Raw genomic sequence first — 222,265 nt, forward strand, 5'->3', positions numbered from 1 at the left:
CTTTATGACACCGGCGCCGGTCATGAGGCCGGGCAAGATTGGAGAAACAATATGGGTTATCGCGTCGTTGTCGCCGGCGCCACGGGGAACGTGGGCCGCGAAATGCTGAACATCCTGGCCGAGCGCCAGTTCCCGGTGGATGAGGTTGCCGTCCTGGCGTCCCGCCGTTCGCTGGGCACCGAAGTCACTTTCGGCGACAAGACCCTCAAGACCCAGGATCTCGACACCTTCGATTTCAGCGGCTGGGACATGGCGCTGTTTGCGATCGGATCGGATGCGACCAGGAAATACGCGCCCAAAGCCGCCGAAGCGGGCTGCATCGTGATCGACAACTCCTCGCTCTACCGCTACGACCCGGCGGTCCCGCTGATCGTGCCCGAGGTGAACCCCGAGGCGGTGCACGGCTATGCCAAGAAGAACATCATCGCCAACCCCAACTGCTCCACCGCGCAGATGGTGGTGGCGCTGAAGCCGCTGCACGACCGCGCCCGCATCAAGCGCGTGGTGGTCTCCACCTACCAATCGGTTTCCGGCTCCGGCAAGGACGCCATCGACGAGCTGTGGGACCAGACCAAGGCGCACTACAACCCGACCGACGACTACGAGCGCAAGGTCTACCCCAAGGACATCGCCTTCAACGTGATCCCGCATATCGACGTCTTCCTGGAGGACGGCTCCACCAAGGAAGAGTGGAAGATGGTGGCGGAAACCAAGAAGATCATCGACACCGCGATCAAGGTCACCGCAACCTGTGTGCGGGTGCCGGTCTTTGTCGGCCACTCCGAGGCGATCAACATCGAGTTCGAGGACTTCCTCGATGAGGACGAGGCCCGCGACATCCTGCGCGAGGCGCCGGGCATCATGGTGATCGACAAGCGCGAGGACGGCGGCTACGTGACGCCGAAGGAATGCGTCGGCGATTTCGCCACCTTCATCAGCCGTATCCGCCAGGATTCGACCATCGAGAACGGGCTGAACCTGTGGTGCGTCAGCGACAACCTGCGCAAGGGCGCGGCGCTCAACGCGGTGCAGATCGCCGAGCTCTTGGGGCGCGAGGTCCTGAAGAAGGGCTAAGGCCAGTCGACTTTAGGATAGGGGGGCGCTTCGGAAGAGGCGGCCCCTTTCCTTTGCACGGCTGCCGTGTGTTTCCGGGCTGGGGTACCTTGAAGAGGAGATCAGCCAGACAGGAGACGACAGCATGTTTGCTTTGCAAGACTTCGAGACAGCAACCCCGGTCCAGCGTGACGACCTGCAGCAATCCGGCTGGGCCACGGCCTGCGCCAGCGGGCGGATGGACAGCGAAATGGAGATCCAGCTGCGGCTGAACCTGCACGGTGATTTCACCGGCGCGCAGGATTGGTTCACCCTTTGCCGCAGCCTGCGCCGCAAAGGCTTCTACCTCAAGCGCCACGGCGGCGGCCAGCTGCGCCTGCACGACGCCCGCAGCCATGTGGAGATTTGTCCCTGCCGCGCGCTCGGCCACCCCACCGCGGAGCTGGAGGCGCGCTTCGGCCCGGCGGCCCCGCAGCAGTGACGGGCGGGCTTGCGGCGCCGGGCGCGCTGCGCCAAACCGGCACGGGTGTCCTCCCGCCCGTCGCCGCCGATCAGAGATCGCCGTCTCCCGTTGGGCGTGGCGCCGCGCTCCGCGCGGCGCGCGGCCCAAAGCCCCCCCCCCCCCCCCCCCCCCCGCGGCCCAAGGCCGCTCCGTCTGCTCTGGCTCGGCCAGGGCTGGCGGCGGGCGCGGGAGCCGCGCGCTGCTCCGGTTTTCCCCAAGCCGCCGTTCCGCCAGTCAGCGCTGGCGCAGCCGCCCCACCACTCCGGCCGGGAAGAAATAGACGCTGAGGATGAACAGCACCCCCAGCCACAACAGCCAGCGGTCCGCGTTCAGCAACTCCGGCAGCAGCGGCAGCCCTTCGGCGAGCCCCGCCGCGCGGCCCATCAGCGCCTGCAGGTAGTTCTGCGCCAGCACGAACAGCGCCGCTCCGATCACCGCGCCATACATCGTGCCCATACCGCCGATCACTACCATCAAGAGGATGTCGATCATGATCTCCAGCGACAGCACCGTGTCCGGTCCCACGTAACGCAGCCAGACCGCATAAAGCGATCCCGCCAGAGCCGCGGCCGCCGCCGACAGGCAGGTCACCGCCACCCGGTAGAAGACCACCCGGTAGCCGATGGCCTCGGCCCTGAAATCATTCTCGCGGATCGCCTGCAGCACCCGTCCGAAGGGGGAGTTCACCACCCGCAAAAGCCCGAGGAACAGGATCAGCGCGCCGAAAAAAACGAGGTAGTAGGCCAGGAGCTTGCCATTGAGTTTCACGCCCAGGAACTCGCCGCCAAAAGCCGCCTTGCCGAACCGGAAAGCGGGCCCCAGCTCGCGCGGCGTGCGGAAGGTGAGCCCGTCTTCGCCGCCGGTCAGATGCGAAAGCTGGCTCACCAGCACCGCAAAGGCAGAGGCGACGGCCAGGGTGATCATGGCAAAGAAAATCGCCCGCACCCGGAGCGAAAACAACCCGATCAGGAGCGCCAGCGCCGCCGCCGCCAGCGCACCGCCCGCGGCCCCCAGCGCCAGCGACCCAAATCCGCGCCCCATATGCACCGACGCCAATCCCACGCCATAAGCCCCGATGCCGAAGAACATCGTATGGGCAAAGCTCACAATTCCGGCATAGCCGAGCATCAGATCGAAACTTGCCGCCAGCACCAGAAAGACGCAGATCCGCGCCGCCGTATCCACCGTGCGCACGCCGGGAAACAGGAAAGGCGCCAGCGCCAGGCAGATCAGTACCGCTGCAAGCAGCAGCGCCAGCGGCAGCGAGCGGGGCGTGTCGCCCGACAGAAGCGTGCGTATCATTTCGCCTTCACCACCGGAATCATGCCCATCGGCCGCCACATCAGGACCGCCGCCATCAAGGCGATGTTAGAGACCAGCGCCGCCTTCGGCTCCAGAAAGGCGACGTAGTTCTGCAACAGCCCCACGAGCAGCGCGCCGATGAAACAGCCTTCGACCGAACCGAGCCCGCCGATGATCACCACGATGAAGATCAGGATCATCGCCTGGTTGCCCATATGCGCGGTTATGACCTCCTGATAGAGCGCCCACATCACCCCGCCCAGCCCCGCCAGCGCCGAGCCCGCCACGAACACCCCGGCAAAGACCAGCCGCAGCCGGTAGCCAAGCGCCTGCACCATCTCCGGGTTCTCCACGCCTGCGCGCACGATCAGCCCCACCCGCGTGCGCCGCAGCACCCAGCGCATCGCGAGGAACACCGCGAGCCCCACGCCAACAGCCACCAGCCGGAATTTCTCGATCGCGGCCCCGGCGAAGGTGAGCGCGCCCTTCAGTGCCTCGGGGCGGGTGAAATAGATCTCCTCCGGTCCCCAGAAGACGATGATCAGCTGCTCCGCCACAATGAGCCCGCCCATGGTCACCAGGATCTGGCTCAGGTGGTTGCCGTAGACCGGCTCGACGATGATCTTCTCGAAGCCCCAGCCCAAGACCCCGGTCGCGGCCATTGCCGCAAGCACAGCGGCCAGCACGGCGGCGAGGTTCAGCATCAGCGAGGGTGCGCCGGTCCAGTGCCCGAGCATCAGGAGCACCGAGACGCCGACGAAGGCTCCGGCCGAGACGAATGCGCCATGGCCGAAGTTGATCACGTCCATCAGCCCGAAGACCAGAGTGAGGCCGGAGGCCATCAGGAAGATCATCATTCCCATCGCCAGCCCCGAGACGGTGAGCGTCAGCCAGCTCGCCGGGTTCTGAATCGCGGCAAAGCCCGCTGCCGCCAGCAAGGGCACCAGCAAGAGCGGCAGGTAGGGCGCGGCCCGGTCCCGGACCGAGGCCCGCGCCATCGCCGGTGCATGTTCAGGCGCGGCGGTCATGCGCTGTCTCCCCCTTTTCCTCTTGCTGAAAATATCCCCGCCGGAGGCATGAAATCTCTTACCCCGACATTTGCGGCGCTCATGAACGCTCCTCCAGGCTGAGCCCCATCAGCCGCGCCTGCAGTGCCTCGTCTCCGGCCAGCTCCGCCATTGCCCCGCTCCAAATCACCCGGCCGTCGTCCATCACCGCGGCGCTGTCCCCCAGCGCCTTGGCAACCGCAAAATTCTGCTCCACCAGCAGGATCGAGGCCCCTTGGCGCTTCAGGTCGCGCAGCGCGCGGGCCATGGTGGCGACAATCGCGGGGGCGAGCCCCTTGGTGGGCTCGTCGATCAGGTAGAGCGTGCGCTCCTCCGCCATGGCGCGGGCGATCGACAGCATCTGTTTCTGCCCGCCCGACAGCGTGCCGGCCTCGGACGTCCAGAAGGTCTTGAGCGGCGGGAAGGCGGCGAAGATCCAGTCGAGCCGCGCCGGGTCGAGCGGGCCGGAGAGGGCGGCCAGCCGCATGTTCTCCTCCACCGTGAGGCCTGCGAAAATGCCCATGTCCTCGGGCACGAAGCCGATGCCTGCCCGGGCGATAGCCGGGGTGGGCAGGCGGGTGATGTCGGTGCCGTCAAACAGGATGCGGCCCGCGCGGGCGCGCCAGTGGCCGATCACGCTGCGCAGCGTGGTGGTCTTGCCGACGCCGTTGCGGCCCAGGAGCATGGTCACCGCGCCGCGCGGCACCGCGAGGTCGACGCCCTGCAGAATGTGGTATTGCGCGATGTCGGTGCAGACTGCTTCGAGCCGCAGCACCGGGCCGCCATTGTGTGTTGCCGGATCAGCCATCCTGCAGCACCCCTTCCAGCCCGCGCCCCATATAGGCCTCCTGCACAACGTCCGAAGCCATCACCTCGGCCGGCGGGCCATCGGCGGCCAGCGCGCCGTTGTGCAGCACGATGATGCGGCGGGCAAGGGAGCGGATCACGTCCATCTTGTGCTCGACCAGCAGGATCGCGCGGTCGGGCCGCTCCGCCAGCCGGGCGATCAGCTCCAGCACCACCGGCGCCTCGTCCACGCTCATGCCGGCGGTGGGCTCGTCGAACATGTAGACGGCAGGGTCCAGCGCGATGAGCAGCGCCACCTCCAGCTTGCGCTGGTTGCCGTGCGACAGCTCCGACACCGTCTGGTTGCGCTGGTCCAGCATCCGCACCCCGACCAGCACCGCCTCGGCCTGTTCCGTGAGATCCCGGTGCCGCGCCGCCATAGACCACAGGTTGAAACCGCGCCCGGCCTTGGCCTGCACAACCAGGCGGACGTTTTCCAGGACGCTGAGGTCAGGGAACAGGCTGGTAAGCTGGAAGGCGCGGCCGATGCCTGCCCGGGTGCGGGCCGAGACGGAAAGGCCGCTGATGTCGCGCCCGTGCAGATGCACCCGGCCCGCCGTCGCCGGGATCTGGCCCGAGATCAAGTTGAAATAGGTGGTCTTGCCCGCCCCGTTGGGGCCGACGATGGCAGTCAGCTCACCGGCGTGGAAGCCGCAGCTGACATTGCCGACGGCGACATGCCCGCCGAAGCGCACGGTGAGGCCGGAGGTTCTGAGGATCGGATCGGTCATGGCTGGCTCCGCGGTTTCCGCGGCCCGTGAGGCAGGCTGCCCGGGCCGCGGCGCAGGCGTGCTACTGGTTGCGCACCGGGACCGGCAGGTCCTCGATCTTCAGCTCGCGCACCAGTTCCGGCACGGCCCATTCGACGCCGTCTTCGTTCTTCAGGCGGAAGTGATACATGCTTTGCAGCGCCTGGTGATCCTCGGCGCGGAACTTCATGGTGCCTTTGGGGGTCTCCCACTCCATGCCCTCCATCGCTTCGATCAGCGCTTCGGTTTCGGTGGAGCCCGCCTTGCGGATCGCCTCGACCGCGGCGATGCCCGCTGCCATGCCGCCTGCGGTGAAGAAATCCGGCGGTGCGCCAAAGCGCTCCTCATGGGTCTTCACCAGCCAGTCGTTCACCGGATTGTCGGGCAGCTCGTAGTAATAATAGGTGCCGCCTTCCATGCCCTCGAAGTCCTTGAAGCCCTTGAGCGCGGCAAGGATGTTGCCGACGCCGGCAAACTCGATGCCGAAGCGGCCGGGGTCGAGCGCGTTGATCTTGGCCCAGGGGTTTCCGCCGCCGGCCCAGATGATAAACAGCTTCTTCTCGCCCTCCAGATCCTTCATCGCGTTAAAGATCCGCTCCGCCGCGGCGGTGAAGTCGGTGGTGTCGGTGGGGGCAAATTCCTCGTGCACGATACCGCTGCCCTGGACCTCCAGCGCCTCGCGGAAGGCGGCGATGCCGTCGCGGCCAAAGGCGTAGTCCTGCGCCAGCGTGGCGATATGCACGTTGTCCCCGGCCAAGGCGATGGCACTGGCCACCGCGTCCTGGCTGGAGTTGCGCGAAGTGCGGAAGATGTAGCGGTTCCAGTTGGCGCCGGTGATCGAATCGGCCACCGCCGGCTCCACGATCAGCAGCTTTTCATATTCCTCGGCCACCGGCAGCATCGCCAGCGCCACGCCAGAGCTGACCGGGCCGATCGCCAGATCGACTTCGTCGTCGCCGTAGGCTTCTTCCAGCAGCGCGCGGCCGTTTTCCGGCTTAAGCTGGGTGTCCTTTTCGATCACCACGATCTTCTCGCCGTTCACCTCCATGGTGCCGTCCGTGGCGTATTCCAGCCCCAGCATCAGCCCGTCATGGGACTGTTTGGCATAGGCTTCGAACGGACCTGTCTTGCCGTAGACATGGGCGATCTTGATGTCCGCCGCCGCGGCCGAGGCCAGCGACAGCGCGGATGCGATACCCGCAAGTATTGCGCGCTTCATATCGGTTCTCCCTGTTGCGCGCCGGGGCCGGGAGGGCGGCGGGTCCGCACACCCCGCAGGCGCTTTGGCATACAGGAATACAAGCTATGGGTGGTGTTTGAAACCGGTCAGTTTCAAAAAACCAACCATAGCGCAGATGCCGCTACCCTTTGGCCCAAGTGGCCGCCAGTGCCCGGGCGTGGCGGGTCAGGATCAGCACGTCGATGCCCACGGCGAGGAACTGCGCGCCCATGTCCGCATAGGCCTGCGTGGCCTCCTCCGTGACGCCGAGGATTCCGGGGGCAACGCCCGCGGCCTTGATCCGGGCAAGCGCATCTTTGATGGCGGCCCGCACCTCGGGGTGGGCGGAGTTGCCCTGGTGGCCCATGTCGGTCGACAGGTCGGCGGGGCCGATGAAGACGCCCGAGATGCCCTCCACCGCGAGGATGTCATCCAGCGCGGCAAGGCCCGCGCGGTTTTCCACCTGCACCAGCAGGCAGATTGCCTGATCCGCCGTCTGGATATAGTTCTCCACGGTGCCAAAGCGGGTGGCCCGGGCCGCGGTGGCGCCGACCCCGCGGATGCCTGCGGGCGGGTAGCGGCAGGCGCGCACCAGATCGCGGGCCTGATCCGCGCTTTCCACCATCGGCACCAGCACCGTCTGGGCGCCGGCGTCCAGCACCTGCTTGATCATCCAGGTCTCCCCAATCGGCACCCGCACCACCGGGTGGCTGGGCGAGGTCTCCAGCGCCATCAGCTGGTCTCGGATCGAGCGGATGCCGTTGGGCGCATGTTCGCCGTCGATCACCAGCCAGTCGAAACCGCAGGTGCCCATGATCTCCGCCGCCGAAGCCTCGGCAAAGCTCAGCCAGCAGCCGATCTGGCGCTCGCCCCGGGTAAGGGCGGCCTTGAAGGTGTTTTCGGGCGCGGGCATGGGCTGGATCTCCTGTCGGTTGCTGCGGGCCAGGGGCTGCGGGCGGGCCGCGCGGCGCGGCGCGGCGCCTTGCATAAGACGCTAGCGCCCGCGCCCGCCGCTTGTCCACTTCCGGGACAAAAGGTGTCAGTGCAGTCCGCGGGCGATTTCAGTGATCACATCGAATGCAATCATTATATCCGCCTCGGTGGTGTCGAACTGGCCGGCCTGAAAGCGGATCGCCAGCTGACCGTCGACGCGGGTTTGGGTCAGATAGATACGCCCGTCGTCGTTGATCGCATTGACCAGCCTGAGGTTCAAATCGTCGGGATCCCCGGCCCCTTCCGGCGCGTAGCGGAAGGTCCAGAGCGACCACATTGGCGGGGTGACAATCTCGAAATCCGGCTCTGCTGCGAGCCGTTCGTGCAGCTGGTGCGACCAGGCAACGTGGTTCCTTAGCCGCGCGCGCAGCCCCTCCAGCCCGTAGGTCCGGATCACGAACCAGATCTTCAGCGCCCGGAAGCGGCGGCCCAGCGGCACCGACCATTCCGAATAGTTGATGATGCCGTCGCGGCCGTGGGTCTTCAGGTATTCCGGGCTGATCGCCAGCGTCTGCACCAGATCATCCGGGTTCTTCAGGAAATGCGCCGAGCAGTCGAACTGCACCCCCAGCCACTTGTGCGGGTTGAAGACGATGCTGTCGGCGCGCTCGACGCCGGGCCAGTAGTGGCGGAACTCCGGGCAGATCATCGCGGAGCCGGCCCAGGCGGCATCCACATGCGTGTAGAGCCCGTATTTTTCGGCCACGTCGAGCACCCGGTCCACCGGATCGGTGGCGCCTGTGCCGGTGCCGCCGACGCAGAGGATCACACCCGCGGGCTGGTGCCCCGCGGCGATGTCGGCCGCGATCGCGGCGTCCAGCGCGTCAGGGTCCATGCCGCGCCAATCGCCCTTCACCGGCACCCGCACCAGGTTCTGCTGGCCGATGCCGGCAACCCAGATCGCGCGGTCGACGGACGTATGGACCTCGGAAGAGCAATAGATGCGCAAGGCTTTTTGCCCGCACAGCCCCTGTTGGTTGCCCTGCCAGTTCAGCGCCTTCTCCCGCATTGTCAGCACTGCTGCAAGGGTGGCGGAGGAAGCCGAGTCCTGTATCACGCCCTGGAAGCCCGCGGGCAGGTCCAACGCCTGGCGCAGCCAGTCCATCATCCGGGTTTCCATCTCGGTCGCGGCCGGAGAGGTCTGCCACAGCATGCATTGCGGCGCGATGGCGGCGGTCAGGAACTCCGCCAGCACCGAGGGCGCGGCGGCGTTGGCGGCGAAATAGGCAAAGAAGCGGGGGTGCTGCCAATGGGTGATGCCGGGCATCACGATGTTTTCGAAGTCGCGGAAGATCGCCTCCATGCCCTCGCCAGCCTCGGGCGGGGTGGCGGGGAGCGCCTCCAGCACCTCGCCCGGCTCGGTCTGCGCCCGCACCGGCCGCTCGCCGACGGTCTCGTGGTAATGCTGCGCCCAGTCCGAGACCTTGCGGCCCCAAGCGGAGAATTCGTTCCAGTTCATGTCGATGCGTCCTTCTTGTCGGTCAGGGCCGGGCGCGGCCTTGGATGTTGTGCTTGCGGCGCGGGCAGAAGCGAGGGGCCGGCCCCTCGCGCTCCCCGGGATATTTTCAGCCAGAAGAAGGGGCAGGCCGGGCTGGCGCAAGAGGCTTGCTGACTGGTTCCGCTTTCCTGACCGCGCCTCCCTTGCGCGTTCTTAACGTGTGTATGAAAACCGCTGCGGCTGCCGTCAAGCATGCCATGCCCCGGGGCCGATTGCCTTTGACGTGTTCCGGGGCGATACTTGGGCATGAGCAAATCGATCCCAAGCACCAGCCGCTCCCTGCCGATCGCGCTCCTGCGGGCGCGCGAGCGGGTGATGGGGCCGATCCGCGCGCTTCTGAGCGACGCAGGGCTGACCGAGCAGCAGTGGCGGGTGTTGCGGGTGGTGCAGGAAAGCGGGCCGATCGACCCGACCCAGATCGCCGACCAGGCCTGCCTGCTGCTGCCCAGCCTGACCCGGATCCTGCATAAGCTGGAAGACAAGCAGCTGATCAGCCGCGAACGCGACACCGAGGACCGCCGCCGCCAGGTTGTGCGGATCTCCCCCGCCGGAGAGCGCATCATCGCCGACAACATCGGTGCGGCGCTGGAGATCGCGGAGGAGACCCGGCGCAAGATGGGTGCGGAACGCTATGATGCGCTTCTGGATCTCTTGAACGAGCTGGACCGGATCGGCTTGGCGGAGTGAGGCGGGCACGCCGCGCGCCGAGTCGCCTCTGGCGCAAATGACGCGAACGCCGCTGCGGCTGCCGCAAAGCGGACCGGGGGCTGGGCAGGGCGCAAGTTTCCTGAAAAATCCCATTATCTAATTACATTACAACGTCTTGGAGGTTGTCGGAGTGGGTATCGCTGCCCGGCGCACTACCGCCGCCGGATTCCCGTGTTGTACCTGTTGCCGCATTTGGCGCAGTTGATGGCTGAAATCGCTCTGTGTTTCCGGGCGGAAACCGCCAAGCTGGCGGGGACAGTTGAGGGGACATCATGCGGTATTCCGGCCTGAAAGTGATCAAGGAGGCCCTGACGGGCCACAAGGGGTGGCGCCCGGCCTGGCGCGACCCGCAGCCCAAGGCGCGCTATGACGTGGTGATTATTGGCGGCGGCGGCCATGGGCTGGCGACAGCCTACTACCTCGCGCGGGAGCATGGCATCACCAATGTGGCGGTGATCGAGAAGGGCTGGATCGGCGGCGGCAACGTGGGCCGCAACACCACCATCATCCGCTCCAACTACCTGCTGGACGGCAACGAACCGTTCTACGAGTTGTCGCTGAAGCTGTGGGAGGGGCTGGAGCAGGATTTCAACTACAACGCCATGGTCAGCCAGCGCGGCATTCTCAACCTGGTGCACAGCGACGCGCAGCGCGACGCGGCGCGGCGGCGGGGCAACGCGATGATCCTGAACGGGTCGGACGCGGAGCTGCTGGACACCGACGGCGTCCGCGCCATGTACCCTTTCCTGAACTTCAGCAACGCCCGCTTTCCGATCAAGGGCGGGCTGCTGCACCGCCGGGGCGGCACCGTTCGGCACGATGCGGTGGCCTGGGGCTATGCCCGCGGCGCAGACATGCGCGGGGTCGACATCATCCAGAACTGCGAAGTCACCGGCTTCAGGATCGAGAACGGCAAGTGCCTCGGCGTGGAGACCACCAGAGGCTTCATCGGCGCGGGCAAGGTCGCAAGCTGCGTGGCCGGTTCCTCCAGCCGGGTGATGGAGAAGGCGGGCATGCGCCTGCCGATTGAAAGCCATGTTCTGCAGGCCTTTGTCTCCGAAGGGCTGAAACCGGTGCTGGACGGGGTCATTACCTTTGGTGCGGGTCACTTCTACGTCAGCCAATCCGACAAGGGCGGGCTGGTCTTCGGCGGCGATCTGGACATGTACAACTCCTACGCGCAGCGCGGCAACCTGCCGGTGGTCGAGGACGTGATGGAAGGCGGCATGGCATTGATCCCGGCGCTGGGCCGGGTGCGGATGCTGCGCAGCTGGGGCGGCATCATGGATATGTCGATGGATGGCTCTCCCTTCATCGACCGGACCCATATCGACGGCCTCTATTTCAACGGCGGCTGGTGCTACGGCGGGTTCAAGGCGACCCCGGCTTCTGGCTGGTGTTATGCGCATCTGCTGGCGACGGACACGCCGCACAAGGTAGCCACGGCCTACCGGCTCGACCGGTTCCGCCGCGGGCACATGATTGACGAAAAGGGCCAGGGCGCCCAGCCCAACCTGCACTGAGGAAAGGAAAAGGCGATGATCATCAACCATCCGATCCTGGGTCCGCGCGACGCGCAGGAGTTCACCTATCTGGGCGACGCCAGCCTGATCGGCCGCCCCGACTGGCAGGCCGAAGATGCGGCGGATAAATTCCACGATTACCTGTACCTGCGCGATAACCCGGCGGGCGCACACCGCGAGTTGTGGTTCCATGAGCAGGGCGACCGCTCCTGGCTGGTGGTAACCCGCAATACCGTCACCCATGACATCCTGAATGTAGAGCTGGCCCGCGACGTGGCCCGGACAGAGGGGCGCAGCAGATGACTGATGCCGTGATGAATGAAGGCGGCCTGGCCTTTCAGGCCGGCCGCGGAACCGGCGCCCGCAAGGGCACCCAGGTCAACCGGCTCGACGGCGGGCTGGTCAATGGCGGCCGGACGCTGAGTTTTTCCTTCGATGGCGCCCGTTATCAGGGGGTGGACGGCGACACGCTGGCCTCGGCCCTGCTCGCCAACGGCGTGCGGCTGATGGGCCGCTCGTTCAAGTACCACCGTCCGCGCGGGGTGCTGACCGCGGGCTCCGAGGAGCCGAACGCGCTGGTCGAGCTGCGCCGCGGCGGGCGGCAGGAGCCGAACACCCGCGCCACGGTGGCCGAGCTGTACGACGGGCTGGAGGCCAATTCGCAGAACCGCTGGCCGTCGCTGAAACACGACTTCATGGCGGTGAACGACCGGTTTTCGAACTTCCTGACCGCCGGATTCTACTACAAGACCTTCATGTGGCCTGCGGCCTTTTGGGAGAAACTCTATGAGCCCATCATCCGCAAGGCGGCGGGGCTTGGCAGCCTCAGCCTTGAGGAGGACCCGGACGCCTACGACAAGGGGTTCCTGCATTGCGACCTTCTGGTGATCGGTGCCGGGCCTTCCGGCTTGATGGCGGCGCTGACGGCGGGGCGGGCGGGCGCGCAGGTGATCCTGGCGGAGGAAGATTTCCTTCTCGGCGGGCGGCTGAACGCCGAGAGCTTCGGCATCGGTGAGCTGACCGGCTCGGGCTGGGTGGAGCAGGTGCAGGCAGAGCTCGCTGCGCTGCCGAACGTGCGGCTGATGCCGCGCACCACTATCATCGGCGCCTTCGACCATGGCATCTATGGCGCGGTGGAGCGGGTGGCCGATCATGTGGCGGCACCCGAAGCGGACAAGCCGCGGCAGATCCTGTGGCGGATCTATTCCAAACGGGCGCTTCTGGCGGCAGGGGCAACCGAACGCCCGATCGCGTTCGAGAACAACGACCGCCCCGGCGTGATGCTGGCTGGCGCCGTGCGGGCCTATGTCAACCGCTGGGCCGCCGCCCCGGCGCAGCGCGTCGCCATCTTCACCAACAATGACGACGGCCACCGCACCGCTGCGGACCTGATCGCCAAGGGGGTGAAGGTCTCGGCTGTGATCGACACCCGCGCGGATGCGCCCAAGGTTGCGGATGCGGAGCTGTTCGCCGGCGCCCAGGTGATCGACACCAAGGGGCGGTTGGGGCTGGAGCGGGTGCGGGTGCGGCTTGCCAATGGGTCGACCCGCGATATTCCCTGCGGTGCGCTGGCGGTGTCCGGCGGCTGGAACCCGAACGTGCATCTGACCTGCCACCAGCGCGGCCGCCCGGCTTGGCGCGAGGATATCGCGGCCTTTGTGCCCGCGGGCGACCTGCCGCCGGGCATGTCCGTGGCGGGGGCGGCCAATGGCGATCTCTCCACCGCCGCCGCGCTGCGCACCGGGGCCGAGGGCGCGGCAGCCGCGCTGGCGGATTTGGGCTTTGCCGTCAAGGCAACCGATCTGCCCGAGGCCGAGGACGCGCGGGTCAACGTGACCCCCTTCTGGCACGTGAAGGAGGGCAAGGGCCGTGCTTGGCTCGACCAGCAGAATGACGTCACCGTCAAGGACGTGAAGCTGGCGCACCAGGAGAATTTCCGCTCGGTCGAGCATCTGAAGCGCTACACCACGCTCGGTATGGCGACCGATCAGGGCAAGACCTCCAACATGGGCGGTCTGGCGATCATGGCGGAGCTGGCGGGCAAGCAGATCCCCGAGGTCGGCACCACCATGTTCCGCCCGCCCTACACGCCGGTCTCCTTCGGGGTGATGGCGGGCCGCTCGGTGGGCGAGGAGTTCCGCCCCATCCGCAAGACCCCCAGCCATAAATGGGCTGAGGAACAGGGCGCTGTTTTTGTCGAGGTTGGCCAGTGGCTGCGCGCCCAATGGTTCCCGAAGGACGGTGAAACCCATTGGCGCCAGTCGGTGGACCGCGAGGTGCTGCAGACGCGCAACTCGGTTGGTGTCTGCGACGTGACCACGCTCGGCAAGATCGACGTGCAGGGCAGGGACGCGGCCGAGTTCCTGAACAAGATCTATGCCAATGGCTTTGCCAAGCTGCCGGTGGGCAAGGTCCGCTATGGGCTGATGCTGCGCGAGGATGGCATCGCCTATGATGACGGCACTGCCGCGCGGTTTGCCGAGGATCACTTCGTCGTCACCACCACCACCGCCAACGCGGTGCTGGTCTATCGCAACATGGAGTTTGCCCGCCAGTGCCTGTTCCCGGACCTGGACGTGCAGCTGATCTCCACCACCGAGGCCTGGGCCCAATTCGCGGTGGCCGGACCGAATGCGCGGAAACTGCTGCAAAAGGTCGTGGACCCCGAGTTCGACATCTCTAACGAGGGCTTCCCCTTCATGGCTTGCGGCGAGATCACCGTGGCGGGCGGCTGCCGGGCGCGGCTGTTCAGGATATCTTTCTCGGGCGAGCTGGCTTATGAAATCGCGGTGCCCACCCGTTATGGCGATGCGCTGATGCGTGAACTGATGGCCGCGGGTGAAGAGTTCGGCGTTGTTCCTTACGGCACCGAGGCACTGGGCGTGATGCGCATTGAGAAGGGCCATGCCGCGGGCAACGAGCTGAACGGGACAACCTCGGCGCTGAACCTCGGCATGGGCCGGATGGTCAGCAAGAAGAAGGACTGCATTGGCAACACCCTCAGCGAACGCGAAGGCATGAACCAGGAGGATGCGCTGAAGCTGGTCGGTTTCAAGCCGGTGAATCCCGCCGACCAGGTCTTGGCCGGGGCGCATCTGATGAATGCCGATGGCGAAGTCAGCGCGGCCGCCGATCAGGGTTATGTCACCTCGGCTGCCTATTCGCCGGTGCTGAAGTCCTCCATCGGGATCGGCTTCCTGAAAAGCGGCGATGCCCGCAAGGGCGAGATCATCCGTGCCGTCAATCCGCTGGAGGGCAAGGAGGTCCAGGTCGAGGTGGTAAGCGCGCATTTTGTGGATCCGGATGGGGAGCGTCTTCGTGGATAATCTTGTTGGACACAGGCTGAAAGCCATCCCCCCGCTTGGCGGGCAGGAGCCGCGGGCGGAGGCCTTCACCGGGCTTTTGATCCGCGAGGTCACGGACCGGGCGCTGGCGTCGCTCGCGCTGCGGCAGGGGGGCGCGGACGCAGGCCGCGCGGCGGCCCAAGAGGTCCTCGGCGCGCCGCTGCCGGAACCGGCCCGATGGACAGAGACGGGCGTCTTTTCCGCCTGGTGGATGGGACCGGACCTGTGGATGGTCTCGGCGCCTTATGCCAGCCACGCGCTGCTGGCCCGCGAGTTGAAACAGGCCGCGGGCGATGCTGCATCGGTGGTGGAGCAGACCGACGGCTGGTGCCGTTTCGACCTGGAAGGCGCGCGCTGCTTTGACGTTCTGGAGAGGCTGTGCAACGTGAATATCCGCGCGGGCAAGCCGGGCGATGCCACCCGCACCGTGATGGAGCATCTGGGCGTGTTCCTGCTCTGCCATGCGCCGGGCGGGCGCTATTCGGTGATCGGACCGCGCTCCTCCGCGGGATCGCTGCACCACGCGCTCGTCACGGCGGCGCGCTCGGTGATCTGATGCCCGCCTGACCAGGCCGCAGCTCCGCGCCGCCTGCCGGCGGCGCGGAGCTGGCGCTCAGCCTCTGGACAAGCGGCGCATCAGCGACAGATCGCAGGCCGTGGCATGGCCCATCGCCCGCTTGATGCCGGGCAGCATGGCCGCGCCGTTCATTGCGAAGGACAGTTCGATCAGCCCGGCCTCGCCGAAGGACCGCAACACGTCGCCGCGGGCCCCCGGATCGTCTTCGCGCCGGGCGGTCACCGCATCCGTTAGCCGGACCACCGCAGCGAGGTCCGGCGGCAACGCAGCACCGTCTGCGCGCAGGATGGCCGCGATCAGAGGCTGATCCAGGCCGGCGGCAGCAGCCAGGTTCACCTCCGCCTCGGCACAGGTGCCGCAATCCGCAGCCAGCGCCCCGCGCAGCCGGGCGGCGTGGTAGGCGGCGGGCGCCACATGGCGGTTGGGGTCCAGGAAACCGAAGATCCGGTTGTAACGCGCCAGCAGCTTGAAATCGGTCCGGGCAATCTGGCGCACATAGTCCAGGGTGACACCCAGCCGCCTTTCGGCCTGCCGGATAAAAAGCGTCGCTATGGCTGTCAGCATTGGGAAATCCTCGCGGAGAAAGAGTCAGATCAATGATCCAAACCTATCCGCGATTGCGCCTGCGCGCTGCGCCTTATTGCGCCATTCAAGCCAGAGTTGCGTCAGACCGAGGGGATCGGGCGGTTGTCCTTGACCCGGAACAGGTTCACCTTGCGGCGCTCCTCCTGCGGGGAAAGACCGAAGCTCTCGCGGTAGTGCTGGGACAGGGTGGAGGAGGTGGCGTAGCCCACCGCATTGGCGATCGCGGTGATCGAGTCGCGCGAATACATCACCAGCTGCCGCGCCGCATTCATCCTGAGGGTGCGGTAATAAAGCGCCGGGCTCTGGCCGGTGGCGGCCTTGAAGCTGCGCTCCAGCTGCCGCGGCGAGACGCCGATCTGCACCGCCGCCTCGCGGATCGGCACCGGGTGTTCGAGGTTTTCGGCAAACAGCTGCACTGCGCGCGCCACCGGCGGCGGCAGGCTGTCGGCAGTGCTGTCGGTCTTGAAGGCGGGGATTTTCTGGCGCACGCCCTCCGAGCGCACCAGCGGATGCTGGAACCAGCAGGCGGCCTCGGTCATCACCGCATCGCCCAAGACACCTTCGATCAGGATCAGCGCCAGATCGAACATCGCTGTCGCGCCGCTCACCGTGTAGCGGCGGCGGTCCCGCACGATCACGTCGTCCACCGTCGCCAGCGCCGGGAACTCCGCGGTGAAGGCGGCCTTGTAGCACCAGTGCACCGAGCAGCTGTGCCCGTCCAGGAGCCCCGAGCGCGCCAGCGGGAACACCCCGCCCGAGACCGCCCCCAGCGTTGCGCCATGCCGCGCCAGGTGGCGCAGCTTGCCGTTGGACGCCTTGGGGTCCTGGAACTTGCCCTGCGGGCCGGAGAGCAGGAACAGCGTGTCGATATCGTCCGCCGCCTCCAGCGCGCAGTCGGGCTGAAAGGCGACATTGGCAGAGGCAGTGACGCTTTCGCCACTTTCCGAGACCACCCGCCAGCGGAAGGTCTCACTGCCCGCAATTTCGTTGGCCGCGCGCAGGGGTTCAATGGCCGATGTCAGGCAGGCCATTGGAAAGCCGGGGAAAATGAGAAAGCCAAGGGTCATGGACTGGTCGCGTTTCATGGGGGTTATCTTAGCGCGCAAATGCGTGCTTGCACAGGATTATGCGGCCCCCGTGCCGCATTTGCGCGGCACGGGGACGGGCTCAGTTCCGCAGGTAGGCCTCCAGCGAATCGTCCAGCGCATCCTTCCAGGGGGTGTGGTGCACGGGCGCCATGGTGCCGGTGATGACCGATTTGTAGGAGTTGTTGCGGAAGGCCATGATGTCCTCGGCCTTGTGGCCTTTCCACTCGTAGAAGGCCTGACAGGCGCCTGCGACATCGAAAGTCGGGTAGTCGGTCTCCTCGATCAGCTCCAGCACATAGTCGCCCTGGTATTTGATCGCGTATTTGACGCCGTCCGAGGCCTCCTCGCGCGTTTCGCGCTCCTTAACGTCGGCGAGCAGCGCCGCCTTGTCCGAGGGGATTCCGATCTTGCCCATGACCGCGTCGCGCACCCACCAGGCCTGGGCGTCGAACATGTTGAAGGTGAACCACTGGTCCTGCATGCCAAGGTAGAACATCTTGGGGTTATGCACGTAGACCACGCCTTTGTAGAGCTCGGCAGCAGCCAGGCGGTTGGCGGTCTTCAGGCGCAGATCGTCGGGCAGGAAGCTGAAGAAATGCTTATAGCCGGTGCAGAGGATGATGGTGTCCACTTCCTTGGTGGAGCCGTCGGCGAAGGTCACCGTGTTGTTCTGCACGCTTTCGACGCCGGGCTTTTCCTCCCAGTTGGCGGGCCACTTAAAGCCCATCGGAGCGCTGCGGTAGGAGCTGGTGATCGACTTGGCGCCGTATTTCCAGCATTGCGAGCCGATGTCCTCGGCCGAATAGGAGGCGCCGACGACGAGGATGTCCTGGCCTGCAAACTCGCGTGCGTCGCGGAAGTCATGGGCGTGCAGGATGCGGCCGTTGAAGGTGTCGAAGCCGGGGTAGAAGGGCACGTTCGGGGTAGAGAAATGCCCCGAGGCGCAGATCACGTGGTCGAAGTCTTCCTTGTAGGTGCTGTCCTTGGCATGGTCGTGCACGGTGACGGTGAAATTGCCCTTGTCCGTGTTGTACTCCACCCAGCGCACCGGGGAATTGAAGCGGATCCACTTGCGCACGTCGGCCTTCTGCACCCGGCCCTCGATATAGTCGAACAGCACCGCGCGCGGCGGGTAGGAGGCGATCTGCTTGCCGAAATGCTCCTCGAAGGAGTAATCGGCGAACTCCAGCCCCTCCTTGGGGCCGTTCGACCACAGGTAGCGGTACATCGAGCAATGCACCGGCTCGCCGTTTTCATCGAGACCGGTGCGCCAGGTGTAGTTCCACAAGCCGCCCCAGTTGTCCTGCTTCTCGAAGCAGACCAGCTCGGGGATCTCTTCGCCCTTGCTGGCGGCCGACTGGAAGGCGCGCAGTTGTGCCAGGCCGGAGGGGCCTGCGCCGATGATGGCGACTCGTTTCTTGGTCATGGATGTCTCCCTATTGGTATGGACCAATGCCTGTATTTGGTTCTTTTGGTCTGGTCCAAATAGGCCAAATCCAACCGCATGAGTCAATAGAATTTCCCTTCAGGAAAAGTATTCACCTGCAATTGCACTGGCGGCCGCCGGATTTATCGCTAGGATTCCGCCATGGGACCTTCGAGCTTTGCACATCAGCTGGCCGCGCGCGCCGCTCTGCCCCGGCTCTCCGTCGGGATGCGGGAACCGGTCAATATCGGTTTTCTGGGGCCGCTCTCCGGGCCGGTGGAAAGCTGGGGGCGGCCCGGGCTCAACGGCTGCCGGATCTGGGAGGACGGGCTGAACCGCGCAGGCGGGCTTCTGATCGGCGGCCGCCGCTACCCGGTGCGCATCCATGCCTTTGACTGCGGCTACGACCCCGAACGCGCCCGGGACGGCGCGGTGGAGCTGGTGCAGAAACACGGCGTCACGCTGATGCTGATGCTGGGCGGCGACACCTTCGCGCCGGTGCGCGATTTCCTGATGCGCAACAAGGTCTTGACCTCGACCCTGCTGCCCACCGACCTGTCGCCTGACACCCCCTATCTGATCGCGCCGAGCGAGGCGCATCCGATCCAGAACGTGACCGGCGTGGCCTGGCTGGCGGAGCACCGGCCGGAGCTGAAAACCGTGGCGCTGTGCAGCCAGACCGACCTCTTGGGCTTGCCCGCCCAGGCGGTCTACCGCGCCGCCTTCAAGGCCGCCGGCCACGAGATTCTGCGGGAGGTGCAATATGATCCCGCCGCCACCGATCCGGCGCCGGTGGTCGATCCGATGCTGGATTCGGGCGCGGATATCCTGTGCTGGGGCTCTTCCTACACGCCGATGGTGCATGCGATGACCGAATATGCCCATGCCAAGGGCTTCACCGGGCAGATCCTCAGCTGCACGATGGACGGCTACGAGCGGCTGGTGCAGCGCACTTCGGAAGAGTTCATGGAGGGGGTCTTGTTCCAGTTCCCGGATTTCGACGATCCGCTGCTGCGCGAAAAGGCCTTCTTCTTCAACCGCCCGCACGTGTTTTTCGAGGAATACAACCGCCGCTTCCCCGGCAGCTGGTCAGCAGTGAGCTGGGAGTATGTGGCAATTCTGGACATCTGGCACAGCGCGGTGGAAAAAGCGGGCTCGGTGCAGCCGCCCTCGGTGCTGGCAGCGATGAAGCAGCTCGGCCACGTCACCCACGCCTTTGGCGCCGCGGAATGGTGGGGCGACGATATTTTCGGCATCTCCAACGCGCTGGTTGGCGACTGGCCGGTGGTCACCATTCAGGAAGGCAAGGCGCGAATTGCGGGCTTCGGCTCGATCCCCGGCTGGCTGGCCCAGCATTCGGCCCTGCTCAAAAGCGAAATGAAGGCGCTGGGGCAGCTCTGGCATCAGCGGCTGGAAAGCGGCGCACGGGGCAGCGAAGTCGGCTCCCGCGCGGTGCAGCTCTGACCGCGGCTTGCGGCCCGCTCAGACGTCCTGCAGCAGCAGCTTCTGCTCGTCGATCAGGTGCAGCTTGATGAATTCCACCGCTGATTCCACATCCCGCGAGGCGATTGCGTTGAACAGCGTGTTGTAACGCTTCTGGTAGTCCTGCATGCGCTGCGGCGTCAGGTGGCGGCGGCGCAGCGCGGTGCGGTAGGACAGGCGGCAGGCTTCGATCGTCAGTTCGTAGCAGGAGGTCAGCAGCGGGTTGCCGGTGCCCTCGGCAATCTTCCGGTAGAGGTCTTCCTCCGCCTCGATGAAGTCGCCGGGATCGGTGCGCACCGCCTCCACCCGGGCGAGGATCTGGTCCAGCTCCTCGATCTGGCGCGGGGTCATGTTGATGACGGCCAGCCGCACCATCTCCGGCTCCAGGATGCCGCGGACCACCAGGTGGTCCAGCGGCGAGGTGTCCCGCGCCAGCGCGGAATAGGGCGCCTCCGGCTTGGGGTCGGAGCGGTATTTCACAAAGCTGCCGGAGCCCGGGCGGCGGTGGATCACGTTCTGCCCCGCCAGCACGTCCAGCGCCTCGCGCACGGTATTGCGGGCCACCCCCAGCTCCGAAGCCAGCGTGCGCTCTGACGGCAGTCGGGTGTCGACCGGGTAGGTGCCAGCCTTGATGCGGGCAAACAGCGTGTCGATCACCACCTGCACCGTGGCCCCCACCGAATGGGAGCTGAGAATCTGGGAGGTTGTGTCATCCGCTGGGGTCATGGGGCCTCTTTCCGGGAGCCGGGGCGGGGAGAATCTCCCCCAGGGCACGGCGTTGCAACAGGGCCTTTGGATACCGGTATCTCAGGGGCCTGTGCAAGCGCAGGGTGCCGGATTCCCGGCTGCCGGGACCGGCATTCGGGGGCGGAAAGGCGCGCGGCGAAGGGGGATTGGTTCTTTTTTGGTCTAACCCTACCTTCCGGCCGAGGCGTGCCAACATCACGCATTTATTAGAAAAAAACGGTAGGGCCGCGCCCTGCCTGCCTTTTGTCTAAGCATATTGATGCAATTCGCGGCTCAATGGGGAAAGAAAATTTCTTGGAGGTGAACCAATTGGCTGCTAGCCTGATCCGCGATGGGGCCAATTTCGCAAATTGGTTCAGAAGGGGCGCAGCAACCGCTCCCGTCCGCCAGTGGCGGCCCGTCTGCTTGAAAGCGCACCGCCGCGGGTCCGGCGGGTCCAACATGGGAGAACGAGATGATTTCCAGAATCGTGAAATCGGGGCTGAGCCGGCGGATGTTCCTGAAATCCACCGCCGCCACCGCGATCAGCGCCGGGCTGCCCGGCGCCAGCCTTGCCGCCGGCGGCACCATCAGGATCGGCTTCCTCGCGCCGCTGACCGGCGCGGTGGCGGCCTGGGGCAAGCCCGGCCTCGACGGCTGCCAGATCTGGGCCGAGCGGGTCAACGCCGCGGGCGGCATCAAGCTGGCGGATGGCAGCTACCCGGTTGAACTGGTCGCCTATGACAACGAATACGACCCGGCCAAGGCGCGCACCGGCGCGACCAAGCTGATCCGCGAGGACGGCGTGAGTTTCATCATGATGCTGGGCGGCGACACCTGGCCCGGGGTGCAGCCGGTGGCGGACAAGACGGGGATGCTGTTTTCCACCCTGCTGCCCTCGGACCTGTCGCCCGAGACCAATACGCTGATTGCACCGGCCGAGGTGCATCCGATCTACAACGTCACCGGCGTCGAATGGCTGGCCGAGAACAAGCCCGAGCTGAAGACCGCGGTGATGTGCGCGCAGGACGATGCGCTGGGGCTGCCGTCGGTTGCGACCTATCTGGCCGCGTTCGAGGCCGCGGGCATCGAAATGCTGGACGAGCCGCTGCTGTTCGACCCGGCCACCACGGATTTCGCGCCGGTCGTGACACGGCTGATCAGCAAGGATCCGGATATCGTCTGTCTCGACACCTGCTACAGCGACTATGTGCACCCGATTGCCGAGCAGCTGTTCCAGCAGGGCTTCAAGGGGCAGATTATCTCCTGCACCGCGGATTTCTACGACCAGATGATCGCCAAGACGTCGGAAGAGTTCATGGAAGGGTTCGTCTTCCAGTTCCCGGATTTCGACGACCCGGCGCTGAACGGCGGCAATATCAACTTCACCGACCCGAACGGGTTTTATGCGGAGTTCAACAAGCGCCATCCGGGCCAGTGGGGCGCGGTGAGCTGGGAATATGCCTCGATCATGGATCTGTGGAAGGCCGCTGCGGAGAAGGCCGGATCGGCAAGCCCGGATGCGGTGGCGGCCGCCATGAAAGACGGCAAGGGCAAGCACGCCTTTGGCGATGCCGACTGGTGGGGCACCGAGCTGTTCGGTATCGACAACGCGCTGGTGGGCGACTGGCCGGTGGTGGCGATCGAGAAGGGCAAGGCCAGGATCAAGGACTTCCGCTCGATCCCGGACTGGTACGCCAAGCACGGCGATCTGCTGGTCAAGCACATGCAGGCCTATGACCAGATGTGGGACCAGCGCGGCTGACAGCCGGCGCGGCCCTGGACGGCGCGGGAGGATGCCCGCGCCGCGGACCACCAGAACAAAAGAGACAAAGCAATGCTGGAGCTTTTGGCGCAGACCGGCCTCAACGCCGTGTATGCTGCGAGCTATATTTCCCTTGTTGCCGTGGGGCTTGTGCTGATTTTCGGGGTCATGGGGGTGATCAACTTCGCCCATGGCGAACTGTTCATGGCGGGCGCCTACGCGGTTGTGGCGCTCTACGCCGATCTGAACGTGCCCTTTTTCGCCGCGGTCGCCGCCGGGCTGCTGTTTGTGGGCTGCCTCGGCCTCTTGATGGAGCGCGCGCTGTTCCGGCCGTTGAAGGACAACCCCCTGGGCGGGCTGGTGGCTTCGATCGGCTTCCTGATGATCCTGCAGGCGCTGGCGGTGATGGTGTTCGGCGTGCGGATGGAGCACGTCCCGCCGGTCACCCAGGAGGTGATCGCCTTCAGCGACAAGGTGCGGCTGCCGGTGGCGCGGCTCTACGTGATCGTGGCCGCGGCGGTTCTGCTCGCGGCACTTTGGTACTTCCTGAAACGCACCAGGTTCGGCTGGGCGCTGCGCGCCTCGGCGCAGGATCCGGAGGCGGCAGCCCTTCAGGGGATTTCGATCACCCAGACAGCGCGCATTGCCATGTTCATCGGCGCGGGGCTGGCGGGGATTGCGGGCGCGCTGACCGCGCCGCTGGTCTCGGTCAACCCGCATATGGGCCATTCGGTGATCGTCACCGCCTTCATCGTCATCATCGTCGGCGGCGTCGGTTCGCTGGAAGGCGCCATCGTCGCCTCCGTCGCCTATGCGCTGGTGCATACCTTCGTCACCACCTTTTATGACGGCGTGCTGGCCGACATCGTGGGGTTGTCCTTGATGCTTGCCGTGCTGATCGTGAAGCCGGCGGGCCTGTTCGGGAGGGCGGACCGTGCCTAAGTTGCTGATCTGGATCGCGGCCCTCGCCGCGCTCATCGCGCTGCCGCATGGGCTCAGCTTCTCGCAGCAGGAAATCCTGGTGTTCCTCACCATCAACGTGCTCTTGGTGGCGAGCTACCGGCTGCTTACGCTCACCGGGGAATGGTCGCTGGGCCATGTGGTGATTATGGGGGTTGGGGCGTACACCTCGGCGCTCTTGACCAAGAAGCTGGGCGTTTTTGTCCCTGTCTCGATGCTGCTCGGCGGCGCGTCTGCGGCGCTGATTGCGGTGCTCCTGTCCTTCCCGCTGTTCCGGATGAAGGGCTTCTATTTCCTCATCGGTTCCTTTGCGGCGGGGGAGATCATCCGCCTGTTGTGGAAACGGTTCCGCGATCCCTTCGGCGGCGCCAAGGGCATCAAGGGGATCGACCCGATGCCGGACTTTTCGCTCGGCTTCTACCAGTTCGATTTCTTCGAGCCGACTTCCTACTACTACTTCGCGGGCGTCATCGTTGCGGTCTGCCTATGGATTTTGTGGCGGATCGAGAAGTCGCCCGTCGGCCTCACTTTCCACGCGGTGCATTGGCAGGACAAGCTGGCGCAGGCTTCGGGTGTGAATGTGCGCGCCTACCGGACGCTGGCCTTTGCCATCGCCTCGGGCTTTGCCGGCATCTCCGGCGCTCTGCTGGCGCATTATGTCGGCACCATCAATCCCAACGCCTTTGACATCGACCTGATGGTCTATGTGCTGACCTGGGCCATCGTCGGCGGCACCGCCACCTTCTACGGGCCGATCCTCGGCTGCGTGGTGCTGACGGTGCTCAACGAGATCGTCCTGCGCGAGCTCGGGCTCGAGCAGATGCGGCCGCTGGTCTATGGCGCCATCATGATCCTGTCGATCCTGTTCCTGCCCAACGGGCTGGAAAGCATCGTGCAGAAACTCACCCCAAGACGCGCTGCAGGCGGCGCGCCGGAACGGAGCCCGGCAGAATGAGCGATTTTCTCGAAGTCAAAGACCTCACCATGCGGTTTGGCGGTCTGACCGCGGTGGACGGGTTGTCCTTCAAGGTGGCGCATGGCGCGATCCACGGTCTGATCGGCCCCAACGGGGCGGGCAAGACCACGACCTTCAACATGATCTCGGGCTTCTACACGCCGACCGCGGGGCAGGTGCTGCTCAGGGGCGAGGATATCTCTGGCCTGCAGATGCATGAGGTGGCCCGGCGCGGGGTGGTGCGGACCTTCCAGCACTCGACGCTGTTTGCCGAACTGACCGTCTTGGAGAATGCGCTGGTCGGCACGCATATGCCGTTCCGCCCCAACATCTTTGCCGCGATCATCGGCTGGGACCGGGAGGACCGCAGCGGCGCCGAGGCACGCGCTCGGGAGGCGCTGGAGTTCTTCGGCCTCGGCCGCGTGAAGCACGAGCGCGCGGGCGATCTCTCCCACGGCCACCAGCGTGCGCTTGGCATGGCGGTGGCTTATGCCAGCCACCCGGATGTGATCCTGCTGGACGAGCCCTTCACCGGCATGAACCCGGAAGAGACCCGGCAGATGATGGACCTGATGCGGCGGCTGAAAGCGGATGGCATCACCATTCTGCTGGTCGAGCACGACATGCAGGCGATCATGGGGCTCTGCGACAGCATCACCTGCATGAGCTTCGGCAAGTTCCTGGCCGAGGGCGGCCCGCAGGAGATCCGCAACCACCCGGCGGTGATCGAAGCCTATTTGGGAGGCGCGCGCCATGTTGCTTGAGATGAAGAACATCGCCGTCAATTACGGCAAGATCAACGCGATCCGGAACATCTCGGTCGCGGTGCCGGAAGGCAGGATCGTCACCATCATCGGCGGCAACGGCGCAGGCAAGACCACAACCCTGCGGGCGATGTCCGGCATGATGCCGGTTGCCGCGGGGGAGATCACCTTCGAGGGCAAACGCATCGACCATCTGCCCGCGCATAAGGTGGTGGCGCATGGCATTGCCCATGTGCCCGAGGGGCGGCGGATTTTCCCGGACATGACCGTGGAGGAAAACCTGCGCACCGGGGCGTTCCTGCGCAAGGACCGCACGGCGGTGGAGGATGACCTCGAGGACGTCTTCACCCGCTTCCCCCGCCTGCGCGAGCGCCGCACCCAGCGGGCGCAGACCATGTCGGGCGGCGAGCAGCAGATGCTGGCGATCGGCCGCGCCCTGATGTCCCGGCCGCGGCTCCTGCTGATGGACGAGCCCTCGATGGGGCTGGCGCCGGTGATCGTGGAGGAGATCGCCCGCATCATCGAGGAGATCAACGCCAACGGCCTCTCGGTGGTGCTGGTGGAACAGAACGCCGAGCTGGCGCTGGAGCTGGCGGATTACGCCTATGTGCTGGAAACCGGAAATGCAGCGATGGAGGGGCCTGCGCATGAATTGCATGGAAACGAACACGTCCGGGCGGCCTATCTGGGGCTTTAGGCGGGATGCAGAGCTGCGCGCGGCCCGCGCGGCGGGCTGGTCGCGCGGGGATCTGATGTGGGAGCGGCAAATGGAGGCCGGGCTGGCCGCCGCCGCCCGCGGCGCGGCGGGGCCGGCGCGCCGGCGCTTCCGGCTGGCGCATCTGCTGGCGCGCGCGGCGTTTGCCCCGGAGGACTTGCGCCGGGCCACTGCCGCAGCCAATCTGGCGATCTTGCACATGGCGGCCGGGCGGGTGCACCGGGCGGAGCGGTTTCAGGCGCAGGCACTTGCGGTCTGGCGCGGCGCCGCGGAGCAGGTGGCGGCGATGACGGTGGCGCCTCGCAGCCGGTCCTCGCTGTTTCATCTGCGGATGGAGGCGCTGCACCGCGACACCTATCACGCCAACCTCCGCACCCGCATCATTCGCATCACCACCGAAGCTGAAGCCACACTGCGCAGCCTCACTTCTGCGCAACCGCCGGCCCACCGCCACGCGGCCCGCTGGCGCGGCGAAAAGCCTGCGGTTCTTGATGGCACCCGCAAGATCCTGGGCGCGAGCCTGCTGATCCTCGACCGCTGAACACAGGCGCGCAAGGGCCGCAGCCGCGGCCCGGGGCTTTGTGCTCCGGGCTTTTGCGCCCGCAGTCCAGCGCCGCAGGGCGGGGCGCTGGAGGCAGGGCAACATGCGGCAAGCCCGGCTGCCGTGGCGGCAGGGGTTGGGAATTTTGCGTAATGGCAGTAAAATAAGTTTCGCGCGGATCGTTGCGCCAGGAGCCGCCTCCGTGTATCAGCCGCAGCGCTCTTGTCACAGGCAGGAAACAAGGAAGTATAGACGTGGCGAAACTGAAAGAAGACCCCGACGCAGTGGCGAACCCGCTTTCACAGGACCCGCACCGGGTGCGCGAGGGCTCCGAGAAGGTGCTCGAAGTGGCGATTGGCCGCGAGGTGCGCTCGTTCCGGCGCCAGCAGGGCATCACCGTGGCCGACCTTGCCAATCTGACCGGCCTGTCGATCGGCATGCTGTCGAAGATCGAGAACGGCAATACCTCGCCTTCGCTCACCACGCTGCAACTGCTGGCCAATGCCCTGAGCGTTCCGATCACTTCCTTCTTCCGCCGCTTCGAAGAATCCCGCGAGGCGGTGCACACCAGGTCGGGCGAAGGCGTCGCCATCGAGCGCGCAGGCACCCGGGCGGGGCACCAGTACCAGCTTCTGGGGCACATCGGGGCCAATGCCTCGGGCGTGATGGTGGAGCCGTACATGATCACCCTGACCGAGGAATCGGATATCTTCCCCACCTTCCAGCACGACGGGATCGAAATGCTCTACATGCTGGAGGGCGAGGTGGATTACCGGCACGGCGACAAGGTGTTCCCGCTGAAGCCGGGCGACACCCTGTTCTTCGACGCCGACGCGCCGCACGGGCCGGAAGGGCTGGTGAAACTGCCCGCGCGCTACCTGTCGATCATCTCCTACCCGCAGTCGAACTGACCGGTATTTCGCCCGGGGGCGGGTTCCCGCCCGGGCCGGGACATTCAAAGAATGCCCCTCTCCGGTTGGGCCGGGCGCCGCGCTGACGCCGGCGCTTTTGCGTTTTGCGGCAGCTGTTCCGGCGGGCGCCCGCAGCGCGCGCAAGCGCGCTGCCCGGCCCAACACGGCGCAGCCTGCAGTCTGCGGCCGGGGCGGGAGGTGCTGCCTATTCTGGGTAGCGCAACAAAAAGCCTGCCGGCGGCAGAGGGGCACCGGCAGGCTTTGGGTCCCGGCCGAAGAATGGAGCCGGGTCTGGAAAACGGGCCTCAGTCGTCGGGCCAGATACCGTCCGAGGTCGGGCTGCCGTCGTCATACTGGGACAGCCATTCCACCATCAACGGGCGGTTGTCGATGAAGCCCTTGTAGGTGGCCAGCTCCTCCGGCAGGTCACGGATCACCCGGTGCAGGCGGCGGGCCCATTTCGGCACTGTCACCAGATCCTCGAAGCGGATCAGGTAGCAGCGGATCGGGAACACAAGCGCGTTGGAGCGCGGCAGCCGGAAGAAGGTCTGCAGCTCCACCCGCAGGTGCTGTTTCTCGCCTATGTTCTCCATCGTCAGGCCTTGTTTCATCACGCCCCACTTGTGATAGTTTTCAGGCGAGGTATCGAGCAGCGGGTTCACGGTCATTGTCCAGTTCAGCCGCCGGGCGGGCTGGCCCTGCTGGATGTTCAGGAGGAACTTCAACGCGCGCACGAAGATGCCCATCTCATGCGCCTTCGGCACCGGGGCGTGCCATTCGAAGAAGTTCATGCCGATGTCAAAGTCCAGCGACCAGTCCGCCTGGGTGGTGACCATGCCGGCATCCATCCACAGATTGTCGTCGCGCTGGTCCAGCACCGCAAAGTCGCCCTGGGTCTGGCGGGTGATATATTCCATCGGCCCGTAGGGCAGGGTGCTTTCATCCAGGAAGGTGAAGGTGTCGTCGATGCCCAGAGGCTTGTTCACCCAGCGCCAGCGGTTGCCGTCCTTGTGCAGCTCGAACAGATCCGGGTATTCGGCCGCCTTGGCCTCCATGATCAGCTCGACCAGATCCCAGCCCGCCAGCGTCATATGCGGCAGCGACTGGCAGCGCAGCGGATCGTCCGCCAGAACCCGGGCGCGGTCCTTCATTTCCGAAACATAATGCTCGTCGACGTCAAAGGTGCGCTCGAAGACCGAGCCGGGCCGGTAGGACTTATGCGGCTCCATGTTCACCGAGTACATGTAGCTGTCTTCGTGGAACGGGAAGGGAAAGCGCTTGATTGCCCAGTCCGAGTTCTTGAAGGTGAAGTCGCCGTAGAAGGTTTCGTCGTTGAATTGAATAGTCATTTTCTTTCCTCAGCGATCCAGAACCAGGGTCTTGCCCTCAAAGCGCGAGACGCAGGGCATGATGTGCTTGCCGCCGGCCTTCTGCGCGTCGGTCAGCCAGTGGTCGTAATGCAGGAAGGTGCCGTCATAGCCGATGACATTGGTTTCGCACTGGCCGCAGGCGCCGCCGCGGCAGAGGTAGGGGGCGTCGATGCCGGCCGCCTCCAGCGCTTCCAGCAGCGACTGATGCTCGCCGACCTGGACCACCTTGTTCGAAACCGCGCATTTCACCTCGAAGGGCTTGCCGGAAGCAGGCGCCAGGAATTCCTCGGAATGCACTGCCTCGCGCGGCCAGCCCATGTCCGATGCAGTGCCGTGCACCCAGTTGATCATGCCCTTGGGGCCGCAGACATAGACATGGGTGCCAAGCGGCTGGGTGGCGAGCAGGGTGTTGAGGTCAATCGCTTCACCCTGATCGTCGTGATAGATGTGCACCTTGCCCGGGTATTTTGCCTCCAGTTCCCCGGCATAGGTGCCGAGCGAGGCGTTGCGCACTGAATAATGCAGCTCGAAATGGCCGCCCATCATGGTGAGCTGATGCATCTGCGCCATGAAAGGCGTGATGCCGATGCCGCCGGCCAGCATCAGGTGCTTCTCCGCGCGCAGGTCCAGCGAGAACAGGTTCACCGGGTTGGAGATCACCATCTCCATACCCTCTTTCACCTTGCTGTGCATGAATCTGGAGCCGCCGCGGCCTTCATCGTCGCGGCGCACCGAGATGGTGTAGGCACCGCGGTCGGCCGGGTTGGACATCAGCGAATAGGCGTTGAGCCGGGTGATGCCGCCGTCCTGCATCTCGACCACGGTATGCGCCCCGCCCGAGAAGGTGGGCAGGTCGCCGCCGCCGGTGCGGACGAATTTGAAACGGGTGACCAGGTCGTTGATCGGTTTGACCTCGGCTACGGTGACATTCAGTTTTGCGGTGCCAGCACTCATTTGAACAGCTCCACTTTCTCGGGGATGTTGCCCGGATCCTCGGCGTCCACCCGCACACCCTGGAAAGCGGCGAGGCGGCGCGAATAGTGGTCGCGCACGAACAGGCTCAGCCCGCAATGGCTGCACTCGAACGGGTCGGTGGTGACGTCCTCGGTGATGCCCTTGCAGTGCACGCATTGCATGCGCCGCGCGGTGGAGCCGCGGTGCTCGGTCTGGATCGCGGTATGCGGGATGCCGGCCGCGGTGGCTTCCGCCATGGCCTGGCCCACCAGGCTTTCGGTGCCCGCGAGGTAGACTTGGGTGCCCATGTGGCAGTTTTGCAGGGCGCGGCGGATGCGGCTTTGCGCGGCTGTGTAGGAGGGGCCGGTATAGAACTGCCCTGCGCCCAGCTCCTGCAGCTGGCTGCTGTAGGTGCCGCCGCTGGATTTGGGAATGTAGATGATATGGGCCCTGGCCCAGAAATCCGGACCGGTGGCGCCTGCCAGCGCGAGAATGGCTTCGGCGCCTTCGGCGTCGGCAATCATCAGGTGGCTGCTGCCGGGGCGTGCTTCCAGCTCGCCGTAGACGGGGCGGCTGAGGATGGAGGGTGGGAATTCGGTCTTGGGCATCGGGTCGCTTTTCCTGCCGTCGGTGAACGAAAACGGGCGCCCCCGGTCAGGGGCGCCCGGGCGCAGGCTCAGCCTTTTGCGGTGCGGCGCTTTTTTTCCTTGTCGTGGAAGGGCATCTCTGCCGCCACGCAGGGGATCTCGCCGCTGGCGTTCTTCACGGTCAGCTTCACGCCCGGCTCGGCGCAGTCGACAGGCATCCGGGCGATGCCGACGTTGTGCTCGTTCAGCGGCGAGTACATGCCGATGGTCACGACGCCGACCTGCTTGCCGTCTTTCAGGAGCGGCGCGCCTTCCTCGGCCGGCTCGGTGCCGTCAAGCTTCACGCCGTAGATCTTGAAGCGCTCCTTGCCTTTCAGCCGGTAGTGCTCCTCCGCGCCGCGGAAACCGGTCTTGCCGGGGGAGACGGTGAAGTCGAGCCCCAGCTCCCAAAGCGTGTCGCCGCATTTCTCGTTCTCGAAGGGGTAGGTCTCGGAGTTGTCGTAGGGGAAGAACAGCAGGTAGCTTTCGGCGCGCAGCAGGTCGAGCGTGGTGAAGCGGGTCGGGATGATGCCCCACGACGCGCCTTTCTCCGCCAGGCTGTCCCAGATGTGCGGCGCGTCCTGGCCGCGGCAGAAGATTTCGTAGCCGCGCTCTCCGGTATAGCCGGTGCGGGAGATGGTCACCGGTTTGTCGAACAGCGTGGTGTGGATGTGGCTGAAATAGGCCACGTCGCGGATGCCCGGCACGCCCTGCTCCTGCAGGAAGTCCACCGCCAGCGGCCCCTGCAGCGAGATGTCGTGCAGGTTGTCGTCAAAGCGGATATCGACGTCGCGGCCCAGCGCCGCCATGGTCAGCTGCTCGTGGCCCTGGCCCGCGCCGTGCACCACCATCCAGCTGTTCGGCCCCATGCGGTAGATCACGCAGTCGTCGATGAACTTGCCCTCGTCGTTCAGCATGCAGGCATACGTGCTGCGGCCGGGCTTGATCTTTTCCACGTTGCGGGTGGTGGCGCGGTCGATCACGTGGCTGGCGTGCGGGCCGACGATGTGGACCTTCTTCAGCCCCGAGACATCCATGAAGCCCGCCTTGGTGCGGATCGCCATGTATTCCTCGGTCTGGTCCTTCTCGTAGGACCAGGCGGTGCCCATGCCGCTCCAGTCTTCGAGCGCCGAGCCCAGGGCCCGGTGGCGGTCGGCAAGGGTCGAGAAGCGCCAGGATGCAGTCATTTGCGAAGTCTCCCTATTGGTGCGGACCAAAACTCTTGCTTTGGTTCCTTTGGTCTGGTCCAGTTAGCCAAGCGAGACCCCTTTCTGTCAACGTTTTTTCCTGTTAGTGAAATGATTTCGCTGAAAGGGCTGGTCTTGCTGGGATTTTTGCAGCGGAGCTGCGCGGGGTCAACGCTAGCCCTCCGCCGCGGAGCGCAGAGAGGAACGCCCGCAGGGGTGAGAATCACTCTGGTCCGAACCAGTTTCGCCGGGCCCAGGGGCGCAGCAGCGGTTCGAATCCGGCAATCGGCCTTGCCCCGCAGGCCGGAGGTCCGCCGCACCGGGCGGCCGCGGCGGCCGCGGTTCCTTGTTGCCGGGCTTGGGCTTAGCGCCCTGCAACCCGGGCGCAGCCGCGCCGGGGCAGGCGTTTCACGCGGGCAAGCATTGCCTGAAAGTGAAGTTATTTTCACATGATTATTGACAGCGCGCCGCCGGTCTCCGCAATATCACTGTAAAATAATATTCCCTAGAGGCAATAAATGCCCGGGACACAGCCAACAGGAGGGCTTTAGACGTGGATGGCAACTTGAATGCTCTGACCACGGTGTTCACCGAGTTCTATTACTGGGTGACCGTCGTGTTCATGTTTCTGATACATGTGGGCTTCTGCATGTACGAGGTCGGCGCCAGCCGGCACCGCAACCATATGCACACGCTGATGAAGAATATCATGATCATTCCCCTGGTCACGGTGACGTTCTTCTTCTTCGGCTGGTGGATCTACTGGTCGTTCCCGAACTTCCCGTTCTTCGGCGGCCTGAATCACGAGGCGGGCAGCGCCAACCTGCCCTGGTCGCAGACCATGGCGACCAACCTGTCGGACCGGATCACCGGGGTGTTCTGGGCCGCCTTCCTGCTGTTTTCCTGGACCGCCGCCTCGATCGTCTCGGGCGCGGTGATCGAGCGTATCCGCTCTTCGGCGCTCTGGCTGCATGCGGTGATGATCGGCTCGGTGTTCTGGATCATCGACGCCGCCTGGGGCTGGCACGCCGAAGGCTGGATGGTGAAGTACCTCGGCTACCATGACGCCTACGCCTCCGGCGTGATCCATGCGATCGCGGGCGGCTATGCGCTGGGCGTGATCATGGTGCTGGGCCCGCGGATCGGCAAGTTTGCCGCCGATGGCACGCCGCGCGATATCCCGCCGCATAACCCCTGGATGCTGACCATCGGCATCTTCCTGATCTACTCCGGCTTCTGGGGCTTCTATGCTGCCTGCAACATTCCCGCGATATCGCCCGAGGCCATTGGCGGGGTGATCACCGGCGACACCTGGACCGCCACCAACATCTACCTGGCTCCGACCTCGCTGTCGGCGATCACCTTCAACTTCCTGATGTCGATGTCGGGCGGGCTGATGGCGGCTTATCTGGTCTCCAAGGGCGATGCCTTCTGGACCTTCTCCGGCGGCCTTGCCGGGATCATCACCGCTTCGGCCGGCAATGACCTCTACCACCCGATCCAGGCAATGCTGGTGGGCGCGGTGGGCGTCGTCATCGTCTACAAGCTGCACTACTGGGTGGAGCGCCGCTTCAAGCTGGACGATGCGGTCGGCGCGGTTGCCGTGCATGGCTATTCCGGCATCGTCGGGCTGATCCTCGCGGGCTTCCTGCTGTGGGGCGCGCCGAGCTCGCCCTATGAGGGCTTCGCCACCGTCAACCCGCTGGGACAGACCCTGGGTGCCGTCATCATGTTCGGCGTGCTGGGCTGGCTGCCGGGCTATGTGATCGCCCGCATCCAGGCCGCGGCCGGCGTGCTGCGCATCCCGGTCGAGGTGGAACTCCAGGGCCTCGATTACGCCGAACACCACGCCTACGAGGACGCCAAATCGGCGATCATCGAGGCCGACAAGGCTGCCCTGTCCGGCAGAGGCGTTCCAGCAGAATAAGGAGATCGAAATGTCTACGATTGGTTACGACAGCTGGGCCGTGGACCTGGCGGAGGTGGGAGCGGTCTATCCCTTCCAGGGTTACGAAGGGCTGATGGTCGCGCTGGGGGTGGTTTTCTGGATCGCTTGGCACCGGATCCAGTTTGCCCGCGAAAGTGCGCACCTGGAGAAGGCCAGGCGCATGGGAGATCAGGAAAAAATCCATGCCTTGCTAGACAAGTACTAGGCAGTTCGGGGCGCGCCAGCTTGGCGCGCCCTTCCCTCTTGGGAAAATAAGTTTCATGACAGTTGATCGACCCGGCGCAAGCTGCTAGCGTTGATTCGAGACGAAACGCAGGAGGCACACGGATGTGCGGGATTGTTGGTCTTTTCCTGAAAGACAAAACTCTTGAGCCGCGGCTGGGCGATATGCTCACCGACATGCTCATCACCATGACCGATCGCGGCCCGGATAGTGCGGGCATCGCGATCTACGGCGCGGAAGCTCCGGGGCGCAGCAAGCTCACGGTGCAGTCGGACGCGCCGGAAGCCTTCGACGGCCTTGCGGCTGCGCTGGCTGAGGCGCTGGGCAGCAGCGTCGAGCTGCGGGTGAACGACACCCACGCGGTGCTCGATCTGCCCGCGGGCCAGGCAGAGGCCGCCCGCAGCGCGCTGGCGGAGCTGCGCCCGGGCCTGCGCATCATGAGCGCGGGCGACAGTATCGAGATCTACAAGGAAGTCGGCCTGCCGGAGAAAGTCGCGGATCGTTTCGGCCTGCGCGGCATGAGCGGCAGCCACGGCATCGGCCACACCCGGATGGCCACCGAATCCGCCGTCACCACCGAGGGCGCGCACCCGTTCTCGACCGGGGAAGACCAGTGCCTGGTGCACAACGGCTCGCTGTCGAACCATAACTCCTGGCGCCGCAAACTGCAGCGTGCGGGCGTGCGCATCGAATCGATGAACGACACCGAGGTCGGCGCCGCCTACCTGACCTGGAAGATGCAGAACGGCGCCACCCTGGGCGAAGCGCTGGAAAGCTCGATCGACGATCTCGACGGGTTCTTCAACTTCGTGGTCGGCACCAAGGACGGGTTCGGCGTCGTGCGCGACCCGATCGCCTGCAAGCCCGCGGTGATGGCGGAGACCGATCAGTATGTGGCCTTCGGCTCGGAATACCGCGCGCTGGTGAACCTGCCGGGCATCGAGGACGCCCGCGTCTGGGAGCCCGAACCCGCAACCGTTTACTTCTGGAACCACTGACATGCAGACATACAATCTCGAAGCGGATGGCCTGCGCGGTCTGAACTCGGCCCTGCAAGCCCAGAGCGAAACCCTGACCGAGGAAAGCTGGGAGGTCATCAACCCCAAAGGCAGCCACGCGGTGGCGGTCGGGCTCAATGCGCCGGTCAAGGTCACCGTGAACGGCTCCACCGGCTACTACTGCGCGGGCATGAACCAGCAGGCGCATGTGCATGTGAAAGGCTCGGTTGGCCCCGGTGTGGCGGAAAACATGATGTCCGGACAGGTCGTCGTCGAAGGCGATGCCAGCCAGTACGCGGGCGCCACCGGCCACGGCGGGCTCCTGGTCATCAAGGGCAACGCCAGCTCGCGCTGCGGCATCTCGATGAAGGGCATCGACATCGTGGTGCATGGCAGCATCGGCCACATGTGCGCCTTCATGGCCCAGGCCGGCAATCTGGTGGTGCTCGGCGATGCCGGCGATGCGCTGGGGGATTCCTGCTACGAGGCCCGCCTGTTCGTGCGCGGTTCGGTCAAGAGCCTGGGCGCCGACTGCATCGAAAAGGAAATGCGCCCCGAGCATATCGACATTCTGAAGGACCTGCTGGCCCGGGCCGGCAGCGATGCCAAGCCGGAAGAGTTCAAGCGCTACGGCTCCGCCCGCACGCTGTACAACTTCGACGTCGACAACGCGCAGGCCTACTAAGGACAGGGACCCAGACAGATGGACAACAAGAACATTCCCCGCACGGCCCCGATTCAGTCGGCGACCTTCTCCAACCCCATCAACGCCGAGATCCGGCGCGCCGCGGCCACCGGGATCTATGACATCCGCGGCGGCGGCGCCAAGCGCCGGGTGCCGCATTTCGATGACCTGCTGTTTCTCGGCGCCTCGGTCTCGCGCTACCCGCTCGAAGGCTACCGGGAGAAATGCGACACCAAGGTGACGCTCGGCACCCGCTTTGCCAAGAAGCCGATCGAGCTGGACATTCCGGTGACCATCGCGGGCATGAGCTTTGGCGCGCTGTCGGGCCCCGCCAAGGAGGCTTTGGGCCGCGGCGCGTCGGCGGCAGGCACCTCCACCACCACCGGCGACGGCGGCATGACCCCGGAAGAGCGCGGCCATTCCACCAAACTGGTCTACCAGTACCTGCCCTCGCGCTATGGCATGAACCCGGATGACCTGCGCAAGGCCGATGCGATCGAGATCGTGGTGGGCCAGGGCGCGAAACCCGGCGGCGGCGGCATGCTGCTGGGCCAGAAGATTTCCGACCGGGTGGCGCAGATGCGCTGCCTGCCCAAGGGGATCGACCAGCGCTCCGCCTGCCGCCACCCGGACTGGACCGGCCCGGACGATCTGGAGATCAAGATCCTGGAGCTGCGCGAGATCACCGATTGGCAGGTGCCGATCTACGTGAAGGTAGGCGCGACCCGGCCCTATTTCGACACCGCGCTGGCGGTGAAGGCGGGTGCCGATGTGGTGGTGATGGACGGCATGCAGGGCGGCACCGCCGCCACCCAGGACGTTTTCATCGAACATGTCGGCCTGCCGACGCTGGCCTGCATCCGCCCCGCGGTGCAGGCGCTGCAGGACCTCGGCGTGCACCGCGAGGTGCAGCTGGTGGTCTCCGGCGGAATCCGCACCGGCGCGGACGTGGCCAAGGCGCTGGCGCTGGGCGCCGACGCGGTGGCGATCGGCACCGCGGCGCTGGTGGCGCTGGGCGACAACGACCCGAAGTGGGAAGATGAATACCAGAAACTGGGCACCACCACCGGCGCCTATGACGACTGGCACGAGGGCCGCGACCCGGCTGGCATCACCACCCAGGATCCGGAGCTGATGAAGCGGCTCGACCCGGTCGATGCCGGCCGCCGCCTGCGCAATTACCTCAAGGTGATGACGCTGGAAGCACAGACAATCGCCCGCGCCTGCGGCCATAATCACCTGCACAACCTCGAGCCCGAGGACCTCTGCGCGCTGACGATGGAGGCCGCCGCGATGGCGCGGGTGCCGCTGGCGGGCACCGAATGGTACCCCGGCAAGGCGGGTTTTTAAGTTAACATACCGGGGCGCGGGCCAGTGAGGGTGCGCGCCTCTGGATCAACAAGACCAACACAACAGGGAAGGGAAGTAGGACCATGACGACGAATCTGGCCGCTTTCGCGAAGGAAAAAGGCGTCAAATACTTCATGATCTCCTTCACCGATCTGTTTGGCGGCCAGCGCGCCAAACTGGTTCCGGCGGAGGCGATCGCGGACATGCAGGAGGATGGCGCGGGCTTTGCCGGCTTTGCCACCTGGCTCGATCTCACCCCCGCGCACCCCGACATGCTGGCGGTGCCGGACCTGTCCTCGGTGATCCAGCTGCCCTGGAAGCCCGAGGTCGCCTGGGTGGCGGCAGACTGCGTGATGGAGGGCGAGGACGTGGCCCAGGCGCCGCGCAACGTGCTGCGCCGCCTGATCAAGGAGGCCGCGGACGAGGGCCTGCATGTCAAAACCGGCGTCGAGGCCGAGTTCTTCCTGCTGAGCCCCGACGGGGAGCAGATCTCCGACCCCTTCGATACCGCCGAAAAGCCTTGCTACGACCAGCAGGCGGTGATGCGCCGCTATGACGTGGTGCGCGAGATCTGCGACTACATGCTGGAACTGGGCTGGGGCCCCTACCAGAACGACCACGAGGACGCGAACGGCCAGTTCGAGATGAACTGGGAATATGACGACGCGCTGGCTACCGCCGACAAGCACAGCTTCTTCAAGTTCATGACCAAGTCGGTGGCCGAGAAACACGGCTACCGCGCCACCTTCATGCCGAAGCCGGTCGAAGGACTCACCGGCAACGGCTGCCACGCGCATATCTCGGTCTGGGACGCGCCGGGCAAGGATGCCCGTGTCAACGTCTTTGCCGCAGACAAGGGCGAAGGCCAGGTCGCCGAACTGGGCCTCTCCGATCAAGGCGGCTGGTTCCTCGGCGGCATCATGAAGCACGCCTCGGCGCTGGCGGCGATCACCAACCCGACGGTGAACTCCTACAAGCGCATCAACGCGCCGCGCACCATGTCCGGCGCCACCTGGGCGCCCAACACGGTGACCTGGACCGGCAACAACCGCACCCATATGGTGCGTGTGCCCGGCCCCGGCCGGTTTGAACTGCGCCTGCCCGATGGCGCAGTGAACCCCTACCTGTTGCAGGCGGTTATTATCGCGGCCGGGCTTTCGGGTGTGCGCAGCAAGGCCGACCCCGGCCCGCGCCATGACATCGACATGTACGCCCATGGCCAAAGCATCACCGACGCGCCCAAGCTGCCGCTCAACATGCTGGACGCGCTGCGTTTCTATGACAAGGACGGCGGGCTGAAGGCGATGATGGGCGAGGAATTCTCCGCCGCCTACCTGAAGATGAAGCAGCAGGAGTGGAACTCTTTCGTCAACCATTTCTCGCGCTGGGAAAAGGACAACACGCTGGATATCTGAACCGCTTCCCACCTGGTCCGGGCCTGTCCCCGGATCGTTTGAAGGCCCGGGCATGTCCCGGGCCCTTTTTTCTGGCGGCAGGTGAAAGACTGCGGACGGCGGCGAGTTGCGGCTCCCGGCGGATGCCTCCGGCGGGAGTATTGGCACAAAGAAGAAGCGGCAGGGGCCGGGCCGCGGGCGGCAGCGTCCGGGGGAAGGGCGGATGCCTCCGGCGGGAGTATTTGGGGAAGGTGACAGAGGGGCGGCGGGGCCGGGCCGCCGCGTGACTCAGAGGCCGAGGCAGGCGATGCCCGCAAAGGTCACAGTGACGGCGAGCCATTGGCCGCGGGTCATGCCTTCGCGCAGGAACAGCCAGGCGAGGATTACCGTGATCAGCCCGAACAGCGAGGAGCTCACCGCGGCAAACTCGGGCCGCGGGAGCCCGCCGGAGACGATCACCAGCCCCAGCGCCAGCGCATCCAGCGCCCCCATCAGGCACAGCAGCGGCAGCACCCGCCGCGGCGGCCGGGGCAGCGCGCCGCGCGGCAGCGCGATCGCCAGCACCGCCAGGATCGCCGCCATGCGGGCAAGCACCAGCACCGGCAGTTCGGCGCCCGCGCGGCTGGCAGCCTGACCGGCGGCAAAGGTGAGCGCAAATCCCGCGGCGGCGGCAAGGCTCCAGAGCAGGGTGCCCATTCTGGCCGCCACGCGGTCTTCCCCTGCCTGCGGGGCCTCTCCGGGGGCCAGCACCGCGACGCTGCCGACGCCGCAGACCACTGCTGCCGCCGCCAGCCAGTGCCAGGCCCCGAGCGGCTGGCCCTGCAGTGTTGCAAGCCCCAGCGACAGCACCGGATAGGCGCCGATCAGCGGCGCTGCCAGCTTCACCGGCCCCAGCGCAAAGGCGCGGTAGAGCGCATAGGTGGCAAGCGCAAAGAAGCTGCCGGAGAGGCCGGCAAGCCCCGCGGCCCCGGCCGTCATCGCGCTCCAATCGCCCCAGAGCACCGCCGCCGCGCCCACCAGAATCGCCCCGGCCGCAAGCACTGTCAGCATCGCCGCCAGGATGCCGGTGCGCTGCGCCACGAAGCGCACGCAGAGGTCGTGAACGCCCCAGGCCAGGGCCGCCGCAAGCCCGAGAAACAGCGATTGCATCGGTGTCATCCTTTCATTTGCGGCATTTCCTCGCAGGCATATGCCGCATCCCGGGCATTCGAGGTTTTTCCGCCGGAAATCAATAAGTTTGTTGCCCAGGATGGGGGATGGCATTATTCTTTTCAATAAATAAATATTCCGGTTGTGCAATTTTGCCACCGGACGCTGCGGGAGGAAATGCGATGTCCGGAAGCGGTTTTGCCGAGGTGGTCAAGGGGCCGCCGAAACCCTCGAGCTTCTACCAGCCCTCGGTGTTTTCCCTGCCCCGGGGCACCGAACGTTACTCCGTCGAGGGCTGCGGCGCGATACTGATCCGGCTGGAGCCAGGCGACCGGCTGACCGTGATCAACGACGAGGGCGGCCAGCCCTGCGAGATCGTAGCGGCGACGGAGCGCGGCGCGGTCGACCCCGCGGTGCTTGGCGTGCAGGCGAACTCGGACGCGGGCGGCCTGAAAGCGCTGCTGACCTCCGGCGACCACTCCCTGCGCGGGTTGCGCATGGGGATGGAAGCGCGCGGCATCGATCTCGCGAAGGCCGGGGCGCTGCGGCTGTTTTCCGCCACCACCCCGGCCAAAAGCGAGGAGAGCTTCACCGCCCAGCAGGCGGGCACGGTGATTATCGCCGCACCGGGCGGCATCATGGATTTCGAGGCGCAGGATACTGCCACGCCGCTCACCGTTATGGTGCAGCGCGCGGTGATCAGGCAGGTGGCGCGCTTCGAGCTGCCGGATCCGCTGGCCGACCCGGTAAGCGAGGTGCGGGTGCACAGCGCCACCGCCGAGGCCTACTTCGTCAAGGCGGGCGACTATATCCAGATCATCGACGTCGACGGCCGCCAATGCACCGATTTCCAGTGTTTCGCCGCGCGCAAGCTGGACAAGGGGATCGAGCGCGCGCTGGACGTGACCACCACGCGCACGCTGATGGGCCATGCCTATCCGATGCCCGGCCTGCACGCGAAATACTACGATCAGGACATGCTGCCGCTGGTCGAGGTGGTGCAGGACACAGTGGGGCGCCATGACGCCTTTGCCCTGGCGTGTTCGGCCAAATACTACGACGACATTGGTTATCCCGGGCACGTGAACTGTTCCGACAACTTCAACGGCGCGCTGGCGCCGCATGGGGTGGCCGGCCGTGCCGGCTGGATGGCGATCAACTTCTTCTTCAATACCGGGCTTGACGACCACGGCGTGATGTATGCCGATGAGCCCTGGACCCGGCCCGGCGACTACGTGCTGCTGCGCGCGCTCACCGATCTGGTCTGCGTCAGTTCCGCCTGCCCGGATGACACCAGCGCCGCCAATGGCTGGAACCCCACCGACATCCACATCCGCACCTACAGCGGCCAAGAAACCTTCAAGCGGGCAATCGCGTTCCGCGCGACCCCAGAAGCGGAGCCCAAGATGACCAAGGAAACCGGTTTCCATGACCGCCTCAGCAAGCTCACCCGCAACTTTGTCGAGTACAACGGCTATTGGCTGGCCAATTGCTACGCCGCTTCCGGGCCGCTGGAGGAATACTGGGCCTGCCGCGAGAAATGCGTGGCTCTCGACCTCTCCCCCCTGCGCAAGTTCGAGATCACCGGCCCGGATGCCGAGGCGCTGTGCCAGTATATCTTCACCCGCAACATCAAGAAACTGGCGGTGGGGCAGGTGGTCTATACCGCGATGTGCTACCCGCATGGCGGCATGATCGACGACGGCACCGTGTTCCGCCTGGGCAAGGACAACTTCCGCTGGATCGGCGGCTCGGACTATGGCGGCGAGTGGATCCGGGAGCAGGCGGAGACGCTGGGGCTGAAGGTGCTGGTGCGGTCTTCGACGGACATGCAGCACAATATCGCCGTGCAAGGCCCCGAAAGCCGCGATCTTCTGAAAAAGGTGATCTGGACCGCGCCGCACAACCCCACGCTGGAGGAGCTGGGCTGGTTCCGCTTCACGCCCGCGCGCATCGGCGATGACCAGGGCGTTCCGGTGGTGGTCTCCCGCACCGGCTATACCGGCGAGCTGGGGTATGAGATCTTCTGCCATCCAAAACACGCGGGCGCAGTGTTCGATGCGGTCTGGCAGGCCGGGCAGGCGCATGGCATCCGCCCGATGGGGCTGGAGGCGCTGGATATGGTGCGGATCGAGGCCGGGCTGATCTTTGCGGGCTATGACTTCTCGGACCAAACCGACCCGTTTGAGGCGGGCATTGGTTTTACCGTGCCGCTGAAATCGAAGCAGGATGATTTCATCGGCCGCGAGGCGCTGATCCGGCGCAAGGCGTCGCCTGCACGCAAGCTGGTGGGGCTGGATATCGATGCGGCCATCGAGGTGAGCCACGGCGACTGCGTGCGCATCGGCCGCGCGCAAGTGGGGGAGGTGACCTCGGCGATGCGCTCCCCGCTTTTGGGCAAGACAATCGCGCTGGCGCGGGTGGATGTCGCGCATGCGGGTATCGGCACCGCGGTGGAAATAGGCAAGCTGGACGGGCACCAGAAGCGGCTGCCTGCCACGATTGTGCCCTTTGCCCATTACGATCCGAAAAAGACCCGGCCGCAGTCCTGAGGCCGTTCCGGGGTCAGGAGGTCACCATGGCTGAGAGGCTGATCGAGCAGATCGGAGGCGAAGCAGTGCTGTACGCGCTGGTGGAGCGGTTCTATGACATTGTCGAAGAGAGTGACACCGGTGCGCGTATCGCCCAGCTGCACAAACGCGGCCATGGCTTGGATCATGCCCGGATCGAACAGTTCAACTTCCTCTCGGGCTTTCTGGGCGGGCGGCGCTATTACGAGGAAAAACACGGCCATATGGACGTGAAGCGCATGCACGCCCATGTGCCGGTCACTGAAGAAGACGCCGAAAACTGGTTGAAATGCATGGACCAGGCGTTGGGTGATCTGTCCCTGGAGGGGCCGCATGTGGAACGGCTGCGCCAGGTGTTCCGCCGGGTGGCGCTGTTGCTGGTGAATGACCTGGGGGAGTGGGGCGAGGCGCGCGCGCCCTCTTGAGCGCAATGCCCGTTGCTGCCCCGGGGGGCCTCCGGCGGGAGTATTTGGGGCAAGATGACAGCAGCCTGTGCCGGCCCGGACGGTCCGCGTGCGGCGGGGGCACGAGCCTCCGGCGGGAGTATTTGCACAAAGAAGAAGCGGCCTGGCCTGTGTCTCAGCTGGGCCGTCTCAGGAAGACCTGCACATCCGCGACATTGGTGCCGGTGCCGCCGGTAATCAGCAGAGCATCGGCCGCTTGCAGGGCGGCGTGGCTGTCGTTGTTGGCAAGCAGCGCCTCCGGGTCCTGCCCTGCGGCACGGATGGCCTCCCAGGTGCAGGGGGTGGCGATGCCGCCTGCGGCCCCGGTCGGGCCATCGCGCCCGTCGGTGCCGCCGGAGAGGAACAGCCACTCGCCGTCCAGCCGCGCAGCACCCAGTTTGGCGACACGCAGGGCCAGTTCCTGGTTGCGTCCGCCCAGCCCGCGGCCTTGGAGCTGCACGGTGGTTTCGCCACCGAAAACCAACGCCACGGGCCGGTCATTCGGCGCGGCTTCGGCCGCGGCCAGGACGGTTTCGGCCGCCGCGGCCACGTCGCCGGTGAGCCGGTGGGTGATCAGCCGCGGCTGCCACTCCGGCACGGCAGCGATCATGGCCTTGAGGCTATGGCGGTTGGAGCCGATCAGCGTGTTGGTGGCCTGGAGCGGGGCGTCCTGAGCCGCTTCCGGGGCGCTGAGATGGTTTTTCACGGCTTCCGGGGCTCTCTCCCAGAGCCCCGCGCGCTGCAGGATATCCTTGGCTTCAGCGCGGGTGCCGATCGGCGCCACGGTGGGGCCGGATGCAATCGCGCGCAGGTCGTCGCCGATCACATCCGACAGGATGTAGGCCTGCACCTGCGCAAGGCCCGCGTGGCGCAGCAGGCCGCCGCCTTTGAGGTCCGAGAGCTGCTGGCGGACCAGGTTCATGTCGTTGATCTCAAGGCCCGAGGCGAGCAGCAGCTGGTTCACCGCCGCCTTGTCCGCAAGCGTGAGCCCCGGCGCGGGCGCCACCATCAAGGCGGAGCCGCCGCCGGAAATCAGCGCGATCAGGCGGTCCTTGGGGCCGAGCGATTGCGCCAGATCTATGGCGGCCTGGCCCGCCGCGGCGCTGGTTTCGGCCGGCACAGGATGGGCCCCGCAGAGCACCGTGGCGCCGGGGATTTCCGTGTGGTTTTCGGGGTTTGTGATTGCCAGCGCCGCCGCGGCGCCGGGCCGCAGGCGCAGTGCTTCGCGCAGCATCGGCACCGCTGCCTTGCCCACGGCAAGCAACACGTCCCGGCCGCCTTCGGGCAGGGGCGGCAGCGGCGCCGCTTCAAGCTGCGCCCGCAGGGCGGGGGCCGGATCGGCGCGCGCCACGGCTGCCTCGAACATGGCGATGGCTGTGTCTCTCAGTGTTTCCATCTGCGCCTCCCTGCCGCATCGGACACCGGCCGCCCCGAATCAGGGCGGCCATCTGTCTTGCTGTGCCGGACCAGCGGGGCTCAGCGCCCGGCGATCTGCTTGGCCTTTTCCACCAGCACTTCTGCCTGACGGATCGAGGCGTAGTCAATCAGCCGCCCGTCGAGCGAGACCGCGCCCCTGCCCGCGGCTTCGGCCTCCGCCATCGCTTGCAGAATGCGGTGCGCCTTGGTCACCTCGGCGTCCGAAGGCGACATCACCTGGTTGGCGAGCGCGATTTGGCTGGGGTGGATCGCCCATTTGCCCTCGCAGCCCAGCACCGCAGCGCGTTTGGCGGCGGCCTTGTAGCCCTCCGGGTCCTGGAAATCGCCGAACGGCCCGTCGATCGGGCGCAAGCCATTGGCGCGGGCGGCCACAACCATGCGGGCGAGCGCATAATGCCACATATCGCCCCAATGCACCGCCCGCGCGCCGTCCGCATCCGGATCGGTCAGCACCGCGTAATCCGGATTCACGCCGCCGATGATGGTGGTGCGCGCCCGGGTCGAGGCGGCGTAGTCGGCGACCCCGAAATGCAGCGATTCATTGCGCTTGGAGGCTGCGGCAATTTCACTCACGTTCTGCATGCCAAGCGCGGTCTCAATGATGTGCTCGAAGCCGATTCGCTTCTTCAAACCCTTCGCATCCTCGATCTGGGTGACCATCATGTCGACGGCGTAGACATCGGCCGCGGTGCCGACCTTGGGAATCATGATCAGGTCCAGCCGTTCGCCCGCCTGTTCAACGACATCGACCACGTCGCGGTACATGTAGTGGGTGTCCAAGCCGTTGATCCGGATGGACATTGTCTTCTTGCCCCAGTCGATTTCGTTCAGGGCCTGGATGATGTTCTTGCGGGCCTGTTCCTTTTCGTCCGGGGCGACCGCGTCCTCGAGGTCGAGGAAGATCACGTCGACGTCGGATTGGGCCGCCTTTTCAAACATTTGCGGCTGCGAGCCGGGCACTGCAAGCTCGCTGCGGTTGAGCCGGGCGGGGGCTTGTTCGATGGGGTGAAACGACATGGGTTCGCTCCTGTGCAAAGTGGGAAAGCGGGAGTGCTCCCTCTAGCGTTTCCGCATCGATAGGTTTCCTGTCAAGAAAAATTGTTGCTTAAAAATACATTCGCGCGGGCGGGCGCGCGTACACGCATACGCGCGCGCGAGGCGCCGGTGCCGGGGCCGGGAAAGCGTCGAGCGGGCGCGGATCACTCCGCGCGCCCGAGGTCCCCCCTGGCGGCGCGCTGGGCGTAGTAGAACGCGATCGCCTGGGCGCGGTTCTTGACCGAGAGCTTTTCGTAGAGGTTGGACAGGTGGAACTTCACCGTGTTGGTGGTGATGCCGAGCTCCTTGCTCAGCTCTTTGTTGGTCAGCCCCTTGGACAGCGCCTCCAGCATCGCGCGTTCGCGGCGCGACAGCTGCTCGATCGGGTCGGTCTGCAGCTCGCGCACGTCGAGGAAGGGGAAGACCATCTTGCCCGCGGCCACCGCCAAGCAGGTTTCCAGCAGGCTCTCCACCGGGCTGGAGCGCGGCGCAAAGCCGGCCGCGCCCGCGCTCATCGCCTTGCGCGGCACGCCGGAGGCCTCGTCGGCATAGACCACCAGCCGCGGTGCGTTGGCCTGGTCGCGCAGCACCTCGATCAGCTTGGCGCCGCCGAGCGCGGGCAGGGACCAGTCGATGATGCCGACCTGCACCGGCACCCGCATCACCGTGCCGAGGAACCCCTCGGCCGTGGCGGAAGTGGCGACGAGAGAGAATCGGGGGTCGCGGTCGAAGATTTCGGACATCGCCGACAGCACCAGCGGGTTGGCATCCGCCAGCATGACGGAAATCGGGGATGTCTTGCCGCTTATCGGTGCCATTTGATGCTCTCCGTTAGAAAACTACCCAAATGGGTAGGGTGCGATTTGGTATACCACGGTATTTCCAAACTTATGGGTAGGAAATTCCCCGCCCTATTGGATGCCCAAAAGCAGGATATAGGAATGTTGCGGGTTCTGTCGAGCTGAGCTTTCCTTACGTTAACCGATGTTGCCTCTGGGTGAATAAAACTTCCTCCGGTCCCAGTCCCGGCGAAGCGAGCGCCAGGGAACATCGCGAACCTGACAGCAGCGAGGTGCACCCCCGATGAGCGATCCCCTGATCTTCCCCGGCCTTGAGATCCCGGAAACCCTGGCCGCAGGCCCCGGGCCGGGCAATACCGATCCGCGTGTGCTGCGGGCCTTTGCCAACACCGGCCTCGCCGACCACATGCAGGCCGACGTGCTGCGCGGCATGATCGAGTGCAAGCAGATGCTGCGCAGCCTCTGGGGCACTGCCAATACATACACCTACGGCGTCGGCGGCACCGGCTTTTCCGGGCTCGACTGCATGCTGAATGCGATCCTGCCGGGTGACAGCGTGGTGGCTTTCCAGAATGGCACCTTCTCGGGTATCGACGCAATGACCATCCGCATGAAGGCCGCCACCCGCGAGGAGCTCGCCGCCGACCCGCTGAACCCGCAGCCCGCCTCCGTCACCGTGATCGACGTGCCGCATGGCGAGTCGGTGTCCGGTGAACTGGTGGAGCAGGTGCTGGCGGAAAAGAAGCCGAAATGGGCCTTCATGGCGCATTGGGAAACCGGCTCGGGCCGGATCAACGACCTCCGGGGTTTCTCCGATGCTTGCGAGAAGCACGGGGTGATGGGGCTGATTGATGCGGTTTCCTCGCTGGGGATCGAGGACTTCTCGATCGATGATTTCCCGGGTGTTGCCGGATGGGCCTCCTGCCCGCAGAAAGGCGTGCTCTGCCTGCCGCTTACCTATGCGCCGGTGTCCTTCACGGACCGCTACATCCAGACCGTGCGCGAGAACGGCTGCCACTCCTATGTCCACAACCCGATCCTGGAGGCCCGCCACTGGGGCGTGATCGACGGAGAGGACGCCGCCGCGGGCACCTACCACCGCACCCATTCCGGTTATGCGGTCGCCGCTTTCCACGAGGCGCTGCGCATTACGCTGCAGCACGGCCGGGCGCAGAAGGCGCGTGACTATGCCTTCCACGAGAAAGCGCTGCGCGAGGCCGTCACCGCGATGGGCTGCGAGGTCACCTCGAACATGACGAGCCTGGTGGTGCTGAACCTGCCGGGCGCCCTGGCGGGCCGCGAAAAGGAGCTGGTGCAGAACTGCCGCGCCAAGGGCTTCGGCATCTGGCCAACCCTGTCGGAGCCGGTGCAGGTCCGCATCGGCATCCTCAACCAGATCACCCCCGCCGCCATCACCGACATCGTGAATCGCTTCGGCAAGGCGATGAACGACATGGGCGCGGAGGTCGACCTCGAGGCCATCAACCGGCTGCTTGACCGCCATTACGACGCTGCCGTGGCAGCGGAATAAGACGAATCCATAGGGAGGAAACCATGGATATTCACGAGTATCAGGCCAAGGAAGTCCTGAGCAATTTCGGCGTCACCGTGCCCCCCGGCGCGCTGGCCTACAGCCCCGAGCAGGCCGCCTACCGCGCCCGCGAGCTGGGCGGCGACCGCTGGATCGTCAAGGCGCAGGTGCATGCGGGCGGCCGCGGCAAGGCGGGTGGTGTCAAGCTGTGCAACTCGGAGGCCGAGATTTACGAGGCGACCGAGAACATGTTCGGCAAGAAACTGGTGACCCATCAGACCGGTCCCGAGGGCAAGGGCATCTACCGGGTCTACGTCGAGGCCGCGGTGCCGATTGCGCGGGAAATCTACCTGGGCTTCGTGCTCGACCGCTCCAGCCAGCGGGTGATGATCGTGGCTTCCTCCGAAGGCGGCATGGAGATCGAAGACATCTCCGCCGAGCGCCCCGAGTCCATCGTCCGCTCCACCGTCGAGCCTGCCGTCGGCCTCCAGGACTTCCAGGCCCGCGAGATCGCGTTCAAGCTCGGCATCGAGCCGGCGCTGACCCAGCAGATGGTGCGCACGCTCAAGGGGTGCTACCAGGCGTTTTCCGAACTCGACGCCACCATGGTGGAGATCAATCCGCTGGTGGTCACCGGCGACAGCCGGGTGATTGCGCTGGACGCGAAGATGACCTTCGACGGCAACGCCCTGTTCCGCCATCCCCAGATCGCCGAGCTGCGCGACAAGAGCCAGGAAGACCCGCGCGAAGCCCGCGCCGCCGACCGCGGTCTCTCTTATGTCGGGCTCGACGGCAACATCGGCTGCATCGTGAATGGCGCAGGCCTGGCGATGGCGACGATGGATACCATCAAGCTGGCCGGCGGCGAGCCTGCCAACTTCCTGGACATCGGCGGCGGAGCAACCCCGGAACGGGTCGCCAAGGCGTTCCGCCTGGTGATGTCCGACAGCAATGTGCAGGCGGTTCTGGTCAACATCTTCGCCGGCATCAACCGCTGCGACTGGGTGGCCGAAGGCGTGGTGCAGGCGCTGCGCGAGGTGCAGGTCGACGTGCCCGTGGTGGTGCGCCTTGCAGGCACCAACGTGGAGGAAGGCCAGAAGATCCTGGCACAAAGCGGCCTGCCGCTGATCCGCGCGACGTCGCTGATGGAAGCCGCCGAGCGCGCCGTTGGCGCCTGGAAAAACGATCTCTCCCAAAACACCCGCGTGAGGGCCATCTAATGAGCATTCTTCTCGACCGCGACAGCAAGGTCATCGTCCAGGGCATCACCGGCAAGATGGCGCGCTTCCACACCAAGGACATGATCAACTACGGCACCAACGTCGTGGGCGGCGTCGTGCCCGGCAAGGGCGGCGAAACCGTCGAGGGCGTGCCGGTCTTCAACACCGTGAAGGAAGCGGTGGAGGCCACCGGCGCCAGTGCCTCGCTGGTCTTCGTGCCGCCGCCGTTTGCTGCCGACTCCATCATGGAAGCGGCGGATGCGGGCATCAAATACTGCGTCTGCATCACCGACGGCATCCCGGCCCAGGACATGATCCGGGTGAAGCGCTACATGTACCGCTACCCCAAGGAAAAGCGGATGATCCTCACTGGCCCGAACTGCGCGGGCACGATCTCCCCCGGCAAGGCGCTTCTGGGCATCATGCCCGGCCACATCTACCTGCAGGGCAATGTCGGCATCATCGGCCGCTCGGGTACTCTGGGATACGAGGCCGCAGCACAGCTGAAGCAGCTGGGGCTGGGCGTCTCCACCTCGGTCGGGATCGGCGGCGATCCGATCAATGGCTCCTCCTTCAAGGACATCCTGGAGTGGTTCGAGAACGACCCCGAAACCGAGGTTATCGCAATGATCGGGGAAATCGGCGGCCCGCAGGAAGCGGAGGCCGCGGAATACATCCGCGATCACGTGACCAAGCCGGTGGTGGCATATGTCGCAGGCCTGACCGCGCCCAAGGGGCGCACCATGGGCCACGCGGGCGCGATCATCTCGGCCTTCGGGGAATCCGCCTCGGAAAAGGTGGAGATCCTCTCCGCCGCCGGGGTCACAGTGGCCGAAAACCCCGCCGTGATCGGCGAGACCATCGCCAGCGTGATGAAGCAGACGGCCGCCTGATCCGCCTTGCGGGCAGGCGCCGCGCTCCGCCCCTACTGGGGCAATAGCGGGGGCGGAGCGCCCTGGACCAATCGAATGCACCTCAAGGAGATAAGAGAATGGCAAAGCCCAAGGTTCTGGTGACCCGCCGCTGGCCCGCCGCCGTTGAGGCCCGTCTGGCCGAGAGTTTCGATGTGGTGCTGAACACCGGCGACGTGCCCTTGAGCGCGGCGGAACTGCGCGATGCGGTGAAAAGCTTCGACGCGGTGCTGCCCACGGTGACAGATAAGCTCTGTGCCAAGGCGCTGGACGTGGCGCGTCCGCAGGCCCGCATTCTTGCGAACTACGGCGTCGGCTATTCCCATATCGACATGCGCTCTGCCGCCGGTCACGGCATGACGGTGACCAACACCCCCGACGTGCTCAGCGAATGCACCGCCGATATCGCGATGACGCTGCTGCTGATGGCGGCGCGGCGCGCGGGCGAAGGCGAGCGCGAGCTGCGTGCGGGTAAGTGGACCGGCTGGCGCCCGACGCATCTCATCGGCACCAAGGTCTCGGGCAAGACGCTCGGCATTGTCGGCTTCGGCCGCATCGGTCAGGAGATGGCGCGCCGCGCGCATCATGGCTTCGGCATGAAGATCGTGGTGCAAAACCGCTCCCGCGTGTCCCCCGATATCCTCGCCCGCTGCAACGCGACCCAGGCGGACGGCCTGGAGGATCTGATGCCGCTGTGCGATTTCGTCTCTCTGCACTGCCCCGGCGGGGCGGAGAACCGGCATCTGATCAACACCCGGATGCTGAACCTGATGAAGCCGGAGGCCTTTCTCATCAACACCGCCCGCGGCGAGGTGGTGGATGAGCTCGCATTGTCCCGCGCGCTCTGGTTCGAGACCATCGCGGGCGCCGGACTCGACGTGTTCGACGGCGAGCCGCGCATCAACCCGGACCTCATGGGCTGCGACAACCTGGTGATGCTGCCGCACCTGGGCAGCGCCACCCGCGAGGCGCGCGAGGCCATGGGTTTCCGCGTGCTCGACAACCTGCAGGACTTCTTCGAGGGACGCGCCCCGCGCGACCGGGTGAACTGATGGCCGAGCCTGCCGAAGCCCCCGCTGTGGACCCCGCCGGCACCGGCTATGCCGCCGCCCTGCGCGCCGAGCTGAAGGCGCTCTGGCTCGATGTGCTGCGCGAGCGCGCACCGCAGGTCGCCGCGCGGCTCAGCGCCGCCGCCCCGGTGCGCCTGCCCGCTGACGCCCCCGCCGCGCCCTATCTTCAGGCCGTCAACATCTGGTTCCAGCTGCTGAAGATCGCCGAAGAAAACGCCGCCATGCGGGACCGCCGCCAGGCCGAGACCCAGGACGGGCCGGAGGTGGTGGAGGGCAGCTTTGCCCGCGCGCTGGACCTTGCGGGCGAGCTCGCCACGCCGGAGCGGCTGCGGCAGGTGGCCGGACAGTTCTCGGCCGGCCCGACGCTCACCGCGCACCCGACCGAGGCCAAGCGCGTCACCGTGCTGGAAATCCACCGCCGCATCTACCGCGGGCTGGTGTCGCTGGAAGCCGGGCGCTGGACCCCGCGCGAGCGCGCCTTGCTGCTCGACGATCTGCGGTCGGAGATCGACCTGTTGTGGATGACCGGCGACCTGCGCCGCGACCGGCCTTCCTTGCGCGACGAGATCCAGTGGGGGCTGCAATTTTTCCGCGACAGCCTCTATGACGCGGTGCCGCAGCTGTTCGACCGCTACATCGCCGCCGCCGCGCCGCGGCTGGGCCAGGATATGGCGGATACGCCCTGCCTCAAGTTCCACTCCTGGATCGGCGGCGACCGCGACGGCAACCCAAATGTCACGGTGGAAGCGACGGCGGAGGCGCTTTCGGCCAATCGCGCCGCAATCCTCAACCGCTATATGGACGCGCTGGCCGCCGCCGCCGCGCGCATCTCGATCTCGGCTGCGGTTTTTGCTCTGCCGGACAGCGCCGCCGCCCGGCTGCGCAGCGTCATCGAAGGCGCGCCCGGCAGCGCGGAGCTGGCCGCACGCAATCCGGGCGAGGTGTTCCGCCAAGCGCTGAGCGCGATGCAGGCCCGGATCAGCGCCACCGCGGCAGAGCTGCCCGGCGCCTACCGCCACGCCGATGACTTCACCGCTGACCTGCGGCGCACCGAAGAGGCGCTGGAGGAAACCGGCGCCGCCCGGCTCGCCGCCCGCTACCTGCGCCCGCTGCGCTGGCAGGCGGAGGTCTTCGGTTTCCGCACCATGACGCTCGACATCCGGCAGAACTCCACCGTGACCACTGCCGTTCTGGCAGAGATCTGGGGCCGCAGCGGCCCAGGGCCGGAGACAGTGCCGGAGAACGTGCCAACCTACGGCAGCGCCGAATGGTCGGCCCGGCTGCGCCGCGATCTCGGCAGCGCCGCGCTGGACTACGCGACTCCGGACGAGCTCAGCCCGCAGGGCGCGGAACTCCTGAAGCTCCTGCGGCTGATGCGCGATGCCGGCGCCGGAGAGGACCCGCAGGCAATCGGCCCCTTCATCCTGTCGATGACCCGCTCCACCGACGATCTGCTCGGCGTCTACCTGCTGGCGCGCCATGCCGGGTTCGGGGCGGAGAAGGCGGCCTTGAAAGTTGTCCCCCTGTTCGAGACCATCGCCGACCTGCGCGCGGCGCCGGCCATTCTCGACGGGCTGCTGGAGGTGCCCTTCGCACGCCGTTCGCTGAAGTCCGGCGATGGCCGGATCGAGGTGATGCTGGGCTATTCCGACAGCAACAAGGACGGCGGCTTCCTCTGCTCCACCTGGGAGCTTGACAAGGCGCAGCGGCGGATCACCCGCACGCTGGCCGCGCACCGGATGAAGCCCGTGTTCTTCCACGGCCGCGGCGGCTCGGTCTCGCGCGGCGGTGCGCCGGCCGAGCGCGCCATCGCGGCCCAGCCCGCGGGCACCATCGCCGGGCGGATGCGGATTACCGAACAGGGTGAGGTGGTGAGCGCGAAATACGCCAACCGCGGCACCGCCCTGCATCAGCTCGAGCTGATGGCGTCATCGGTGCTGCGCCACTCGCTGCAAGAGCACGTGCCGCCCGCAAACCCCGAGCATGACGACGCGTTTGAGGCGCTTTCGGGCATGTCCCAGGCCGCCTACGCCAACCTGCTGAATGCGCCCGGGTTCCTGGACTATTTCCAGCAGGCGAGCCCGGTGGCCGAGCTTGCCATGCTGAAGATCGGCTCGCGCCCCGCGCGCCGCTTCGGCGCCGCCTCGCTGGAGGATCTGCGCGCGATCCCTTGGGTCTTTGCCTGGTCGCAAAACCGGCACATGATCACCGGCTGGTACGGTTTCGGTTCCGCTGTCGCAAGCTTCCGCCGCTTCCGGGGCAGCCGTGGCGAGGCGGTGCTGCAGGAGATGTTCGCGGACGCGCCGCTGTTCCGCCTGGCGGTGGACGAGGTGGAAAAGGCGCTTCTGCATACTGACATGGAGATCGCCGCCGCCTACGCCACGCTGGTGCAGGATGCCGGGGTGAGGGAACGCATCTTCGATGCCATCCGGCGCGAATACAGCCTCGCGTGCGAGGCTGTCGCCTTCCTCACCGGCTCACCAGAACTAGCCGCCCGCTTCCCCCGCCTGCGCGTGCGCTTTGGCCGGGCCGAGCCCATGCTGCGCGAGATTCACGCCTTGCAGGTGCGGCTCTTGCGCGAAGAGCGCGCACGCCCCCCGGGTGCCCTGCCGGTTCCGCTGATGCAGTCGATGACCTGCGTCGCCGCCGGCCTCGGCTGGACCGGATAAGTGTAAGCCCGTCCTGTCCAGGCGCTTGCGTTTCCTTGCACGCGGGCTCTCCCAAGGCAGACGGAAACCCTCCCGCGCCCCGCCGGTGCATCGAAGATGCCCCGGTACGGGCCTTGGGTCCGGCCGCGCGGGCCTGGCGGCCCGCGCGGCACGCGCCGCGCCTGGCGCGGCGCCTGGCCCAACGCTTTGCCTCCCGTCTTAGGCGGGCGGGAAAGGGGCGCGAGCGCGCCGGTTTGCGGCGGACGCCTGAGAGTTGCGCTGGGAGAAGATCAGCGGTGGCGCGGCTGGCGGCGCGGGCCATCAGGTGTGATCGTGTCGAGCGAGAGCGTGTGGTCCATGTTGCGCATCCGGTGCTTCAGCATGTGCCGGGTCATACGGTGGAGCTCCGCCGCAAAGGCCAGGTCTTCGGCCACGTTTTCCATCTCCCCGGCGCCCGCGCGGTCGAACAGAAGGGGCGGCAGATCGGCGGCGAACTCCACCAGCGTGAACCGTGCATCGCGCAGGATCGCCAGCGAGGACTCGCTTACCCCGGTGCCCAGCATGTGCTGCCACAGGCTTGCGGCCTCCACCTCGCCGAAGTCCAGTTCCGAGAAGCTGTGCTGCCGCCAGTCTGCAGGCGCCTCGCCCCGCAGGAGCGGCAGCAGCGAGCGCCCGTCCATCGCGTTGGGGATCTCCTGTCCTGCCCAGTCCAGTATGGTCGGCGCCAGGTCGATCGACTCGGTGAAGGCCTGCACCCGCCGCCCGGCCCGGGCCCCGTTGCCCGGCATCCGGATGATCAGCGGCGTGTGATAGGCCGCGTCGTAGACCGAGAACTTGCCCCAGCTGTGCCGGTCGCCCAGCATCTCGCCATGATCGGCGCTGAGCACCAGGAGCGTGTCCTCCGCCTGGCCGCTCTCCTCAAGAAACGCCAGCACCCGGCCGATATGGGCATCGACCTCGCTGGCCAGGCCGAGGTAGAGCGCCCGCAGAATCTGGATGTTCTCATCCGTGGGCGCCAGATCCGGGAAGCCCTGGACGCAGGAGGCCGGGCTGGCCGCCAGGGTGGCAGGGCCGAAGAACGGGTGCAGCGCGCATTCCGCCTCCCGGCTCTCCAGGCGAATTGGCAGGGGCAGGCGGGCCGGGTCGTACATGCGGTTGTAGGGCGCGGGCGCCACCAGCGGCGGATGCGGGCGGATGTAGGTGAGATGCGCAAACCAGCTTTGGTCGCGGTAGCCGGGCATCAGCGTCAGAAAGCGGTTGGTCAGAAAGGCGGTGTCGCTGTCCTCGGCCCGGTAGAGGGCCGGGTCGTTCAGCCGCGGCGCACCACCGCCGGGAGAGACCGGCTTGTAGATATCCCAGTAGTCGCCGAAGGCGTAGCCCTTGTTCAGCAGATCGGCGCGCCAGGGATAGGACATTTCCAGCCGCATCTCGACCATCTCCTGAAAGCCCGCCATCTGGTATTCGTAGCTGCGCACGGCCGGGTCATTGGGGTGGTGCACCCGCGGGTCCTGTGAAGTGTCCGTATACCCGAACAGCATCGGCAGATACCCCGTCTTGCGCATCTCCGACGCCAGCGTCGGCGCATCATGCCTCAGCGGCGTGCCGTTGCGGACCGAGCGGTGATTCATCGCGTATTGCCCGGTCAGGATCGAGGCGCGCGACGGCCCGCAGGGGTTCACCACCGTGTAGTTGCGCTCGAAGGTGACGCTTTCGTCCATCAGCCTGCGCAGATTGGGCAGCGCCACATGCTCCGCCAGCGCGCCAAACAGGCAATCCGCCCGCATCTGGTCGATCAGGATGAACAGGATGTTCCTGCGTCCGCTGTGCTGGCCACCCATGCTCTGCTCCCTTGCTTGGCGCCGCCAGATAAGCGCGGTTCTGCGGGTTTGCCTAGGCGGAAACTCACGGCGCCGGGAAAATTCGGGCATCCATGTGGGATTTTGTGGGTTTTTCCCTTGCGCTTGCCGCAGCCGGGGCAGATAGTTGCAGGAAACCCTTGCCAAAAAGCTGCGGAAAACGCTTGCCCGAAACCCACACCCTGTCTCACCGCGAACTGGAGCTTGTCGACGCGCTGCGTCGGCTGGGCGGCTCTGCGCGCAGTGCCGAGCTCGCGCGGATGCTGGAGGTGTCCGAGGAAACCGTGCGCCGCACGCTGAAGGCGCTGGACAAGGCTGGCGCGGTGCGCCGGGTGCATGGCGGCGCCTACCTGGACGGGCCGCAGGGCGCGACTGGGTTTGTGCGGCGGATCTCGGAGCACCGGGCGGAGAAGGAGCGGATCGCGGCGGCAGTGGCGGCGCATGTGCGCGACGGCATGGCACTGTTCCTCGATGCCGGTTCCACCACTGCCTTTGCCGCCGAGGCGCTGCGCCAGCGCTCGCATCTGACGGTGGTGACCAACTCCATCGGCGTCGCCCAGACGCTGGCGGCGCATAACGGCAACCGGGTGCATCTTCTGGGCGGTGAGATGCAGGGCGAAGAGCGCGGCACCTTCGGACATGTGGCCGAGCAGCAGGCGCGCCGCTTTGCGCTGGATCTGGCGGTGCTGTCGGCGGACGCGCTCTCGCACCGGCACGGAGTGCTTTATCACAGTGCCGCAGAGGCGCAGCTCGCGGGTGTCGTTGCCGAAGGCGCGGCAGTCAATCTGGTCGCGATGGCGCATCCCAAGTTCGGCGAGACCGCGCCGCACCGCGGCCCGGCGCCGCGGCTCCTGGACCGGATCGTCAGCGGCCGGGCACCCGGCAAGAAACTGGCGGCTGCACTGGCGGCCTGGGGCGTGCGCGCGGAAGTCGCCGAGGGAGACCGCGATGGGTAACCCGAACCGCCCCGGAAACATTGCCGCCGCAGGGCGCACCCGGCCAAGTGCCGCGGCAAACGGAGACTGACATGGCCATTCTCACTTTCCTTATCAGCCTTGCGGGCGCCACCATGCTGCTGCTCTACGCGGTGCGTATGGTGCGCACCGGGATCGAGCGCAGTTATGGCGCCTCCTTCCAGCGGCTGCTGACCGCGCGGCAAAGCCATTTGAGCGCGGGCGCTATGGGGCTGCTCTTGGCTTTGGTGCTGCAAAGCTCGGCCGCGGTGGCGCTTCTGGCGTCGGGCTTTGCCGCCAGCGGCTATCTCGCCTTTCCGGCCGGGCTTGCGATTGTGCTGGGCGGCGATCTGGGCTCGGCGCTGATCATCCAGATCCTGTCGTTCAAGCTGGACTGGCTGGTGCCGGTGCTGCTGGCCGCGGGCGGCTACCTGTTCGTCAAGACCGAGGCCAAGAAGGCCCGCCAGATGGGCCGCATCCTGATGGGGGTGGCCTTCATCCTGATCTCGCTGCGCTTCCTGCGCGAGGCGATGGACCCGATCCGCGACAGCGCCTTCCTGCCTGCCATCGCGGGTTACCTGGCGCGCGACTACATCACCGCCTTTTTGGTGGGCGGCGCGCTGGCTTTCGTGATGCATTCCTCGGTGGCCGCGATCCTGATGTGCGTGACGCTGGTGCAGATCGGCGCGATCCCGTTTGCGGCGGGCCTGTCGCTGGTTCTGGGCGCCAACTTCGGCTCCGCCTTCATCCCGGTCTGGCTCAGCCGCGGCATGAGCCTGAAGGCGCGGCGCATTCCCTTTGCCAACCTCGCCCTGCGCGGCACCTGGGCGGTGATCTGCCTGTTTGCCGCCAATTGGGCGCTGCGCGCGGGCGCGCTTGGCGATCCGCAGGGCGGGCAGATGCTGGTCTATGCGCATCTCGCTTTCAATGCGTCGCTCCTGGTGCTGGCGCTGCCGCTGTGCGCGCCGCTGGACGGGGTGTTCACCCGCCTCTTCCCCGAACCGCAGCGGGCGCAGGGCCCGGTGCCGGGGCGTCCGGTCAGTGTGCTGGAGCAGGGCAGCTACGGCTCGCCCGCGCAGGCGCTCTCCAGCCTCAAGCGCGAACTGCTGCGCATGTCTGACCTTGTCGGCACCATGTACCGCCCGGTTCTGGACCTCTACCGCACCGGCGACGCCGCGCAGATCAAGGCGGTGCAGGCGATGGACGAGGACGTCAACGCCTGCCTCTCCGGCATCCGCAAATACGTCGCTGCCATGCCCTCCGACGCCTTCACCAGGGAGGAGATCAAGACCGCCCGCAGCCTGATGGAATACGCCATCCGGCTGGAGACCGCGGGCGATGTGGTGGCGCGGCGCCTCAGCGTGCTGGCCGCCAGTCTGCACAAGAAGAACCTCAGCTTCTCGAAAGAGGGCTGGGCCGAGATCACCCGCATGCACGAGGCCATCGCCGCCAACATGCAGCTGGCCTCCAACGTGCTGATCTCGGACGATTTGGAAAGCGCGCGGCTCCTGAGCCTGGAGAAGACCGAGCTGAAGCGGATGGAGCGCGACAGCCGCAAGCGCCACCTGAGGCGCCTGCAGGAGGGCGCGCCCGGCAGTTTCGAGACCTCGGACATTCACCTGGAGACGCTGCGCGCGCTGCGCGAGTTCAACAGCCATATTGCCGCAGTGGCCTATCCGGTGCTCTACCGCAACGGCCAGCTGCTGGAGACCCGGCTGATCGAGGACATGCAGCCGGAAGACGCCGAATGAGCGCCGCAGCCGCGCCTGCTCCCGGAGGCCCCGCCCGCGCATGAGCATCGCCGTCACGGCCATCATCCTGGCGGCGGCGGTGCTGCACGCGGTCTGGAACGCCATCGTGAAAACCGCCGCCGACCGCACCACGACGCTGGGCCTGGTGGCCTTCGGCCATGTGCTGCCCGGAGCGGTGATGGCGGCGCTGCTGCCGCTGCCCGCGCTGGAGAGCTTTCCCTATATCGGTCTCTCCACGCTGGTGCATTTTGGCTATTACTTCATGCTGGGGCAGGCCTACCGGCATGGCGATCTGAGCGTGGTCTACCCGATTGCCCGCGGCATCGTGCCCGCCCTGGCGGCCTTCTGGGCGCTGCTCTTTGCGGGCGAATGGCTGCCGGTGCAGGCTTGGGGCGGTATTGCGCTGATTGCGGTTGGCATCCAGATGAGCAGCTGGCGGGCGCTCAGCTCCGGGGTCAGCCGGGCGGCCTTGGGTTTCGCCATCGGCACCGGCGTCTGCATTTCGGTCTACACAGTGGTGGACGGGCTGGGGGTGCGGCTTTCGGGCAATACGCTCGGCTATTGGGCCTGGGGGGCGCTGCTGCATGTGTTCATCGCAGGTTTCGTGGGCCTGCGCCGCCGCGACACGCTGGCCACGCTGCCGCCGCGGGTCTGGCTCCTGGGGCTGGCGGGCGGGCTGGTTTCGATGACGGCCTACGGGCTGGTGCTTTATGCCAAGACGCTGGCGCCCATCGGCGCGGTGTCGGCCTTGCGCGAAACCTCGGTGATCTTTGCCGCCCTCATCGGCTTTGTCTTTCTGAGGGAGGGCTACTGGCTGCGCCGCCTTGGCGCCGCGGTGCTGATGGCCGCAGGGGTTGCGCTGATCGGCACCGCGGTTTGAGCGGCGCGCGCCCCGCAGCCGTTGACGCATGTGCCGCCCGCGCGCAGACTGGCGCAATTACCTTCCCGGCCGCACCCCGGCCGGCCGCACCCCGGCCCGTGTTTCTGGACTTAGCATTTTTTGGAACTGTCACTGGAGGAGATGACACCCGTACGCAGAATACCCGACCAATAAATACTCAAAAAAAATAACGCCCCAACAGCCCAACAGGGAGAATTACCGAAAATGACCGTTAAGACTGCGCTCAGCCGCCGTGCCGTGCTGAAATCCGCAGGCGCCGCCGCTTTGGCCGCGCCGCTCTATTCCAAATCTGCGCTTGCCTCCTCGGGCGAGGTCAACATCCTGATGTGGTCGGACTACCTGCCGCCGGAGTTCATCCAGGGCTTTGAAGGCGAGACCGGCATCAAGGTGAATTACACCGGCATCGGCTCGAACGAGGAAATCATCAACAAGATGAAGGCTACCAAGGGCCAGGGCTTCGATGTCGTCTCGCCCACCAACAACCGCTCGCTGCAATGGGGGCCCTTGGAGCTGCTGAAACCATTCGACTTGAACAAGGTCAACATCGATGCGGTGAACCCGGCGATGGCCAAGATCGGCACCGATGCCTGGAATTTCGAGGGCGCAGGCGTGCATTGGCTGCCGCATATCTGGGGCACCGAAGGCATTGCCTACCGCACCGACAAATGGCTGCCCGCGGGCGATGCGCCCTCCTACGGCGATGTCTGGAGCGAGGAAAACGCCGGCAAGACCATGGGCCGCGCGCATTCGATGATGCTGGGTGCCGGCCTGTTCATGGAAGCTTCGGGCGAGATGGCGCCCGGCTCGGTCTGGGCCGCCTACGAGGACGAGGAGACCATGCGCAAGGTCTGGGGCCAGATCACCGACTGGTGCATCGAGCGCAAGAACCGCATCAAGCTGATCTGGAACGATGCCGATACCCAGAAGAACGGTCTCCTGAACGAGGGCGTGGTAGTCGGCCAGACCTGGGATGGCCCGCCGCTGGCGCTGAAATCCGCAGGCGAACCGGTGCATTACCAAGCGCCGGTCGAAGGCGCGATGGCCTGGGTCGACGGCCTGTCGATGCCGGTCGGCGCGCAGAACGAAGAGCAGGTCTATGCCTTCATCGACTACGCCTACCGCAAGGAACCGGCGGGCAAGGCAATCGACAGCCACGGCTACAACTCTCCGGTGCTGCAAGCGGATATGCATTCCGGCGATGTCTACAAGCAGAACTTTGCCGAGGCCTATCCCGGCGACAGCCTGGCCAACCTCAACCCCTGGCCGGCCGAGGCGCCCTGGTACGCCGATGTGCGCACCGAGTTCGTGAACAAGTTCAAGAGCGCCTGAGCCTGTTCCGCAGAGCCGGCCCCGGCAGCGACCGGGGCCGGACGCGCGCGCCCGCCGCGCGCAGACTTCACTTGAAAGATAGACGGGCAGAGGCCTTGTCCGCCGGTGGCGCGCCACCGGACGGGACCAGTGCAGCCCGGGGAGAAGCCACATGAGTGCAGGGGTCGGCGTAGATCTCGAAAACCTCTGGATCCGGTTCGGCGATTTCACCGCCGTGCGGGATGCCAATGTGAACATTAACGGAGGGGATTTCTTCTCCTTCCTAGGGCCTTCGGGCTGCGGCAAGACCACCATCCTGCGCGCGGTCTCGGGCTTTCTGGAACCAAGCGATGGCCGGGTGATGATCGGCGGCAACGACATGAAGGGCATCGGCCCCAACAAGCGCCCGACGGCGCTGATCTTCCAGAACCTGGCGCTGTTTCCGCTGATGAAGGTCTGGGAGAACATCACGTTTTCGATGGAGATCAAGGGCGCCTCTGCCAAGGAGCGCCGCAAACGCGCCGATGAGCTTCTGGACATGATCGCGCTGCCGGAGCAGGGGGACAAGCTGCCCTCGGAACTTTCCGGCGGCCAGCGCCAGCGCGTCGCCATCGCCCGCGCGCTCTGCGCTGAACCGGATGTGCTCTTGCTCGATGAGCCCCTGTCGGCGCTGGACCTCAAGCTGCGCCAGCACATGCGCACAGAGCTGCGCGAGATCCAGAAACGCGTCGGTATCACCTTCATTTACATCACCCATGACCAGGGCGAGGCGCTGACCATGTCCGACAATATTGCGGTGATGAAGGCGGGCGTGATCGACCAGATCGCCGACGGCAAGACCATCTACAACGACCCCGCCACCGCTTTTGCTGCCTCTTTCGTAGGAGAAAACAACGTCTTTCGCGGCAAGGTGAAGCGTATCGCAGGGGAGGAGGCGTTGATCGCCACCAACCGCTCCGGCGATCTGGTGGCGCGGATCTCCACCGCCAACCGGGGGCGCCTGAAGGAGGGCGGCGATGCCATGCTGTTCATCCGCCCCGAAGCCTTTGCACTGGCGCCCGACGGCCGCAGCGGCGATCACCGCGTCACCGCCCGCGTCACCCATGAGGAATTCGAGGGCAACAGCTTCAACATCTTCCTCGAAGGCGACGGCGGCAAGGAGCTGAAAGTCGCGATCCCCAACCACGGCCAGTCCTTCGAGGACCACACCGGCCGTCAGCTCACCCTGGAATACGCAACGCAGAATGCCGTCGCCGTGCCAGCGGGTGAGCTGGCCGCGGAATAGGGAGGCGCGCGATGCCCCGTTTCCTCAGGGAATTTTTCAACCGCAACGGCTATGGCATGGGCAGCCTGATGCTGGGGCTGGTGCTGTTCTGGACCATCGGCCTGATCATCCTGCCGCAGCTGTCGATGCTCGACTTCTCCTTCCGCCCCAACCTGCCGCCGCCAGACATCGGCGGGCCCAGGGATGTCTATACGGGCGAGAACTACGCCTACCTGGTCTTCGGGCCCAACGGCGGCGGGCAGGACTACAACGCCGTCGACCTCAAGGTGTTCTTCCGCACCCTGCTGGCGGCGGCCTGCGTCACCGTCTTCAACCTGATCCTGTGCTACCCGATCGCCTATTACCTGGCGCAGACCAAGGGCAATCATATCCGTATCTTCGCGCTGATGCTGATCATCCCCTATTGGATCAACGAGATTCTGCGCGCCTTTGCCCTGCGTATCATCTTTGGCGAGACCGGCGTGCTCAATACCGCGCTGGTAGGGCTGGGCATCTTCGACACGCCGTTTGATTTCATCCGCAATGATGTCGCGCTCTACGCCGGGCTGGGCTATGCCTACATCCTCCTGATGATCTTCCCGATCTACAACGTGATCGAAAGCCTCGACCGCAACCAGATCGAGGCGGCGCGGGATATGGGCGCAAGCTGGCTGAAGATCCACCGCAGGGTGGTCATTCCCTATGCCAAGCCGGGCATCTCCTCGGGCTGCACCATGGTGTTCATGCTGTCGGCGGGCGCACTGGCCGCACCGCAAATCCTGGGCGGGCCGTCGAGCCTCTGGTTCACGCAGCTGATCTACCAGCAGTTCAACGACAACTCCGACTGGCCGCAGGGCGCGGCCTATGCGGTGGTGCTGCTCGCGACCTGTATCCTTCTGGTGCTGGCGGTCATGCGGATCTTCAAGGTGAACATGGGGGATATCGGCAAATGAGGTCACTGCCCTTCCTGCGGCTCAGCATCTGGGTCTATCTGGCGCTGTTCTTTGCCTACCTTCTAGGTCCGCTGGTGATCATGTCGGTCACCGCCTTCAACTCGCCCTCCTTTCCGCGCGCGACCCCGTGGGAGTGCCTGACCTTCGAGTGGTTCTCGGCCCTCTTCGCGGACGAACGCATCCTTAACGGCATCAAGAACTCGGTGCTGGTGGGGGCGGGCACGGTGGTGCTGTCGGTTGCTATGGGGCTGGCGGGGGCCCTGATGCTGACCCAGATCTGGCCGAAGCTGCGCGCCACCTACTACACCGTGATCATTGCGCCGATCCTCATCCCCGGCGTGGTGCTGGGGATCTCCACCCTGGTGTTCTGGGACCGGATCAACCGGATGCTGGGGCTGGGGGCGGACAGCGTGCTGTCGAACGGGCTCTTCCTGACGGTCATCGGCCAGTCCACCTTCATCGCCAGCTATTGCATGCTGGTGCTGGTGGCGCGGCTCCAGCGCTACGACATGGCCCTGACCGAGGCGGCGCTGGACCTTGGCGCCACTCATGCGCAGGCCTTCCGCAAGGTGCTCTTGCCATTTATGCGGCCGGCGATTGCCTCCGCCGCGGTGCTGGCCTTCCTGGCGTCGTTCGAGAACTATAACACCACCACCTTCACATTTGGCGAATACCCGACGCTGACCATCGAGCTGGCGCAAAAGGTTCGTTACGGCATCACGCCCGCGATTTCGGCGCTGGCCTTCATCATCGTGGTGGTCACGGTCTTTGCCGCGCTCTTGAACGAAGCCGGCCTCCGCCGCCGCGAGCTCGCCGCGGCGGCGCGCAAGCGGGCCACGGTGGGCGAGGTGGAGCGCGGCCGCCTGCGGCTGCCGGGCTTTCTCAGCTCGAACTGGGCGGCGGTAGCGCTGGCGGTGCTGGCTTGCGCGGTGATCCTCGCCTTCGGCACGGCAGCCGCCTACAGCCCGCGGGCCTGTATCGCCGATGTGCAGGAGCAGAAGCGGCTGGAGACCGCCCGCCGCATCGAGGATCTGCGCCAGCGCCGCGCCGAAGAAGCCGCCGCCCGCGCGGCGCAGGAGGGCAGCGCAGCGCCAGCCCAAAGCGCGCCGCGCAGCAGCGGCAGCACCGGCTTTGGCAGCGCCTTCGACCCGGGCGCGCTGACCGGCAGCAGCCCGGCGGAGACCACGCCCAGCACCCCGGGATTTGGCAGCGCCTTTGATCCCAATGCGCTCTCGGGCGGCGGCGGCAACTCCGGCAACTGAGGCCCGCCGCAAACGCCAGCGGCGGCTCCGTCGGAGCCGCCGCCTTTTTTGTAATAGGAGCCTGCCCGCGCCGCAGGCGCGGGCCCCAGCCCCGGCTCAGTCTTCCTCGTATTCCGACATCGGCGGGCAGGTGCAGATCAGGTGACGGTCGCCATAAGCGTTGTCGACCCGGTTCACCGGCGCCCAGTATTTGTCAACACCAAGCGAGCCCGCCGGGAAGCAGGCCGCCTCGCGGCTGTAGGGCCGGTCCCAGTCGCCCACCAGGTCCCGCACCGTGTGCGGCGCGTTCTTCAGCGGGTTGTTCTCGGCGTCGATCTTGCCGTCGATCACGTCCTGCGCCTCGGCCCGGATCGACAGCATGGCGTCGCAGAAGCGGTCCAGCTCGGCCTTGGGCTCGGATTCCGTCGGCTCCACCATCAGCGTGCCTGCGACCGGCCAGGACATGGTCGGCGCGTGGAAGCCCGAGTCGACCAGCCGCTTGGCCACGTCGTCCACGGTGATGTGGCCTTCGTCGTTCAGCGGGCGGGTGTCGAGGATGCACTCATGCGCCACACGCCCCGTTTCCGAGGTATAGAGGATCTTGTAGGCATCCTTCAGCCGCGCCGCGATGTAGTTGGCGTTGAGGATCGCCACCCTGGTCGCCTGGGTCAGGCCTGCACCGCCCATCAGCAGGATATAGGCCCAGCTCACCGGCAGGATCGAAGGCGAGCCGAAGGGAGCTGCCGAAACCGGACCGACGGCGGTGCCGTATTCCGGGTGGCCCGGCAGATGCTCCGCCAGATGCGCCTTGACGCCGATCGGGCCCATGCCGGGGCCGCCGCCGCCATGCGGGATGCAGAAGGTCTTGTGCAGGTTCAGGTGGCTGACGTCGCCGCCGATGTCGCCGGGGCGCGACAGGCCCACCATGGCGTTCATGTTGGCGCCGTCGATGTAGACCTGGCCGCCGTGCTCGTGGGTGATGTTACACACTTCCTGCACGGTGGTCTCGAACACGCCATGGGTGGAGGGGTAGGTGATCATGCAGCCCGCGAGCTCGCCCGAGTGCTTCTCGGCCTTGGCGCGGAAGTCGGCAAGATCGATGTTGCCGTTATCGTCCGCCTTCACCGGCACCACCTTGTAGCCCACCATCTGCGCGGACGCCGGGTTGGTGCCATGGGCCGAAGTGGGGATCAGGCAGATGTTGCGATGCGCTTCGCCACGGGCCGCGTGGTAGTTGCGGATCGTCAGCAGGCCCGCATATTCGCCCTGCGCGCCCGAGTTCGGCTGCTGGGAGATCGCGTCATAGCCGGTGATCTCGCAGAGCTTCTCGTTCAGATCCGCGATCATCTCGTGATAGCCCTGCGCCTGATCTTCCGGGCAGAAGGGGTGCAGGTTGGAGAACTCTGGCCAGGTGACCGGGATCATCTCGATCGTCGCGTTGAGCTTCATGGTGCACGACCCCAGCGGGATCATCGCGCGGTCCAGCGCCAGGTCGCGGTCGGCGAGGCGGCGCATGTAGCGGGTCATCTCGGCCTCGGCCCGGTTCTTGTGGAAGATCGGGTGGGTCAGATACTCGCTTTCGCGCAGCGCATGCTCGGGCAGGCGGTAGGCGCGGTTCTTCTTGCTGTCGTCTTTCTTGTCGATGCCGAAGGCGCCCCAGACCGCTTCGATGGTTTCCGGGCGGGTCTGCTCGTCCAGCGAGATGCCGACGCGGGTTTCACCAACCTTGCGCAGGTTGATGCCGCGGGCAACGGCCGCTTCCATCACGGTTTTCTGCAGCGCGCCGACTTCCACGGTGATGGTGTCGAAGAACACTTCCGGCTCCACCTTGAAGCCGTGCTCCTCCAGCCCTGCGGCCAGGCGCGAGGTCTTGCGGTGCACCGACTGCGCGATCGCCTTGATGCCGTCGGGACCGTGGTAGACCGCATACATCGAGGCCATCACGGCCAAGAGCGCCTGCGCGGTGCAGACGTTGGAGTTCGCCTTCTCGCGGCGGATGTGCTGCTCGCGGGTCTGCAGCGCCAGGCGGTAGGCCTTGTTGCCGCGCGCATCGATGGAGACGCCGATGATGCGGCCGGGCATGGCGCGCTTCAGCTTGTCGGTGGTCGCCATGTAAGCGGCGTGCGGGCCGCCATAGCCCATCGGCACGCCAAACCGCTGGGTCGAGCCGATGGCAATGTCGGCGCCCATTTCCCCGGGGCTTTTCAGCAGCGCCAGCGCCAGGATGTCGGCGGCGACAACGGCGATGCCCTTGTGCTCGTGGATGGCTTCGATTTCCGGTGAGAAATCGCGCACATGGCCGTAAGTGCCGGGATATTGGAAGATGGCGCCAAAGACCGCGCCCGGGTCCAGATCGTCCGGATCGGCGACAACCACGTCGATGCCCAGCGGCTCGGCGCGGGTCTGGATCACCGCGATGGTCTGGGCGTGGCAGTTCTGGTCGACAAAGAAGGCGGCGTTGTTTGCCTTGGAGCGCGAGCCGCGGTGCGCCATCGCCATGGCTTCCGCCGCGGCGGTGGCTTCATCCAACAGCGAGGCATTGGCAATGTCCAGGCCGGTCAGATCGCTGACCATGGTCTGGTAGTTCAGGAGCGCTTCCAGGCGGCCTTGGGAGATTTCCGGCTGGTACGGCGTATAAGCAGTATACCAGGCCGGGTTTTCCAGGATGTTGCGCAGGATCGGCGCCGGAGTGGTAGTGCCGTAATAGCCCTGGCCGATCAGCGAGGTCAGCACCCTGTTCTTGCCGGCCACCTCGCGCATGTGGAACAGCGCGTCGCGCTCGGTCATCGCCGGGCCCCAGTCCAGCGGCTTTTCCTGGCGGATGGCGGGCGGCACGGTGGCGTCGATCAGCTCGTCCAGGGTCTTGAAGCCGATCACCTTCAGCATCTCGGCCATCTCCTGCGGGGAGGGGCCGATGTGGCGCCGGTTGGCGAAGTCATAGGCTTCGTAGTCGGTCAGTTTGAAGGCCATTTGCAGCGCTCCTTTGGAAAGGTCACGTCCAGCCGGGCTTCCGGGAGCCTCCGGCGGGGATATTTTCAGCCAGAAGAAGTATGCGGAGCCCCCGGGCGGAGGCCCCGCGGAAGGCTTAGCCGATCAGGGCTTTGTAGCCGTCGAGATCCATCAGCTCTTCCAGCTGGGCGGCGTCGCTCAGCTTGATCTTGTAGATCCAGGAGTCGCCTTCCGGGCTTTCGTTCAATGCGCCGGGGTTGTCGGCCAGGGCTTCGTTGATCGCGATGATCTCGCCGTCGACGGGGGCGTAGATCTCCGACGCCGCCTTCACCGATTCAATGACGCCCATCTCGTCGCCCTTGGCAAACTCCTCGCCCGGTTCCTTCTGCTCGACGAAGACAACCTCGCCCAGCTGGTCGGCCGCATGCTGCGTGATGCCGAGCGTGGCGGTGTCGCCCTCGACGGTGATCCATTCGTGCTCTTCGGAGTAATAAGTGGCCATCTTCGCTCTCCTGATGATGGTTTAGCGTTTGTAGTTCTGGGTGACGAAAGGCAGCGCGGCGACTTCGGCCGGCTGTGCCTTGCCGCGGATGGTGAGGTTGACCTTGCTGCCCGGCGCGCTGTGGCTGGCCGCGACATAGCCCATGGCAACCGGGCCGCCGACGGTGGGGCCGAAACCGCCCGAAGTGACGCTGCCGAGGCTTTCGCCCTCGGGCGACTGCACCTCGACGCCCTGGCGCGCGGGGGCGCGGCCTTCGGGCTTGATGCCGACGAGCTTGCGCGCGGCGCCGTCGGCCAGTTCCTTCTGGATACGGGCGGCACCGGGGAAGCCGCCCTCTTCCTTGCGGCGTTTCTGGATCGCCCAGCCGAGCGAGGCTTCGATGGGCGAGGTCGACTGGTCGATATCGTTGCCATAAAGGCAAAGGCCCGCTTCCAGCCGCAAGCTGTCGCGCGCGCCAAGGCCTGCCGGCTCGCAGTCCTCATGCGCGAGGAAGGCGCGGGCGATCTCTTCGGCCTTGTCCGCGGGGATGGAGATCTCGTAGCCGTCCTCGCCGGTGTAGCCGAGGCGGGAGATCCGGCACTCGGCGCCGTTGATGGCCGCCACCGTGGTTTCCATGAATTTCAGTTCGCGCGCCGGGGGGCAGAGGGCGCCCACCACGTCTTCGGCCTTGGGGCCCTGCACGGCCACCAGCGCGCGGTCGAAGATCTCGGTTACCTCGACGCCGTCGAGATTGGCTTGCATGTGCGGGATGTCCTGATGGCGCAGCGCCGCGTTCACCACGACGAAATAGTGATCGCCCGCGTTGGAGACGATCAGATCGTCCATGATGCCGCCGTCGTCATTGGTGAAGAAGCCGTAGCGCGCCTTGCCTTCCTTCAGGGTGGCAAAGGCCTGCGGGCAGAGCGCCTCCAGCTTTTCGCCGACGTTCTCGCCGCGCAGGATCACCTGGCCCATGTGGGAGACGTCGAACAGCGCCGCCTTTTCGCGGCACTGCTTGTGCTCGCCCATGATGCCCATCGGGTATTGCACCGGCATTTCCCAGCCGGCGAAATCGACCATCTTGCCGCCAAGCTCGACGTGCAAATCATAAAGCGGTGTGCGTTTGGGTGCGTCGGTCATGAGGAATGCCTCCTGTTCGGGGTGTGCTGGGTCAGCCGCGCACGACCATCACGGTGCAATGCGCATGGCGCACCACGCGGGCGAGGTTGGGGCCGATTTCGTATTCGGGAAAGCTGCCCTTGGCGGAGGCCATGACGATCATGTCGAAGCCCTCCTTGTGCGCCAGCTTCAGGATCTCGCGGTAGACGCTGCCCTCGGCCACATACACCGGGATTTCCGCGGCGCCGTTCTGCGCCAGGATCGCCTCCACCGCGCCTTGCACGTGCTTGCGGGCGCCGGCGCCGTAGTTGGCAGGCAGGTTGGGCAGGCGGATGATCTCGGGGATCACCGAGACGGCGTGCAGTTCGGCGCCATGGAACCGGGCCTGCTCCAGCGCCGCGGGCAGCGCCTTCTTCCACGAGCTGGCATGGGTGTGGTCAATCGGCAGCATGATTTTGGTCGCCATCGGTCACCTCCTCGGGAGTTTGGGCGTCCAGGTCAGGGCGGGGAGCCGCAGCCCCCCGCCAGAGAGCTTATTCGGCGGGCGTGCCGGTTTCTTCGGACTTGCCGCCGCTGGCGAAGAAGGCCTTGGTCAGCTTGAACACCACCGGGCTCAGCAGCAAGAGCGCGATCAGGTTCGGGATCGCCATCATCGCGTTCAGCGTATCCGCCAAGAGCCAGATGAAGCCCAGGTCAGCGGTGGCACCGAAGTAGATCATCACGATCCACAGCACCCGGTAGGGGATCAGTGACTTCACTCCCAGCAGGAACTCCACGCATTTCTCGCCGTAGAAGGACCAGCCGAGGATGGTGGTGAAGGCAAAGATCGAAAGCGCGATGGCGATCAGCGGGCCGCCGACGCCGGGCAGGCTGCTGTCGAAGGCCAGCGAGGTCAGCGCCGCGCCGGATTCGCCGCTGGTCCAGGCACCGGAAGAAATGATCGCCAGGCCGGTGATCGAGCAGACGATGATGGTGTCGATGAAGGTGCCCAGCATCGCGATCAGGCCCTGGTTGACCGGACCCTTGGTTTCGGCCGCGGCATGGGCGATCGGAGCGGAACCGAGGCCCGCCTCGTTGGAGAACACGCCGCGCGCCACGCCAAAGCGGATCGCCGCCCAGACCGCCGCGCCGGCAAAGCCGCCTTCGGCTGCGGAAGGCGTGAAGGCATAGGTGAAGACCAGCGCCAGGGCATCGCCGATGGTGCTGATATTGATCATCAGTACCAGCAGGCCCGCAAGGATGTAGCTTATGGCCATGAAGGGCACCAGCTTGCCCGCCACCGCGCCGATACGGGTGATGCCGCCCAGGACGACCGCCGCGGTCAGCACCATCAGCACCACGCCGGTGACCGAAGTGTTGACGCCGAAGTTCGCTTCCAGCACTTGCGCGACGCCGTTGGCCTGCACGCCGTTGCCGATGCCGAAGGCGGCAACCGAGCCGAACAGCGCGAAGGCGATGCCCAGCCAGGTCCATTTCGCACCAAGGCCGTTCTTGATGTAGTACATCGGCCCGCCCACGTAGTTGCCGAGCTCGTCGCGTTCGCGGTATTTCACCGCAAGCACCGCCTCGGCGTATTTGGTGGCCATGCCGACCAGCGCCGTCATCCACATCCAGAACAAGGCCCCCGGACCGCCCAGGAAGACGGCGGTGGCGACGCCTGCAATATTGCCGGTGCCGATGGTGGCCGACAGCGAGGTCATCAGCGCGTTGAACGGGCTGATCTGGCCCTCGCCCTGACCTTCGCGGCCCTTGAACAGCAGGCTGAAGCCGGTGCCGATGCGCAGGATCGGCATGAACTTCAGCCCCGCCTGCAGAAAGAAGCCGACGCCCAGAATGAGCACCAGCATCACCGGCCCCCACACCACGCCGTTGATGGCCCCTACAATTGAATTCAACGCGTCCATGGATCCCCTCCCGTTTGCGTCACTGTCCTTTGCCCTGCGCCAAGGCCTGCTGACGGGCCTGTTTCAGGGCGGCAAAATCTTCGTCCGCATGGAAGGACGAGCGGGTCAGCGGTGTCGCCGACACCCCAAGGAAGCCCTTGGCGCGGGCGATCCGTTCCAATTGCCCGAATTCCTCCGGCGTCCAGAAACGGACAACCGGATGGTGCTGCGGTGTGGGCTGCAGATACTGCCCTACGGTCAAGAAGTCGACCGCCGCGGCGCGCAGATCGTCCATCACCTGGCGGATGTCCTCCAGCGTTTCGCCCAGGCCCACCATCAGCCCGGATTTGGTGAAGATCTGCGGGCTGGCGCGCTTGGCATCATCCAGCAGCCGCAGCGAAGTGTAATAGCGCGCGCCGGGACGCACCTGCGGATAGAGCCGCGGTACGGTTTCCAGGTTATGGTTGAAGACGTCCGGTGCGGCCGCGAACACTTCCTCTGCCGCGGCACCCTTGCCCAGGAAATCGGGCGTCAGCACCTCGATGGTGGTGCCGGGGTTCTGGTGGCGGGTGGCGCGGATGGTCTGCGCGATATGGGCGGCGCCGCCGTCCTCCAGATCGTCGCGGTCGACCGAGGTGATCACCACATGGCGCAGCCCCAGCTTCTTCACCGCCGCTGCGACCTTGCCCGGCTCGAAGGTGTCGAGCGCTTCGGGCTTGCCGGTGGCGACATTGCAGAAGGAGCAGCCGCGGGTGCAGACCTCGCCCATGATCATCATCGTGGCGTGGCGCTGCGACCAGCATTCGCCGATGTTGGGGCAGGCGGCCTCCTCGCAGACGGTGGCCAGCCCGTGGTCGCGCATCAGGCGGCGGGTCTCGTAATATTCCGGACCGCCGATTTTCTTCATGCGGATCCAGGACGGCTTGCGTGCAGTCACGCTTGCCGCTTTGCGGGCCTTCTCCGGGTGCCGGGGGCGCAGCTGCACGGTCATTGGAAGGCCCCCGCCGCTGCGGCAAATCCGCCCGGCCTGGCGCCGGTCAGGATCGGATCAAATGCGGTCATCGGCTCTCCCCTTTGCCCCTGCGGCCCGGAAACGGCGTGCGTGCAACCGTATACGGCATGCCCGTGTTCCCTATAGGAAACTTCTTCCCTATAATCAACTCATGAAGTGAATCGGGAATTTTTTTGACGGGAGCCGGCCTCGCGGCTAAGCTGTTCACGCAACAGAGAAATTGAGCGCATGGATCCCATTCAATCAGAAGATGAAAGCTTGCCGCCCGGCATGGCGGACGCGCCGGATGGCGAAATTCTCGGCAAGATGATTCGTGATGCCCGCAAGGAGAAGGGCCTGACACTGGAGGAAGCGGCCAAGGCAGCGGCGATCGGGCGCTCCACCCTGTCCAAGATCGAGAACAACCAGACCCGCCCCAGCTTCGACATCATCCGCCGCCTGATGCAGACGCTGGAGCTGGAGACTCCGCAGCTGTTCCTGCAGTCGGCGCAAAGCGGCATCTCCGGCCGCCGGGATTTCACCCGCACCGGCCTGGGCGAGCACAAGGAAACCGCGACTTACGACCACGAGCTGTTGTGCAACGAGCTGACCAGCAAGCGGATGGTGCCCTACATCAGCACCATCAAGGCGCGCGACGTGAGCGACTTTGACAGCTGGGTGCGCCACCGCGGCGAGGAGTTCATGTTCGTCCTCAGCGGCGAGCTGATGCTTTACACTGAACATTACCGGCCGCTGCGCATGGCGGCGGGCGACTCGGTCTATTACGACAGCGGCATGGGGCATGGCTGCGTGTCGATCAGCGAGGAAGACGCCAAGGTTCTCTGGGTGTCGCTGGAAGTCTGACCTGCGGCGCGGGCCGCGGCCTCCCCGGACCGCGCCGCCCGGGCAAGCAGCTGACCGGAAGGCGCTGCCGGACGCAGGCGCGCGGGGAAAGTGATCGCAAAAAAAAATCGCAACCGCAGGAACCAAGTTCGCTCGGGGCACGTTGTCACGGTGTAGCTCAAGCGCGCTGCGGTGCGCACCTGAAGGAGAACGAACCGATGAAGAATCTTTTGCTTTCTACCTCGTTGCTGATCATCACCTCTGCTGTTCCCGCCTTTGCGGCCGGCACGGAAACGGATGTATCCGGCGACGCGTCGGCGGAAATCAAGATTCCGGCCGGCACCGAGGGCGATGCCGCGGCTGGCGCCGAGATGAACGGCTCCGCTGAAACCGAGATGGAAACCGAAGCCGAGCAGGCTTTGGAGGAAACCGGCGAAGCCGCCGAGAGCGCTGCTGAAAGCGCCGAGGCCGCCGCGGAGGATGCCGCCGAGAGCGCGGAAGCCGGGGCTGAGGAGGCCATGGACGAAGCCGAAGCCGCCACCGATGAAATGGTAGGCGAGACCTCGGAAGCCATGGACGAAGCCGCCACTGAAACCGGCGAGGCCATGGACGAGACCGCGGCCGAGACCGGCGAAGTGATGGATGACGCAGACGTCTCTGCCGAAGCCTCCGCCAATGTGGTGGCAACGGAAGACCTGACCGCCGAAGCCCTGACCGGCGCACGCGCCTACGACGCGAACGATGAGCACGTGGGCGAGGTTTCCGATGTGGTGCTGACCGCCGATGGCGGCGTCGACGGCGTGATTGTCGACCTGGGCGGCTTCCTGGGCATCGGCGAAAAGCCCGTGAAGCTGACGATGGACGATGTCGAGATCACCGACGTGGAAGGCGACATTCGCGTCCGCATCATGATGACGGAAGAGCAGATGGAAGCTCTGCCGGAGTACGAAGGCTCCTAAGCCCCGCATCTGAAAGAGTTTGAAGGGGTCCGTTCCGTCCCCTTCAAATGCCGCCCCCGTTTGCAATTGCCTGACGCCGGGTTCCTGCCTCGTACCGGCTGAATAAACTGCCAAACGTTCTGCCACGGCGGCACCAAGACCGGGTTTCCTGCGGGAAACCCGGTCTTTTCACGTCTGGCGGCAGGGCTGTGGAAAATGGCTCGAGATCCTTATTTTTATGGTAATTTTCAGGCACCTAGGGGAACCAGCCGGGTCTTTGAAACGTTACTTTTTCAGATCCCCCGCGAGGGACAGAAAAGTGGAAAAGGAGAAACCCATGCCCTATCTGATCCGTACGACCATTCTTGCCGCCGCCGTCGCCACCGCCGCTGCAGCAGCTCCGAAAGTCGCCGAAATCGACGTCGACGCCGACCTCACCTCGATCAGCGGCTACCAGTCCGCCAGCGTCTGGGGCAGCCTGGAGGCCGACCTCGAAACCGCTCTGGCCAAGGAGCTTGCGGGCCAGATCGCCGCCGAGGGCGCCGAAGAGGAGGCCGCTGCCGAGATCAAGATCGAAATCGACTCTGTCGCCCTTGCGGACAACTTTGAGCGGGCGCTGGGCGTGGGTGAATGGCAGCTGAAGGGCGATGTCGATATCGACATGCCGGATGCTTCCGAGGACCTGCGCTATGACCTGACCGTGACCGCCGACCAGGTCAATGCCTACTTCCCGGCCGGCACCGATGTCAGCGTCGTCACGGTGGACAGCGACATCTTCTACCACGCGATGATCAGGGCTTTTGCCGAGAACGTCGCTTCGAAACTGAAGTAAGGAGACCGCGTTATGCGTATCATTGTTGCACTGCTGATGCTCGGAGGCCTGGCCGCCTGTGAGACAACCGAAGGCTTCGGGCGCGATGTGTCCAACCTCGGCAATGAAATCACGGAAGAGTCCCAGGAAGCACAATAGGTTCGCACCCCGTCTCCGGGACCATTGGGAAGGCTTGGCAGGCCGGGCAGCTGCCAAGCCTTCCCTTGTTGTTTGAAAGAAGGCTGGCGCAGCGGGCAAGGCTGAGACCCGAAACACCCGCGCCGCACCGGGAACCAATCGCCGCGCAGGTGCGTTTCTCTTCAAGCCGCGCGGTTCGCAAGCCGCCCCGGCGCCCGCAAGACGCGCAGCACAGAAAGGGTTTTGTTCATGTCCGAATATGCAGGTATTGGCGGTTTCATCGTTCTGGTGCTGTCGATCTGGGCGATCGTGTCCATTATCGGCTCACGGGCAGGCACCGGCGCCAAGGTGCTTTGGGTGCTGTTCGTGCTGTTCCTGCCGATCCTCGGCTTTATCTGCTGGCTGCTGTTTGGCCCGAAATCTGCCCGCGGCCGGGCCTGAGACGCGGGCCCTCGCCCGTTACCTTTCGCGGACGGCATCCTTCAGGGTGCCGTTTTTGGTTGGGACTGTCCGTAAACCGTGCTGGCGCGCTTCCGCGCGCAGCGGATTGTGCTCCGGCGCGGGACAAGTCCGGCAGGCCGCCGCGTATCGCCGCGGCTCGCCTCCTGCTGTGGGGGTATTTGGCAACGGCTGGGCGCGCCCTCAATGGAAGCACGGGCTTGGCCGGGAGACATACCTGTCACGCCCCTTCGGATCGCCCCCGCGCGTCCCGCGCGGCCACCCGCTTCTGGCAGTATGCCTTTGTGTCTGCCGACCGCCCATACACCGTATGAAAAAGCCGCGCCGGGGCTGACCGGCGCGGCTTTGCCCGTGGAACGGGGCGGGGCGGTCAGTCCTGGTTCATTTGCAGCACGTGATGCACACCTATGTCAGGCTTGCTCCCGCCCTCCTGCAGCCCGGCGCGCAAGAGCTTCAGGCCGACCAGAACGGCGCTGCTCTCATTGGCCCAGACCGCGGCCTCGGCGGGAGTGAACTTCAGCAGCGTGACCTTGGGGTCTTCGCGCCCCTGCTCGAACCAGGCGGCGGCGGCCACGCTCCAGTATTCGTCCAGCTTGGCGTCGTTCTGGCTCGCCACCAGCGCGCCTTCAATGCTGGCGTAATAATCCTGGTTCGAGGATACGAAGCACAGTTCGCCCCGCCCGCCGGTGCCGACGGCCCGGGCCAGGTCGGTGTCCGAGGAGGTGATGAACCAGATCGCGCCGCTGTCTTCATCGGCAAAATGCGTCATCGGCTGCGGGTGCTGGCCGCTGCCGGTCACCGCCAGCATCGACGTGCGCCCGCGCGAAAGCTGTGTCCACAGCTGCTGCTTGGCGTCTTCCTGGGTTTCGGTTTGGCGGGCCATGTCTCACCTCATTGATGTGTAGAAATTCCGGGTTGGGCGCCCGCGCAGACGCGGGCGGCGGCAGGGGTGCTGCGCATGCAGCCCTTCCCACAGCCTCAACGCGCGAAAGGGGCGGCGGTTCCTGCTCCGCAGGCCCTGCGCGGCAGGAACCAAAGCGCCTCAACCCGCGTTTCATACACATCCACCCTTTCAACGGGAGACAGAGAAATGAAACCCACCGTGCCCGCCCAATTCCCCACCCGCCAGCGGCTGCCTGGCGCCACCGCCCGCCCTGGCCAGCCGCAAGCGCGCGCCGTGGCTGTGGCACTGCCCCGGGCAGCGCACCCGCTGGAGGCCGCAGGCCAGGTGCCGGAACGCTTTGCCGACGCCGCCCGCGCGTCCCTGGAGGCGGTGCGGATCTTCTGGCAGCGCAACGCTCCGGCGGGCCGGACGGGTGCGAAAACCCGGAAGTGACGGGGCTGCACCAGGCAGGCTTCGGGCGGGCTGCGGGCCCGTCTCCCGCCCGCTCCTCATGGCCATACCGCGGCCGGGCTAACAGCGGCCGAAGATTCAGCGGGCAGGCGCTACAGTGCGCGGCCCGCTCATCCATGCCTGGAGGGGTGTAAATGCAGGACGTGACCAAACCAAGCGCCGACGCCGCCGCGGCGGAAGGCCCGGACGACGCCAAGCTGATGTCCGTGGTGCTGAGCAGCGGGGCGATGCGGGCGATGACCCTCGTCCTCACCCTGATCGCCGTCACCGCTGCGCTTCATTTTGCCAAGCCGGTGCTGGCGCCGGTGGTCTTTGCCGTGGTGATGGGTATCGTGATTTCGCCCCTGGCGGACCGGCTCGACCGGCTGGGCGTCGCGCGGGTGGCGACGGCGGCGGGGCTTCTGGTGCTGTCGGTGCTGCTGCTGGCGCTTCTGGTGCTGTCGCTCGACCCGCTGATCTCGGCCCTGGTGGCGCAGCTGCCGGTGATCAAGGCCGAAATCCGCGGCTGGGTGGAGATGCTCTCCGGCGTTTTGCGCGGCATCGAGGCGATCAGCAGCGAGCTGGAAGAGACCGTGGGTCAGACCGGCGCCAAAGCGGCGCGCGGGGAAGAGACCGCGCTGCCAACGCTGGTGGACGCGCTGTGGCTGGCGCCAAACTTCGGCGCGCAGCTGCTGATCTTTGTGGGCACGCTGTTCTTTTTCGTGCTGACCCGCAACGAGCTCTATGCCGCCGCGGGCCCCTACGCCAGCCGCTTGTTCCTGGCCGAGCGCGCGGTGGCAAGCTATTTCACCGCGATCTCGACGGTGAATGCCGGGCTGGGGCTGACGGCGGCAGCGGGGCTTGCAGCGCTGGGTGTCCCGGGCGCCTGGGCCTGGGGGCTGGCGGCGGCGCTCTTGAACTTCATTCCTTACCTAGGGCCGTTCCTGATCATGGGCGGGCTGGCCGTCGCAGGCCTCACCCAGTTCAACGGCTTCCAGGCGGTGCTGCCGCTGGGGCTCTTTGTGCTCTTGAACCTGACGGAGTCTCAGTTTGTCACCCCCGCCTTCGTTGGCCGCCAGCTGCACCTGAACCCTCTCTGGGTGTTCTTGGCGATCATCTTCGGGCTGTGGATCTGGGGGCCTGTGGGGGCGATCGTGGCGCTGCCGGTGCTCTTGTGGAGCGGCCGGATGCTGACCCCGCCGCCGCCGCACGGGCCGCCACGGCCCCCAGCGGACGGCTGACCGCGGGCAGATCCGGCTCAGACGATATCTTCCGGCGCGCCCGGCAGGGGCTGGCGCAGGTCCGCCATCTGCTCGGGGTCATGCGGCACCAGGAGGCCGCGGCGCGCTTCGGGGAGGCGCACGCCGTTGCGGCGCACTTCCTTCTGCCACCAGGCGGAGGCGCTGGCGGGATGATGCGCCTCCGGCGGCAAATCCTCGCGCCACCAGTGCCATGCCAGCCGCTGCCACAGCAGCGCGACACGCTCCGGCTGGGTCAGCCGCAGCGCCGATTCCGTGTCCCAGCGCATCGAGCGGCCGTTCAGATTGGCCGAGCCGACCACCCCGAAGCTGCCGTCGATGATCAGCACCTTGCTGTGCAAATAGATGACCGGCGAGCCTGCCAGCACCGCGGGTGTCTCCCGCGCTGCCATCCGCGGCTGCACGGGGCTTGCGATACAGGCGCGCGCCCCGAAGGCACGGGTTACCTTGTTCAGCGCGTCTGCCTGCAAAGCCATGCCGTAGCGCGCGTCCAGCTCGCGGTTGTCTTCGAAGGCGACATCCTCGGGCAGGGCGGGCAGGACCAGGATCAGCGACAGATCGGGATTGCGCCGCGCCGCACGCGCCAGCCCGCGGGCAATCTTGCTGGAGCGCAGGAACTGGGTTTCCAGGTAGATCAGCTTCTCGGCGCGCTCGAAAGCGGCCAGGTGGTCCGTTTCGATCTCCTTCAGCAGGGTGCGCGGCGACAGCGCCCAGGGTGTTATCCGCGGCGCCGACAGGGTGCGGCGCACGGCGCCGCCGGTCTCTGCCCGCCGCTTCCCCGCGATCTCGTCCAGGAACTGGTCCAGGTGACGTGCAGCTTCCTCGGCTTCCGGACCGCGCACCAGAAGCTGCACATCGGCCCAGGTCTCATGTGCGGGCAGGTCGTGCTCCGGCGTGTCATAGCGGCGCCGGTTCAGGTCCAGCCCGCCCATATACAGCACCTCGCGGTCGATCACCGCGACCTTCTGATGGTGCGAGACCGGGTGCAGGTTGGGCGGCCCGTAGGTGACCCCGCGCGGCCTCAGCCGATGCGGCAGGCGGCGCAGCTTGCCCAGCACGAAGGGCGAGAATACCAGCCGCGTCAGCATCCCGGCCCGTGCCGGATGCAGCGAGGCAGAGACCGACAGCCGCGCCGCTTCATCGGCGCTCAGCTCCGCTGTCAGCGCCGCTGCCTGGGCCAGTGTCTTCTGCGCCGCGGCATGCAGGGGGGCGGCCATCACCGCGTCGAAGTCGCTGACCACCAGCCGCACCCGCACACCGCGGCGCAGGGCGTCGGCAACCAGGTCGGCCCAGGTGCTGCCGACTGCGCGCGCCTCGGGGCTGAGCAGTTCCGTGGTGAAGTTGAACAGGCGGAAGCTGGCGGAAATCTCCCGGCGGGCCGCCAGCACCGCGCGTTCAAAAGCGGGCCAAGCCTCCCCGGCGGTGATCAGGACCTCGAAGTCGGCCCCCACGGTCTCCGCAGCCCCTGATGCCGCCCGGGCTTGGTCATGCTGCGGGTTCTGATGCATGGTCTCCCTGCCTCGGCCGCAAGGCCGTGATCGACGCTCCGGTGCCCGGCGGCGCCGGGAAGCGCAGCCGGTAGCAATAGCAGTCTTCGGTATCGAGGATGCTGGCCTCGCCGTCCAGCTGCGTGGTGAAGGCTTTCATCAGCCGGGTGCCGACCCCGCTGCCCATGTCCTCGTCCACGGTTTCGAAGACGCGTTCGCCCTTGGTGTTGCAGATCTCCAGCTCCAGCGTGTCCGCATCGGCGAGATGCAGGCTGACGGTGATCCTGGCCGGGCCCTCATCGGGTTTGCCTGCGTATTTCACCGCGTTGGTCATCGCCTCGGAGAACAGCATCGACAGGGTCACCGCCTGGTCCTGCGACAAGGGCGCCTCGATCACGTCGCGGCCGATTTCCACGCCGGGGCCATGGCTGGGATTGATCGAGCCGATCTCGTCCACCAGCCCGTTGATGAGCTCGCGGCTGTCGACGGTGGTGATGTCCGGGTTGGTGTTGAGGCTGCGGTGAATTGTGGCCAGCCCGCGCACCCGGCGCTGCAGCTGCGCCAGCATGTTGCGCGCCTCCATCGAGTGGGCGCTGCGGCTTTGCATATTCATGATCGAGGCGATCATTTGCAGGTTGTTCTTCACCCGGTGGTGCACCTCGCGCAGCAGCACCGTCTTTTCCACCAAATCCTGCTCGCGGCGGCGTTCGGCCTCGCTCAGGATCGTGACCATGCGGTTGAAGGACTGCTGGGCCTCTTCGAATTCGCGCGGCGGGTGGCTGAGCTCCAGCCGTGCGTCTGCGCGTTCCCCCAGCGCATAGCGCCGCATCGCGGTGCGCAGCGCGCTCAGGTGGCGCACCACCAGGCGCTGCAGGCCAAAGACCGCAACCGTGATTCCCGCCAGCCACATCAGCACCGGGAAGGCCGTAGTCATCAAGGAGGCGGGGTTGCCGGTCATCGACATTGCCTTTTCCATCGGCCAGCTGCCAATCACTGCAACCTGGCCGGGGATGATGGCGCTGACCGCAAAGAACCGCGGGTTGCCGGAATGGGAGTCACCATAGAAGGTTTCGCCCGTGCGCTGCAGCAGTTCGCGGCGGGGCACGGTGGAGGGCAACGTCAGGCTGGCGTCCTCCGCCGGCAGGCTGGAAAACAGGATGTCGCCCTGGCTGTCGACGGTGGAGAACTGAATGCCGCTGACAACGCCGGGTTGGCCGGGCGCGCTGGCCATCCGGTGCGGCACAGCGATCGAAACATAGCCCGCGATGGTGCCGGACTGGCGCACCGGGCTGGTGGCCAGAAGCTGCGGGGTGGGGCTGCCGGAGATATTGGCATCCACCGCAAAGCTCGGCCCGTTCACGGTCTGGGCCTTCAGGAACGACCATTCCTGCGACACGTCCCCTTTCACCCCGTTAGAGGTGCAGTTCATCTGCCCGTCCGGCCCGATGAAGGCGGCAAAGGTGAAAGGGTTTTCCTTCTGGGTGAAGGCCTGCAGGAATTCGGAGCAGGCGCCCTGATCGCCGGTGAACGGCAGGATCAGCGCCGCCAGCCCCTCGGTCACGCCGCCGGCGCGGTGCAGCAGTTCGCGCTCCCGCGCGGCGGCGCGCTGGGTGCGGTCCAGAAGCGAGGCATGCGACAGCCGGCTGGCCTCGGCGACCACCGCATTGGTCTGATACAGAGCGATCAGGCCAAGCGGCAGCAACGCGAGGGTCATCAGCCCTGCAAGGCGGACCAGCAGGCTGCCCGAAAAGGAACGGCGGAGTTGAATCATGCGGCGCTTGTATTACTGACAATACCGGCGGTCACGCTGTCGGTGAGTTCGATCTGGCCGGTTTCGTCCAGGTGCATCAGTTCGGTGAGCCGGGCGCGGGCGCGGTTGACCCGGCTCTTGATGGTGCCGGTCTTGACACCGCACATCTCGGCGGCTTCCTCGTAAGAAAAGCCGCCCGCACCGACCAGCGTGAGCGCCTCGCGCTGCTCATCGTTGAGCTGGCGGAAGGCCACGTGGAAGTCGCGCATGTTCAGGCGGCCGTCATGGTCGGGTTTCTGCGACAGCGTAGCCGCGAGCGAGCCGTCGGCATCCTCGACCTCGCGTTTGCGCTTGCGGCGCAGCGAGTAATAGGTGTTGCGCAGAATGGTGAACAGCCAGGCGCGGATGTTGGAGCCGGGCTCGAACTTGTCGATATTGGTCCAGGCCTTGACCAGCGTGTCCTGCACGAGGTCATCGGCCGTGGCACTGTTGCGGGTCAGGCTGATGGCAAAGGCGCGCAGGGCGCCAAGGTGGTTGGCAAGATCGTCACGCGGATCAAGGGACTCAACCATTCGGTTTGCCCTCCTTTTCGGGCTGCTGCGTGGCCGCATTGGCGGCAGCGGCGGCGGGGCCCTTTTCCTTTAGCTGCTTCAGAAGCTCGGTGAACTTGTCGGGCACCGGCTCGCTGGCGAGCTGATCGAAGGCCTTTTTCAGGTTCTCATCGATCTCCCGGTCCAGCGCCTTGTCGCGCGCATGGGCGCGTTGTTGAGAGGATTGTTTCATGTGATGCATCGTTTTATTTGTGAGGTTTCTGGAACCAAACGCCGAAAGGCGCGTATAGTTCCATGTGTATGCCAAAAAAAGGGACAACGACAAATGACCGTTCAGACGGGAGACGTGATTGCCAGCCAGATCGCGGCAAACCTGCCATACCTGCGCCGGTACGCTCGGGCGCTGACCGGCAGCCAGAGCAGCGGCGACCAATATGCGATCGCCTCGCTGGAGGCGATCCTTTCGGGGGAGGGAGAATATGACAGCGGGCTGGCCCCGAAGGCGGCGCTGTTCCGGGTGTTCCATGCGATCTGGACTTCCGCGGGGGCGCATGTCAGCGACGACGCGGACGAGGCGGGTCTGGCGGCAAAGGCACAGGCGCATCTGCGGCGGTTGACGCCGAACACCCGCGAAGCGCTGCTTTTGCACACGATCGAGGAATTCAGCGCGGCGGAAACCGGCGTCATCATGGACGTGAACGAGGACGAGGCGTCCGAACTGATCTCCATCGCCTACGAGGAAATGTCGCGCGCCACTGTGGGCAAGGTGATGATCATCGAGGACGAGGCGGTCATCGCGATGGACCTGGAGGCGATCGTCGCCGACATGGGCCATCAGATCACCGGCATCGCCCGCACCGAAACCCAGGCCCGCAAGCTGGCCGCCCAGGAGCCCGCCAACCTGATCCTCTCGGACATCCAGTTGGCCGACAACTCCAGCGGCATCGACGCGGTGAACGGCATCCTTGCCGAACATGGCGACCGCCCGGTGATCTTCATCACCGCGTACCCCGAGCGGCTGCTGACCGGCGAAGGGCCGGAGCCGGCCTTCCTGATCTCCAAACCTTATACCGAAGAGCAGGTGCGCTCGGCGGTGAGCCAGGCAATGTTCTTCTCCTCGACCGAGACGCTGAAAGCCACGGGCTGACACCCGCGCGGGGCTGCACGGCAGCCGCCGCAGCGCCTGAAAACTGCAAACGCCGGCCCCGCTCACGGGCCGGCGTTTTGCTTTGCGCCGTTTCCGCCGCGGGACAGGCCCGGCAGGCCGCCACGCATCACGGGCGCGCCACGCGGCGGCGGCTTGGCCGAGGCGGGGCAGCGCTCGAAACAAAGTTTGAACTTGGTCTGGGTAGACTGCCAGCCGCTTCTGTCCGGCCCGCCCCTGCGGACGCCGCCGGCCCGAGGCTTGCCGCTTACGGGCTTTGGAGTGCTGGACGGGTTGAAGGCATCTCCCCGCAAAAATAGACCCGGGCCGTGGACCAATACACGGACCGGGTCCGCCGCCGGCCTGCGAGACGGGAGGAGGAGCGCAGGCCGGCAGATGGGGAGCAGCTGGATCAGGACTTCTTCAGGGCCCGCAGCATCCATGCCGCCTGTTCGTGGAAAGCGGAGCGCGCCACCGCGAGATCCTCGGTCACGATGTCCTTGTGCTTGGCGGCCAGCGCGGCCAGCGCGTGCAGCCGGCGCGCAACCCGCTCGTGGCTTTTTACCAGGTCCTGCGCCATTTGCTCTGCGTTCAGCTCACCCTCGGCGTCCTCGATCTTGGAACGGTTCAGAATCTCGTCCATCCGCGACGGCGCCAGATGGCCAAGGGCGCGGATGCGCTCGGCCAGGGTGTCGGCGGCGGTGAACATGTTCTCGTACTGCTCTTCGGTCAGCTTGTGCATGGAGTAGAACACCGGGCCTTCCACGTTCCAGTGGTAGGCGTGGGTCTTGAATACCAGCCGGTAGGTATCGGCGAGCACATCGGCCAGACCGCCCGCAACCGCGGCGGTATCGCGGACTCCGGTATCGACGTCGCTGTCGCTCGGGACGGTGGAAAGTGCGTCGGACATGACGGGCTCCTTTTTTTAATTTCTCAGATTTCGATTGAAGAGTTGCAGGAATAACGCGGTGTGCGGCGGTCTGGTTCCTCGCCTTTTCTGGCGGTGTTTCCGGCCGGTGCGCCGCACCGCTGCTGGACAGGGCGGGAGGGGGCGGCAGCGGCACGCGGCCGCCGCCCGTCTCCGTTATCGCCGCGGGCCGCCACGCATCAGGCGGAGCAGAAGTGCAATGACAAACAGGGCCAGGAACACGAAGAAGAGGATCTGCGCTATCCCGGCCGAGGCTGCCGCAACGCCACTGAACCCGAAGATCCCCGCGACGATGGCAATGGCAAGAAAAACCAGTGCCCAATAGAGCATGCCATCTCCTTTCGTCTGTGGTTGCATGTTGTACCCAACCAACCGGGCAGCCAGGCAAAAGTTCCCGTTTTTCCGCGCTTTCGCCGTTGCGCGCCTCCGAGGTCAGCGCTTCCGCGTTCCGCGCTCACGCAGGTTTACGCTTTCGTGATGCGGCGGAACCGGCGGATATCTGCCCACGTTCCCTCTCCGTGATCACGGGAAGGAAGAGGGGCCGAAGATGACAAACGCGGCAGAGCTGATGGTGCAGTGTCTGGAAGCCGAAGGCGTGAAGCGCATCTTCGGGGTGCCGGGCGAAGAAAACGCCGCCGTGATGATGGCCCTCGAAGATTCCTCCATCGAATTCGTCCTGACCCGTCACGAGCAGGGCGCGGCCTTCATGGCGGCGCTGCACGGGCGGCTGACCGGCACCGTGGGTGTCTGCCTCGGCACGCTGGGCCCCGGCGCTTCCAACCTGCTGACAGGCGTGGCGGACGGCGATCTGGATCACGCCCCGATGCTGGTCATCACCGGCCAGGGCGCGACCTCCCGTCTGCACAAGGAAAGCCACCAGATCATCGACGTGGTGGCGATGTTCCGCCCGGTCACCAAGTGGTCGCAGGCGATCCTGTCCCCCGGCGCGGTGCCGGAGATCGTCCGCAAGGCGGTGAAACTGGCCGAGGCCGAGGTGCCCGGCGCGGTGCTGCTGGAACTGCCCGAGGATGTGGCCGCGGCGGAGACCTCTGCCACGCCGCTGCCACGCACGTCCGTGCGGCTGCCCGCGCCTGACCCGGCAGCGCTGGACGAGGCATGGGAGATCCTCGCAGACGCCCGTTCTCCGCTGATCATCGCGGGCAACGGCACTATCCGCACCGGCGCCAGCCCGGCGCTGCGCTCCTTTTGCGCAGAAACGGGAATTGGCGCGCTGATGACCTTCATGGCAAAGGGCGCGCTCGCGCCCGACGACCCGCGCTGCCTCTTCACCATCGGCATGGGCCAGCGCGACCACCCGGTGCCGGTGGCGGAACGCGCCGATGTGATCGTGACCGTCGGCTACGACATGGTGGAATATCCGCCGCAAAGCTGGAACGGCCCGGGCACTGCGAAGATCATCCATATCGGCACGATCCCGGCCGAGGCCGACCGCCACTATACCCCCTCGGTGGAGGTGGTGGGCGATCCGGCCAAGGCGCTGGCCGGGCTGGAAGACCGCGCCCGCGGCGCCTCTTTTGACTATGACCTGTCAGGCCAGCGCAAGCTGCGGGAGACTATGCAGGAAGAATTCGCCGCTTACGCGGACCAAGCTGGCGAGGGCCCGGTGAAGCCGCAGAAATTGATCCATGATGCGCGCGCCTGTCTCGGCCCCGGCGACATCCTGATCAGCGGCGTCGGCGCCCACAAGATGTGGGTGGCCCGCCACTACCAGGCGCAGGAACCGGGCAGCTGCATCATTTCCAACGGCTTTTGCTCCATGGGCATGCCGCTGCCCGGCGCCATCGGCGCGGCGCTGAGCTGCCCGGACCGCAAAGTGCTGGGCCTCGCCGGTGACGGCGACTTCCTGATGAATGTGCAGGAGATGGAAACCGCGGCCCGGCTCAACGCCGATATCACCCTGATGATCTGGGAGGACAAGGGCTACGGGCTCATTGCCTGGAAACAGGAGCAGGAATTCGGCCGTCACACCGACCTGTCTTTCACCAATCCCGATTGGGTGCAGCTGGGCCGCAGCTTCGGCTGGAAGGCCGATCTCTGCACCTGCGCCGAAGACGTGCAGGACACTCTGCGCGCCGCGCTTGCCCATGACGGCCCGGCGCTGGTCGCGGTGCCGGTGGACTACAGCGAGAACATGAAACTGACCGAACGGCTGGGGCAGCTGACCTCGTCCTGCAAGTGAAGGAATACCCGCAATGAGCAGCAACAAGACCGACTTCGACAGCTTCCTGTCGGAGCTGAAGGACCGCACCCCGGGGCAGGAGGCCTTCCACCAGGCGGTGGGCGAGGTGGTGCCGGACATCCTGCCGATCATCAACGACACGCCCGAATACCGCGATGCCGCCCTGCTGCGCCGCCTGGTGGAGCCGGACCGGGTGATCAGCTTCCGGGTCGAATGGGTGGATGACAACAATTGCGTTCAGGTGAACTGCGGCCACCGGGTGCAGTTCAACTCTGCCATCGGCCCCTACAAGGGCGGGCTGCGCTTCCATCCCACCGTCGATCTGTCGATCCTCAAGTTCCTTGGCTTCGAGCAGACTTTCAAGAACGCCCTCACCGGCCTGCCGATGGGCGGCGGCAAGGGCGGGGCGGATTTCGACCCTTCGGGGCGCTCGCCAGGGGAGATCATGCGTTTTTGTCAGGCCTTCATGGTTGCGCTGCATCACTACATCGGCCCCAATACCGATGTGCCCGCGGGCGACATCAACGTCGGTGCGCGCGAGATCGGCTGGCTGTTCGGCGCCTACCGCCGCATCACCAATGAATTCCAGGGCGCGCTCACCGGCAAGGGCGAAAGCTATGGCGGCTCGGAAATGCGAACCGAGGCGACGGGTTATGGCGTGGTGCAGTTCCTCGGCCACATGCTGGAGCGCCACGGCGAGCAACTGGAGGGCAAGCGCGTGGCAATCTCCGGCGCGGGCAATGTCGCCACCCACGCGGCCGAGCTGGCCCTGCGCCGCGGTGCCAGGGTGCTCACACTCTCGGACAGCCGCGGCTTCATCCACGACAAGGACGGTCTGGATGACGAGAAGCTGGCCTGGGTGCGCGATTTCAAGGCGGAGAAAGGCGGCAGCTTGGAGGCCTATGCCAAGGAGTTCGGCGCCGACTGGCAGGAGGGCAGCACCCCCTGGGGCGTGGAGTGCGACATTGCACTGCCCTGCGCCACCCAGAACGAGCTGGGCGCCGAGGATGCGGAAAAACTGTTGAAAAACGGCTGCGTGGCGCTGGCCGAAGGCGCCAACATGCCGTTGACACCCGATGCCAAGAAGAAAATCGCGGACAGCGGCATGCTCTTTGCGCCGGCCAAGGCCGCCAATGCCGGCGGGGTTGCTGTCTCCGGGCTGGAGATCAGCCAGAACCAGAGCCGCCGGTCGATGAGCTGCGAGGAGCTGGCCGAGGCGCTGGAAGACATCATGGAAGACATCCACGAGCGCTGCGCCGGGGCGGGCGAGGGCAAGGACGGCATCGACTACGCCAAGGGCGCCAATATCGCGGGTTTCCGCAAGGTGGCGGATGCGATGCTGGCGCAAGGCACCTTCTGAGACGCGATAGCCCCGCGCCGGGCGTTGCGGCGCGGGACCCGCTCCTTGACTGCCGCCGGGCTCAGGCCTCTGGGCAGGCGGTTCCGGTGTCGATCCAGGCCTGGGTCAGCTGGCCAAAGACCTCCTGGCTGCCGGGCACCGGCTCGCGGCCCTCGCCGGGGTGCCAGCCCCAGCCGACCAGCCCGTCTTCGGCATTGTGCTCGTGCAGCTCGGCCATGGTGCGGCCGCCGTTGCGCTCGGGGTCTTTGAGCTGGGCGCAGATCTCCGCGCCGCTCTTGCCGATCCATCCGGTCTCCAGCGGTGCCAGCTGCCAGGGCTCATGCCCGGGGATCGACCCGCCGCCCGCGGCATAAGCGATGTTCTCGTTGCCGTGGCAGGTGGTGCAGCGCATCCCCGGCGCGCCGAAATCGGCATCGCCCCGCACCACCGGCGGCTGGTGTTCACTCATCTCCATCCCCTGCCGCGGCGCATCGCCCACCGGATGGCAGTTGAGGCACCGCGGGTGCTGGATCACCACCAGCATCTCCTCGAAGATCGCGGCGGAGCGTGCGGCTTCATCCTCGATATGGGCAAATTCATCCGGCGAACGCAGCCCGTTCACCGTCTCTGCGTGCAAGGCCGCCGAAAAGGGGGCGGTGCACAGCAGCGCCGCCAGCAAAGGTGTCTTCCGCATGGCTCAGGCCTCCGCCGCTCTATTGAAGGGAAGTTGGGTTACGGTCTTGCCGGTCAGCGCCCGCCAGGCATTGGCAACGGCAGGCCCGATCGGCGGCAGCCCCGGCTCGCCCACCCCGGTCGGGGCCTCGTCTGAAGCGATGATCTCCACCAGCACCTCCGGCATCTCGTTGATGCGCAGCATGCGGTAGGTGTCGAAGTTGGCCTGCTGGATCGCGCCGCCTTCGCCCAGGGTGATCTCGTCGAACAACACGGTCCCGAGTCCATAGCCGATGCCGCCCTCCATCTGTGCGCGGATCACGTTGGGATTGACCGCAACGCCGCAATCCACCGCGCACCAGACCCGGTGGACCTTCGGCATGCCGTCATCGTCCGACACCTCGGCGATCTGCGCCACATACGTTTCGAAGCTTTCATGCAGCGCGACGCCGTAGGCCTTGCCGTCCTTCACCAGCGTGCCGTCCCAGCCGGCCATCTCCGCCACCTTCTCCAGCACGCCGCGGTCGCGGGCAGCGTCGGGTTTCAGCAGATCGAGCCGCCCCTGCACCGGGTCCTTTCCTTGCGCCTCCAGCACCATGTCGAGGAACACCTCGGTGGCGTAACCGGTGTGCGAATGCCCGACCGAGCGCCACCACAGCACCGTCACCGGGCTTTCGCGCGGCACCCAGCCGACCCGCGCATTGGCAAAGTCATAGGGCATGCGGGAGGCGCCCTCAAAAGAGGTGGGGTCCATATCGTCCTGTATCATCTGCGCCATCGGGCCGCCCGCCATGATCGACTGGTTCACCACGATATCTTCCCAGCCGGTGAGGCTGCCGTCGCTGCCGATCCCAGCGCGCAGCTTGTGCACGGTCAGGGGCCGGTAGTAGCCGCCCTGGATGTCGTCCTCGCGGGTCCAGATCAGCTTGAAGGCGCCGGGTCCGCCCGCCGCCTTGGCGACCTCCGCCAGTTCGGCGGCAAAATGCGCGGTGTCCTGCGCGCGGCGGCCAAAGCTGCCGCCCGCAAACATCACGTTCAGCGTCACATCGGCGGGGTCCAGCTCCAGCACCTGCGCCAGCGCGGGCACGTCCAGCGAGGGGAACTGCGATCCGATCCAGGCCTCGGCCTTGCCCTCGCCGACCTCGATCACCCCGTCGAGCGGCTCCAGCGGCGCATGCGCGAGGAAGGGGAAGCGGAACTCGGCCTCGATCACCTGCGCCGCATCGGCGATGCCGTCTCCGCCGTCGCCGATGCGCTCGGCCTCCATGCCGCCGTCTGCCGCCGCGCTGGAGAACTCCGCATACATCTGTTCGGAAGAGCGCGTCTCGGCACCATTTTCATCCCACTCCACTATCAGCTTCGCGCGGCCCTTCAGCGCGGCGTGGAAGGTATCGGCATAGACCGCAACCCCTTGCGGGATCTGCCGCACCGCGAAAACCCCCGGCACATCCAGCGCGGCGGCATCGTCGAAAGAGGCCACCGTGGCGCCGAATTTCGGCGGATGCACCACCGTTACCATCTGCATGTTGTCGCGGTAGACATCCATAGTGAAGATCGCGGTGCCGTTCGACTTCTCCGCCGTGTCGAGCTTGGGCCTGTCGGTGCCGATCAGGGTGAAATCCGCGGCAGCCTTCAGCGGCGGGTCTTCCGGCGGCGTCATCCCCGCCGCCTTCTCCGCCAGCGCGCCAAAGCCCGAGGACTGGCCCGAACTGTGGGAAATCTGCCCCTTGGAGATGGTGATCTCCTCTGCCGGCACACCCCATTCCTCCGCCGCGGCGGCGACCAGCATGGCGCGCGCCGCAGCGCCCGCCTTGCGCATCTGCATGTAGGAATTCGCCATCGCGGTCGAGCCGCCGGTGCCTTGCAGGCCAAAGGCGAGGTTCTTGTACAGCTCGTTGTTCGCAGGCGCGTTTTCGCCGCGCATCTGTGCCCAGTCGGCGTCCATCTCCTCGGCGACGAGCGTCGCCAGCCCGGTGAACGGGCCCTGGCCGAACTCGATATGCTTGATGATCACCGTCACGGTATCGTCGGGCGCCACCCGGACAAAGGCGTTGGGGGCAAAGACGGCCTCGGCGGTGGCGCCGGATTGCAGTGCTGCGGCAGCGCCGGACTGGGCGCGGGCCCGTATGGGCAGGGTCAGGCCGATCACCAGCCCGGCTGCGGAGGCCAGGAAGCGGCGGCGGGAAATCTGGCTGGTCATGGTCCTATCCCTCCATCAGCCCGGCGGCGTCATGGATCGCCTTGCGGATGCGCACATAGGTGGCGCAGCGGCAGATGTTGCCGGACATGGCGTTGTCGATGTCCTCGTCGGTGGGGTTGGGGATTTCCTGCAAGAGCGCGGTGGCGCTCATCACCTGGCCGGACTGGCACCAGCCGCACTGCGGCACATCGAGCCCGGCCCAGGCCGCCTGCACCGCCTCGTATTCGGGGCCGTCCATGCCCTCGATCGTGGTGACGAAACTGCCGTCCACCATCGAAATGGGCGTCACGCAGGAGCGCCGTGTCATCCCGTTCAGCATCACCGTGCAGGCGCCGCATTGGGCGATGCCGCAGCCGAACTTGGTGCCCGTGAGCCGCAGCTCGTCGCGCAGTACCCACAGAAGCGGCGTGTCATCGGGGACGTCGGCCGTCACCTCCTTGCCGTTGAGCTCGAACGTGACCATGGCGTTTCTCCCCGGTTTGCGGCCTCGCGGCCCTGGATTGCGCAGGGACCTAGAGCGAAAGCAGCGGCGGTCAAACGGGGGAGGGGCAGTGCGGCCGGCGAAGGATGGGCAGGGCCGGAAAAAGGAGCGAAGGGCAGGGCGGTCCAGACCCGCCGCGGGGCCTTCGAGCGCAGGCGGCGGGCAAAACAAAAGGCGCCCGAAGGCGCCTTGTTTTATTGGTCGGAGCGAGAGGATTCGAACCTCCGGCCCCTGCCTCCCGAAGACAGTGCTCTACCAGGCTGAGCTACGCTCCGACCGTGGCGCGTGGAGTATACCGCTGTTTGCGGTTTGGCAAGACCTATTCGGCAGGATTTTCACCGGAATTCCGTTTCAGGAAAAACGAGACGTTCATGCCGCTGCTGGGGACGGTGCGGCTGCGGGTTTGCAGGACGGGGGTGTGGTCGGAGCGGCCGCCGCGGGCCTCGCGCAGGACGATAAAGACGCCGCTGGCGATAATCATCCCGGCGCCGATCAGCGTCGGCAGGTCGACGGCCTCGTCGAACAGCAAAACGCCGAAAACCGTGGCCCAGATGATCTGCGAATATTGCATCGGCGCGACAATCGCCGCTTCGCCGATGGAATAGGCGTTGACCACAAGCAGGGTCGCGGCAAAGCCGAAAAGCGCGATGATGGCGAGGCCTCCGAACGCCTGCGCCTCCATCGGGACGTAGACGAAGGGCAGCGCCAGCCCCATGGCGACGACGGTGGTGAGCATCGGGAAAAGCATCAGCACCACGCGCCGCTCGACGCTGCTGAGCTTGCGCAGAATCACCGATTGCGACGCGCTGCCGAAAGCGGCGAGCAGGGCGGCCGCGTGGCCGGGGCCAAGCTCGGTCTCGCCCGGCCGCAGCACCACGAGCACCCCCGCAAAGCCCGCCAGCACCGCGGCCATCCGCGGCAGGCCGACCTTCTCCCCCAGCACCGGAATCGACAGCAGTGTGATCAGAAGCGGGGTGGCAAACAGCAGCGCATAGGTCTGCGCCAGGGGCAGGACGGAAAACGCATAAAAGGCGCTGGCGGGCACCACCGACATTGACAGCGACCGGAGCGCCATCCACCCGGGATGGACCGGGCGCAGGGTGCCGGGGGTGGCATCGCGCACCATCAGGAGCGTCAGCAGCGGAAACGACAGCAGGCTGGAAAAGAAGACAATCTGAAAGGCCGACATCTCCGCGCTCACGAATTTCACCACCACGTCATGGGTGGAGAAGATCGCATAGGCTAACAGGGCAATCAGGGCTGCTTTGGTATTCATGCCTTCTCCGGCGATTTGAGGGATATCGGACGCAACCGCCCGCCTATAGCGCTAACGCCGCACAGGCGGCGCGTGCAAGAGCGGATTGGCGCGAAGGCGGCGCTTTTGCGCCGGAGCGCGGTACAAAAGCTCGTGTGCTGAGGGCACCGCACAAAAAAGGGGCCGGAAGGTCACCCTTCCGGCCCCGTCATCTCGTCAGCAGCGGCTCAGTGGCCGGTCTTACAGGCTGGTGTCCAGCGCGGCGACGATGGCATCACCCATCTGGCTGGTCGAGACAGGCTCCTTGCCCTCCTCGCCCAGAAGATCGGCAGTGCGCACGCCATCGGCCAGCACCTTTTCGACCGCGGCTTCCAGGCGGGCAGCCTCTGCACCCTGATCGAAGCTGTAGCGCAGCGCCATGGCAAAGCTCAGGATACAGGCGATCGGGTTGGCCTTGCCTTCCCCCGCAATGTCGGGCGCGGAGCCATGCACCGGCTCATACAGGGCCTTGGGTCGGCCGTTTTCCATCGGCGCGCCAAGCGAGGCGGAGGGCAGCATCCCGAGCGAGCCCGTGAGCATTGCGGCGCAGTCGGACAGAATGTCGCCGAACAGGTTGTCGGTCAGGATCACGTCGAACTGCTTGGGCGCGCGCACCAGCTGCATGGCACCGTTGTCGGCATACATGTGCGACAGCTCGACCTCCGGGTATTCCTGGCCGACGCGGGTCACCACCTCGCGCCAGAGGATGCCGGATTCCATCACGTTGGCCTTCTCCATCGAGCAGAGCTTCTTGTTCCGGCGCATCGCCAGTTCAAAGGCCGACCGCGCAGCGCGCTCGATCTCGCTCTCGGTGTAGCGCTGGGTGTTGATGCCGACCCGCTCGTTGCCTTCCTCGAAGATGCCGCGCGGCTCGCCGAAGTAGACGCCGGAGGTCAGCTCGCGCACGATCATGATGTCGAGCCCGGCGACGATGTCCTTCTTCAGGGAGGAGAAATCCGCCAGCGCATCGAAACACTGCGCGGGCCGCAGGTTGGAGTAGAGGTCCATCTCCTTGCGCAGGCGCAGAAGCCCGCGCTCTGGTTTCACCGAGAAGTCGAGATCGTCGTATTTCGGCCCGCCCACGGCGCCGAGCAGCACCGCGTCGACGTCCTGCGCCTTGGCCATGGTCTCATCCGCGAGCGGTAGCCCATGCTTGTCATAGGCGGCGCCGCCGACCAGGTCCTCGCTCACATCGAACTGAAGGCCGCGCTTGTCGCCGAACCAGGAGATGATCTTGCGCACTTCGGCCATCACCTCGGGGCCAATCCCGTCGCCGGGCAGAATCAGAATCGATGGGTTGGGCATGCGCATCCTCCTTGAAATCGCTGGCAAAGGGCCTAGCGGCAGAGGCGGGCAGGGTCAACAACGGCCTGCGGGTGCTGGTGCCGCAGGTGCAGGGCGGCAGTTCACGGAAGGTCGAGGTCCACCCAGACAAGCCGGTGACGGCTCGCCATTGCTGCCGCATCCTGCGGGGTTTGCGGCCAGATCACCCCGGCCCCGGTGACGCTCAGCCCGGCGGAGGGCAGCAGGTAATCGACCCGCATCTCCCCGGCGGTCTTCCACTCCACGGTGGCCGTGCCAGCCTCCCGGCTCCCGGGACGCGGGTCCTGCAGGCGCGGGTCGGCCAGCAGCGCGCGGATCGCTTCGCGGCGGCCCGCGCCGCGCTCCGGGTCCAGGTTGGCGCCACCCGCGATCACGAAAGGCGGCTCGGGCGCGGGGCCAAGCGCTCCGTCCAGCAGGTGCTGCCAGAGGCGGATCTCATCGGCGTTGCGGCGGCCGTTGCGGTCTTCCGGCCCGTCGAACAGCGGCGTTCCGGCCTGGAAGGCCATCACGTTCAGCCGCCCTCCCTCCGGCAGCTCAATCGGCACCAGCCAGTGCGCGGCCGAAGACAGCCGCTGAACCGCCTGCGCTTCGCTGGAGGGGAAGGGGCGCCCGTCCTCGTGCCGGGGCAGGTCCGCACCGGGCAAGTCGCGCCACAACAGGGCGGAAAACTCGCGCGCCTCCGCCTCCCGCAGCGGCAGGCGCGAGAGCACCGCCAGGCCGCCATCGCCGCGGAAGCGCCCGTAGCCCTGGGCATCGCCCGCATCCCCGATCCGGCCGTCGCCATCCATGTCCAGCGGCGGTTCCACCGGCAGCCCGGCGTTGGGCTGGCGCAGGAAGCGATGGGGGTAGACGGCGCCCGCCTCACCCAGCCGTTGCTGCAGCGCCGCCAGCGTGCGGCCCTCTGCATCCCAGTCGACGCCCTGCAGCACCAGCACATCCGGGCGGGCAGCGGCAATGACAGTGACCACCGCCGCCACCTGCGGATCTTCGCCGCGCAGAATGTCGCGCAGCAGAAGGCCCGGCCCGCGGCGGGAAAGTTCGGTGTTGAAGGTGGCAATGCGCAAGCTGTCCGCCCATCCGGGCGCGCCGCTCTGCGCTGCGGCGGCGATCAGCAGGAGCCGGGCCGCCAGCCGCCTCATGCGGTCTGCAGCGCCTCGGCCGCACGGTGCGCGGCGCGGCGCTGGCGGGCGATCAGGGCGGCAATCCGCAGCATCGCCATGCCGCGCATGATCATCGAGGCGGGCACCAGCGCCCAGGCGGTCACGCTCCAGACCAGCACATGCGGCGCCGCCAGCAGGGCAGGGTCGGCCAGCCCTGCTGAAAGCGTCACCGCCGCAGGCACCGCAAAGGGCAGAAGGGTCCCGAAGATCACGTTGATGCGCCCGTCCCGCTGCAGCCGCCGCACCACGTCGGCGCCGGTGGTCGGGTCGAACAAGGGCAGGTTCACCCAGACGTTGAAGGCGCCTTGGCCCAACGGCCACTGGCCGATGCGGATCGCCAGGGCAAAGAGCACAACCGCGGCTATGGCGACAACCGAAGCGAGGCCGGCGGCATTGCGCACCGCCAGCACCGTCTCCGCGGCCGCATGCGGCCGCATCATCAGGGTGGCAAGCTGCACCGGAGAATAAGCGAAATCCATCGCCGCACCCAGCCGGCCGGCCGTCTGCTGCACCAGCGCGGTGAGCCCGGTCGGCGCCAGCGGATGCGCCGACAGCAGGCTCAACAGCCCCAGCGTCACCGCGCAGGCGGCAAAGCGCATCCGGTTGAACGGCGGCGCCTCGCGGAATTCGACAACACTGGGGAGCTGCGGAAAATACTCGGCAAAGGTCAGCGCCCCGGCCAGCAGCGCAATAAAAACCACGATCTCGGGCGAGGCGGTGGCACCAGGCGGCAGCAGCAGCGCCGGGGCGGCCACCATCAGGGCCACCAGCAAGCCGCGGAAGGCCGCGCCTGTAATGCGTGCAATCACGTCTCTTGTCCCCTCGAACCGCGCTGGGCCGGCCGGGCGGGCCTGTGCCTGCCCCGGTGCCGGATGTGCCGCCCGCATCGCACGGGAGGCGCTGCCTCATTTTTGCCCCAATCTTGCCGGTTGGCGGCACCTTGCTCAAGCCGCCGCGGGGGGCGGGACCGGTGGAAGGCCGCAATAGTGGTGCGCGATTGCATCAGCGCTCCGGAGGTGCCCCTAAATCTAGGGGTCTTGCTTTGCTGCACCCCAAGGCGCACTGCGGGGTGTGCAATTGCGGCGGGAATGTGGCGGCGTGCTCCTCTCTTGTCCCGCGCCCGCAAGCAAAAGAGCCGCCCCGGCGGGGGCGGCTCTTTCCGGTTGGTGCCTTGGCCGGGCTCAGACCCAGACCCAGTCTCAGACCCAGGGGCGTTCCTGCGCCAGCTTGTCCTCGTAGGACTTGATGGCGGGCGCTTTTTCCAGCGTCAGGCCAATATCGTCGAGCCCGTTCAGCAGGCAATGCTTCTTGAAGGCATCGACCTCGAACGGGATCGCGATGCCGTCCGAAGTGGTGATCTCCTGCGCCTCCAGATCCACGGTCATGCGCGCGTTGGCGCCTTTTTCCGCGTCGCTCATCAGCATGTCGACCTGTTCCTGCGGCAGGACGATCGGCAGGATGCCGTTCTTGAAGCAGTTGTTGAAGAAGATATCGGCAAAGGAGGTGGAGATCACGCATTTGATCCCGAAATCCTTGATCGCCCAGGGCGCATGCTCGCGCGAGGAGCCGCAGCCGAAGTTGTCGCCCGCCACCAGGATCTCGGTGTTGCGGTACTGCGGCTTGTTGAGCACGAAATCGGGGATTTCGGAGCCGTCGCGGTTATAGCGCATCTCGTCGAACAGGTTGACGCCGAATCCGGTGCGCTGAATGGACTTCAGGAACACCTTGGGGATGATCATGTCGGTGTCGATATTGACGAGCGGCATGGGCGCTGCGATGCCCTGCAGTTTGGTGAACTTTTCCATTACTCGTTTCCTTGTTTCTGGTGCTTCAAACCGCTGAGATCAAATCCGATCTCCTCCGCAAAGCGGGCGATGAAGCTGTTGTTTTCGGGCCGGTGCGTCTTGTGGTAGCGCCGCACCATCGAGGCATAGAGGTGGATGGCCAGCGTGTTCTCCGTGATCCAGCCGTCCTCCCGGCAGTGGCCGCTGAAGAAGACGTCGGTCAGCACGCCGCGGATCGGGTAGAACACATCCGGCTTGCGCAGGTGCTCCGCCTCTCCGGTCATTTTCAGCGTGTGCTCCAGCGCCCGGGGCCCCAGCGAGGGCCGCTGCAACTCGAAGGCCTTCAGCAGCCGCTGGCCGGGTGCGGCCGTGCGCACCTCTTTTTGGATCTGCTGGCCAAGCCAGGGCGGCACCCACTCGGGGTCCTCGAACCAGTCCAGCAACTGGTTCAGGGTGCCCGAGTGCTTCGGCAGCCGCAGCACCGCGCCATTGACCGACCGCGTCGGCTCATAGCCCGCGTGATACGCCGCATCCGGCAGCGGCCGGTAGCAGAGCATGTCGGTGTCGACCCAGATCATGTCCGTCTGTTTCAGCAGGTAAAGCCGGAACAGATCGGACAGCATCGAGGCCGGCGCCTCGCCGTGCCCTGCGGCGGCGGCGTCCCAGATTTCCGCCGCCGGGCAGGTGCGGACACCTGCCGGCACCGGCGGCGGGGCAGGTTGCGTATGGAACAGCACCACCTCGTGGCCGCGCTGCACGAAACTGGCCAGGGACAGTTCGTGCAGCCAGTTGAGGCGGTCGCCGATCCACAGGCTTGCCACCGCGGGAAGGGAAGGGCTGGACGGCATGGGTGCCCCTCGGCTCAGATCAGCTCACGCACGTCCGTCAGCCGCCCGGTCAGCGCGGCAGCGGCGGCCATCGCCGGGCTCACCAGATGGGTGCGGCCCTTGTAGCCCTGTCGGCCCTCGAAGTTGCGGTTCGAGGTGGCCGCGCAGCGTTCGCCCGGGGCCAGCTGGTCGGGGTTCATCGCGAGGCACATGGAGCAGCCCGCAAGCCGCCATTCGAAGCCGGCTTCCTCAAAGATCTCGGCCAGGCCCTCTTCCTCGGCCTGAGCGCGCACCAAGCCCGAGCCCGGCACGATCATGGCGCGCAGGCCCTCCTTGATCTTCTTGCCCTTCACCACATCGGCGACGGCACGCAGGTCCTCGATCCGGCCGTTGGTGCAGGAGCCGATGAACACCGTGTCGATTTCGATGTCGGTGAGCTTCTGGCCCGGGGTCAGCCCCATGTACTCGATCGAACGGCGGGCCGCTTCGACCTTGCCGCCGGAGAAGTCCTCGGGGAAGGGCACGGTGCCGGTGATCGGCAGCACGTCCTCGGGCGAAGTGCCCCAAGTCACGACGGGCTGGATGTCCTCGCCCTTCAGGGTGACCACCTTGTCGAAATGCGCGCCCTCATCAGTGTAGAGCGTCTTCCACCAGTTCAGCGCGGCCTCCCACTGGGCACCCTTCGGGGCGTGCGGACGGCCTTTGACATATTCATAGGTGGTTTCGTCCGGCGCAATCAGCCCGGCGCGGGCACCGCCTTCGATTGCCATGTTGCAGACGGTCATGCGGCCTTCCATCGACAGATCGCGGATCGCTTCGCCGCAGTATTCGATGACATAGCCAGTGCCGCCGGCGGTGCCGGTCTCGCCGATCACGGCCAGGGTGATGTCCTTGGCGGTGACGCCCGGCTTCAGCTTGCCGGTGATCTCCACCTTCATGTTCCTGGACTTCTTCTGGATCAGCGTCTGGGTGGCCAGAACATGCTCCACCTCGGAGGTGCCGATGCCATGCGCCAGCGCGCCGAAGGCGCCGTGGGTGGCGGTGTGACTGTCGCCGCAAACCACGGTCATGCCGGGCAGCGTCCAGCCCTGTTCGGGGCCGACGATATGCACGATGCCCTGGCGGACGTCATCCACCGGGTAGTAATGCACGCCGAACTCCTTGGCGTTCTTGTCGAGCGCCTCCACCTGGATGCGGCTTTCCTCGTTCTCGATGCCCTTGGCGCGGTCGAGCGTGGTGGGCACGTTGTGATCCGGCACCGCGATGGTCTTGTCGGGCGCATGCACGCCGCGGCCTGCCATGCGCAGGCCTTCGAAGGCCTGCGGGCTGGTCACCTCATGGACCAGGTGGCGGTCGATATAGAGCAGGCAGGTGCCATCCTCTGCTTCATGCGCAACATGCGCATCCCAGATCTTGTCATAGAGTGTCTTGGGGGACATGGGTCCTCTCCCGTGATGTATTGGGGTATGCTGGCGAAAGGCTGGGCATCCGCCTTATAGGCGGGCCAGGACCGTGCGGGCGGCGCCAAAGAACCGCTCGCGCAGGCGGGCGCGGTCTTGCAGTTCGATTTTCTGGGCCAATACGGGGGTCATGGGGCTGGGATACATCCGCCGCGGCCCGCAATCAAGATTCCAATCAAGATTCGTTGGCGCATTGCAGGGGCTTGGCCGATGCCGCCCCTTGCCCGCAGGTGGCGGGCATCGCATCCTGCGGGCAGGAGGGTCTTGAATGGACAGTGAAATCCTGCCGAACGGTGTTTTGCCCGAACCAGTGCAGAGCAGCCTGGAGGGGGCGCTGGCCTGGGTGTCGAACCTGGCCACAATTTACCTGATGCCGGGCTGGCGGCTCTACCAGCTGTTGATCGTGCTGGCGCTGGTGGCCGCGGCCTGGGCCCTGAAATTCGCCGCCGAGCCGCCGCTGGACCGCTGGGCCCGCTCGCGCGAGGGCTGGCCGAAGTGGCGGCTGCGGCTTCTGGTGCAGGTTCTGCGGCGGCTGCCGCTGGTGATCTTCGTGGTCCTGTCCTGGTCCACCTTCCTGATCATGCGCGAAGTGACCTGGCCCTCGCGCAGCTACCTGATCGGAGTGGCGGCCACCCTGGCCACCGCCTGGCTGGTGATCGCCTTTCTCGCGCGGCTGGTGCAGAACCCGGCGCTGCGCAAGCTCTTCACCTGGGCAATGTGGATCTACGCCACGCTGGTTGCGCTCAATCTCGACGATGACGCGGCGCGGATCCTCGACCGCATCGCGCTGGACATCGGCGCTGTGCACCTGTCGCTCCTGATGGTGCTGAAGGCGCTGGTGCTGGCGGCGGCGCTGCTGGCGCTGGCACGGATCGGCTCCAACGCCGCTGCCGGGGGGCTGCGCAGCAACGAGGATATCTCGCCCTCGATGCAGGTGCTGCTGGGCAAGGCGGTGCAGGTGCTGTTCTACAGCCTTGCCGTGGTGATCACCATCCGCACCATCGGCTTCGACCTCACCGGGCTTGCGGTCTTGTCCGGTGCCATCGGCGTCGGCATCGGCTTCGGCTTGCAGAAGGTGGTCTCCAACCTTGTGTCCGGCATCATCATCCTGATGGACCGCTCGATCAAACCCGGTGACGTGATCTCCCTGGGGGAAACCTTCGGCTGGATCAACGCGCTGGGCGCGCGCTATGTCTCGGTGGTCACGCGGGACGGCAAGGAATACCTGATCCCGAACGAGGATTTCATCACCAGCGAGGTGGTGAACTGGTCGCATTCGGACCGCTACGTGCGGCTCGATCTGAACTTCGGCACCAGCTATGGCGACGATCCGCACCGGGTGCGCGCGGTCGCCATCACTGCGGCGAAATCCTCCAGCCGGGTGCTGGCCGGGCCGGGCCGCGATCCGGTTTGCCATATCACCGGCTTCGGCGACAGCAGCGTCGACTACGTGCTGCGGTTCTGGATCAGCGACCCCACCGGCGGGCTCACCAACATCCGCGGCAACGTCTACCTGGCGCTCTGGGACGCCTTCCAGGCCGAGGGCATCTCCATCCCCTTCCCGCAGCGCGAGGTGCGGCTGCTGGACGGCACGCAGCCTGCGCGGGTTGCGCCCGGCGGCCAGGAGGTATAAGGGCGCGGGCTTGCGGCAGCGCGGCGTTCATTGAAAATGCACACCGGGCTTGCTACATTTGAACTATCCCCAGCGCCGGGGGACGGACGGCGCGCAGCAAGGAGGACAATGTCCTGTCGTTCGAACCTCACGCGGCTGATGCCGCTGTCAGCGGGGCAGCCGTGATGGCCGCCCGCACCCAGCCCTCCAGCGAGAAGCTGCTGGAGCGTATCCTCTCCTCTCTCAGCGATGACAAGGCCGAAGACGTCGTGCAGATCGATCTGCGCGGCAAGACCTCGATCGGTGACTACATGGTGCTGGCCTCCGGCCGCTCCACCCGCCAGGTCGCGGCCATGGCCGAAAAGCTGACCGACCGGCTCAAGCAGGAGTACGGGCTGGTCAGCAAGGTCGAGGGCAAGGACACCGGCGATTGGGTGCTGATCGATACCGGCGACGTGGTCGTCCATATCTTCCGGCCCGAAGTGCGCGAGTTCTACCAGCTCGAGAAGATGTGGATGCCCGCAGGCGGCACCCCCGCTCCGGCGGAGAGCTGAACCCCCGCCCGGGATGCGCCCGGGCCGGGCTGCCCGCTGCCGGGATGATCCCGCCCGGGAGGGCGCCGGTTTGTATCCGGGCCTGTGTCCGGGTGCGAGTCCGGCCCCGTGCCCCGGAGTTTGTCCCGGCCCGTGCCGCGGCGCGGGCCCGCCAGCCTTGGAATTGCCATGCGCCTGCATATCTGCGCGGTCGGCCGCTTGCGCGCCGGACCGGAAAAGACGCTGATCGACGATTACCTCACCCGTTTTGACCGCACCGGCCGCGCTCTCGGTCTGGGGCCTGCGCGGGTGGTCGAGGTCGAGGACAAGAAGAACGCGGGGATGGCGGCCGAGGCCGCACTCCTGCGCAAGGCGCTGCCCAAGGGCGCGGTGATCTGCACGCTCGACGAGCGCGGCAAGGTGATCGCCTCCCCCGCCTTTGCCGAAAAGCTCGCAGGCTGGCGCGACACCGGCCGGCAGGATCTCGCGCTGATCATCGGCGGCGCTGACGGGATCGACCCGGGCCTGAGGGCGGAGGCCGATTTCTCTCTTTCTTTCGGCAAGATGGTCTGGCCGCACATGCTGGTGCGGCTGATGCTGGCCGAACAGGTCTACCGCGCCGCGACGATTCTTGCGGGCAGCCCTTACCACCGGGTTTGACGGCGCGCGGGACTGGAATTGCGCCTCCGGCGCAGGCCTCCGGCGGGGATATTTTCAGCCAGAAGAAGCGGCCGGTTTCACGGGGGCCTCGCCGCTGCTTTCCGGCGGCACCCGCATCAGGATCCTGCGCGACTGCGAAGCGAACTCGCGCCGGTAGAGCACCGCCAGGGTGATCAGCGCCGCCGCCCCCAGCGCCACCGGCCCGGCGAGCCAGGCCACTGCCGCCAGCGCAAAATAAGTCGACCGCATGCCGCGGTTGAAACTGCGCGCCGCGGTGATGCTGATCTCCGCCGCCTGTTCCGCGCGCTCGTAGGCCAAGGCATGGGTGCGGTCATTGGGCACGGCCGCCATCAGCACCGAGCAATAGCCGAAAAGCCGGTGCGCCCAGACGTATTTCAGGAAGGAATTGCTCAAGAGCAGCATCACCAGGAGCAGCTTCACCTCCAGCACGAAGGCGGGCACTTTGTTCTGGATCAGATCCTCCGCCACCCCTGCCAGCGGATCGGTATTGCCGATCAGCGCCAGCCCGCCGCCAATCGCGATCATAGACGCCGAGGCAAAGAAGGCGGTGCCCTGGCGCAGGTTGCCCACCAGCTGCGCGTCGAAGATGCGCGGGTCGCGCTCCACCATGCGCCGCATCCAGTCGCGGCGGAAATCCGCCATCAGGAAGGAGACCGACAGCCGCCCGCGCGGCGGATTCTCGATTCGCCAGCCAATCCACATCCAGCCGCCCAGCAGCAGGGCAAGCGCCGCGGCGTCGAGGGATGAGAACAGGGCAAGGCGGTCGGTCCATATCATGGAGCCACCCTAGCGCGGCAATCTGGCGCTTGCCAGACGGGCAGAATTGGTAATATTATTTTACCGGATTGGAGATCCCCATGCAGATGCCAGCCCCCGTGCCCGCCATCCTCGCCCGCAAGCCCGCCCTCGCCGCGCGGCTTGCCAAGGTGCTGCCCGCCGACGCGCTGATCACCGAGGAGGCGGAGACCCGCGCCTATGAATGCGACGCGCTCACCGCCTACCGCTGCCCGCCGATGCTGGTGGTGCTGCCGCGCAGCACCCGCGAAGTGGCAGATGTGCTTCGGATCTGCTTTGAGGAAGGCGTGCCGGTGGTGCCGCGCGGGGCCGGGACCTCGCTTGCGGGCGGCGCGCTGCCCACCGCCGACTGCGTGTTGCTGGGGGTGGCCCGGATGAACCAGGTGCTGGAGACCGATTACCCGAACCGCGCGATCCGGGTGCAGGCGGGCCGCACCAATCTGTCGGTCACGGGTGCCGTGGCCGACGAGGGCTTCTTCTACGCCCCTGACCCCTCCTCGCAGCTCGCCTGCGCCATCGCCGGAAATATCGCGATGAACTCGGGCGGGGCGCATTGCCTGAAATACGGCGTCACCACCAACAACCTTCTCGGCGTCACCATGGTGATGATGGACGGCACCGTGGTGGAGATCGGCGGCGCGCATCTGGACGCGGGCGGGCTTGACCTGCTCGGCGTGATTTGCGGCAGCGAGGGGCAGCTCGGCGTGGTGACCGAGGCCACCCTGCGCATCCTGCCCCAGCCCGAGGGCGCGCGCCCGGTGCTCATCGCCTTTGACAGTGCCGAGGCCGCGGGCGCTTGCGTGTCGGACATCATCAAGGCGGGCGTTCTGCCGGTGGCGATCGAATACATGGACCGCCCCTGCATTGAAGCCTGCGAGGCATTTGCCAAGGCGGGCTATCCGCTCTGCGAGGCGCTGCTGATCGTCGAGGTCGAGGGCAGCGAGGCGGAGATCGCGCATCAGCTGGGCCTGATCACCGGGATCGCCCGCGCCCACGATCCGCTGGAGCTGCGCGAGGCCGCCGATGCGGACGAGGCCGCGCGGATCTGGCTGGGACGAAAGTCCGCCTTTGGCGCCATGGGGCAGATCAATGACTACATGTGCCTCGACGGCACCATACCGGTCTCGGCGCTGCCGTATGTGCTGCGCCGCGTCGGCGAGATGAGCCAGGAGTTCGGCCTGCAGGTGGCGAACGTGTTCCACGCGGGCGACGGCAACATGCATCCGCTGATTCTGTTCGACGCCAACAAGCCCGGTGATCTGGAGACCTGCGAGGAATTCGGCGCCGCGATCCTGAAGCTCTGCGTCGAGGCGGGCGGCTGCCTCACCGGCGAGCACGGGGTGGGGATCGAGAAACGCGACCTGATGCTGGAGCAATACAGGGTTGAAGATCTGGAGGCGCAGCTGCGGGTCAAAGACGTGTTCGACCCCAAGTGGCTGCTGAACCCGGCCAAGGTGTTCCCGCTTTCGGTGACTGAGGAGCGCCGGAACGTGGCGCTGGCGGCGGAGTGACCGGCCCTGATCCCATGGGGGCTTTGCCCCCAAACCCCCAGAGTATTTCGGGCAAGATGACATGATGATACCTGATAGTGAGGCCGCGCTGGCCGAGATGATCGCCGGGGCGGAGGGGCCGCTCTGCATCCAGGGCGGCGGCAGCCGCGGGCTGGAGGCCGAGGGCACGCTGCTCAGTTGCCGCGGGCTTTCCGGGGTGACGCTGTACGAGCCCGGCGCGCTGACGCTGGTGGTGCAGGCGGGCACCCCGGTGGCGGAAGTGGAAGGGCTTTTGGCGGCAGAAAATCAGCGTCTGGCGTTTGAGCCGATGGATCATCGCGGCCTTACCGGCAGCGCGGGCGAGCCGACCATCGGCGGGGTGTTTGCTGCCAATGTCTCGGGGCCGCGGCGCATCCAGGCGGGTGCTGCGCGGGACTTCCTGCTGGGGGTGCGCTTTGTCGATGGCAGCGGCCAGACCGTGCGCAACGGCGGCCGGGTAATGAAGAACGTTACCGGCTATGACCTGGTGAAGCTGATTTGCGGCGCACATGGCACACTCGGCGTGCTGAGCGAGGTGGCGCTGAAGGTGCTTCCCGAGGCCGAGGCCGCGGCCACGGTGCGCCTGCCGAACCTGGGGCTGGAGGCCGCGGTGCAGGCAATGTCGGCGGCGCTTGGCGCGCCTTACGACGTGAGCGGTGCCGCCTACGACCCCGAAAGCTTCCATGTGCATCTGCGCCTCGAGGGCTTTGCCGCCTCGGTGACGGAGCGCAGCCGGAAGCTCGCGCAGCTGCTCGCGCCCTTCGGCGCGGCGGAGATCGTGGAGGGCGAAGACAGTCTTTCGCTGTGGCGCGGCATCCGCGATGTGTCGGCCTTCCGCGGCCGGCAGGGCGATGTCTGGCGGATCTCGGTGAAGCCCGGCGATGCGGTGCAGCTGGCGCCGCGGCTCGAGGCAGAGGCCCTGCAATTTGACTGGGGCGGCGGGCTGATCTGGGCGCTGATGCCGGAAGGCACCGACCTGCGCCCGCGCCTCACCGTGCCGGGTCATGCCACGTTGGTGCGGGCAGCCCGCGAAACCCGCACACGGCTTGGCGTGTTCCAGCCGCAGCCCGGGCCCCTTGCCGCGCTTTCGGAAGGGCTGCGCCGCCAGTTCGACCCGAGAGGCATCCTCAACCCGGGCCTGATGGGGTAGCACATGCAGACCAATTTCACCGAAGAACAGCTGCAGGACCCGAAGATACAGCGCGCCAACGAGATCCTGAGGGCTTGCGTCCACTGCGGTTTCTGCACCGCCACCTGCCCGACTTACCAGGTTCTCGGCGACGAGCTCGACAGCCCGCGCGGCCGCATCTATCTGATCAAGGACATGCTGGAAAACGAGCGGGTGCCGGATGCGAAGACGGTAAAGCACATCGACCGCTGCCTCAGCTGCCTTGCCTGCATGACCACCTGTCCGTCGGGTGTGCACTACATGCACCTCGTCGATCAGGCCCGCGCCTATATCGAGAAACACTACGACCGCCCGTGGAGCGACCGCGCCCTGCGCTGGCTCTTGTCGCGCATCCTGCCATACCCGGGCCGCTTCCGTCTCGCGCTGTTCGGGGCGCGGCTGGCCAAGCCCTTCAAGGGGCTGCTGCCGGATGCGCGGCTCAGAGCGATGCTCGACATGGCGCCGCGCCACATCCCGCCAGTGAGCCGCAATGACGACCCGCAGAGCTTTGCGCCCGAAGCCCCGCGCCGCAAGCGGGTGGCGCTGATGACCGGCTGCGCGCAGAAGGCGCTCAACACCGATATCAACGATGCCACCATCCGCCTCTTGACCCGGCTCGGCTGCGAGGTGGTGGTGGCCAAGGGCGCGGGCTGCTGCGGCGCGCTCACCCACCACATGGGACGCGAAGCGGAGAGCCACGCCACCGCGGCAAAGAACATCCGCGCCTGGGTGGCGGAGATGGACGGGCAGGGGCTCGATGCCATCGTGATCAACACCTCGGGCTGCGGCACCACGGTGAAGGACTACGGCCACATGTTCCGCCACGAGCCGCTGGCCGGAGACGCGGCGCGCGTCTCAAACCTGGCCATGGATATTTCCGAGCTGCTGATGCAGCTGGAGCTGCCCGCGGGCGAGGACAAGAGACTCACCGTGGCTTATCACGCCGCCTGCTCGCTGCAGCATGGCCAGCAGATCAAGACCCGCCCCAAGACGCTCCTGAAGCGCGCGGGATTCACCGTGGTGGAGCCCGCCGACAGTCATCTCTGCTGTGGTTCCGCGGGCACCTACAACCTGCTGCAGCCGGAAATCTCGGCCGAGCTGAAGGCGCGCAAGGTCAGGACGCTTGAGGCGAAACAGCCTGACCTGATCGCGGCGGGCAACATCGGCTGCATGATGCAGATCGGCTCCGGCACCATGCTGCCTATCGTGCACACGGTGGAGCTGCTGGACTGGGCCACAGGCGGCCCCAAGCCCCCGGCCCTGAGCGCAGACCCCGCCCGCGCGCCGGAACTGCCGCGCCTGCGCTGAAGCCCGGCCCCGGGTCCTCCCGTCCGCAATCCTACACACAGCCCCGTAAAATGATTTTGCGGGGCTGCTTCTGCCTGCGGCTTGCCGTAATTTTGCCGGACGTGAGCAGTAATCTCCCGCAATCACAGGCGCGCCGGCCGCAGCTGGCAGGAGCTGAGCGGACAAGAGGAGAGGCACTTGAGGCATTGGAGACCGGCGTTTGTTTCGGCGCTGCTGGCGGCGCTGCTGCCGCTTGCCGCCACGGCTGAGAACAGCCGCCTGCAACGGCTCGACACCACCGACGCGGGGCGCCAGTGGGAGGCCGTCGGGCGGCTCGACGTCAATGGCGCAGGCTATTGCACCGGCGCGCTGATCGCGCCCGACCTGGTGCTGACCGCCGCGCACTGCCTGTTCGACAGCCGCAGCGGCGACCCGATCGAGCCGCAGACCATCGAATTCCTCGCAGGCTGGCGCAACGGCCGCGCCTCCGCCTACCGCAGCGTGCGCCGGGCCGTGGTGCATCCCGCCTACAACTTCGGTGGCGAAATTTCGACCGGCCGGGTGCGCAACGACATCGCCCTGTTGCAGCTGCAACGGCCGATCCGAAACACCACGGTGGTGCCCTTCGCCACCGACACCCGGCCCCGCAAGGGCGCCCGCATCGGCGTGGTCTCCTATGCCCACGACCGGTCGGAGGCGCCCTCGCTGCAGGAAGTCTGCAACGTGGTGGCGCGCCAGCAGGGGGTTCTGGTGATGTCCTGCGATGTGGATTTCGGCTCCTCCGGCGCGCCGGTCTTCTCGTTTGAGGGCGGCACACCGCGGATCGTCTCGGTGGTCTCCGCAAAGGCCGAGGCCGATGGCCGGAGGGTCTCGCTCGGGGCGTCGCTGGCGGAGGATCTGGCGCTTCTGCAGGCGCAGCTCACCGGCGTGCCGAGCGGCGGCCGCCTGCCGCCCGGCGTGGGCCGCGTCCGGGTGGGTGAGGGGCGTGGCAGCACCGGCGCCAAATTCCTCCGCCCCGGCGGCTGAGACCTCTTGAACTGCTTCCTTCCGTGCCTATCTCTGCGGTGTCCGGGCCGCCTGTCACAGGGGCCCGGGGATTACCCAGCCTGTCCCGAAGGGGAAGGCGCAACCGCAAATCGCTCATGAATGAGGATGACCCATGCGTACCTTTGATTTTGCACCGCTGAACCGTGCAACCATCGGCTTTGACCAGATTGCCGACCTGATGGACCGGGCACTGAGTGCCGATGTCGCGCAGTCCAGCTACCCGCCCTACAACATCGAGAAGACCGACGCCGACAGCTACCGCATTTCCATTGCCGTGGCCGGTTTCGACGAGTCCGACCTGAGTGTCGAGGTCCGCGAAAACGCGCTGATTGTTGCCGCCAAGAAGGCAGGCGAGGAAGACGAGCGCAGCTATCTGCACCGCGGCATCGCCACCCGCGCCTTCGAGCGCCGCTTCACCCTGGCCGACCACGTCCGCGTGACCGGCGCCAGCCATGAGAACGGCATGCTGCACATCGATCTGAAGCGCGAAGTGCCGGAAGCGCTGAAGCCGCGCCGGATCGAGATTGCCTCGGCCAAGCCGAAGCACCAGGAACTGGAAGCCAAGCCGGTCAACTGATCCGGCAGCCCTTCTGACATGTGTTTCGCGTGAAACAGCCCCCCGGTGCCGCCGGGGGGCTTTGTGCATCCGGCCGCCACCGGCGCATCTCCCCACGCGCGGGGCCAAGCCGGAAGCAGCCACTTTCTGACCCCAAATACCCCCGCCGGAGGCACCGGTCTTTCCCGTGGGAAAGGCCGGATATTGCTGTTCTTCGCGCGGGACAAGGCCGAAGGCCGCCGCGCATCGAGGGCCACGCCCCCACGCGGCGGCGATTTTGCTGCCGCGAAGCCGTTCCTCGATAGTTCGTACGGGTTTGGCCGGGATAAACTGCCAATAACCACCGTCCGGATCGCCCCCGCGCGCGCCGGAGACGCGCGGCTTCTGGCAGTGGCGGCGAGCGTCGATCCAGCATCGCTCAAATGAAAAAAGCCGCGGTGCGGAACCGCGGCCTTTCGTACTTCTGTGGTGTGCGGATCAAACCGCCATGCAGATGTACTTCATCTCCAGATAGTCCTCGATGCCGTGGTGGCTGCCTTCGCGGCCCAGGCCCGACTGCTTGACACCGCCAAAAGGTGCGACCTCGGTGGAGATGATGCCGGTGTTCACCCCGACGATCCCGTATTCCAGTGCCTCGGCCACCTTGTAGACCCGGCTCAGATCCTTGGCATAGAAGTAGGAGGCAAGCCCGAAGATGGTGTCATTCGCCATTGCGATCACCTCGTCCTCGTCCCCGAACTTGAACAGCGGCGCGAGGGGGCCGAAGGTCTCCTCATTGGCAAAGGCCATGTCCTGCGTGGCGCCGGTCACCACGGTCGGCTGGAAGAATGTGCCGCCGAGCTCGGACGGGTTGCCGCCCAGGATCACGCTGCCGCCCTTGGACGTGGCGTCGGCGATGTGCTCCTCGACCTTCTCCACCGCGTCCTTGCTGATCAGCGGGCCGAAATCGGTGCCCTCCTTCAGCCCGTCGCCCACCTTCAACTTCTCAAGCGCCGCTTTCAGCTTCTCCGCAAAGGCGTCATAGACGCCCGCCTGCACATAGATCCGGTTGGCGCAGACGCAGGTCTGGCCGTTGTTGCGGAACTTGCACATGATCGCGCCTTCGACCGCGGCATCCAGATCGGCATCGTCGAACACGATGAAAGGCGCGTTGCCGCCCAGCTCCATCGAGCATTTCATCACCTGTTCCGACGCCTGTTTCAACAGGATGCGCCCGACTTCAGTGGAGCCTGTGAAGGTCAGCTTGCGCACCGCCGGGTTCTCGCAGAACTCCTTGCCCACCTCGGAGGAGCGCGACGACGGCACTACGCTGAACACGCCGGCGGGAATGCCCGCGCGCTCCGCCAGCACCGCCAGCACGATGGCCGACAGCGGGGTTTCCGCCGCGGGGCGCGCAACGAAGGAACAGCCCGCCGCCAGCGCCGGGCCGGCCTTGCGGGTGATCATCGCGTTGGGGAAATTCCACGGCGTGATCGAGGCCGCAACCCCGATCGGCTGCTTGATCACGGTGATGCGCTTGTCGCGCTGATGGCCGGGGATCGTCTCGCCGTAGATGCGCTTGGCCTCCTCGGCGAAGAACTCCACGAAGGCGGCGCCATAGGCGACTTCGCCGCGCGACTCGGCTAGCGGCTTGCCCATCTCGGCGGTCAGGATCACTGCCAGGTCTTCCTGGTTCTCCATCATCAGGTCGAACCACTTGCGCATCACCTGGGCGCGCTCCTTGCCGGTCCATTTGGCCCAGTCCTTCTGCGCCGTCTCGGCCTGGGCGATGGCGCCGGCCACCTGCGCACGGCTCACGTCGGCAACTTTGGCGATCACGTCGCCGCGGGCCGGGTTGGTGACGTCGAAGGTGCCTTCGCCTTCGGTGAACTTGCCGCCGATATAGGCGCGCGTCTCCAGCAGGCTGGGGTCTTTCAGAAGCGATTTCAGGTCTGTGGTATCGTCAAGCATCGCGGGCCTCCCTCGGTGACATTGTGAATGCAAAGCAGCTGTCCCTGCATATGTCCAGCAGGAAGCATGAGTCCACAATATGATCAAATTTCAGGTGGAGAAAATTGACATCGCCCGTGCGACACTGTCTGCTAGCGGCAAAACAGAACGAATGGGGAGACCGGGCATGGAACTGGACGACGCCTACGCCAATGGCGCCTATATTGCGGACGCCGGCAAATACCCGCCGCGCTGGGCCGCCTCGGCCGAGGATTTCCGCAACAGCCTGCACGACCGCGCCCGGCTGGACATTCCCTATGGCGAGAGCCCGCGGCAGTGCTTTGATCTGTTCCTGCCCGAGGACACGCCCAAGGGGTTGTTCATCTTCGTGCATGGCGGCTACTGGCTGGCCTTCGACAAGAGCTCCTCGTCGCACTTGGCGCGCGGCGCGATGGCGCATGGCTGGGCGGTTGCGATGCCGTCCTACGATCTCTGCCCCGAGGTGCGGATTGCCGATATCACCCGTCAGATCACCGCGGCGGTGACCCGGATCGCCGAAGAGGTCGAGGGCCCGATTGCGCTCGCGGGCCATTCCGCGGGCGGCCACCTGGTGGCGCGGATGCTGGACAAGACGCTCCTGCCGGCCAGCGTGGGGGAGCGCATCCGGGCGGTGATCCCGATCTCGCCGCTCGCGGACCTGCGGCCCTTGCTGCGCACCACGATGAACCAGAAGTTCAAGATGGACTCCGCCGCTGCCATCGCAGAAAGCCCGGTGGAAATGACAGAGCGTTACCCGGCCGAAGTTACCGTGTGGGTCGGCGGCGAGGAGCGCCCGGCGTTCCTGGATCAGGCGATCTGGCTGGTCGAGGCCTGGGACGCCGCGCATGTGATCGCCTTCGGCAAGCATCATTTCAACGTGATCGACCCGCTTGCCGACCCGGAAAGCGACCTGGTGGCGCTGATCGTGAACTAGCCTGGGGGGCGATGTGGTTCGTCCCGGTCAGTCCCGCGCGAATGGCAGCATTGACCGGTCTTTCCCTGGGGAAAGACCGGTGCCTCCGGCGGGGGTATTTTAGGTCAGAAGGTGGACGCTGCCGGTTTGGTGCCCGGCCAGGGCGCGTTCCTTGGAAGCATGCGGCGCCAGCCGGCAAGAATCCCTCTTGTCAGAACCCCGGTTCCAGCGCATTCTTCCGCCCGGACCCAGGCGATGGCGTCGCCGCATGGGGGGCAGCTCCCACGGGGTCCGCATTTCAACATTCCGTCCTGTACGCCGGGACCTTTCTTGAGACAGAGGAAGGATCCAGCATGACTGCACGTCCTGACATGTACCGCTTTCACAACGGCGAAAAAGCGCCGCTGCAATTTGCCGTCTCCGAATACGAGACGCGCCTCAAGGGCCTGCGCGAGATCATGGCCCGCGAAGGGGTAGAGGCCGCGGTCTTCACCTCGATGCACAACATCTCCTACTACTCGGGCTTCACCTACTGCGCCTTTGGCCGCCCCTACGGGCTGGTGGTGACGGAAACCGAGGCGGTGACCATCAGCGCAGGCATCGACGCGGGCCAGCCCTGGCGGCGGTCGTTCTGCGACAACATCACCTACACCGACTGGCAGCGCGACAATTTCTGGCGCGCAGTGGCCTCGGTCGCGGGCGATGGCGCCGCGGCGGGGTATGAAAGCGACCACCTGACGCTGCTGCAGAAGGAAAAGCTGGAGGCGTTCCTGCAACCCTCCCGTCTCATCGACCTTTACGAGCCCACAATGCGCCAGCGCATGCACAAGTCGCCCGCCGAGATCGAGCTGATCCGCGCCGGAGCCGCAGTGGCCGACGTGGGCGGCTACGCCATCCGCGACGCCATCAAGGAGGGCGTGCGCGAGATCGACGTGGCGATGGCGGGCCGCGACGCGATGGAGCTGGAGATCGCCAAGCGCTTTCCGGATGCCGAATACCGCGACACCTGGGTCTGGTTCCAGTCCGGCATCAACACCGATGGCGCCCACAACCCGGTGACCGGCCGCCGCCTCCAGCGCGGCGATATCCTGTCGCTCAACACCTTCCCGATGATCTCCGGCTATTACACCGCGTTGGAGCGGACCCTGTTCGTGGGCGAGGCGGACCCGGCCTCGCTGGCGGTCTGGGAGGCCAATGTGGCAGCGCATGAATACGGCATCTCGCTCTTGCAGCCGGGGGCGAACTGCGCGGAAATCACTCACAAGATCAACGCCTTCTTCGAAGAGCGCGGCCTGCTGCAATACCGCACCTTCGGCTATGGCCATTCCTTCGGGGTGCTGTCGCACTACTATGGCCGCGAAGCGGGGCTGGAGCTGCGCGAGGATATCGGCACCGTGCTGGAGCCGGGCATGGTGATCTCGATGGAGCCGATGCTGACCATCGCCGAGGGCAACCCCGGCGCGGGCGGCTACCGCGAGCACGATATCCTGGTGATCCAGGAGGACGGCAACGAAAACATCACCAAATACCCCTACGGGCCCGGTTTCAACATCGTCGGCTGAGCCATTGGCCGGGCGGGGGCACTCCCGCCCGCTCCGGGCCGCCCTGCCGGGCGGCCCTTCACCGTTGGGCCGCGCAGCGCGCACGCGCGCTGCGCCACCGCGCCGCCGCCAGCGGGGCGCGCGGCAGCCGGGCGCCTGTCCGCCCCTTGCGGCGGCATGCCCCTTGCGCTTGGGCACAAACCTTTTATGACTTGAGGCCAAAGCTTGCCGGACTGGGCAGGCGAAACCGGGCAGGCGAACGGCCGCCAAGCCGTGCCTGCTCCGCGGCAGCAGGCCGCGGCCGCCGAAGCCAGAGCAGCAGCCAGGAAGGACCCCGCCAGCGCCATGTACGAAGCCCCGGAAAAGAAGAAGGCCGAGTTCGCCCTGATCCAGCTTTTGCCGAACATGATGACCATCGGCGCGATCTGTGCGGGCCTGTCGGCGATCCGTTTCGGGGTGCATGGCAGCTACACGCTGGCGGTGCTTCTGATCCTGGCGGCGGCGATCCTGGACGGGCTTGACGGCCGTCTGGCCCGCGCGCTCGGCAGCGACAGCAAAATGGGCGCAGAACTGGACTCGCTCGCCGACTTCCTGAATTTCGGCGTCGCCGCGCCGCTGGTGGTCTATTTCTGGGCGCTGCAGGACACCCGCAGCGCGGGCTGGATCTCGGTGCTGGTGTTCTCGGTCTGCTGCGTGGTGCGGCTGGCGCGCTTCAATGTCTCCGCCAAATCGGACGAGCCTGCCCCGCGCAGCGGCTTCTTCACCGGCATCCCTTCGCCCGCGGGGGCGCTTCTGGCGATGCTGCCGATGTTTGTCTCTTTCGCTTTTGGCGACGGCCCGGTGATCCCGGATCTGCTGATCTCACTGCATATGGTGGTGATTGGCCTGCTGATGATCAGCCGGATCCCGACCTGGTCGCCGAAGGCGCTGAAGATTTCGCGCGAGAACGTAAAATATTTCCTGGTCGGCTTCGCCTTTGCAGGGGCGGCTGTGCTGACCTACGCCTGGACCACCCTGGTGGTGCTGTGCCTGGCGTATGCGGTGATGGTAATCTGGGGGCTGATCGCAAAATCGCCCGGCAGGTAGAAGGTAAAGAGCAGGGGGGAAACCTTGGATATCAAAGCGGTTGAATCGTCATACGCGCGCTGGGCGCCGGTCTATGACCGGACCTTTGGGGCGGTGACCAATGCAGGAAGGCGGCGCGCGGCCGGCTACATGAACGCACATGAGGGGCGGGTGCTGGAGGTCGGCGTCGGCACCGGCCTTTCCCTGCCGAATTATGCGCCGCACCTGCAGGTGACAGGCATCGACTTCAGCCACGAGATGCTGGCCAAGGCCCGCCGCAAGGTAGCGGAGCTGGAGCTCACGCAGGTGGCGGAGCTGCGCCAGATGGATGCCCGCCAGCTCGACTTCCCGGACAATTCCTTCGACATTGTCGCCGCGATGCATGTGCTCTCCGTGGTGCCCGACCCGGAGCAGGTGATGCAGGAGATCGCGCGGGTGCTGAAACCCGGCGGCAAGGTTGTGATCACCAATCATTTCCGGCGCGAGGACGGGGTCATGGCCTCGATCGAGAAGCTCTCGGCGCCGCTCGCCAACGTGATCGGCTGGCATTCCGACTTTGCGCTGGAAACCGTTCTGCAGGAGGAGCGGCTCAGCATCGAGGTGCAGGAAAGCCTGCCGCCTTTCGGGCTGATGACCTTCCTGGTGCTGGAAAAGGCGCAGTCCATGTAGGCCCAGGCCAAACAGGGACATCAAGGCCCGCGCCATGCAGCTGCGGGCGGGCGCGCATGCCGCGCCCGCTTTCCTTTCCGCGGCAGCTCTGCAACAGTGAAACCGAAGGCGGCGCAATTACCGCGCCCCGGGGGATGTAAAAGGATTTTACATCCCCATATCGGTGAAAGCTATTTGCTAGGGAGGGAGCTGCCGGGATGAGCCGTTCGCAATTTGACCGCATGGTGGAAGACAGCCAGGAAAAGGTCCGCGACTCGCAGGCCAGGATCGAGGCGCTGACGACCCGCATCGAGAGTGCCCGCGCCAAGATGGACGCGGGCGAGGACGCCGCCATCGACATCGAGAACGCCACGCTTGACGATGTGCACGCCCACACCGAGGTGATGAACGCCAATATCGCCGAGCTGATCATGGGGCTCGACGATGTGACGGCGGCGTTTTCCCGGGACTTCGACGAGATGCGCAACAAGACCGGCTGGGAGAGCTTTGTCGGCTTCTTCAGCAAGGGCAAATCGGACTCGCTGCGCCAGGAACGGATCCGCACCGCCAATATCGACGACAAGCTGCAGGACCTGATCGCCAAGTCGGACGTGATCGTGCAGCTGCTGGAAGATCAGCTCGCCACGCTCGAAGAGCAGCGCGAGCGGGTGCAGGACAACCTCACCGCCACGCTCGATGACCGCGAGTTCACCGTGCAGGAGCTGGAAGGCCTGCGCCGCGATATCACCAAGCTCGATCCCGAGATCATCGCGCTGGAGAACAAGATCGCGGTGGAACAGGACGCCGCCGCCCGCACCAAGCTGGAAACCGAACTCGCGGAGCTCAACACCAGATACAACGCGATGGTGCAGGAGGAGCAGGTCAAGCTCGCCAAGTCCCAGACGCTGGAACGCTACATCGAAAAGGGCAAGACCTGGGTGGACAGCTTGCAGAACCAGGCGGCGACGCAGATGGTGCTGATCAACAAGCTGAAGACCGACACCGCCCAGCGGGTGGTGCTTTATGATGCGCTCACCAAGTCGCTGAAGACCGCGCAGCAGCAGGACGTGGCGCATAGGATCAACGAGATCGGCGTGGCGACCGACAAGGAAGCCCAGACAGCCATGGCCGCGATCGGCACCGCCACCAACCAGAAGATGGCCGACATGCTGGAAGCCCACGAGGGCCAGATGGTCTTTGCCCGCGACGTGCTGGAGAAGAAGGCCAAGGCCGACGAACGCTTCGCCCGGCGGTTCGCGGCGATTGTCGAGAAGCACGACAAGAACCTCTATGGGGGGTGAGGGTGCACGTTTCTGCTAAGCGAGCATTTTTGCTGGGCGCGGGACTGCTAAGCTGGCCTATTCTCACGATATTCCTTTCTGAGCTGCTGTTCGCGCAAGGCCGTGCCGGAACCCTCATCGCCCGGGTGTCTCACTACTCTGCCAAGTCAACGGGAACGCTTAGCATGATCGCCGGTGTTCTGGTTATCCTTTGGGGGCTAGTAAACTGTACCAGGCTGCGAAGCAGTAGAAATGGACTGAAATGAGATCCTTTAACTACAGAGGCCAGCTCCCCGGCGCGGGGGGGTGCGAAGCGCCCGCCCTTTCGCCGAAGGCGAACCTCCGGTTCGACGGGGGCGGCCGGGCGCCGGCCGTGCCGCCAGCGGCACGGCCGGGAAAGGAGACGCTTCGGCAATGACCAACCCCGCCCAGGACCACACCGGCCTCACCGACACCTTCGCCTCGCGCCGCTACTTCCGCAAGTTCGGCACTATCCTGCGCCATCTCACCCGCGTCGCCGCGGCGATGCAGGCCGAGGGGGAGCTCACGAAATCCGACGTCAAGGTGCTGACCGGCTACCTGATGCGGCTCAACTTCAGCTTCCGCACGCTGTCGATGAAATACCTGATGGCGGGCCGCGGCCGCTTTGCCGCGCATCTGTCGATGGACCGGCGCGATAGCGGCTTCCCGGTGGCGGCGGAGCTGATGACCATGGCCAACGACGCCCAGCAGGCCGAACGCCACCTCGCCAACATGCCGGACGCCGATGCGCTGAAGGACGATATGGTCCGCAGCATTATCGCCGAGCGCAAGGCGCCCGCGCGGCTGCAATTCGCGCTGTCGCAGCGTTTTTATTACGAGGAGCTGCTGAAGGGCGATCTGTTCTGGACCCAGAACGACCCGGAATGCGAATGGCTGGAAAACCTCGGCCCCCGGCGGCGGCGCTTTCTGTTGCATTGGGCGGCCTATGACAGCCAAGTGAACCTGCCGGTGATCTACCTGATGGAGCTGGAGGACAGCGGCAAGGTAGCACTCCCCAAAGACGAGCGCCGCTGGCCCGAGTGCCAGGCCCACCTGATGGCGCAGGCACTTGCCGGGCTGAAGCTGGTGACCATCGCCAAGGGCTTTGACGAGGATTTCGGCGACCTCCACCCCAAACGCCTGCGCCGCTTCCACGTCGGGCCGATGTATTCCTCGGCCTATACCGAGCAGTCCGGCCCGCTGCACCGGGTGCTGGGCGAAGCAGACGCGCCCGAGGGTCAGGACTGGGCGCTGGCCTGGACGCTGGAGGCGCTGGAAAGCGAAGACGTGCGCGAAGAGCGCGCGGGCTGGTTCGGCACGGTGGAGCGCGAGGTCTTCGCGCTGGATCCCTTCGGCGGCCGCGGCGCGGAGACCGGCGCCACCCGCACCCGGCGCGCCATCATCCTGCCGCAGCGGCCATTCCAGGTGCTGGCCGAGCTGGACCCGCCGGGCTTCGCCGGGGTGCAGAAATACGTGGTGAGCGAGGCGGGGCAGGTGCTGAGATATTAAGCGCGGCGCTGACTGCCGGGTGCGGGAGCCTCCGGCGGGAGTATTTTGGGCAAGATGACAGGGCGGGCCTGTCTCTGGCGGGCCGGCGGACGGATGGAGAGGCTGAGATGAGCATGACGGGCAACCTGATGGAGCTGCGGGAGGAGGACATCCGCGGGCACTACACGGCGGCGGCGGCGCTGCTCGCGGGGTTCGACCACACCCCGCGCATCGCCAAACCCGTGGCGGAGCCGCAGGCGCGCGAGCGCTCGCCCGGGATCGGCACGCGGCGGCGCTTCCGCTCCACCACGCCGGGGCTGGCGGCGCGCTCCACCGCGCGGCCCGAGGGGGTGCATCTGATTGCGCGCATCGAAGCTGCGGATGACGGCGACCCGCTGACCTCGCCTTTGCAGGCGACCTTGCAGCACGCCTTGCGCCGGGCGCTGGCGGTCTCCTTGGCGATGGCGGAGGCTTATGCCGAAGCGTCCGGCCTCGCGGATCTGAAGCGGGCAAATCTGGCAGGCTCGCTCGACGCCGCGCGCAAGGGCGAGTTCACCGAGCTCTTGGCGGCAGAGGCGCTGATTGCCGTGCATGTCTTTGCCAATTCCGCGGCCTTCCTGCTGGCCCCGCACGGCAGCGAGGCGCAGGCGGAGGTGGGGGAGGCGGAGGAGCTTCTGAGCGAAAACGCCCCGCTCGCCCTGCATGGCGCGCTTTGGGAGCTGGACCAGAAGCTGGCGCAGTATGGCCAGGATGACGCGCATCTGATCGCCGCCACTGCCGCTTATGCCGAGCAGTTGATGGAGAAGGCGGCTTTGCGCGCGCAGAACGCCCCGCGCCTCGGCGCCTTCACCGCTGCCGCCTGGCGGGTGGAGGCGGACGACCTGACGCTGCGCGGTTTCGAGCCCGCGTCAAAGACGAAATCCGCCACCCTCACCATGGCGTTCAAGAAACCGCATGAGGTCGTCGGCAACCATATCGCCAAATACCAGGCGATGCGGCTTGCGAAGATGCTGATGGCCTATGATTTCGACCGCCGCCTGAACCCCTTTGCCGAGATGGGCGGTTTCATCTTCACCTTCATGGGCGACGGCAAGCCGGGCACAGGCAAGACCACGCTGATCCAGATGATGGCCGGTCTCATCCACGACTACTGCCAGACCGCGGGCTACGCCTTCCGCTACCAGAACTTCGGCATCGACAATATCGACAGCTACCAGGGAAAGTCCGGCCAGAACGCCAAGAGCTTCATTCAGAATGTGCTGGATCCGGGCGTGATCGGCTTCGGCACCATCGACGACATCGACCAGATCGCGGGCAAGCGCGGCGACCGGCAGTCCAGCGCGGGCCAGCAGGAGGTGACGGCGGTGTTCATGGAGGCCTTTGCCGGCGCGAACACCGTGGTGCGCGGCAACTGCACCTTCGGGATGTTCTCGAACTACCCCGAGAACGTCGACGACGCCTTGCGCCAGCGGGCCGGCGCGCGCTTCCTGGTCGACGGGCCGCAGACGCGCGAGGATTATATCGACATCCTGACGCTGCTGATGGGGAAGGGCCACGAGATCCCCTTGGGCAACCACGACCTTTACAGCGCGCAGGAGATCCAGCGCGCCGTCGCCCGCTCTTTTGCCGCGCACAACCGCCCGCAGGAGCCTGCGTTGATGGAGGTCTTCAGCCGGGTGCAGGAGCAGGTGGGCGCGCTCGACAGCCTTGCCAAGCTCGGCACCTATCTGAAGGCGATCCAGGCCGCGGACCCGCGCTTCACCGGCCGCGCGATCAAGAACATTACCGATGCGGTGAAGGTCCGCGCGATGGATTTCGAGCTGCCGGACGAGTGGATGGGGAAGCCGGAGCTGTTCCTGTTCAAGGGCTACGAGGAGAAATGCGCCATGATCGCCGAGCTGCGCCGCCCGGTGACGGCGGAGATGGTGATCCAGGAGATCAACCGCTACGCCGACAGCGAGTTCCGCTATGCCGAGAAATCCGACGAGGCCGCGATCGAGGCCATGGTGCGCGATTTCGGGCGGCAGGAAGAGGCGAAGCGGCGGTATCTGGAGGGGAAGGGGTGAGTGACAAGGCGCTAGAACACTTTTGGGAGTATCCTATCAGCTGGAGACTCATGCAAACGTTGCCTGAGGATCAGCAGGCCGCAATTGCAGTCTTAAGTTTCGCTGTTAGTGAGGTGAACGCTCTAAGCCGATTGTATATATTCAATGCGCACAAGCTGATAGGCGAGGCGGCGATTGACTGCGCGACATCTATCCAACGTTTTTTACTGCTTAGAGCGTGGAGCGCAAAGCTTTTTGAGATTGAGGATTTTCTCAATCTTGGCGGTAAGAAAAAAGTTACCCGCGATAAAGAACTTCTTAAGCTGGCTAACAGAGCTCTGGAAAGTTTTGTCACGCTTCGAGACGAAAGGATATACCCGATAGTAAGGGATATTCGGAACGAGGCAACAAGTCACTACTCGCTCACGGCGGCGAAAAAGAACCTTAAGTTCGTGTCATATAACGCAAACTGTAATATGTACATTCATGAGATGAGCGGGAACTCCTTCTACCCAATGGGTGAAGAGGTGATGTTCATTGGTCGTTTGAATAGGCGGGGTGCGTCGTTGCCAACAAAAGACGAGCGTGCTGCTCAATTTGAAAGTTGGATGAACTGGAACGTTTCAGCTACAAATTGGCTAAGCAGTACACATGCAAGCTTCGTCCGCGAGCTAATCTTCGAAAAACAAAAGAGTAGAGCGGCCCGGAAAAGAACCTACTGGATACCGCCTAAGTTTGTTGGATCAAGAGAAGACGGACTGGCGCCAATCTTTCTCAGAAAGCCTCCAAAATGAAACGCCTCATCCACCGCGGCCTGATGTTCGGCAATCTCTTCCACGTCGCCTCGCCCGCGCTGGTGGAGCGCTATAACCGCGCGCTGATGCATCTGACCGGCAAGACCACCGCGCTCAGCGATTTCCACGTCGATATCTCCGGCTACTCGCCCGAGGTGGGGGATGAACTCAACGATATCTTCTACCTCAACCATGCGGGCGTGAACCGGCAGTTCATCCTGCTGTCGACCGAGCAGCAGCGCTGCCCGCTGCTCAATGCGCAGTTCTCCACCAGCCGCGACATCCTGCGCCGCTTCATCGCGGCGAACGAGCGCCAGCTTTTTGCCCTCACCGCGACGGATGCGGTGGCGGGGGAGATGGTGAACTCGGTCTTCGAGGTCTCCAGCCCCGCCAAGCTCTTCGACATCCGCCAGGTGCGGATCGAGGCCGACACCACCCGCGGCACCCTCAAGCACGCGGACAAGCTGGCGGAGCTGGTGGAGCGCTTCAAGAGTGAGGAAGACGGCTGGTTCGACGATGCGCTGATTGCCGAGATGATTGAAACGGCAGAGAAATCCGGCGATGTCACCCGCAACCCGGTGCGCCTTGGCCAAGAGGTCTTTGAGCAGCAGAACTTCTGGACCGCGCATTTCGGCGGGCTCTACCTGTTTCCAGGGCTGGCGCATCCGGCGCTGATCGCGAGCGGGGAGCGGCCCGAGGGCAAGCTGCCGCTGAAACATGTTTTCACGCTGGAGGACCGCCAGCAGATCGCCGAGTTCCTCAAGCTCAACCGCCTGGCCGAGCCGGTGGCGCAGGCGCGCGGCATCGACGGGGCGGCGGTCTTGCGGCAGAAGATGGACTTCATCGCGGTGAGCGCGCTGGCGGAGCAGGGGGTTGACCTCTCGGACCTGCCGCGCAGCGGCTTGCGGCGGCTCGTCGCGCGCCATGCGCAGGACCTGCCTGCGGAATACGAAGGGCTTGCCGCGCTTCTGCGCTGGGCCGAGGACGGCGGCCCGCGCCCCAGCATGCGGCCGAGCCACCCGGCGTTCTTCTATGCCCTGCGCGCAAGTGACACGCCAGAGGCGGAGCTGGTGAACATGCTGCTGGCCGAGCTCGCGCCGCGCGACTTCCGCCAGCTCTTCATCTGCCACAAGCACGCCTTCTACCACCTCTACAGCACCTGGCCCGAGGCCAAGAAGACCTACGCGGCCGAGTTCCTCGCCCGCGAATACGCGGTCGACAAGGCAGGCGCCCGGGCCGCGCTTTTCGGCCATGAGCCGGACATGGAGGGCAAGACCCCCGCGCCGCCCTGGGGCCCGCGGGCGCCAAGCGCCCGCTCCGAACGGCTGGTGGACCGGGTCGGCCCCTGGGGTGCTGTGAAACGCGAGCGGGGGCGCTGAATGTTCGGCTTTCTGCGGCTGGTGCTGCTCCTCGCGGTGGGGCTTACCGTGATCTACGGTGCGGTCTCGCTCTACTCCCGCGAGGTGCGGCGCGCCAAGCTCAAGCGCCACTGGAAACGGAAGGGCTTGACCGGCGACCGCGCGGCCTTCATCCAGCGGGGGCTGCAACAATACGACCGCTCGTTCCGGCGCCGCCTGATCCTGCTGGTCTACATTATTCCGCTGGGGGCGATCGGGCTCCTGGTCTACGTCATCAACTTCATGTGAGGTGCTGCCGATGCGATACATCAAATGGGGCGTCCTGATCCTGATCTGGCTGCTGATCGGCGCCTTCCTGCATTACACGCTGCCGCAATATGACGTGGTGCGCATCGTCAACACCTACGAGGAGCGCCAGGAGCTGAACGACTGGACCCGGATTTTCTGGTCCACTCCCGACGACCAGTCGGTGGAGCTGCAGAACCGCGACGTGCAGTTCATCCAGGCGGTGCGTCCCAACGGCCGCGCAATAGTCTACCGCAACGAGGACACCGGCTGGAACTGGCCGCCCTACTTCAAGTTCGACACCGCCAACCTCTACACCGACGCCAATGATGCGATCTCCAACAAGGCAAACCCCGAATGGGTCGCGGTGATGCATTACGGCTGGCGTAACGAGTTCCTCTCGGCCTTCCCCAACGCGGTCTCGATCAAGACGGTGGCCGGGCCTGATGACAAGCCCACCAACTGGGTGACGATCATCATCCTGGTGCTGCTGGCGGCGCTGTTCTGGGCGATATATGCGCGCTGGCGCCGTTTCCGCCGCGCCCGGATCGACCCGATGGTGGAGCAGGTGGAGGACAGTTTCTACGCCGCGGGCGATGCGATCTCCGAACGCGGCGGCCGGTTCAGGCGCTGGCTGGACAGCTGGAAGTCGAAGTGACCGCGGGACGCCGTCCCACGGGGCGGCGTCCCGGTCAGACGATCCGGTAGGTGTTCTGAACCATTCCGGTGCCAAGCCTGCGCGAAGCCTTCAGCTCCAGCCCGATGTCGCTGCCGAGAGGCCCGAACAAGGAAATGCCGCTGCCAATCAGCACCGGTACGGTGGTGATGGTCAGATCGGCGATCAGACCTTGGCGCAGGAAAGACTGCACCAGCCTTCCGCCGTCGATATAGGCGCGTCTCCAGCCCTCCTGCTGCAGCTCTTGCATGAGGCCGGCGGGAGACGCGCGGCTCAGCTGGACCTTGCCCTGCAAATGCCCGGGAATGTCCCCGCTGGTCAGGCTGCTGCTCAGGACGATAACCGGCTTTGAATAGGGCCACTGGCCAAACCCGAGCACTTTGCGGAAAGACCCCGTCCCCATGACAAGGCCGTCGACGCTGTCCATGAAGGCGGCAAAGCCGCTCTCCTCCTCGCTGATGCCTGGCTGCCGGGTCAGCCAATCGAGCGAATGGTCCTGTCGGGCCACGTAGCCGTCCAGGCTGGTGGCAATGAAAACATGGCCGGTCGTCATCTGATACTCCCTCAACCGCTGCCGCCTCGTGCCGCCAAGCATACCCGGAAAACGTGTCTGTGCGCAGGGGGGCAGCCCGCCTTCGGCCCGGGCAGCGATTCGGAGGGCTCCGCGCTGGAAAGCTGCTGGTCCTCAGGGCTTTGCCGCAAACAGAGGGCAGATTGCCGGTTTGATATCCCGCCGCCTGAACCGGCTCCGGGACGCGGAACCCGCATGTCTCTTTCCGGTTTCCGCGGGTCGGATTTGTCGCCGTAAAGGCCGCGGAAAAAGGGCAATTTCCGCCGCAGCAAGGTGCCGTCCTTCGGGGCGGAGAATTGGGAAGCTGGTGAAACTCCGGCACTGCCCCCGCAACGGTGAACCCGGGCAAGGCATGGCAGATCGCCACTGAAGCGCGCGCTTCGGGAAGGTGCCATGCCCGCCGCAAGCGGCGCCGGGCAAGTCCGGAAACCAGCCTTGCCAGAAAACGTCAACCGCGGGCGGCGGCGGGGCGGTTGCGGGCGCGTGCCCGCGGCCTCTCCCGGCTCATGCCCGCACCCAGCCAACAGGGCCGCGGGGATGCGGCCAAGGAGACAAACAGATGCTTCAGGACAGTGAAATCCTGGCCAAGCTGATGGCGCGGCAGCAGAATTATTCCCTCGAACAGGCGTTCTACACCGATCCCGGCGTCTATGATCTGGACCTGCGCCAGATCTTCTACCGCGAGTGGCTGTTTGCCATCCCCGCCTGCGAGATCCCGAAAGGCGGCAATTACGTCACCCACCAGGTCGGCGCTTACAACATCATCATCGTGCGCGGCAGCGACGGCGAGGTGCGCGCCTTCCACAATGCCTGCCGCCATCGCGGCTCGGTCGTGTGCAAGGCCAAGAAGGGCAGTTCGCCCAAACTTGTCTGCCCCTATCACCAATGGACCTACGAGCTTGACGGCAAGCTGTTGTGGGCGCGCGACATGGGCCCGGATTTCGACGCCTCCAAACACGGGCTGAAGCCGGTGCATTGCCGGGATCTGGCCGGGCTGATCTACGTCTGCCTTGCTGACGAGGCCCCCGACTTCGATGCCTTTGCCGATCTTGCCCGCCCCTATCTGGAGCCGCATGACCTGAGCAATGCCAAAATCGCCCATGAAAGCACCATCGTCGAGAACGGCAACTGGAAGCTGGTCTGGGAGAACAACCGCGAGTGCTATCACTGCGGCGGCAACCACCCCGCGCTCTGCCGCAGTTTCCCCGAGGATCCTTCGGTCACCGGCATCGAAGGCGGCGACACCCCGCCGCATCTGCAAAGGCACTTCGACCGGATCGAGGCAGCAGGCTGCCCCGCGCAGTTCCGCATCGACGCGCGCGGCCAGTACCGGCTTGCCCGGATGCCGCTGAACGAAGGCGCCGAGAGCTACACGATGGACGGCAAACCCGCGGCTGCCAAGCCGCTGGGCCGGGTGCCCTTCGCCGATGCCGGCACGCTTTTGAAGTTCCACTACCCGACCACCTGGAACCACTTCCTGCCGGATCACTCGCTGGTGTTCCGGGTCACTCCGATCAGCGCCACCGAAACCGAAGTCACCACCAAATGGCTTGTCCACAAGGACGCCGCGGAGGGCCAGGATTATGACCTGAAGCGCCTGACCGAGGTCTGGACCGCCACCAACGACGAGGACCGCATCGTGGTCGAGGACAACCAGCGCGGCATCAACTCGCCCGCCTACGAACCGGGGCCCTATTCGCCGTCGCAGGAAAGCGGCGTCATCCAGTTCACCAACTGGTACGGCGCGCATCTGACCCGCGCGCTGACCGGCCGCAACCTGATCGCGGCGGAGTAAGCACATGGGACTGCTCGCCAATTTCGAGACACTGGACGAAACCCTGGCGTGGAAGGACGACGAGATGCTGGAATGCGTCTCGGTTGTGCCGGAAGCGCCCAACACCGCCACCTTCAGCTTCCGCGCGCCTTCGGGCTGCTGGTTCAAGTACCAGCCCGGCCAGTTCCTGACGCTGGAGCTGCCGGTCCCGGAAGGCACCGTCTGGCGCACCTACACGATCAGCTCCTCGCCCTCGCGGCCGCTGTCCATTTCCGTGACGGTGAAGGCGCAGGGCGACAGCATCGGCACCCGCTGGATGCTCGACCACCTGCGCCCCGGCATGCGGCTCAAGGCCTCCGGGCCCGCAGGCGTTTTCACCCTGCCCAGGCGCCCGAACGGCAAGTTCTTGTTCATCTCCGCAGGCTCCGGCATCACGCCCAGCCTTTCGATGACTCAATACCTGTTCGATCGCGGCCAGTCGCCCGACGTCTGCTTCATTAACTGCGCCAAACGCCCGAGCGAGATCATCGCCCGCCGCCAGCTTGAAGGCATGGCGGCGCGGGTGCCCGGCATCAAGCTGCATTTCGTGGTGGAGGAAGACGACCCCTACCAGGTCTGGACCGGCTACCGCGGCCAGCTTAACCAGATCATGCTGGGCCTGATGGCGCAGGACTATCTGGAGCGCGAGGTCTACTGCTGCGGCCCGGAGCCCTTCATGCAGGCGGTGCGCGACATGCTGAACGGCCTCGGCTTCGACATGGAAAACTACCACCAGGAAAGCTTCGGCGCCCCGGTGGAAACCGCAGCCGACGCGCCCGAGATTGACGACGTGATCCCGGCCGAGACCGCCCCGGCCGAAATCCGCTTCGCCGCCTCCGGCGTCACGGCGGGTTGCGCCGAAACCGACACGGTGCTGGCAGTGGCCAAGGCCTCGGGGCTCAACATCCCATCGGGCTGCACCTTCGGCATCTGCGGCACCTGCAAGGTGAAGAAGACCGCAGGCGACGTGCACATGGTCCACAACGGCGGCATCTCGGAAGAGGACATCGAGGCCGGCTACATCCTCGCCTGCTGCTCCAACCCGATCGGGCAGGTCGAGGTCGAGATCTGATTTCAAGGGAGGGCCCGCGCCCCGGGCCCTCCGGTTCTGCCCGGCCGTGTGTGCTGCCTTCAGCCTTGCCCGGTGTGAAGTGTTCCCCTATTGTTCACATGAGCGGGCATCCGGACCGGGGAGGCCAAGCGATGATCAAGGGCAGCGCTGCTGCAAGGCTGTACAATTCGAACTTCTGGCCGAGCCGTCGCTGCTTGGCACCTGCCATTGCTCCCGCTGCCGCAAGGCAGGCGCCAGCAGCATCGTCTTCGTGAAGAAGGCAGACCTGAAATGGATCCAGGGCAAGGACCACGTTGCGCTCTACCAGCCGCCGCCGCCCTACAAATACGGCCGGTGTTTCTGCAGATTCTGCGGCAGCTCGCTGGGAGAGATCCTGTCGGAAGACGACAGCTTCCCAATCGCGGCAAACGCTCTGGACGGCGAGGCCGGGCTCAAGAACCAGTTTCACGAATTTACCGCGGAAAAACCCTCCTGGTACGAGATCTGCGACGCGGCCCCGCAGTCCGGCGGCGCACCGGCGCAAGGCTAGCGCGCAGGCCTGAAGAATTGGCCCGATTATCCGGCCTGACGCAGTGCCTGGACCCAGCCGCCTGACAGCTGCACAGGGCGGGTGTCCCGGGGCAGACCCCAGGCGGGGCACCGGGCCGGCTCAGTCGCCAAACAGCCCCGGCGCCTGCACGACGGCCAGCGCCCGCTCCAGGGGCAGCCCCAGGAAGGCCGCCAGCTGGCTTGCGTTCTCCTCCGCACTGCCGCCATCGCGTATCCGGTAGAGGCTTGCAAACCCCGCCTCTTCGATCTGCGCGGCCTCATGCAGGATATCGTTGCGGATCGCCGGCAACAGCCGTTCCAGCGCCGCGGCCGGGGTTTGCTCCCCGGCCAGCCCGACCCGCCGGGCATGGCCTTCCAGATAGGCGTCCGTGAAGCTGCACTCGATATGCAGAAGCCGCACCTTGGCCCGGTCCGAGGTGAAGTCCCGCATCAGCTCCATGCCGGAGGGGTCGAGGCAGAGGATCAGCCGCCGGTCTCCGAAATAATCAAACAGCATCCGCACCAGCGCCCGCCGGTGCCGGGTGCGCTTCTCCAGCGCCCCCTCGATGCCGCCCAGATTGGGCAGCGGCGTGTCTTCCTCGTCAAACAGGTACTCGATGGCGGGCGTCTCCGTCTCATGGCGCAACTGCGCCAGAAGCCGCTTCGCCACATGCCATTTCTTGCAGACCACCAGCAGCAGCTCGCGGTCATGGCCCAGCGTGCTTTCGGCTTCCCAGAACCGCGGCGCAAACCGGCGCCCGCGGCGGCCGCGCTGCACCAGGAACTCATAAAGCGCGCGCCCCTCGTCCGAAATCGGGAACGCAACCCCTTCCGCCGCATAAAGCGCCCCCAGCCGCGCCTTGAGATCCTGCGCCTCCGGGCTGATCTTGCGGGCAAAGAGGAAGTCCTGGCTCAAGAGCAGGTCGTAATGGTCGTTGTAGAAGGTCACCGGCATCCCGTAGTCGCTGAACATCAGGAAGGTGAGGGTGCGGCTCTCAATCTCCTCCTCCGCCACCAGGTGGCGCGCCAGCGTCTGAAAGAAGGTCTCGTCCGGGATCCAGGTGGTGCGGAAAAAGCGCGTCACATCCGGGCGCTGCTGGAGGAAGGCGAGGATGCGCTCCACCGTGCGCCGCCTGAGGCACCACCACTGGCTGCCGATCTGCATCCGCAGATCTTCGGGAATGCGCCGCTTCAGCCCCAGCCGCCTCTGCAAGGCGTGGCTCGCGTAGAACAGCCGCTTGTTCTTGCGCTCGTTGAAGACATGCCGGTAGATCAGCCGGTCCTTGCGCATGCCGGTCTTGATCCAGCCGCTTTCGAAGAAATCGACGCTCTCGATGAAGTCGCAGTCACGGGCGTCCAGCAGCCGGTGGGCGTATTCGGCGGTCTTGATCGCCATGCAGTCGCCCGACAGCAAATAGAAGTGGCTCGCGTCCGGGAAGGCGTCGGCTGCGGCCTCCAGCGTCAGCAGCGTCGCCTCCACCAGCGACCACTCACCCCAGCCGCATTTGATGCGCCGCGGCGCGAAGGTGACGCCGGGGTTGCCGTCCAGCGCGGCGCGCAGCCTGCGGTAGTCGGCCCGGGGCGCGCGGCCGTCGAAATGGATTGCCACACGGTCGCCCGCCGCCGTCAGCTGTTCCGCCTGCTGCAGGATCGCGGCCGGGTCTTTGTGGCACAGAAGGATATACGCAATCTTAGCCATTTCTGCGGAATAACTGCCTCGGCCTGCCTGGTTTCCGCCCTTGATACGGGCGGGGGCCGGGCGAATAAACCGGATTGTTTCCGGCGTGCGAAAGATGTCAACTACTGCGGCAGGCAGGACAAAGGCGGAGCAGCGGCAGATGGGATTTCCCGGCACCTGGATGACAGAAAGCGAAAGCGTTCTCTATCGCGTGGTGCCGAAATGCGCCTGTTCGACCATCGGCCAGATCCTCTACTACTCCGATCACGGGCGCTTCTTCGAGGGCGACATCCACGATTCCACCGAAGGCCTGCACAAATGGGCGCAGGCGGAAAGCCAGCCGGCGATCAGCGCCGCCGTGCAAAAGGGCAGCACTTATGCCTTCACCTGCGTGCGCAATCCCTATACCCGCATCCTCAGCTCCTTCTTCGACAAGATTTGCGGCATCCAGCGCAACGGGCGGCGCTACCGCGGCAACCTGGTGCCGGAGCTCGCCTATCGATACGGGGTCGAAGCCGGAGGCGAGGACGGCAAGCAGGCGTTCGACCAGATCGCAAGCTTCCGCCGCTTCCTGCTGTTCGCGCGCGACACCATCCGCTGGCGCCGCCCGATGGAACCCGACATCCACTGGTCCGCGGTCTCGGGCCATGTGTCGACCTTCATCCAGAATGGCGGCCGCTACGACCGGATCTTCTGGACCGAGGATTTTGCCGCCGGCATGCAAGGGGTGCTCGACGCGATCGAGACGCCGCACGCGGTGGACCTCGCCTCGATCCCGCGCTTCAACGAAAGCGAAGGCCACGGCCCCAAGCGCGCCCACCCGGTCGAGGACTACTTCGACGACCTCTCGATGCATCTCGTCTACGAGATCTACAAGCGCGATTTCGAGCTGTTCAAATACGACTTCGAAAACCCGGCCAACAAGATGCCGGTGGGCGAGATCGACCTCGACGAGGTGCACGCCAAGCTCGGCGGCTAAGCCCGCTCCGCGGCTGAGGGGCAGGGGGGCAGGAGGCTCCCGCGCCTTCGCCGCTGCATCAAAGATGCAGCACGAAGCCTTGGGCCGGGCGCCGCTGGCGCGGCCCCGCGCCTGCCGCCCCCGGGCCAAGCGTCCTGGCAGGTATTATTCCGCCTTCGTGCACCGCATGCGGGAAGGCGCGCCAAACCTCTTGCCGCCGCCGTCTGCGGAAAGCCCCCCTCCAGCGGGTCCGGAATGAAGCGGACGGTATAGCTGGCGGTCAGATCTCTCTTGTACTTGCGCCAGAACTGACCGTCGCGGGTTTCCGTGACGGCCGCGGGGATGCCGGCAACTTTCCATTTCAGCCGGTACGTCCCATCGCGCTTTTTTCTTAACTTCGCGGCTTTGCGTCCCTTGCAGACGTGCTGCGTCACCCGGTCATGGGCGGAACCTGCCCCGTTCTCCGCGCCGGTGACGAACCCATCCGCCCGGGAGGTGAATTCACGGTCAGCAGGGCGCCGGGAGGAGGTGCTGCCGTTATGGGGGCAGGCGTATTTTTCGGTGGCGGCAGTTGCTGGGGCCGGAGCTGCGAGGAAAATGAGCGCGGCAATGGATCTAAGCATGTTTTCCCAATATTTCCCCAGCGGCAATTGGCTTCGGCCGATCCGCCGGACGGAGTGTTTCAAGCCGTTTGCGCGGGCATCTGATCCGTGCTCCAAAGAAAACGCATTGGCCTTTTCCCGGGCGGCTCAGCCCCGCTCCCGATGCAGCCCCCAGGCCGCACTTTCTGACCTCAAATACCCCCGCCGGAGGCCCGCCGTGCGCCAGCACGGCGCCCTGCCCGACACCGCCAAGCGCACGGGCGGCCGCGCTGGGCTGATGCAAGAGATTTGTCGGCAAGCGGTTCAAGGCCAGGTCTGCCCTGAACGCGCCTCAGCCATTGCGGGACGCCCGAGACCGCCTCAAGGGCAGGCGGCTGCGCCGCCGCGCGAAGGCGCAGCCCTTGACCCGGCCTCAGGCGCGGGAGCCAAAAGAAAACCCGCCGCGGTTGGGGCGGCGGGTTTGATGTGTTTAGTGACCGGATTGCCTCAGTCTTCGCCGGGCAGCGCGCGCACGGCGCCCTTGGCGGCGGAGGTGGCGAGCAGCGCATAGGCCTTCAGCGCCTTGGAAACCTTGCGCTTGCGCGGCTCGGCCGGCTTCCAGCCTTTGGCGTCCTGCTCCTCGCGGCGCGCGGCCAGTTCCTCGTCCGCGACCGCCAGGTGGATGGTGCGGTTGGGGATGTCGATTTCGATGGTGTCTCCCGGACGCACCAGGCCGATCTCGCCGCCTTCGGCTGCTTCAGGCGAGACATGGCCGATCGACAGGCCGGAAGTGCCGCCGGAGAAGCGCCCGTCGGTCAACAGCGCACAGGCTTTACCCAGGCCCTTCGACTTCAGGTAGGAGGTCGGGTAGAGCATCTCCTGCATGCCGGGTCCGCCGCGCGGGCCTTCGTAGCGGATCACCACCACGTCGCCTGCCTCGACCTTGCCGGTCAGGATGTCGTTCACCGCCTGGTCCTGGCTTTCGCAGACATAGGCGGAGCCGGTGAATTTCAGGATGTGCTCATCGACGCCCGCGGTCTTCACGATGCAGCCTTCCCGGGCAATGTTGCCGAACAGCACCGCAAGGCCGCCGTCCTGGCTGAAAGCGTGTTCCTTGGCGCGGATCACGCCGTTTTCGCGGTCGGTGTCCAGTTCCTTGTAGCGGTTGGCCTGGGAAAACGCCTGGGTGGTGCGGACGCCGCCGGGGGCGGCTTTGAACAGCGCCTCGGCCGCGGGGTTTTCAGCCACCTTGATGTCCCACTTGGCAATTGCCTCGCCCATGGTCGCGGTGTGCACGGTGTGGCAGTCCTCGTGCAGCAGCCCTGCGCGGCTCAGCTCGCCCAGGATCGAGAAAATGCCGCCCGCGCGGTGCACGTCTTCCATGTGGACGTTGTGGATGTTGGGCGCGACCTTGCACAGGCACGGCACCCGGCGGCTGAGCCGGTCCATGTCGGACATGGTGAAGTCCACTTCACCCTCATTGGCAATGGCCAGCAGGTGCAGAACGGTGTTGGTGGAACCGCCCATGGCGATATCAAGGCTCATCGCGTTCTCGAAGGCCTCAAACGTGGCGATTTCGCGCGGCAGAAAGCCTTTCTCCTCGTCCTGGTAGTGGCGCTTGGTGATCTCGACGATCTTGCGGCCGGCTTCCAGGAACAGGTGCTTGCGGTCGGCGTGGGTGGCCAGGGTCGAGCCGTTGCCCGGCAGCGCCAGCCCCAGCGCCTCGGCCAGGCAATTCATCGAGTTCGCAGTGAACATGCCGGAGCACGACCCGCAGGTGGGGCAGGCGTTTTCCTCGATGTGCTTGACCTGCTCGTCGGTGAAGTGATCGTCCGCCGCGGCCACCATGGCGTCCACCAGGTCGATCTTCTTCATGTCGAGATCGGCAATATCGATCTTGCCCGCTTCCATCGGCCCGCCGGAGACAAAGATCGCCGGGATGTTGAGGCGCATGGCGGCCATCAGCATGCCGGGGGTGATCTTGTCGCAGTTGGAGATGCAGACCATGGCGTCGGCGCAATGGGCATTGACCATGTATTCGACCGAGTCCGCGATCACCTCGCGCGAGGGCAGCGAGTAGAGCATGCCGTCATGGCCCATGGCGATGCCGTCATCCACCGCGATGGTGTTGAACTCCTTGGCGACGCCGCCGGCCGCCTCGACCTCGCGGGCCACCATTTGGCCCAGGTCCTTCAGGTGCACGTGGCCGGGCACGAACTGGGTAAACGAGTTGACGATGGCGATGATCGGCTTGCCGAAGTCATCGTCCTTCATGCCGGTCGCGCGCCACAATCCGCGCGCGCCCGCCATGTTGCGGCCATGGGTGGAGGTTCTGGATCGGTACATCGGCATGGTGCTGGTTCCCTTGTCTTTGCCCCTCAGGGACACGATTTGCGCAATAAAGGCAACACATCGGGACCGGGTTTATACGGTTTCTTTCAAAATGGCGATGGCAGAGAGACTTGCAAGGCGCTCCGCGCCGTTTCCGCCCCGTGAGAAGGGCGGGAAGGCGGCTCAGGCGGGGCGGCGCTGCTGCGATACGGCGGCAGGCTGCGGCCGGGCCAGCAGGTGATTCACCAATAGCCCCAGCACAAGCGCCCAGAACGGCGCGCCGATCCCCCAGAAGCCGATGCCCGACACCGTGACCATGAAAGTAACCAGCGCTGCCTCGCGCCCGCGCGCCTCCGCCAGCGCCGCCGACAGGCTGTTCGCGATTGTCGGCAGCAGCGCCAGCCCCGCCACCGTGGCGATCAGCGCGCCGGGAGCAATCAGGAACAGCCCGATCACCGCCGCCCCGCCCAGCCCCGCGCCGATATAAACCAGCCCCGTCATCACCCCGGCCAGGTAGCGGGTCGCGGGGTTCTCGTCCGCTTCCGGTCCCGCACAGATCGCGGCGGTGATGGCGGCGAGGTTGAAGGCAAAGCCGCCGAAGGGCGCCAGCAGCAGGGACGCGAGACCGGTCACCGTGAGGCTGGCCGAAACCGGCGGCACGTAACCCGAGGCCTTCAGCGCCACCACGCCCGGCATGTTCTGCGAACTCATCGTCACCACGTAAAGCGGCAGGCCGATGCCGATCAGCACCGGCAGGGAGAACGCAGGCGCCACGAACTCCGGCCGCGCCAGGCTCAGCGCCAGCCCCCCGGTGCTGCCAAAACCGCCGGTGGCCGCAGTCCAGAGGCAGCCCGCCAGCAGCACCGCCGGGATGGCATAGCGCGGAAACCACAGCCGCCCGGCGAGGAAGGTGAAGCCCATAACCGCCACCAATACCGTTTCGCTCTCCAGTGCGGCAAAGGCGGAGAGCCCGAACTGGAACAGGATGCCCGCCAGCATCGCGCTGGCCAGGCTGTCCGGGATCAGCCGCGCCAGCCCGGCAAACCAGCCGGTGAGCCCGGTCAGGGTGAGCAGCAGCGCGCAAAGCAGGAAGGCCCCCACCGCCTCCGCCATCGGCACGCCCGCAAGGCTCCCCGCCAGCAGCGCAGCACCCGGCGTCGACCAGGCGGTGAGGATCGGCATCCGGAACGCCAGCGACAGCCCCAGTGTCGTTACCCCCATGCCCAGACCCAGCGCCAGCATCCAGCTGTTTGCCTGCGCCTGCGTCGCCCCCGCCGCCTCGATCGCCTGGAAGATTATCGCGGCCGAGCCGGTATAGCCCACCAGCACCGCCACCAGGCCGGAGACGGCATGGGAGAGTTTCACATCCTTCAGCATCGCGGCTTTCCTTTCCCGGCCCGCGCGGTAGAGTGGCGAGCGCTATAACGTCCGCCGCATCCTAAGCTGCGTGCGTTATAGCGCACAAGGGTTTTTGGCGTCCGGCGCGGGCCGGACTGGGGAGACACAGGTGGCCGAAGAGAAAATCCGCATCAATCTGCGCAGCTTGCGCCAGGGCGCGGGTCTGAGTCTGGCGCAGGCGGCGGCCCGGACCGGGGTCAGCAAGGCGATGCTGGGCCAGATCGAGCGCGGCGAATCGAGCCCGACGCTGGCGACGCTGTGGAAGCTCGCCAAGGGCTTCCACCTGCCGCTCACCGCCTTCATCGAAGACCTGGTGCCCCCCGCCGAACAGCCGCCGCTTCCCCCCGGCGCTGGGACCGGGGACCGGCAGCCGCAGCTGGTGCAGTTCCCCGGCTCCATTGCCGTGCGCCCGGTCTTTGCCTTCGACCCCCGCCTGGGCTCGGAGAGCTTCGAAGTGACGCTTGCGCCGCAGCAGACCCACGTGTCGCAAGCGCACGACGGGGGTGTGGTGGAGGATGTCTTTGTCACCCTGGGCACGGCCGAGGTGCTCTCCGGCGGCATCTGGCAGCGGCTGGAAGCGGGGGAGGGGCTGCGCTTTGCCGCCGACGCGGCGCATGGCTACCGCAATCCGGGCAACGCCCCCGCGCGCTTCCTGAACACGCTCTACTATCCGAAGGCTGCGCCGCTGGTCCCGCGCGGCTGACCGATTTCGATTGCGGCGGGGCAGGGCCGGGCCTACCACTTGCGCCATTGGTTCAAGGAATTGAAGGGACGCGGCATGGAGACGATGCGCGGAAGCCTCCTGATGGTGCTGGCGATGGCGGCTTTCGCGCTGGAGGACATGTTCCTCAAATCCGCCGCCCGGAGCCTGCCGGTGGGACAGATCCTGATCCTGTTCGGGCTTGGCGGCATGGCGGTCTTTGCTGTCATGGCGCGTGCGCAAGGGCACTCCCCGTGGCACCCGGGTTTTTGCACGCGCCCGATGCTGTGGCGCTCCCTGGCGGAGGCCGCGGGACGGCTCTGTTTCACCCTGGCGATTGCGCTCACGCCCTTGTCCTCGGCCTCGGCGATCCTGCAGGCGACCCCCTTGGCGGTGGCGGCCGGCGCGGTGGTGTTCTTTGGCGAGCGCGTCGGCTGGCGGCGCTGGCTGGCGATCGGGGCCGGTTTTGCGGGCGTGCTGCTGATCCTGCGCCCGGGGCTTGGCGGTTTCGAGCTGGCCTCGCTGTTTGCGGTGGCGGGCACCTTGGGCTTTGCCGGCCGCGACCTTGCCACCCGGGCCGCGCCCGCGGGCATGAGCAACGCGCAGCTTGGCGTCCTTGGCTTTGCGATGGTGGTTGCGGCGGGCGTGCTGGCGCTGGCCTGGACTGGCGGCGCCCGCTGGCCCGCGCCGGGCACCTGGGGGCAGCTGGCCTGCGCCACCGGCATCGGGGTGATTGCCTACAACGCGCTCTCGGCGGCGATGCGGCAGGGCGAGATTTCGGTCATTGCGCCGTTCCGCTACACCCGGCTGGTCTTCGCCATGCTGCTGGGCGTCCTGGTCTTCGGCGAGCGGCCCGATGCGCTGACGCTCCTCGGCAGCGCCATCATCGTCACCAGCGGCGCCTTCACCCTCTTGCGCAGCCGCAAGCCCGCTGTCCGGACCGTGTAACGCCGGCATCCGGCATCATGCCCAGGCCACCTTGCGCAAGCCGCGCCGCCGCCTTACATCTGCTCCCCATGGCCAAGAAGCAGAACTCCGACCCGAACTACAAGGTGATTGCCGAGAACCGCCGCGCGCGGTTCGACTACGCGATCGAGGATGACCTCGAATGCGGCATCGTGCTTCACGGCTCGGAGGTGAAATCCCTGCGCGGCAGCGGCACCAATATCGCCGACAGCTATGCCGCGGTGGAAAACGGCGAGCTGTGGCTGGTGAACGCCTATATCCCGCCCTATGCGCAGGCCAAGACCTTCCAGCACGAGGAGCGCCGCCGCCGCAAGCTGCTGGTCTCGCGCAAGCAGATGGCCGACCTGTGGAACGCCACCCAGCGCAAGGGCCTGACCCTGGTGCCGCTTGTGATCTATTTCAATCACAAGGGCCTGGCGAAGATGAAAATCGGCATCGCCAAGGGCAAGAAGGCGCATGACAAGCGCGAGGTGGAGGCCAAGCGGGACTGGTCGCGGCAAAAGCAGCGGCTGCTGAAGGACCATAGCTGAGCCGTTAGTGATTGCCACCAGCGCGGGACAAGGCCGCCAGGCCGGCGCGCATCGCCGGCGCGCCCCCACGCGGCGGCGATTTGGCTGAGGCTGGGAGGTCCCTCGAAAGGGTCTACGGACTTTGCAGACATAAACTGCCATTCACTTCCGTCCGGATCGCCACCGCGCGCGCCGGCAACGCGCCGCTCTTCCCGTTTTTTCCGAGTAGTCGCCGTCAGCCAGGTCCTGGCATTTGACGAATTACCTCACGCATAGCTTTGGATACCGTCCCTGGCGGATTTTCCGCGCCCGGTTGCAATAGCCTACCGTTTCAGTCAGATAAGCGCCACCCCAGCGGATTCCTCCCTCGAATCATGCCCGGCATCCCTCCGAACCACCGGCCCAATGCGCCAAGGACAGGACACCAGATGCCGCCTCCGCTCCCGACCGATTGCCAATCCCCCGCCGCCTCCCGCCCGCTTGCGGACCTCGGCCTCGATCCGTTCGAGACCGCGCTGCTGCCGCTCCTGCGCCATTTCGCGGCGAGCCTGCGCGCACCGGGCACCCAGTCCTGGCAGCTTGCCTACCAGACCGCGGCCGAGCGCTGGGGCGAAAGCTTCGGCCTGCCGCTTGCCCATGCGCTGGCAGGGCTGGCCGGGCGGGCGGATGCGCTGATCGGCGGGCTCACCTGCCACGGCGCGCTGGACCTTGCCACCCGGCAGAGCGTCACCGCGGACGAGGCGGCCTTCCTGCGGATGCTGCACCACATGCGCCGCGACCAGGCCCCGCCCGCGCGGCAGGCGGTGGCAGAGCTGGCGCGCGGCCGCATGGACGCCGGGCTGATCCGCTGCGGGTTGAGCTTCGCCCGCCGCTTCCCGGCCGGCATCGAGGTCCCGGCCGCCCCCTCCCGCCCGCGGCTCCGCATCGCGGTGTGAACCCGCAGCCGCGCGCCGCCAGGAAGCCGGGCGCATCGCCGCCATCTTGCGGTGCGCCCGGCGCGATTATCCTCGGCGGTGGCTGCGGGCTTCCCTTGCGCCTCCGCCGCGGCAATAGTACCCATGCGCAAGCGCATGACGGGAGGGCAGCGATGCAGGATGATCCGAAAACCCTTGTTTCCACCGAGTGGCTGGCGGCCCATCTGAAGGACCCCGACCTCAGGGTGCTCGATGCCTCCTGGTACCTGCCGCAGCAGGAGCGCAACGCCAAGGCCGAATACGCCGCCGCGCATATTCCCGGCGCCCGCTTCTTCGACATCGAGGAGATCTCGGACCACCGCTCCGACCTGCCGCATATGGTGCCGCCGGTGGAAAAGTTCATGTCCCGCCTGCGCGCGATGGGCGTGGGCGACGGCCACCAGGTGGTGATTTATGACGGCATGGGCCTGTTCTCCGCCGCCCGCGTCTGGTGGCTGTTCCGCCTGATGGGGCAGGAGAATGTGGCTGTGCTCGACGGCGGCTTCCCCAAGTGGCAGGCCGAGGGCCGCCCGGTCGAGGACCTGCCGCCGGTGATCCGCGACCGCCACATGACGGTGCGGGTGCAGAACCATCTGGTGCGCGATGTCACCCAGGTCTCCGCCGCGGCCAAGCTGGGCGACCACGAAATCATCGACGCCCGCTCCGCCGAACGCTTCCGCGGCGACAGCCCCGAACCCCGCCCGGGTCTGCGCGCGGGCCACATTCCGGGTGCGAAGAACGTGCCTTTCGGCACGCTGTTCAACGAGGACGGCACCATGAAGGATGCAGACGGCCTCCGCGCCACCTTCGAGGCCGCCGGTGCCGACCTCGCCAAACCCGTCATCACCACCTGCGGATCGGGTGTGACCGCCGCCGTCCTCAGCCTCGCCCTGGAGCGGATCGGCAAGACCGACCACGCGCTCTACGATGGCTCCTGGGTGGAATGGGGCGCCTTCCCGACCCTTCCCGTTGCTACCGGAGAGACCTGATGTTCGAGACCCTGAAAGCCCAGCCAGCCGACAAGATCCTGGCGCTCATGCAGATGTACCGCGACGACCCGCGCGCCGGGAAGATCGACCTTGGCGTCGGCGTCTACAAGAACGCCGAAGGCGTCACTCCGGTGATGCGCGCCATCAAGGCCGCCGAGCACAAGCTGTGGGAAGAGCAGACCACCAAGGCCTATGTCGGCCTCGCCGGTGACCCGGCCTATGCGGACGCGATGATCCAGCTGATCCTGGGCGATGCGGTCGCGCGTGAGAACATCGCCGCCGCCGCCACTCCCGGCGGCACCGGCGCCGTGCGCCAGGCCTTCGAGATGATCCGGATGGCCAACCCCAAGGCGCGCGTCTTCGTCTCCGACCCGACCTGGCCGAACCACATCTCGATCCTGAAATACGTTGGCATCGAAACCGTCACCTACCGCTATTTCGACAGCGAAACCCGCGGCGTGAACTTCGACGGCATGATCGAAGACCTGAAGGGGGCCAGCAAGGGCGACGTGGTGCTTCTGCACGGCTGCTGCCACAACCCCACCGGCGCCAACCTCAACGCGGTGCAGTGGAAAGAAGTCATCGCGCTGATGAACGAGCGCGGTCTGATCCCGATGATCGACATCGCCTACCAGGGCTTCGGCGACGGTCTGGAAGAGGACGCCAAGGGCGTGCGCCTGGTGGCCTCCAGCTGCCCCGAGGTGCTGATCGCGGCGAGCTGCTCCAAGAACTTCGGCATCTACCGCGAGCGCACCGGCCTGTTGATGGCGGTGAGCCAGGACAAGGGCGCGCAAGCGCTGAACCAGGGCACGCTCGCTTTCCTCAACCGGCAAAACTACTCCTTCCCGCCGGATCACGGCGCGCGTCTGGTGACGATGATCCTCAATGACGCGGGCTTGCGCGCCGATTGGGCTTCTGAGCTGGAAGACACCCGGCTTGGCATGCTGGCCCTGCGCCAGCAGCTGGCGGATGAGCTGCAGCGGCTGACCGGCTCTGACCGCTTCGGCTTCCTGGCCCAGCACCGCGGCATGTTCTCGCTGCTCGGCACCACGCCCGAGCTGGTCGAAAAGATGCGCGCGGACAATGGCATCTACATGGTGGGCGACAGCCGGATGAACATCGCGGGCCTCAACGCGCAGACGGTGCCGCTGCTGGCCAAGGCGATCGTCGACGCCGGCGTCTGACCCTCATTCCAGAAAGCAGCAAACGCGCCCCAAGCGGGCGCGTTTTTTCGTGGCGCGGCGTGGCCTAAGACTTTTAAAAAGTCTTGGCAAAAGCTTTTCAAAGCTTTTGCCCCCGCAGGACGCTGGCGGAGCTGGCTGAGGCTTTGAGGATGGGGCACCGGGCTGCGCATCGTCGGCGCGCGCGGGGGCGATCCGAATGGGTTTGACCGGCACTTTATCCCAGCCGCATCCGTACGCCCTACCGAGGAACCGCCCAGCCGCCGCCAGATCGCCGCCGCGTGGGGGCGCGCCGGCGATGCGCGGCGGCCTGGCGGCCTTGTTCCGCGCTTTGGTGTTCTCATGATGGGCGGGGCGGTGCCCAGAAAGAAAACGGCGCCCCGCAGGGCGCCGCCTTTGCTTTCACATCTGCCCGATGGCTCAGCTTGGCGAGAACTCCGGGTAGGCCTCCATGCCCAGCTCGGCCATGTCGAGCCCGTTGACCTCGTCTTCTTCCTCGACCCGGATGCCGATGGTGGCGCGCAGCACCATCCAGACCACGGCGGAGGCGGCCACGGTGAAGACACCGATCACCGCGATGCCGGTCAGCTGTGTGAGCAGGCTTGCATCCGGGTTCGACAGCACCACCGCGATGGTGCCCCAGATGCCGCAGATCAGGTGCACCGGGATGGCGCCGACCACGTCGTCGATGCGCAGCTTGTCCAGCATCGGCACCGCGAAGACCACGATGACACCGCCCGCCGCGCCGATCAGCGTCGCGAGGCCCAGGCCCGGGGTCAGCGGCTCGGCGGTGATCGCCACCAGGCCGCCCAGGGCGCCGTTCAGGATCATGGTGAGGTCGGGCTTCTTGAACATCACCTGGGTCAGCACCAGCGCCGCCGCCGCGCCGGCCGCCGCGGCCGCATTGGTGTTGGCGAAGATGCGGGAGATGTCCGCCACGTCGCCCACGGTGCCCATCGCCAGCTGCGAGCCGCCGTTGAAGCCGAACCAGCCCATCCACAGGATGAAGGTGCCAAGCGTCGCCAGCGCCAGGTTGGAACCGGGCATCGGGATGGTCTTGCCGTCCTTGTACTTGCCGATGCGCGGTCCCAGAACCAGCGCCCCGGTCAGCGCGGCCCAGCCGCCCACCGAATGCACCACGCTGGAGCCTGCGAAATCCAGGAAGCCCATCTGGTCGAGGAAGCCGCCGCCCCATTTCCAGCTGGCCTGCAGCGGGTAGATGACGGCCGTCAGGATCACCGTGAAAATCAGGAAGGGCCACAGCTTGATGCGCTCGGCCAGGGTGCCGGAGACGATCGAGGCGGTCGCCGCGCAGAACATCAGCTGGAAGAAGAAGTCCGAGCCGGTCGCGGCATAGGAGTAGTCATCGGCCTGGTCCGCGGTGATCCCCACCGCCTCCAGCACGCCGGGGCCAAAGACGCCGGACAGAACCCCGTCCACCGCCCAGGTGCCCAGCGGGTACATCAGGTTGTAGCCGATCAGCCAGTAGAACACGGCAGCCAGGGAGAACAGCGCCATGTTCTTGGTCAGCTGCATGGTGACGTTCTTGGAGCGCACCAGCCCCGCTTCCAGCATTGCAAAGCCCGCCGCCATCCAGAACACCAGGCAGCCGCCGATCAGGAACAAGAGCGAGTTCAGGATGAACACCGTGTCGGTTGCCGGGTTCACACCCGCCGCCGGAGCCTCCTGCGCCAGCGCCAGCCCGGGCAGCGCACTCAGCGCCAGGGCCGCAAGGGGAAGGGTCAGTTTCTTCATAAGTCTTTCCTCCGGAACGGGCGCCTTCACAGCGCTTCGAGGTTGGTTTCGCCAGTGCGCACCCGCACCGCCTGGTCCACATCAAGGACAAAGATCTTGCCGTCGCCGATCTTGCCGGTGCGGGCGGTTTCGGTGATCACGCGCACGGCCTGCTCGGCCTGCTCGGCCGGCACCACCAGCTCCAGCTTCACCTTGGGCACAAAATTCACTTCGTATTCCGCGCCGCGGTAGATCTCGGTATGGCCGGCCTGCGCGCCGAACCCCTTGATTTCCGTGACCATCAGCCCCGAAATCCCGATCCCGGTCAGCGCTTCGCGGACCTCGTCGAGCTTGAAGGGCTTGATGGCGGCTATGATCATTTTCATGTCGGCACCTCTTTGCTGTGGCCTTGGGCCATGGCCGCAGGCCGAGGGGCCCGCGCTCTTTGCACCTGCAGCAAAGCCGCTGGGCCGAGTCGGGCCTATCCCGGGGCAGCAGGAATCCGCGCGTCTTTCTGCGAATGCACAATAATTTTGCGCCTTCCGTGCGGGGCGCATAAAAACCGCTCAGCTGAGGAAGGGGAGAAAGCCCGGATTCCGCCTCTACAAAGCGCGGCGGCCGCGGTATGGTCCCCGGCAAAACGGACTACCGGGCAGGAACTGGCAATGGCTCAAGGATCCGGGCGCAAGCCCTTGGTCGCAGACAGGCGCTATGGCGCACGCGGCAAGACCAAGCCGCCGCAGCGGCGCAAACCGGCGCAGAAGCCGCAACCCGCGCGCAAGGGGCTGTTCGGCCTGTTCGCGCGCAAGAAGACCCGCGCCCGCACGGCGCCGAAAAAGCGCGGCCTGCTTTATACGCTGCTGGCGCCGGTGCGCTGGGCGCTGCGGCTCACCTTCGGCTTTGCCTGGCGCGTCGGCATGGTGGTGTGTTTGCTGGTAGCGGCGGCGGTGGCCTTCCAGTACATGCGCCTGCCCGATGTCGCCGCCTATCTCGACGGGCGCGCGCGCGGCTCGGTCACGCTTCTCGACCGCTCCGGCGAGGTCTTTGCCTGGCGCGGCGACCAGTTCGGCGGCGTGGTGCGCGCCGATACCGTCTCGCCGCATCTGAAGAACGCCATCGTCGCCACCGAAGACAAGCGCTTCTACCGCCATTTCGGGATTTCGCCGCGCGGCGTCGCCAGCGCCGTGCGCATCAACCTCAGCGAGGGGCGCGGGCCGCTTTCCGGCCACGGCGGCTCCACCATCACCCAGCAGACCGCGAAACTCCTGTGCCTCGGCCGTGAATACGACCCCAAAGAGTGGAAGAGCGAAAGCGCCTATGAGGCCGACTGCCGCAAGAGCTCGCTCTGGCGCAAGGCGCGGGAGGCCATCTTCGCCCTCGCGATGGAGGCGAAATACACCAAGGACGAGATCCTCTCGATCTACATGAACCGAGCCTATATGGGCGGCGGCGCCTACGGCGCCGAGGCCGCGGCGCAGCGCTATTTCGGCAAGTCCGCCAACCAGCTGAACCCGGCCGAGGGCGCGATGCTGGCAGGCCTGCTGACCGCGCCGTCCACACTGGCGCCGACCAACAGCCTGGAACGCTCGCAGGACCGCGCCGCCACAGTGCTGCGGCTGATGCAGGAGCAGGGCTACCTCACCACCGCCGAGATGCGCCGCAACCAGGATAACCCGGCGGGCCTCAGCGAGGCTGCCGCCGCACGGGCAGGCGGCTATTTCGCCGACTGGGTGATGGATACCATTCCCGATTTCCTCGGCGACCAGACCACCGAGGACGTGGTGATCCGCACCACGCTTGACCAGCGCCTGCAGCGCGCCGCCGAATCGGCGCTGAAGGACGTGTTCGAAAACAAGGTGCGCGACGGCTCCAAGGCGCAGGCCGCGATTGTGGTGATGAGCGCCGACGGCGCGGTGCGCGCGATGGTGGGCGGGCGCAAGACGCGGGTCTCGGGCGTGTTCAACCGCGCGACGCAAGCCAAGCGGCAGACCGGTTCCGCCTTCAAGCCCTTTGTCTATGCCACCGCGCTGGAGCTGGGATATTCGCCCTATGACCGGCTGCTCGATGCGCAATACTGCCTGTCCATCCCCGGCTCCGGCCAATGGTGCCCGAAGAACTACACCAAGCGGTTCTATGGCGAGGTGACGCTGGCGCGCGCCTTGCGCGATTCGCTGAACGTGCCAGCGGTGAAACTCTCCGAAGCCGTGGGCCGCGACAAGGTCAGCCGGGTGGCGCGAGATTTTGGCATCGACAGCGACCTCGCCGCGGGTCCCGCGCTGGCGCTTGGCGCGTCGGAAAGCTCGCTTCTGGAAATGTCGGGCGCCTACGCTGGCATCCTGAACGGCGGGTCTTCTGTGACGCCTTACGGGGTGACCGAGCTGAAGCTGGTCGAAGACAGCGCGCCGCTGATGGGTGCCAGCGGCGGCATCGGCGAGCGGGTGATCCGCCCCGAGGCCGCACAGCAGCTGGTCTGGATGATGGAGAAGGTGATTGCCGGCGGCACCGGCCAGCGGGCGCAGATCCCGGGCTGGCAGGCAGCGGGCAAGTCGGGGACCACCTCGGCCGCCAAGGACGCCTGGTTCATCGGCTTCACCGCCGATTACGTGGCCGGGGTCTGGATGGGGTATGACGACAACACGCCGCTCACCGGCGTGACCGGCGGCGGCCTGCCGGCCGAGATCTGGCAAGAGACCATGGTGCGGGTGCACGAAGGCCTGGAGCCGAAACCGCTGCCGATGCTGGAGCCCGAACCGGTCGCGGCGCCGGAACCTCAGCCGCAGAAAAGACGCCGCCAGCGCCAGGGCCCGCAAATCGGCAAGGAGCTGGAACGCGCGGTGAACGGCATCCTGCGCGACCTCTTCGGCAACTGACCCCGCCCGCCCCGCTGCGGCCCCAGCTAACCCGGCCTCCGCGTCTCGCGCTGCCGCGGCCGGAGCTCTCCCGCCCGCCGCGGGCCTGCTGGCACAGACCCTTGGCCGTTGGGCCCGGCGCCGCCCCTCGCGGGGCGGCGCTGCGCCCTGCCGCAGGCAGGGCGCCCGACCCAACCGGCTTGCCGCATCCTTGATGCGGCAGGCGCCGGGCGGGAGGGCATCGGGTTCTGCGGTGTAAGAGGCAATCCATACAGGCGGGGCCCTTCCCGGCGTCTCCAGCTGAGGCAAGTGCGGAACCAGGCCGGGAGGCCGCCGCGCATTGCCCGCGCGCGCCCGCGCTGCGGCGATTCGGCCAGGGAAAGCATTCCGCCGGGAGGGTGCGCTGCAGTGGCCGGCAGAGGCTGCCAGTCACGATGGCAAGATCGCCTCCGCGCGCGCCGCTGCGCGTTGCATCAGGCAGGGCACAAGGGCGGAGATTGGCAAGGGAGTGGCCGGGCGTGCCGCGCCGTCAGGTCCTGACGCGCCCATGGCCAGGCCGCAGCGCGCCACGAAAAAGGCCCCCGAAGCGAGGGCCTGTCTTGGCTCTCGGGCGCGCCGCGCCGCCGGTATCAGCTCTGCCGCTTCAGCTCGGCCACCAGCGCGTCGATATTGCCCCGGTTGCGGTCCAGGATCGCGCCGATCTCGGTGCGCTCGGTCAACAGCAGGTTCACGCCCTCGATATACATGTTGAAAAACAGGTTCTGTCCCGACCGATTCGATACCAGGAAGGTCACCTCGAAGGGGGCCTGGCCCTTGAGATAAGCCACGGTGCTGACTTCGAACCACTTCTTCACCCGCTTGACGCCGGTCACCTCCAGCCGCCCGCCGATGAACTCGCGGAAGCGCTGGCCGTATTTGCGCGCCACATAGGCCTGGAAGGCGTCCGAGAACGCCCGTTTCTGCGCTGCCGAGGCGCGGCGGGCATCGGCGCCAAGCGCGTAGGCCGAGATATAGGAGGTGTCGCTGTAGCGCTGGAAGATGCGCTCGAAGTCGCGGTACATCGCGCTCTCGGACTTGCCGGAGCCGATCACCCGGTTGATGTCGGTGATCAGGCGGTTGATCAGCTGGCTGGCGTCGTTTTCGTTCAGCGCCCACAGCGCCTGCGGCGCGGCCAGCAGGGTCGCGCCCAGTCCGGTCAGGAAGATACGGCGGTCCATCATCATCAGAATCCTTCGGTGCTCAGTTCGAACGGGTCGATTTCCTCGATCTCCGCGGCAGTGCCCAGCTTGAAGCGGCGGTTCTGCAGGTAGATCAGCCGCGACTGCGAGTAGCTGTCGGCGCTTTCATAGAGAATCGAGTCGATCGTGTCGGAATACCTGCCGCGATCGCCCATCCGGCGCACCACCTGGGCATAGGCATTGATGTCATCGGCCGGATTGTTCCCGGCATAAGTGATCGGGTTGGTGAAGAAATCCACCGCCAGCCCCACCGCGTCGCGCCCGGTCGAGGGGCCGAACAGCGGCAGCTCCACATAGGGCCCTTCGGCGACGCCCCAGACATGCAGGGTCTCGCCGAAATCGGTGTTGACCTCCGGGATGCCGAATTCGGCGGCCGGATCGCCCAGGCCCGCAAGCCCGAGGGTGGAGTTCATCAGGAAGCGCGACAGCGCGTTGCCGGCCGTCTTCAGGTCGCCCTGCAGCAGCGCGTTCACCATCTGCCCCGGCATCGACAGATTCTCGGCGAAATCGGAAAACGCCGTCACCATCGGCGCCGGCACAATCGCGACATAACCCTTGGACGCGGGGCGGAAGGCCAGCCGGTCGACGCCGCGGTTGAAGCCGTGCACGGCGCGGTTGGCAGGCTCATAGGGGTCGTGCACTTCGCCTGCGGCCCGCGCCTCGGGGCTCTGCGTGGCGCAGCCAGCCGTTAGACCGGCTAGAATCAGCGCACCGGCGAGGAATAGGGGTCGCAACGAGAGGGTCATTCGATTACATGTCCATTCGGTCAGAATCTGCGGCACGGCGGGAAAGCACGTAGTAACCTTTTCCCACTATCCCAGATGCGTTGTGAATTTCGTGCCCGCATGTGGCATATTGGGAACAGGCGCAGGTGCGCAAGCACCGGAAGAATCCGCCTGATCCCGGCTCCCGAAACAGATATTGCAGTCCGAGCATGAATAAAAGCGTATATAAAGACGGCTATGAAGAGCTGCGGGCGGTGCGCCGCCAAAGCCGCGGCCTGTACTGGTTCACTGGAGTCTTCAGTTTCTTCGTGAACCTGCTGATGCTCACCGGGCCGCTCTACATGATGCAGGTCTATGACCGGGTGCTGGGCAGCCGCTCGGAGGCAACGCTGGTGGCGCTGTCGCTGCTGGTGGTGTTCCTCTACGGCATGATGGGCATTCTCGACTATGCCCGCGGCCGGATCATGGCGCGCGCGGGCGCGCGGTTCCAGGCGGCGCTGGACAAGCGGGTGTTCGACGCGATGATTCGCCGTTCCGCGGTGGCGCAGGACCCGGTGGCGCAGACCGGGCTGTCCGATCTCGAGGCGCAGCAGCGGCTGATTTCTTCGCCGGTGCTGACCGCGGGTTTCGACCTGCCCTGGACGCCGGTGTTCCTGGCCGGCATCGCGCTGTTCCACCCCTGGCTGGGCCTTTTGGCGCTGGCCGGCGGCGGGGTGCTGATCTTCGTTGCGGTGCTCAACCAGCTGTTCACCCGGACGCCGATGCAGAAGGCGCAGGCCACCGGCCACAAGGCCGGCCTGATGTCCGAGGAAATCCGCACCGAGGCGGAGATGATTCAGTCGATGGGCATGCGCGGCGCCGCCTTCAACCGTTGGAAGTCCGCGCGCCATGCAGCGCTGCAGGACTCGGTGGCCGCCAATGACACCGGCGGCGGCTATACCACGCTGACCAAGACGCTGCGGCTGTTCCTGCAATCGGCGATGCTGGGGCTGGGCGCCTATCTGGTGCTGCAGAACGAGGTGACGCCGGGCGCGATGATCGCCGGGTCCATCCTGATGGGCCGGGCGCTGGCCCCGATCGAGCTGGCGCTGGGCCAATGGGCGCTGGTGCAGCGGGCGCTGAAGGGCTGGCACAGCCTGGCCGAGCTGCTCTCCAAGGTGCCGGAGGAAAAACCGCGCACCGCGCTGCCCAAGCCCAAGGCGCTGCTGGAGGTAACCGGGCTCGCGGTGGTGCCCCCGGGTGACAGCCGCCCGCAGCTGCGCAATGTCAGCTTCCGGGTGCAGCCGGGCCAGGCCGTTGGCGTGATCGGCCCGTCCGGCTCTGGCAAGTCGACGCTGGCGCGCGCGCTCACCGGCGCCTGGCGCCCGGCCGCGGGCACCGTACGGCTCGACGGCGCGGCGCTCGACCAATACGACCCGGACGTGCTGGGCGCCCATATCGGCTACCTGCCGCAGCGGGTGCAGGTGTTCGAGGGCACGATTGCCCAGAACATCGCCCGCCTGGCCGGGGAGCCCGACCCGGAGAAGGTCGTTGCCGCCGCCAAAAAGGCTGCCGCGCATGAGATGATTCTGAAGCTGCCCGAGGGCTATGACACCAAGGTGAACGCCGGCGGCGGCCGTCTCTCCGGCGGGCAGATGCAGCGGGTGGGGCTGGCGCGCGCGCTCTATGACGATCCGGTCATCGTGATCCTGGACGAGCCCAATTCCAATCTCGACAACGAAGGCTCGATCGCGCTCAACACCGCGATCAAGCAGATCAAGGCGGAGGGGCGCTCGGTGCTGATCATGGCGCACCGCCCGGCCGCAATCCAGGAATGCGACATGCTCCTGGTGGTCGACCGCGGCACCCAGGCCGCCTTTGGCCCCAAGGACAAGGTGCTGCAGGAAATGGTCGTGAACCATCAGAACATCCGCCAGGCCAGCGGCGCGGGAGGTGTGCGATGAGCGTGGAAAAGGAATGGTCCGCACGGCGGCCGCTGATGATCGGCCTGGTCAGCCTGCTGATCCTGGTCGGCGGCTTCGGCACCTGGTCGGTGATGTCGTCGATCGCGGGCGCGGTGGTTGCCACCGGCCGCATCGAGGTCGACCGCAACCGCCAGGTGGTGCAGCATCTCGATGGCGGCATCGTCGCGGAGATCCTGGTGGACGAGGGCGACACCGTGAAGAAGGGCGAGACCCTGGTCCGGCTCGACGCCAACGAGCTGCGCTCGCAGCTGGTGATCACCGAAGGCCAGCTGTTCGAGCTGATGGCCCGCCGCGGCCGCCTGGAGGCGGAGCGCGACAGCGCCGGGGAGGTCACCTTCGACCCGGTGCTGCTGGAGCTGGCTGAAGGCCGTCCCGAAGTGCAGGACCTGATCGAGGGCCAGCGCCGCCTGTTCGAGGCCCGCAAGGAGACCACCGCGCGCGAGATCGAGCAGCTGGAAAAACGCCGGGCCCAGATCGAGGAACAGATCCGCGGCATCGAGGCGCAGCAAGCCTCGACCGAGACCCAGCTCGAGCTGATCAGCGAGGAACTGGAAAACCAGCAGTCGCTGCTCGACCGCGGGCTTGCCCAGGCCGCCACCGTGCTGAACCTGCGCCGCACCCAGGTCAACCTCGACGGCACATTGGGCGAGCTGGTCTCCAGCGAGGCCCAGGCCGAGGGCCGCATGACCGAGATTGACATCGAGATCCTGAAACTTGGCACCAGCCAGCGCGAGGAGGCGATCTCCCGCCTGCGGGACCTGCGCTACCAGGAGCTGGAACTGGCCGAGACCCGGCGCTCGCTGCTGGAGCGGCTGGAGCGGCTGCACATCACGGCGCCGGTCTCGGGCGTGGTCTACGGCATGGAGGTGCACACGCCGCGCTCGGTGATCCGGCCCGCGGAACCGGTGCTCTACTTGGTGCCGCAGGACCGGCCGCTGGTGATTGCGGTGCAGGTGCTGCCCACCGACATCGACCAGATCTTCCTCGGCCAGGAGGTGACGCTGCGGTTCTCCGCGCTCGACCAGCGCAACACGCCGGAGCTGTTCGGCGAGGTCACTCAGGTCTCGGCCGACGCGTTTGAGGATCCCAACACCGGGCAATCCCACTACCGCGCGGAAATCGAGCTGGACGAGGGCGAGCTGGAGCGGCTGCCGCCGGACACCGTGCTGATTCCCGGCATGCCGGTGGAAAGCTATATCCGCACCGCCGACCGCTCGCCGCTGGCCTATCTGGTCAAGCCGCTGGCCGACTACTTCAACCGCGCCTTCCGCGAGACCTGAGGCCGCAAAACCGGGGCAGGGGCTTCGCATTTGCTCTTTCGCATCGCGGCCCGCTTGGCTAGCGTCGCGGGCAAAACCGACAGGAGGACCCCGTGTCATGAGCATCGAAGCCAAGCTGAAGGAACTGGGCGTCACCCTGCCCGACGCCCCCGCCCCCGCGGCCAACTATGTGCCCTACGTGGTGGCCGGGGACATGGTCTATGTTTCGGGGCAGATTTCGGCAGACGAATCCGGCGCGCTGATCACCGGCACGCTGGGTTCTGACATGGATGTGGACGCAGGCCAGGCCGCCGCGAAACGCTGTGCAATTGCGCTTTTGGCGCAGCTCAAGGCGGCTTGCGGCGGCGATCTCGACCGGCTCGTGCGGGTGGTGAAGCTCGGCGCCTTCGTCAACTCCACCGCCGATTTCACCGAGCAGCCCAAGGTGGTGAACGGGGCCTCCGATTTCCTTGTTGCCGCGCTTGGCGACGCGGGCCGCCACGCGCGTTCCGCGGTCAGCTCGCCCTCGCTGCCGCTGGGCGTCGCGGTCGAGATCGACGGCGTCTTCCAGATCAAATGAGACCCGGGCTCCCCGCCGTCTTCCTGCAGGCGCCCATCGCGCACCGGGCGCTGCATGATGCGGCGCACGCCCGCCCCGAGAACAGCCGCGCGGCGGTCCGCGCGGCCCTGGCGGCGGGCTATGGCGTGGAGATCGACCTGCAACTGTCCGGTGACGGGCTCGCGGTGGTGTTCCACGACGCCACCCTCGACCGGATGACCGGAGCCGCCGGCCCGGTGCGGGAGCGCAGCCAGGCCGAGCTGGCGGCCCTCGCCCTCAATGGCGGCGACGGCGAGGGTATCCCGGCGCTGGCGGAGGTGCTGGCGCTGGTCGCGGGGCAGGTGCCTTTGCTGATCGAACTGAAGGACCAGGACGGCAGCATGGGCCCCGGCGTGGGTGCGCTCGAACAGGCCGTCGCGGACGCGCTCAAGGATTACGCGGGTCCGGTGGCGCTGATGTCCTTCAACCCGCATTCCATGGCGGAACTGGCGCGGCTGGCGCCGGAGATCCCGCGCGGGCTGGTAACCAGCTCGTTTGACCCTCAGGACTGGCCCGAGCTGCCCAAGGCGGTCTGCGACGACCTGCGCGGCATTCCCGATTTCAAACGGGTCGGGGCCGCGTTCATCAGCCACCAGGCCGATGACCTCGCCCGCCCGCGGGTTCAGGGCTTGCGCGACCAGGGAGTGCCGGTGCTGTGCTGGACGGTGAAGACCCCGGCCGAGGACAGCGCCGCCCGCGCCTTTGCTGACAATGTGACCTTCGAAGGCTACCTGCCGCCCGCCGCACCTTGATCGCGGCACCATCGGGCCCACATCAGAGCGGCGGAACAGGGGGGTAGCGGATGGATCAGCCGCGCATCAAGATTGAGGCACATTCCAGCCTGGCCACGATACCCGCGGCCGACTGGGACGCTTGCGCCTGCCCAGAGGCCGCGGACGGCCCCCGCCCGCGCGATCCCTTCACCACCCACCGGTTCCTCAGCGCGCTGGAAGAAAGCGGTTCGACGGGCCCGGGCACCGGCTGGCAGCCGCAATATCTCACCGCGCGGCAGGACGGGCTGCTGATCGCCTGCGCGCCGCTTTATGCCAAGGGCCACAGCCAGGGCGAGTACATCTTCGACCACAATTGGGCCCACGCCTACGAGCAGGCGGGCGGGCGTTATTATCCCAAGCTGCAGATCGCGGTGCCCTTCACTCCCGTCACCGGCCGCCGCTTCCTGGTGCGTCCGGGGTTTGAGGCCGCGGGCCAGGCGGCGCTCTTGCAGGGCGCGGTGCAGATCGCGGCGGACAATGACCTCTCCTCGCTGCATGTGACCTTCTGCACCCAATCGGAGGCGCAGATGGGCGCGGAGATGGGGCTGATGCACCGGACGACTCAGCAGTTCCACTGGCTGAACCAGGGCTACGGCACCTTTGACCATTTCCTCGCGGCACTCTCCTCGCGCAAGCGCAAGGCGATCCGCAAGGAACGCGCCCGCGCGCAGGCCTTTGGCGGAGACATCCGCACCTATACCGGTGATGAGCTGCGCCCGGACCACTGGGATGCCTTCTGGGCGTTCTACCAGGACACCGGCGCGCGCAAATGGGGCTCGCCCTATCTGACCCGCCGGTTCTTCGAGATCGCGCATGAGACGATGCGCGATGACGTTGCCCTGATTCTCGCCGAACGGGATGGCATTCCCATCGCCGGCGCGCTGAATTTCATTGGCCGCGACACGCTTTACGGGCGCTACTGGGGATGTGTCGAACACCACCCCTGCCTGCATTTCGAACTGTGCTACTATCAGGCCATCGATCTGGCTGTCGCCCTCGGGCTTGGCCGGGTGGAGGCGGGCGCGCAGGGGGAGCACAAGCTGGCGCGCGGCTATCTGCCCTGCCAGACCCACAGCCTGCACTGGGCCGCCGACCGCGGCTTTGCCGCTGCCATCGCCCGCTACCTGGAGGCAGAACGCCATGCGGTCGAAGAAGAAATCGAAGTCCTGACCAGCTATGGCCCATTCCGCAACCCGCACGTGGAGGAACACGAATGACCGAGAAACTTTCCGACGCCGCCCGCCGTCCGCTGCTGGAGCCTCTGTTTGCCACCGGATGGGAACTGGTGGAGGATCGCGACGCGATCTCCAAGACCTTCAAGTTCGGAAATTTCACCGATGCTTTCGGCTGGATGACCCGCGCCGCCATCTGGGCGGAGAAGTGGAACCACCATCCCGAGTGGAGCAATGTCTACAACAAGGTGACGGTGGTGCTGACCACCCATGACGTCGGCGGCATCAGCGCCCAGGACGCCAAGTTGGCCCGCAAGATGGACGGCCTCTACGGCGAGCCGCACAGCTGAGGCGCGCCGCGGCGTATCGGGCCGCTTGATAGGTCAGCAATGCTGTCCGGTTGTTTCGTGCGCGAAACATCGCGGCATGGCTGCTGACCTATCCTTTACAGGGGAAATCTCTGCACGAAATTGCCGGGCACGAAGCCGCGCATTGCCGGCGCGCGCGGAGGCGATCCAAAGGGGAATGATTGGCAGTTTATCCCCGCCAAGTCCGCAGACCCTTTCGAGGGACCGCCCAGCGGCAGCCACATCGCCGCCGCGTGGGGGCGCGCCGGCGATGCGCGGCGGCCTCTCGGCCTTGTTCCGCGCGGGGGGCTGCCACAAACCGAAGCTATTTCGCGTAATTTGGAGCCACGGCTGCTTTGCCGCAAAGTCCGGCCCGCAAGCCCGCGGCAGCCTAAACAAACCGCCGCAGGCCAGAGAGGCCTCAGCCCATCGCGTCCAGCAGCGCCTCGCCGCCGGAGATGTCGCACTGGCCGGGGTTCTCCTCCTGGTTCAAGACCTTCACCTCGCCGTCCTCGACCAGCATGGCATAGCGCAGCGAACGGCCGATCAGCCCGGCGGGCGGCGCATCGAACCGCATGCCGATCGATTCCGTAAAGCTGCATCCGGCATCCGCCAGCATGGTGATCCCGGCGTCCTTGGCGCCGGTCGCATCGCCCCAGGCCGCCATCACGAAGGGGTCGTTGCCGGCGATGCAGATGATCTCGTCCACGCCCTTGGCGGCCAGCTGGTCCTTGGTGCGGATGAAGCTCGGCACATGCGCCGAGTGGCAGGTGGGCGTAAAGGCCCCCGGCACCGCGAAGATCGCCACCTTGCGGCCCTTGGTCTTCTCCGCCAGCTTCACCTCTTCGGGGCCGTTTTCGCCCATCTGCGTCAGGGTTGCCTCCGGCAGCCGGTCTCCGACAGAAATCATGGCAGGGTCCTCTCTCTCGTGATTGCGTTTTGGGGTGCCCGGTATATAGGGTCCGGGGAAAGCGTGACGGGATCTACTGCGGGAGGCAAGAGGCGAGATGAGTGATATCGTCGTGATCGGGGCGGGGCAGGCCGGTGCCTCGCTGGTGGCAAAGCTGCGCAAGGAGAGGTTTGAAGGCAAGATCACCCTGATCGGCGCCGAAGAGGCGCTGCCCTACCAGCGCCCGCCGCTCTCCAAGGCGTATCTCCTGGGCGAGATGGAGGCCGAACGGCTGTTCCTGCGCCCCGAAAGCTTCTATGCCGAAAACCGCATCACCCTGAAACTGGGCTGCACGGTCACCGCGATCGATGCGCAGGCCAGGACCGTCACCTGCGGCGGGGAGGTGATCCCCTACGATCAGCTGGCGCTCACCACCGGGTCCGAGCCGCGCCGCCTGCCGGAGGCAATCGGCGGCGGGCTGGAAAACGTCTTTGTCGTGCGGGGGCTTGCGGACGTGGACGCGATGGCGCCGCATGTGACGGACGGCAAGCGCGCGCTGATCGTCGGCGGCGGCTACATCGGGCTGGAGGCCGCCGCGGTCTGCGCCAAACGCGGGCTCAACGTCACGCTGGTGGAGATGGCGGACCGCATCCTGCAACGGGTGGCGGCGCCGGAGACCTCGGACTATTTCCGCAAGCTGCACCAGTCGCATGGCGTCGGCATCCGTGAGGGCACCGGGCTCGAACGGCTCGAGGGCGAGGACGGCAAGGTGGCGCGCGCGGTGCTCTCCTCCGGTGACGTTCTGGACGTGGATTTCGTCGTTGTGGGCGTGGGGATCACGCCGTCCACCGCGCTGGCGGAACTGGCCGGGCTTGAACTTGACAACGGCATCAGGACGGACGCGCAGGGCCGCACCTCGCAGCCCGCGATCTGGGCCGCAGGCGATTGCGCCTCCTTTCCCTTCCAGGGCCGCCGCATCCGGCTGGAAAGCGTGCCCAACGCCATCGATCAGGCCGAGGTCGTGGCGCAGAACATGCTGGGCGCGGGCAAGGACTACGTGGCGCAGCCCTGGTTCTGGTCCGACCAATATGACGTGAAGCTGCAGATCGCCGGGCTGAACAGCGGCTATGACGATGTGGTGACGCGCCAGGGCGAAGGGCAACAGGTCTCCTTCTGGTACTACAGGGGCGATCAGCTGGTGGCGGTCGACGCGATGAACGACCCGCGCGCCTATATGGTGGCGAAACGGCTGATCGATGCAGGGAAAACGGCGGACAAAGCCGTGGTGCGTGATCCGGCGGCGGACCTGAAGCCGCTCCTGAAAGCGTGAGGATCATCGCCGGCAGGTTCCGCGGCCGGGCGCTGGCCGCGGTGGGCAAGGGCGATGCGGGCGCACATCTGCGCCCCACCACCGACCGGGTGCGCGAAAGCCTGTTCAACGTGCTGATGCACACCGGGGCGATCCCTGGCGCCAAGGTGCTCGACCTCTTTGCAGGCACCGGCGCGCTGGGGCTGGAGGCGCTGTCGCGCGGCGCGGCGGAGGCGGTCTTTGCAGATGACGGCCGCGTCTCCGCGGGGCTGATCCGCAAGAATATCGCGCTATGCCGCGCCGAAGACAGCACCATGCTGATCCGCAGGGACGTGCTGAAGCTCGGCCCCAACCCGGGCGCGCCTTGCGGGCTTGTCTTCCTTGACCCGCCTTACGGCAAGGGCTTGGGGGAAAAGGCACTGGCGGCGGCGCTGGCCGGCGGCTGGATCGCCGGGGACGCGCTTGTAGTCTGGGAGGAAAGCGCGCCGATGCCCGCACCCGAAGGCTTCACCCTGCACGACGCCCGTAAATACGGCGATACCCACATTACGCTGATGTGGCGCGGCACAGGCGCTTGAGGCTCCAAGACCCTCAGTTACTTTCTGACCACAAATACCCCGGGGTCCGGGGCAGAGCCCCGGTCCGGATCTTTCCACTCACCCGTAGGTCGGATGGAATTTCCCGGCCGGCGACAGGGTGAAGATCTCCGCGCCGTCCGCGGTCACGCCCACCGAATGCTCGAACTGCGCCGACAGCGACTTGTCGCGGGTCACCGCGGTCCATTCGTCAGCGAGGATCTTGGTCTCCGGGCGGCCCAGATTCACCATCGGCTCGATGGTGAAGAACATGCCCTCTTCCAGCACCGGACCGCTGCCTGCGCGGCCGTAGTGCAGCACGTTGGGCGGCGCGTGGAACACCCGGCCGAGCCCGTGGCCGCAGAAGTCGCGCACGATGCTCATGCGCTGCGCTTCGGCGTAGGTCTGGATCGCGTGGCCGATGTCGCCGAAGGTGTTGCCGGGCTTCACCGCCTCGATCCCCTTCATCAGCGAATCGTGGGTGACCTGGATCAGCCGTTCCGCCTTGCGGCTGAGCTTGCCCGCCACATACATGCGCGAGCTGTCCCCGTACCAGCCGTCGACCACCACGGTAACGTCGATGTTGAGGATATCGCCGTCCTTCAGTTTCTTGTCGCCGGGGATGCCGTGGCAGACCACGTGATTCACCGAGATGCAGCTGGCGTGCTGGTAGCCCTTGTAGCCGATGGTCGCGGAGGTGGCGCCGGCCTCTTCCACCATTTCGGTGATCCGGCGGTCGATCTCGCCGGTGGTCTGGCCGGGGAACACTAGGGCGGCGATGTCATCCAGGATCCGCGCCGTCAGGGCGCCCGCCGCGTGCATGCCCGCGAAGTCCGCAGGCTCGTGAATACGGATGCCGTCCCTGGTCGTGCGGCCGTCTTTCGATCTCATATGGATGGGCTCCAATCTCTGCCTGTCGCCCCTGTATGTAAGAGGTTTGGCGCAAAAGGGCCAGAGGCAGGCGGCGCTGGGCAACCGGGAACTTTTGCACCGCGGCGGCATTTCCTCTAGAGAGGCCAAAACCGGAACAATGAGGACTGCGCCGCAATGGAAAGCGTCAACGAGCTGATCGAGACAGAAATCTACAACGGGAAGTCGCTTGCGGACCTGGTGACGCTGGAATTCCTGGCGCAGGTGCTAGGCAACGTGCTTCTGGCCATTGTGATCCTGTTGATCGGCTTTGCGGTGGCCAGCTGGATCAAGCGGCGGATTGTCAGCGTCGGAGAAGCCCACGTCCATCTGGACGACACGCTGTTCCACTTCCTCGGCAATCTGGCGCGCTACACCATCCTGGCTTTTGCGGCGCTGTTCGTGCTCAACACCTTCGGGGTCAAGACGACCTCCATCGTCGCGGCCATCGGTGCTGCGGGGCTGGCCATTGGCCTCGCCATGCAGGGCGCGCTGTCGAACCTGGCGGCAGGCGTGATGATCGTCATCTTCCGCCCTTTCAAGCTGGGCGATTTCATCGACGTGGATGGCGTGATGGGCACGGTGAAGGAGATAACCCTCAACAACACCGTGCTGGCGGATCTGTCGAACGTGAAGACGATCATTCCCAACTCCGAGGTCTGGGGCAACACCATCGTGAACTACTCCGCCTATCCGACCCGCCGCGCCGAGTGGACCTTTGGCGTCGGCTATGGCGCCGATCTCGACCTGGCCGAACGGGTGATCCGCGACACCATCATGGGCGACAGCCGCTCGCACAGCGAGCCCGCGCCCTTCATCCAGGTGAACGGCCTCAACAGCTCCTCGGTCGATTTCCTGGTCCGGGTCTGGGTCAATGCGGCGGATTACTTCCAGTACCAGGCCGACATGAAGCGCCGCGTGAAAGAGGCACTGGATGCGGCGGGGGTCGATATTCCCTTCCCGACCCGCACCCTGGTGCAGGCGCCCTCCGCGCCGGCGGGCGAGGGCCGCGCCGAAGCGGCGGAATAACCGGAACAGTGACAGGGCAGACGGCGCGGAGTTCCGCGCCGTTTTCCTTTTGCGGAGGGCTTGCAGCCGCCGCCCGGTATTGCCGGCGCCCCGCGCGGAACAAGGCCGTGAGGCCGCCGCGCATCGCCGGCGCGCGCCGACAAGGCCCGGCTCCGCTCTTTGGAGGCAGTGTCTCCTACGCCGGCAGGGTGCCTGCGATCTCCACGCCGCCGGGCGTGATCCGGGTGGTGAGCACCAGCCGCTCCACCCCAGCGGCTGCGGCGGCCTCAAACCCCGCGGCATAGGCCGGGTCGATATCGGCGGCGAGCGCGAAGCGGGTGCAATCGGTCCGCTGCACCAGATAGAGCATCATCGCGCGGTGGCCCGCCTTTGCCATCGCCGCAAGCTCGCCCAGGTGCTTGGTGCCGCGGGCGGTGACGCTGTCGGGAAATTCGGCAAGACCCGGCTGCCTTGACAGGGTCACGCTTTTCACCTCGACATAGCAATCGGGCAGGCCCGGCTGGCTCAGCAGGAAGTCGATGCGGCTGTTTGCGCCGTATTTCACCTCTGCCCGCACGGCCTCGTAGCCTGCAAGCTCCGGGATCTCCCCCGCGAGCAGCGCGCTGCGCAAGGCACGGTTCGGCACCGAGGTGTCGACGCCGGTGAAATGGCCGTCCGGCTGCTCGACCAGCCGCCAGCCGTACTTCAGCTTCTTCTTCGGATCGTCATTGGGCTCCAGCCAGATCCGCATGCCCGGCTCCGCCAGCCCCATCATCGAACCGGGATTGGCGCAATGGGCGGTGACCTCGCGCCCGTCCTCAAGACGGCAATCGGCGAGGAAGCGTTTGTAGCGGCGGATCAGCACCGCCGGGATCAGAGGGGTTTCAAAGCGCATGGATCTGGGCCTATACCTGCCTAAAGGCGCGTGCAAGGGAGCAAGATCATGGCCAATCCAACCGCGGCGATGCTGGTGATCGGGGACGAGATCCTGTCGGGGCGCACCCGGGATGCCAACATGCATTACCTCGCGGGCGAGCTCACCAAGCACGGCATCACCCTGAGGGAAGTGCGCATCGTCAGCGACGACGAGGCCGCCATCGTGGAGGCGGTGCAGGCGCTTGCGGCGGGCCATGACCATGTGTTCACCAGCGGCGGCATCGGCCCGACGCATGACGATATCACTGCCGATTGCATCGCCAAGGCTTTCGATGCGGCGCTCGATGTGCGCGGCGATGCGCGCGCCATCCTGCAGGCGCATTACGACACGCAAGGCCTGGAGCTGAACGAGGCCCGCCTGCGGATGGCCCGCATTCCCGAAGGTGCTGTGCTGATCGAAAACCCGGTCTCCGCCGCGCCGGGCTTCACGCTCGGGAACGTGCATGTGATGGCCGGCGTGCCGCTGATCTTCCAGGCGATGGTGGCAAGCGTGCTGCCGACGCTTACCGGCGGCGCGCCGGTCCTGTCGCAGAGCCTGCGGGTGATGCGCGGCGAGGGCGAGATTGCCGCCCCCTTGCGGGCGCTGGCGGAGACCTACAGCGATCTGTCCGTAGGCTGTTACCCGTTCCAGAAGAACGGCGTATTCGGGGCCAATGTGGTGATCCGCGGCACCGATGGCGCACGGGTCGATGCGGCGATGACCGAGCTTGCCCGGGACCTCGGCCAGTGACTGGCGCCACCCGCTACTATGCCGTTGCCGAGGCGACCTGGCCCGCGGCGTCCACCCGGCGGCTCGGACCTGTCACCCTGCGCGAGGGGCAGGGCGGCGGCAGCCGGGTGTCGGCGGCGACGGTGGAGGGCGGCAGCGCCAGCGAGGCGGAGATCGCCGCGGCCGAGGACGCGATGCGCGCCATGGGGCAGGACTGCCTGTTCATGATCCGTGAGGGCGAGGCGGCGCTCGATGCGCAGCTGGCAGCGCGCGGCTACGAGGTGAAGGATCCGGTGGCGCTCTGGACCTGCCCGGTGGCACAGCTCACCGATGTGCCGGTGCCCCGCGTCACTGCCTTCTGCGTCTGGGAGCCTCTGGCGATCCAGCACGAGATCTGGGCCGCGGGCGGCATTGGCCCTGCGCGTTTCGCCGTGATGCAGCGCGCGCCGCAGCCGAAGACCGCGCTTCTGGGCCGCCTCAATGATAAACCGGCCGGGGCGGGATTTGTGGCCATTCACGACGGCATCGCCATGGTGCACGCGCTGGAAGTGGTGCCGCAGCACCGCCGCTCCGGCATGGGCAAATGGCTGATCCGGCAGGCGGCGTTCTGGGCCGAGCAGCAGGGGGCAAACGAGCTCGCCTTGCTCAGCACCCGCGCCAATAGTGCTGCCAACCGGCTTTATACCGCGCTGGGCCTGCGGGAAGCGGGCCAGTACCACTACCGCATTCTCAAGGGAGGCACGCAGCCCGAATGACCGACGACACCCTGCCCACCGCGCTGAACCTGCCGATGGCGGACCCGCTGCCCGAGGCGACGCAGAAATACTTCGCCGTCTGCGAGGAGAAACTGGGGCTGGTGCCCAACGTGCTGAAGGCCTATGCCTTCGATCCCGAGAAGCTCGACGCTTTCACCGCGATGTACAACGGGCTGATGCTGGCCGACAGCGGGCTGAGCAAGCTGGAACGGGAGATGATCGCGGTCGTGGTCTCCTCGATCAACCGCTGCTACTACTGCCTGGTGGCGCATGGCGCAGCGGTGCGGCAGCTGTCGGGCAACCCCGAGCTGGCCGAGATGCTGGTGATGAACTACCGCGTGGCGCCCCTGGACGCGCGGCAGCGCGCGATGCTGGACTTTGCCGCGAAGCTCACCCGCGCCAGCGCCGAGGTGGTGGACGCCGACCGGCAGAGCTTGCGCGAGGCCGGCTTCAGCGAGCGCGACATCTGGGACATCGCCAATGTGGCGGGGTTCTTCAACATGACCAACCGGGTGGCCAGCGCAACCGCGATGGCGCCGAACCCCGAATACCACGCCCAGTGCCGCTGAAACTCCGGGGCGCCGCCTTGCTGATGGCGGCCGCGCTCGCCGCGCCTGCCGCGGCGGCGGAACTGGCGCTGCCCGCAAACGCGGTGCCTCTGGCAGAACGGGAAACCCCGCTCGGCGTCTACCGCTTGCCGGTGGGTCCGGAAGCCGAAGGCGCGGTGCCGGAGCGCCGTTTCGAGGGCCGTATCCTGCGCCGCACCTGGCGGCTGGAAAGCAGCGCAACCGTGCTGCAGGTGCTCGCGCCCCTGCGGGCGCAGCTGGAGGCCGCGGGATATGAGCTGCTGCTGGACTGCGCCGCGCCGGAATGCGGCGGCTTCGGTTTCCGCTTTGCCACCGAAGTGGTGCCCGCACCGGACATGATGGTGGACATTTTCGACTATCATGCCCTGTCTGCAGCGAAGGGCGAGGCGGCGGTCTCGCTTCTCGCCTCGCGCTCGGGCGGGTCGGTCTATCTGCAGGTGATCGAGGCCGCCCCGGCCGGTGCAGATACCGCGCTGCCGGCGGTGCAGGCGCCTCGGGATGTTGCTCCGGCCGCCGCACCCGATGGCGGTGCCGGGCTGGAGGCACGGCTCATGGACGAGGGCCGCGCGGTGCTGCGTGACTTGCGCTTTGCCAGCGGCACAATGCAGCTCAGTGAAGGCGCCTATGAAAGCCTCGCGGCACTGGCCCGGGTGCTGGAGGAAAATCCCGGCACCCGTATCCTGCTGGTGGGCCACACCGACACGGTGGGCGCGCTGGAGGCGAACCGCGAACTCTCGCGCGAGCGGGCGGCGGCGGTGCGGAGCAGGCTCGTTGAGGCCCACGGCGCCGACGCGGCCCGCATCGAGATTGCAGGCGCGGGCTACATGGCGCCGGTGGCCTCCAACCTCACGCCCGAAGGCCGCCGATTGAACCGCCGGGTCGAGGCGGTGCTGATCGCCGGGTAGGCGCCTTTCCAGAATCGGCGAAGGCGGGTCGGCCTGCGTCGCGGGCGGCGGCCAGCGGAGCCCTCCCGCGCCCGCAGCAGCCCTGGCTGCGCCAGACCCGCTTGGCGGCCTTGGGCCAGGCCCGGCGCTGCGCGCCGGGCCTGGCCCAACGGGCACTGGTGCAGGTTCCCTGCGCCGGGGCCGGGCGGGAGGGTTCCCGCCTGGTCCGGCAGGAGGGGCAATCTGCCATAGCCCGGGTCCGGCGAGCCGCGCTGGGATTTTCCAGCGCCATGCAGGCCCGCAAAAAAAGACCCCCGCGCTTGGGGCGGGGGAAGGAGGGCTTTTGGCAAGCCTTGCGAGGAAAAACGGAGCCGGGCGCGGCCCGGCCGAGGGTCAGGTCTTCCAGTCCGACGGGCTGCGGCCGGCAAAGGCGGCGGCAAGGAAGTCGATGAAGGCGCGGACCTTGGGCTGGGTGAACTTGCCGGGCGGGTAGACCGCGTAAATGCCTTGCGTCTCCACCGGCAGGTTCGGCATCACGTCCTCGACCAGCCCTTCGGCCATCGCACCGGCATAAAGGTAGCTGGGCAGATAGGCGATGCCGAGGCCGGAGATCGCCGCGTTCAGCAGCGACTGGCCGTCGTTGACCGACAGCCAGCCCGAGGTGCGGACCTGGCGCTTCTCGCCCGAGGGGGCGGTGATCTTCCAGACGTTGCCGCTGGACTGGCTGGAATAGTGCAGCAGCTTGTGGTTGTTCAGCTCGTCGATCTTCTGCGGGCGCCCGAATTTCTCCAGATACCCCGGCGCCGCGATCATCCGCTTGGTGGTTTCGGTCAGTTTGCGGGCGCGCAAGGAGCTGTCCTCCAGCTCGCCGATCCGCACAGCCATGTCGAAACCTTCGGAGATTAGCTCGACGTAGCGGTTGTTCAGCACCATGTTGACAGTGATGTCCGGGAAGTCGCGCAGGAAGTCCGACAGAACCGGCGACAGGTGGTTGACGCCAAAGTCGGTCGCAACCGAGATCCGCAGCAGGCCCGAGGGCGCCGATTGCATCGAAGTGACCAGCGCATCCGCTTCGCCCGCATCGTTCAGCACCCGGCGGGCGCGGTCGTAGTAGGCAAGGCCGATCTCGGTTGGCGACACCCGGCGGGTGGTGCGGTTCAGCAGCCGCGCGCCAAGCCGGGCTTCCAAGCTGGAGACATGTTTCGAGACGGCCGATTTGGAGATGCCCATCTTGCGGGCCGCATCGGTGAACCCGCCCTGATCCACCACATTGGCAAAGGCCTCCATCTCGGTCAGTCGATCCATGTTCTGCATCTCCATCTGCCGGCCCTTCGCCGGTGGTTGGACCCAGACTGGTGGCGGAATCGGGCAAGATCGGGGCGCGGGTGGGATAATTGCGAGGTTTCGCGGGGATCGTTTGCAGCGCGGAAACGGCTGGGCGGCTGCGGCGCGGGGCAGGCTGCGGCATGAATCTCGCGCAAAAGCCGCTGCGAAAAGCGGGCGCTTGCAGCAATGCGGGCTAGGTTACCGGGGTGTGCGCCAGCCGGGAGGTAAGCCAGGACGCCAGGCGGGCCGCATCGTGAAGCCCCTCAGCCTGAAAGGACCGCCGATGAGACTTGCTCTTGCTGCCGCCACCCTCCTCAGCACCGCCCTTAGCGCGGCCGCGTCGCTTGGGGCGCAGGAGGCCACGCCTTCGGACCCGGACGCGCGGATCTATTTCATCGCGCCCCGGGACGGCGATACCGTAAGTTCCCCGGTCACCGTGGTGTTCGGCCTGTCCGGCATGGGCGTGGCGCCGGCGGGGATGGAGATGGAGAACACCGGCCACCACCACCTGCTGATCGACCGGCCGCCGCTGGGCGCGGGCGAGGCGGGGGCGGAAGAGCTGCGCCAGGGCCTGCCCGCGGATGGCCATCATATGCATTTCGGCGGCGGCCAGACCGAGGTGGCGCTGGAGCTCGCGCCGGGGGAGCACTCATTGCAGCTGGTGCTGGGGGATGCGGGCCATGTGCCGCATGACCCGCCGGTGACCTCGGAAGTGATCACCATCACGGTGGAGTAACAGCGGCCGTCCGCCTGCCGCGGCTGCGGCATCCGGCGGCGCGGCCGCCGCCGGTAGCAGGCCGGTATCAGGCCGGTATCAGAACGTGGCGGCGAGCCTCGTGCCCTGGTTGATCGCGCGCTTGGCGTCGAGCTCGGCGGCCACATCGGCGCCGCCGACCACATGGGCGGTGATGCCGCGCTCGGCCAGCGCATCGGCCAGCGAGCGTTCGGGCACCTGGCCTGCGCAGAGCACGATGGTGTCGGCCGCGATCAGGGTGGGATTCTCGCGGGCTTCGCCGAAGCTCACGTGCAGGCCCTGATCGTCGATTTTCTCGTAGTTCACGCCGCCGACGAAGTTCACGTCTTTCATCTTGAGCGTGGCGCGGTGAATCCAGCCGGTGGTCTTGCCCAGCCGCTTGCCGTGGCGTTCGGCCTTGCGCTGCAGCAGGGTGACTTCGCGCTGTGGCGGTTCCGGCTGCGGGCCTTCGGGAGCGAGGCCCGCGCGGTGCTCGGCCGGGTCGGCCACACCCCATTCCTTCATCCAGGCCGGCAGGTCGGTGGTGGGGCTATGGCCTTCCTCCAGCAGGAATTCCGAGACGTCAAAGCCGATGCCCCCGGCGCCGATCACGGCGACGCGCTTGCCCACCGGCTTCTTGTGGCGCAGCACGTCGATGTAGCTCAGCACGTTGGGGCCGTCCTGGCCGGGAATGCCGGGGTCGCGCGGGCTGACGCCGGTGGCGATCACCACTTCGTCGAAGCCGGTAAGGTCATCCGCTGCCACCTCGCGGCCCAATTCCAGCGTGATACCGGCATCGGCCACCATGGTGCGGTACCAGGCGACGAGGCCCCAGAACTCCTCCTTGCCGGGCACTTGCTTTGCCATGTTGAGCTGGCCGCCGATCTCACCGGCCTTGTCGAACAGCGTCACATCGTGGCCGCGCTGCGCGGCGGTGAGCGCGGTCGCAAGACCGCCGGGGCCTGCGCCGACCACGGCGACGCGCTTGGCCACGGGGGTTGGCTCGATCACCAGCTCGGTCTCGTGGCAGGCGCGGGGGTTCACCAGGCAGGAGGTCAGCTTGCCGCTGAAGGTATGGTCGAGGCAGGCCTGGTTGCAGGCGATGCAGGGCGCGATGCGGGCGGCGTTGCCGCTTTCCGCCTTGGCGACGAAATCGGCATCCGCCAGCATCGGCCGCGCCATCGAGATCATGTCGGCGCAGCCGTCCGAGAGCACCTCCTCGGCCACTTCCGGCGTGTTGATGCGGTTCGAGGTGATGACTGGAATGCCGACTTTGCCCATCAGCTTTTTCGTTACCCAGGCAAAGGCCGCGCGCGGCACCGAGGTGGCGATGGTGGGAATACGCGCCTCGTGCCAGCCGATGCCGGTGTTGAGAATGGTGGCGCCGGCCTTCTCGATCTCCTGCGCCAGCTCAACGACTTCCTCGTGGGTGGAGCCGTTCGGCACCAGGTCGATCATCGACAGGCGGTAGATGATGATGAACTCGCGGCCCGTCGCCTCGCGGGTGCGGCGCACCACTTCGATGGGCAGGCGCATCCGGTTCTCATACGAGCCGCCCCAGCGGTCGGTGCGCTTGTTGGTATGGGTGACCAGGAACTGGTTGAGGAAATAGCCCTCCGACCCCATGATCTCGACCCCGTCATAGCCGGCTTCCTGCGCCAGGCGGGCGGCGTTCACGATGTCCGCGATCTGCTTTTCGATGCCCTCCTCGTCCAGCTCCTGCGGCGGGAAGGGGGAGATCGGCGATTTCACCGGGCTGGGGGCCACGCATTTCGGCCCGTAGGCATAGCGGCCGGCATGCAGGATCTGCATCGCGATCTTGCCGCCGGCCTCATGCACGCGCTGCGTCACGGTGGAGTGGTTGGCCACATCCTTGGCGCTGGTCATCATCGCAGCACCCGGCAGGACCGAGCCTTCGAGGTTGGGGCCGATGCCGCCGGTCACCATCAGCGCAACACCGCCGCGGGCGCGGGCGGCATAGAACTCGGCCACCCGGTTCCAGTCGCCGGTTTCCTCCAGCCCGGTGTGCATCGAGCCCATCAGCACGCGGTTCTTCAGCTCGGTGAAGCCCAGGTCCAGCGGGCGCAGCAGGTTTGGGTACGCAGTCATGTGGCTCTCCCTGATCTTTGCGCAAGGATTGCGCTGCTCGGGGCGCTTGTCACGGGCAAACGCCGCGTCACCCTCTTGCGTGCCCCTGCGGCAAGAGGTCTAAGGAAGAAAGACCCGCAAAAGGAGTGCCAGATGACGCCGGAAGACATTGCCAAGCTGCCCTACCGCCCCAACGTGGGCGTGATGCTGCTCAATGCGCAAGGCGGCGTCTTCGTCGGCAAGCGCAAGGGCCGTTACAAGGATGCCTGGCAGATGCCGCAGGGCGGGATCGACGAGGGCGAGGATCCGCGCGCGGCGGCGCTGCGCGAGCTGGAGGAGGAGACCGGCGTGGGTTCCGATCTGGTCGAGATCATTGCCGAATCGCGTGGCTGGCTGCCTTATGACTTGCCCGCCGAAGTGGTGCCGTATTTCTGGGGCGGCAAATACCGCGGGCAGGAGCAGAAATGGTATCTGATGCGGTTCCTCGGCCAGGACGATGACGTCAACCTGGAGGCGCATGACGCCGAGTTCTCGGCCTGGTGCTGGCAACCGATTGACAGTCTGGTGCAGAAGATCGTGCCCTTCAAACGGGAGGTTTACGTTCGTGTGGTGGAAGAGTTCAGGGAGTATTTGTGAGATGACATTTGGAAAGTTCTTGCTCTCGGAAAGTTCCGCCCGGCCGGCAGGCCGGGCATTACTGGCGGCGGCAGTGCTGACGCTGTCTGCCAGCCCCGCGCTCGCACTCAGCTGCGTGCCCTGGGGCGTGCAGGACGCCTATCTGGAGGCCGCGGAGTCCGAGCACGTCTACAATGTGATCGCAGGCGCGCTCGCGTTCGACGAGGAGCAGCTGCCGCGGTCGCATTCCGATAACCCCGGCAGTACGCCCGAACTCACCCGCGTCCCGGCGCAGCTTTCCGGGAAGATGCTCGCGGGCGGGGCGTTCTCGGAACCGGTCGATGTGCCGGTCACGCTGGAGGTCGAATGCCTCGGCCCCTGGTGCGGCGGCATCGTGGCGGGGGAGGACCACATCTTCTTTGCCGAGCAGCGCGGCGATGAGCTGGTGGTGCGCGCCAATGCCTGCGGCGGCTGGTCCTTTGCCGACACGCCGAAGGCCCGCCGCCAGGTGCTGAGCTGCCACGGCGGCGGGGAATGCGTGCCGAAGATGCCACGCTAGCACGGCCTACTCGGCGGCCTGCGGCTGGGTCCGGGGCGGCAGGCGCAGCTTGGCTTGGCCCAGCCAGAGGCTGAACAACGCCAGCGCTGCGCCCAGCATCTGCTGCGGCGTAAGCACCTCGCCCAGGAACAGCCCGCCGAGGATCACTGCGCTGAGCGGGCTGAGGACGCCCAGCAGCGACACTGCAGAAGGCTCGATCCGGGCAAGGCCGCGGAACCACAGGATGTAGGTGAGCGCGCCGCCGATCAGGCTCATGTAGGCGAGCCCTGCGATATTGGCGGCGGTGAAGACGGGCATCTCCGGCACCAGCCACAGGGTGGCGGGCAGCAGCAGCAGCCCGCCTGCGGTCAGCTGCCAGGCGGTGAAGGTGAGGGGCGGCACCGGAGGCTGCCACTTGCGGGTGAGCACCACGCCCGCCGCCATCGACAGGGCACCGCCCAAGCCCGCCAGCACGCCCGCGGGATCAAGCCGCGCCGCGGGCGTCAGCACCAGGAGCGCCACGCCCGCAATGCTGAGCAGCGCTGCGGCGACGGCGGCGGGCCGTATCGCATTGTTCAGCACCAGCGCCGAGAGGAATACCACGATCAGCGGCTGCACCGCGCCCAGCGTCGCCGCCACCCCGCCCGGCAGCCGGTAGGCGGACAGGAACAGCAAGCCCCAGAACAGCGAGAAATTCAGCGCCCCCAGCACCATCAGCCGCGGCAGCCAGGTGAGCGGCGGCAGCTGGCGCACCAGCAGCATCAGCAGCAGCCCCGCAGGCAGCGCCCGCAAAAGCGCCACGGTCAGCGGCGAATGGCCGGGCAGGAAGGTAGTGGTCACGATATAGCTGCTGCCCCAGATCGCGGGGGCCAGGGCGGTGAGCAAGAGGTCTCGGGTCTGCATGGCGTTTCTCCAACTGTCTCGATGTCGAGATAATGCGCCGCTATCTTGACGTCAAGATAAAACCTGATAGACCATACCGCATGGACCATGTGGATTTTGTGACCCAGCAATGGGAACGCGAGCGGCCGGACCTCGATGTCACGGCGATGGGAGTGATCGGGCGGGTGGCGCGGCTGTACCTGGCCTATCAGCAGGAGATGCAGAAGACCTTCGCGGCCTTCGGGCTCAATGCGGCGAAGTTCGACGTGCTGGCGACCCTGCGCCGGGCGGGGGCGCCGCATGCGCTGTCGCCGGGGGCGCTGATGCAGGCGGCGATGGTGGCCTCGGGGACGATGACCAACCGGATCGACCGGCTGGCGGCGGACGGGCTGGTGCGGCGGGAGGTGAACCCCGGGGACAGCCGCAGCTTCCTGATCGCGCTGACGCCGGAGGGGCTGGCGCTGATCGACCGCGCCGTCACGGCCCATGTCAAAACCCAGACCCGGCTGCTCGGGGGGCTGGCACCGGTGGAAGTGGAGACGCTGAAGGCGCTGCTGTCAAAGGCGCAGGTCTCGGCGGAGGCAGCGGGCCGCAGCGAGTGACCCGCGGGCGGCTTTGAGGCGGGCCATTGCCCCGGGCGCGCCCGCGCAGGGCGGCAGAGCCGCGCTGCGCCCGGCCCAACGGGAGCTGTCGCGCCCCGCCGGGCGCAGCGGCGACGGGCGGGAGAGCGCCCGCCGCCATCGCTTCAGGACAAGCTCAGAGCAGACCCTGGTCTTTCAGCAGGCCCTTCAGGTCGGTCTGCGGCCGCGGGCCGATGTGGCGGATCACCTCGCCTGCGCAAACGCAGCCGATGCGGGCGCTGGTTTCCAGGTCGCGCCCCGTCGCCAGGCCAAACAGGAAGCCCGCGGCGAACTGATCGCCCGCACCCGTGGCATCGACGGGCGTGATCTTCTCGACGCCCACCTCGATGCGCTGGCCGTCCGACAGCACGATGACGCCATCGCCGGAGCGGGTGCAGACCACCAGCGGGCAGATCGCGGCGGTCCTGGCCAGCGCTTCCTCCAGATCGTCGGTCTCGAACAGCGACAAGATTTCGGCCTCGTTGCCGATCACGTAGTCCAGCGTGTTTTCGATCAGGCCGAGGAAATCGCCGCGGTGGCGCTCGACGCAGAAGGGGTCGGAGATCGCGATGCCTGCCTTGCCGCCGCCTGCGCGGCAGTCGCGCGCGGCCTCCAGGAAGGCGCTCTTGCCCTTGTCCTTGTCGAAGAGGTAGCCCTCCAGGAACATCAGCTCGGCCTTGCCCGCCACGGCATCCGGCACGTCCTCGGAACTCAGCTCGGAGGAAATGCCCAGATAGGTGTTCATCGAGCGCTCGCCATCGGGCGAGACGAAGATCATCGAGCGCGAGGTCGGCAGCTCGCCGCCCGGCACCGGCGGGTTCACGAAGTCGACCCCGTCGCCGTTCATCGCCCCGGCATAAAACCGCCCCAGCGCATCGTCATGCACGCGGCCGATGAAGGCGGATTTCAGCCCCAGCGCACCGGCGCCCGCGATCGTGTTGGCAACGGATCCGCCGGGCGTTTGCACCCGCTCCTGCATCGAGGCGTAAAGCACTTCGCCGCGCTCGCGCTCGATCAGCTGCATAATGCCCTTTTCGATCCCCATGTGGTCGAGAAAGCTGTCGTCGCATTGGCTGATGACGTCGACGACGGCGTTGCCGATGCCGACCAGCTGATAGGTGGTCATAGGTTCTTGTCCTCGTATTGGCACAGGTCGCGGATCAGGCAGGTGCCGCACATCGGCTTGCGCGCCTTGCAGTGGTAGCGGCCATGCAGGATCAGCCAGTGATGGGCGTGCTGCTGGAAATCCACGGGGATGTTGTCTTCGATGGCGCGTTCGACGGCATCGACGTCCTTGCCCGGGCAGATGCCGGAGCGGTTGCCGACCCGGAAGATGTGGGTATCGACCGCCTGGGCCGGGTAGCGCCACCACATGTTCAGCACCACATTGGCGGTCTTGCGGCCGACGCCGGGCAGCGATTGCAGCGCGGCGCGGGAATTGGGCACCTCGCCGCCGTATTGCTCCACCAGGATGCGCGACAGCTTGATAACGTTCTTTGCCTTGTTGCGGTAAAGGCCGATGGTGCGGATGTGTTCGGTGAGTCCCTCTTCGCCCAGATCCAGCATCTTTTGCGGGGTGTCGGCGATCCTGAACAATTCGCGGGTTGCCTTGTTGACGCCCGCATCGGTTGCCTGCGCCGAGAGCGCCACCGCCACCACAAGGGTATAGGCGTTGACGTGCTCCAGCTCGCCTTCCGGTTCCGGCTCGGCGGCCTGGAACCGCGAGAAGATCTCACGCAGGGTGTGGTAGTCGAGTTGCTTGGCCATCGCGTGCGTTAATGCCGTTTTGCCGCGCCCGCCGCAACGCCAAAGCGGCAAAGCGGTATAAAAGCGGTTGCCGGGGCGGGTGCCGCGCGCCGGCGCCGCCGGGCCTGTTACCCGCAAGTTCCGGGTCGATTGCAGCGGAGCGGCGCAGTAGGCTGGAGGGCAGACAGACAGGGAAGACCACGATGAGCACCGGCAGCGCAGAGATCCGCGACCTTGAAACCAGCTACCACTACGGGGTTATGCGCCGCGCCATCGAACTGATCGACGAGGGCGGAGAAGACCTGCCGTTGGAGCAGCTCGCCGCCCGCATGGATATGAGCCCGGCGCATTTCCAGCGGCTGTTCTCGGCCTGGGTCGGGGTGTCGCCGAAACGCTATCAGCAATACCTGCGGCTGGGCCATGCCAAGACCCTGCTGCGCGACCGCTTCACCACGCTGGAGGCCGCCCATGCGGTGGGCCTCTCCGGGTCGGGGCGGCTGCATGATCTGTTCCTGCGCTGGGAGGCAATGAGCCCGGGCGAATATGCCCGCAAGGGCGAGGGCTTGCGGATCTTCTGGGGCTGGTTCGACAGTCCATTTGGCGCCGCACTTGCAATGGGCACGGAAAAGGGGCTCTGCGGGCTGGCCTTTGCCGCCGAAACCGGGGCGGAGGCGGCAATGGCCGACATGCGGGCACGCTGGCCGCAGGCGGCGTTCGCGGAGGAGCCGGCCGCGCTGCGCCCGCTGGTGGAGGCGGCTTTCACCCAGCGCGGCGAGACCGCGCTGCATCTGATCGGCGCGCCGATGCAGATCAAGGTTTGGGAGGCGCTGCTGCGCATCCCTTCGGGCCATGTCACCACCTATTCGGAGATCGCCCAGGCCATCGGCGCGCCCAAGGCGGTGCGGGCGGTGGGCACCGCGGTGGGGCGCAACCCGGTGAGCTGGCTGATCCCCTGCCACCGTGCCCTGCGCAAGTCCGGCGCGCTGGGCGGCTATCACTGGGGGCTGCCGGTCAAACGCGCGATGCTGGCTTTTGAGGCGGCGCAGGACGATGCAGCCGGAGGGTCCGCGGCCACGCCTTCCGCAGCGCGCTGAAGAGCCGCGCCGCCAAAGGCTTCCGCGGCGGCCGGACCGGCGCCGCAGCAGCGCGTTCCTGCGCCTCGAAGCGCTGCCGCGCCAGCTCCCGCTCGATTTGCCAGGCGGTCTGCCGGGGCGGCCGGGTGTCCCAGCGCTCCAGCCCGAGGGTCATCATCACGATCCAGTCATTCGACAGCATGGGGTGTCTCCTTTCCGTGCTATGAACAGGAAAGCAGATCGCTGCTGACATGATGCTGTCAGCATGTTGTGCTAGGGTGTCAGCAGCCTGTCACTGGTCCCGTTGCTGGGGCCCCTGCAACCGGAGCCCCGCCATGCCGCGCACTGGCCGCCTGTTTGAAATCATCCAGATCCTGCGCGCCGCCTCTGCGCCGGTCCGGGCCGAGGATCTGGCGGCGCAGCTGGAGGTCTCCAAGCGCACAGTCTATCGCGACATCGCGGCCCTGCAGGCGATGCGCACGCCCGTGGAGGGCGAGGCAGGCATCGGCTATGTGCTGCGGGGCGGCTACGACTTGCCGCCCTTGAACTTCGACGAGGAGGAGCTGGAGGCGCTGCATGTGGGCCTCGCGATGCTGATCCGCACCGGCGACGGCGCCCTGCAGCGTGCAGCGGCGCGGGTCAGCCGCAAGATCAAGGATGTGCATGCCACCGCGGACTGGCTGCAGGTGGCGCCCTGGGGCGCACCGCAGGACGATCCCGAAAAGGGCTGCGTGCCCAAGGCGCTGTTGCGGCAGGCGGTGCGCGAGAGCCGCAAGCTGGAACTGACCTATCTGGATGCGGCGGGCGGAGAGACCCGCCGCCGGGTGCGGCCCCTGGCGCTGATCTACCACATCGAGGCGACGCTGCTGGCCGCCTGGTGCGAGCTGCGCGGCGGGTTCCGGCATTTCCGCACCGACCGGATGCTGGCGGCGGAGCTTCTGGAGGCGGGCTTTGCCGGCGAGGCGGGCGCCTTGCGCAAGCTGTGGATGGAGCAGGAAAACTGGGATTATGTTTTCGACCCCTGAGCGGCGGCGCAGGCTGACCCTTGCGCGGCAATCCGCCGTACTGGCGCAGCTTTCCCTTGTTATGCGGTCGTTGCCACCCGATATACTTAGCGGCAAAAATTTGAAGCGCAGCAAGCGCCCGAAATGCGAGAAGGCAGTTCTATGATGAAAACGAAACTCACCACCGCAGGTGTGATGGCCGCCGTCCTGGGCCTGAGCGCCTGTACCGATCCCGCCACCGTTGGCACACCGGGCAGCAAGACCCAATCGGGCGCCATCCTCGGCGGCATCATCGGCGCGGGCGTCGGCGCGATCGCCAATGACTCGGATCCTGGCCTTGGCGCTGCAACCGGTGCGCTGGTCGGTGCGGCTGCCGGCGGCGTGATCGGCAACCAGCTGGACGCGCAGGAGCGTGAGCTGCGCCAGACCCTAGCCAATGACCAGATCACCATCGTCAATACCGGCGACCGGCTGATCCTGTCCTTCCCGAACGATCTGACTTTTGCCACCGACAGCTACGCGGTCTCCTCTGCCGTGCAGGGCGATCTGCGCCGGGTCGCGAACTCGCTGGTGCGCTACCCCAACAGCATCGTGCAGGTGATCGGACATACCGACAGCGACGGCGATGCCGCCTACAACCAGCGCCTGTCCGAGCGCCGCGCCCAGGCGGTTGCCGATCAGATCCAGGCTGGCGGTGTGCCTTACAACCGCCTGCGCATCATCGGCCGCGGCGAGGAACAGCCGGTGGCGTCGAACCTCAACCCCTCCGGCAAGGCGCGGAACCGCCGGGTCGAAGTGGTGGTGATCCCGCAGCAACGCTGATCCTGCCGGTCTTGAGAGATGTACAGGCCCGTCCCGGTTCCGGGGCGGGCTTTTTCTGTTTGTGACAGACCCTGTACAACAACGGACACTGGCCAAGGGTGTTGCAGTCTCCCGGCGCGGGACAAGAAAAAGCCCGCCGCGCCTCGCAGACGCGCGCCTGCGCAGCGGCGATCTGGCTGAGGATTGGCGTGCCCTCAGGAGGATCTGCGGGTGCGGCTGGGATAAACTGCCAGTCAGGCCCGTTCGGATCGCCGCCGCGCGCGCCGGCGATGCGCGGCTTCTCCTTTGCTGAAAGGGGCGGCCGCACAGAGTCTGCGCGCCGATACCCGGTTCCGGCGGGCGGCCGGCTCGGGCATGATGGCGGCAACTGCCGCGCCGCACAGGGCGGCTCCGCGAAAGGATGTTTGCCATGGCCGAACTCGTTCTGCTGACCCTCTCCGGCTCGCTGCGCCGCGAATCGTGCAACCGCAAGCTCCTGCGCGAGGCGGCGCGGCTGTTCGGTCCGGCCGATGTGCTGGCGGGCGATCTGAACCTGCCGCTTTACGATGGCGATGCGGAGACCGCGGACGGCATCCCGGAGCCGGTGGCGCGGCTGAGGGAGCAGATCGCGGCGGCGGATGTGATTGCGATCTCGACTCCGGAATACAACAAGGGGCCGTCGGGGGTGCTGAAGAACGCGCTCGACTGGGTGAGCCGCACCGAGGGCAACCCCTGGTTCGACAAGCCGGTGGCGGTGATGTCGGCGGCAGCGGGCCGGGCAGGCGGCGAGCGCGCGCAGATGGTGCTGCGCGGCTTTCTGGTGGCCTTCCAGCCGCGGCTGCTGACCGGGCCGGAGATGCATCTGGCCGATTGCTCGAAACAGTTCGGCGAAGACGGGCGGCTGGTGAGCGAGCGCTACGAGAAGACACTGTCCACGCTGATGGGCAAGCTGCGCGCCGCCCATGAGAGATGAGGTTGCCTGACGCGCGGGGGCCGCTAGGGTGGCGGCATGACCAGCCCGGATGAGACCGCCCCCGCCGCTTCCCAGCGGGAAACCTGCCTGAGCGACGTGATGGACCCGGCCCGCGCCGCCGCCTTCCAGACGGCGCTGGGGCTTCAGCCGGATATCGCCAAGGGCAGTGTGTTGCCGCCGTTCTTCCATCAGCTCTATTTCTGGACGCCGCTGCCGCCCGCCGCGCTGGGCCGGGACGGCCATCCGCGGGTCGGCGGCGGCGGGCTGATCCCGGACCTCGGCCTGCCGCGGCGGATGTGGGCTGGCGGGCGGCTGCGGTTTGCGCAGCCCTTGCGCGCGGGGCACAATGCAGAGAAACGCTCGGTGCTGGAAAAGGCCGGGCGGAAGACGGGCCGCAGCGGGCCTCTGGGCTTTGTCACATTGCGGCACGAGATCCGGCAGGCAGGCGCCTTGTGCCTGACCGAATGGCACGATCTGGTCTACCGCGAGGATCCCGAGCCAGGCGCGCCTGCCCCGGTGCCGCCGGCGGCGCGGACGGACGAGGCGGAGGCGCGGGCGGCCGCTTACTCCTCCGCGCTGCTGTTCCGCTATTCGGCGCTGACCTTCAACGGCCACCGCATCCACTATGACCTCGACTACGCGCAGGGGGTGGAAGGCTACGGCGGGCTGGTTGTGCATGGGCCGCTGCTGGCGCAACAGCTGATGCTGATGGCGGAAGAGGCGCTGGGACCGTTGGCAGAGTTTTCCTTCCGCGCCACCTCGCCCTTGATGCATACCGAGCGCGCGGAGCTGTGCCGTCAGGGCCGGGATTTCTGGGTGCGCGGGCCGGACGGGCGGGAGTGCATGCGGGCGGAGGCGGTGGCGAACGGGTGAACGGGCGCCCTCCCGCGCCCCAAGCGGCCCCTGCGGGGCAGATTAGGGGCTTGGGCCGGGCGCCGCTGCGCGGCGCAAAAAGGGAAGTGCCGCCGCTGCGCGGCGGAAGGATTTGCTGAGAAGCGCTTGAGGGGCAGGGATGCCCCTCAAGGCGCCTGGCCGATTGTGGGGCGCCCTTTGCCGCGTCAAGGGTGGACCGCGCGTGCCGCGCGGCGGCTGCGCCGCCCTTGACCCGGCAAAGGGCTGGAAGGGGGCGCGGGCCTCAGAGGTTGTCTTCGACGCGGAAGCCTTCGGGGATGTGGTCTTCGCCGTCGAGCAGCAGGCCGGCCATCACATGCGCCACTTTCGGCGCCATGCCGAAGCCGATCTTGAAGCCGCCGTTGGCGATGAAATGGCCCGCGCGGCCGGGCCAGGGGCCGAGCATCGGGGCGCGGGATTTGGCGCGCGGGCGCACACCGGCCCAGCGTTCCATCACCTCGGCACCGTGCAGGATGGGCACCGCGGCGCGGGCGCGCTCGATCACGTCGTCGAGCTGGGCGTCGGTCTCCTGCCCGTTATCAAAGTCGCGCTCGCTGGTGGAGCCGATCGCCAGCGTGCCGTCGGCGTGCGGGATGATGTGCAAGCCCTCGGCGTAGAGCTGCGGGACGTTGCCTTCGTGGAAACGCAGGAGCGCGGCCTGGCCCTTGACGCCGCCGCCCACGGTCTTGCCGAAGGCCCGGTTCAGCTCCAGGAGCCCGGCGTGGCCCTTGGCGTGCACCACGAGGCCTTGATCCGGCGCCTCGGGCAGGACTTCGATCCCCATCACCGCAAGCGCCGCCACCAGCGCGGCGCAGGCACGGCGGGGGTGCATGCGGGCGCTGAGCGTGTCGCGGATCACGAAGCCGGTGGCGCTGGGCGGCACCCAAGGCCCGAGGCTGCCGGACCGGCAGACCTGCCATTCGGCGGCGTCTTTCCAGAACGCGCGGGCAGTTCCCTCGCGCTGATGCGCCAGTTCCAGCGTGCGGGCGTCGTTGATCGGCTGGAGGCGGCCGGTGCGGCCGTAGCCGGGGGAGACGCCGCCTGTGGCCTCAACCTCGGCCCAGAAGCTTTCGGCCATCAGCAGGCTTTCGAGCTGGAACTGCTTCTTGGGGTTCCAGTTCTCCGGCACATGCGGGGCAAGCGCGCCGACCAGCCCGCCGCTGGCCCCGGCACCGGCGCCATAGGGGTCCACCACCTGCACCTTCGCGCCGCGCCGGGCGCAGACCCAGGCCAGCGACAGGCCGAAGATGCCCGCGCCGCGTATCGTCACTTCCGCCATTGCCATTTCGCGGTCCTTTCGCCAGTCTCGCCCCCGTTCACCACATCACTTAGGGGATTATAACATGGCAGACCAGCAGGCCCGCCTCAGCTGGCGCGATGGCACGGTGCCGGTGTCGGAGCGGTTCGACGATCCCTATTTCTCGATCCACGACGGGCTGGCGGAGACCGGGCATGTGTTCCTGGCGGGCAACGGGCTGCCTCAGCGGTTTCAGTCCGGTTTTCACATTGCCGAGCTGGGGTTTGGCACTGGGCTCAACATGCTGGCGGCTTGGCGGGCGTGGGAGGCATCAGGGCAGGAGGGGCCTTTGCGCTTCACCAGTTTCGAGGCATTCCCAATGGCGCCCGCAGACATGGCGCGCGCGCTGGAGGCGTTTCCGGCGGTCGGACCTTACGCTGAGCGGTTTCTGGACAGGTGGCAGGGCAGCGGCACCTGCGATCTGGGCAGCCTGCAACTGGAGGTGATCACAGGCGACGCCCGGGTGTCGCTGCCGGAGTGGACAGGGCGGGCCGATGCCTGGTTTCTGGACGGGTTTTCGCCGGCCAAGAACCCCGAGCTTTGGGAGCAGGGCCTGCTTGCGCAGGTGGCCCGCCACACCCGGCCCGGCGGCACCGCGGCCACCTATGCGGCGGCGGGTTTCGTGCGCCGCGGGCTGGCGGCGGCGGGATTTGAAGTGACCCGCGCGCCCGGCTTCGGGCGCAAGCGGCATATGACGAGGGCAGAACTGCCATGACCATGTCCCCCCAGGGCCAGATCCTGGCCCAGCCCAAGGTGCAGACCAACAACGTGCCCGCGGGCATCCTGCTGATGATCGCGGCAACCGTGGTCTTTGCCCTGCAGGACGGTATCTCGCGGCATCTGGCGGGGACTTACAACACCTATATGGTGGTGATGGTGCGCTACTGGTTCTTTGCCGCTTTCGTGGTGCTGCTGGCGGCGCGCACCAAGGGCGGCATCCGGTCGGCGGCGCGCACGCGCCAGCCGGGCTTGCAGGTCTTCCGCGGCGTGCTGCTGGCGGCGGAAGTCTGCGTTGCAGTCTACGGCTTCACCCTGCTGGGGCTGATCGAGAGCCAGGCGGTGTTCATCTGCTACCCGCTGCTGGTCGCGGCGCTCAGCGGGCCGGTGCTGGGCGAAAGCGTCGGCTGGCGGCGCTGGGCCGCAATCGGTGTCGGGCTGGCCGGTGTGCTGGTGATCCTGCAGCCGGGCATGGGGGTGTTCGATCCGGCGGCGGTGATCCCCTTCATCGCGGCGCTGATGTTTGCGCTCTACGGGCTGCTGACGCGCTATGTGGCGCGCCAGGACAGCACCGCCACCAGCTTCTTCTGGACCGGCGTCTCCGGCATGGTCTTCATGTCGGCAATCGGTATCTGGTTCTGGGAGCCGATGGCCGGCCGTGACTGGCTGTGGATGGGTCTCCTGTGCATCACCGGCGCGGGCGGCCATTGGCTGCTCATCAAGTGCTACGAGATGGCTGAGGCCAGCGCAGTGCAGCCTTTCGCCTATTTCCACCTGATCTGGGCGGCGATCCTGGGGATGTCGGTCTTTGGCGAAGTGCTCCGCACCAATGTCGCCATCGGTGCGGGGATCATCATTGCCGCGGGGCTGTTCACCCTATGGCGCGAACGCATGAAGGGTTGAGCCCGCAAGCTCGCGCGAGAAGGGCTGCGGCATTGGCGGTTTGCCGAGCCGGGCCCGGTAGGCGGGCAGGCTTTCGGTGACGCGCATCACGTAGTTGCGGGTCTCGTTGAAGGGAATGTGCTCGATCCAATCGACGATGTCCGGGGCGCCGTCACGCGGGTCGCCGTAGCGCTCCATCCAGGCCTTGGGGCGGTGCGGCCCGGCGTTGTAGCCCGCCGCCATCATCACCACGTTGCCGCCGAACTCGCCCGCGAGCTGCGCCAGGTAATTGGCGCCGAGCTTGGCGTTGTAGTCCCAGTCCGCGGTCAGCCGGGAGGTGCGGTGGCCCGCCAGGATGCCGAGTTGGCGCGCCACCAGCTCGGCGGTGGCGGGCATCACCTGCATCAGCCCCCGGGCGCCGGCATGGCTCACTACCTTGTGGTCGAATTCGCTTTCACGGCGGGCAATGGCCAGCGTCATCTCTTCGGCCATCGGCAGCTTCTGGGCGGCCACCGCGTGCAGCGGGTAATAGGCGTTCTCCAGTTCGATGCCGGAGCCGGCGGCGCGCTTGGCGATCATCACCGCCAGATGCGGCTCGCCCAGGTCGGCCGCCATCTGGCCGAGCTGGCGCGCCTGCAGCGGCGGCAGCGATTCGACGAGATGGGTGAGGAAGCGTTCGGCCTGGTCGAGATCGCCCGCTTTCAGCAGCAGCAGCCCCGCCTTCAGAACCGAGGATTGCATGAAGGACGCCTCGCGCCAGTCCGGCAGCTCGGGCGGGCTGGCCAGCGCCGGGTCGAAGGGGCGGCCCAGCTTCTCGGCCGCAAGCAGCCCGTAGAAGGAGGTCTGGTAATCGGCGGCCTTGGCATAGGCCTCATGCGCCTTTTCCACCTTGCCCTGCGCGGCATAGGCGCGGCCCAGCCAGTAGCCGCCGCGCCCGACCGAGATCGGGGTCTCCACCGCGTCGAGAAAGCGGTTGAAATGCACCGCCGCCAGCTCCGGGTCGCGCAGCTTCTGGAGCGCGATATAGCCGGCCAGCCACTCGCAATCGGCATAGCCGTAGCCGTCCTCGGGGGCGGCGAAATGATAGGCGGCGAGCTGGTAGGCAGCCTCGTTGTCGCCATCGCGCATCAGCTGGCGGGCAAAGTCGCGGCGGCGGCGCAGCCATTTGCCGGGCTCGCCCAGGGTCCCGGCCGAAGTGCTGCGGTCCAGTATCAGGGCGATGGCGTCGTCCTGGCGGCGCTTGCGGTCGCGCCAGGCAAAACGGTCATAGGCGAGCCCCGGCGCGTCCTTCAGCGCATCGGGCACCTCCGCGATGCGCCCGTCCACACCCAGCTCCTGGTCCTGCAGCGCGATGCGCGCCTCGGCCAGTCGGCGCTCGCCGTCGGCGACCAGCCCCAGCATGCGGCGGGCGCTGACCAGGTGCCCGTCCCAAAGCAGCCGGTCCAGCCGGGCTGCGTGATGCGGCTTCAGCAAGGCCGCAAAGTCGCGCAGATAGCCGGCCTGCACGGTGCTGCCCATCGCCATGGTGCGCCAGGCCAGCACGATCTCCGCCTCGCCCTCGCCGCGCTGGCCCGCCTCGATCAGGGCGCGGCCAAGGCTCAGTGCGCCCTCGGCGGTCTGCGGCCGGGCGCCGCGGTAGAAGGCCTGCACTGTGACGCGGCCGGTCTCCGCCATCACCGGCTCGTTCTGGCGGCGCAGGTAGCCGAGCCCGGGCCAGTCGGCGCGCCGTTCCAGGAAGGACATCACATCGGCGGGTGAGCCCATGCCCGCCCGCAGCCGGTGCCATTCGATCACATCGCGCGCGGCGCTGTCTTCGGGGCCGGCGTTCTGGGCGGCCTGGTCCCATTTCTCGGCCCGCATCAGGTCGAGCGCAGTGCCAAGGCCGCCCGCCTGCGCGGGCAGGGGGGCCGCCGCCAGCAGAATCGGCAGAATGAAGGGCAGGATGCGTGTCATCTCTTGCATTTTCCAGCAGTCCGGGGATAGAGGCATGATCGTTACTGAATGGCGGGCCGGTATCAACTCGAAATTGCCGGCTCTGCCCCCCTTGACGGCGGCGGATTGCCGCTCACACCCGCAGCTTAGGAGCGTGCCCATGTTCAAAGGCTCTATGCCGGCCCTCGTCACCCCGTTTCAAAACGGCGCGCTGGATCTGGATACGCTCAAACACCTGGTGGAATGGCAGATTGCCGAAGGCTCCAGCGCCCTGGTGCCGGTCGGCACCACCGGCGAAAGCCCGACGCTGACCCATGAAGAGCACGAGATCGTGGTCGAGGAAGTGGTCAAGGCCGCGGCAGGCCGGGTGCCGGTGATCGCCGGCGCGGGCTCCAACAACACAGTGGAGACGATTCGCTTCGTCGAATTCGCCGAGAAGGTCGGCGCCGACGCGGCGCTGGTGGTGACCCCCTATTACAACAAGCCGACGCAGCGCGGCATGGTGGCCCATTTCACCGCCGCGCATGACTGCGCCGGGATCCCGATCATCATCTACAACATCCCGCCGCGTTCTGTGGTCGACATGACCCCCGCCACTATGGGCGAGCTGGCCAAGCTGCCGCGTATCATCGGGGTGAAGGACGCGACCGGCAAGCTGGAGCGGGTGAGCCAGCAGCGCGCCGCCTGCGGTCCGGATTTCGTGCAGCTCTCGGGCGAGGATGCGACGGCGCTCGGCTTCAACGCCCATGGCGGCGTCGGCTGCATCTCGGTCACCGCCAACGTGGCGCCGCGGCTCTGTGCCGAGTTCCAGGCCGCCACGCTCGCGGGCGACTACAAGAAGGCGCTGGAATACCAGGACCGCCTGATGCCGCTGCACGAGGCGATCTTCATCGAGCCGGGGCTGGCGGGCGCCAAATACGGGCTTTCCAAGCTGGGCCTGTGCAGCGAAGAGGTGCGCCTGCCGCTCACCCCGCTGATGGACAGCACCAAAGCCGCGATCGACGCCGCGATGGCACACGCGGGCCTCTTGTAATCCAGCCCCGCTCCGAAACTAGAAGGGCGGCCTCCCACCAGAGCGCCGCCCTTTTCATTACTTTCTGACCCGAAATACCCCGGGGTGAATTGCCCCGCAGGGGCAAGAGGGGCAGCGCCCCTCCCAAACCGGCGGTTCTACCCCAAAGCCGCCGCCAGATGCCGGGTCTTGTCCGGATTGCGGGTCACGTAGATGCGCCGGATGCGCCCGCCGCGGATCTCCAGCGCCATGGCCTGGACCATCCCCTCCGGCTCCAGGCTGAGGATCGCGGGCAGGCCGTTCAGCATGCAGAACCGCCAGCGCTCCGGCAGACCGGTCCCGAGCTTGCGCGCAAGCCCGGCGGAGAGCCGCATCACCTTGGCGCGGCCGCGGATCGGGTTGTACGCTGCCATGACCTTGCCGCCGCCGTCGCTCACCAGTTCCGCGTCCCGCGCCAGCAGCCCGGTGAGCGCGGCGGTGTCGCCGGTCTTGGAGGCGCGGAAGAAGGCTTCGGTCAGGGCGCGGGCGTCCTTTAGCGGCACGGTCGCGCGGGGGCGGTCCGCCTGCACGTGGCGGCGGGCCCGCGCGGCGAGCTGGCGGCAGGCGGCGGGGCTGCGCCCGAGCGCCTCGGCCACTTCATCGTAGGTGTCGCCAAAGACGTCATGCAGCAGGAAGGCAGCGCGCTCCAGCGGTGTCAGCCGCTCCAGCGCCAGCAGCAGCGCGACCGAGACATCGTGGTCCAGCCGCTCGGCCGGATCCTCGGTCAGGAGCGGTTCGGGCAGCCAGGCGCCGGTGTAGGTCTCGCGCTGCACCCGGGCGGATTTCAGCTGATCGAGGCAGAGCCGCGTCACCACCCGCACCAGGTAGCCGGTCACCTCCCGGACCTCCCCTTGCGGGGCGGACTGCCAGCGCAGGTAGGCCTCCTGCAGGATGTCTTCGGCATCCGTCACGCTGCCCAGCATGCGGTAGGCGACCGCGAAAAGCCGCGGCCGCGCCATGAGGAACGCCTCGGCGCCCCGGTCTTCCGTTGCCTGCTGGCTCACGCGGCACTCGCCTCCCGGGCCGCAGGATGCGGCGTGCGGAAGCCGATGGCAATGCGGTTCCAGCTGTTGATCGCTCCGATCAAGAGCGTCAGCGCAACCTGCTCGCGGGGCGCGAAATGTTCGGCCACAACCGCGTAGTCCGCATCCGGGGCGCCGGTTTCGGCCACTAGGGTCAGCGCCTCGGTCCAGGCCAGGGCGGCGCGTTCGCGCGCACTGTAGAGCGGGCTTTCGCGCCAGGCGGGCAGCAGTTGCATCCGGTCCTCGCTTTCGCCGCTCTTGCGGGCGTCATGGCTGTGCATGTGGATGCAGAAGGCGCAGCCGTTGATCTGCGAGGCGCGCAGCTTGACCAGTTCGGTCAGGCTGTGCTCGAGCCCTGAGGTTTTCAGCAGCTCCTCCTGCTGCAGCATCGGCTGGAAGAGATCGCCCGCAGTGGCAAATTGGTCGAGACGCTGGGTCATCTGTCCTGTTCCTTTTTTCGGTGTCACGGAAACAAGACGAGGCAGGCCCGCGGTTTGTGACAGGGGGCGTGCCGATTTTTTCCGGCACCGTGTGCATTTGCCGCAGCCGGGCATTGCCGCCGCGTGGGAGCGCGCCGGCGCTGCGCGGCGGGCTTCGCCCTTGTTCCGCGCTTTGGAACCGGGCGGCGGGGGTGCAGCCGAGGGCTTTTCAGCGCTTGCCGTAATAGAGACCGACCACGTGCTCGGCCTCGGCAAAGAACAGCCAGCGGGAGGCGGCGACGCCCGCCATGTGCGACAGCACCGCCAGCGCGGCCAGCAGGTGTTTGACCAGCACTCCGCCAGCGGGCAGCAGCAGGAGGGCCAGCGGCAGGGCAAAGCCGAAGGCAAAGGCAATCACCCGCAACTTCTGCGCGTGGCGGCGGCCCACCACATGCACGAATTCGCGCAAGAGGTAGTTGCTGCCGGTGTGCGGCGGCTCGAAGGCACGCACGGCGCCGCGCTCCCCTAGCCCGGTGGCAGTGCCAATGGTGGTGCCCGAGCGCGCAAGTGCTGTGTCGCCGCGCATCCAGCAGGCCAGTTGCAGCGCGCCCGCGATGGCCAGCAGCCAGGGCGCCAGTGCCTCGCGCCCGGCCAGCAGCGCACCGCCGGCCAGCGACAGGCTGAGGAACAGCGCCGGGGTCAGCCCTGTGTTCCAGCGCGGCACAGCCTTCAGCTGGGTGTAGATCATCGAGGTGGCGAAGACGGTGGCGAGGCTCAAGCCCGCGCCGGCCCAGCCGAGGAGCGTCCAGTGTGTCTCAAGGAAGATGGCGCCGGCCGCGTAGAGTCCCATCACCAGCAGGGCGGCGACAGCCGAGACCCCCTCGCGGCTGAGCCAGCTGGTGCGCCATTGGCTGAAGGCGCGCCAGGCCCGTTCGGGGCGGCCGAGGTGGAAGGTGGAGGCCAGGAGCCCGCCGCCCGCCAGCGCATAGGCAATGGCATAGAAGACAAAGGCAACGCCGCCGGTCACCGCTGGCAGGCCGAGGCCGAGGAAGAACAGGAGCCCGAAGCCGAGGCCGGAGAGCACGGTGAAGAGAATGACGGAAGGGGCGGGATGCATCAGGTCTTGTCTCCGGGGGCAGTGTCACCCGAGGTGTCGCCGCTGGGCAGCTTGCCAAGCGCCTTGTCGAGCCAGCCGAGGAAGCCGCCGGGGTTCTCATCCACGGGGGCGAGCAGCGGGGCAAGCACATCGGTCTCTTCCGCAAGGTGGTCTTTGGGGCGCGGCGGCAGGTACTTGTTCACGGGCTTGGTGCCCATCTCCGGCATCAGGTCCATGCCGCCGCGCGCCGCCACCAGCTGCGAGACATCGCTGTCCGGATCGCCGAGGTCACCGAAATGGCGCGCGCCGGCAGGGCAGGTGCGCACGCAGGAGGGGACGCGGTCCTCCTCAGGCAGGTTTTCGTTGTAGATGCGGTCGACGCAGAGGGTGCATTTCTTCATCACCCCCGCCGCCAGGTCCAGCTCGCGCGCGCCATAGGGGCAGGACCAGGCGCAGAGGCCGCAGCCGATGCAATGGTCCTCGTTCACCAGCACGATGCCGTCCTCGGCGCGCTTGTAGCTGGCGCCGGTGGGGCAGACAGTGACGCAGGGGGCGTCCTCGCAATGCAGGCAGGATTTCGGGAAGTGGACCAGCTGTGCTGCCGGGGCGGGCTGGATATCGCAGGACGCGGGCTGCACCTCGTAGGAATGCACGCGGTTGAGGAAGGTGCCGGAGGGATCGGCGCCGTAAGGGTCCTGATCGCTGAGCGGCGCGCCGTAGTTTTCGGTGTTCCAGCCCTTGCAGGAAATCACGCAGGCGTGGCAGCCGACGCAGGTGTCGAGGTCGATCACCAGGCCCATCTTGCGGTCGGTGGCGGGGGGGAGCTGGGTCATTGTCTTTGGCCTCCGGTTGGGGCGCGGCGGGGGGAGGGGGCCAGCCCCCTTTTGAGCCTGCGGCTCAATTCACCCCCGGAGTATTTCGGGCAAGATGACAGGCGGAGGAATATTCGCGCGTGGTGTCCGCATCTGGGGTCACGCCGGGGCGCTGCCCCGGACCCCGGGGTATTTCCAGTCAGAAAGGGGTGCGGGGTCATTTCTTTACCTGCCATGCGAGCTGATCGGGGCCGGTGCCGACGGGGGATTCGATGGGCGGGCAGGCGGGCTGGCTTTCCTGCCTGCCGTCCGGCGGGGCGGCTTTTTCGAGTTTCACCTTGAGGTCGAACCAGGCGGCCTGGCCGGTGATCGGATCGGAGTTCGCCCAGCGGAGCCCGTCGCCCTTGGGCGGCAGGAGCTCGTGGATCAGGTGGTTGAGGAGGAAGCCCTTGGTGGCCTCCGGCGCGTTCTCTTGCAGCGCCCAGGCGCCCTTGCGCTTGCCGATGGCGTTCCAGGTCCAGACGGTATTTTCGTTGAGCGCGGCCATCTCCATCACCGGCACGGTGATCTCCCCATGCGGCGAGGAGACCCGGGCCCAGTCGCCGTCCTTCAAGCCATGCTGGCGCATCAGCTTCGTTGGCACGTAGAGCGGGTTGTGGCCGTGCAGCTGGCGCAACCAGGCGTTCTGGCTGCCCCAGGAGTGATACATTGCCATCGGCCGCTGGGTGAGGGCGTTGATGGTGAAGCCATCGTTGCCGGTCTGATCGGTCTCGTACCAGATTGGCAGGGGGGCCATGGCCTGTTTGAGCCGCGCGCGCAAGTGGTCCGGCGGCTGGCGGGAGCCCTCGCCCTCGGCGGCGAGCTGGAACTTGCGCATCGGCTCCACGTAGAGCTGGAACAGGAAGGGCTGCGGGCTGTCATAGAGGCCGAGGCCCACCGCCCAGTCCTGGTAGGCGCGGTTCCAGGGCTTGTAGTAGAGCGCGTCCTCCGGGATGTGTTCGGCGAAGAAGCCGCCGTTCCCGATGTAGCGGGAGAGCTGCTCGGGGTTCACTGCGCCGCGGCCCGTTTTATTGCCGTCCTCGCCGCGGAAACCTGCGAGCGGGCCGATGCCGGGGCGGCGTTCGTGGTTCACGATGTAATCGGCGTAGTCCTTCCACTTGGGGCTGCCGTCCTCCTGCGTGAAGCCCGGCAGGCTCATCCGGTTGGCGAGCTCGATCAGCACCGACTGGAAGCCGCGCACGTCGCGGTCCGGCTCCACCACCGGCCAGCGGATCGCGTCGGCAGCGGCGTCGGCCTCGCAGATCGGGCGGTCGAGAAGGCTGATGCAGTCGTGCCGCTCCAGGTAGGTGGTGTCGGGCAGGATCAGGTCGGCATAGGCCACCATTTCCGAGCTGTAGGCGTCGGAATAGATGATCCGGGGGATCACGTAGCCGCCGTCATCGTTGCGCGCCGTCAGCATCTCCATCACGCCGCCGGTGTTCATCGAGGAGTTCCACGACATGTTCGCCATATACATGAACAGCGTGTCGATCTTGTAGGGATCGCCGGCATGGGCGTTGGAGATCACCATGTGCATCAGCCCGTGCACCGACATCGGATTGTCCCAGGTGAAAGCCTTGTCGATGCGCAACGGGCGGCCGTCCGGGCCGATCTGCAGGTCTTCGGGGCCGCGCGGGAAGCCGAGGTGCGGGCCTTCGAGCGGGCGGCCGGGGCGGCCCTGGCCGTGCGGGGTGGGGTGCGCGCTCACCGGTTTCGGATAGGGCGGCTTGAAGCGGAAGCCGCCGGGGACCTCGACGGTGCCCAAGAGGATCTGCAGCACGTGGATCGCCCGGCAGGTCTGGAAACCGTTGGCATGGGCGGAGATCCCGCGCATCGCGTGCATGGCAACCGGGCGGCCTTTCATCGTCTTGTGGGTCTCGCCGCGGAAATCGGTCCATTTCTGCTCGATCTCGAAGGCCTCGTCAAAGGCGACGCGGGCAATCTCGGCGGCAATCGCGCGGATGCGATTTGCCGGGATGCCGCAGCGCTCGGCCACGGCTTCGGGGGCGTAGTCCGCGCTGAGGTACTGCTCCGCCATGTGGTGGAAGACCGGGCGATGGGTGATGCCGTCTTTTTCATACGTGGCAGAGAGGTCGGGGCGCACGCCGGGCTGATCAAACGGGGTGAGCCGGCCGGTGGTGCGGTCGATGACCAGTTCCTTGCCGTCGGCGTCGCGCAGGAGCAGGCCCTTTTCGGGGCCTTCGGCGGCGTTCACCAGTACCGGCGCGTTGGTGTAGCGGGCGAGGTAGTCGAGGTCGATCTTCCCGGCCTTCATCAGGCAGTGGATCAGCGACAGGACGAACAGCCCGTCGGTGCCGGGCGTGATGCCGACCCATTCGTCCGCCACCGCGTTGTAGCCCGAGCGGATCGGGTTCACGCCAATGACCCGCGCGCCGCGGGCCTTCAGCTTGCCCAGGCCGATCTTGATCGGGTTGCTGTCGTGGTCCTCGGCGACGCCGAAGAGGAGGAACAGCTTGGCGTGGTCCCAGTCGGGCTGGCCGAACTCCCAGAAGGCGCCGCCCATGGTGTAGATGCCCGCAGCCGCCATGTTGACCGAGCAGAAGCCGCCGTGCGCGGCATAATTCGGCGTGCCGAAGTTCTGCGCCCAGAAACTGGTGAAACTTTGCGACTGGTCGCGCCCCGTAAAGAAGGCGAGCTTGTGGGGGGCGGTCTCGTGCAGCTCGTTGAGCCAGCCGACGGCGGTGCTGAGCGCCTCGTCCCAGCTGATCTCGCGGTATTCGCCGGAGCCGCGCGGGCCCACGCGCTTCAGCGGTTTCTTCAGCCTTGAGGGGGCGTTGTGCTGCATGATGCCGGCCGAGCCCTTGGCACAGAGCACGCCCTTGTTCACCGGGTGGTCGCGGTTGCCTTCGATATAGGCGACTTTTCCGTCCTTCATGTGGACGTTGATGCCGCAGCGGCAGGCGCACATGTAGCAGGTGGTCTGGCGGATCTCGTCCGAGACCTTGGGGGAGGTGTCCAGTGCGGGTTGCTGATGCGTCATCTTGCTGTCCGTTTGGCCTCGCGCGACTGTAGGAGATTGCGGCGCGGGCTGCGACTGATTTCCGCCAGATGCGGGGCGTGCGGGATTATCCTCTCTGCGGAGCGGGGGCTCGTAGGTCATTTGTTCCTCTCCAGCAGAGTTTTGGTGTCGCGGGCAATTTGCTGTTCCTCGGCGGCGGGGATCACGCGGGCGGGGACCTCTCCGGCCCAGGCGAGGCGCTGGGTGATGTCGTTGCGGATGGCGGCGGCGTTCTCGCCAATGCCGCCGGTGAAGGCGATGGCGTCGATCCCCTCCATTGCGGCGATCATGGACCCGGCGTGGCGGGCGGCCCAGTAGCAGAAATGGTCGATGGCAAAGCGGGCCGCGGGCGTGTCCGCCGCTTCCAGCGCGCGCATGTCGGAGCTGAGGCCGGAGAGGCCCAGAAGGCCGCTTTCGTGGTTGAGCAGGCGCCGGGCGCCTTCCACCCCCAGCGCTTGCGCCAGATCCAGCACCGCGTTGCCGTCGACGCTGCCTGCGCGGGTGCCCATGGTCAGGCCTTCGAGCGGCGAATAGCCCATGGTGGTGGCCGCCGAGCGCCCCTCACGGATGGCGCAGAGCGAGGCACCGTTGCCCAAGTGCAGCGCCAGCAGCCGTTCGGGCAGGGCGGTGCCGGTCAGCTCGGGCCAGCGGCGCACAAGGGCGGCGTAGCTGATGCCGTGGAAGCCGTAGCGGCGGATGCCTTCGGTCTCCGGCCTGTCGGGCAGAGCGTAGCGCAGTGCAGCTTCGGGGTTCTCCGCGTGAAAGGCAGTGTCGAAACAGGCGACCTGCGGCAGGTCCGGCATCAGTGCCGCCAGCGCCCGGATGGCGGCGGCGTTATGCGGGTTATGCAGCGGCGCGAGGCGGGCGCAGCGGGTGATCTCCTCCAGCACCTCCGGTGTCACCCGCGCCGGGCGGGTGAGGCTTTCGCCGCCATGCACCACCCGGTGGCCCGCCGCCGCGAAGCTGCCCGGGGAGAAGCCTTGGGCTGCAAGCTGTTCCAGCAGCCTGTCGAAGGCTTCCGCGTGGGTAGCGAGTTCCGCCTCCTGCCGCCAGCCGCCCGCGCGCAGTTGCCCAGTGCCGCCGATGCCCGAGGCCTCGGCGCTCAGTCGCGGCTCAAGATCGGGGGTGAAGACCGCCAGCTTGATCGAGGAAGAGCCGGCATTGACGACAAGGATGCTCTGCATGGCTGTCTCCTTCAGGCGGCGAGGCGGGCGATGTTGACGAGCGAAAAGGCGGTCAGCATCAGCACCACGGTGCGGCGGAACTGCGCCTGCGACACCGCGGGGAAGCTGCGGGTGCCCGCCGCGACGCCAAGCGCGAGGATCGGGAAGGCGAGGAGGATGCCGGTGAGCGTCTCGGGTCCCACCAGGCCGTGAATGGCCATCACCGGCAGCGCCATCAGGTCGATGCCGGTGAGGAAGACGATCATGGTGGCGCGGAACACCGCGGGCGGCACCGGCTGGGCGGCGAGGAAGGCCGCAACCGGCAGCCCGCCCACCCCCGCGCTGTTCGCTATGCCCGCGACCGCGCCTGCGCCGATGCTGCCGCGCCGCCCCACCGGGCGTTTCAGCTGCCAGCCGCTGAGCAGTAATAGGGAAAGCACCAGGATCAGGACGGAGATCGCGAGCCGCGCGTCCCCGGGGCTGAGCCGCGCCATCAAGGCGATGGCGGGCAGGGTGGCGATGGCGGCACCGGCCAGCAGCGCTCCGGCGCGGGGCCAGTCCACATGCGCCCGGATGCCGCGCGCCTGCAGGGCGGTCATCGCGATCTCGCAGGCAAAGACCACCGGGATCAGCGGCAGCGGGTTGGTTGTGAGCGCCGCCAGGATGATGAAGATGGCGGAAAAGCCGAAGCCGGAAAAGCCGCGCACCATGGCCGCCGCAAACAGCGCGGCGGCCAGGCAGGCCCCTTGGCCCGTGGAGAGGTCAAAGGGCAGCTCCACGCCTCAGACCTGCTGCGGGCGCATGTCGGACTTCTCGATGCCCGCCACGCGGACCGGCTTCTTCATGGCGTCGCGGCGGAAGGGCTCGCCCAGCTCCTGGTTGATCATCGCCTCGATCAGGGTGGTCTTGCCGTTCTTCTGGTCCTCGACCGCCTGAGCCAGCGCTTCGGTCAGCTCGTCCATGGTGCGCGCCACCACGCCCTTCAGCCCGCAGGCCTGGGCTATCCCTGCGTAGGAGACCTGGGTGTCCAGCTCGGTGCCGACGAAATTGTCGTCGAACCACAGCGTCGAGTTGCGCTTCTCGGCCCCCCATTGGTAGTTGCGGAACACGATCTGGGTAATCGCAGGCCACTCGCCGCGGCCGATCGCTGTCAGCTCGTTCACCGCGATGCCAAAGGCGCCGTCGCCCGAGAAGCCCACCACCGGCGTGTCCGGGTTGCCGATCTTGGCGCCGACGACCGCGGGCAGGCCATAGCCGCAGGGGCCGAAGAGGCCGGGGGCAAGATATTTGCGGCCTGCCTCGAACGAGGGGTAGGCGTTGCCGATGGCGCAGTTGTTGCCAATATCAGACGAGATGATCGCCTCTTTCGGCAGCGCCGCCTGAATCGCGCGCCAGGCCATGCGGGGGCTCATCCAGTCCGGCTTGTCGGCGCGGGCGCGTTCGTTCCAGGAGGTGCCGGGGTCATCGTCCTCGTGGTCCATGGACGACAGCTGCTGCGCCCAGCGGGACTTGGTTTCGGCAATGCGCGCTTTGCGCTCCTCGCGGCCCGCGTCGCCGGCTTCCTCGCTCAGTTGGGAGAGGATGCCCTGCGCCACCTTGGCGGCGTCGCCGATAATGCCCACGGAGACGGGTTTGGTGAGGCCGATGCGGTCCGGGTTGATGTCCACCTGGATGATCTTGGCGCCCGCCGGCCAGTAGTCCATGCCATAGCCGGGCAGGGTGGAGAACGGGTTGAGCCTTGTGCCGAGGCAGAGCACCACATCGGCGTCGCGGATCAGCTCCATCGCGGCCTTGGAGCCGTTGTAGCCCAGCGGGCCTGCAAACAGCGGATGCGAGCCGGGGAAGGCATCGTTGTGCTGGTAGCCGACACAGACCGGCGCATCCAGCCGCTCGGCCAGCGCTTTGGAAGCGTCGATGCCGCCCTTCGACAGCACCACGCCTGCGCCGTTCAGGATCACCGGGTTTTTCGCCTCGGAGAGCAGCTGGGCCGCTTCCGCGACGGCCGCCTCGCCGCCTGCGGGGCGTTCGAACTCGACGATGGCGGGCAGATTGATGTCCACGACCTGGGTCCAGAAGTCGCGCGGGATGTTGATCTGTGCGGGCGCGGACGCGCGTTTGGCGTTCATGATCACCCGGTTCAGCACCTCGGCCACGCGGGAGGGGTCGCGGACTTCCTCCTGATAGGCGACGCAGTCGGCAAACATGCGCATCTGCTCCATCTCCTGGAAGCCGCCCTGGCCGATGGTCTTGTTGGCGGCCTGCGGCGTCACCAGCAGCAGCGGGGTATGGTTCCAGTAAGCGGTCTTCACGGCGGTGACGAAATTGGTGATGCCGGGGCCGTTCTGGGCGATCATCATCGACATCTTGCCGGTGGCGCGGGTGTAGCCGTCCGCCATCATGCCGCCCGAGCCTTCGTGGGCGCAGTCCCAGAAGGTGATGCCGGCGGCGGGGAAGATGTCGGAGATCGGCATCATGGCCGAGCCGATGATGCCGAAGGCATGTTCGATGCCATGCATTTGCAGCGTTTTGACGAACGCTTCCTCGGTGGTCATTTTCATGGCGGGGTCTCCTGAAAGGGCGCGGGGTGTCCGGTTTCCGGCCGGGGTCACAACCGGTGTAGGGCGCGGCGCAGGGCCGGGTTAGGGCCAGTTCCCGCGGCGGCTTAAGGCCAGCGGCGCGCTCCTGCCCGGCGCCGCGCATCCGCGGGATGCGCCTTGCCCGTTGGGCCGGGCGCCGCACGTGCCGTGCGGCGCGGGCGCGGGGCTGCCGGTGCCATGAAATCCGCGGGCGCGGCGGTGCGGTGCGGGGGCGGCTGGACGCCGGCCCAGGATTGAACCGGGAGCCGGCTGCGGCGCCGTGCCGGGCCCAAGGCCGCCAGCGGGGGCCGGCGCTGCCGGGGCACGTGCGGACGCGGGAGGGTGCCCCTTGGGGCGGAACGGAACGGGGCGGGATTTCAGCTTAGCGGGACGCGGGATTGCTTTAGGAAGGAGGGCAGGGCCGTGTCAGCCCTCGTTCAGCGCCTTTGCCAGGAGCGCCAGCCCCGGCTCGATCCTTGGCGCCGGAATTGACGAATAGCCGAGCCGGTAGAAATTGTGCCGGCGGTAGGGCGCCGAAAAGAACGGCGCGCCGGGCTCGATGATGACGCTCTGCGCCTTCAGCCGCTCCGCGACTTCCGCGGTGTCCACGCCCTCGGGCGCCCGCATCCACAGCGCCGAGCCGCCATAGGCGCCGACGCCCGCCACTGTCAGCCCGTGCTTGCAAATCGCGTCCTCGATCACCATGCGGCGGTCGTGCAGCACCTTGGCGGTGCGACGGATCTGGGCGTCGTAATGGCCGAGCGACAGGAAATAGGCCACCGTGCGCTGGATATGGCCGGGCGGGTGGCGCAGCACGCTGGCGCGCAGGGCGCGGGCCTGCCGGATGAACGGCTCGGACCCGACCAGGTAGCCCAGCCGCAGCCCCGGGAACAGCGATTTGGAGAAGCTGCCCGCATAGACCACCCGCCCATCGGCATCGAGCGACTTCAGCGCCGGCGAGGGCGCGGCGAGGAAGGACATTTCGAACTCGTAGTCGTCCTCCACGATCACCGCGTCGATCTCGCGGGCGCGCTGCAGCAGCTGGCGGCGCCGCTCCATCGGCATGGTGAAGGTGGTCGGGCTGTGGTGGCTAGGGGTGCAGAAGATCACGTCGGTGTCGTCCGCGATCTGTTCCGGCGGCAGGCCGCTTTCGTCGACGGGGATACAGTCCACCGTGCAGCGGGTGTGGGTGAGCTGGTCGCGCAGCGTGTAATAGGCGGGATCCTCCATCGCCGCCTTGCGGCCGCTGCTGAGCAGGAGCTGGCCGACCAGCCACAGCGCGTTCTGGGCGCCGAGCGTGATCAGGATCTCCTCGGGGCGGGCGGTGATGCCGCGCCGGGGCAGGGTGTGGCGGGCGATGTATTCGATCAGCAGCGGGTCGTCCTGGTCGAAGTAGTCGTTGGTGAGCGCCGCGAAATCCTTCTGCCCCAGCGCCCTCAGCGCGCAGAGCCGCCAGTTGGCGTGGTCGAACAGCGACGGGTCCGCCTGGCCGTAGATGAACGGGTAACGGTAGCTGCGCCAGTCTTGCGGCTTGCGCGGGGTGTCGCCGCCGGTGAACTTGCGGGCAAAGGCGCGGCCCCAGTCCACCGTGTCGCCGCCCTTGGGCTGCGGCGTGTAGGAAGGCGGCACCGGCGCGTTCTCGGAGACGAAATAGCCCGACCGCCCGCGCGCGGTGAGGTAGTCGTTGGCCAGCAGCTCGGTATAGGCCAGCGTCACGGTGATCCGGCTGAGGCCCAGGTGCGTGGCAAGCTTGCGCGACGAGGGCAGCTTCTCGCCCACCCGGAAACGGCCGGAGAGGATGCCCTCGGCAATCATCTCCTGAATCTGCGCCTGCAGGGTGCCCTGCGCGTCGGGGTTGAGGAAGAAGGTATCGACGGAAATGCCCATGAGGGCGAGCTTATGCTGGCCTTAAATGCGGCGCAATCTGGACTTAGCAGGCGGCGGCAGAAAACTTCGGCTTGCCAGGAGTTAGATAAAACCATAAAACTAGTTTTATAGAATCAATGGGGGTTGCGACCATGGAATGGGAAGAAGCCGCACAGGGCTTTGCGGCGATGGGGTCGGAGGCGCGGCTGCAGGTGCTGCGCTGCCTGATCCGGGCCGGCGAAGGGGGGTTGAGCGTGGGGGAGATACAGGAGCGCACGGGGATCGCGCCTTCTACCCTGGCGCATCACCTGAAGTTCCTCGCAGGCGCCGGGGTGGTGGCGCAGGAGCGGCAGGGCCGCAGCACGCTGAACCGCGCCGATTTCACCCGGCTCGAGGCGCTGGCGGGCTTCATCCTCAGCGAGTGCTGCGCCGATGCAAGCCAGCGGAAGGCGGCAAACAATGGCTGAGCTGGCACAGAACCCCCGCCGGATGAAGGCGCTGGGCGGCTGTCTGAAGACGCCCTGGGCGCTGAGCGCGGCGCTCCTGGCGGCGGCGGCCACCTTGGATCCGGCACAGTTCGGCTCGGTCCTGGGATTTGCGCTGACTGCGCTGGGCAGCACCGCGCGGTACATCCTGTTTGCTGTGCTGCTGCTGGCCTACCTGAAGGCGACGGGCGCCGAGGCCGTGGTGGCGCGCGCCTTCGAGGGGCGGGAGACGCGGATGATCCTGCTCGCGGCGGTCTTCGGCGGGCTGGCGCCGTTCTGTTCCTGCGAGGTGATCCCCTTCATCGCGGGTCTGCTGGCGCTGGGCGCGCCCTTGTCGGCGGTGATGGCGTTCTGGCTGTCGTCGCCGCTGATCGACCCGCCGACGCTCTTGATCACCGCGGGGGCGCTGGGCTGGCCCTTTGCCATCGGCAAGGCAATTGCAGCGGTGGCGCTGGGGCTGTTCGGCGGCATTGCCATCAAGGCGCTGCGGGGCGGCGGGGTGTTTGCCGATCCGCTGCGGGTGCGGCCCGCCACGGGCTGCTGCGGCTGCGGCGCGCCCAAGGCCGATGCGGCGCCGGTCTGGCGGTTCTGGCAGGAGGAGGCGCGGCGGCAGCGCTTCCGGGGTGAACTGATCTCCAACGGGCTGTTCCTGCTGAAGTGGCTGGCGCTGGCCTATGTGCTGGAATCGCTCCTGGTGCATTACGTGCCGGCCGATGTGATCGCCGGGCTGGTCGGCGGCGAGGGCCTGCTGCCGGTGGTGATTGCCGCCCTGGTGGGGATGCCTGCCTATCTGAACTCCTATGTCGCGCCGCCGCTGCTGGCCGGGCTGATGGAGCAGGGCATGACCGCAGGCGCCGCGATGGCCTTCATGGTCGCAGGCGCGGTCAGCTCGGTGCCCGCGATGGCGGCGGTCTGGTCGCTGGTCAAGCCGCAGGTCTTTGCAGCCTACCTGGGGCTGGGTTTGAGCGGCGCGGTTGTGGCAGGGCTGCTGTTCCAGCTGGTCTGACGGCCAGGTGCTGCACTGCGAGACGTCAACGCCCCCTCCGCGGGAGGGGGCGTTTCGCTGCTGAAAATCTCCAGACGCAGCCGCGCAACGAGAAGCCGCACATCAGAGCGCCGCGAGGACCAGATAGGCTCCCTGACGGCTGCCCTGAAAGCAGATATCCTGCGTCCTGCCGCTCATCCGCGTCGCAAGACTAACCTCCCTGCGAAGCGCAAAGACGTTCTAGAACAGTTGCAAATCCTTCGCGCCGCTTTGGATTTCGGCGTGGCTTGGCATGTTCTGGATCGTCACGGGGCCCGGTGCCGTGCCCGGCAACGGCACTGTCGGTTTCATCGCCGCCGCCATGCCAAAGACCGGTTTCTCCAGCTCTCCCCGGATGTCGCGCAGCAGCGTTTTGTGATCCGGCATCGTTTTCAGTGTCTGCGCAAGGTCCACTTTCGCGCCCTTCCACCACTGGAACCAAATTGGTTTCTTCAGCGGGCGCAGGCGATCCCGGATGCCCGTACCATACCCCGTGTCATAGACACGCTTGCCCAGGAGAACAGTCTGATACACACGGAAGTCAAAGAGCGTGGCGAACTCGATATCGTGCTCCATCGGCAGGCGGTGCTGCCACACCTCCAGGTTCTCGGCCAGCCGGTCAGGAATCTTCATTTGTGTGCGCGCGTCGATCCAGTACGGATCATCGGTGCGGTTGCCCAAGCGGTAGTGCAGGCAGATGAACTCCAGAACCTCGTCATAGAGCTTGTTCATTTGCCGGTTGTATCTTGTCCGCAGAGATGGCGCGATGTCGCGCGTGGGCAAGTGCTCCGCGAACCAGCGCACCGCGTGATCGACCATATGGATCGCGGTACTCTCCAACGGCTCGATAAACCCGCCGGCCAGGCCGATCGCCACGCAGTTCTTGACCCAGGCATTGCGCACACGCCCGATCCGCATGGGGATCACGCGCGGCGTCGCGCCCTTGCCGCTGTCGCCGAGCCATGCGAGGTATTCATCCGCAGCCTGGTCATCCGTCCGGTGCGCGGAGGAGAACACGTACCCCGTGCCCACCCGGTTGTAGAGCGGAACCCGCCATGTCCAGCCTGCGCCAAGTGCCGTAGACCGTGTGAGGCTTTCGATCTTCTCCGGATCCGGATGCTCGATCTGCAACGCCATGGCGCGGTCGTTGGGCAGATAGTCCGAGTAGTCCATGAACGGCTCGCCAAGCGCCTTGTTGATGATCAGCCCGCGGAACCCGGTGCAGTCAATGACCATCTCGATGTCATGGCGCCCCTTTTGCTCCAGCATCAGGTGGCTGACGTTGCCCTGTTCATCCAGCTCGACCGATTTCACCTCATCCTGGATATGCTCCACGCCGCGCTTGGTGCAGACCTTGGTGAGCATGCCCGCAAATTTCACAGCGTCCAGATGATACGCATAGCCGAACCGCTGCTCGAATTCGGGCTGACCCAGGGGCCGCGCGCCTTTGCACAGGCGGCCGAGATCATCGTGCGGCGAGATGGACTGCGTGAAATCCCGATCCCCGTTGCCGAAGCGCAGGAAATATTCGGCGGCCTCCAATCCGTCCAGCACCTGGCCGTGGGCAAAGGGGTTCACATAGTCGATGCGATTGCCCTTGGCATCGGTGTTCCAATTGCAGAACTTCACGCCCAGCTTGAACGACGCGTTGGTCTCGCGGAAAAAGGCGCGCTCTGAAATGCCCGCCTGACGGAGCGTTCCCGGCATGCGCGGCACCGTGGCCTCTCCGACCCCCACGGTGGCAATATTGGGGCTCTCGATCAGGCAGAGATGCGGCCGGTCTTTGGGCGACGAGGTGCGCGAGAACAGCGTATCCAGGATCAGCGCGGTCATCCAGCCGGCCGTGCCTCCGCCCACGATGGTGATTTTGCGCAAACGATTATTCATGTAGTTCGGTCCCTGTTGGTTTTTCAGGGATCGTAGCGCAGCTTTCCCGCGCCTGGCTAGGACCTGTGACGCCGAGGAATGCGTGCACGGCCGCACCGATGACGGCGGCCGCAGTTGCGCCGGAAAGGGCGCGGGGGCGGACTTGCCGAGAGCGGACGCTTGCCGGCAAACCGGATGGACCTCCCCCGGTTATTCAAACTCGAACAATCTCAGTCGCGCGGCGTGTCCAATTGCCAGCGCAGGTTGGCGCGCACCGTGAGCCATTCGGCGGCAGTGATCGAATAGACCGCGGTGTCGCGCAGGGTGCCGTTCGGCATGATCATGTGCGAGCGCAGGATGCCGTCCAGCTTGGCGCCCAGCCGCTCGATCGCCTGGCGGCTCTTGTGGTTCATCACGTGGGTGCGCAGCTCCACCGCGATAGCCTCGCGCGCCTCGAAGGCATGGCGCAGCAGCAAGAGTTTGCACTCGCTGTTGAGCGCGCTGCGCTGCACCGAGGCGCGGTACCAGGTGGAGCCGATCTCCAGCCGCCGGTTGGGCGCGTCGATGTTCATGTAGGTGGTCATGCCCACCGCCTTGCCCTGCCGGTCCAGCACCGCAAAGGGCAGCATGCTGCCGCTGGCCTGAAGCGCGAGGCGGCGGTCGATCTCGTCGGCCATCTGGTCCGGCGCCGGGATCAGCGTGTACCACAGCCGGTGCAGCGCGCCGTCGGCGGTGGCCTCGCAGAGGTCGTTCAGATGCTCGTGGGTAAGCTGCACCAGCGACACGTGCCGCCCGTTCAGCGTGACAGGTTCAATCCACATAAAAAATTACTCCCCAGTTGGCGAAAAGGCCCAGCACCGGGGGGTGCTGGACCGGAAATTCTGGGGGCCGCCGGAGGGGCGGCCGGGCTGGGCCAAATGGGTGCAGCCGGGGCTCAGCCGAAGATCTTGGTGAGCGCAGTGTCCACCGCGCCGGTAATTTCGTCAATATCGCCGGCCGTGGCGATCAGCGCTGGGCTGAAGCACAGCGTGTTGTTGCGGCCCGGGATCGAGCGGTTGGAGGCGCCGATGATCACCCCTTGCGCGCCGCAGTCCGCGACCACCTGCTGCACCAGCTTCTCGTCCACCGGCTCTTTGGTCTTGCGGTCGGCGACCAGCTCGGCGCCAAGGAACAACCCTTTGCCGCGCACGTCGCCGATCACCCGGTGCTTCTCCATCAGCGCCTGCAGGTTGCCCTTCATCCGCTCGCCCATGGCGGTGCAGTTGTCCAGGAGGTTCTCGTCCTCGATGATGCGCATGTTCTCCAGCGCCGCGGCGGGGCCTGCGGTGCAGCCGCCGAAGGTGGAGATGTCGCGGAAGTAGTTCAGCGGGTCCGAGGCGTCGTCCTTGAACATGTTGAAGACTTCCTCGGTCGTGGTCACGCAGGCAATCGCCGCGTAGCCCGAGGCGACGCCCTTGGCCATGGTCACGAAGTCCGGCTTCACGCCGTACTGCTGGTAGCCGAACCAGGTGCCGGTGCGCCCGACGCCGCAGACCACCTCGTCGATGTGCAGGAGGATGTCGTACTTCTTGCAGATCTCCTGCACCCGCTCCCAGTAGCCCGCGGGCGGCTCGATCACGCCGCCGCCGGCGGTGACCGGCTCGAGGCAGAGCGCGCCGACGGTGTCGGGGCCTTCGCGCAGGATCACCTCCTCGATGGCGTCCGCGGCGGTCTGGCCGAAGGCTTCGCCTTCCAGGTCCTGGAGTCCCAGCTCATGCTTGCGGTACTCCATGCAATGCGGCACGCGCACGAAGTCCGGCGCAAAGGGGCCGTATTGCATGTTGCGCTCGTCCTGGCCGCCCGCCGACATCGCGGCGAGGGTGGAGCCGTGGTAGTCGCGGTCGCGGTAGAGGATCTTGGTCTTCTTGCCGCCATAGCGCTTGTGCGCGATCTGGCGGACCATCTTGAACACCTTCTCGTTCGCTTCGGACCCGGAGTTGGTGTAGTAGACGCGGCTCATGCCCGGCATCTTGGAGATCAGCTTCTCGGCGAACATCGAGCCGGGGATCGAACCTGCGGACTGGGCGAAGTAGCAGACCTTCATCAGCTGGTCATAGACCGCCTTGCAGATCGACTCGCGGCCGTAGCCGACGTTGACGGTCCAGACCCCGCCGGAGACCGCATCCAGGAACTCCTTGCCGTTCTGGTCCCAGACCCGCATGCCCTTGCCTTCGATGATGATGCGCGGGTCGGACGTCTCCAGCCCCTTGTGCTGGAGCAGGTGATGCCACAGGTGGGCCTTGTCGGCCTCGACGACGCGGGAGAGATCGTTTTCGTTGAACGTGCCGTCCATGACATGTCCTTTCGGCGTTAGAAGTGAATCGGTGGCCCCCGGCCTGATGGCAGCGGGTCTATCCTGCACCAGAAACGCCAGTTTCGCGAAATAGGTTAGGTCCAGCAGGTTTCTATTTTAAGTCCAGCTTGCTGGAGCCCGCGCGGCAAAGGCGGGAGAGCGCCATGACGCCGCGTCATAAAAAAACAGGTGTTCCGAAATGTCCGGGTTGAGAGCGCATGTGCCGCACGTCAGGGTAGCGCCAGAGAGCGGCGCGAGTCGCCCATGACCGGCACGAGGAGGCGGCGCAAACCATGGCGGACTATTCAATGATGGTGGCTCCGAACGGCGCCCGGCGCGGGCGTCATGACCACGCGGCGCTGCCGGTAACGGCGGCGGAGACGGCGGAGGTTGCGGCGGCCTGCTACGCGGCAGGCGCGCGGGCGTTGCACCTGCACGTGCGCGACGGCGCGGGGCGGCATTCGCTGGACCCCGCGCGCTACCGCGAGGCGATGGCGGCGGTGCAGGATCGCGCGCCGGCCATGGCGGTGCAGATCACCACCGAAAGTGCGGGCCTCTACGATGTGGAGGCGCAGTTTGCCTGCCTGGGCGCGATGCGCCCGGCGGCGGCCTCCATCGCGGTGCGCGAGATCGCGCGCGATGCGGGGCTTGCGCCGAAGGTCTATGACCTTTGTGCCGAGGCGGGCACGCGGGTGCAGCATATCCTTTACGGGCCCAAGTGCATCGCGCAGTTGCGGGCCTGGTACCGCGACGGCACCGTGCCCGCGGACATGCGCGACGCGATCTTTGTGCTGGGCACCTACAGCCCGCCGGTAGAGGCGCGGCCAGGGGACCTGAACGTGTTCCTCACCGCCGCCGCCGATCTGCACCTCAACTGGACCGCCTGCGCCTTTGGCCGTCAGGAGCACGCCTGCCTGCTAGCCGCGGTGGCCGCCGGGGGGGATGTGCGAATCGGATTTGAGAATAACATCGAAACACCGGAAGGCAGGCTGCTGGACGGCAATGCCGCCTCGGTCGCTGCATTTGTGAAGGCCGCGCGCCAAGCGGGCCATACGCTCAAGGAGGGCCAGTCATGAGCCACGTCTTTCCCCGCCACACCAAGGCCAGCCTGCCCACCGCGGTGGCCGGCGAGGGCTGCTACCTGATCGACGCAGACGGCAAGCGCTACTTCGACGGCTCTGGCGGCGCGGCGGTGTCCTGCCTTGGCCATTCCGACGCCGAGGTGATCGCGGCGGTGCAGGAGCAGGCGGGCAAGCTGGCCTTCGCGCACACCGGCTTCCTGACCTCGCAGCCGGCCGAGGCGCTGGCGGATCTGCTGATCGAACACGCGCCGGGCGATCTGGACCGGGTCTATTTCGTCTCTGGCGGCTCCGAGGCGACCGAGGCGGCGATCAAACTGGCGCGCCAGTACCACCTGGAGCGCGGCGCGCCGGAGCGCCGCCACCTGATCGCGCGGCGGCAGAGCTACCATGGCAACACCCTGGGCGCGCTGGCGGCGGGCGGCAATGCCTGGCGGCGGCAGCAGTTCGACCCGCTGCTGATCGGCGTCTCCCACATCGCGCCCTGCTACGAATACGTCGACCGCGCCGAGGGCGAGAGCAGTTTTGACTACGGCCAGCGCGTCGCGAATGAGCTGGAGGCGGAGATCCTGCGGCTCGGCAAGGACACCGTGATGGCCTTCATGGCGGAACCGGTGGTGGGCGCAACCGCGGGCGCGGTGCCGGCGGTCGAAGGGTATTTCAAGCGCATCCGCGAGATCTGCGACGAGTATGGCGTGCTCTTGATCCTCGACGAGGTGATGTGCGGCATGGGGCGCACCGGACATCTCTTTGCCTGCGAGGCCGATGGCGTGGCGCCGGATATCCTGTGCATCGCCAAGGGGTTGGGCGCGGGCTACCAGCCGATTGGCGCGATGCTGTGCACCAAGGCGATCTACGAGGCGATCGAACAGGGGTCGGGCTTCTTCCAGCATGGCCACACCTACATCGGCCACCCGGTTGCCACTGCGGCCGGGCTGGCGGTAGTGCGGGCGCTGGTGGAGCGCGGGCTGGTCCAGCGCAGCGCCGAAATGGGGGAAAAGCTGCAAGCGGCGCTGGAGGAACGCTTCGGGCAGCACCCAAACGTCGGGGACATCCGCGGCCGGGGCCTGTTCCGCGGATTGGAGCTGGTGGCGGACCGCGCCACGAAACAGCCGTTTGATCCGAAACTGGGGCTTGCGGGCCGGATCAAGAAGGCCGCGTTCCAGGCCGGGCTGATCTGCTACCCGATGCCGGGCACCCGCGACGGGCGGAACGGCGACCACATTCTGCTGGCACCGCCCTTCATCATCACCGAAGACCAGATCGGCGAGGTGGTGGGCAAGCTGGAAGCCGCCCTCACCGAATGCCTGCCCGCAGGCTGAGGCGGCTCTGATAGCTGTTTACGCCCCGCCCCGGCTCCGCCATTCTGGCGGCAAAAGCAGGGGGCGGGGCGAATGACCACGAGCGACAAAAAAACTGCTGCGGTTCTGGAAGAGGGCGCAGCCGCGGAGCATCCGGCGGAGATCGTTCCGCTGTTGCCGCGGGGCGAGCTGGACGCGCTGGCGATAGCGGCGGAGACCGACAAGAGCTCGAAACGGCATGATTACATGCGATTCTACGAGCATCTGCTGACCCCCTACCGGACGCGCGCCTTCACCCTGATGGAGCTGGGCGTCGGCCTGCCCAGCCGCCGGGCGCCTTCACTGCGCACCTGGAAGGCGTTTTTCCCGCAGGCGCGGATCGTGGGTCTGGATATCCGCAGCGTCTCCAAGGAGTTTGAGGAAGACCGCATCCATGTGGAGATCGGCGATGCCTCCAAGCCGCGCTTCCTGAAACGTGTGTTCCGGCAGTACCAGCCGTCGGTGATCCTGGATGATGCCTCCCACTTCTGGTCGCATCAGATCACCGGGTTCGAGACGCTGTTTCCGCTGCTGCCGCCCGGCGGCGTGTATATCGTTGAGGATGCCCACACCAGTTTCCTCGCCCGCGAGGAGGGCTCGCAATATGCCGACCACCCGGAATCCTTCTGGAGCTACATCAGCCGCTTGCAGGCAGCACTGGTCTCGGCCCAGCGGCACGGGCCGGAGCTGAGCGCGCGGGAAAGCAAGCTTGTCGCCTGGATCGACGCGGTGTTCATCACCCGCCGCACCGTCGCAATCGTGAAACGCGAACGCATGCGGCGGCGCGAGCTGAAGGCGCCGCCGCGGGAGGAAACCTCTGAGACTTGAGCGAGTTCAGGCTTCGGCGGGGCTCTGTTCGGTGAGCTGCTTCAGGATCGCGGCATAGGTTTCAACCCCTTGCGCGCCGGTTACCAGATGGCGGCCCTGGAACACGATGGCGGGCACGCCGGTGATGCCCTGATTGACCCAGAAGGCTTCGCGCTGGCGCACGGTCCCGGCCTCGTCACCCCGCTCCAGCGCTTGCCGCGCCTCGGTGCCGTCCAGCCCGATGGCGGCGGCGGTTTCCTCCAGCACATCGAGGTCAGAGACATCCTTGCCGTCGGTGAAATAGGCCTTGAGCAGGGCTTGCTTGGCCTCGTGCCCCTTGCCCTGCGCTTCGGCCCAGCCGATCAGCTGGTGGGCGTGGAAAGTGTTGTAGATCCGCATGCCGTCGTGGAAGCGGAAGGTGAAGCCGAGGTCCTCTCCCAAGGATGTGAGCTGCGCCCGGATCTGCGCTGACTGCTCGGCGGTGCTGCCGTATTTCGCGGCGAGGTGCTCGCGCAGGTCTTCGCCCTCGGGCACCATCTCGGGGTTAAGTTCGAAGGGCTGCCAGTGGATGTCCAGCGCGACGCCGGTCTGGCGCGCGGCTTCGGCCAGCTGGTTGTAGCCCACGGCGCACCAGGGGCAGACCACGTCCGAGACGATATCGGTGCGGAGGGGTTCGGGAGTGGTGGCTGCGGCCATGCTGCGGCTCCTTGATGCTGCTTCGGTACTTTACGTATCCCGCGCAGATGGGGGCCGCGGGAGGGAAACGCAATGGTCTCCCCCGATTTGGCGAAAGGGCAGGGGCACTGCAAGCCGCGCGTCGGCGGCGCGCGCGGGGGCGATCCGGACGGGCGTGACTGGCAGTTTATGTCTGCCGAGTCCGTAGACCCTACCGAAGGAGCGCCCAGCCGAAGCCAAATCGCCGCCGCGTGGGGGCGCGCCGGCGATGCGCGGCGGCCTTACGGCCTTGTTCCGCGCTGGTAAATTATTCTCCGCCGGGGCTCAGCCGCGGGAGAGCTGGCTGGCCTCGCGCGCGAGGGCCTCGATTGCGGCCCAGTCGCCGGCCTTGACCAGATCGGCGGGGGCGATCCAGCTGCCGCCGGCGCAGACCACATTGGCGAGGCTCAGGTAGCTGCCCGCATTGGCGGGGCTGACGCCGCCGGTGGGGCAGAAGGTGATCTGCGGCAGCGGGCCGCCCAGCGATTTCAGCGCCGGTGCGCCGCCCGCGGCCTCGGCCGGGAAGAACTTCTGCATGTCGTAGCCGCGCGCCAGCAGACGCATCGCTTCGGATGCGGTGGCAGCACCGGGCAGCAGCGGCAGGCCGATCGCCTCGCAGGCGATCAAGAGCTCGTCGGTGGCTCCGGGGGAGACGCCGAACTGCGCGCCCGCCGCCTTGGCCTCCTCGGCATCCTTGGGCGTGACCAGCGTGCCGGCGCCGACGACGCCGCCTTCAACCGCGGCCATCTCGCGGATCGCGTCGAGCGCTGCGGGCGTGCGCAGGGTCACTTCCAGCGCGGGCAGCCCGCCTGCGACAAGTGCTTCGGCCAGCGGTTTTGCGTGGGCGGCGTCTTCGACCACCAGCACCGGCATCACCGGCGCCATCCGGCAGATTTCACGCGCGCGCGCGCTGGCATCCTTGGGGGTTATCGGCATCGTGTCATACTCCAAATACGCTGGCGCCTTCGTCGGCGGAGGCTACCGACCGGCGGAACAGGGAAAACAGCTCGCGGCCGGTGCCGTGCTGATAGCTGGTGAGGTCGGCCTCGGCGACGTCGCGCTCCAGCGCGCCCTCGCTCAGCACTTCGAGCGTGCCGGCCTTGGCATCCACCCGGACAATATCGCCGTCGCGGATGCGGGCGATCGGGCCGCCGTCCAGCGCCTCGGGCACCACGTGGATGGCAGAGGGCACCTTGCCGGAGGCCCCGGACATGCGCCCGTCGGTGACAAGCGCCACCTTCTGGCCGCGGCCCTGCAGGATGCCAAGGAACGGCGTGAGGCTGTGCAGTTCGGGCATGCCGTTGGCCTTGGGGCCCTGGAAGCGCACCACCAGCACCACGTCGCCGGTCAGCTCGCCCGCCTTGAAGGCGGCCTTGGCCTCGTTCTGATCGTGGAACACGCGGGCCGGGGCCTCGACCACCTGGTGCTCCTCGGCGACGGCGGAGACCTTCATCACCGCGGTGCCGAGGTTGCCGGTCAGCCGCTTGAGGCCGCCGGACTGCTGGAACGGCTCCGTTGCCGGGCGCAGGATCGCCTCGTTCAGCGACTTGTCCGTGCCGGGGCGGAAGGTGAGGCCCTCGCCGGTGAGGAAGGGCTCCATCACGTAATTCTCCAGCCCTTCGCCCGCAACGGTGGTGGTGTCGGGGTGCAGCAGGCCCGCCTTCAGCAGCTCGCCGATCAAGTAGCCCAGCCCGCCCGCCGCGTGGAAGTGGTTCACGTCGGCGAGCCCGTTGGGGTAGACCCGCGCCAGCAGCGGCACCGCGTCGGAGAGCTCTGCAAAGTCCTGCCAGTCGAGCAGGATGCCGCCCGCCCGCGCCATGGCGATCAGGTGGATCAGCAGGTTCGTGGAGCCGCCGGTGGCCATCAGCCCGACGATGCCATTGGCATAGGCCTTTTCGTCCAGCACGTCGCAGACCGGGGTGTAGTGGTTGCCGAGCGCGCTGAGCGTGAGCGCCCGTTTGGCGCCCTCGACCGTGAGCGCCTCGCGCAGGGGCGTGCCGGGATTGACGAAGGAGGAGCCGGGCAGGTGCAGCCCCATGAACTCCATCAGCATCTGGTTGGTGTTGGCGGTGCCGTAGAAGGTGCAGGTGCCGGGGCCGTGGTAGGCGGCCATCTCGGCCCTGAGCAGCTCGTCGCGGCCGATCTCGCCCGCGGCAAATTTCTGGCGGATGTGGGCCTTCTCGTCGTTCGACAGGCCGCTGGTCATCGGACCCGCCGGCAGGAACACCGCCGGGATATGGCCGAATGCCTGCGCGCCGATCACCAGGCCGGGCACGATCTTGTCGCAGACGCCGAGATAGACGGCGGCGTCGAAGACGTTGTGGCTCATCGCGACGCCGGTGGCCAGGGCGATGGTATCGCGGGAGAACAGGCTGAGCTCCATGCCCGCTTCGCCCTGGGTGACGCCGTCGCACATCGCGGGCACCCCGCCCGCCACCTGCGCGGTGCCGCCGGCTTCGCGCACGGCGTCGCGGATCAGGGCCGGGTAGGTCTCGAACGGCTGATGGGCGGAAAGCATGTCGTTGTAGGCGGTCACGATGCCGAGGTGGCCCGCGCTGCCCTGCGCGAGCTCCTGCTGGTCGGGGCCGGTAGCGGCATAGGCGTGGGCCTGGCCGGAGCAGGACAGATGCGCCCGCGCGGGCCCCTTGCCGCGGGCGGCGCGCATCCGCTCGAGATAGGCGGCGCGGGCGGTCTCGCTGCGGGCGATGATGCGGTCAGTGACGGCGGCGAGGGTGGAGTGCAAAGTCATGGGGTGCCTTTGTAGCAAACGGGGGTGCTTCTGGGTACTGTCATGTCCGTTTCAGACGCGGACTCAGGCGCCGATGCCGCGCCATCGCCGCCCGTCGCGGTGAATCAGCAGGAGCGAATCGTCGGGTCCCGCGCTGCCCGAGTCATAGGGCTGCGGGGTGTCGCCCGCGTCCTCCCAGACGGCGATGATCGGGTCGGCCCAGGCCCAGGCGGCCTCGACCTCGTCGCCGCGCATGAACAGCGTCTGGTTACCGCGGATCACGTCCATGATCAGGCGCTCGTAGGCGTCCTGCGGGCGGCCCGATTCCGGCAGCTCGTCCGCGAAGGTCATGTCCAGGTTGGCGCCGGTGAGGCGCATGCCGCCGGGGCCGGGGTCTTTGATCGTGGTCTTGAGCGTGATGCCCTCGTCGGGCTGCAGCCGGATCACCAGCACGTTGCCATGCACCTGGCCCGAACCTTCGAAGATGTTGTGCGGCGGGTCGCGGAAATAGACCGCGATCTCGCTCACCCGCTCGCGCAGGCGCTTGCCGGTGCGCAGGTAGAAGGGGGTGCCGGCCCACCGCCAGTTCGCCACCTCCACCTTCAGCGCGATGTAGCTTTCTGTGCGGCTGGCGGGGTTGTCCGCGTGGTCGCGGTAGCCGTCGCCCTTCTTGCCGCCGTTGCGGCCGCGGTACTGGCCGCGGGCGATGCTGGAGGGCGGCACCGGGCGCAGTGCCTCGATCACCTTCACCTTCTCGCCGCGCACGGCATTGGGGGTGAACTGGGCGGGCGGCTCCATCGCGGTGAGGCAGAGGAGCTGCATCAGGTGGTTCTGCACCATGTCCCGCATGGCGCCGGACTTGTCGTAATATTCCCCGCGCCCCTCAACGCCGATGCTTTCGGCGACGGTGATCTGCACGTGGTCGATGTGGGAGGAGTTCCACAAGGGCTCGAACAGCGAGTTGGCAAAGCGCAGCGCCATCAGGTTCTGCACGGTTTCCTTGCCGAGGTAATGGTCGATCCGGTAGATCTGCCGTTCCTCGAAATGCGCCCTGAGCGCCGCGTTCAGCTCCTGCGCGGAGGCAAGGTCGTGGCCGAAGGGCTTTTCCAGCACGATGCGGCTGTCGGGCGTGGCGATGCCGGTGCCGCTCAGACGGCTCGCAATATCCGTGAACAGGCCGGGGGCCACCGAAAGGTAGAAGGCGCGCACGGCGTCCTCGCGCAGTTTGCCGCGCAGGTTGTCCCAGCCGCCATCACCGCGGGCATCGACCGGCACGTAGTCCAGCAGCGCGGCAAAGGCGTCCATCTCGGCGGCGGAGACTTTGTCGAGCTGGCCGAATTCGCGGATCGCGCCGATCGCGAGGTCGCGGAATTCCTGTGCGTCCAACTCGGAGCGGGAGCTGCCGATGATGCGGCAGTTGCTGTCGAACTGGCCGATCTGGAAGCGGTGGAAGAGGGCGGGGAGGATCTTGCGCCGGGCGAGATCGCCGGTGGCGCCGAACAGGACAAGGTCGAAGGGCTGGACGGGGATGACGCGGGAGACCATTGATCTTACAACGCTGTTCCTGTGGGTGGCACGGCGCGCTCATTGTGCAGGCTGGCTCGTTGCAATGCAATTCCCTCCGAATTGTGTTTCCCAACCGGGAAAAGTTACCGCTAACATTGGTCTCATACGGGGTATAGTCGCCAAGCCGCCGCTTGGCTAGCTGCTTTTTTGCCGCGGCGCAGCGGAGCCGGGGCCGGGCGGCTGCGGGCGGATGGCCGCAGGTATTTGATCAAATCTTGCCCCGGGCCTGTTCCTTGCGCTAAGCATCTGGCGAATTGGTGCGACAGGGAGAGGTGCCCATGACCCCGCTTTCCGGCCTCAAAGTTGTTGAACTGGCCCGCATTCTTGCCGGGCCCTGGATCGGGCAGTCGCTGGCCGACCTCGGCGCCGAGGTGGTAAAGGTCGAAAGCCCCGAGGGCGACGACACCCGCCGCTGGGGGCCGCCCTTCATCGAGCGCGAGGGCGACCGCTCAGCCGCGTATTTCTACGCTGCCAACCGCGGCAAGACCTGCGTGACCGCCGATTTCCGCACCGAAGAGGGCCGCCGGACGGTGCTGGAGCTGGTGCGCGATGCCGACATCCTGGTCGAGAACTTCAAGGTGGGCGGGCTGAAGAAATACGGGCTCGACTACGCCAGCCTCAGGGCGGTCAACCCGCGGCTCATCTACTGCTCGGTCACGGGGTTCGGGCAGGACGGGCCTTATGCCAGCCGCGCGGGTTATGACTTCCTGCTGCAGGGCATGTCGGGGCTGATGTCCGTCACCGGCGAACCGGGGGGGCAGCCGCAAAAGGTAGGCGTGGCGATCACCGACATCGTGACCGGGCTCTACGGCACCATCGGCATCCTTGCGGCGGTGGAGCAGCGCCACCGTACCGGGCGCGGCCAGCATCTGGATATGTCACTTTTGGACTGCGCCACCGCGCTGCTGGCCAATCAGGCGATGAACTACCTGGCCACCGGCGAAAGCCCGGAGCGGCTGGGCAATGCGCATCCCAATATCGCGCCCTATCAGGTGATGGAAGTGAGGGACGGACATGTGATCCTCGCGGTCGGCAATGACGGCCAGTTCCAGCGGCTTTGCGATGTGCTGGGGCTTTCCGGCGTGAAGGCGGATGCGCGCTTCCTCACCAACCAGCAGCGGGTCGCGAATCGGGCGGCGCTGACCGCGATCCTGGAGGGCGTGCTGGCAGGCTGGGGGCAGGCGGAACTGCTGGCGGCGCTGGAGGCGGCCACCGTGCCCGCCGGGCCGATCAATACCGTGGGTCAGGCGTTTGAAGACCCCCAGATCCGCCACCGCGGGATGCAAATCGCGCCGGAAGGCGTGCCGGGGGTGCGGGGGCCGTGGAGGTTCTCGGACGCGGAACTGGCGCTGGAGCGCAGCGCGCCGAAGCTGGCGGAGTAGGGACTGCCCGGCGGCTCCAATCGCGGCGGCCCGATGGCAGCCGCGCGGCAAGCGCGGGCAATTTGCCTCGCTTTTGACATACTGCGTGGCGCAAAGCACACAGGCCCTTAACCAATGGCCCGCAAACTGGCCACTCAGCGGGCTGGCGTTGCCCCGGACGGCCCCGTTTGGCAATGGTCCGGGTTAACAAGCGGTTAACTAACAGACGTGGGGGCGTGAAAGTGCATCTTTCCGTTGTCGTGCCCTGCTACAACGAAGAAGAGTCCCTCCCCCTGCTGGTGGAGCGGCTTGTGCAGGCGATCAATCCGTGGGCGCATGAGGCCGAGGTCATCCTGGTCGATGACGGCTCCAGCGACCAAACCTGGGCGGCGATCGAGACCGCCCATGCGGCGCATCCGGTGGTGCGCGGGCTGCGGCTTTCGGCCAACCGCGGCCACCAGGTGGCGCTGACCGCCGGGTTGGCGGCGGCGCGGGGCGGCCGCGTCTTCATGCTGGACGCCGACCTGCAGGACCCGCCCGAAATCCTTCCTGATATGATGATGATGATGGACCGCGGCTATGACGTGGTCTACGGCCGCCGCGCCGAACGCCAGGGCGAAACCATCTTCAAGAAGGCCACCGCCTTCCTGTTCTACCGCTTTCTCAACACGCTGTCGGATGTCGACATTCCCAGGGACACCGGCGACTTCCGCCTGGTCAGCCGCCGCGCCCTGGACGCGGTGCTGGCGATGCCGGAGCGCGCCCGCTTCATCCGCGGCATGTTCGCCTGGGCCGGCTTCCGCCAGATCGGGCTGGAATACGTCCGCGATGCGCGGGTTGCGGGCGTCACCAAGTATCCGTTCAAGGCGATGCTGCGCTTTGCCGCGGATGCGCTCACCGGGTTTTCCACCAAGCCGCTGAAGATGGCGACGCGGCTGGCCTTTCTCAGCCTCTATGTGACCTTCCTGATGGCGGTCTACGTGTTTCTGTCGCTGGCGCTCTACCAGACCGCGCCGGGCTGGGCCTCGATGCTGCTGGCGATCTCCTTCTTCTCGGGCATCCAGCTGCTGACGCTGGGCATCCTCGGGGAATACGTCGGCAGGCTCTACATGGAGAGCAAGCAGCGGCCGATGTATTTCCTGGCCGAAGACACCGCCCGCCAAGCCGCGCCGCCCGCGCCGCCGCGGGAGGCGCCGCTGCAAAGGGAGGCCTCATGAGTGCCGCTGACGCGGGCGGGCAGCGGGACTGGGGCCAGCTGGGGCGCTTCTGCGTCACGGGCGGCAGTGTCGCGGTGCTCTATGTGCTGGCTTACAGCGGGCTCCTGGCTGCCGGGCTGCCGCAGGCGGGCGCCAATGCCGCGGGTTTTGGCCTGGCTGTGGCGGTGCAATACGTGCTGCAGACCCGCTGGACCTTCCGCCGCCCCCTGGCGGAGCCCGGCCAGGCCGCCCGCTTTGCCTGCACCATTGCGGCCGGATTTGCCGTCTCCGCCCTGATCACCGGCCTGCTCGGCCCGGCGCTGGGGCTGGCGCCCTGGCTCGCCGCCGCCATGGCTGCGGTGCTCTTGCCGGTGCAGAACTACGTCATCTTCCGCCTCTGGGTTTATGCCGCGCCCGGCTGACGCAACTATCGGAGTCCCAATGTCCCACGTCTATTCGAACGAGTTCTACGACTACATCGACCGCGGTGCGCGCAGCTCGGCGGAGGCGCTCATCTCGGTGCTGCAGCCGCATCTGCAGGCGCGCAGCGTGCTCGACCTCGGCAGCGGCCGCGGCGTCTGGCTGAGCGAGTGGCGCCGCGCCGGGGTGCTGGAGGTGGCCGGAGTGGACGGCGACTATGTCGACCGCACGCGGCTGGCGATCCCGGCGGAGTGTTTCCATGCCGCTGACCTGACCCAGCCCTTCGCACTTGGCCGCCGCTTCGACCTGGTGCAGAGCCTGGAGGTGGGCGAGCACCTGCCCAAGGCCGCTGCGGCGCAGCTGGTGGAGAGCCTCGCGGCGCATTCGGACCGGGTGCTGTTTTCTGCCGCGGTGCCGGGGCAGGGCGGCGAGTTCCACATTAACGAGCAGCCCTTGAGCTTCTGGCAGGAGCTGTTTGCAGCGCGCGGCTATACCGCCTTTGACTGCATCCGCCCGCGCCTGCGCGAGCACGCCGAGGTGGAGCCGTGGTACCGCTTCAACAGCGTGCTCTACGTCAATGCGGCGGGCCGGGCGGGGCTGTCGGAGTCAGTGCTGGAGACGGAAATCCCGCAAGGGCAGGCCGTGCCTCTGGCGGGCAGCCTTGCCTGGCGGCTGCGCCGCGGGCTGGTATCGCTGATGCCTCAGCCGATGGTGACCCGCATCGCCCAGGCCCGCGCCGCGGCGCTGGTGCGGCGCGCCCGCCGCCTGCAGCGGGCTGTCACATGACGCTGGCGGATACCCAAGCCGCCGCGGGCGCGGCGCGGCACCGCTCCGCACAGCTGCCCGCGCTGGTGCTGGCGGTTCTGGCCGGGCTGCTGCTGACGGCGCTGTTCCAGGTCTTCGACCCGCTGGTGCGGCATGACGACTACCCGGCGCTCTGGGCCGATCCTGCGCTGTTCTACTCCAAGACCCTGACCGAGGGGCGCTGGGTAAACTACCTCTGGCACCTGCGCGGGGTGGTGACGCCGGCCTGGCTCAACTTCCTGGCCTATCAGGGGCTCTGGGCCATCTACCTCGGCTGCCTGGTGCACAACGCCTTCGGCCCCGGGGCGGAGTGGTGGCGGCGGGCAATGGCGGCGCTGATCGCCGGTCTGGGCCTCCCTTGGGTGCTTATCTCGCTGTGGTTCAACACGCTGATTCCGGGGCTTGCGATCCTGGCGCTTTATGCCTGGCTCACCACCCGGGCGGGCGAGCGGGCGAGCCGCTGGCTGATGCTGGTTTTTGTACCGGCGGCGCTGATGGCCTATACCACCTATCCTTTCCTGATCCTGGCGCTGAGCCTGACGCGCGCGGGGGTGGCCCGTTCGGCCCGTGACCTCGCCGGGCTGCTGGTGCTGTTCATTGCCAGCTTTGCCCTGGGGATGCTCGCGATCTACACGCTGAACTATGCCGAACACGGGGTTTTTGGCGTTCCGATGGCCAATTGGCGCCATCCCAGCCCGGCGCATGACTTTGCCTCGGCGCTGGAGAATGCGCGGCTGGCCGGGCATTTCCTCACCAGTCTGGCGATGAAGGGTTCCTACAACAACCTGTTCGTGCTGCTGCTGCAGGGGGCGCTGTTTGCCGCCGCCATCGCCGCCGTCATGCGGCAGGACCGCTGGCGCGCGCTTTACATGCTGGCGGGGGCCGGGCTGGGGCTGGCGCTGATCTTTGTGCAGGTGATCCGCACCGGGATCGACATGCCGGTGCGTTCGGGCGGGTTCTTGTGGATCTACCTTGCGGTTTTCCTTGGCCTTTTCACCCTGCAGCTCAAGGCGCGCGGGCGCGACCGGCTGGGGCGCAACCTGTTGTTCACCGTGATGGCGGCTTATGCGATCTTCACCGGGATGCTGCACCATTCCTTCACCGAATGGCAGCGGGTGAGCCGGGCGATGGCGGCGGAGCTTTCGGACGGCTCTGGCGCGGTCTACGTGACCGGCACCTATCTGGCGCTGCCAGAGGCGCTGGAGTCCGACCTGCAGAAGGCGCAGGCGGTGGCATTCCGGCTCGGCCATCTGACCGGGCGTGAGATCATCATGTGCGAGGAGGACCCTGCGCCTTGCGCCGCCCTGCCGGCGGATCTGCGCGCGGGCCACGCGGGCCGCGGCTATGCCATCCGCGAGACCGGGGGCGCCACGGTGCTGCTGCTGCCGCCGGAGCCCTTGCGCGAGGAGAAACTGGAGACGGCCCGCAAGCGGCGCGCGGGGGAGTGATCCGCGCGCCGGCGTTTGAGGCGCAGACCGGCCTCAGAAATCGAGGCCGAGGTCCAGCGTGCGCGCCGAGTGGGTGAGAGCGCCGGCCGAGATGTAGTCGACCCCGGTCGCGGCTACCTCGGCGATGCGCTCCAGACGCATGTTGCCGGAGGCCTCGGTCACCAGCTGGCCGCGGGCCATTTCCACCGCGCGGGCCAGGGTGGCGGTGTCCATGTTATCCAGCAGCACCGCATCGGCGCCGCCGGTTTCCAGCACCTCGCCCAGCTGGTCCAGCGTGTCGACCTCGATTTCCACCTTCATCATGTGGCTGACGCTGGCCTTGGCGGCCTCCAGCACGGCGCGGATACCGCCGGCGGCGGCGATGTGGTTGTCCTTGATCAGGATCGCGTCCGACAGGCCGAAACGGTGGTTGAAGCCGCCGCCGTGCAGCACCGCCTGTTTCTCGGCGATGCGCAGGCCCGGCGTGGTCTTGCGGGTGCAGGTGATGCGCGTGTCCGTGCCGCGGGTCTCGGCCGTGAAGGCGGCGGTGAGCGTGGCAATGCCGGAGAGGCGGCCCGCGAAATTCAGCGCTACCCGCTCCGCCGACAGGATAGAGGCGGCGGACCCTTCGATGGTCATCAGCGCATCGCCGGCCTTGCAGGGCGCGCCGTCGGGCAGCAGGGTGTCGATCTTCAGCCCCGTGTCCACCAGGTGAAAGGCAATGCGGGCGATCTGCATGCCGGAGACCATGCCATCCTCGCGTGCGTTCAGCCGGGCCGAATAGGCAGCCGAGGCAGGGATTACCGCGCGGGTGGTGATATCGCCGTTCTGGCCCAGGTCTTCCATCAGCGCGGCGCGCACCATCGGTTCCAGGATCAGGTCGGGCAGGGTGGCGAAGTTGGTGCTCATGTCAGGTCCTCTTGCACCTGGGCGCGCAGGGCCAGGGCGTCCTCCAGGGTGATGCAGGTGCGCCGCGCCCAGGCCGGGTCGGCGGCGGGGAAATCGTCGCGGAAATGGCCGCCGCGGCTTTCCTCCCGCCGCAGCGCGGCGGCGGCGATCAGGGTGGCGGTGGCGCAGATGTTGGCAAAGTTCTCGTCCTCCGCCTGTTCGGCCTCCAGCCGGGCGATGGCGGCGAGCGCCTGGCGCAGGCCGCGGCCTGTTCGGCGGACGCCCGCATGGGCGGTCATGGTTTCGCGGAGGGCTGCAAGCGCGGACGGATCGAGCGCCTGCCCGCCCGCGGGGAAATCGGGGCGGACTTCGCTCATGTTCCCGGCTTCGGGGAGGGATGCGATGTCCTCCGCGGCGTTGCGGGCGTAGACCAGCGCTTCCAAAAGCCCGTTGGAGGCCAGCCGGTTGGCGCCGTGCAGCCCGGTCGAGGACGCTTCGCCGCAGACCCACAGACGGCCGAGGCTGGCGCGCCCCTGCATGTCCGCCATGACGCCGCCCATGTGGTAATGCGCGGCGACGGCAACCGGGATCGGCTGGCGCACCGGGTCGATGCCCGCCCGCGCGCAGGTTTCGGCTACAGTGGGAAAGCGGGCCAGTACCTCGGCGCCGAGGGCCGCGCGGGTGTCCAGCATCGGGCGGCGCCCCGCTTGAGCCTCAGCAAAGATCGCGCGGGCGACGATGTCGCGCGGGGCGAGCTCCGCATCGGGGTGCAGTGCTTCCATGAAGCGTTCGCCCGCCGCATTCACCAGCACCGCGCCCTCGCCGCGCAGGGCTTCTGTCGCGAGCGGGGCCGGGTCCTCGCCGATGTCGAAGGCGGTGGGGTGGAACTGCACGAACTCGGGATCGGCAATCACCGCGCCCGCGCGGGCGGCAAGGCCGATCACCTGGCCGCGGATGCGGGGCGGGTTGGTGGTATGGGCATAGATCCCGCCGGAGCCGCCGCCCGCAAGCAGCACCCCCGGCGTGCGGATCAGCACCGGGGCGGAGGGCTCGCCGCCCGCGCGGGCGACCCAAAGCCCGGATACGCTGCCGCCCTCGGTCTCCAGCCGCACCGCCTGGGTGTGCTCCAGCACCTGCACCGAGGGCGCTGCACGCACCGCGGCCACCAGCGTCTGCATGATGCGCTGGCCCGCCTGGTCACCCTTCACCCGCACCACGCGGGCAGCCGAATGTGCGGCTTCGCGGTTCAGAACGTAGTTGCCCGCCGCGTCGCGGTCGAACGGCGTGCCAAGCCCGGTGAGGTCAAGGACATGGCGGCGCGCCACCCGCGTGACCATCGCGGCCACCTCCGGATCGACGGTGCCGGCACCCGCCACTTCGGTGTCGAGCGCATGTGCGGTGGGGCTGTCGCCCGCCGCCATCGCCGCCGCCACGCCACCCTGCGCCCAAGCCGAGCTGGCGCCTTCGCCCAAAGCTTCCGGGGAGATCACCAGCACCGGCCGCGGCGCCAGTTCGAGCGCGGCATAAAGCGCGCCCAGCCCGGCGCCGGCGATGACGATACGGCCGGTCTCGATCACGGTGTCAGAGACCCAGCTTGCGGCTGAGGCCGATCATCCGCTCGACCGCGACGCGGGCTTTTTCGGCCACCGCCGGATCAACCTCGACCGGCTCGCTCATGGTGTGCAGCGACCACAGGATCTTCTCCAGCGTGATCATCTTCATGTAGGGGCACATGTTGCAGGGGCCGACGAATTCGACCGCGGGCAGCTGATCGGCGATGTTGGACGCCATAGAGCATTCGGTGATCAGCAGCGCCTTTTCCGGCTTTTCGTCCGTCACGTATTTCAGGATGCCGCTGGTCGAGCCGGAAAAATCGGCCTCCGCCACCACATCGGGCGGGCATTCGGGATGCGCGATCAGCCGGGTGCCGGGGTTCCACTCGCGGAAGTCGCGGAGGTCCTGGGCGCTGTACTGCTCGTGCACAATGCAGGAGCCCTCCCACCAGACGATGTTCTTCTCCGGCACCTGCTGGGCGATGTTCTGCGCCAGATACTGGTCCGGGGTCATGATGATGGTTTCGGCATCAAGCGCCGCGACGATCTGCGCCGCGTTCGAGGAGGTGCAGCAGATGTCGGACGCTGCCTTCACCTCGGCGGTGGTGTTCACGTAGGTGACCACCGGCGCGCCCGGGTAGCGGCGGCGCATTTCCTCGACGCCTTCGGCGGTGATGCTTTCGGCCAGCGAGCAGCCGGCCGCCATATCGGGGATCAGCACGGTCTTTTCCGGGCTCAGGATCTTGGAGGTCTCGGCCATGAAATGCACGCCGCATTGCACGATCACATCGGCCTCCACCCGGGTCGCCTCGATCGCCAGCTGCAGGCTGTCGCCGACCACGTCCGAAATGCCGTGGTAGATCTCGGGCGTCATGTAGTTGTGTGCGAGGATCACCGCGTTGCGCTGCTTCTTCAGCTCCAGAATCGCGGCCACGTAAGGCGCATGCACGGCCCAGTCGGCGGGAGTCACCACCCGGTTCATGCGTCCGTAGACATCGGCCATTTCAGCGGCGAGGGCCGGGTTGGGCGCCAGATCGTAGTGAGCGGCGAGTTGATCCCGCATGGATTGCAGGTCGAACATGGCAATTCCTCAAAGTTGCGTCCGGGGTGGCACTTTGGACGCGGGTTGTTTCACGTTCGCCACGCGCACGCAAGCGCGCGGGGGCGCTAACGGCGGCATCTGCGGTGATTTGGCGCCGCTCCGGGGATGTACGGGGCTGTCCAGTGGCGTCCTGGCCTGGCTGGGGCCGTGCGGAGGTGTCCTGGAGGTGTTCGGCGGGGGCTTGAGGCGGGGATTTCCGGCACCGGTGCCGTTTTTGATCGCCCCTGCGTCTGCTCCCGCGATTTTGCCCGGCGCAAGGGCGTGTTAGACCCGGCGGCGACAGAAGCTGCGGGCGGGAGAGACAGGGGCGCGATGGAGGATCTTTGGGCAGGGCTGACCCGGGCCGCCTGGCTGCTGGTGAGCCTTGATGCAGATCTGGTGGAGATCACCCTGCGCTCGCTCCGGGTGACGCTGAGCGCGCTGGCGATTGCCTGCGTGATCGCCTTGCCGCTGGCGGCCCTGCTGGCGGTGCGCCGGTTCCGCCTGCGCCGCGCCACCATCGCGGTTTTGAACGCGCTGATGGGGCTGCCGCCGGTGGTGGTCGGGCTGGTGGTCTATGTGCTCTTGTCGCGCTCCGGCCCGCTGGGTGTGCTGGGCCTGCTGTTCACCCCGGCGGCGATGATCGCCGCGCAAGTGGTGATCATCGTGCCGCTCATCGCGTCGATTGCGCATCAGTCGCTGCGTGAACTGTGGAGCGATTACCACGACCTCCTGATCTCGATGAACGCGACCCAGTTCCAGCGCATACAGGCGCTGCTGTGGGACGGCCGCCGGGCGCTCCTGACCGCGGCGCTGGCGGGCTTCGGCCGCGCCATTGGCGAGGTCGGCGCGATCATGGTCGTGGGCGGCAATATCGACCACGCGACAAGGGTGCTGACCACGGCAATTGCGCTGGAGACCGGCAAGGGCGATTTCGCCATGGCGCTGGGGCTCGGCTTCGTGCTGATCGCGCTGGCCATCGCCGTGAACCTTGCCATCCACTGGCTCGGCCGGACCGAAAGCGAGGGGCGCTGGTGATGCAGATGTTCCCGCTGGTGGCCCGGGGCGCGCTGGTGCGCCGCCGCAGCAAGATCCTGGTCGGGCCTATAGATCTGGAGCTCGGCGGGCAGGGCACCTCGATCGTGATCGGCCCCAATGGCGCGGGCAAGACCACGCTGCTGAAGATGCTGCACGGGATCGTGCGGCTCGGCGGCGGCCGACTCGGCTGGGCCTGCCCGGTGGCGGAGGCGCAGAAGCACCAGGCCTTCGTGTTCCAGACCCCGGTGATGCTGCGCCGCACGGTGCTGGACAACATCACCTATCCGCTGCGGCTCACCGGCATGGGCCGCAAGGAGGCCCGCGCCCGCGCCGAGGACTGGGCCGGGCGGGTCGGTCTGGAGGGCATTCTTGGGCGCCAGGCCACCAACCTGTCGGGCGGCGAGCGGCAGAAGCTGGCGCTGGCCCGTGCGCTGGTGCGCGAGCCTCAGGTGCTGTTCCTGGACGAGCCCTGCGCCGCGCTGGACGGCCGCGCCACCCGCGAGATCGAGGCCATCCTCGCCCGCGCCGCCGCCTCCGGCACGAGGCTGATCATGTCTACCCACAATATGGGCCAGGCGCGGCGGCTGGCGGATGAAGTGATTTTCGTGCTGGGGGGACGCATTCACGAGCGCGCCCCGGCGGATGCGTTTTTTGCCGGGCCTGAGACATCCGAGGCCCGGGGTTTTCTGAACGGAGATATTGTCGAATGAGAGTTTTCCTGGCAGGGCTGGCCGCCGCGCTGATGGCCGGCACGGTAGCTGCGGCCGCCGAGATGAAACTGGCGGTGACCACTTCCTTCCACAATTCCGGGCTCGCCGACGTGCTGCTGCCGGAGATCGCGCGCGACACCGGGCTGGAGGTGCAGATGCTGGTGGTCGGCACCGGCCAGGCGATCCGGCTGGGTGAAGCGGGCGACGTCGACGCCATCCTGGTGCATTCGCGGGCGGCGGAGGAGAAGTTCCTCGCTGCAGGCCACGGCAGCCGCCGGCGCGAGATCATGTATAATGATTTCGTCCTGATCGGCCCGGCGCCGGACCCGGCCGGGATTGCCGGGGCTGCGGATGCAGGGGCGGCGCTGGCCGGCATCGCCGCGGCGGAGGCGGCTTTTGTGAGCCGCGGCGACGACAGCGGCACCCACAAGAAGGAGCTGAGCCTGTGGCGGGCGGCAGGGCTGGAGCCGGAGAGCTTCGGCGGATGGTACCGCGCGGTCGGCGCCGGCATGGGTGCGGCGCTCAACACCGCAGCGGGGATGGAAGCCTATATCATGTCGGACCGGGCAAGCTGGCTCAACTTCGGCAACAAGGGGAGCCTCGCGCTGCTGTTCGCGGGTGACCCGGTGCTGTTCAACCAATACGCCTACCTGCCGGTAAATCCGGAGAAACACGCCCATGTGAAACACGATGCGGCGCTGAAGCTGGAGGGCTGGCTGGTCTCTGAGAAGGCGCAGGCGCTGATCGACGGCTACACGATCAAAGGCGAGCAGCTCTTCGTTTTCAACGCCAAGCGCTGAACGCCCGCCGCAAACCGGCGCGCGCCCTTTCCTCCCCCTGCGCTCTGCGGCAAAGGGGGGGGGCTCCCGCCCGTTCGGGGCATCGAGGATGCCCTGCCACGGTCGGGCGTGGCGCCGTGCGCGCGCACGGCGGGGCGCTGTGGCCGCGGCTGAGCTGCCTATTGCGCGGCAAGCGCTTTCCCGCAATCCGCGGAACGCCGTTGCCCCCTTACAGCATCCGGGCACCCGGCCTCCGCCGGGCGTGCCCCCGCCGCGCGCCAGCGCGGCGCCCGGCCCAACTGTGCAAGCGGTATCTCCGATACGGCTGAGCAGGCGGGAGCGCAGCTTCTCCGCCTGCCTGCTACACCTCCGGCCCCACCGTCAGCGCGACCCGGTCGCCTGCAAACCAGGTGCGGCCGAATTCCACCAACTGGCCGCCCAGATCGGCGTTCACCCCGGTGGTGCGCAGGATCGGGCTGCCCTCGGAGATCTGCAAATGCAGCGCCTGCGCCGCGGTGGCGAGCTTGGCGGTGATCCGGGTCTCTACCCGCGTGTAATCCTCCACCCCGCAGGCCTTCAGGGCCGTCGTGACCGAGGGTTGCTCTGACAGCGCTTCCAGCATGCCGCCGAGCCGGGCGGCAGGGAAGACGCTCTGGAACAGCGCGAGCGGGCGGCCGTCGGCCAGCGACAGCCCGTCATAGACCACCACCTCGGCGCCCGGCTCCAGCCCCAGCGCGTCCGCCTCCCGCGTCCCGGCGGCACGGCGCTCCAGCGCCAGCACATGCTTGGCCGGCGTGCGCCCGGCGCGCGCGAGGTTCTGATGGAAGCGCACCCGCTTGCCGATCGGATAGTCGGCCGGTGCGGCAGTCACGAACACCCCGGCGCCGCGGCGCGCATGCACGAGACCTTCCTCCGCCATCGCCGCCAGCGCCCGGCGGACGGTGTGGCGGTTGACCCCGAAGCGGGCCGCAAGCTGGCTCTCCGGCGGCAGCTTGCCGCCGCTGGCGTAACGCCCCTGAGCGATGTCACCTGTCAGCGCAATGGCGATCGATTTCCAGACCGGAGTGCGGGCCATGTCATCAAACTTTCACAGCTGGGAGGCTTGCTCCGGCACGGGCAAGCCGGCTAACATTTGTCTAGTTGTATAGTAATTGTAGACAACCCGGCAAGGGGCTTTGACCATGAGTGACGAAATTTCCGCCGCCGCACGCAAGGCCTGGATGAGCCTGCTTGCCACTGCCAGCGAGACCCGGCTGCAGGCGCTGTGGCAGGCTTATGGCGCCGCGCCCGCCTGGGATTGGCTGCGCCGCCCCGAGACCGGCAGCATCATGCTGCGCGGCCGCATGGGCGGCAGCGGCGCGCCCTTCAACCTGGGCGAGATGACGGTCACCCGCTGCGCCCTGCGGCTGCAGGACGGCACCGCGGGCCATGGCTATGTGCAGGGCCGCTCTCACGCCAAGGCGGAGATTGCCGCCAAGATCGACGCGCTGATGCAGACCGGCGCGGCCCCTGCCTTGCGTGAAGCGGTGCTGGACCCGCTTGCGGCAGCGCAGCAGGAACGCAAGGCCGCCCGTGCCGCCAAGGCAGCGGCAACCAAGGTGGAATTCTTCACAATGGCAAGAGGAGAGGACGCATGAGCGCGCCCGTTTCGACAGAGGCCTGCGCGGGCGGTTTCGCTGATCCGCCAATGGAGGCCGCTTTTGCCTTCCGCGCGGCGATGACAGCGATGGCCCGCCCGGGTGAGGTGCAGGAGATCGGTGCCGCCCTGAAGGCGCCTGCCGGTGTCTCGCAAGCCGCCGCCGCCTTGCTCCTGACACTCACCGGGCCGGAGACCGGCGTCTTTCTCGCTTCCGGCGCGGACAGTGCGGAACTGCGCGCCTGGTTGGCCTTCCACACCGGCGCACCGGTGGCGGAGGCGGGCGAGGCCGAATTTGCTCTCGGCAGCTGGCAGGCGCTCCTGCCGCTGCAGCAGTACCGCGCGGGCACGCCGGAGTATCCCGACCGCTCCGCCACGCTGATCGTTGAGGCGGCAGGGTTTGCCCCTCCAAACGCGGTGCTGCGCGGCCCCGGCATCAAGGACAGCACCCGCATGGCGCTGCCCGGCATCACCGAGCTGCAGGGGAATGCGTGCGGCTACCCGCTGGGACTGGATTTCTTTTTCACCTGCGGCGCGGAGCTCGCGGCGCTGCCGCGCTCGACGCAGATCACGGCGGGGGACTAGCCGATGTATGTTGCAGTGAAAGGCGGCGAGCGCGCCATTGAAAACGCCCATGCATGGCTGGCCGAGGAGCGCCGCGGCAACCCGGGCGTGGCCGAATTGAGTCTGGCGCAGATCCGCGAACAGCTGAGCCTCGCCGTGAACCGCGTGATGGCTGAAGGTTCCCTCTATGACCCCGATCTCGCGGCGCTGGCGATCAAGCAGGCGCGCGGCGATCTGATCGAGGCGGTGTTCCTGATCCGCGCCTACCGCACCACGCTGCCGCGGCTGGGGTCCTCGGAACCGGTCGAGACCGCGGACATGGTCTGCGGCCGGCGAATCTCGGCGATCTTCAAGGACGCACCGGGCGGGCAGGTGCTTGGGCCGACCTTCGACTACACGCACCGGCTTCTGGATTTCAAGCTGGCCGCTGAAGGCTCAGTGCCGGAGGCCCCGACGGCGGAAGTCCCGGAGAGCGCGGCAGCGGGCACTGCCCCGCATGTCACCAGTTTCCTGCAGGCCGAGGACGTGATCGAGCGCGAGCCTGTCTCGGATTCGGAGCCAGGAGATCTGACCCGCGCCCCGATGGCATACCCGGCGGACCGGGCGCTGCGGCTGCAGGCGCTGGCGCGCGGCGACGAGGGCTTCCTTCTGGGCATCGCTTACTCGACCCAGCGCGGCTACGCGCGCAACCATGCCTTTGTCGGCGAGCTGCGCATCGGCACGGTGCCGGTGGAGATGGAGATCCCCGAGCTGGGCTTTGCTATCGAGATCGGCGAAGTGGAGCTCACCGAATGCGAGACGGTGAACCAGTTCAAGGGCTCCAGGACCCAACCGCCGCAGTTCACCCGCGGCTACGGGCTGGTCTTCGGCCAGTCCGAGCGCAAGGCCATCGCCATGGCGCTCACCGACCGGGCGTTGCGCTGGAAGGAGCTGGGCGAGAACAACGCGGGCGCCGCCGCGCAGGACGAGGAATTCGTGCTGAGCCATGCCGACAACATCCAGGCAACCGGTTTTCTGGAGCATATCAAGCTGCCGCATTACGTCGATTTCCAGGCCGAGCTGGAGCTGCTGCGCAAGCTGCGGCGGGAGGCCGGGGCCGGTCAGGCGGATACCATGCAAGCCGGGGAGCCGGCGAAATGAGCCGCGCCAGTCAAATAGTTTGGGGCGGGGCATCTGCCTGTGTTTCCCGCCCGGGCCGCCTGCGGCCCGGGCTGCGCCTGCCTGCCCCCCGGCAGGCGCATTCGCGCCCGCCCAAGCAGTCACAGCTCGTCTGTGGGCGAACCTTCTACAGTTTTTCTCCATGGGAAAGGAAGCCCCATGTCTGACTACAACTTCGCCTACCTCGACGAGCAAACCAAGCGGATGATCCGCCGGGCGATCCTCAAGGGGCTGGCGGTGCCGGGCTACCAGGTCCCTTTCGCCAGCCGCGAGATGCCGATGCCCTATGGCTGGGGGACCGGCGGCGTGCAGGTCACCGCTGCAGCGCTCACGCCCGAAGACACGCTGAAGGTGATCGACCAGGGCGCCGACGACACCACCAACGCGGTCTCGATCCGCAAGTTCTTCGAGAAGACCGCGGGGATCGCCACCACTGAGGAAACCGCGAAGGCCAGCGTCATCCAGACCCGCCACCGCATCCCCGAAGTGCCGCTGCGCGAGGATCAGATCCTGGTCTACCAGGTGCCGATCCCGGAACCGCTGCGCTTCCTCGAACCGCGCGAGACCGAGACCCGCAAGATGCACGCCCTGCAGGAATACGGGCTGATGCATGTGAAGCTCTACGAGGATATCAGCCGCCACGGCGCCATCGCCACTGCCTATGCCTACCCGGTGAAGACGGCGGACCGCTACGTGATGGACCCTTCGCCGATCCCCAAGTTCGACAACCCCAAGCTGGAAAGCGCGGCGATCCAGCTGTTCGGCGCGGGCCGCGAGCAGCGCATCTACGCGCTGCCGCCCTACACCAGGGTGGTGAGCCTCGATTTCGAGGACCACCCGTTCGAGCCCTCCCGGGCCGGGCACGCTTGCGCGCTTTGCGCGGCAGAGGACAGCTACTTGGACGAGGTGATCCTGGATGACGCGGGCGGGCGGATGTTTGTCTGCTCCGACACCGACTATTGCCGCAGCCGCCGTGCGGAGGGGCACCGGGGCCTGCTGGCCGGGGAGGACGTCTGATGCAGGGCGGGACAAAAATTTTGCAAAATTTTTACCCGGATTCGGCCAAAAATCCGGGCGCGGGAGGCACGCGATGAGACCTTTGCTGGACGTCAGAAACCTGACGCGGATGTATGGCGCCCGCGTGGGCTGCGCGGACGTGAGCTTTGCGCTCTACCCCGGCGAGGTGATGGGGATTGTCGGCGAAAGCGGCTCGGGCAAGTCGACGCTTTTAAACTGCCTCGCGGGCCATCTGGCGCCGGACCGGGGCGCGGTTGTCTTCGACACAAGCGCCGAAGGGCCGGCCGATACCGTCACCATGCCCGAGCCCGCGCGGCGGATGCTGGGGCGCACCGACTGGGCCTTCGTGCACCAGCACGCGCGCGACGGCTTGCGCATGCAGGTGAGCGCGGGCGGCAACATCGGCGAGCGGCTGATGGCGGCGGGCGCGCGGCATTATGGCCAGATCCGCGCCCGGGCCGCGGACTGGCTGGAGCGGGTGGAGATCGACGAGGCCCGCATCGGCGACCGGCCATCGGAGTTTTCCGGCGGCATGCAGCAGCGGCTTCAGATCGCCCGTAACCTGGTCAGCGGCCCGCGGCTGGTGTTCATGGACGAGCCGACCGGCGGGCTCGATGTCTCGGTGCAGGCGCGGCTTCTGGACCTCATGCGCGGGCTGGTGCGCGGCATGGGGCTGTCGGCCATCATCGTGACTCATGACCTGGCCGTGGTGCGCCTGCTGGCAAGCCGGCTGATGGTGATGAAGGACGGCCGGGTGGTGGAAGCCGGCCTCACCGACCAGGTGCTGGACGACCCCCAGCACGCCTATACCCAGCTGCTGGTCTCCAGCGTGCTGCAGGCCTGAGGAGCGGCCCAGATGATCGACCTTGAAAATGTCTCCAAGAGCTTCACCCTGCACAATCAGGGCGGCGCGGTGATCCGGGTGCTGGAGGGCGCGTCGCTGAAGGTGGCGCCCGGCGAATGCGTGGGGCTTACCGGCGCCTCCGGAGCAGGAAAGTCCACGCTGATGCGGGTGATCTACGGCAACTATCTGGCAGCCTCGGGGCGGGTTCTGGTGGGCGGCACCGATGTCGCCCGTGCCGCCCCGCGCGAGATCCTGGAGCTGCGCCGCACCACGCTGGGGTATGTCAGCCAGTTCCTGCGCGTGGTGCCGCGGGTGCCGGCGCTGGAAGTGGTGGCGGAGCCGTTGCTGGCGACCGGCGTGTCCGCCGCCAAGGCCAGGGACAAGGCCGCGGGGCTGCTGGCGCGGCTGAACATTCCCGAACGGCTCTGGGGGCTGAGCCTGACCACCTTCTCGGGCGGCGAGCAGCAGCGGGTGAACATCGCACGCGGCTTTGCCTACGACTTCCCGGCGCTCTTGCTGGACGAGCCGACCGCCAGCCTTGATGCCGGGAACCGCGCCGCGGTGCTGGAGCTGATCGAGGCAGCGCGGGGGCGCGGGGCCGCGATTCTCGGGATCTTCCACGACGCCGGGGCACGGGAGCGGGTCTGCACCCGTTTCACCGATGTGTCGGACTTTGCGCCGGGGGTGGCAGCATGAGTGCTGGCAGGGAGACGTTCCGGAAAAGCCCGGTGATCGCCGTTGCCGGCCCTTCCGGCGCGGGGAAGGACAGCCTGATGCTGGCCCTGTCCCGGGCGCGCCCGGGGCTGCGCCGGATGCGGCGGGTGATCACCCGGGTGCCGGAAGCGGGCGGCGAGGACTACCGCGCGGTGGGCGCGGCGGAGTTCTCGGCCCTCGTTGAGACCGGCGCCTTTGCGCTCAACTGGCAGGCGCACGGGCTGCACTACGGTGTTCCGCTGGAGATCGAGACCCTTCGGCAGGGCGCGGCGGGCGTGCTGGTGAACCTGTCGCGCGCGGTGCTGCCGCAGGCGCAGGCGCGGTTCGGCAACCTCATCGTGCTCTCGGTCAGCGCCGCGCCCGAGGTCCTGGCCGCGCGGCTGGCGGCACGCGGCCGCGAGGCGGGGGCGGCGCTGGAAGACCGCCTGGCGCGGGCTGCAAATCCGCTGCCGCCGGGCCTCTCCCGCGTGCATGAGATCGACAACAGCGGCCGCCTGGAAGATGCGGTGGCCGCAGCGCTCACGGCGCTTCAGCTGGAGAGGGGGTAGCGGTGGATCAGGCGGAACCTTCCGTCCGGCGCTTCGCCGACCAGCGCCAGATCGCGGATCACCAGCGGCGCGGGAACCAGCGGCAGGAGCTGCGCCTCCAGCGCCGCTTCCACCGCGGGCAGCCCGGACTTGGGCAGCTTGCCGGTCAGCGTGATGTGGAAGCGGAACTGGTCCAGCACGTAAGGGTAGCCCCAGCGGGTGAGGTTTTCCTGCTGCGCCGGGGTGAGCCCGGCGGCGCGGCGGCGTGCAACCTCGGCCTCGGAGGCGGGGGCGCGGAAGCGGTCGAGCCCTTTCACCCATTCGGCCGCCAGCGCCTTCAGCGCGGCCTCGCTGCTTGCCGGGCGCAGCGCCAGAAAACGGCCCATCCGCGCCAGCCGCAAACCGTCAAGCGTTACCGGCGCCTGGCGCGCGGCAAGCGCGGCGCAGGCGTCATTCAGCGCGGCGAGGCTTTCGCCAGCTGCCAGTTTCATCGGCGGCTTGATGGTGGCGTGCAGCCCGTACTTGCGCGGCGTCGCGCTCAGCTCCACCACATCCAGCCCGGCGGCCTCGGGATGCGGCAGCACCTCCCCCGCCTCCAGGTCCCAGCCGAGCCAGGCGGAGGCGAAGCGGCACCATTCCGCCGCCCGGGGCGGCACGTAATAGATCGCGTAGCGCGTGAATGTCACACTGGCCTCCTAAGCGTGGCCTTCCATAGCTCGAAAGATGTGTAGCCCAGATGACAGAAGAGTTGATCCTTGCCAATGCCACGCTTGTCCTGCCCGAGCGCCTGAGCCGCGGCAGCGTGAAAATTGCCGGCGGCCGGATTGCCGCGCTGGACAGTGGCGCCGCGGTGCCTGCGGGCGCGGTGGACTGCGAGGGCGATTTCCTCTGCCCCGGGCTGGTGGAGCTGCATACCGACAATCTGGAGCGCCACATCCAGCCGCGCCCCGGGGTCGGCTGGCCGCATGGCGCCGCGCTGCTGGCGCATGACGCGGAGCTGGCCGGCACCGGCATCACCACGGTGTTCGATGCGATGCGGGTGGGGTCGATCCTGCGCAAGGAAAGCCGCTATGGCGCCTATGCGCGGGAGCTGGCGGGCGAGCTGCTGGCGCTGCGCCAGACCGGCGCGCTGAAGATCTCGCATTACCTGCACCTGCGCGCCGAGGTCTGTTCGGACACGCTCGTGGAGGAGCTGGAAGCATTCGGTCCCGAGGACCGGGTTGGGCTGGTCTCACTGATGGACCACACGCCGGGGCAGCGGCAGTTCCGCGACCTCTCCAAGCTGGAGGCCTATGTGAAAGGCAAGCACGGCTTTGATGATGCGGGATTTGCCGCGCATGTCGCGCATCTGAAGGCGTTGCGCGAGGCCAATGGCGACCGGCACGAGACCGCTGCGGTGGAAGCGGCGGCGCGGTTCGGCGCGGTGCTGGCGAGCCATGACGACACCACCGCGGAGCAGGTTGCGGTCTCGGCGGGGTATGGCATCCGGCTCGCGGAGTTTCCCACCACGGTGGAGGCGGCGCGGGCCTGCCGGGCGGCGGGCATCAAGGTAATGATGGGCGCGCCGAACCTGATCCGCGGCGGTTCGCACTCCGGCAACGTGGCGGCGGCGGAGCTGGCAGGGCTGGAGCTTCTGGACATCCTTTCGTCGGACTATGTGCCTGCGGGGCTGTTAATGGCGGCGGTGAAGCTGGGCGAGCAATGGGGAGACATCGCGCGGGGCCTTGCCACCGTGACCCGGGCGCCGGCCGATGCAGCGGGGCTCGGCGACCGCGGGCGCATCGCGCCGGGCTTGCGTGCGGATCTGATCCGCTTCCGTCTGTGCGGCGG

206 protein-coding genes, 1 tRNA gene and 1 riboswitch (1 of these 208 running past the window's edge) are annotated in these 222,265 nt (G+C 66.8%); of the genes, 122 read left to right on the forward strand and 85 right to left on the reverse strand.

The genetic code is table 11. The features are described from left to right. Window positions 1-51 precede the first annotated feature (51 nt). Together ACOHX0_RS00315 and ACOHX0_RS00320 are read left to right on the forward strand one after the other, a co-directional pair. Window positions 52-1,074, forward strand: a complete 1,023-nt coding sequence (locus ACOHX0_RS00315) for an aspartate-semialdehyde dehydrogenase (protein WP_420674620.1) — start codon at window positions 52-54, stop codon at window positions 1,072-1,074. Between the two features lie 124 nt (window positions 1,075-1,198). Then, entirely contained in the window at window positions 1,199-1,534 is a 336-nt protein-coding gene (locus tag ACOHX0_RS00320) for a hypothetical protein (protein ID WP_420674621.1), read from the forward strand. A gap of 255 nt (window positions 1,535-1,789) precedes the next feature. Here the strand turns inward: ACOHX0_RS00320 and ACOHX0_RS00325 are convergent, their stop codons facing one another. The 7 genes from ACOHX0_RS00325 to ACOHX0_RS00355 form a co-directional block, all read right to left on the reverse strand. Next, on the reverse strand, window positions 1,790-2,857 hold the full coding sequence (locus ACOHX0_RS00325; RefSeq protein WP_420674622.1) for a branched-chain amino acid ABC transporter permease: 1,068 nt from the start codon (window positions 2,855-2,857) through the stop codon (window positions 1,790-1,792). Then, the gene (locus tag ACOHX0_RS00330; RefSeq protein ID WP_420674623.1) at window positions 2,854-3,885 is read right to left on the reverse strand and encodes a branched-chain amino acid ABC transporter permease; all 1,032 of its coding nucleotides are present in this window, start codon (window positions 3,883-3,885) and stop codon (window positions 2,854-2,856) included. The genes ACOHX0_RS00325 and ACOHX0_RS00330 overlap by 4 nt, the downstream gene beginning before the upstream one ends. Before the next feature lie 79 nt (window positions 3,886-3,964). Then, window positions 3,965-4,711 (reverse strand): ABC transporter ATP-binding protein, encoded by a 747-nt coding sequence (locus ACOHX0_RS00335; protein WP_420674624.1) that lies wholly within the window; start codon window positions 4,709-4,711, stop codon window positions 3,965-3,967. Further along, window positions 4,704-5,480 carry an ABC transporter ATP-binding protein gene (locus ACOHX0_RS00340; RefSeq protein ID WP_420674625.1) on the reverse strand — a complete coding sequence of 259 codons (777 nt, stop codon included), beginning with the start codon at window positions 5,478-5,480 and terminating at the stop codon, window positions 4,704-4,706. Before ACOHX0_RS00340 ends, ACOHX0_RS00335 begins: the two co-directional genes overlap by 8 nt. 61 nt (window positions 5,481-5,541) lie before the next feature. Further along, a complete protein-coding gene (locus ACOHX0_RS00345; RefSeq protein ID WP_420674626.1) occupies window positions 5,542-6,717 on the reverse strand; it encodes a substrate-binding domain-containing protein in 1,176 nt (391 codons plus the stop codon). 142 nt (window positions 6,718-6,859) lie between these two features. After that, complete coding sequence (locus tag ACOHX0_RS00350) at window positions 6,860-7,630, reverse strand: HpcH/HpaI aldolase family protein (RefSeq protein WP_420674627.1); 771 nt, start codon at window positions 7,628-7,630, stop codon at window positions 6,860-6,862. 126 nt (window positions 7,631-7,756) lie between these two features. Continuing rightward, a complete protein-coding gene (locus ACOHX0_RS00355; RefSeq protein ID WP_420674628.1) occupies window positions 7,757-9,169 on the reverse strand; it encodes a pyridoxal phosphate-dependent decarboxylase family protein in 1,413 nt (470 codons plus the stop codon). Between the two features lie 285 nt (window positions 9,170-9,454). Between ACOHX0_RS00355 and hpaR the strand changes: the two genes are divergently transcribed. The 5 genes from hpaR to ACOHX0_RS00380 all read left to right on the forward strand — a co-directional run bounded on the left by hpaR (window position 9,455) and on the right by ACOHX0_RS00380 (window position 15,339). After that, window positions 9,455-9,895, forward strand: coding sequence for a homoprotocatechuate degradation operon regulator HpaR (gene hpaR, locus ACOHX0_RS00360; RefSeq protein ID WP_420674629.1), 441 nt, complete (start codon window positions 9,455-9,457; stop codon window positions 9,893-9,895). Window positions 9,896-10,188: 293 nt separating this feature from the next. Then, window positions 10,189-11,439, forward strand: coding sequence for a sarcosine oxidase subunit beta family protein (locus ACOHX0_RS00365; protein ID WP_420674630.1), 1,251 nt, complete (start codon window positions 10,189-10,191; stop codon window positions 11,437-11,439). 15 nt (window positions 11,440-11,454) lie between these two features. After that, window positions 11,455-11,742, forward strand: coding sequence for a sarcosine oxidase subunit delta (locus ACOHX0_RS00370; RefSeq protein WP_420674631.1), 288 nt, complete (start codon window positions 11,455-11,457; stop codon window positions 11,740-11,742). 11 nt (window positions 11,743-11,753) lie between these two features. Beyond that, window positions 11,754-14,765 (forward strand): sarcosine oxidase subunit alpha family protein, encoded by a 3,012-nt coding sequence (locus tag ACOHX0_RS00375; RefSeq protein WP_420674901.1) that lies wholly within the window; start codon window positions 11,754-11,756, stop codon window positions 14,763-14,765. Next, entirely contained in the window at window positions 14,758-15,339 is a 582-nt protein-coding gene (locus ACOHX0_RS00380) for a sarcosine oxidase subunit gamma (protein WP_420674632.1), read from the forward strand. Before ACOHX0_RS00375 ends, ACOHX0_RS00380 begins: the two co-directional genes overlap by 8 nt. A gap of 57 nt (window positions 15,340-15,396) precedes the next feature. Here the strand turns inward: ACOHX0_RS00380 and ACOHX0_RS00385 are convergent, their stop codons facing one another. The 3 genes from ACOHX0_RS00385 to ACOHX0_RS00395 form a co-directional block, all read right to left on the reverse strand. Beyond that, window positions 15,397-15,924: a carboxymuconolactone decarboxylase family protein gene (locus tag ACOHX0_RS00385; RefSeq protein WP_420674633.1), complete on the reverse strand. Its 528-nt coding sequence runs from the start codon at window positions 15,922-15,924 to the stop codon at window positions 15,397-15,399. Between the two features lie 101 nt (window positions 15,925-16,025). Then, on the reverse strand, window positions 16,026-17,030 hold the full coding sequence (locus ACOHX0_RS00390) for a GlxA family transcriptional regulator (protein WP_420674634.1): 1,005 nt from the start codon (window positions 17,028-17,030) through the stop codon (window positions 16,026-16,028). A gap of 82 nt (window positions 17,031-17,112) precedes the next feature. Further along, window positions 17,113-18,459 (reverse strand): NAD(P)-binding domain-containing protein, encoded by a 1,347-nt coding sequence (locus tag ACOHX0_RS00395; RefSeq protein ID WP_420674635.1) that lies wholly within the window; start codon window positions 18,457-18,459, stop codon window positions 17,113-17,115. Between the two features lie 162 nt (window positions 18,460-18,621). Between ACOHX0_RS00395 and ACOHX0_RS00400 the strand changes: the two genes are divergently transcribed. Further along, window positions 18,622-19,923, forward strand: a complete 1,302-nt coding sequence (locus ACOHX0_RS00400; RefSeq protein ID WP_420674636.1) for an ABC transporter substrate-binding protein — start codon at window positions 18,622-18,624, stop codon at window positions 19,921-19,923. 18 nt (window positions 19,924-19,941) lie between these two features. Here the strand turns inward: ACOHX0_RS00400 and ACOHX0_RS00405 are convergent, their stop codons facing one another. Further along, window positions 19,942-20,667, reverse strand: coding sequence for a FadR/GntR family transcriptional regulator (locus ACOHX0_RS00405; RefSeq protein ID WP_420674637.1), 726 nt, complete (start codon window positions 20,665-20,667; stop codon window positions 19,942-19,944). A gap of 475 nt (window positions 20,668-21,142) precedes the next feature. Between ACOHX0_RS00405 and ACOHX0_RS00410 the strand changes: the two genes are divergently transcribed. From ACOHX0_RS00410 to ACOHX0_RS00440, 7 genes are all read left to right on the forward strand, one after another. Further along, the gene (locus ACOHX0_RS00410; RefSeq protein ID WP_420674638.1) at window positions 21,143-22,432 is read left to right on the forward strand and encodes an ABC transporter substrate-binding protein; all 1,290 of its coding nucleotides are present in this window, start codon (window positions 21,143-21,145) and stop codon (window positions 22,430-22,432) included. 72 nt (window positions 22,433-22,504) lie between these two features. After that, window positions 22,505-23,374, forward strand: a complete 870-nt coding sequence (locus tag ACOHX0_RS00415; RefSeq protein ID WP_420674639.1) for a branched-chain amino acid ABC transporter permease — start codon at window positions 22,505-22,507, stop codon at window positions 23,372-23,374. Next, on the forward strand, window positions 23,367-24,347 hold the full coding sequence (locus ACOHX0_RS00420) for a branched-chain amino acid ABC transporter permease (protein WP_420674640.1): 981 nt from the start codon (window positions 23,367-23,369) through the stop codon (window positions 24,345-24,347). Before ACOHX0_RS00415 ends, ACOHX0_RS00420 begins: the two co-directional genes overlap by 8 nt. Beyond that, window positions 24,344-25,111, forward strand: a complete 768-nt coding sequence (locus tag ACOHX0_RS00425) for an ABC transporter ATP-binding protein (protein ID WP_420674641.1) — start codon at window positions 24,344-24,346, stop codon at window positions 25,109-25,111. Before ACOHX0_RS00420 ends, ACOHX0_RS00425 begins: the two co-directional genes overlap by 4 nt. Continuing rightward, window positions 25,101-25,808: an ABC transporter ATP-binding protein gene (locus tag ACOHX0_RS00430; RefSeq protein ID WP_420674642.1), complete on the forward strand. Its 708-nt coding sequence runs from the start codon at window positions 25,101-25,103 to the stop codon at window positions 25,806-25,808. The genes ACOHX0_RS00425 and ACOHX0_RS00430 overlap by 11 nt, the downstream gene beginning before the upstream one ends. 55 nt (window positions 25,809-25,863) lie before the next feature. After that, window positions 25,864-26,367 (forward strand): tetratricopeptide repeat-containing protein, encoded by a 504-nt coding sequence (locus tag ACOHX0_RS00435; protein WP_420674643.1) that lies wholly within the window; start codon window positions 25,864-25,866, stop codon window positions 26,365-26,367. A 254-nt stretch (window positions 26,368-26,621) separates the two neighbouring features. Beyond that, on the forward strand, window positions 26,622-27,278 hold the full coding sequence (locus ACOHX0_RS00440) for a helix-turn-helix domain-containing protein (protein ID WP_420674644.1): 657 nt from the start codon (window positions 26,622-26,624) through the stop codon (window positions 27,276-27,278). Between the two features lie 305 nt (window positions 27,279-27,583). Here the strand turns inward: ACOHX0_RS00440 and ACOHX0_RS00445 are convergent, their stop codons facing one another. The 4 genes from ACOHX0_RS00445 to ACOHX0_RS00460 all read right to left on the reverse strand — a co-directional run bounded on the left by ACOHX0_RS00445 (window position 27,584) and on the right by ACOHX0_RS00460 (window position 31,415). After that, on the reverse strand, window positions 27,584-28,627 hold the full coding sequence (locus ACOHX0_RS00445; RefSeq protein ID WP_420674645.1) for a heme-dependent oxidative N-demethylase family protein: 1,044 nt from the start codon (window positions 28,625-28,627) through the stop codon (window positions 27,584-27,586). 9 nt (window positions 28,628-28,636) lie between these two features. Continuing rightward, window positions 28,637-29,602: a PDR/VanB family oxidoreductase gene (locus ACOHX0_RS00450; protein WP_420674646.1), complete on the reverse strand. Its 966-nt coding sequence runs from the start codon at window positions 29,600-29,602 to the stop codon at window positions 28,637-28,639. Then, entirely contained in the window at window positions 29,599-30,210 is a 612-nt protein-coding gene (locus tag ACOHX0_RS00455; protein ID WP_420674647.1) for a dimethylamine monooxygenase subunit DmmA family protein, read from the reverse strand. Before ACOHX0_RS00455 ends, ACOHX0_RS00450 begins: the two co-directional genes overlap by 4 nt. Before the next feature lie 68 nt (window positions 30,211-30,278). Then, window positions 30,279-31,415 carry an aminomethyl transferase family protein gene (locus ACOHX0_RS00460; RefSeq protein WP_420674648.1) on the reverse strand — a complete coding sequence of 379 codons (1,137 nt, stop codon included), beginning with the start codon at window positions 31,413-31,415 and terminating at the stop codon, window positions 30,279-30,281. Window positions 31,416-31,968: 553 nt separating this feature from the next. Between ACOHX0_RS00460 and ACOHX0_RS00465 the strand changes: the two genes are divergently transcribed. The 6 genes from ACOHX0_RS00465 to glnT all read left to right on the forward strand — a co-directional run bounded on the left by ACOHX0_RS00465 (window position 31,969) and on the right by glnT (window position 38,034). Beyond that, window positions 31,969-33,342: an ammonium transporter gene (locus ACOHX0_RS00465; protein WP_420674649.1), complete on the forward strand. Its 1,374-nt coding sequence runs from the start codon at window positions 31,969-31,971 to the stop codon at window positions 33,340-33,342. 10 nt (window positions 33,343-33,352) lie between these two features. Next, window positions 33,353-33,568, forward strand: coding sequence for a hypothetical protein (locus tag ACOHX0_RS00470; protein ID WP_420674650.1), 216 nt, complete (start codon window positions 33,353-33,355; stop codon window positions 33,566-33,568). A gap of 122 nt (window positions 33,569-33,690) precedes the next feature. Continuing rightward, window positions 33,691-34,584, forward strand: coding sequence for a class II glutamine amidotransferase (locus ACOHX0_RS00475; RefSeq protein WP_420674651.1), 894 nt, complete (start codon window positions 33,691-33,693; stop codon window positions 34,582-34,584). A gap of 1 nt (window position 34,585) precedes the next feature. Continuing rightward, the gene (locus ACOHX0_RS00480) at window positions 34,586-35,269 is read left to right on the forward strand and encodes a GltB/FmdC/FwdC-like GXGXG domain-containing protein (protein WP_420674652.1); all 684 of its coding nucleotides are present in this window, start codon (window positions 34,586-34,588) and stop codon (window positions 35,267-35,269) included. A gap of 18 nt (window positions 35,270-35,287) precedes the next feature. After that, a complete protein-coding gene (locus tag ACOHX0_RS00485) occupies window positions 35,288-36,619 on the forward strand; it encodes an FMN-binding glutamate synthase family protein (RefSeq protein WP_420674653.1) in 1,332 nt (443 codons plus the stop codon). 83 nt (window positions 36,620-36,702) lie between these two features. Further along, window positions 36,703-38,034, forward strand: coding sequence for a type III glutamate--ammonia ligase (gene glnT / locus ACOHX0_RS00490; protein ID WP_420674654.1), 1,332 nt, complete (start codon window positions 36,703-36,705; stop codon window positions 38,032-38,034). A 267-nt stretch (window positions 38,035-38,301) separates the two neighbouring features. Here the strand turns inward: glnT and ACOHX0_RS00495 are convergent, their stop codons facing one another. Next, window positions 38,302-39,162 (reverse strand): EamA family transporter, encoded by an 861-nt coding sequence (locus tag ACOHX0_RS00495; protein WP_420674655.1) that lies wholly within the window; start codon window positions 39,160-39,162, stop codon window positions 38,302-38,304. A 182-nt stretch (window positions 39,163-39,344) separates the two neighbouring features. On the opposite strand from ACOHX0_RS00495, the gene tdm reads away from it, so the two are divergent. Beyond that, the gene (gene tdm / locus ACOHX0_RS00500; RefSeq protein WP_420674656.1) at window positions 39,345-41,714 is read left to right on the forward strand and encodes a trimethylamine N-oxide demethylase; all 2,370 of its coding nucleotides are present in this window, start codon (window positions 39,345-39,347) and stop codon (window positions 41,712-41,714) included. Between the two features lie 26 nt (window positions 41,715-41,740). Next, complete coding sequence (locus tag ACOHX0_RS00505; RefSeq protein ID WP_420674657.1) at window positions 41,741-42,157, forward strand: group II truncated hemoglobin; 417 nt, start codon at window positions 41,741-41,743, stop codon at window positions 42,155-42,157. 154 nt (window positions 42,158-42,311) lie between these two features. Here ACOHX0_RS00505 and ACOHX0_RS00510 read toward each other — a convergent pair whose 3' ends face one another. The 3 genes from ACOHX0_RS00510 to ACOHX0_RS00520 all read right to left on the reverse strand — a co-directional run bounded on the left by ACOHX0_RS00510 (window position 42,312) and on the right by ACOHX0_RS00520 (window position 45,465). Continuing rightward, on the reverse strand, window positions 42,312-43,571 hold the full coding sequence (locus ACOHX0_RS00510) for a glycerate kinase type-2 family protein (RefSeq protein WP_420674658.1): 1,260 nt from the start codon (window positions 43,569-43,571) through the stop codon (window positions 42,312-42,314). Window positions 43,572-43,651: 80 nt separating this feature from the next. After that, on the reverse strand, window positions 43,652-44,629 hold the full coding sequence (locus ACOHX0_RS00515; protein WP_420674659.1) for an HpcH/HpaI aldolase/citrate lyase family protein: 978 nt from the start codon (window positions 44,627-44,629) through the stop codon (window positions 43,652-43,654). A gap of 182 nt (window positions 44,630-44,811) precedes the next feature. After that, window positions 44,812-45,465: a LuxR C-terminal-related transcriptional regulator gene (locus ACOHX0_RS00520; protein ID WP_420674660.1), complete on the reverse strand. Its 654-nt coding sequence runs from the start codon at window positions 45,463-45,465 to the stop codon at window positions 44,812-44,814. Window positions 45,466-45,730: 265 nt separating this feature from the next. Here ACOHX0_RS00520 and ACOHX0_RS00525 point away from each other — a divergent pair, with 265 nt between their 5' ends. The 5 genes from ACOHX0_RS00525 (at window position 45,731) to ACOHX0_RS00545 (ending at window position 52,848) form a co-directional block, all read left to right on the forward strand. After that, a complete protein-coding gene (locus ACOHX0_RS00525) occupies window positions 45,731-46,978 on the forward strand; it encodes a pyridoxal-phosphate-dependent aminotransferase family protein (RefSeq protein WP_420674661.1) in 1,248 nt (415 codons plus the stop codon). A 23-nt stretch (window positions 46,979-47,001) separates the two neighbouring features. Next, window positions 47,002-48,198 (forward strand): malate--CoA ligase subunit beta, encoded by a 1,197-nt coding sequence (locus ACOHX0_RS00530; protein ID WP_420674662.1) that lies wholly within the window; start codon window positions 47,002-47,004, stop codon window positions 48,196-48,198. Then, window positions 48,198-49,091, forward strand: a complete 894-nt coding sequence (sucD, locus tag ACOHX0_RS00535; RefSeq protein ID WP_420674663.1) for a succinate--CoA ligase subunit alpha — start codon at window positions 48,198-48,200, stop codon at window positions 49,089-49,091. The genes ACOHX0_RS00530 and sucD overlap by 1 nt, the downstream gene beginning before the upstream one ends. A 98-nt stretch (window positions 49,092-49,189) precedes the next feature. Then, a complete protein-coding gene (locus ACOHX0_RS00540) occupies window positions 49,190-50,161 on the forward strand; it encodes a 2-hydroxyacid dehydrogenase (RefSeq protein WP_420674664.1) in 972 nt (323 codons plus the stop codon). Beyond that, the gene (locus ACOHX0_RS00545; RefSeq protein ID WP_420674665.1) at window positions 50,161-52,848 is read left to right on the forward strand and encodes a phosphoenolpyruvate carboxylase; all 2,688 of its coding nucleotides are present in this window, start codon (window positions 50,161-50,163) and stop codon (window positions 52,846-52,848) included. Before ACOHX0_RS00540 ends, ACOHX0_RS00545 begins: the two co-directional genes overlap by 1 nt. A 269-nt stretch (window positions 52,849-53,117) precedes the next feature. Here ACOHX0_RS00545 and ACOHX0_RS00550 read toward each other — a convergent pair whose 3' ends face one another. Further along, complete coding sequence (locus ACOHX0_RS00550) at window positions 53,118-54,665, reverse strand: sulfatase-like hydrolase/transferase (protein ID WP_420674666.1); 1,548 nt, start codon at window positions 54,663-54,665, stop codon at window positions 53,118-53,120. A gap of 182 nt (window positions 54,666-54,847) precedes the next feature. On the opposite strand from ACOHX0_RS00550, the gene ACOHX0_RS00555 reads away from it, so the two are divergent. The 7 genes from ACOHX0_RS00555 (at window position 54,848) to ACOHX0_RS00585 (ending at window position 63,075) form a co-directional block, all read left to right on the forward strand. Further along, the gene (locus tag ACOHX0_RS00555) at window positions 54,848-55,639 is read left to right on the forward strand and encodes a DeoR/GlpR family DNA-binding transcription regulator (RefSeq protein WP_420674667.1); all 792 of its coding nucleotides are present in this window, start codon (window positions 54,848-54,850) and stop codon (window positions 55,637-55,639) included. 71 nt (window positions 55,640-55,710) lie between these two features. Beyond that, window positions 55,711-57,387, forward strand: coding sequence for a Na/Pi cotransporter family protein (locus ACOHX0_RS00560; protein ID WP_420674668.1), 1,677 nt, complete (start codon window positions 55,711-55,713; stop codon window positions 57,385-57,387). Window positions 57,388-57,427: 40 nt separating this feature from the next. Then, window positions 57,428-58,267 (forward strand): EamA family transporter, encoded by an 840-nt coding sequence (locus tag ACOHX0_RS00565; RefSeq protein ID WP_420674669.1) that lies wholly within the window; start codon window positions 57,428-57,430, stop codon window positions 58,265-58,267. A gap of 225 nt (window positions 58,268-58,492) precedes the next feature. Beyond that, window positions 58,493-59,617: an extracellular solute-binding protein gene (locus tag ACOHX0_RS00570; protein ID WP_420674670.1), complete on the forward strand. Its 1,125-nt coding sequence runs from the start codon at window positions 58,493-58,495 to the stop codon at window positions 59,615-59,617. 151 nt (window positions 59,618-59,768) lie between these two features. Beyond that, window positions 59,769-60,881 carry an ABC transporter ATP-binding protein gene (locus ACOHX0_RS00575; protein WP_420674671.1) on the forward strand — a complete coding sequence of 371 codons (1,113 nt, stop codon included), beginning with the start codon at window positions 59,769-59,771 and terminating at the stop codon, window positions 60,879-60,881. Between the two features lie 11 nt (window positions 60,882-60,892). Next, window positions 60,893-61,813 carry an ABC transporter permease gene (locus tag ACOHX0_RS00580; protein WP_420674672.1) on the forward strand — a complete coding sequence of 307 codons (921 nt, stop codon included), beginning with the start codon at window positions 60,893-60,895 and terminating at the stop codon, window positions 61,811-61,813. Beyond that, window positions 61,810-63,075, forward strand: a complete 1,266-nt coding sequence (locus ACOHX0_RS00585) for an ABC transporter permease (RefSeq protein ID WP_420674673.1) — start codon at window positions 61,810-61,812, stop codon at window positions 63,073-63,075. Before ACOHX0_RS00580 ends, ACOHX0_RS00585 begins: the two co-directional genes overlap by 4 nt. Before the next feature lie 96 nt (window positions 63,076-63,171). Here ACOHX0_RS00585 and gcvP read toward each other — a convergent pair whose 3' ends face one another. From gcvP to lipA, 6 genes are all read right to left on the reverse strand, one after another. Further along, window positions 63,172-66,024, reverse strand: a complete 2,853-nt coding sequence (gene gcvP, locus ACOHX0_RS00590) for an aminomethyl-transferring glycine dehydrogenase (RefSeq protein ID WP_420674674.1) — start codon at window positions 66,022-66,024, stop codon at window positions 63,172-63,174. Window positions 66,025-66,139: 115 nt separating this feature from the next. Further along, window positions 66,140-66,505, reverse strand: coding sequence for a glycine cleavage system protein GcvH (gcvH, locus tag ACOHX0_RS00595; protein ID WP_420674675.1), 366 nt, complete (start codon window positions 66,503-66,505; stop codon window positions 66,140-66,142). Window positions 66,506-66,526: 21 nt separating this feature from the next. Then, window positions 66,527-67,624: a glycine cleavage system aminomethyltransferase GcvT gene (gcvT, locus tag ACOHX0_RS00600; RefSeq protein ID WP_420674676.1), complete on the reverse strand. Its 1,098-nt coding sequence runs from the start codon at window positions 67,622-67,624 to the stop codon at window positions 66,527-66,529. 31 nt (window positions 67,625-67,655) lie between these two features. Then, window positions 67,656-68,069, reverse strand: a complete 414-nt coding sequence (locus ACOHX0_RS00605; protein ID WP_420674677.1) for a universal stress protein — start codon at window positions 68,067-68,069, stop codon at window positions 67,656-67,658. Window positions 68,070-68,136: 67 nt separating this feature from the next. Then, entirely contained in the window at window positions 68,137-69,507 is a 1,371-nt protein-coding gene (locus ACOHX0_RS00610) for an alanine/glycine:cation symporter family protein (protein WP_420674678.1), read from the reverse strand. Between the two features lie 19 nt (window positions 69,508-69,526). Continuing rightward, window positions 69,527-70,477, reverse strand: coding sequence for a lipoyl synthase (gene lipA, locus ACOHX0_RS00615; protein ID WP_420674679.1), 951 nt, complete (start codon window positions 70,475-70,477; stop codon window positions 69,527-69,529). Window positions 70,478-70,726: 249 nt separating this feature from the next. Here lipA and ACOHX0_RS00620 point away from each other — a divergent pair, with 249 nt between their 5' ends. From ACOHX0_RS00620 to ACOHX0_RS00640, 5 genes are all read left to right on the forward strand, one after another. Then, on the forward strand, window positions 70,727-71,341 hold the full coding sequence (locus ACOHX0_RS00620) for a helix-turn-helix domain-containing protein (RefSeq protein WP_420674680.1): 615 nt from the start codon (window positions 70,727-70,729) through the stop codon (window positions 71,339-71,341). A 197-nt stretch (window positions 71,342-71,538) separates the two neighbouring features. Beyond that, window positions 71,539-72,279: a PRC-barrel domain-containing protein gene (locus ACOHX0_RS00625; protein ID WP_420674681.1), complete on the forward strand. Its 741-nt coding sequence runs from the start codon at window positions 71,539-71,541 to the stop codon at window positions 72,277-72,279. Window positions 72,280-72,595: 316 nt separating this feature from the next. Next, window positions 72,596-73,090 carry a hypothetical protein gene (locus ACOHX0_RS00630; RefSeq protein ID WP_420674682.1) on the forward strand — a complete coding sequence of 165 codons (495 nt, stop codon included), beginning with the start codon at window positions 72,596-72,598 and terminating at the stop codon, window positions 73,088-73,090. Between the two features lie 12 nt (window positions 73,091-73,102). After that, window positions 73,103-73,228, forward strand: a complete 126-nt coding sequence (locus ACOHX0_RS00635) for an entericidin (protein ID WP_420674683.1) — start codon at window positions 73,103-73,105, stop codon at window positions 73,226-73,228. A 228-nt stretch (window positions 73,229-73,456) separates the two neighbouring features. Then, window positions 73,457-73,648, forward strand: a complete 192-nt coding sequence (locus ACOHX0_RS00640) for a PLD nuclease N-terminal domain-containing protein (protein ID WP_420674684.1) — start codon at window positions 73,457-73,459, stop codon at window positions 73,646-73,648. A gap of 388 nt (window positions 73,649-74,036) precedes the next feature. Here the strand turns inward: ACOHX0_RS00640 and ACOHX0_RS00645 are convergent, their stop codons facing one another. After that, window positions 74,037-74,549 (reverse strand): pyridoxamine 5'-phosphate oxidase family protein, encoded by a 513-nt coding sequence (locus ACOHX0_RS00645; protein ID WP_420674685.1) that lies wholly within the window; start codon window positions 74,547-74,549, stop codon window positions 74,037-74,039. 207 nt (window positions 74,550-74,756) lie between these two features. On the opposite strand from ACOHX0_RS00645, the gene ACOHX0_RS00650 reads away from it, so the two are divergent. Both ACOHX0_RS00650 and ACOHX0_RS00655 read left to right on the forward strand, forming a co-directional pair. Continuing rightward, window positions 74,757-75,002 (forward strand): hypothetical protein, encoded by a 246-nt coding sequence (locus tag ACOHX0_RS00650; protein ID WP_420674686.1) that lies wholly within the window; start codon window positions 74,757-74,759, stop codon window positions 75,000-75,002. 152 nt (window positions 75,003-75,154) lie between these two features. Next, window positions 75,155-76,240 carry an AI-2E family transporter gene (locus ACOHX0_RS00655; protein ID WP_420674687.1) on the forward strand — a complete coding sequence of 362 codons (1,086 nt, stop codon included), beginning with the start codon at window positions 75,155-75,157 and terminating at the stop codon, window positions 76,238-76,240. A 17-nt stretch (window positions 76,241-76,257) separates the two neighbouring features. Here ACOHX0_RS00655 and ACOHX0_RS00660 read toward each other — a convergent pair whose 3' ends face one another. From ACOHX0_RS00660 to ACOHX0_RS00675, 4 genes are read right to left on the reverse strand one after another with little or no spacing between them, the layout of a single operon-like run. Then, window positions 76,258-77,766, reverse strand: coding sequence for a phospholipase D-like domain-containing protein (locus ACOHX0_RS00660; protein WP_420674688.1), 1,509 nt, complete (start codon window positions 77,764-77,766; stop codon window positions 76,258-76,260). Next, on the reverse strand, window positions 77,744-79,459 hold the full coding sequence (locus ACOHX0_RS00665) for a sensor histidine kinase (protein ID WP_420674689.1): 1,716 nt from the start codon (window positions 79,457-79,459) through the stop codon (window positions 77,744-77,746). The genes ACOHX0_RS00660 and ACOHX0_RS00665 overlap by 23 nt, the downstream gene beginning before the upstream one ends. A 53-nt stretch (window positions 79,460-79,512) precedes the next feature. Continuing rightward, window positions 79,513-80,067, reverse strand: coding sequence for an RNA polymerase sigma factor (locus tag ACOHX0_RS00670; RefSeq protein WP_420674690.1), 555 nt, complete (start codon window positions 80,065-80,067; stop codon window positions 79,513-79,515). Continuing rightward, window positions 80,060-80,278 (reverse strand): NepR family anti-sigma factor, encoded by a 219-nt coding sequence (locus ACOHX0_RS00675; RefSeq protein ID WP_420674691.1) that lies wholly within the window; start codon window positions 80,276-80,278, stop codon window positions 80,060-80,062. Before ACOHX0_RS00675 ends, ACOHX0_RS00670 begins: the two co-directional genes overlap by 8 nt. Before the next feature lie 93 nt (window positions 80,279-80,371). Here ACOHX0_RS00675 and ACOHX0_RS00680 point away from each other — a divergent pair, with 93 nt between their 5' ends. After that, on the forward strand, window positions 80,372-81,193 hold the full coding sequence (locus ACOHX0_RS00680; RefSeq protein WP_420674692.1) for a response regulator: 822 nt from the start codon (window positions 80,372-80,374) through the stop codon (window positions 81,191-81,193). 409 nt (window positions 81,194-81,602) lie between these two features. On the opposite strand, the gene ACOHX0_RS00685 is transcribed toward ACOHX0_RS00680, so the two are convergent. Further along, window positions 81,603-82,100 carry a Dps family protein gene (locus tag ACOHX0_RS00685; RefSeq protein WP_420674693.1) on the reverse strand — a complete coding sequence of 166 codons (498 nt, stop codon included), beginning with the start codon at window positions 82,098-82,100 and terminating at the stop codon, window positions 81,603-81,605. 174 nt (window positions 82,101-82,274) lie between these two features. After that, on the reverse strand, window positions 82,275-82,448 hold the full coding sequence (locus ACOHX0_RS00690) for a DUF1328 domain-containing protein (RefSeq protein WP_420674694.1): 174 nt from the start codon (window positions 82,446-82,448) through the stop codon (window positions 82,275-82,277). A gap of 217 nt (window positions 82,449-82,665) precedes the next feature. Between ACOHX0_RS00690 and ACOHX0_RS00695 the strand changes: the two genes are divergently transcribed. Continuing rightward, complete coding sequence (locus ACOHX0_RS00695; RefSeq protein ID WP_420674695.1) at window positions 82,666-84,318, forward strand: acetolactate synthase large subunit; 1,653 nt, start codon at window positions 82,666-82,668, stop codon at window positions 84,316-84,318. A 13-nt stretch (window positions 84,319-84,331) separates the two neighbouring features. Then, the gene (gene gdhA / locus ACOHX0_RS00700) at window positions 84,332-85,678 is read left to right on the forward strand and encodes an NADP-specific glutamate dehydrogenase (RefSeq protein WP_420674696.1); all 1,347 of its coding nucleotides are present in this window, start codon (window positions 84,332-84,334) and stop codon (window positions 85,676-85,678) included. A gap of 61 nt (window positions 85,679-85,739) precedes the next feature. Here gdhA and ACOHX0_RS00705 read toward each other — a convergent pair whose 3' ends face one another. The 11 genes from ACOHX0_RS00705 to leuC all read right to left on the reverse strand — a co-directional run bounded on the left by ACOHX0_RS00705 (window position 85,740) and on the right by leuC (window position 96,837). Continuing rightward, window positions 85,740-86,351, reverse strand: coding sequence for an Isoquinoline 1-oxidoreductase subunit (locus ACOHX0_RS00705; RefSeq protein ID WP_420674697.1), 612 nt, complete (start codon window positions 86,349-86,351; stop codon window positions 85,740-85,742). Window positions 86,352-86,354: 3 nt separating this feature from the next. Continuing rightward, a complete protein-coding gene (locus ACOHX0_RS00710) occupies window positions 86,355-88,529 on the reverse strand; it encodes a xanthine dehydrogenase family protein molybdopterin-binding subunit (protein ID WP_420674698.1) in 2,175 nt (724 codons plus the stop codon). Window positions 88,530-88,533: 4 nt separating this feature from the next. Beyond that, window positions 88,534-88,992, reverse strand: coding sequence for a (2Fe-2S)-binding protein (locus tag ACOHX0_RS00715; protein ID WP_420674699.1), 459 nt, complete (start codon window positions 88,990-88,992; stop codon window positions 88,534-88,536). A gap of 216 nt (window positions 88,993-89,208) precedes the next feature. Beyond that, a tRNA-Pro gene (locus ACOHX0_RS00720) sits at window positions 89,209-89,285 on the reverse strand. A gap of 44 nt (window positions 89,286-89,329) precedes the next feature. Then, on the reverse strand, window positions 89,330-90,286 hold the full coding sequence (locus tag ACOHX0_RS00725) for a DMT family transporter (protein ID WP_420674700.1): 957 nt from the start codon (window positions 90,284-90,286) through the stop codon (window positions 89,330-89,332). A 219-nt stretch (window positions 90,287-90,505) separates the two neighbouring features. Further along, the gene (gene leuB / locus ACOHX0_RS00730) at window positions 90,506-91,609 is read right to left on the reverse strand and encodes a 3-isopropylmalate dehydrogenase (RefSeq protein WP_420674701.1); all 1,104 of its coding nucleotides are present in this window, start codon (window positions 91,607-91,609) and stop codon (window positions 90,506-90,508) included. Between the two features lie 101 nt (window positions 91,610-91,710). Further along, window positions 91,711-92,766 carry an endonuclease/exonuclease/phosphatase family protein gene (locus tag ACOHX0_RS00735; protein ID WP_420674702.1) on the reverse strand — a complete coding sequence of 352 codons (1,056 nt, stop codon included), beginning with the start codon at window positions 92,764-92,766 and terminating at the stop codon, window positions 91,711-91,713. After that, window positions 92,763-93,596 (reverse strand): hypothetical protein, encoded by an 834-nt coding sequence (locus tag ACOHX0_RS00740; protein ID WP_420674703.1) that lies wholly within the window; start codon window positions 93,594-93,596, stop codon window positions 92,763-92,765. The genes ACOHX0_RS00735 and ACOHX0_RS00740 overlap by 4 nt, the downstream gene beginning before the upstream one ends. 390 nt (window positions 93,597-93,986) lie before the next feature. Continuing rightward, window positions 93,987-94,592 (reverse strand): 3-isopropylmalate dehydratase small subunit, encoded by a 606-nt coding sequence (leuD, locus tag ACOHX0_RS00745; RefSeq protein WP_420674704.1) that lies wholly within the window; start codon window positions 94,590-94,592, stop codon window positions 93,987-93,989. Further along, window positions 94,592-95,419: a glycosyltransferase family 32 protein gene (locus ACOHX0_RS00750; protein ID WP_420674705.1), complete on the reverse strand. Its 828-nt coding sequence runs from the start codon at window positions 95,417-95,419 to the stop codon at window positions 94,592-94,594. Before ACOHX0_RS00750 ends, leuD begins: the two co-directional genes overlap by 1 nt. 14 nt (window positions 95,420-95,433) lie before the next feature. Continuing rightward, complete coding sequence (gene leuC, locus ACOHX0_RS00755; protein ID WP_420674706.1) at window positions 95,434-96,837, reverse strand: 3-isopropylmalate dehydratase large subunit; 1,404 nt, start codon at window positions 96,835-96,837, stop codon at window positions 95,434-95,436. Between the two features lie 289 nt (window positions 96,838-97,126). On the opposite strand from leuC, the gene ACOHX0_RS00760 reads away from it, so the two are divergent. The 3 genes from ACOHX0_RS00760 (at window position 97,127) to rlmH (ending at window position 99,663) form a co-directional block, all read left to right on the forward strand. Next, on the forward strand, window positions 97,127-98,491 hold the full coding sequence (locus ACOHX0_RS00760) for a mechanosensitive ion channel family protein (protein ID WP_420674707.1): 1,365 nt from the start codon (window positions 97,127-97,129) through the stop codon (window positions 98,489-98,491). A gap of 164 nt (window positions 98,492-98,655) precedes the next feature. Continuing rightward, window positions 98,656-99,024, forward strand: coding sequence for a ribosome silencing factor (gene rsfS, locus ACOHX0_RS00765; protein ID WP_420674708.1), 369 nt, complete (start codon window positions 98,656-98,658; stop codon window positions 99,022-99,024). A 168-nt stretch (window positions 99,025-99,192) separates the two neighbouring features. Beyond that, the gene (rlmH, locus tag ACOHX0_RS00770; RefSeq protein WP_420674709.1) at window positions 99,193-99,663 is read left to right on the forward strand and encodes a 23S rRNA (pseudouridine(1915)-N(3))-methyltransferase RlmH; all 471 of its coding nucleotides are present in this window, start codon (window positions 99,193-99,195) and stop codon (window positions 99,661-99,663) included. A 54-nt stretch (window positions 99,664-99,717) separates the two neighbouring features. On the opposite strand, the gene ACOHX0_RS00775 is transcribed toward rlmH, so the two are convergent. Further along, entirely contained in the window at window positions 99,718-100,461 is a 744-nt protein-coding gene (locus tag ACOHX0_RS00775) for a DUF599 domain-containing protein (protein WP_420674710.1), read from the reverse strand. Between the two features lie 80 nt (window positions 100,462-100,541). Here ACOHX0_RS00775 and ACOHX0_RS00780 point away from each other — a divergent pair, with 80 nt between their 5' ends. The 6 genes from ACOHX0_RS00780 to ACOHX0_RS00805 all read left to right on the forward strand — a co-directional run bounded on the left by ACOHX0_RS00780 (window position 100,542) and on the right by ACOHX0_RS00805 (window position 106,492). Beyond that, window positions 100,542-101,990: an FAD-linked oxidase C-terminal domain-containing protein gene (locus ACOHX0_RS00780; RefSeq protein WP_420674711.1), complete on the forward strand. Its 1,449-nt coding sequence runs from the start codon at window positions 100,542-100,544 to the stop codon at window positions 101,988-101,990. A 64-nt stretch (window positions 101,991-102,054) separates the two neighbouring features. Then, window positions 102,055-103,158, forward strand: a complete 1,104-nt coding sequence (locus ACOHX0_RS00785) for an FAD-binding protein (protein WP_420674712.1) — start codon at window positions 102,055-102,057, stop codon at window positions 103,156-103,158. 3 nt (window positions 103,159-103,161) lie between these two features. Continuing rightward, on the forward strand, window positions 103,162-104,484 hold the full coding sequence (gene glcF, locus ACOHX0_RS00790) for a glycolate oxidase subunit GlcF (RefSeq protein ID WP_420674713.1): 1,323 nt from the start codon (window positions 103,162-103,164) through the stop codon (window positions 104,482-104,484). A 210-nt stretch (window positions 104,485-104,694) separates the two neighbouring features. Further along, window positions 104,695-105,489 (forward strand): trypsin-like serine peptidase, encoded by a 795-nt coding sequence (locus ACOHX0_RS00795; RefSeq protein ID WP_420674902.1) that lies wholly within the window; start codon window positions 104,695-104,697, stop codon window positions 105,487-105,489. Between the two features lie 133 nt (window positions 105,490-105,622). Further along, window positions 105,623-106,087: an Hsp20 family protein gene (locus tag ACOHX0_RS00800; protein ID WP_420674714.1), complete on the forward strand. Its 465-nt coding sequence runs from the start codon at window positions 105,623-105,625 to the stop codon at window positions 106,085-106,087. A 183-nt stretch (window positions 106,088-106,270) separates the two neighbouring features. After that, a complete protein-coding gene (locus ACOHX0_RS00805) occupies window positions 106,271-106,492 on the forward strand; it encodes a hypothetical protein (protein WP_420674715.1) in 222 nt (73 codons plus the stop codon). Between the two features lie 51 nt (window positions 106,493-106,543). Here the strand turns inward: ACOHX0_RS00805 and ACOHX0_RS00810 are convergent, their stop codons facing one another. Then, window positions 106,544-108,016, reverse strand: a complete 1,473-nt coding sequence (locus ACOHX0_RS00810; RefSeq protein ID WP_420674716.1) for an NAD-dependent succinate-semialdehyde dehydrogenase — start codon at window positions 108,014-108,016, stop codon at window positions 106,544-106,546. Window positions 108,017-108,182: 166 nt separating this feature from the next. Between ACOHX0_RS00810 and ACOHX0_RS00815 the strand changes: the two genes are divergently transcribed. The 11 genes from ACOHX0_RS00815 (at window position 108,183) to ACOHX0_RS00865 (ending at window position 120,130) form a co-directional block, all read left to right on the forward strand. Then, window positions 108,183-108,968, forward strand: coding sequence for an alpha/beta hydrolase (locus ACOHX0_RS00815; protein WP_420674717.1), 786 nt, complete (start codon window positions 108,183-108,185; stop codon window positions 108,966-108,968). 332 nt (window positions 108,969-109,300) lie between these two features. Beyond that, window positions 109,301-110,509 carry an aminopeptidase P family protein gene (locus tag ACOHX0_RS00820; protein ID WP_420674718.1) on the forward strand — a complete coding sequence of 403 codons (1,209 nt, stop codon included), beginning with the start codon at window positions 109,301-109,303 and terminating at the stop codon, window positions 110,507-110,509. Window positions 110,510-110,833: 324 nt separating this feature from the next. Next, window positions 110,834-111,574: a CDP-diacylglycerol--serine O-phosphatidyltransferase gene (pssA, locus tag ACOHX0_RS00825; protein WP_420674719.1), complete on the forward strand. Its 741-nt coding sequence runs from the start codon at window positions 110,834-110,836 to the stop codon at window positions 111,572-111,574. 24 nt (window positions 111,575-111,598) lie between these two features. Beyond that, complete coding sequence (locus ACOHX0_RS00830) at window positions 111,599-112,222, forward strand: class I SAM-dependent methyltransferase (RefSeq protein WP_420674720.1); 624 nt, start codon at window positions 111,599-111,601, stop codon at window positions 112,220-112,222. A gap of 197 nt (window positions 112,223-112,419) precedes the next feature. Continuing rightward, a complete protein-coding gene (locus ACOHX0_RS00835; RefSeq protein ID WP_420674721.1) occupies window positions 112,420-113,502 on the forward strand; it encodes a coiled-coil domain-containing protein in 1,083 nt (360 codons plus the stop codon). A gap of 393 nt (window positions 113,503-113,895) precedes the next feature. After that, window positions 113,896-115,011 (forward strand): hypothetical protein, encoded by a 1,116-nt coding sequence (locus tag ACOHX0_RS00840; protein ID WP_420674722.1) that lies wholly within the window; start codon window positions 113,896-113,898, stop codon window positions 115,009-115,011. Window positions 115,012-115,118: 107 nt separating this feature from the next. Beyond that, complete coding sequence (locus tag ACOHX0_RS00845) at window positions 115,119-117,056, forward strand: AAA family ATPase (RefSeq protein ID WP_420674723.1); 1,938 nt, start codon at window positions 115,119-115,121, stop codon at window positions 117,054-117,056. Continuing rightward, window positions 117,053-117,829, forward strand: coding sequence for a hypothetical protein (locus ACOHX0_RS00850; RefSeq protein ID WP_420674724.1), 777 nt, complete (start codon window positions 117,053-117,055; stop codon window positions 117,827-117,829). The genes ACOHX0_RS00845 and ACOHX0_RS00850 overlap by 4 nt, the downstream gene beginning before the upstream one ends. Next, complete coding sequence (locus ACOHX0_RS00855; RefSeq protein WP_420674725.1) at window positions 117,826-119,208, forward strand: DUF6638 family protein; 1,383 nt, start codon at window positions 117,826-117,828, stop codon at window positions 119,206-119,208. Before ACOHX0_RS00850 ends, ACOHX0_RS00855 begins: the two co-directional genes overlap by 4 nt. Continuing rightward, the gene (locus ACOHX0_RS00860) at window positions 119,209-119,475 is read left to right on the forward strand and encodes a hypothetical protein (protein ID WP_420674726.1); all 267 of its coding nucleotides are present in this window, start codon (window positions 119,209-119,211) and stop codon (window positions 119,473-119,475) included. 10 nt (window positions 119,476-119,485) lie between these two features. Next, a complete protein-coding gene (locus ACOHX0_RS00865; protein ID WP_420674727.1) occupies window positions 119,486-120,130 on the forward strand; it encodes a DUF1523 family protein in 645 nt (214 codons plus the stop codon). A 34-nt stretch (window positions 120,131-120,164) separates the two neighbouring features. Here the strand turns inward: ACOHX0_RS00865 and ACOHX0_RS00870 are convergent, their stop codons facing one another. Then, the gene (locus ACOHX0_RS00870; RefSeq protein WP_420674728.1) at window positions 120,165-120,701 is read right to left on the reverse strand and encodes a dihydrofolate reductase family protein; all 537 of its coding nucleotides are present in this window, start codon (window positions 120,699-120,701) and stop codon (window positions 120,165-120,167) included. Between the two features lie 272 nt (window positions 120,702-120,973). Next, window positions 120,974-121,171, forward strand: a riboswitch (cobalamin riboswitch). 107 nt (window positions 121,172-121,278) lie between these two features. Here ACOHX0_RS00870 and ACOHX0_RS00875 point away from each other — a divergent pair. The 3 genes from ACOHX0_RS00875 (at window position 121,279) to ACOHX0_RS21885 (ending at window position 124,133) form a co-directional block, all read left to right on the forward strand. Next, entirely contained in the window at window positions 121,279-122,514 is a 1,236-nt protein-coding gene (locus tag ACOHX0_RS00875) for an aromatic ring-hydroxylating oxygenase subunit alpha (RefSeq protein WP_420674729.1), read from the forward strand. 4 nt (window positions 122,515-122,518) lie between these two features. After that, on the forward strand, window positions 122,519-123,604 hold the full coding sequence (locus tag ACOHX0_RS00880) for an FAD-binding oxidoreductase (RefSeq protein WP_420674730.1): 1,086 nt from the start codon (window positions 122,519-122,521) through the stop codon (window positions 123,602-123,604). Between the two features lie 79 nt (window positions 123,605-123,683). Further along, window positions 123,684-124,133, forward strand: a complete 450-nt coding sequence (locus ACOHX0_RS21885) for a GFA family protein (protein WP_475682600.1) — start codon at window positions 123,684-123,686, stop codon at window positions 124,131-124,133. Between the two features lie 120 nt (window positions 124,134-124,253). Here the strand turns inward: ACOHX0_RS21885 and ACOHX0_RS00890 are convergent, their stop codons facing one another. Beyond that, window positions 124,254-125,831: a DUF5928 domain-containing protein gene (locus ACOHX0_RS00890; protein ID WP_420674732.1), complete on the reverse strand. Its 1,578-nt coding sequence runs from the start codon at window positions 125,829-125,831 to the stop codon at window positions 124,254-124,256. A gap of 139 nt (window positions 125,832-125,970) precedes the next feature. Between ACOHX0_RS00890 and ACOHX0_RS00895 the strand changes: the two genes are divergently transcribed. After that, window positions 125,971-126,789: a sulfotransferase family protein gene (locus ACOHX0_RS00895; RefSeq protein ID WP_420674733.1), complete on the forward strand. Its 819-nt coding sequence runs from the start codon at window positions 125,971-125,973 to the stop codon at window positions 126,787-126,789. A 1,067-nt stretch (window positions 126,790-127,856) separates the two neighbouring features. Here ACOHX0_RS00895 and ilvD read toward each other — a convergent pair. After that, window positions 127,857-129,701, reverse strand: a complete 1,845-nt coding sequence (gene ilvD, locus ACOHX0_RS00900) for a dihydroxy-acid dehydratase (RefSeq protein ID WP_420674734.1) — start codon at window positions 129,699-129,701, stop codon at window positions 127,857-127,859. 162 nt (window positions 129,702-129,863) lie between these two features. Then, a complete protein-coding gene (locus ACOHX0_RS00905) occupies window positions 129,864-131,057 on the reverse strand; it encodes a benzoate/H(+) symporter BenE family transporter (RefSeq protein ID WP_420674735.1) in 1,194 nt (397 codons plus the stop codon). Window positions 131,058-131,187: 130 nt separating this feature from the next. Here ACOHX0_RS00905 and ACOHX0_RS00910 point away from each other — a divergent pair, with 130 nt between their 5' ends. From ACOHX0_RS00910 to ACOHX0_RS00935, 6 genes are all read left to right on the forward strand, one after another. Continuing rightward, on the forward strand, window positions 131,188-131,781 hold the full coding sequence (locus tag ACOHX0_RS00910) for a helix-turn-helix domain-containing protein (protein WP_420674736.1): 594 nt from the start codon (window positions 131,188-131,190) through the stop codon (window positions 131,779-131,781). A 75-nt stretch (window positions 131,782-131,856) separates the two neighbouring features. Then, complete coding sequence (locus ACOHX0_RS00915; protein WP_420674737.1) at window positions 131,857-132,726, forward strand: DMT family transporter; 870 nt, start codon at window positions 131,857-131,859, stop codon at window positions 132,724-132,726. Window positions 132,727-132,794: 68 nt separating this feature from the next. After that, a complete protein-coding gene (gene smpB / locus ACOHX0_RS00920) occupies window positions 132,795-133,274 on the forward strand; it encodes an SsrA-binding protein SmpB (RefSeq protein WP_420674738.1) in 480 nt (159 codons plus the stop codon). Window positions 133,275-133,681: 407 nt separating this feature from the next. Further along, a complete protein-coding gene (locus ACOHX0_RS00925; RefSeq protein ID WP_420674739.1) occupies window positions 133,682-134,188 on the forward strand; it encodes a hypothetical protein in 507 nt (168 codons plus the stop codon). A gap of 152 nt (window positions 134,189-134,340) precedes the next feature. After that, the gene (gene sseA, locus ACOHX0_RS00930) at window positions 134,341-135,195 is read left to right on the forward strand and encodes a 3-mercaptopyruvate sulfurtransferase (RefSeq protein ID WP_420674740.1); all 855 of its coding nucleotides are present in this window, start codon (window positions 134,341-134,343) and stop codon (window positions 135,193-135,195) included. Continuing rightward, window positions 135,195-136,379, forward strand: coding sequence for an amino acid aminotransferase (locus tag ACOHX0_RS00935; protein ID WP_420674741.1), 1,185 nt, complete (start codon window positions 135,195-135,197; stop codon window positions 136,377-136,379). Before sseA ends, ACOHX0_RS00935 begins: the two co-directional genes overlap by 1 nt. Before the next feature lie 417 nt (window positions 136,380-136,796). Here ACOHX0_RS00935 and ACOHX0_RS00940 read toward each other — a convergent pair whose 3' ends face one another. Then, the gene (locus tag ACOHX0_RS00940; protein WP_420674742.1) at window positions 136,797-138,131 is read right to left on the reverse strand and encodes an ammonium transporter; all 1,335 of its coding nucleotides are present in this window, start codon (window positions 138,129-138,131) and stop codon (window positions 136,797-136,799) included. 26 nt (window positions 138,132-138,157) lie between these two features. Next, a complete protein-coding gene (locus ACOHX0_RS00945; protein ID WP_420674743.1) occupies window positions 138,158-138,496 on the reverse strand; it encodes a P-II family nitrogen regulator in 339 nt (112 codons plus the stop codon). Between the two features lie 279 nt (window positions 138,497-138,775). Here ACOHX0_RS00945 and ACOHX0_RS00950 point away from each other — a divergent pair, with 279 nt between their 5' ends. Continuing rightward, complete coding sequence (locus ACOHX0_RS00950) at window positions 138,776-140,980, forward strand: transglycosylase domain-containing protein (protein WP_420674744.1); 2,205 nt, start codon at window positions 138,776-138,778, stop codon at window positions 140,978-140,980. 608 nt (window positions 140,981-141,588) lie between these two features. Here the strand turns inward: ACOHX0_RS00950 and ACOHX0_RS00955 are convergent. Next, on the reverse strand, window positions 141,589-142,176 hold the full coding sequence (locus tag ACOHX0_RS00955; RefSeq protein ID WP_420674903.1) for an MlaC/ttg2D family ABC transporter substrate-binding protein: 588 nt from the start codon (window positions 142,174-142,176) through the stop codon (window positions 141,589-141,591). Between the two features lie 5 nt (window positions 142,177-142,181). After that, window positions 142,182-142,943 carry an MlaA family lipoprotein gene (locus ACOHX0_RS00960; RefSeq protein WP_420674745.1) on the reverse strand — a complete coding sequence of 254 codons (762 nt, stop codon included), beginning with the start codon at window positions 142,941-142,943 and terminating at the stop codon, window positions 142,182-142,184. Between the two features lie 188 nt (window positions 142,944-143,131). Here ACOHX0_RS00960 and ACOHX0_RS00965 point away from each other — a divergent pair, with 188 nt between their 5' ends. From ACOHX0_RS00965 to ACOHX0_RS00990, 6 genes are all read left to right on the forward strand, one after another. Next, on the forward strand, window positions 143,132-144,865 hold the full coding sequence (locus tag ACOHX0_RS00965; RefSeq protein ID WP_420674746.1) for a type I secretion system permease/ATPase: 1,734 nt from the start codon (window positions 143,132-143,134) through the stop codon (window positions 144,863-144,865). Beyond that, on the forward strand, window positions 144,862-146,166 hold the full coding sequence (locus ACOHX0_RS00970; RefSeq protein WP_420674747.1) for an HlyD family type I secretion periplasmic adaptor subunit: 1,305 nt from the start codon (window positions 144,862-144,864) through the stop codon (window positions 146,164-146,166). Before ACOHX0_RS00965 ends, ACOHX0_RS00970 begins: the two co-directional genes overlap by 4 nt. Window positions 146,167-146,263: 97 nt before the next feature. Further along, complete coding sequence (locus ACOHX0_RS00975) at window positions 146,264-146,725, forward strand: RidA family protein (RefSeq protein WP_420674748.1); 462 nt, start codon at window positions 146,264-146,266, stop codon at window positions 146,723-146,725. Further along, window positions 146,722-147,495 carry a glycerophosphodiester phosphodiesterase family protein gene (locus tag ACOHX0_RS00980; RefSeq protein ID WP_420674749.1) on the forward strand — a complete coding sequence of 258 codons (774 nt, stop codon included), beginning with the start codon at window positions 146,722-146,724 and terminating at the stop codon, window positions 147,493-147,495. Before ACOHX0_RS00975 ends, ACOHX0_RS00980 begins: the two co-directional genes overlap by 4 nt. Window positions 147,496-147,545: 50 nt before the next feature. Then, window positions 147,546-148,733: a GNAT family N-acetyltransferase gene (locus ACOHX0_RS00985; RefSeq protein ID WP_420674750.1), complete on the forward strand. Its 1,188-nt coding sequence runs from the start codon at window positions 147,546-147,548 to the stop codon at window positions 148,731-148,733. Next, window positions 148,730-149,038: a 4a-hydroxytetrahydrobiopterin dehydratase gene (locus ACOHX0_RS00990; RefSeq protein ID WP_420674751.1), complete on the forward strand. Its 309-nt coding sequence runs from the start codon at window positions 148,730-148,732 to the stop codon at window positions 149,036-149,038. The genes ACOHX0_RS00985 and ACOHX0_RS00990 overlap by 4 nt, the downstream gene beginning before the upstream one ends. A 418-nt stretch (window positions 149,039-149,456) precedes the next feature. On the opposite strand, the gene ACOHX0_RS00995 is transcribed toward ACOHX0_RS00990, so the two are convergent. Continuing rightward, a complete protein-coding gene (locus tag ACOHX0_RS00995) occupies window positions 149,457-149,945 on the reverse strand; it encodes a peroxiredoxin (protein ID WP_420674752.1) in 489 nt (162 codons plus the stop codon). Between the two features lie 97 nt (window positions 149,946-150,042). Here ACOHX0_RS00995 and ACOHX0_RS01000 point away from each other — a divergent pair, with 97 nt between their 5' ends. Together ACOHX0_RS01000 and rsmD are read left to right on the forward strand one after the other, a co-directional pair. Further along, entirely contained in the window at window positions 150,043-151,254 is a 1,212-nt protein-coding gene (locus tag ACOHX0_RS01000; RefSeq protein WP_420674753.1) for an NAD(P)/FAD-dependent oxidoreductase, read from the forward strand. After that, complete coding sequence (gene rsmD, locus ACOHX0_RS01005; protein ID WP_420674754.1) at window positions 151,251-151,811, forward strand: 16S rRNA (guanine(966)-N(2))-methyltransferase RsmD; 561 nt, start codon at window positions 151,251-151,253, stop codon at window positions 151,809-151,811. The genes ACOHX0_RS01000 and rsmD overlap by 4 nt, the downstream gene beginning before the upstream one ends. A gap of 78 nt (window positions 151,812-151,889) precedes the next feature. Here rsmD and map read toward each other — a convergent pair whose 3' ends face one another. Continuing rightward, window positions 151,890-152,699: a type I methionyl aminopeptidase gene (gene map / locus ACOHX0_RS01010; protein WP_420674755.1), complete on the reverse strand. Its 810-nt coding sequence runs from the start codon at window positions 152,697-152,699 to the stop codon at window positions 151,890-151,892. 156 nt (window positions 152,700-152,855) lie between these two features. On the opposite strand from map, the gene ACOHX0_RS01015 reads away from it, so the two are divergent. Further along, window positions 152,856-153,746: a mechanosensitive ion channel family protein gene (locus tag ACOHX0_RS01015; protein WP_420674756.1), complete on the forward strand. Its 891-nt coding sequence runs from the start codon at window positions 152,856-152,858 to the stop codon at window positions 153,744-153,746. Between the two features lie 175 nt (window positions 153,747-153,921). Here ACOHX0_RS01015 and sfsA read toward each other — a convergent pair whose 3' ends face one another. After that, window positions 153,922-154,620 (reverse strand): DNA/RNA nuclease SfsA, encoded by a 699-nt coding sequence (sfsA, locus tag ACOHX0_RS01020; RefSeq protein ID WP_420674757.1) that lies wholly within the window; start codon window positions 154,618-154,620, stop codon window positions 153,922-153,924. A gap of 48 nt (window positions 154,621-154,668) precedes the next feature. Between sfsA and ACOHX0_RS01025 the strand changes: the two genes are divergently transcribed. From ACOHX0_RS01025 to ACOHX0_RS01040, 4 genes are read left to right on the forward strand one after another with little or no spacing between them, the layout of a single operon-like run. Then, window positions 154,669-155,391 carry a competence/damage-inducible protein A gene (locus ACOHX0_RS01025; protein ID WP_420674758.1) on the forward strand — a complete coding sequence of 241 codons (723 nt, stop codon included), beginning with the start codon at window positions 154,669-154,671 and terminating at the stop codon, window positions 155,389-155,391. Further along, window positions 155,388-156,125, forward strand: a complete 738-nt coding sequence (locus tag ACOHX0_RS01030) for a GNAT family N-acetyltransferase (RefSeq protein ID WP_420674759.1) — start codon at window positions 155,388-155,390, stop codon at window positions 156,123-156,125. The genes ACOHX0_RS01025 and ACOHX0_RS01030 overlap by 4 nt, the downstream gene beginning before the upstream one ends. Continuing rightward, the gene (locus tag ACOHX0_RS01035) at window positions 156,122-156,694 is read left to right on the forward strand and encodes a peroxidase-related enzyme (RefSeq protein WP_420674760.1); all 573 of its coding nucleotides are present in this window, start codon (window positions 156,122-156,124) and stop codon (window positions 156,692-156,694) included. Before ACOHX0_RS01030 ends, ACOHX0_RS01035 begins: the two co-directional genes overlap by 4 nt. Further along, window positions 156,685-157,617 carry an OmpA family protein gene (locus ACOHX0_RS01040; protein ID WP_420674761.1) on the forward strand — a complete coding sequence of 311 codons (933 nt, stop codon included), beginning with the start codon at window positions 156,685-156,687 and terminating at the stop codon, window positions 157,615-157,617. The genes ACOHX0_RS01035 and ACOHX0_RS01040 overlap by 10 nt, the downstream gene beginning before the upstream one ends. Window positions 157,618-157,989: 372 nt before the next feature. Here ACOHX0_RS01040 and ACOHX0_RS01045 read toward each other — a convergent pair whose 3' ends face one another. Next, window positions 157,990-158,901 (reverse strand): LysR family transcriptional regulator, encoded by a 912-nt coding sequence (locus ACOHX0_RS01045; RefSeq protein WP_420674762.1) that lies wholly within the window; start codon window positions 158,899-158,901, stop codon window positions 157,990-157,992. Between the two features lie 304 nt (window positions 158,902-159,205). Between ACOHX0_RS01045 and ACOHX0_RS01050 the strand changes: the two genes are divergently transcribed. Further along, the gene (locus ACOHX0_RS01050) at window positions 159,206-159,658 is read left to right on the forward strand and encodes a DUF4399 domain-containing protein (RefSeq protein ID WP_420674763.1); all 453 of its coding nucleotides are present in this window, start codon (window positions 159,206-159,208) and stop codon (window positions 159,656-159,658) included. A gap of 78 nt (window positions 159,659-159,736) precedes the next feature. Here ACOHX0_RS01050 and ACOHX0_RS01055 read toward each other — a convergent pair whose 3' ends face one another. Further along, window positions 159,737-161,764 carry an oxidoreductase gene (locus ACOHX0_RS01055; RefSeq protein ID WP_420674764.1) on the reverse strand — a complete coding sequence of 676 codons (2,028 nt, stop codon included), beginning with the start codon at window positions 161,762-161,764 and terminating at the stop codon, window positions 159,737-159,739. A gap of 132 nt (window positions 161,765-161,896) precedes the next feature. Here ACOHX0_RS01055 and ACOHX0_RS01060 point away from each other — a divergent pair, with 132 nt between their 5' ends. Next, window positions 161,897-162,379, forward strand: coding sequence for an RNA pyrophosphohydrolase (locus tag ACOHX0_RS01060; RefSeq protein WP_420674765.1), 483 nt, complete (start codon window positions 161,897-161,899; stop codon window positions 162,377-162,379). Window position 162,380: 1 nt separating this feature from the next. Then, complete coding sequence (locus tag ACOHX0_RS01065) at window positions 162,381-162,917, forward strand: hypothetical protein (RefSeq protein ID WP_420674766.1); 537 nt, start codon at window positions 162,381-162,383, stop codon at window positions 162,915-162,917. 6 nt (window positions 162,918-162,923) lie between these two features. On the opposite strand, the gene ACOHX0_RS01070 is transcribed toward ACOHX0_RS01065, so the two are convergent. Continuing rightward, window positions 162,924-163,799: an EamA family transporter gene (locus tag ACOHX0_RS01070; RefSeq protein ID WP_420674767.1), complete on the reverse strand. Its 876-nt coding sequence runs from the start codon at window positions 163,797-163,799 to the stop codon at window positions 162,924-162,926. A gap of 80 nt (window positions 163,800-163,879) precedes the next feature. On the opposite strand from ACOHX0_RS01070, the gene ACOHX0_RS01075 reads away from it, so the two are divergent. After that, window positions 163,880-164,380 carry a MarR family winged helix-turn-helix transcriptional regulator gene (locus ACOHX0_RS01075; RefSeq protein WP_420674768.1) on the forward strand — a complete coding sequence of 167 codons (501 nt, stop codon included), beginning with the start codon at window positions 163,880-163,882 and terminating at the stop codon, window positions 164,378-164,380. A gap of 154 nt (window positions 164,381-164,534) precedes the next feature. Here the strand turns inward: ACOHX0_RS01075 and ACOHX0_RS01080 are convergent, their stop codons facing one another. Both ACOHX0_RS01080 and nth read right to left on the reverse strand, forming a co-directional pair. Beyond that, on the reverse strand, window positions 164,535-165,524 hold the full coding sequence (locus ACOHX0_RS01080; protein ID WP_420674769.1) for an adenosine kinase: 990 nt from the start codon (window positions 165,522-165,524) through the stop codon (window positions 164,535-164,537). Then, window positions 165,521-166,165 carry an endonuclease III gene (gene nth, locus ACOHX0_RS01085; protein WP_420674770.1) on the reverse strand — a complete coding sequence of 215 codons (645 nt, stop codon included), beginning with the start codon at window positions 166,163-166,165 and terminating at the stop codon, window positions 165,521-165,523. Before nth ends, ACOHX0_RS01080 begins: the two co-directional genes overlap by 4 nt. Before the next feature lie 182 nt (window positions 166,166-166,347). Between nth and ACOHX0_RS01090 the strand changes: the two genes are divergently transcribed. From ACOHX0_RS01090 to ACOHX0_RS01110, 5 genes are all read left to right on the forward strand, one after another. After that, window positions 166,348-167,238, forward strand: coding sequence for a methylated-DNA--[protein]-cysteine S-methyltransferase (locus tag ACOHX0_RS01090; protein ID WP_420674771.1), 891 nt, complete (start codon window positions 166,348-166,350; stop codon window positions 167,236-167,238). Between the two features lie 314 nt (window positions 167,239-167,552). Beyond that, window positions 167,553-168,242 (forward strand): helix-turn-helix transcriptional regulator, encoded by a 690-nt coding sequence (locus ACOHX0_RS01095; protein ID WP_420674772.1) that lies wholly within the window; start codon window positions 167,553-167,555, stop codon window positions 168,240-168,242. Window positions 168,243-168,383: 141 nt separating this feature from the next. Beyond that, window positions 168,384-169,043, forward strand: coding sequence for a YiaD family glycine zipper/OmpA-like lipoprotein (locus ACOHX0_RS01100; protein ID WP_420674773.1), 660 nt, complete (start codon window positions 168,384-168,386; stop codon window positions 169,041-169,043). Between the two features lie 409 nt (window positions 169,044-169,452). Next, window positions 169,453-169,995, forward strand: coding sequence for an NADPH-dependent FMN reductase (locus ACOHX0_RS01105; protein ID WP_420674774.1), 543 nt, complete (start codon window positions 169,453-169,455; stop codon window positions 169,993-169,995). Between the two features lie 36 nt (window positions 169,996-170,031). After that, window positions 170,032-170,868 (forward strand): HTD2 family dehydratase, encoded by an 837-nt coding sequence (locus ACOHX0_RS01110; protein ID WP_420674775.1) that lies wholly within the window; start codon window positions 170,032-170,034, stop codon window positions 170,866-170,868. 262 nt (window positions 170,869-171,130) lie between these two features. Here ACOHX0_RS01110 and ACOHX0_RS01115 read toward each other — a convergent pair whose 3' ends face one another. Continuing rightward, window positions 171,131-172,171: an NAD(P)/FAD-dependent oxidoreductase gene (locus ACOHX0_RS01115; protein ID WP_420674776.1), complete on the reverse strand. Its 1,041-nt coding sequence runs from the start codon at window positions 172,169-172,171 to the stop codon at window positions 171,131-171,133. A 58-nt stretch (window positions 172,172-172,229) separates the two neighbouring features. On the opposite strand from ACOHX0_RS01115, the gene mnmC2 reads away from it, so the two are divergent. Continuing rightward, the gene (gene mnmC2 / locus ACOHX0_RS01120) at window positions 172,230-172,898 is read left to right on the forward strand and encodes a tRNA (5-methylaminomethyl-2-thiouridine)(34)-methyltransferase MnmC2 (protein ID WP_420674777.1); all 669 of its coding nucleotides are present in this window, start codon (window positions 172,230-172,232) and stop codon (window positions 172,896-172,898) included. Continuing rightward, window positions 172,895-173,803, forward strand: coding sequence for a DMT family transporter (locus ACOHX0_RS01125; RefSeq protein WP_420674778.1), 909 nt, complete (start codon window positions 172,895-172,897; stop codon window positions 173,801-173,803). The genes mnmC2 and ACOHX0_RS01125 overlap by 4 nt, the downstream gene beginning before the upstream one ends. On the opposite strand, the gene ACOHX0_RS01130 is transcribed toward ACOHX0_RS01125, so the two are convergent. Next, the gene (locus ACOHX0_RS01130; RefSeq protein WP_420674779.1) at window positions 173,777-175,735 is read right to left on the reverse strand and encodes a transglycosylase SLT domain-containing protein; all 1,959 of its coding nucleotides are present in this window, start codon (window positions 175,733-175,735) and stop codon (window positions 173,777-173,779) included. The genes ACOHX0_RS01125 and ACOHX0_RS01130 overlap by 27 nt on opposite strands. A gap of 139 nt (window positions 175,736-175,874) precedes the next feature. On the opposite strand from ACOHX0_RS01130, the gene dapA reads away from it, so the two are divergent. Beyond that, window positions 175,875-176,747: a 4-hydroxy-tetrahydrodipicolinate synthase gene (dapA, locus tag ACOHX0_RS01135; protein WP_420674780.1), complete on the forward strand. Its 873-nt coding sequence runs from the start codon at window positions 175,875-175,877 to the stop codon at window positions 176,745-176,747. Between the two features lie 137 nt (window positions 176,748-176,884). Here dapA and ACOHX0_RS01140 read toward each other — a convergent pair whose 3' ends face one another. The 9 genes from ACOHX0_RS01140 to pdxR all read right to left on the reverse strand — a co-directional run bounded on the left by ACOHX0_RS01140 (window position 176,885) and on the right by pdxR (window position 188,798). Further along, window positions 176,885-177,769, reverse strand: a complete 885-nt coding sequence (locus ACOHX0_RS01140) for a sigma-70 family RNA polymerase sigma factor (protein ID WP_420674781.1) — start codon at window positions 177,767-177,769, stop codon at window positions 176,885-176,887. Beyond that, window positions 177,766-178,227, reverse strand: coding sequence for a carboxymuconolactone decarboxylase family protein (locus ACOHX0_RS01145; RefSeq protein WP_420674782.1), 462 nt, complete (start codon window positions 178,225-178,227; stop codon window positions 177,766-177,768). The genes ACOHX0_RS01140 and ACOHX0_RS01145 overlap by 4 nt, the downstream gene beginning before the upstream one ends. Window positions 178,228-178,435: 208 nt before the next feature. Beyond that, window positions 178,436-179,323 carry a dimethyl sulfoxide reductase anchor subunit family protein gene (locus ACOHX0_RS01150; RefSeq protein WP_420674783.1) on the reverse strand — a complete coding sequence of 296 codons (888 nt, stop codon included), beginning with the start codon at window positions 179,321-179,323 and terminating at the stop codon, window positions 178,436-178,438. Further along, window positions 179,323-180,135 (reverse strand): 4Fe-4S dicluster domain-containing protein, encoded by an 813-nt coding sequence (locus tag ACOHX0_RS01155; protein ID WP_420674784.1) that lies wholly within the window; start codon window positions 180,133-180,135, stop codon window positions 179,323-179,325. Before ACOHX0_RS01155 ends, ACOHX0_RS01150 begins: the two co-directional genes overlap by 1 nt. A 196-nt stretch (window positions 180,136-180,331) precedes the next feature. Continuing rightward, entirely contained in the window at window positions 180,332-183,154 is a 2,823-nt protein-coding gene (locus ACOHX0_RS01160) for a molybdopterin oxidoreductase family protein (protein WP_420674785.1), read from the reverse strand. Between the two features lie 116 nt (window positions 183,155-183,270). After that, window positions 183,271-184,356: an acetate/propionate family kinase gene (locus ACOHX0_RS01165; protein ID WP_420674786.1), complete on the reverse strand. Its 1,086-nt coding sequence runs from the start codon at window positions 184,354-184,356 to the stop codon at window positions 183,271-183,273. 11 nt (window positions 184,357-184,367) lie between these two features. After that, window positions 184,368-185,114 carry a TSUP family transporter gene (locus tag ACOHX0_RS01170; protein ID WP_420674787.1) on the reverse strand — a complete coding sequence of 249 codons (747 nt, stop codon included), beginning with the start codon at window positions 185,112-185,114 and terminating at the stop codon, window positions 184,368-184,370. 3 nt (window positions 185,115-185,117) lie between these two features. Next, entirely contained in the window at window positions 185,118-186,893 is a 1,776-nt protein-coding gene (xsc, locus tag ACOHX0_RS01175; protein ID WP_420674788.1) for a sulfoacetaldehyde acetyltransferase, read from the reverse strand. A 444-nt stretch (window positions 186,894-187,337) separates the two neighbouring features. Beyond that, window positions 187,338-188,798: a MocR-like pyridoxine biosynthesis transcription factor PdxR gene (gene pdxR / locus ACOHX0_RS01180; RefSeq protein WP_420674789.1), complete on the reverse strand. Its 1,461-nt coding sequence runs from the start codon at window positions 188,796-188,798 to the stop codon at window positions 187,338-187,340. 131 nt (window positions 188,799-188,929) lie between these two features. On the opposite strand from pdxR, the gene ACOHX0_RS01185 reads away from it, so the two are divergent. Continuing rightward, complete coding sequence (locus ACOHX0_RS01185; RefSeq protein WP_420674790.1) at window positions 188,930-189,244, forward strand: ArsR/SmtB family transcription factor; 315 nt, start codon at window positions 188,930-188,932, stop codon at window positions 189,242-189,244. Next, window positions 189,237-190,268 (forward strand): permease, encoded by a 1,032-nt coding sequence (locus ACOHX0_RS01190; RefSeq protein WP_420674791.1) that lies wholly within the window; start codon window positions 189,237-189,239, stop codon window positions 190,266-190,268. The genes ACOHX0_RS01185 and ACOHX0_RS01190 overlap by 8 nt, the downstream gene beginning before the upstream one ends. 219 nt (window positions 190,269-190,487) lie before the next feature. On the opposite strand, the gene ACOHX0_RS01195 is transcribed toward ACOHX0_RS01190, so the two are convergent. From ACOHX0_RS01195 to ACOHX0_RS01205, 3 genes are all read right to left on the reverse strand, one after another. Further along, window positions 190,488-192,173, reverse strand: a complete 1,686-nt coding sequence (locus tag ACOHX0_RS01195; protein ID WP_420674792.1) for a tryptophan halogenase family protein — start codon at window positions 192,171-192,173, stop codon at window positions 190,488-190,490. Between the two features lie 209 nt (window positions 192,174-192,382). Next, on the reverse strand, window positions 192,383-192,973 hold the full coding sequence (locus ACOHX0_RS01200; RefSeq protein ID WP_420674793.1) for a GNAT family N-acetyltransferase: 591 nt from the start codon (window positions 192,971-192,973) through the stop codon (window positions 192,383-192,385). A gap of 113 nt (window positions 192,974-193,086) precedes the next feature. After that, window positions 193,087-194,484 (reverse strand): aminotransferase family protein, encoded by a 1,398-nt coding sequence (locus tag ACOHX0_RS01205; RefSeq protein ID WP_420674794.1) that lies wholly within the window; start codon window positions 194,482-194,484, stop codon window positions 193,087-193,089. Window positions 194,485-194,777: 293 nt separating this feature from the next. Here ACOHX0_RS01205 and ACOHX0_RS01210 point away from each other — a divergent pair, with 293 nt between their 5' ends. From ACOHX0_RS01210 to ACOHX0_RS01220, 3 genes are all read left to right on the forward strand, one after another. Beyond that, window positions 194,778-195,560 carry a 3-keto-5-aminohexanoate cleavage protein gene (locus ACOHX0_RS01210; RefSeq protein ID WP_420674795.1) on the forward strand — a complete coding sequence of 261 codons (783 nt, stop codon included), beginning with the start codon at window positions 194,778-194,780 and terminating at the stop codon, window positions 195,558-195,560. Then, window positions 195,557-196,885, forward strand: a complete 1,329-nt coding sequence (locus tag ACOHX0_RS01215) for an aspartate aminotransferase family protein (protein WP_420674796.1) — start codon at window positions 195,557-195,559, stop codon at window positions 196,883-196,885. The genes ACOHX0_RS01210 and ACOHX0_RS01215 overlap by 4 nt, the downstream gene beginning before the upstream one ends. A gap of 72 nt (window positions 196,886-196,957) precedes the next feature. Continuing rightward, on the forward strand, window positions 196,958-197,731 hold the full coding sequence (locus tag ACOHX0_RS01220) for a hypothetical protein (protein WP_420674797.1): 774 nt from the start codon (window positions 196,958-196,960) through the stop codon (window positions 197,729-197,731). 6 nt (window positions 197,732-197,737) lie between these two features. Here the strand turns inward: ACOHX0_RS01220 and ACOHX0_RS01225 are convergent, their stop codons facing one another. The 4 genes from ACOHX0_RS01225 to zwf all read right to left on the reverse strand — a co-directional run bounded on the left by ACOHX0_RS01225 (window position 197,738) and on the right by zwf (window position 202,697). Then, window positions 197,738-198,406, reverse strand: a complete 669-nt coding sequence (locus tag ACOHX0_RS01225; RefSeq protein ID WP_420674798.1) for a DsbA family oxidoreductase — start codon at window positions 198,404-198,406, stop codon at window positions 197,738-197,740. A gap of 303 nt (window positions 198,407-198,709) precedes the next feature. Further along, window positions 198,710-199,360 (reverse strand): bifunctional 4-hydroxy-2-oxoglutarate aldolase/2-dehydro-3-deoxy-phosphogluconate aldolase, encoded by a 651-nt coding sequence (gene eda / locus ACOHX0_RS01230; protein WP_420674799.1) that lies wholly within the window; start codon window positions 199,358-199,360, stop codon window positions 198,710-198,712. 4 nt (window positions 199,361-199,364) lie between these two features. Further along, a complete protein-coding gene (edd, locus tag ACOHX0_RS01235) occupies window positions 199,365-201,173 on the reverse strand; it encodes a phosphogluconate dehydratase (RefSeq protein WP_420674800.1) in 1,809 nt (602 codons plus the stop codon). A gap of 63 nt (window positions 201,174-201,236) precedes the next feature. Next, window positions 201,237-202,697: a glucose-6-phosphate dehydrogenase gene (gene zwf, locus ACOHX0_RS01240; RefSeq protein WP_420674801.1), complete on the reverse strand. Its 1,461-nt coding sequence runs from the start codon at window positions 202,695-202,697 to the stop codon at window positions 201,237-201,239. 299 nt (window positions 202,698-202,996) lie between these two features. On the opposite strand from zwf, the gene ACOHX0_RS01245 reads away from it, so the two are divergent. From ACOHX0_RS01245 to ACOHX0_RS01265, 5 genes are all read left to right on the forward strand, one after another. Next, the gene (locus ACOHX0_RS01245) at window positions 202,997-204,100 is read left to right on the forward strand and encodes a CaiB/BaiF CoA transferase family protein (RefSeq protein ID WP_420674802.1); all 1,104 of its coding nucleotides are present in this window, start codon (window positions 202,997-202,999) and stop codon (window positions 204,098-204,100) included. A gap of 221 nt (window positions 204,101-204,321) precedes the next feature. Further along, window positions 204,322-205,296, forward strand: a complete 975-nt coding sequence (locus ACOHX0_RS01250; protein ID WP_420674904.1) for a glycosyltransferase family 2 protein — start codon at window positions 204,322-204,324, stop codon at window positions 205,294-205,296. Next, window positions 205,293-205,697 (forward strand): GtrA family protein, encoded by a 405-nt coding sequence (locus ACOHX0_RS01255; protein WP_420674803.1) that lies wholly within the window; start codon window positions 205,293-205,295, stop codon window positions 205,695-205,697. The genes ACOHX0_RS01250 and ACOHX0_RS01255 overlap by 4 nt, the downstream gene beginning before the upstream one ends. A gap of 19 nt (window positions 205,698-205,716) precedes the next feature. Continuing rightward, window positions 205,717-206,481, forward strand: a complete 765-nt coding sequence (locus tag ACOHX0_RS01260) for a class I SAM-dependent methyltransferase (RefSeq protein ID WP_420674804.1) — start codon at window positions 205,717-205,719, stop codon at window positions 206,479-206,481. Continuing rightward, window positions 206,478-207,947, forward strand: a complete 1,470-nt coding sequence (locus ACOHX0_RS01265; protein ID WP_420674805.1) for a hypothetical protein — start codon at window positions 206,478-206,480, stop codon at window positions 207,945-207,947. The genes ACOHX0_RS01260 and ACOHX0_RS01265 overlap by 4 nt, the downstream gene beginning before the upstream one ends. A 33-nt stretch (window positions 207,948-207,980) precedes the next feature. Here the strand turns inward: ACOHX0_RS01265 and nadC are convergent, their stop codons facing one another. The 3 genes from nadC to nadA are packed head-to-tail and all read right to left on the reverse strand — an operon-like array spanning window position 207,981 to window position 211,448. After that, entirely contained in the window at window positions 207,981-208,835 is an 855-nt protein-coding gene (nadC, locus tag ACOHX0_RS01270) for a carboxylating nicotinate-nucleotide diphosphorylase (RefSeq protein ID WP_420674806.1), read from the reverse strand. Further along, entirely contained in the window at window positions 208,832-210,391 is a 1,560-nt protein-coding gene (locus ACOHX0_RS01275) for an L-aspartate oxidase (protein ID WP_420674807.1), read from the reverse strand. The genes nadC and ACOHX0_RS01275 overlap by 4 nt, the downstream gene beginning before the upstream one ends. Window positions 210,392-210,395: 4 nt before the next feature. Beyond that, window positions 210,396-211,448, reverse strand: coding sequence for a quinolinate synthase NadA (nadA, locus tag ACOHX0_RS01280; RefSeq protein ID WP_420674808.1), 1,053 nt, complete (start codon window positions 211,446-211,448; stop codon window positions 210,396-210,398). Between the two features lie 333 nt (window positions 211,449-211,781). Here nadA and ACOHX0_RS01285 point away from each other — a divergent pair, with 333 nt between their 5' ends. Genes ACOHX0_RS01285 through ACOHX0_RS01295 form a run of 3 tightly spaced genes read left to right on the forward strand, consistent with a single transcriptional unit; the run spans window position 211,782 to window position 213,996 of the window. Beyond that, complete coding sequence (locus ACOHX0_RS01285; RefSeq protein WP_420674809.1) at window positions 211,782-212,486, forward strand: ABC transporter permease; 705 nt, start codon at window positions 211,782-211,784, stop codon at window positions 212,484-212,486. Then, complete coding sequence (locus tag ACOHX0_RS01290; RefSeq protein WP_420674810.1) at window positions 212,486-213,196, forward strand: ATP-binding cassette domain-containing protein; 711 nt, start codon at window positions 212,486-212,488, stop codon at window positions 213,194-213,196. The genes ACOHX0_RS01285 and ACOHX0_RS01290 overlap by 1 nt, the downstream gene beginning before the upstream one ends. Then, window positions 213,193-213,996 (forward strand): ABC transporter substrate-binding protein, encoded by an 804-nt coding sequence (locus ACOHX0_RS01295; protein WP_420674811.1) that lies wholly within the window; start codon window positions 213,193-213,195, stop codon window positions 213,994-213,996. Before ACOHX0_RS01290 ends, ACOHX0_RS01295 begins: the two co-directional genes overlap by 4 nt. A gap of 340 nt (window positions 213,997-214,336) precedes the next feature. On the opposite strand, the gene phnF is transcribed toward ACOHX0_RS01295, so the two are convergent. Then, on the reverse strand, window positions 214,337-215,050 hold the full coding sequence (gene phnF, locus ACOHX0_RS01300; protein ID WP_420674812.1) for a phosphonate metabolism transcriptional regulator PhnF: 714 nt from the start codon (window positions 215,048-215,050) through the stop codon (window positions 214,337-214,339). A 106-nt stretch (window positions 215,051-215,156) separates the two neighbouring features. On the opposite strand from phnF, the gene phnG reads away from it, so the two are divergent. The 7 genes from phnG (at window position 215,157) to ACOHX0_RS01335 (ending at window position 220,456) form a co-directional block, all read left to right on the forward strand. Beyond that, entirely contained in the window at window positions 215,157-215,612 is a 456-nt protein-coding gene (gene phnG, locus ACOHX0_RS01305) for a phosphonate C-P lyase system protein PhnG (protein WP_420674813.1), read from the forward strand. Then, complete coding sequence (gene phnH / locus ACOHX0_RS01310; RefSeq protein WP_420674814.1) at window positions 215,609-216,196, forward strand: phosphonate C-P lyase system protein PhnH; 588 nt, start codon at window positions 215,609-215,611, stop codon at window positions 216,194-216,196. The genes phnG and phnH overlap by 4 nt, the downstream gene beginning before the upstream one ends. 3 nt (window positions 216,197-216,199) lie before the next feature. Next, entirely contained in the window at window positions 216,200-217,315 is a 1,116-nt protein-coding gene (locus tag ACOHX0_RS01315) for a carbon-phosphorus lyase complex subunit (protein WP_420674815.1), read from the forward strand. Window positions 217,316-217,492: 177 nt separating this feature from the next. Next, window positions 217,493-218,350 carry an alpha-D-ribose 1-methylphosphonate 5-phosphate C-P-lyase PhnJ gene (locus ACOHX0_RS01320; protein ID WP_420674816.1) on the forward strand — a complete coding sequence of 286 codons (858 nt, stop codon included), beginning with the start codon at window positions 217,493-217,495 and terminating at the stop codon, window positions 218,348-218,350. Window positions 218,351-218,423: 73 nt separating this feature from the next. Then, window positions 218,424-219,194 (forward strand): phosphonate C-P lyase system protein PhnK, encoded by a 771-nt coding sequence (phnK, locus tag ACOHX0_RS01325; RefSeq protein WP_420674817.1) that lies wholly within the window; start codon window positions 218,424-218,426, stop codon window positions 219,192-219,194. A gap of 12 nt (window positions 219,195-219,206) precedes the next feature. After that, entirely contained in the window at window positions 219,207-219,890 is a 684-nt protein-coding gene (gene phnL / locus ACOHX0_RS01330) for a phosphonate C-P lyase system protein PhnL (protein WP_420674818.1), read from the forward strand. A gap of 77 nt (window positions 219,891-219,967) precedes the next feature. After that, complete coding sequence (locus ACOHX0_RS01335; RefSeq protein WP_420674819.1) at window positions 219,968-220,456, forward strand: phosphonate metabolism protein/1,5-bisphosphokinase (PRPP-forming) PhnN; 489 nt, start codon at window positions 219,968-219,970, stop codon at window positions 220,454-220,456. On the opposite strand, the gene ACOHX0_RS01340 is transcribed toward ACOHX0_RS01335, so the two are convergent. After that, complete coding sequence (locus tag ACOHX0_RS01340; protein WP_420674820.1) at window positions 220,438-221,121, reverse strand: DUF1045 domain-containing protein; 684 nt, start codon at window positions 221,119-221,121, stop codon at window positions 220,438-220,440. The genes ACOHX0_RS01335 and ACOHX0_RS01340 overlap by 19 nt on opposite strands. A gap of 50 nt (window positions 221,122-221,171) precedes the next feature. Here ACOHX0_RS01340 and ACOHX0_RS01345 point away from each other — a divergent pair, with 50 nt between their 5' ends. After that, on the forward strand, window positions 221,172-222,265 hold the 5' portion of the coding sequence (locus ACOHX0_RS01345) for an alpha-D-ribose 1-methylphosphonate 5-triphosphate diphosphatase (protein ID WP_420674821.1). The gene runs 49 nt beyond the window's last position; only the first 1,094 of its 1,143 coding nucleotides appear in the window; the start codon lies at window positions 221,172-221,174; the stop codon falls past the right edge of the window.

Source organism: Cribrihabitans pelagius (genome assembly GCF_048820915.1).
Lineage (GTDB): Bacteria > Pseudomonadota > Alphaproteobacteria > Rhodobacterales > Rhodobacteraceae > Cribrihabitans_A > Cribrihabitans_A pelagius.

Excerpts from the sequence above, each read along its gene's own strand:
- ACOHX0_RS00315 (WP_420674620.1), top strand. The coding sequence starts at position 52 with ATGGGTTATCGCGTCGTTGTCGCCGGCGCCACGGGGAACGTGGGCCGC.
- ACOHX0_RS00320 (WP_420674621.1), top strand. The coding sequence starts at position 1,199 with ATGTTTGCTTTGCAAGACTTCGAGACAGCAACCCCGGTCCAGCGTGAC.
- ACOHX0_RS00325 (WP_420674622.1), bottom strand. The coding sequence starts at position 2,857 with ATGATACGCACGCTTCTGTCGGGCGACACGCCCCGCTCGCTGCCGCTG.
- ACOHX0_RS00330 (WP_420674623.1), bottom strand. The coding sequence starts at position 3,885 with ATGACCGCCGCGCCTGAACATGCACCGGCGATGGCGCGGGCCTCGGTC.
- ACOHX0_RS00335 (WP_420674624.1), bottom strand. The coding sequence starts at position 4,711 with ATGGCTGATCCGGCAACACACAATGGCGGCCCGGTGCTGCGGCTCGAA.
- ACOHX0_RS00340 (WP_420674625.1), bottom strand. The coding sequence starts at position 5,480 with ATGACCGATCCGATCCTCAGAACCTCCGGCCTCACCGTGCGCTTCGGC.
- ACOHX0_RS00345 (WP_420674626.1), bottom strand. The coding sequence starts at position 6,717 with ATGAAGCGCGCAATACTTGCGGGTATCGCATCCGCGCTGTCGCTGGCC.
- ACOHX0_RS00350 (WP_420674627.1), bottom strand. The coding sequence starts at position 7,630 with ATGCCCGCGCCCGAAAACACCTTCAAGGCCGCCCTTACCCGGGGCGAG.
- ACOHX0_RS00355 (WP_420674628.1), bottom strand. The coding sequence starts at position 9,169 with ATGAACTGGAACGAATTCTCCGCTTGGGGCCGCAAGGTCTCGGACTGG.
- hpaR (WP_420674629.1), top strand. The coding sequence starts at position 9,455 with ATGAGCAAATCGATCCCAAGCACCAGCCGCTCCCTGCCGATCGCGCTC.
- ACOHX0_RS00365 (WP_420674630.1), top strand. The coding sequence starts at position 10,189 with ATGCGGTATTCCGGCCTGAAAGTGATCAAGGAGGCCCTGACGGGCCAC.
- ACOHX0_RS00370 (WP_420674631.1), top strand. The coding sequence starts at position 11,455 with ATGATCATCAACCATCCGATCCTGGGTCCGCGCGACGCGCAGGAGTTC.
- ACOHX0_RS00375 (WP_420674901.1), top strand. The coding sequence starts at position 11,754 with ATGAATGAAGGCGGCCTGGCCTTTCAGGCCGGCCGCGGAACCGGCGCC.
- ACOHX0_RS00385 (WP_420674633.1), bottom strand. The coding sequence starts at position 15,924 with ATGCTGACAGCCATAGCGACGCTTTTTATCCGGCAGGCCGAAAGGCGG.
- ACOHX0_RS00390 (WP_420674634.1), bottom strand. The coding sequence starts at position 17,030 with ATGAAACGCGACCAGTCCATGACCCTTGGCTTTCTCATTTTCCCCGGC.
- ACOHX0_RS00395 (WP_420674635.1), bottom strand. The coding sequence starts at position 18,459 with ATGACCAAGAAACGAGTCGCCATCATCGGCGCAGGCCCCTCCGGCCTG.
- ACOHX0_RS00400 (WP_420674636.1), top strand. The coding sequence starts at position 18,622 with ATGGGACCTTCGAGCTTTGCACATCAGCTGGCCGCGCGCGCCGCTCTG.
- ACOHX0_RS00405 (WP_420674637.1), bottom strand. The coding sequence starts at position 20,667 with ATGACCCCAGCGGATGACACAACCTCCCAGATTCTCAGCTCCCATTCG.
- ACOHX0_RS00410 (WP_420674638.1), top strand. The coding sequence starts at position 21,143 with ATGATTTCCAGAATCGTGAAATCGGGGCTGAGCCGGCGGATGTTCCTG.
- ACOHX0_RS00415 (WP_420674639.1), top strand. The coding sequence starts at position 22,505 with ATGCTGGAGCTTTTGGCGCAGACCGGCCTCAACGCCGTGTATGCTGCG.
- ACOHX0_RS00425 (WP_420674641.1), top strand. The coding sequence starts at position 24,344 with ATGAGCGATTTTCTCGAAGTCAAAGACCTCACCATGCGGTTTGGCGGT.
- ACOHX0_RS00430 (WP_420674642.1), top strand. The coding sequence starts at position 25,101 with ATGTTGCTTGAGATGAAGAACATCGCCGTCAATTACGGCAAGATCAAC.
- ACOHX0_RS00435 (WP_420674643.1), top strand. The coding sequence starts at position 25,864 with ATGTGGGAGCGGCAAATGGAGGCCGGGCTGGCCGCCGCCGCCCGCGGC.
- ACOHX0_RS00445 (WP_420674645.1), bottom strand. The coding sequence starts at position 28,627 with ATGACTATTCAATTCAACGACGAAACCTTCTACGGCGACTTCACCTTC.
- ACOHX0_RS00450 (WP_420674646.1), bottom strand. The coding sequence starts at position 29,602 with ATGAGTGCTGGCACCGCAAAACTGAATGTCACCGTAGCCGAGGTCAAA.
- ACOHX0_RS00455 (WP_420674647.1), bottom strand. The coding sequence starts at position 30,210 with ATGCCCAAGACCGAATTCCCACCCTCCATCCTCAGCCGCCCCGTCTAC.
- ACOHX0_RS00460 (WP_420674648.1), bottom strand. The coding sequence starts at position 31,415 with ATGACTGCATCCTGGCGCTTCTCGACCCTTGCCGACCGCCACCGGGCC.
- ACOHX0_RS00470 (WP_420674650.1), top strand. The coding sequence starts at position 33,353 with ATGTCTACGATTGGTTACGACAGCTGGGCCGTGGACCTGGCGGAGGTG.
- ACOHX0_RS00475 (WP_420674651.1), top strand. The coding sequence starts at position 33,691 with ATGTGCGGGATTGTTGGTCTTTTCCTGAAAGACAAAACTCTTGAGCCG.
- ACOHX0_RS00480 (WP_420674652.1), top strand. The coding sequence starts at position 34,586 with ATGCAGACATACAATCTCGAAGCGGATGGCCTGCGCGGTCTGAACTCG.
- ACOHX0_RS00485 (WP_420674653.1), top strand. The coding sequence starts at position 35,288 with ATGGACAACAAGAACATTCCCCGCACGGCCCCGATTCAGTCGGCGACC.
- glnT (WP_420674654.1), top strand. The coding sequence starts at position 36,703 with ATGACGACGAATCTGGCCGCTTTCGCGAAGGAAAAAGGCGTCAAATAC.
- ACOHX0_RS00495 (WP_420674655.1), bottom strand. The coding sequence starts at position 39,162 with ATGCAATCGCTGTTTCTCGGGCTTGCGGCGGCCCTGGCCTGGGGCGTT.
- tdm (WP_420674656.1), top strand. The coding sequence starts at position 39,345 with ATGTCCGGAAGCGGTTTTGCCGAGGTGGTCAAGGGGCCGCCGAAACCC.
- ACOHX0_RS00505 (WP_420674657.1), top strand. The coding sequence starts at position 41,741 with ATGGCTGAGAGGCTGATCGAGCAGATCGGAGGCGAAGCAGTGCTGTAC.
- ACOHX0_RS00510 (WP_420674658.1), bottom strand. The coding sequence starts at position 43,571 with ATGGAAACACTGAGAGACACAGCCATCGCCATGTTCGAGGCAGCCGTG.
- ACOHX0_RS00515 (WP_420674659.1), bottom strand. The coding sequence starts at position 44,629 with ATGTCGTTTCACCCCATCGAACAAGCCCCCGCCCGGCTCAACCGCAGC.
- ACOHX0_RS00520 (WP_420674660.1), bottom strand. The coding sequence starts at position 45,465 with ATGGCACCGATAAGCGGCAAGACATCCCCGATTTCCGTCATGCTGGCG.
- ACOHX0_RS00525 (WP_420674661.1), top strand. The coding sequence starts at position 45,731 with ATGAGCGATCCCCTGATCTTCCCCGGCCTTGAGATCCCGGAAACCCTG.
- ACOHX0_RS00530 (WP_420674662.1), top strand. The coding sequence starts at position 47,002 with ATGGATATTCACGAGTATCAGGCCAAGGAAGTCCTGAGCAATTTCGGC.
- sucD (WP_420674663.1), top strand. The coding sequence starts at position 48,198 with ATGAGCATTCTTCTCGACCGCGACAGCAAGGTCATCGTCCAGGGCATC.
- ACOHX0_RS00540 (WP_420674664.1), top strand. The coding sequence starts at position 49,190 with ATGGCAAAGCCCAAGGTTCTGGTGACCCGCCGCTGGCCCGCCGCCGTT.
- ACOHX0_RS00545 (WP_420674665.1), top strand. The coding sequence starts at position 50,161 with ATGGCCGAGCCTGCCGAAGCCCCCGCTGTGGACCCCGCCGGCACCGGC.
- ACOHX0_RS00550 (WP_420674666.1), bottom strand. The coding sequence starts at position 54,665 with ATGGGTGGCCAGCACAGCGGACGCAGGAACATCCTGTTCATCCTGATC.
- ACOHX0_RS00560 (WP_420674668.1), top strand. The coding sequence starts at position 55,711 with ATGGCCATTCTCACTTTCCTTATCAGCCTTGCGGGCGCCACCATGCTG.
- ACOHX0_RS00565 (WP_420674669.1), top strand. The coding sequence starts at position 57,428 with ATGAGCATCGCCGTCACGGCCATCATCCTGGCGGCGGCGGTGCTGCAC.
- ACOHX0_RS00570 (WP_420674670.1), top strand. The coding sequence starts at position 58,493 with ATGACCGTTAAGACTGCGCTCAGCCGCCGTGCCGTGCTGAAATCCGCA.
- ACOHX0_RS00575 (WP_420674671.1), top strand. The coding sequence starts at position 59,769 with ATGAGTGCAGGGGTCGGCGTAGATCTCGAAAACCTCTGGATCCGGTTC.
- ACOHX0_RS00580 (WP_420674672.1), top strand. The coding sequence starts at position 60,893 with ATGCCCCGTTTCCTCAGGGAATTTTTCAACCGCAACGGCTATGGCATG.
- ACOHX0_RS00585 (WP_420674673.1), top strand. The coding sequence starts at position 61,810 with ATGAGGTCACTGCCCTTCCTGCGGCTCAGCATCTGGGTCTATCTGGCG.
- gcvP (WP_420674674.1), bottom strand. The coding sequence starts at position 66,024 with ATGGCCTTCAAACTGACCGACTACGAAGCCTATGACTTCGCCAACCGG.
- gcvH (WP_420674675.1), bottom strand. The coding sequence starts at position 66,505 with ATGGCCACTTATTACTCCGAAGAGCACGAATGGATCACCGTCGAGGGC.
- gcvT (WP_420674676.1), bottom strand. The coding sequence starts at position 67,624 with ATGACCGACGCACCCAAACGCACACCGCTTTATGATTTGCACGTCGAG.
- ACOHX0_RS00605 (WP_420674677.1), bottom strand. The coding sequence starts at position 68,069 with ATGGCGACCAAAATCATGCTGCCGATTGACCACACCCATGCCAGCTCG.
- ACOHX0_RS00610 (WP_420674678.1), bottom strand. The coding sequence starts at position 69,507 with ATGGACGCGTTGAATTCAATTGTAGGGGCCATCAACGGCGTGGTGTGG.
- lipA (WP_420674679.1), bottom strand. The coding sequence starts at position 70,477 with ATGACCGTGCAGCTGCGCCCCCGGCACCCGGAGAAGGCCCGCAAAGCG.
- ACOHX0_RS00620 (WP_420674680.1), top strand. The coding sequence starts at position 70,727 with ATGGATCCCATTCAATCAGAAGATGAAAGCTTGCCGCCCGGCATGGCG.
- ACOHX0_RS00625 (WP_420674681.1), top strand. The coding sequence starts at position 71,539 with ATGAAGAATCTTTTGCTTTCTACCTCGTTGCTGATCATCACCTCTGCT.
- ACOHX0_RS00630 (WP_420674682.1), top strand. The coding sequence starts at position 72,596 with ATGCCCTATCTGATCCGTACGACCATTCTTGCCGCCGCCGTCGCCACC.
- ACOHX0_RS00635 (WP_420674683.1), top strand. The coding sequence starts at position 73,103 with ATGCGTATCATTGTTGCACTGCTGATGCTCGGAGGCCTGGCCGCCTGT.
- ACOHX0_RS00640 (WP_420674684.1), top strand. The coding sequence starts at position 73,457 with ATGTCCGAATATGCAGGTATTGGCGGTTTCATCGTTCTGGTGCTGTCG.
- ACOHX0_RS00645 (WP_420674685.1), bottom strand. The coding sequence starts at position 74,549 with ATGGCCCGCCAAACCGAAACCCAGGAAGACGCCAAGCAGCAGCTGTGG.
- ACOHX0_RS00650 (WP_420674686.1), top strand. The coding sequence starts at position 74,757 with ATGAAACCCACCGTGCCCGCCCAATTCCCCACCCGCCAGCGGCTGCCT.
- ACOHX0_RS00655 (WP_420674687.1), top strand. The coding sequence starts at position 75,155 with ATGCAGGACGTGACCAAACCAAGCGCCGACGCCGCCGCGGCGGAAGGC.
- ACOHX0_RS00660 (WP_420674688.1), bottom strand. The coding sequence starts at position 77,766 with ATGCATCAGAACCCGCAGCATGACCAAGCCCGGGCGGCATCAGGGGCT.
- ACOHX0_RS00665 (WP_420674689.1), bottom strand. The coding sequence starts at position 79,459 with ATGACCCTCGCGTTGCTGCCGCTTGGCCTGATCGCTCTGTATCAGACC.
- ACOHX0_RS00670 (WP_420674690.1), bottom strand. The coding sequence starts at position 80,067 with ATGGTTGAGTCCCTTGATCCGCGTGACGATCTTGCCAACCACCTTGGC.
- ACOHX0_RS00675 (WP_420674691.1), bottom strand. The coding sequence starts at position 80,278 with ATGAAACAATCCTCTCAACAACGCGCCCATGCGCGCGACAAGGCGCTG.
- ACOHX0_RS00680 (WP_420674692.1), top strand. The coding sequence starts at position 80,372 with ATGACCGTTCAGACGGGAGACGTGATTGCCAGCCAGATCGCGGCAAAC.
- ACOHX0_RS00685 (WP_420674693.1), bottom strand. The coding sequence starts at position 82,100 with ATGTCCGACGCACTTTCCACCGTCCCGAGCGACAGCGACGTCGATACC.
- ACOHX0_RS00690 (WP_420674694.1), bottom strand. The coding sequence starts at position 82,448 with ATGCTCTATTGGGCACTGGTTTTTCTTGCCATTGCCATCGTCGCGGGG.
- ACOHX0_RS00695 (WP_420674695.1), top strand. The coding sequence starts at position 82,666 with ATGACAAACGCGGCAGAGCTGATGGTGCAGTGTCTGGAAGCCGAAGGC.
- gdhA (WP_420674696.1), top strand. The coding sequence starts at position 84,332 with ATGAGCAGCAACAAGACCGACTTCGACAGCTTCCTGTCGGAGCTGAAG.
- ACOHX0_RS00705 (WP_420674697.1), bottom strand. The coding sequence starts at position 86,351 with ATGCGGAAGACACCTTTGCTGGCGGCGCTGCTGTGCACCGCCCCCTTT.
- ACOHX0_RS00710 (WP_420674698.1), bottom strand. The coding sequence starts at position 88,529 with ATGACCAGCCAGATTTCCCGCCGCCGCTTCCTGGCCTCCGCAGCCGGG.
- ACOHX0_RS00715 (WP_420674699.1), bottom strand. The coding sequence starts at position 88,992 with ATGGTCACGTTCGAGCTCAACGGCAAGGAGGTGACGGCCGACGTCCCC.
- ACOHX0_RS00725 (WP_420674700.1), bottom strand. The coding sequence starts at position 90,286 with ATGAATACCAAAGCAGCCCTGATTGCCCTGTTAGCCTATGCGATCTTC.
- leuB (WP_420674701.1), bottom strand. The coding sequence starts at position 91,609 with ATGCCCAACCCATCGATTCTGATTCTGCCCGGCGACGGGATTGGCCCC.
- ACOHX0_RS00735 (WP_420674702.1), bottom strand. The coding sequence starts at position 92,766 with ATGAGGCGGCTGGCGGCCCGGCTCCTGCTGATCGCCGCCGCAGCGCAG.
- leuD (WP_420674704.1), bottom strand. The coding sequence starts at position 94,592 with ATGGAAAAGTTCACCAAACTGCAGGGCATCGCAGCGCCCATGCCGCTC.
- ACOHX0_RS00750 (WP_420674705.1), bottom strand. The coding sequence starts at position 95,419 with ATGCCGTCCAGCCCTTCCCTTCCCGCGGTGGCAAGCCTGTGGATCGGC.
- leuC (WP_420674706.1), bottom strand. The coding sequence starts at position 96,837 with ATGTCCCCCAAGACACTCTATGACAAGATCTGGGATGCGCATGTTGCG.
- ACOHX0_RS00760 (WP_420674707.1), top strand. The coding sequence starts at position 97,127 with ATGGACAGTGAAATCCTGCCGAACGGTGTTTTGCCCGAACCAGTGCAG.
- rsfS (WP_420674708.1), top strand. The coding sequence starts at position 98,656 with ATGGCCGCCCGCACCCAGCCCTCCAGCGAGAAGCTGCTGGAGCGTATC.
- rlmH (WP_420674709.1), top strand. The coding sequence starts at position 99,193 with ATGCGCCTGCATATCTGCGCGGTCGGCCGCTTGCGCGCCGGACCGGAA.
- ACOHX0_RS00775 (WP_420674710.1), bottom strand. The coding sequence starts at position 100,461 with ATGATATGGACCGACCGCCTTGCCCTGTTCTCATCCCTCGACGCCGCG.
- ACOHX0_RS00780 (WP_420674711.1), top strand. The coding sequence starts at position 100,542 with ATGCAGATGCCAGCCCCCGTGCCCGCCATCCTCGCCCGCAAGCCCGCC.
- ACOHX0_RS00785 (WP_420674712.1), top strand. The coding sequence starts at position 102,055 with ATGATACCTGATAGTGAGGCCGCGCTGGCCGAGATGATCGCCGGGGCG.
- glcF (WP_420674713.1), top strand. The coding sequence starts at position 103,162 with ATGCAGACCAATTTCACCGAAGAACAGCTGCAGGACCCGAAGATACAG.
- ACOHX0_RS00800 (WP_420674714.1), top strand. The coding sequence starts at position 105,623 with ATGCGTACCTTTGATTTTGCACCGCTGAACCGTGCAACCATCGGCTTT.
- ACOHX0_RS00810 (WP_420674716.1), bottom strand. The coding sequence starts at position 108,016 with ATGCTTGACGATACCACAGACCTGAAATCGCTTCTGAAAGACCCCAGC.
- ACOHX0_RS00815 (WP_420674717.1), top strand. The coding sequence starts at position 108,183 with ATGGAACTGGACGACGCCTACGCCAATGGCGCCTATATTGCGGACGCC.
- ACOHX0_RS00820 (WP_420674718.1), top strand. The coding sequence starts at position 109,301 with ATGACTGCACGTCCTGACATGTACCGCTTTCACAACGGCGAAAAAGCG.
- pssA (WP_420674719.1), top strand. The coding sequence starts at position 110,834 with ATGTACGAAGCCCCGGAAAAGAAGAAGGCCGAGTTCGCCCTGATCCAG.
- ACOHX0_RS00835 (WP_420674721.1), top strand. The coding sequence starts at position 112,420 with ATGAGCCGTTCGCAATTTGACCGCATGGTGGAAGACAGCCAGGAAAAG.
- ACOHX0_RS00840 (WP_420674722.1), top strand. The coding sequence starts at position 113,896 with ATGACCAACCCCGCCCAGGACCACACCGGCCTCACCGACACCTTCGCC.
- ACOHX0_RS00845 (WP_420674723.1), top strand. The coding sequence starts at position 115,119 with ATGAGCATGACGGGCAACCTGATGGAGCTGCGGGAGGAGGACATCCGC.
- ACOHX0_RS00855 (WP_420674725.1), top strand. The coding sequence starts at position 117,826 with ATGAAACGCCTCATCCACCGCGGCCTGATGTTCGGCAATCTCTTCCAC.
- ACOHX0_RS00860 (WP_420674726.1), top strand. The coding sequence starts at position 119,209 with ATGTTCGGCTTTCTGCGGCTGGTGCTGCTCCTCGCGGTGGGGCTTACC.
- ACOHX0_RS00865 (WP_420674727.1), top strand. The coding sequence starts at position 119,486 with ATGCGATACATCAAATGGGGCGTCCTGATCCTGATCTGGCTGCTGATC.
- ACOHX0_RS00870 (WP_420674728.1), bottom strand. The coding sequence starts at position 120,701 with ATGACGACCGGCCATGTTTTCATTGCCACCAGCCTGGACGGCTACGTG.
- ACOHX0_RS00875 (WP_420674729.1), top strand. The coding sequence starts at position 121,279 with ATGCTTCAGGACAGTGAAATCCTGGCCAAGCTGATGGCGCGGCAGCAG.
- ACOHX0_RS00880 (WP_420674730.1), top strand. The coding sequence starts at position 122,519 with ATGGGACTGCTCGCCAATTTCGAGACACTGGACGAAACCCTGGCGTGG.
- ACOHX0_RS00890 (WP_420674732.1), bottom strand. The coding sequence starts at position 125,831 with ATGGCTAAGATTGCGTATATCCTTCTGTGCCACAAAGACCCGGCCGCG.
- ACOHX0_RS00895 (WP_420674733.1), top strand. The coding sequence starts at position 125,971 with ATGGGATTTCCCGGCACCTGGATGACAGAAAGCGAAAGCGTTCTCTAT.
- ilvD (WP_420674734.1), bottom strand. The coding sequence starts at position 129,701 with ATGCCGATGTACCGATCCAGAACCTCCACCCATGGCCGCAACATGGCG.
- ACOHX0_RS00905 (WP_420674735.1), bottom strand. The coding sequence starts at position 131,057 with ATGCTGAAGGATGTGAAACTCTCCCATGCCGTCTCCGGCCTGGTGGCG.
- ACOHX0_RS00915 (WP_420674737.1), top strand. The coding sequence starts at position 131,857 with ATGGAGACGATGCGCGGAAGCCTCCTGATGGTGCTGGCGATGGCGGCT.
- smpB (WP_420674738.1), top strand. The coding sequence starts at position 132,795 with ATGGCCAAGAAGCAGAACTCCGACCCGAACTACAAGGTGATTGCCGAG.
- ACOHX0_RS00925 (WP_420674739.1), top strand. The coding sequence starts at position 133,682 with ATGCCGCCTCCGCTCCCGACCGATTGCCAATCCCCCGCCGCCTCCCGC.
- sseA (WP_420674740.1), top strand. The coding sequence starts at position 134,341 with ATGCAGGATGATCCGAAAACCCTTGTTTCCACCGAGTGGCTGGCGGCC.
- ACOHX0_RS00935 (WP_420674741.1), top strand. The coding sequence starts at position 135,195 with ATGTTCGAGACCCTGAAAGCCCAGCCAGCCGACAAGATCCTGGCGCTC.
- ACOHX0_RS00940 (WP_420674742.1), bottom strand. The coding sequence starts at position 138,131 with ATGAAGAAACTGACCCTTCCCCTTGCGGCCCTGGCGCTGAGTGCGCTG.
- ACOHX0_RS00945 (WP_420674743.1), bottom strand. The coding sequence starts at position 138,496 with ATGAAAATGATCATAGCCGCCATCAAGCCCTTCAAGCTCGACGAGGTC.
- ACOHX0_RS00950 (WP_420674744.1), top strand. The coding sequence starts at position 138,776 with ATGGCTCAAGGATCCGGGCGCAAGCCCTTGGTCGCAGACAGGCGCTAT.
- ACOHX0_RS00955 (WP_420674903.1), bottom strand. The coding sequence starts at position 142,176 with ATGGACCGCCGTATCTTCCTGACCGGACTGGGCGCGACCCTGCTGGCC.
- ACOHX0_RS00960 (WP_420674745.1), bottom strand. The coding sequence starts at position 142,943 with ATGACCCTCTCGTTGCGACCCCTATTCCTCGCCGGTGCGCTGATTCTA.
- ACOHX0_RS00965 (WP_420674746.1), top strand. The coding sequence starts at position 143,132 with ATGAATAAAAGCGTATATAAAGACGGCTATGAAGAGCTGCGGGCGGTG.
- ACOHX0_RS00970 (WP_420674747.1), top strand. The coding sequence starts at position 144,862 with ATGAGCGTGGAAAAGGAATGGTCCGCACGGCGGCCGCTGATGATCGGC.
- ACOHX0_RS00975 (WP_420674748.1), top strand. The coding sequence starts at position 146,264 with ATGAGCATCGAAGCCAAGCTGAAGGAACTGGGCGTCACCCTGCCCGAC.
- ACOHX0_RS00980 (WP_420674749.1), top strand. The coding sequence starts at position 146,722 with ATGAGACCCGGGCTCCCCGCCGTCTTCCTGCAGGCGCCCATCGCGCAC.
- ACOHX0_RS00985 (WP_420674750.1), top strand. The coding sequence starts at position 147,546 with ATGGATCAGCCGCGCATCAAGATTGAGGCACATTCCAGCCTGGCCACG.
- ACOHX0_RS00990 (WP_420674751.1), top strand. The coding sequence starts at position 148,730 with ATGACCGAGAAACTTTCCGACGCCGCCCGCCGTCCGCTGCTGGAGCCT.
- ACOHX0_RS00995 (WP_420674752.1), bottom strand. The coding sequence starts at position 149,945 with ATGATTTCTGTCGGAGACCGGCTGCCGGAGGCAACCCTGACGCAGATG.
- ACOHX0_RS01000 (WP_420674753.1), top strand. The coding sequence starts at position 150,043 with ATGAGTGATATCGTCGTGATCGGGGCGGGGCAGGCCGGTGCCTCGCTG.
- map (WP_420674755.1), bottom strand. The coding sequence starts at position 152,699 with ATGAGATCGAAAGACGGCCGCACGACCAGGGACGGCATCCGTATTCAC.
- ACOHX0_RS01015 (WP_420674756.1), top strand. The coding sequence starts at position 152,856 with ATGGAAAGCGTCAACGAGCTGATCGAGACAGAAATCTACAACGGGAAG.
- sfsA (WP_420674757.1), bottom strand. The coding sequence starts at position 154,620 with ATGCGCTTTGAAACCCCTCTGATCCCGGCGGTGCTGATCCGCCGCTAC.
- ACOHX0_RS01025 (WP_420674758.1), top strand. The coding sequence starts at position 154,669 with ATGGCCAATCCAACCGCGGCGATGCTGGTGATCGGGGACGAGATCCTG.
- ACOHX0_RS01035 (WP_420674760.1), top strand. The coding sequence starts at position 156,122 with ATGACCGACGACACCCTGCCCACCGCGCTGAACCTGCCGATGGCGGAC.
- ACOHX0_RS01045 (WP_420674762.1), bottom strand. The coding sequence starts at position 158,901 with ATGGATCGACTGACCGAGATGGAGGCCTTTGCCAATGTGGTGGATCAG.
- ACOHX0_RS01050 (WP_420674763.1), top strand. The coding sequence starts at position 159,206 with ATGAGACTTGCTCTTGCTGCCGCCACCCTCCTCAGCACCGCCCTTAGC.
- ACOHX0_RS01055 (WP_420674764.1), bottom strand. The coding sequence starts at position 161,764 with ATGACTGCGTACCCAAACCTGCTGCGCCCGCTGGACCTGGGCTTCACC.
- ACOHX0_RS01060 (WP_420674765.1), top strand. The coding sequence starts at position 161,897 with ATGACGCCGGAAGACATTGCCAAGCTGCCCTACCGCCCCAACGTGGGC.
- ACOHX0_RS01065 (WP_420674766.1), top strand. The coding sequence starts at position 162,381 with ATGACATTTGGAAAGTTCTTGCTCTCGGAAAGTTCCGCCCGGCCGGCA.
- ACOHX0_RS01070 (WP_420674767.1), bottom strand. The coding sequence starts at position 163,799 with ATGCAGACCCGAGACCTCTTGCTCACCGCCCTGGCCCCCGCGATCTGG.
- ACOHX0_RS01075 (WP_420674768.1), top strand. The coding sequence starts at position 163,880 with ATGGACCATGTGGATTTTGTGACCCAGCAATGGGAACGCGAGCGGCCG.
- ACOHX0_RS01080 (WP_420674769.1), bottom strand. The coding sequence starts at position 165,524 with ATGACCACCTATCAGCTGGTCGGCATCGGCAACGCCGTCGTCGACGTC.
- nth (WP_420674770.1), bottom strand. The coding sequence starts at position 166,165 with ATGGCCAAGCAACTCGACTACCACACCCTGCGTGAGATCTTCTCGCGG.
- ACOHX0_RS01090 (WP_420674771.1), top strand. The coding sequence starts at position 166,348 with ATGAGCACCGGCAGCGCAGAGATCCGCGACCTTGAAACCAGCTACCAC.
- ACOHX0_RS01095 (WP_420674772.1), top strand. The coding sequence starts at position 167,553 with ATGCCGCGCACTGGCCGCCTGTTTGAAATCATCCAGATCCTGCGCGCC.
- ACOHX0_RS01100 (WP_420674773.1), top strand. The coding sequence starts at position 168,384 with ATGATGAAAACGAAACTCACCACCGCAGGTGTGATGGCCGCCGTCCTG.
- ACOHX0_RS01105 (WP_420674774.1), top strand. The coding sequence starts at position 169,453 with ATGGCCGAACTCGTTCTGCTGACCCTCTCCGGCTCGCTGCGCCGCGAA.
- ACOHX0_RS01110 (WP_420674775.1), top strand. The coding sequence starts at position 170,032 with ATGACCAGCCCGGATGAGACCGCCCCCGCCGCTTCCCAGCGGGAAACC.
- ACOHX0_RS01115 (WP_420674776.1), bottom strand. The coding sequence starts at position 172,171 with ATGGCAATGGCGGAAGTGACGATACGCGGCGCGGGCATCTTCGGCCTG.
- mnmC2 (WP_420674777.1), top strand. The coding sequence starts at position 172,230 with ATGGCAGACCAGCAGGCCCGCCTCAGCTGGCGCGATGGCACGGTGCCG.
- ACOHX0_RS01125 (WP_420674778.1), top strand. The coding sequence starts at position 172,895 with ATGACCATGTCCCCCCAGGGCCAGATCCTGGCCCAGCCCAAGGTGCAG.
- ACOHX0_RS01130 (WP_420674779.1), bottom strand. The coding sequence starts at position 175,735 with ATGACACGCATCCTGCCCTTCATTCTGCCGATTCTGCTGGCGGCGGCC.
- dapA (WP_420674780.1), top strand. The coding sequence starts at position 175,875 with ATGTTCAAAGGCTCTATGCCGGCCCTCGTCACCCCGTTTCAAAACGGC.
- ACOHX0_RS01145 (WP_420674782.1), bottom strand. The coding sequence starts at position 178,227 with ATGACCCAGCGTCTCGACCAATTTGCCACTGCGGGCGATCTCTTCCAG.
- ACOHX0_RS01150 (WP_420674783.1), bottom strand. The coding sequence starts at position 179,323 with ATGCATCCCGCCCCTTCCGTCATTCTCTTCACCGTGCTCTCCGGCCTC.
- ACOHX0_RS01155 (WP_420674784.1), bottom strand. The coding sequence starts at position 180,135 with ATGACCCAGCTCCCCCCCGCCACCGACCGCAAGATGGGCCTGGTGATC.
- ACOHX0_RS01160 (WP_420674785.1), bottom strand. The coding sequence starts at position 183,154 with ATGACGCATCAGCAACCCGCACTGGACACCTCCCCCAAGGTCTCGGAC.
- ACOHX0_RS01165 (WP_420674786.1), bottom strand. The coding sequence starts at position 184,356 with ATGCAGAGCATCCTTGTCGTCAATGCCGGCTCTTCCTCGATCAAGCTG.
- xsc (WP_420674788.1), bottom strand. The coding sequence starts at position 186,893 with ATGAAAATGACCACCGAGGAAGCGTTCGTCAAAACGCTGCAAATGCAT.
- pdxR (WP_420674789.1), bottom strand. The coding sequence starts at position 188,798 with ATGGGCATTTCCGTCGATACCTTCTTCCTCAACCCCGACGCGCAGGGC.
- ACOHX0_RS01185 (WP_420674790.1), top strand. The coding sequence starts at position 188,930 with ATGGAATGGGAAGAAGCCGCACAGGGCTTTGCGGCGATGGGGTCGGAG.
- ACOHX0_RS01190 (WP_420674791.1), top strand. The coding sequence starts at position 189,237 with ATGGCTGAGCTGGCACAGAACCCCCGCCGGATGAAGGCGCTGGGCGGC.
- ACOHX0_RS01195 (WP_420674792.1), bottom strand. The coding sequence starts at position 192,173 with ATGAATAATCGTTTGCGCAAAATCACCATCGTGGGCGGAGGCACGGCC.
- ACOHX0_RS01200 (WP_420674793.1), bottom strand. The coding sequence starts at position 192,973 with ATGTGGATTGAACCTGTCACGCTGAACGGGCGGCACGTGTCGCTGGTG.
- ACOHX0_RS01205 (WP_420674794.1), bottom strand. The coding sequence starts at position 194,484 with ATGGACGGCACGTTCAACGAAAACGATCTCTCCCGCGTCGTCGAGGCC.
- ACOHX0_RS01210 (WP_420674795.1), top strand. The coding sequence starts at position 194,778 with ATGGCGGACTATTCAATGATGGTGGCTCCGAACGGCGCCCGGCGCGGG.
- ACOHX0_RS01215 (WP_420674796.1), top strand. The coding sequence starts at position 195,557 with ATGAGCCACGTCTTTCCCCGCCACACCAAGGCCAGCCTGCCCACCGCG.
- ACOHX0_RS01220 (WP_420674797.1), top strand. The coding sequence starts at position 196,958 with ATGACCACGAGCGACAAAAAAACTGCTGCGGTTCTGGAAGAGGGCGCA.
- ACOHX0_RS01225 (WP_420674798.1), bottom strand. The coding sequence starts at position 198,406 with ATGGCCGCAGCCACCACTCCCGAACCCCTCCGCACCGATATCGTCTCG.
- eda (WP_420674799.1), bottom strand. The coding sequence starts at position 199,360 with ATGCCGATAACCCCCAAGGATGCCAGCGCGCGCGCGCGTGAAATCTGC.
- edd (WP_420674800.1), bottom strand. The coding sequence starts at position 201,173 with ATGACTTTGCACTCCACCCTCGCCGCCGTCACTGACCGCATCATCGCC.
- zwf (WP_420674801.1), bottom strand. The coding sequence starts at position 202,697 with ATGGTCTCCCGCGTCATCCCCGTCCAGCCCTTCGACCTTGTCCTGTTC.
- ACOHX0_RS01245 (WP_420674802.1), top strand. The coding sequence starts at position 202,997 with ATGACCCCGCTTTCCGGCCTCAAAGTTGTTGAACTGGCCCGCATTCTT.
- ACOHX0_RS01255 (WP_420674803.1), top strand. The coding sequence starts at position 205,293 with ATGAGTGCCGCTGACGCGGGCGGGCAGCGGGACTGGGGCCAGCTGGGG.
- ACOHX0_RS01260 (WP_420674804.1), top strand. The coding sequence starts at position 205,717 with ATGTCCCACGTCTATTCGAACGAGTTCTACGACTACATCGACCGCGGT.
- ACOHX0_RS01265 (WP_420674805.1), top strand. The coding sequence starts at position 206,478 with ATGACGCTGGCGGATACCCAAGCCGCCGCGGGCGCGGCGCGGCACCGC.
- nadC (WP_420674806.1), bottom strand. The coding sequence starts at position 208,835 with ATGAGCACCAACTTCGCCACCCTGCCCGACCTGATCCTGGAACCGATG.
- nadA (WP_420674808.1), bottom strand. The coding sequence starts at position 211,448 with ATGTTCGACCTGCAATCCATGCGGGATCAACTCGCCGCTCACTACGAT.
- ACOHX0_RS01285 (WP_420674809.1), top strand. The coding sequence starts at position 211,782 with ATGGAGGATCTTTGGGCAGGGCTGACCCGGGCCGCCTGGCTGCTGGTG.
- ACOHX0_RS01290 (WP_420674810.1), top strand. The coding sequence starts at position 212,486 with ATGCAGATGTTCCCGCTGGTGGCCCGGGGCGCGCTGGTGCGCCGCCGC.
- ACOHX0_RS01295 (WP_420674811.1), top strand. The coding sequence starts at position 213,193 with ATGAGAGTTTTCCTGGCAGGGCTGGCCGCCGCGCTGATGGCCGGCACG.
- phnF (WP_420674812.1), bottom strand. The coding sequence starts at position 215,050 with ATGGCCCGCACTCCGGTCTGGAAATCGATCGCCATTGCGCTGACAGGT.
- phnG (WP_420674813.1), top strand. The coding sequence starts at position 215,157 with ATGAGTGACGAAATTTCCGCCGCCGCACGCAAGGCCTGGATGAGCCTG.
- phnH (WP_420674814.1), top strand. The coding sequence starts at position 215,609 with ATGAGCGCGCCCGTTTCGACAGAGGCCTGCGCGGGCGGTTTCGCTGAT.
- ACOHX0_RS01315 (WP_420674815.1), top strand. The coding sequence starts at position 216,200 with ATGTATGTTGCAGTGAAAGGCGGCGAGCGCGCCATTGAAAACGCCCAT.
- ACOHX0_RS01320 (WP_420674816.1), top strand. The coding sequence starts at position 217,493 with ATGTCTGACTACAACTTCGCCTACCTCGACGAGCAAACCAAGCGGATG.
- phnK (WP_420674817.1), top strand. The coding sequence starts at position 218,424 with ATGAGACCTTTGCTGGACGTCAGAAACCTGACGCGGATGTATGGCGCC.
- phnL (WP_420674818.1), top strand. The coding sequence starts at position 219,207 with ATGATCGACCTTGAAAATGTCTCCAAGAGCTTCACCCTGCACAATCAG.
- ACOHX0_RS01335 (WP_420674819.1), top strand. The coding sequence starts at position 219,968 with ATGCTGGCCCTGTCCCGGGCGCGCCCGGGGCTGCGCCGGATGCGGCGG.